Source organism: Winogradskya consettensis, assembly GCF_018332715.1.
GTDB lineage: Bacteria > Actinomycetota > Actinomycetes > Mycobacteriales > Micromonosporaceae > Actinoplanes > Actinoplanes consettensis.
This window is the reverse complement of sequence record NZ_BOQP01000017.1, coordinates 1-224629: the sequence shown is the minus strand read 5'-3', so window position 1 is coordinate 224629 and position 224629 is coordinate 1. Positions and strand designations below refer to the sequence as shown.

Below are 224629 nucleotides of genomic sequence, written 5' to 3'. Positions count from 1 at the left end.
GAGCGGGGCCGCCATGATGCTGGCCGGTAGGTAGCCGGTGGACGCCGCCGCGTCGCGGGCGAACCGGTCGGTGCCGCTCACGTCGGTGATCAGGGTCTGGCAGCTCGCCGCGACCCAGCCGGCGATCCCGGTGCCGGGGGCGAACCGGCGCCCGACCAGGCTCTGCTGGCCCGCGCCGGCGACCGCGGCGAAGACCAGTTCGCCGGTGTCCGGGCTGACCATGAAGACCGATGTGGCGGCCGCCGAGTAGACGTGGCGTGCCACCGCGACGACGGACTGCAGCAGCAGCTGCTCGGTGACCCCGCTATGTGGCCCTGCTGACGAGAACTCCACCGTCATCCCCCTCGATCGATACGTTGTCGGCGCAGTGGTAGAGCACGCTCTTGAGCTGGAACGGCGTCAGCCACGGGTGTTTGCTCAGGACCCGGGCGGCGATCCCCGCGATGTGCGGCGCCGCGAAGCTGTTGCCGGTGTTGCGGGTGACACCGCCACCGGGCTGGGCGACGGGAACGCGTACGCCCCGCGCGCAGAATTCCACCGGCGGCGCGGCGTTGTAGTAGTAGGTGAGCGGGCCGGGCTCCGCGTGGCTCGCCACGGAGATCACCGACGAGAAGCTCCACGGGAAGCTCTCGATCGGCAGGTTGTGCGCGGCCACGACGAGGGTCGTGCGGCGGAAGTAGGCGCGGTCGCAGAGCTCGGCCAGCCGTCCCCGGAATTCCAGCCGGGCGGTGGAGAGGCTCATGTTGATGACGTCGAAGTCCTGCTCGATCGCGTACGCGAGCCCCGCGATCAGCGCCGCCGCGCTGCCGGACTTCCCGTCCTCGAGGACCCGCAGCGAGCTGAGCTCCACGCCGGGGGCGAGTTCGCGGATGATTCCCGCGCACGCCGTGCCGTGCCCCGCGGTGTCGGTCGGCTCGCAGGCGCGGACCCGGGGCACCCGGCCCTCCTCGGTGACGACCTCCCAGGCCCGGTCGACGGGTCCGGCGAGGGGATGGGTGCCGTCGATGCCGCTGTCGAGGACGCAGACGCGTACGCCGCTGCCGTCCGCGCCACCGAGTGCCCAATCCCGGTCGACACCGCCGAACAGGCTCGCGGGTACGGGCTCCTCGCGGTACCCCGTGGCAGGCATGCCCCACGCCGGTACGCCCGCGAAGTACCGGGCCCGTTCACGCCGCCACGGGGCAGGGGTCAGCTCCACGCGCGTACCGATCGCAGGGGAACCTCGGCCCCGATCCCGGCGTAACTCGCGACAGCTTCCCGGGCCGCCCGCGCCGCCGCGGCTTCGTCCCCGGCAGTGCGATGGGCGCGGGCGAGATCGAAGTGCACGTCACCGCGCAGGCACGGGTCGTCGGTGGTGGCGAGCAGCGACGTCACGGCGTCCGGCGGGGCGACGCCGAGCCGCGCGGCGGTGGACAGGGCGAGCAGCCGCCCGCGTACCTCCATGTCCTGATGCTCTTCCAGGAGCCCGGCGATCTCGGCGGTCGCGCCCGGCAGGTCCTCGGTGATCAGCTCCCGGGCCGCCTGCACGCGCAACGTCAGGGCGGTCGGAGCGTGCCCGGCCCGTTCCAGTGCCGCCGCGGCGTCCTGGAAATGCCTGCGCGCGCCGCGGTGGTCGCCGTCCAGTGCGGTCACGAGCCCCGCGGCCTGGGAGATCAGGACCTCGCCCATGGTGAGCCGCAGTTGCGCGACGATCGCCCCGGCTCCGGCGAGTGCGGCGTGGGCGCCCGGGCCGTCACCGGTCAGCGCGAGACTCCGGGCCCGCGCGACCAGCACCGGCATGAGCAGGAACGGGTCGGCGGCGAAACGGCCGGCGAGCTCGGCGCAGTGGGCCAGTCGTTCGGCGAGGGGCACCGGCGACCACTGCCGGATCTCGCAGAGCGCGACGAGCAGCCGCTCCTGCTCGTAGTCGTCGCCGAGCTCCTTCGCGTGCCCGAGCGCGGCGCGTGCCGCCAGCTCGGCTGCCCCGAACCTGCCGCACGCCAGGTGGGTGAGCATGCGCAGCTGCTCGAAGCGGCAGCCGGCGAGCCGGTCACCCGGGTCGCCCTCGAGCTCCCGCCGGACCTCCGTACGGATGCCGCGCCGCGCGTCCAGCAGGTACCGCTGGGCGCGGCAGGCCGGCGAGCCCGCTGCCGCGGCGATCACCGAGACCGCGCGGGTCAGGTCGCCCGCCAGGAGCAGGGCGTCGCTGAGCCGGATCGCCGCGACCTCCCCGCCCGGGATCAGCTCCACGGCCTGCCCGAGCAGCTCGATCGCCGCCGGGACGTCGCGTTGCCGCAGCGCCGCCGTGCCCTCGCGGAGCAGAGCATCGGCCGCTTCTCCGGTCAGGGCGGGCAGCTCGGCGTCGTGCGGGCGCAGCTCCGCGAGCAGGCGTACGGCCGCCGCGAGATGGAACGCCGCCGCGACCCCGCCCGCGGCCAGGGCCCGGTGCCAGATCAGCCGCTGGTTCTTGTCGAGCCGCCCGTACGCGACCTCGTGCACCGGCTGCTGGACGAAGCTGTACCCGCCGGGCCGCTCGGCAGGCCGGATCAGCCCCCGCCGTACCAGCGTCTCCAGATCGGCGGCGGTCACGGGCGTACCCAGCGGATCGAGCTCGTGCACCGTGAACGAGGACCCGGCCACCGCGGCGGCGCCGAGCAGCTCCCGGGCCGGTGCGGGCAGCCGGTCGAGGGCCGCCCCGACCAGCGCGGTGATCGTCGGTGGCACGCCTCCGGATGACTCCACCATCAGCCGGATGAACAGGGGATTGCCCGCGCTGTGCGCCGTGACCCGGTCGATCGTCCCGGCCTCGTGCGCCTGCACCTCGGCACCGGCGGCGAGCAGCAGCGCGACGAGCGACGCGCTGTCCTGCGGACCCAGCGGTCCCAGGCAGATCACCTCGTCGCCGGGCCCGCGCACCCAGGGGGCACCGCGTTCCATCAGCTCGGGGCGGCCGGCGCAGATCATCAGCAGCGGAAGGTCCCACAACGTACGCGTGAGCTCGCCGATCAACCGCAGCAGCGACAGCCCGGCCGCGTCGAGCCCGTCCCAGACCACGACGAGCGGCTGCGCACCGGCGGCCGCGGTGAGCAGCTCCCGCGCGGCCCAGGACACCTCCTCCACACCCGGTGTCCGGGCGTGCGCACCCTGGCGCAGGCCGTCCAGGACCGCGGTCACGCGGGGGCTGTGCCCGCTGTGGGCCAGCGCGTCGAGGACCTGCAGCAGGGTGACGTGGTTGCCGTTCGGACCGTACGACGGGCACGTCCCGGTCACCGCGGTGAACACGGCACCGGCGGCGGCCAGCTCCGCCAGCACCTCGCGGACCAGGCGGGACTTGCCGACCCCGGGTGGGCCGAGCACGGTCACCGTCCGGGTGCGCCGCTGCCCTGCGGCGGCGTCGTACGCGGCCCTGATCCGGGCCCGCTCGGCGTCGCGGTCCACCATGGGGGCACCGTCGTCGGGGCGGCCGCCGGCGCCGTACGCGTCCCCGGCCCGCAGCGCCGCCACCGGCAGCTCCTTGCCCTTCACGGTCAGCGGCGGCACCGGAACCATGGCGAAGTGCTGCCGGGCCAGGTCCGCGACGACGTCGTTGACGATGATCTCCCCGGCGACGGCGGCCGACTGCAGCCGCGCTGCGAGGTTGACGACGTCACCGACGATCCGCAGCCCGGCCCGCGGCGAGTGGGTCACCAGTGCCTCGCCCGCCGCGATCCCGCAGTGCACGTCGACCGGCCGGCCCAGGGGATTGACCAGAGCCGCCGTCCCGGCCCGGATGTCGCACGCGGCGCGCAGGGCCCGCAGCGCGTCGTCCTCCCCGGAGCGGTCCGTGCCGAAGACCGCCATGACGGCGTCCCCGATGAACTTCTCCACGACCCCGCCGTGGTCCTCGATCGATGCCGAGCAGATGCCGTAGTACTGCTCCAGCAGCACCTGCAGCGGCTCCGGGTCGACCCGTTCCGCGAGCGCGGTCCAGCCGACCAGATCGAGGAAGAGCACGACCACCAGCCTGCGGCTCACGCGTCAGAGCAGCTTCAGGTCGTGGGCGGTGACCTCGCCCTCGGCGTCGCGCAGCCGGTCGTGCACCGCGACGAGCAGGGTCGTCTCCTGTTCCGACAGCGCGGCCAGCACCGCCTGCTGCGGTCCGCTCAGCTGGTCGACCGGATATCCGGCGTCGCGCAGCACACCCAGGGCGTCATGCATTTCACTCACCCACCAAAGAGAGTTCGGACATCGGGGCGTACGGCGGGGGCCAGACGCCGACCGGCAGCAGCCGGTGCACATAGCAGTACGCGACCAGCTCGGCCCGGTTGCGGCACTTGAACCGCCCGAGCAGGACGCTGATCTCCTCGCCGACGGTGTGCCGGCTCAGGCGCAGCTCGCGGGCGGCCCGGTCGGTGGTGTGCCCGCGCGCGAGCATCGCCAGCAGCTGCAGGTCGCGGGCGGAGATCGGGTCAGCGGGCGGCATCGAAGAGCTCCCGGAGCATCACGGCGGCCAGGAACGTCACGCCGTGCCAGCGGGCGCGGCGCTCGTACCAGAGCCAGTCGCCGTCCGGGTTGGCCTCCAGGAAGACGACCTCGCCGGTGCCGGTGACGAGCAGGTCGAACGCCGCGTAGCGCAGCCCCCACGCGGCGGCCAGGGCCCGGACCACCACCGCGGCGGCGCCCGGGCAGTCCGTGCGGGCCACGCTCACCGACGCGGGGTCGGTCCAGGTCGCAGCCGGGTTCCGCTTGCCGACGTCGAACGCGCACAGCGTGCCGTTCAGGTAGTAGACGCGCAGCTCACGGACGTGCGCGACGTATTCCTGCACGACCACCGGATGCCCGCCGCTGTCCTGCACCGCCGGAGCGTCGAGCACGACGGGTAGGTGGGGGGCCCAGCTACGCGGATCCGGCTCGGCCAGGCGGAAGTCCGGGATCTTGACCATCACCCGGTCCGTGCCCAGCTGCCGGGCCGCGGCGGCGACATCGGTGCTGAGCACCGTACGCGGTACGCGTACCCCGAGCCGTCCCGCCGACCGCACCTGCGCCGTCCCGGCCGGAGCCGTCCCCGGCAGCGTGGTCGTCGCCGCGGCGCACACCTCGCCGAGGAAGTCCGCCCACGCGGAAGCCGCGAGCGCCGACATCGACCCCGCCGGACGGGCATGGGCGACGAGCGTGCCGGGCGCCCGATGCCGCGTCCACACCACCGCCGGGCGCACCCGCCGGTCGCCGTCCGTCAGCGTCCCCGAATCGACGTCGAGAGAAAGGGGGCCGTCGCCCGCGCCGACCGTTATCGCCGGTGTCGAGAATGCTCCGGTCACCATGTCGCGTACCCCGGTCAATTCCGCACCGCCCGCGCCGTCGAACAGCACTACAGCCGGTTCTGCCATTGCCATGGATGAATGCTAAGGACGTGACTGCCCCGCGAATGGCAGATAGGCGGCAGCTTCGCGGCAGTTCGCTGCCGAGAGGTTTTCGGCGCCGTACGGTCCCCTCAACAACGTCGATGGATGGGGGGAGGGATCGTGGCGACCGATGTGGTGAGTGCGGTGGAGCTGACGAAGCGCTACCGCGGCAAGGAGACGCCGGCGGTGGACGGCATCTCGTTCGACATCGCCCGGGGCGAGACCGTCGGGCTGCTCGGGCCCAACGGCGCGGGGAAGACCACGCTGATGAAGCTGATCTGCGGGGTCACCCCGCCGACCAGCGGCGTGATCCAGGTCTTCGGGCTGGACCCCGCGCAGGACCCGGTGCGCGCCAAGTCCGGGATCGGCGCGATGCACCAGTCCGGCCCGTACGACGAGATGCTGTCCGGACTGGACAACCTGAAGATCGCCGCGAAGTTCCGGGGTCTGTCCTGGCAGGCCGTCGAGCCGTGGGCGGCCGAGGTGGCCGGCTATCTCGGGCTGACCGAGGCGCTGCCGCGGCTCGTGTTCCAGCTCTCCGGCGGGCAGCGGCAGCGGTTGCAGCTCGTCCGGGCGCTGCTCACGATCCCGCAGCTGCTGATCCTCGACGAGCCGTCGGCGGGCCTGGACGTCGCCGGGCGGCACCAGGTCGAGCAGTTCGTCCGGTGGCTGCGCGCCGAGCACGGCGTGACGGTGCTCTGGACCAGCCACCACATCGAGGAGATCGAGCGCAACTGCCAGCGCGTCCTGGTCGTCAGCGCGGGCCGGGTGCTGCGCTTCGCCCAGCCGCGTGAGCTGGTCCGCGAGTACGGCGGCAGCCGCCTGGTCGTGACCGTCGACGACCCGATCGCCGCGAAGGTCGTCGCCGAATGGGCCGACGGCGAGGGGCTGGCGGCAACCGTCGACGACACCGAGGTGCAGATCGACGGCGCCGCCGGCCGTGACGTGCTGCCCGGCCTGACCCTGCACTGCCAGGACGCCGGCGTGGCGATCACCGGCTTCACGACCGCCGCCGACTCCCTGGAGCAGGTGTTCCTCCGGATGACAGAGAAGAGTGCCCTGTGACCGAGCTGGTGTTCGAGCACACCCCGCCGGTCGCGCCCGCGCGTGCCGCCGACTTCTCCGCGGTCTTCTACCGGGAGTACGCCCTGCTGGCCCGCAACCGGGTCAACCTCATCTTCGGCCTGACCCCGACCCTGGTGTACCTGCTGCTGGTCAACACCGCGCTCGGCAACGTCGTCGGGGACATCTCCTACAAGGGCACGACCCTGCCGTTCGCGGTCTTCCTGCTGCCGATGGTGCTGGCGATGTCCGTGGTCAGCGCCGCGGGCACCACCGGGATGGCGCTGTTCCAGGAGGAGATGAGCGGCGTCTCCACCCAGCTGTGGTCGTGGCCGCTGCGCCGGTCGCGGTTCCTGCTGGGCAAGCTGCTCGCCGGGGTCACGCTGGTGCTGGCGCAGAGCCTGCTCGCGCTGGTCGTGGCGATGGCGTTGTTCCGCTACCCGTTCCCGCTCGCCAACTGGCTGACGATGCTGGTCGCGCTCGTGCTCGCCGCGGTCGCTTTCAACGGGATCTACCTCGCCGGCGCGATCCTCATCCGCGACTACCGGACGTTCTCCGTGCTCAGCAGCATCTCGGTGCTCGTGCTGGTGTTCACCGCCCCGGCACTGTCCCCGGTGGACCAGCTGCCGGTCGTGCTGCGCTGGATCTCGGTGGTGAACCCGGTGACGTACGCGATCAACGGGATGCGCGACGGCGCCGTGCTCGGGTTCGGCTCCGCGTGGCCCAGCCTGGTCGTGCTCGCCGTCATCGCCGTCGTGGCCAACGCTGTCGCAGCCCGCGCGCTGCTACGGCGTACCGCCAATCTCTGAACGGGGGAGCGACCACATGCAGACCGAGACGGATGAGCGGAAGGTACGGCTGCCCGGCACCGATCGGGCCCGGCCACCGGCGGAGACCCTCGTCATGGCGGAGCGGGCCGCCGGGATCGTCGGCGTCACCCGGGTCGCCGACATCACCCGGCTCGACACGATCGGGATCCCGACGTTCCAGGCGGTCCGACCGCTGTCCGCGACATTGGCCGTGTCCCAGGGCAAGGGGGTGACCCCGGAGCTGGCCCGGCTCTCCGCGGTGATGGAGTCGATCGAGATCTGGCACGCCGAGCAGCCGCTGGGCGCGGACCTGACGGCGAGCCCGCGCGAGGTCGCCGACCGGCTCACCTACGACGTGTACGCCCTGACCCCCAGCGTCCCCAGCGTCCTGCACGACGGACTGCCCCTCGACTGGGTGCCCGCGCGCTCGCTCGACGGTGGCGCGCTGACACTCGTACCCGTCGATGTCGTCGGTCTCTCCCTGCAGCGCCGCGACGGCTGGCACCCACCGGCGTTCCTGTCCTCCACCAACGGCCTGGCCAGCGGCAACACCGTCGTGGAGGCCACCCTGCACGGCCTCTACGAGGTGATCGAACGCGACGCGGTCACGGCCGCCCTCGCCGGTGCCGGTGTCCCCGGCGTCCGGGTCGCACCGCAGAGCCTGGGCTCGGCGGTGGCCGACGGGCTGAGCGCGCTGATCGACCGGGCCGGCGTCACCCTCGAGGTTCGCCTGCTCGCGTCGCCCACCGGCTTGCCGTGTTTCCTCGCGTGGCTGGCCTGCGACGACTACCCGGCCGCCATGTTCGGCTTCGGCTGCCATCTGGACCCGGAGATCGCGCTGACCCGGGCGGTCACCGAGGCGGCGCAGACCCGGCTCAGTTACATCGCCGGTGCCCGCGACGACCTGCACGACGACATCGACGACGCGGGGTCCAGACGCCGCCGTGAACCCGCCGGCACCCCCGCCGACCTGCGTGATCTGCTCGCGCCCCCGGTCCGGCACGAGAGCCTGTCGGAGGATCTCGCCCACGTCACCGCGGTGGCCACCGCCGCGTTCGGTCATGCGCCGCTGGTCGCCGAGCTGACCCGCGCCCAGGTCGGCGTGCCGGTCGTCAAGGTCGTCGCCCCGGGCAGCCGCGTCACCACGGAGGTGCTGTAGTGACTCCCGCAACCGTGGTCGTCTACGCCGGGCCGACCATCTCCGCCACCGACATCCACCGCGTCCTCCCGGCAGCCGAGATCCGGCCCCCGGCGGCCCGCGGCGACCTGCTGGCCCGCGACTGGCAGCCCGGTGACGTGGCCGTGCTGATCGACGGCTACTTCCGGGAACGGCGCTCGGTCGGGCACAAGGAGATCCTGCGCCTGATCGACGCCGGGGTCCGAGTGCTCGGCGCGGCCAGCATGGGTGCGCTGCGGGCCGCGGAGCTGGCACCCTGCGGCATGCACGGCGTCGGCGAGGTCTACGAGATGTACCGCTCGGGGCGCATCGACGGCGACGACGAGGTCGGCATGCTGCACGGCCCGGCCGAGCTGGGCTATCCCGCGCGGACGATTGCCCTGGTCAACCTGCGGTACGGCTGCGACGAGGGCGGGTTCGGCCCGCGGATCGTCGCGGCGGCCAAGGCCATGGCGTTCATGGACCGTACGTGGGACGGGCTCGCCGCCGCGGTCGAGGAGCCGGACCGGGTCGCGCTGCTGTCCCTGGAGCACCGGATCGCCTCCGGGGAGTGGGACCTGAAACGCCGCGACGCCCTTGCGGCACTGCGGGTGGCCGCTGCCCCGGGTGTCGCTCCGGCGGCACGTCAAACGGTGCCGTTCGCGGTGATCGCCGAGCATCAGGCCCTCGACCGGCGTACGCGCCGCGAGTACGCCCCCGGCCGCTGGATGTCCGACCTGGACGTCCTCACCGCCGCGCGGCTCTTCGACGACGACTACCCGGAGGTCCACGAGCGGGTGCTGACCGGGCTGCTCGACGGGTTCGCGGCTGCCGGGGGGACGAGCACGGCGGATTACGCGTACGCGAAGCTCGGTGTGCGGGACCCCCTGCCCGACGCCCTCGCCGGCTGGCTGACCGACGCCGAGATGGCCAGGTTGTCGCCCGCCGGACGGATCACCCGGGTCCTCGTGCGGGTGTGGCCGGTGTGGCACAGCACCGACTGGCGGCCCGCCGTCCTCGAGGCCCTGCGTGACTCGCAGCGCTGGGACGAGTGGTGCGACCTGGTGGCCCGGGCCGACGAGGCCGCCGAGCAGGCCCGGTTCCGGGTGGCCGTTCCGCCGCCCGCGGTGTGCGCACAGCTGTTCCTGCGGCATTGGCGGGGTCCCGGCACGGCACCGAAGGTCGAGATGGCCCGGCGGGGATTCAGTTCTCCCGAGGAGCTGGGCGGCGCGGTGCGGCGCTATTTCGCGTACGACATGAGCCGCAGGGGCACCCGATGACCGCGACCCTGTTCGACCCGGACGTGCGTTCCGATCCGCATCCGATGCTGCGGCAGATGCGCGAGGAAGCACCTGTCCATCGGCACGTGACGCCGGTCAGCGGACGTGTGTTCTGGTACCTCACCCGGTACGCGGACGTGCAGGCCGCCCTGCGCCACCCGGATCTCGGCCGCCAGCTCGACCGGTTGCCGGCCGGGCTCGCCGCCACGCACCGCCGGGCCACCGCCGACCCCCTGGCCATGCTGCGGCGCAACGTCTTCCACCTCGACCCGCCCGACCACACCCGGCTGCGCAGGCTGATCAGCCCCGCGTTCGGTGCCCGCACCGTCGCCGCGATCGACGACCACATCACCCGCATCGTCGGCGAACTGATCGACGACCCTGCTTTCGGTGATGGCGGCGTGGTGGACATCATCGAGGGGCTGGCGTTGCCGTTGCCGGTGCTGGTCGTCGCGGAGCTGCTGGGCTTCCCGATCGAGGACCGGCCGGCGCTGCGCCGGTGGAGCGACGAGATGAGCCGCAGCGAGGACCCGGCCAGGATCCAGCGCGCCGGCCTGGAGTTCGCGAGCCACCTCGCCAGGGTCATCGCCCAGCGCCGGGCCGCCCCCGGCGACGACCTGCTGTCCCAGCTCGCCCTCGCCCCGATCAGCCGCCCCGAGCAGATCGCGGCGGTCTTCCAGCTCCTGCTCGCCGGCGACGAGACCAGCGTGAACCTGATCGGGAACGCGGTGCTGGAACTGCTGCGCCACCGCGACCAACTCGCCCGGCTGCGCGCCGACCCCGCCCTGATCGACTCGTGTGTCGAGGAGGTCATCCGGTTCAACGGGCCGGTCGGGCACACCGGCCTGCTGTACGCGCTGGCCGACGTGGAGATCGGCGGCACGATCGTCCCGCGCGGCGACGCGGTGGTGCCGGTGCTGCTCGCGGCGAACCGGGACCCGGCGGTGTTCGCGGACCCGGACGTGTTCGACATCGGGCGTACCCCGAACCGGCACCTCGGCTTCGGCCACGGCGTCCACTTCTGCCTCGGCGCCGCCCTGGCCCGGATGCAGGCCCGGACGGCGGTCGGCACGCTCGTGCGGCGGTTCCCGGCGCTGCGGCCGGCCGGTGACCTCTCCGCGTTGCGGTGGACGCCGGATCTGTTCCTGCACGGCGTACGCCACCTGCCCGTACATCTGAAGTGAAGGGTCCCGTGCCATGACCTACACGCCGCTGACCCGGATGGCCTTCGGCTACGCCACCTCGCAGATCCTGCACACCGCCGTGCGGCTCGGCGTCCCCGAAGCCCTGGAAGCGGGTCCGCTGCAGGCGGAGAAGCTCGCCGTCGAGACCTCCTGCGACCGGGCAGGACTGGGCCGGCTCCTGCGCGCGCTCACCGTGCTCGGGGTGGTCGAGCAGACCTCCGACGGGTACGCCCTCACCGAACTGGGCCGGCCGCTGTGCCCCGGGCACCCCGGATCGCTGCACGCCGCGCTGCTGCTGCTCGGCGACCCGGCGATGTGGCGGGCCTGGGGGTCGCTGACCGACGCCGTCCGCTCCGGTGGCTCGGCGTTCGAGCACGCCTGCGGGCATCCGCTCTTCGATCATCTCGCCGGCGATCCGGGACTGTCCACGCTGTTCAACACCGCGATGGGCGCCGGGACGGGGGAGGTGGCGGGTGACTTCGTCCGGGCGTACGACGTCCGCGCGGCCCGCACGGTGGTCGACATCGGCGGCGGCAACGGCACCCTGCTCGCCGCCGTGCTCGCCGCGGCCCCGGACGCCCACGGCATCCTGCTCGACAGCGCGGAAGGCGCGGCCCGGGCAGCCCCGACCCTACGGCGCGCCGCACCCCCGAAACGCTGGACGATCGCCCCCGGCGACTTCTTCGACGCCGTCCCCGAGGGCGACCTGATCCTGCTCAAGGGCATCCTGCACGACTGGGACGACCGGCAGTGCGGCACGATCCTGCGCAACTGCCGTCGCGCGATAGCCCCGGACGGCCGCCTGCTCGTGCTCGAACCCGTGGTGCCGCCCGGTGCCGGCCCGGGCGCCGCGGCCGCGGTCATGAGCGACATCGCCATGCTCGTGCTCACCGGCGGCCAGGAACGCACGGTGGCCGAATACCGTGCGCTTCTCGCCGCCTCCGGATTCGCCCTTTCCGCCATTACCGAACCGCTCGGCGCCACTGCTACGCGTATTCTCACCGCCATTCCGTGCTGATTGTCCGACCCCACATTCGTGGGGTTGTGCGCCGGTAATGCGAGCCAGCATTCTTCTCCTATCCCCGCTATTTCCCACAGCGAAAGGAAAAGGCCATGTCCTACAACTCGGTAGAGGCACTGCGTGAAGCCGGCATCATCGGCGGCCAGATGTCGCCGGAGCTCGAGGAGTTCTACGGCAGCCTGACCCAGCAGGAGACCGAGGTCCTCATCTCCACCAAGAGCCGGCTCGTGGCGCTGTTCCCCGACGTCGCGGCGCACTCCCAGGAATGGTCCACCCCCGAGGCGGCAGAGCAGGGTTTCGACGCCGCGATGCTGTGCGCCTGCGCGATCTGGTCGGGGTCCGGCGCGGCCAACTAGCTCCACCCCGTGCGCCGGCGTGGCCAGCGGGCCACGCCGGCGCCGAACCGGCGAAGGAGACATCATGCGCGGGCATCTGGTTCGCAATCGCTCATTGTTCGACGTGCCGAAGGACCTGACGTACTTCGTGCACGGCGAGGACCACCTCGTGATCAACCCGGCGGTCGGCGCCCGCTGCGTCCTGACGCCGGCGGAATTCCGGGTGCTCGAGGCGCTGGCCACCGGGGCGCCGCTGGAGGCCGCGCAGGAGACCGAGAAGGCCCTCGCCAAGTTCATCCTCAGCTGGATCGTCTACTACAACGGGCACCGGCCCACGATCACGGCCAACGAGTCGCCGCTCAACATGGCGTACTACGCGATCACCGACGGGTGCAACCTGCGCTGCCCGTACTGCTATGCCTCCTCGGAGAAGTGCCTGCCGAACGAGCTGACCACCGCCGAGTCCCTCGACCTGGTCACCCAGATCGCCGAGTTCGGCGCGAAGACCATCGTCTTCACCGGCGGTGAACCGATGCTGCGCAAGGACCTCTTCGAGATCGTCGCGCACGCCCGGGCCCAGGGACTGCTGGCCAACGTGATCACCAATGCGACGATGATCCGTACCCCGCAGATCGCGCGGCGCTTCGCCGAGCTGTTCAACTCGGTCACGGTCAGCGTGGACGGCAGCACCGCCGAGACCCATGACAAGACCCGGGGCAAGGGCACGTTCGCCAAGACCCACAAGGCGTTGCGGATGCTCAACGACGCGGGGGTGACACCGCGCATCAACCACATCGTCACCTCCGACAGCATCGGCGAGCTGGAGAAGTTCGCGGAGTTCATCCAGGGCCTGGACGTGCACAGCGTGCGGCTGATGAACCACAACGAGATCGGCCGCGGTGCGAGCGACAACTACGACTTCGGCTGGAACGACCACCTGCGGGTGCAGCAGCTGGTCTGGACCTCACCGATCGCCGGCACGCTGCGCCCGGACGGCCCGCGCCCGGTGAGCCCCTGCTCGGTCAGCGGCAACTGCGGCATGGGCGGCAACGAGATCTACATCAACTCGCTCGGCGACATCTACCCCTGCAAGCTGGTCACCGGCAAGGCCGAGCACGCCGGCAACATCCGCACCCAGCCGCTGGCGGACATCTTCGCCAGCCCGGTGCTCGCGGCGATGCGCAGGAGCACGGTCTTCGGCGGCGAGTTCCACGAGGACTGCGCGAAGTGCTACATCAAGTCGAACTGCGGGGGCGGCTGCCGGGCGACGCACATGTCGCTCTCCGGCGACCTGCGGCGCAACGACCGGCACTTCTGCCGCATCCTGCGCCACGGCGTGGTCACCCAGCTGTGGCAGGAGTCCGGGGTCAGCCGCGCCGAGATCGCCGCGGACGACGAGGCGATGACCGTCCCGCGGATGGTCGGCGGCGGTGCCGTGCACGAGGCGTACGACCAGTGGAAGACCTATGTCCCCAAGCCGCCGCCGGTGATCCGCACCGGCGCGCTGATCCCCATCATGCCGGTACCGAGGAGGTCGGGCAGTGTCCCTGCACATCAGTGAATCCGTCATCTGGAACGAGACGGCCGACGGCGTCTCGCTCTACCACACCGAGACCGGCGATTTCCGTACGTTGAACGCCACCGCCGCCCAGATCTGGGTCCTCCTCGCCGACGGCGGCGACCCGGCATCGGTCGGCTCCCGGCTCGCGCTGCTCTTCGCCGGCGGCAACGCCGCGATCGCCGCCCGCATCCGCACCGAGGTCCAGACCTTCGTTTCCTCGATGCTGACGCAGGGCCTGCTGGAGGAGCAACCCTCATGACCTCGGCGGTCGTGCTCGGGGGCGGGTTCGCCGGGGTGCTGGCGGCCCGGGTGCTCGCGGGTCACGCGGATGCCGTGACCGTGATCGAGAGCGGCCGCTACCCGCAGACCCCGGGAGCGCGGCCCGGGGTGCCGCAGGCCCACCACAACCACGTGCTGGTGACCGGGGGAGCGCGGGCGCTCGACGAGCTGATCCCCGGCACGGTCGCCGCGCTGCTGGCGGCGGGCGCGCACCGACGCGGGCTGACCGGCGACGCCCTCATCCTCAGCGCGGAGGGCTGGTTCCGCCGCCACGAGACCGGCGCGTTCGCGATCTCGTGCAGCCGGTGGCTGCTCGACCACGTCGTCCGCGGCCGGGCCCTGGCGGATCCGCGGGTGACCGTCCGGGAGGGGCACCGGGCGCTGCGCCTCACCACGACCGGGGATCGGGTGACGGGAGTCGTCGTCGCCGGGCCGGACGGGCGGGCCGAGGAGATCCCCGCGGACCTGGTCGTCGACGCGACCGGGCGGCGCTCCCCGGCTCGGCGCTGGCTGCCCGGGGTCGAGGAGAGCGTTGTGGACTGCGGGCTCGCGTACTCCACCCGGGTCTATCAGGCCCCGGCAGGGCTCAGCCGGGGCATGCCCGCGATCATGCTGCACCCCCGGACGACCGCGGGCCGCGAGGGTCACGGCGCGACCCTGTTCCCGATCGAGCGGGGCCGCTGGATCGTCACCCTGACCGGCACGCGGGGCAACATCCCACCCGTGGACGCGGCCGGCTTCGCGGCGTGCCTGGCCGCTCTGGGCTCGCCGATCGTCGCGGACGTACTGGCCGGCGCGCGCCCGATCGGCACTCCACGCCCGTACCGCGCGACCGCCAATCACCGTCGCCACTTCGAACGCCGCCGCACCGGGGGTTTTCTCGTCCTCGGCGACGCGCTGGTGGCCACGAACCCGGTCTACTCGCTCGGCATGTCGGTGGCCGCGCTCAGCGCCCTGCGGCTGGACGGTGCGCTGGCCGAGCACGGCCTGCACGCGGCCCCGGCACTGCAGGAGGCCGTCGCGGCGGAGGCGGACCGGGCCTGGCGGATGGCCGTGGCGAAGGACGACCCGGCCCCCGCCACGGTCCCGGCGCCGCTGCGGGCCCTGATCGGCCGGTCCCTGCTCGGCAGCCCGGCGCTGATCGGCGAGCTCTTCCGCAACCAGACCCTGCTCGACCCGGCCCCCGGTGGCTTCGCGCCGCTCGCAGGAAACCCGCCGCCGCTGCTCAGCACCGGTGACGCGGTGGCACAGTTCCCCCGGCTCGGCGACTGGTACTCAGCAACGCGGAGGGCGACATGACAGTGATCCCGCACGAGGTGCTGTTCGGCAACCCGGCGTACCTGAAACCCGAGGTCTCCCCGGACGGCCGCAGCCTGTTCTTCCTCGCCCCCCACGACGGTGTGATGAACGTCTGGACAGCACCGGTCGGCAACCCCGGCGCGGCGACCCCGGTGACCCACGACCGCGGCCGCGGCATCCGGCTCTTCGGCGTGTGTCACGACGGCCGCACCCTGTTCCACCTGCGCGACCGGGACGGCGACGAGAGCTGGCGGCTTTACCTGGTCGACCTCGCGACCGGCGCGGAACGCTGCGCGACCCCGTTCGACGGCGTCCAGGCCCGCATCCTCACGCACAACCGCCGCCACCCGGGCACGATCCTGCTCGGACTCAACAGCAACAGCCCGAATCTGCACGACGTCTACCGCCTCGACCTGGCCACCGCCGAACTCACCGAGGTGGCGGCGAACCCGGGATACCTGAGCTGGATCATCGACGCCGACCTGAACGTGCGCGGCGGCACCTGCATGCACCCGGACGGCAGCCTGACGATCCACGTCGACGACACCGTCCTCGAGGTGCCCTACGAGGACGTCATGACCACCCGCGTCCTGGGCTTCTCCGCCGACAGCAGCACGTACTACCTGCAGTCGTCTATCGGTGCCAACGCCAGCCGCCTCTTCGCCGTCGACGTGGCCACCGGCACCCACACCCTGCTGGCCGGGCACCCCGTCCACGACATCCGCCAGGTCGAGGTCAACCCGGAGACGGGCGTCCCCCAGGCGGTCATCTTCGCCGGCGACCGCGACGAGCGGGTCTTCCTCGACGACACCTACGCCGAGGACCTCGACCGCATCAGAACAGCACTGCACAACCTCGACGCCGAGGTGTACGCCGACCGCGCCGCCCCCGTCTGGACGATCACCGCCGTGACGGGCGCGGGCCCGCTGCTCTACTACGTCTACGACCCCGCGACCTCGGTCCTGACGTACCTGTTCAACCACCAGCCGGCGCTCGACGCGTACGAGCTCGCGCGGATGGAACCGTTCACGTTCACCGCGCGGGACGGCGTACCCGTGCACGGCTATGTGACCTGGCCCTTGAGCCGCCCCGGCCCGGTGCCCGCGGTCGTCAACGTGCACGGCGGCCCCTGGTCGCGCAACTTCTTCGGCTTCGACGAGGAGGCCCAGCTCCTGGCCAACCGCGGCTACGCCTGCATCCAGGTCAACTATCGCGGCTCCACCGGTTACGGCAAACACTTCCGCAACCTCGGCGCCCGGCAATGGGGCGCCGCCATGCACACCGACCTGCTCGACGCGGTCACCCACCTGACCACGACCGGCGCGATCGACCCGGCCCGGGTGGCGATCATGGGCTGCTCGTACGGCGGCTACGCGGCCCTGGTCGGAGCGGCCTTCACACCTGACGTCTTCGCCTGCGCCATCGACCTGTGCGGCCCGTCGAGCCTGCTGACCATGCTCGCCGCCGGCGCCCCCTACCGAACCCCCGTCACCGCCTTCATGCACGCCCAGGTGGGCGACCCCGCTCTCGACGCGGACATGCTGTGGGCCCGTTCCCCGCTGTCCCGCATCGACGACATCACCATTCCCATCCTGATCGCCCAGGGCGCCAACGACGTCCGCGTCCCCCGCTCCGAAGCGGAACAGATCGTCGAAGCCCTCCGCACCAAGGGCCTGCCCCACGAATACCTGCTCTTCCCCGACGAGGGCCACGGCCTGTCCCGCCCCCACAACCGCCAGACCTACTACACCGCCGTAGAACGCTTCCTCGCCACCCACCTGTCCCCGAAAGGCCCCCCATGCGCTCCTGGAACACCCCCCGCGGTGGGGGAGACGTCGTTTACGGTCTCGGCCTCATCGGCGCCCTGATCCACTACCTCACCGAAGCCAACGCCTTCTGGCCGGCCCTTCTCGGCGTCCTCAAAGCCCTGATCTGGCCCGTCTTCCTGGTCCAGTCGCTGCTCTAAAATGGATCGGTGCCGGGCAGGAAGTACCTACTCTTCGACCACGACGGCTCTTCGACCACGACGGTGTGCTGGTGGACACCGAACTCTGGTATTACCGGGCCGGCGAAAAAGCCCTGGCGGACATCGGCATAACCCTGGACAAGGACCGGTACGTCCGGGACATGAACCGGGGATCGGGCACGTGGGCCCAAGCCAGAGCGGCCGGCGTCGACGACCGGACAATCAGCAGGGCCCGAGCGGTACGCGACGACTATTACCAGCAATACCTGAGAACGGAACCCATCGAGATCGACGGCGTCACCGACGCCCTCGCCGAACTCGCACCCCACGCCCGCATGGCCATCGTCACGACCGCAAAGCGCGCGGACTTCGACCTGATCCACCAGAACCGCCACATCACGCAATTCATGGACTTCATCCTGGTCCGCGAGGACTACAACCACGCCAAACCGCACCCCGAGCCCTACCTGGCCGGCCTGAACCGCTTCGGCGCCACTAGAAAGGAAACCCTGGTCGTAGAGGACTCCTCCCGAGGCCTGAACTCAGCAGTGGCAGCCGGCATCGACTGCGCCATCGTCCACAACGAGTTCACCAGAACACATGACTTCTCCCAGGCCACCCATCGCATCAAAACCTTGCACGACCTGAAAGCCATAATCCTGAAGTAACCTGAAAGCCGCTCGCGCCGGGTGCCCGGAACCGCAGGGCATCGTGAGGCCGGATGCGGCGCGATCAAGACCACCCATGCACAATTCTGCGGCGATTGATGTCAAACGCCGCAAGTTATTGAACCGAACAAAACTCATTCCTCCGCTCGCAGTCACAGCGAGCACCATCGTTGTAACGCTGGGCAACTCAACCTCCACGCGCCCGCCCGACGCCTCCCGCCCGCCCAACCGGAACGTTTCGCCCCACCCGGCCTGCGTCCAGTGCCCACCTGGCCCCCTAGGCTGACGGCATGCGCGTGCTGATCGTGGAAGACGATTCCGACCTTGCCGAAACCGTTCGTGAAGGCCTGCGACTGGAGGCGATCGAGGCCGACATCGCCGGCGACGGCGCCCGCGCCCTGGAACTGCTGAGCGTCAACCTCTACGACCTCGCAGTCCTCGACCGGAACACCCGCGGCACCCGAGGCCCCTCCGGCGACGAGATCGCCCAGCGAATCACCGCCTCCGGCACCGGCATCCCGTACCTCATGCTCACCGACCCGTCCGAACTCGCGGCATCGCCGCTGCCTGCCGCCGATCCGTCCGGGCCTGACGATTCATTGGGGCCTGACGACTCGTCGGGGCCTGACGACTCGTCGGGGCCTGGCGATCCGTCGGTGCCTGCCGGGCGGTCCGGGCTTGCCGCATCGTCCGGGCTTGCCGCATCGTCCGAGCTCGTCAAACCGTTCGACGTCGCCGAGCTCGTGCTGCGGCTGCGGGCACTCGACAGCGAACGCACGCCGGTGCGGCCCCCGGTCCGCGAGACCGCCGGTCTGCGACTGGACCCGTTCCACCGTGAGGCCGTCCGTGACGGGCGCCGTATCGCGCTCACCCGCCGGCAGTTCGCCGTGCTCGAGATCCTCGTCGCCGCCGAAGGGGACGCGGTCCCCGCCGGCGAGCTCCTGGATCGCGCCTGGGGCGCCGACGCCGACCCGCTCGCCAACGCCGTCAAGGTCACCATCTCGGCCCTGCGCAAACGACTCGGCACCCCCTGGCTGATCGCCACGGTGCCCGGCGAGGGCTACCGGATCGACCCCGGCGCCGACTCCACCCGCACCGGCGAGGAGACCACTCCCGGCGCAGACAGCTTGCACACTCCCCAGGAGTAACCGGACGTGGCGGCGGTGTCGTAGCCGATGAGTCGTGCCGTCTGCCCGGGTCGGCGGGTCGGCGGGTCGGCGGGTCGTGCCGCGACCCGGCCCCAAACCCGGCCCTGCCGCGGCCCGGCCCGGCTCAGCCCTGCCGCGACACGAACCCGGCCCGGCCGCGACACGAACCCGGCCCGGCCGCGACACGAACCCGGCCCGGCCGCGACACGAACCCGGCCCGGCCGCGACACGAACCCGGCCCGGTCGCGACACGAACCCGGCCCGGTCGCGACACGAACCCGGCCCGGCCCTGCAGCGGCGCTGCCCCAGCCACGCCTGAAACAAGACGCGTCGCCGCAGGCGACCTAGCCAGGGCAGAGCGCCACAAGAAGTGACCCAGCCTCCTAGGATGACCAAGACCGAGTGGGCCCCGGCTCAACCGAAGAAGCCTCGGGCGCGTATCAATACGGTGTGGAACGAGTGCGGGCATACGCGGGACTGATCTCCGCCCTGGCAGCGGGATCCCTGCTCCTGGCCCTGCCGCCCGCCGCGCAGGGCAAGACCGGCGCCCCGGCGCCCCTGTCCGTAGCCTGGCCGACAGCAAGCAAAGCCGCACTCCCAGCAACCCTGCCGGACAAAACCCCCTACGAACCGACCCTGTTCCTCGACGCGAACACCTCGGTCGGCACCGCACCCACCCCCGACAACAAGTCACTACGCCTCCTGATCCGGACTAAAACCGAGAAAGTCCTCCGCACCCTCCCCAGCACCGCGAACCCGTCATTCCAGAGCGTGACGGTCGCCGGCGGCACCCTCGGCTGGTTCGAGCGCACGGACAAGGGCGGCCTGCAGCTGTGGACGGCCGACCTGAAGACCGGCGCGGTCCGGCAGGTCACCGCGGACACCGGCCTGGCAAGGTTCTACCGCTCCGACAACGACCTGGTCATTGCCGACGGCCGGTTCCGCTGGGTGGCGAGCGGCCCGCGCGACACCACGGAAGTACGGTCGGTCGCGCTTGCGGGAGGGCCCGTGGAGGTGCGCCCGGAGCCCGGTTCGTGGCGGTTCACCGGCTGGCCCTGGTTGGTGGACGGCGCGACCAGCACCACCGGCGCGACCACCCTGCGTAACGTCGTTACGGGGCAGGACGTCAAGGTCAAGACGACGCGCAAAGCGGCAACCGATTGCAGTCCGACGTGGTGTCAGGTGGTGTCGCTGGACGAGGACGGCTTCAGCAGGATCGAGCTGATGCGTCCCGATGGCAGTGCCCGGGTCGACGTCGCGGGGGACACCGCGAATACGGAGATCGTGGACGTCGCGCCGCTGGGGAAGTTCGAGATCTTCGTGCGGATCGATGCGAACTCCGAGCTCACCGGCAATGCCGAGCTGCTGATGTACGAGATCGCGACCCACCGTACGGTGCAGGTGAGCCCGGACGCCGGCCAGATCGCGTACCGAAATGGTGTCCTGTCCTGGTCCACCGGCAACCTGGAGACCTTCGTGCGGCACAGCCTGGACCTGCGCACGATCCATTGAGCTAGAAAAGCGACAGCTGCCCGGGCGTGGGATCCCGCCGCCCGTTCAGGCCGCGCCGGAACACCCACGGCCGCAGGTCGGGGATCGGGTCTTCGTCGCGTTCCTCGCGTTGCGGGGGCAGGCTGCCGGTGAGCGCCCACAGCGACGGCCCGAGGTTGATCCCGCGGGCCCGCAGCGCTACCCGCATCGTGGCGAGATTCAACGGCAACCGCGCCGAGCCAGGATCGGGGACGGGCAGGTCGGTGCGCATCCGCATGAGCCGCTGGTTGCGCTCCACGATGGACCGTACGCCGTCAGCGCCGAGTTGTGCCGTTGCCTTCTCGCCGACGGCCTCGCGGACGAGGTGCTCCTGGCCGGAATCGAGGGCCGCCCACACCGTGTCGATCGAGCCGAACGCCGCGAGCAGGCGTGCCGCGGTGGCCTCGCCGAAGCCGCGTACGCCGTGGAGGTTGTCGGAGGGGTCGCCGCGCAGGGCGGCGTAGTCGCGGTACTGCCAGGACTCGACGCCGCACAGCTCGGTGAGGCCGGTCCGGTCGACGAGGACGGCCTCGTCGAAGCCCCCGTTGCGTACGCGGAGCACGGATGTCGTCTCGTTGATCAACGCGAACGCGTCGCGGTCGCTGGTCATCAGCACCGAGCGCCAGCCGGCGGCGGTGGCGGTCGCGGCGGAGCTGGCGAGGACGTCGTCGGCCTCGTAGGCGGGCGGGACGACGGTGTGGATGCCGGCGGCCCGGAGCAGGTCGGGGGCGCCGAGGATCTGTTCGGCGAGGTCGGCGGCCTTGTCGGGGCGGTGTGCCTTGTACGCGGGGTAGTCGGCCCGGCGCGCCGAGTCGTGGGGGCAGTCGAAGCCCACGATCAGCGCGTCGGGCCGCAGGTAGGCGGCGGCCCTGGCGATGTAGCCGACGAGCCCGCGCAGCGCCCAGATGGGGCGTCCGGCCTGGTCGACCCAGCCGTCCCCGGCCCCGGCGTGGTACGCGCGGTGCAGCAGGCTGTTGCCGTCGAGCACCAGCAGCAGGGGGAGTTCGGGCACCGCAAGAGCCTAGGCCACGAGGCGTTTCAGGGCTTCACCCGCCATGGTGACGGCGCCGGGAACGTACCCGTTGGGGATGAGGTTGAAGGTGAGGCCGTCGACGCCCTGGTCGAGCACGTCGCGCTGGATCTGCTCGGTGACCTGGTCGGGGGTGCCGACGAAGGCGACGGCCTGGCGGGCCTCGGGCAGGCGCAGGAGCAGCTCCTTGGCCTCGCCCTCGGATTCGGCCATGACGACGGTGGCGTGCCAGGTGGTGGGCAGCGTGGCCGGGTCCCTGTCGATCTCCTCGCAGCGCTGCTTGAGCACGGCGATCTTGCGGGCGATGTCCTCGCGGGCGCAGATGATGTTCATGTGGTCGGCGAACCGCGCAGCCAGCCGGAACGTCTTCTGCTCGCCGCTGCCGCCGAGCATGATCGGGATGGTGGGCCGGATCCGCGGGTTGTTCATGGCGTTGCGGCTGGTGTACCACTTACCCTCGAACGTCGGCTGCTCGCCCTTGAGCATCCCGGTGATGATGGTCAGCGACTCCTCGAGCTTCTCGAACCGGTCGGTGAAGCTGCCGAACTCGATGCCGAAGTCGTCGTGCTCGAGCTCGTACCACCCGGCTCCGATGCCGAGGATCGCCCGCCCCTTGGACGCCACGTCGAGAGTGGTGACGGTCTTGGCGAGCACGGCGGGATGACGGTACGTGTTCCCGGTGACCAGCGTCCCGAGCTGCGCCTTCGTGGTGGCGGTGGCGAGCGCGCCGAGCGCGGTGTAGGCCTCGAGCATCGGGTTGTCGGGCGTCCCGATGCCGGGCAGCTGGTAGAAGTGGTCCATCAGCAGCACGGTGTCGACCCCGGCGCCCTCGGCCTCGCGGGCCTGCGCGATCACGGTGTCGAACAGCTCCTCGACGGGCACGCCGGGATAGGTGAAGTTCGGGATCTGGTATCCGAGCCTGATGGTCACAGCGTCCTCCATGGTGACGAGCGTTCATCGGTTAATGTAAGAGCCCCTTCACATCGGGGCAAGCCGGGAGGCGGGCGTGTCGGGCGGCAGGAAATATCATCACGGCGATCTCTGCGCGGCCCTCGTCCGCACCAGCTTCGAGGTCCTCGCGGAGTCGGGTCTGCGTGGCTTCTCGGTCGCCCGGGTCGCCCGCCGTCTCGGCGTCAGTGCCGCGGCGCCCTACCGGCACTTCGCCGGCCGTGACCATCTGCTGGCGGCGGTCTCCGAGCGGGCCGCCCGCGAGCTGACCGCGTGTGTGGAATCCGCCGCGGCCGCCGCGGGCCCGGACCCCGCCGGCCGTTTCGCCGCTGCAGCCGGCGCCTATGTCGCGTTCGTCAGCCGGACGGGCGCGGGCTTCGACGTGATCTTCGCCCCCGGCCTGTCCGAGGTGGACGACGATAACCGGGTCGAGGCCACCCGCGCGCTGATGACCCTGCTGGTCGACCTCGCAGCGGCCACCGCCCCCCGCCCGGCCGCGGAGTCGTTGCGGCTGGTCGAGGAATCGGTGGCCCTGGCGCACGGCTACACGACCCTGCTGCGCGACGGCTTCTTCCACCGGTCGCAGGAGGAACTGGTGTCCCACGTGACCGGCGCGGCCCGCAAGCTCATCGTCCCTACTGACTGACCGTGAAGATGACATGGTTGCCGGTGGGCGCGACGCCCTGGAAGAACGCCACCACATCGGCGAAATTCGACCAGGTGTAATCGAAGTCCTCGTCTCCTAGATAGTCCTGGTAGTCCTCGGCGTCGATCGCGTCGTAGCGGGCCCGCAACTGCTCCCGCGTGATCGGGCCGATCGCGGCGGCGACGTCTCGCACCTGCTCGGGCGTCAGCAGACTGACGATGTATTCCTCGCCGTCGTAGAACTGCTCCCCGCCGAGGATGGCCCCGTTGAGCGGATACTCCCCGTTGTCGAACCCGAGCTCCCCGTCGGTCAGGCAGCGGTGGATCGCCTCCCACGCCTTGTCGGTGTCGACCTTCCCGAGATGGTTGTCACCCTCCTCGATCTCCTCGATCAGCTCGGCGACCCGCTCGTCGTCGCCGTCCGCGGCACGCAGCCGCCCGGTCATCGTCTCGTCGATGGCGAAATGCACCCCAAGGCTCACCCCCACATCGTGGCGCAGGGGTACGACAGTTTTCGGGCGCGACTCGCGCGGGGCTTGTCAGGTGCGGATTCGGTGGAAAGATGGGCTCGCGACCAGGGATCTGCTCATCGGGAGGCCGGATGACCACCAAAACCGTGCTGCACAACTTCGTCGGGGGGCAGGCCGTGGCGCCCGTCGAGGGGCGTTACGCCGACCTCGTGGACCCCTCGACGGGGGAGGTGTTCGCCAGTGCACCCGTCTCCGGCAACGAGGACGTCGACCGGGCGATGAAGGCCGCAGCCACCGCGTTCGAGACCTGGCGGGACACGACGCCGGCAGAGCGGCAGCTGGCCCTGCTCAAGTTCGCCGACGCGATCGAGGCGCGGGCAGGGGAGCTGGTCGCCGCCGAGTCGCAGAACACCGGTAAGCCGCTCGGGCTGACCGCGAGCGAGGAGCTGCCGCCGGCGATCGACCAGATCCGGTTCTTCGCCGGGGCGGCGCGCCTGCTCGAAGGGCGTTCGGCGGGGCAGTATCTGGCCGGCTACGAGAGCTATGTGCGCCGGGAGCCGGTCGGAGTCTGCGCGCAGGTCACGCCCTGGAACTATCCGCTGATGATGGCGGTGTGGAAGATCGCGCCGGCGCTCGCGGCCGGTAACACCGTGGTGCTGAAGCCGTCGGACACCACGCCGGTGACGTCGGTGCTGCTGGCGGAGATCGCCGCGGAGTTCTTCCCGGCGGGGGTTTTCAACGTGGTCACCGGTGACCGGGACACCGGGCGGGCGCTGGTCGAGCACCGCACGCCGCAGATGGTGTCGATCACCGGGTCGGTGCGCGCAGGGATGGAGGTGGCGGGTTCCGCCGCCGCCGATCTGAAGCGTACGCATCTCGAGCTGGGCGGTAAGGCGCCCGTGGTGGTCTTCGACGACGCCGACGTGGCGGCCGCGGCAGCCGGGATCGCCGAGGCGGGCTATTTCAACGCGGGCCAGGACTGCACCGCGGCGACGCGGGTGCTCGCGGGGCCCGGTGTCTACGAGGACTTCGTGGCGGCGCTCGCCGAGCAGGCCAGGGGCACCCGCACCGGCGCACCCGGCGACGAGGACGTGCTCTACGGGCCGTTGAACAACGCGCGGCAGCTGGAGCGGGTCAGCGGGTTCCTCGACCGGCTGCCGGGGCACGCCACGGTGGAGGCCGGGGGTGCGCGGCAGGGGGAGCGGGGCTACTTCTACACGCCGACCGTGGTGGCCGGGCTGCGCCAGGGTGACGAGCTGGTGCAGGACGAGGTGTTCGGGCCGGTCATCACCGTGCAGCGGTTCACCGACGAGGACGAGGCCGTGGCCTGGGCCAACGGCGTCGAGTACGGCCTGGCGTCCAGCGTGTGGACCAAGGATCACGGGCGGGCCATGCGGATGACGCGGCGCCTCGACTTCGGCTGCGTCTGGGTCAACTGTCACATCCCGCTGGTCGCGGAGATGCCGCACGGCGGGTTCAAGCACTCCGGGCACGGCAAGGACCTCTCCGTGTACGGGCTGGAGGACTACACCCGCATCAAGCACGTCATGCACTACACGGGAGAGTGAGCATGCCGTCGTCCGAAGAAGTCCACAAACGCCGGTCGGCGGCCGTCGCGCGCGGTGTCAGCTCGGTGATCAGCAGTTATGTGAGCGACGCCGGGGGTGGCACGCTCACCGACGTCGACGGCCGGGAGTGGATCGACTTCGCGTCCGGGATCGCCGTCACGAACGTCGGCAACAGCGCGCCCCGGGTCGTCGAGGCGGTCCGGGCGCAGGTGGAGCGGTTCACCCACACCTGTTTCATGGTCGCGCCGTACGAGTCGTACGTCGCGGTGTGCGAGCAGTTGATCGAGTTGACGCCGGGCTCGTTCGAGAAGCGGGCCGCGCTGTTCAACTCCGGGGCGGAGGCGGTGGAGAACGCCGTCAAGATCGCGCGGCATGCGACCGGGCGGCCGGCGGTGATCGTGTTCGACCACGCTTACCACGGGCGGACGAACCTCACGATGGCGCTGACGGCGAAGTCGATGCCGTACAAGCACCGGTTCGGGCCGTTCGCGCCGGAGATCTACCGGGTGCCGATGTCGTACCCGCTGCGGGACGGCGGGCTGAGCGGGCCCGAGGCGGCGCTCCGGGCCATCGACACGATCGAGGAGCAGGTCGGCGGCGCGAACGTCGCGGTCGTGGTGATCGAGCCGATCCAGGGCGAGGGCGGTTTCGTCGTCCCGGCGCCCGGGTTCCTCCCGGCGATCGCGGCCTGGGCAAAAGGCGCCGGCGCGGTGTTCGTCGCCGATGAGATCCAGACCGGTTTCTGCCGTACGGGGTCCTGGTTCGCCTCCGAGCACGAGAGCGTGGAGCCCGACCTGGTGACCACAGCCAAGGGCATGGGCGGTGGCCTGCCGATCGCGGGCGTGGTCGGGCGCGCGGAGCTGATGGACGCCGTGCACGCCGGTGGCCTCGGCGGCACGTACGGCGGCAACCCGATCGCGTGCGCGGCGGCGCTCGCGGCCATCGAGACGATGCGCGAGCTGGACCTGAACGCGGCGGCGCGCGGCATCGAGGCGCGGATGCTGCCGGCGCTTGAGCGGATCGCCCCGGAAGGTGCCGAGGTCCGGGGGCGCGGGGCGATGCTCGCCGTCGAGCTGGTCAAGCCGGGCACGATCGAGCCGGACTCCGTGCGTACGGTGCGCATTGCGAAGGCCTGTCACGACGCGGGCCTGCTCGTGCTGACGTGCGGGACGTACGGCAATGTCCTGCGTTTTCTCCCGCCCCTGGTCATCGGGGAGCGGGAGCTGGACCGCGGCCTGGAGATCCTGGCAGGTGCCCTACTGCACGCGTAGCGCCCAGGGCGATCCGTAGGCCGTGAGCAGGTCGAGGAAGGGCACGGCGTCGAACGCCTCCGGGCCGAGGACGCCGCTGCCCGACCACGTGCCGGCGGCGAGCAGTTCCAGCGCGACCACCGGGTTCACCGCGGTCTGCCACACCACGGCCTGCGACCCGTACTCGCTCATCGACCACTGGTTGTCGACCACGTGGTAGAGGTAGACGGTGCTCGGCCGGCCCTGCTTGTCGAGCCCGGACACCAGCGTGCCCGCGCACGTCGCACCCGTCATCCGCGCGCCGAGCGTCGCCGGGTCGGGCAGCACCGCGGCCACCACGTCACGCGGAGACACCGGCACCCCGCCGACCAGCACCGGGGCGGTCCGGTCGAGGCCGAGCTTGTGCAGCGTCCGCAGTACGTCGATGAACTCCTTGCCCAGCCCGTACTTGAACGTGACCCGCCGTGCCCCCACCCAGCGGGGGATGAGCAGCACCTCCTCGTGCTCGACGTGCACGCACTCGACCGGCCCGATCCCGCCGGGGAAGTCGAACAGCTCCGGCTCGCTGAGCGCCTCGACCGTGAACCAGCCCCGGTCCCGCTCGTAGACGACCGGCGGGTTCAGGCACTCCTCGATGGTGGTCCAGATGGAGAACGACGGCGCGAAGTCGTACCCCTCGACGACCAGGTTGCCGCCGTCGCGGATGCCGATCTCGTCGATCTCGGAGAACAGGTGGTCGGCGGCGTAGCGGGCGAAGACGTCGGACAGGCCCGGCTCGACCCCCATCCCGACCAGCGCGAGCCGGCCCGCCCCCGTCCACTGCGCCTCGGCGGCGAACTGAGTGTCCCCGAGGCGCACCCCGGTCGCGGCGTCCGACAACGACATCGCCATGTCCAGATAGTCGGCGCCGGCGGCCAGGGCGCCCTCGAAGACCGGCATGACGAACCGCGGGTCGACGGCGTTCAGCACGTGCGTGATCGCGTGCGCGCGGCACAGCGAGGCGACCGCCCCGGCGTCGGACGCGTCGACCTGCGCGGCGGTGAACCGGTCATCGAGCCCGGCGACCGCCCGCTCGGCGCGCGCGGGGTCGTAGTCGGCCACCACGTAGCGGTCGAAGAAGCCGCGCCGGGCCGCGATGAGCGCCGCGGCACTGCCGACACCGCCGGCACCGATGGAGAGGATCCGCATGCGCCATCCTAGATCGAAGAACCGAAACATTGTTCTGCGAGCGTTGTGGCGACGGAAACACTTGTCAAGAGGCCGGAAAGCTGCGATAAACGTAGATGCCCGTGGTTGACGACTTGTCCGCGGGACACGCCGGGACAGGTGGAACAATCCTGGCGTGACCGACCAGACGCTGGACTCCACCAACAAGCAGATCATCGAGCACCTGCAGCGCGACGGACGGATGTCCTACGCGACGCTCGCCAAGACCATCGGGCTGTCCGAGGCCGCCGTGCGCCAGCGCGTGCAGCGACTCCTCGACGGCGGCCTGATGCAGATCGTCGCGGTCACCGACCCGCTGACGCTCGGCTTCGCCCGCCAGGCGATGGTCGGGGTCAAGGTGCTCGGCGACATGCGCCGCGTCGCCGACGAGATCGCCGCCATCCCGGAGGTCGACTACGTGGTGATCTGCGCCGGCGGCTACGACATGCTCGTCGAGCTCGTCTGCACCGATGACGAGCACCTGCTCGAGCTGCTCAACGACAAGATCAGGGCGGTCGAGGGCGTCGCCGCCACCGAGACGTTCATGTATCTCAAGCTCGCGAAACAGACCTATGCGTGGGGAACCAGATGACTCAGGACCTGTCAGCCGCGGCACGCGACCACCTCTGGATGCACTTCACCCGGCTCTCCAGCTACACCGGGCCGGATGCCGGGGAGGTGCCGGTCATCGTGCGCGGCTCCGGTCCGTACATCTACGACCAGCACGGCAAGCGCTACCTCGACGGCCTGTCCGGGCTGTTCGTGGTGCAGACCGGCCACGGCCGCACCGAGCTGGCCGAGGCCGCCGCGAAACAGGCCGCCGAGCTGGCCTACTTCCCCGTCTGGTCCTATGCGCACCCGACCGCGGTCGAGCTCGCCGAACGCCTCGCGTCGCTGACCCCCGGCGACCTGAACAGGGTCTTCTTCACCACCGGCGGCTCCGAGGCCGTGGAGAGCGCCTGGAAACTGGCCCGCAGCTACTTCAAGCTGACCGGCAAGCCCATGAAGACCAAGGCGATCTCCCGCGCGGTCGCCTACCACGGCACCACCATGGGCGCCCTGTCGATCACCGGCCTGCCCGCGCTCAAGCAGGAGTTCGAGCCGCTCGTGCCCAGCACCATGCGCGTCCCGAACACCAACTACTACCGCCGCCCCGACGAGAGCATGAGCGAGGAGCAGTTCGGCATCTGGGCCGCCGACCGCATCGCCGAGGCCATCGAGTTCGAGGGCCCCGACACGGTCGCCTGCGTCTACCTCGAGCCGGTGCAGAACGCCGGCGGCTGCTTCCCGCCCCCGCCCGGCTACTTCCAGCGGGTCCGCGAGATCTGCGACCGCTACGACGTCCTGCTCGTCTCCGACGAGGTGATCTGCGCGTTCGGCCGGCTCGGCGAATACTTCGGCTCCCAGCGCTACGGCTACACCCCCGACATCATCACCTGCGCCAAGGGCCTCACCTCCGGGTACGTCCCCATGGGCGCGATGATCGCCTCGGAACGCCTGGTGGAGCCGTTCCTGCACGGCACCGCCACGTTCGCGCACGGCATCACGTTCGGCGGGCACCCCGTCGCCTCCGCCGTCGCCCTGACCAACCTCGACATCTTCGAGCGCGAGGACCTCAACGGCCACGTCCGCGCCCAGACCGACGTGTTCCGCTCCTACCTCGACCGGCTGCGTGACCTGCCGATCGTCGGCGACGTCCGCGGCGACGGCTACTTCTTCGGCATCGAGCTCGTCAAGGACAAGGCCACCAAGGAAACGTTCGACATGGCCGAGTCCGACCGGCTCCTGCGCGGCTTTCTGTCCCAGGCGCTGTTCGAGGCCGGGCTCTACTGCCGCGCCGACGACCGCGGCGACCCCGTCATCCAGCTCGCCCCGCCGCTCATCTGCGAGGAGAAACACTTCCAGGAGATCGAGCAGATCCTGCGTACGGTGCTGAGCGAGGCATGGACCAAGATCTGACGCCGAGCTTCTGGCTCTCCGGTCTCGCCGTCGACAAACGCCCCCCACTGCCCGGCGACACCAGCGCCGACGTGGCGATCGTCGGCGGCGGCTACACGGGCCTGTGGACCGCCTACTACCTGGCCGCCGCCGCCCCGCACCTGCGCATCGTGATCCTCGAAGCCGACTACTGCGGGTTCGGGGCCTCGGGACGCAACGGTGGCTGGTGCTCGGGGCTGTTCCCCGTCGCCTTCGACAAACTCGAGCGGCGCTACGGCGAGACCCAGGCGCAGGCCATGACCAAGGCCCTCGCGGACACGGTTGACGAGGTCGGCCGGGTGGCGGCCGCCGAGGGCATCGACTGCGACTACGCCAAGGGTGGCACCATCACCCTTGCCCGCACGCAGCCCCAGCTCAAGCGCGCGTCGCAGTCCCCGGACTTCATCGACGCCGCGGCCGCCTCCAAGATATGCGGCGCCACCGACGTCCTCGGCGCCACCTACAGCCCGGACTGCGCCGCCCTGCACCCCGCCAAACTCGTCCGCGGCCTGGCCGACGCCGTCGAACGGCGCGGCGTCACCATCCACGAGGGAACCCGCGTCCACCGCATCACCCGAGGCACGGTCGAGACCAGCCACGGCACGGTCCGCGCCGCCACGATCGTCCGCGCCCTCGAGGGCTACACCTCCACCCTGCCCGGCCACCGACGAGCGATCGCCCCGGTCTACTCCCTCATGATCGCCACCGAACCCCTCGACACCGCGACCTGGGACCGCATCGGCCTCGCAAGGCGAGAGACCTTCACCGACGAAAGACACCTCGTCGTGTACGGCCAACGCACAGCAGACGACAGACTCGCCTTCGGCGGCCGCGGAGCCCCGTACCACTACAGCTCCACAGTAAAACCGGCCTACGACACCGTCCCATCGGTCTTCGCCGCCCTGCGCCGCACGATCACCGACCTGTTCGGCATCACCCCACCGATCGCCGCGTCCTGGGGCGGCCCCCTCGGCATCCCCCGCGACTGGATGCCCTCGGTCGGCATCCAGAACGGCATCGCCTGGTCCGGCGGCTACGTCGGCGACGGCGTAGCAGCAGCGAACCTAGGCGGCCGCACCCTCGCCGACCTCATCTCCGGCAACCTCACCGACCGCACCACCCTCCCGTGGGTCGGCCACCGTTCCCGTCCCTGGGAACCAGAACCCCTCCGCTGGCTCGGCATCAACGCGGCCCTGCACGGCACGGCCCTGCGCGACCTCTGGGAACGCCGCTGAGCCGCCCCATCTGCTTCTGCGTGAGCGTGATCCCCTCCGCGGCCACATTCTGGGGAATGAAAGATTGCTATTAACGATGCACGCCGCATTGCTAAACGATGGAGGCTTCATCCGAGTCGTTCGAGGTCGGCGTCTCGGTTGCGATACGGAAGCGTTTTAGGAGGTCCGGCGGCAGCACGTCCCCTGTAACAGCGCTGGTTAGGTGCTCGACCAGCTTGATGTGGTCGTCTTGGCTCAACGGAACTCCCGCGAATCCCTCGAACTGCTTCAGCTTGCCAGAGGCATAGACGGAGCCAGCACCGAGCTTGTTATTCATCAGGGACTTCGAGCTTCTCAGCAGGTCCTGGAGGAAAAACTCTATTCCACCCACTACGAGACGCATCGAAGCCGTCTCAACCGTCTCGAAGAAGGCGTTGAAATAGTAGGTCGATCGGCCGGCCAGGAACTGCACCGCGCGCCAGTCTCCGGGCGTGAGGTTCCGTCCGGGAGCGAACGGCAACCAGTATTCGTCGGCGCTCTTCGCCTGATCGAGGGCTGCGAGGGTGACCATTTGACTTAGATCTGCCTTGTGGTCGCCCAGTACCACCGCCGTTCGTCTCCCCGCCGCGCGTGCCGGTGCGAGGGTGGTCCGGACCGCGTCCGCGGTGACGGCCACCCTCGCCCGCATGTACGCCAACAGTCGTGACGCGACCGACTGAAGGTTCTCCGCATCCTCGGGGACGAATCTTCGGGCGATGGCGAGCGCGATCAGATTGGAAACGTCGCGGCCGTCCAGCCACTCCTGCGGAGGATCGATGTGCTCCACACCGCCGCCGTCCTCCTGAGCGGTGTGCAGAATCAATTGGCTCAGAAGCGGTTCCTTAATGAACGCCTCTCTTGACTCGTTGAAACCTTTGAGCTTTAAGGCTTGCATGCAGAAGTCACAGAAGCAGTGCAGGATGTAACCGAGTCGCCCAGGGGCCGACGAATTCGGGTAAGCGTCGGTGATATCCAGGACGATGCCGTCGACACCGGAGCCGATAACTTCACCGATCAGGTCCCCGATGATCTCTTGGACCGTCGGGTTGACCAGACAGACCTGCGGAAGTGAATCACCAAACTGATCGGTCAGCCAGAGGGCCTCGTTGTTCAGGAAGCCCATCTCGACAATGATCGATCCCCAGACGACCCCGTCATCACCGAGGCCGTCTCTTGAATCCGCGACCCACTGCGGCAGGAGATTATTGCGTTTGTACGTCAGAGGAGCTGGATGGACGACCGAACTGAAGAGAGGCCCCGAGAATCCGACAGCAGGGAGAACTATCTCCTGTGCGCTCCGCTGAGTGAATTCCGCGAACCTCTGCAACCAGTGTCCCACCGGCTGTAGACGGAGCATCTCTCCTGAGGGGAGGAAGCAAATCGACCGGCTTTCGGGCATGGTGAAACCATCTCTCGCGTCAGGAGGGTATCTGCTGAAGCATTCGTTGGAAGTCGATCACGGTGTCACCTGGTCCGTGGCCATCCACAAAACGTTCCACGAGAAGGCGAACCTGGGAAGGTGCATCGCGCCCGCCTTCATGCCTGACCGGTATTACGCCGGGCGTCGGGAGGATCTTTCCCCCGTTCCGGGAAAGGCACCCTTCTCCTTCAAGGATGACGCGAAGTGTAACTGCGAGTGCGTAGACGTCGGATGCATAGGAGATCGGCTCGGCGCCAGCGCGGACACTCTGCGGAAAGAAGTCGGCTCGGCCTCCGACGAGCAGACTCCCACTACCGCGGCTGACCAATGTTTCTTCGATGATTTTCAACAGTCCAAAGTCGGAAAGTTTGTAAACTTTCTCGGCGGGATCGTACAGGAAGTTCCACGGCGAGATGTCGCTGTGTACAATTCCGCTCTGATGTGCGGTGGCAACAGCATCGGAAACCTCGAACATGATTTTTTTCATGCGAGCCACGGAGACGGCGCCGACGTCTCCGGATAGATCTATTTTGGATTTCCCTGGCGGCCGCTCGATCCATTCCATGACGAAGTAGGGGGTATCCCTGATCATGCCGAGGTCGATGACCTTGACGACGTGGCGGGATATCCGACCGAGCCGGGCACCTGCCTGGGCCTCTCTGACGAAGGTCCGTCGTGCGGTGTCATTCAAAGATAACGACAGGAACTCGCTGATCGTCTTGATGGCTACGACTCGATCAAACAGTAGGTCATGGCATTTCCACACCTGACCACATCCACCCTGGCCGACAGGATGATCAGATATTGTGTTGTATCGGTATAATTCTTCGAGTGCCTGTCGCGCCGCATTTGCCAATGCTTCCTCCTTTGTGGAATTTGCGATATGTGTGCCTGAGGAAAGCGACCGGCGGAAGGTGTGGTCCACCACTATTTTGGGGGTTTACCGTCCGGTGGTTCGTCATGTTCACTGCTGTGCCCCGCAGGTCGAAAATAACAGCAGAAAACGTCCCGGCCAAGGCTGGGTTAGGATTTAACCCCATTGAGTCATCCCGGGTAAGGTTTTCTTCACTCTGCCTATCATTTCAGGTGGGCCGTGTGTTTCGATGTGCAGGTAGGCGGAGCCGCCATACGTGATCATGGCTGAGTGAGTGTTTAGATGGTGGTGGTTCGGGTTTGTCGTCGTTGCTGGTGGCGGGTCGGTCCACCTCGGGTGAGTCGTCGTAGCATCTGGCTGATCGCAGCCCAGCGGATCATTTCTTCGGACACTTCGGGATCACGTTCGTGGTCACGGGCAAGTCGCCGGTGCAGCATCAGCCAGGCCAGGCCAGGGTTCGTTCGACGACCCAGCGTTTGCGGTGGACGACGAACCCGCGTTGCTCGGCGGGCTTAGGCACGATCTCGATCATCATCCGCAAGATGGTCGCGGCCCAGCCGACGAGCCGGCCGGCGAAGCCTTGATCGGCGAACACATGCCGGATCGGCGTGGCCAGATAGACGCTCAGTAGGGCAGTCTTCGCGCCGTCGCGGTCCTGCCACGACGCAGCCAATACGGTGACGGGGACGAGTAGGCCGAGGGTGTCGGTAACGATGAAACGCTTACGCCCGTTGACGTTCTTACCCGCGTCAAAGCCGCGGGTGTCGCGGCCGACGGTGTCCGCACCGCGAACGGACTGCGAGTCGATGACCCCTGCGGTCGGCTCGGCGTCGCGTCCCTCGGCGAGGCGGATCTGCTCACGCAACTCGTCCAGGATCCGCTCGGTAACTCCACGGGCCTGCCACCTGCGGAACCAGCCGTAACAGGTTTCCCAGGGCGGGAAGTCTGCCGGCAGTTGCCGCCACGAACACCCCGCCCGATCGATATATAAGATCGCGTCTACCAGGTCACGGAACGGGTGTTTCGGTGGCAGGCCGGGCTCCTTGATCAGCGGGAGCATCGGTTCGATGACCTCCCACTGATCATCGGTCAGGTCCGAGGGATACGTCCGTTCACGAGCCATCACCCGACCCTGAACGCTCCGCAGCCACACCCCCCGGACACGCCGTCCGACACCTATCTAAACACTCACTGAGGTTCGAAAATGAAGGCGGCGATTGCAGTGGGCTTGCTTGGTTCGTGCCCGTAGACGGCGTCGTCATCGTGATCAGCGCGAACGATGGGTGATACAGCCTATGGCCCGAGGTAGCGAGATGTTAATGAAGCGGCGTATCTCGTCGACGATCAACGGACCATGTCCGGATGCTCGGGGCCTTCGTCCAGGGCTTCTTCGGTAGCGGCGCAGATCGCGAGGATGCCGAGGGTTGCCAGAACAAGGGTGGCGAACCGGTGCCATGCGGTCCAGCGGCGGACCTGGTACTGGTCGAGGCCGGCCTGGCCCTTTCCGGCTTGGTACTCCCTCATCCACGGTCCACCGAACTCTTGCCACACGCACGACATGGGCAGCCGTTATGGTCATGCGCTGCGTTTGTCGCGCCAGGTGAGGAAATCGGTGATGACGGGGGTGGGCCGCCGGTGTGGGTGGTGACGAGGCGGGCTCTGAGTTCGTACATCCTGTCGCGGTCGGCGGTCTTGCCTATCACTGAGATCTCAATCTCGACCGGATCACGGGCGATGTCGGCCAGTGCTGTCCGAGGTTGCCGAGTTGCCGAACAGAGTTCTCCAGCCCGACACTTCCGGGGTGAACTCGTGAGAAGACCGGCCTTCCCGGGCTAGCAGGAGCGCTTTGACTACTGGGCCGCCCAGCGCTAGGAAGCCTTGGCAGGGCTGATCATGATTCGATCGGTCTCCTGCCCGGTTGCGTCATGCGTTGCGGGGATCACGCCAGGCGATGAACTCGCGGAGTTCGGTGGGGTCGCCGGTGTGGACGGTGAACAGACGTGCGCCCAACTCGTACATCTTGTCGCGGTCCTCGGTCTTACCCATTACCGAGATCTCGATCTCGGCTGGGTCGCGGCCGAGGTCGGCGCAGTGGCCCGCGAGTATGCCGAGTTCGCGTTCCAGGGTGGCGGTGTCGGAGAAACTGTGCCAGATGTCGGCATGCTTCGCCATCAGGCGCAGGGTCTTCTTCTCACCTCCGCCGCCGATCAGGACAGGGATGTTGCTGGTGGGCTTCGGGTTGAGTTTTCCCAGCGGGATTCGATGCGGGGCAGCGCCTCTGCGAGGGCGTAGAGGCGGCCACCGGCCGTACCGAACTCATAGCCGTACTCGGTGTAGTCACTTTCGAACCAGCCTGAGCCGATATCAAGGATGACTCGGCCTTCGGAGATGTGGTCGACCGTCCGGGCCATGTCAGCGAGGAGTTTGGGGTTGCGGTAGCTGTTGCAGGCGACGAGAGCCCCGATCCCGACCCGGGACGTGGACTCGGCCCACGCTGCAAGCATGGTCCAGCATTCAAACGTGCAGTCCGTCCGGTTCTCCACTTAAAGGGGAAAGCGGTCTCAGTCGAACAGGCTGTATCGGCTCTGCACCGCGTCGATCGTGGTGACCTCCCGGGCCTCCGCGAGCTGCCGGGCCTCATATCGGAAAGTCCGATCAGCCCTTCGTCCCGCAGGTCACGCAGCGTCCCCCCTGCTCGGCGAGCGGCACCTCCGGATCCACCCGATCCAGCTGTAGTAACCCCCAGCCGGTCCCTCCGCAGCCGCTCGTTTGCTGCCCGCTCGTACAAATGGGCGGTGTCGATGAGAGTGACCCCCCGCTCGACCGCGCGCCACGGAGAGTGCGTTGTCCCGGGCTGCGGCCGGTTCCGGCGCCAGGTGCATGGCGCCGAATCCTGTTCTCAACGTTGTGTCCCTTCGCCATTCACCGGACTCGGCTATCCTCCCGCGGTGCGCAAGCGTCGTCTTCTGATAGCCGCCCTGGTCGCCGGGATCCTCGGTGCGGGGGTGGGCGTCACGGTCCTCGCCGCACCCGCCGTCGCGGTCACCGTCTGCCCCGCCTGCTACGGCCTGCACAACCTCGGCGGCAACGTCTGGGCCGAGACGGACGACCCGCACTACCGCACGATGATCGACGGCGCCCGCGCCCGCCTCGACTACTTCTACGGCGACCGCACCGCGAACCCGCGCATCCTGATCTGCGCCACCGACACGTGCTACCGGCACATCGGCGGGGGAGGGGAGAAGGGCAAGGCCCTCGGCGAGTTCTCGCTCATGCTCTCCCCGGCGGGCGCGACCGAGACCATCGCCACCCACGAGCTCAGCCACGCCGAACTGCACCACCTCCTCGGCGCGTCCGCGAACTCCGTCCCCGACTGGTTCGACGAGGGCCTCGCGGTCCTGGTCTCGCAGGACCCCCGCTACCTCGCCCCGGTCGGCACCCCGGAACGCTGCCTGATGCCGTACGAGCTGGCCCTCCCGGTCGTCGACGCCGACTGGTTCTCCAGCACGCAGCACGGCAACGACCTCCCGTACCGTCAGGCGGCCTGCGTGGTCAGCCGCTGGGCCCGCGGCCACGGCAACGGCACGGGCGTCGCCGACCTGGCGTCCCGCCTCGCCCAGGGCAGCAAGTTCGGCGAGGTGGTCAATCCGCAGCCGACTGTCTCACCATCGGCCTCGCCGTCGCCGATTCCCCCGCCGCTGCCGTCGCCCCCGCCGTCGCCGGTTCCCTCGCGGTGAGCGCCGTCACGGTGTGAGGGCTTTCCGGGGGCGGATCCGGGAGTAGGTTCAAGTGGATATGTCTACGCCACTTTCCGTCCTCGACCTCGCGCCCATCGCCCCCGGGCAGAGCGCGCGCGACAGCTTCGAGGCCAGCGTCACCCTCGCCCGCGCCGCCGAACGCAGCGGTTACCGCCGCGTCTGGTATGCCGAACACCACAACATGGCCTCGATCGCCTCGTCGGCCACCAGCGTGCTGATCGGCTACGTCGCCGCCCACACCGAGTCGATCCGCCTCGGCGCCGGCGGCATCATGCTGCCCAACCACTCACCCCTGGTGATCGCCGAACAGTTCGGCACCCTCGCCACCCTCTTCCCCGACCGCATCGACCTGGGCCTGGGCCGCGCCCCCGGCAGCGACCAGACCACGATGCGAGCCCTGCGCCGCGACAACTCCTCCGCCGAGACGTTCCCCCAGGACGTCCAGGAGCTCCAGGCCTACCTCACCGGCCACAGCCTGATCCCCGGCGTCCAGGCCGTCCCCACCCCCGACGGCCCGGTCCCGCTCTACATCCTCGGCTCCTCGCTGTTCGGCGCCCAGCTCGCCGCCCACCTCGGCCTGCCGTACGCCTTCGCCTCCCACTTCGCCCCGGACGCCCTGATCCAGGCCATCGCCGTCTACCGCGACACGTTCAAGCCCTCAGCCCAACTGGCGGAGCCCTACGCCATCGCCGGCGTCAACGTCATCGCCGCCGACACCCACGACGAAGCGGTCGCCCAGAAAAACGCGTCCTACCGCTCCCGCACCCGAGCCTTCATCTCCCGGGGCCCGATCGCCCGCAACTACACCGATGCCGAGATCGACACCTTCCTGGCCTCCCCGGGCGGCCAGCAACTCTCCGCCATGACCCGCTACACCGCAGTCGGCACCGCCGCCGAGGTCCACGACTACCTCGAAGCCTTCGCCAAGGAATGCGGCGCCGACGAGCTCATCACCGCCCACCACGCCCTGAACATCGACGACCGCATCCACTCGGTCGAGCTCACCGCCCAGCCCTGACCGGCTCGTGGGTCTTGCTCCTGCCCGCGGATCCTGCCTGCCGGTCGTTGATCTCCGCGGCGACCGCGGGCAGCGTTGATCTCCGCGGCGACCGCGGGCAGGCCGGCACCGAGATGATCGGGACACCCCCGGGGGCTTCGACCGATCTGGCGCTGCCGGGAGGACCGGCCGGGGCGCACGTGCAGCGCTGCTGCCGGCGGCTTCGAATTCCCGTCACAGGGCAGCGACCCGGCGTGCGCAGCCACAGCGGCTCCCGGATGGGTCCCAGTTCGCGAATGGCGGCCCGCTCACCGCGCAGGTTCACCTCCCGCGGACTGCCCGACGGATCCCGGGCGTCACACCCCGTGTTCCCCCTCGAAGAAGTCAATCGGCCCGATTCTTCGAGGGGAAAATGCCGCCAGATGTTGCGCTAATCCCATGAATGCCGCAACTTCTGATGGATGCGGCTGTCAAACGAGGGGCGATTATTGTTCAGCGCAGGACACATACCTCAGACCAAGGTGACGCACAGTAACTCCATCGCCCGGCGACCCATCGCCCGCAGGCCTTGTGACCCACAGGCCCCATCGCCTGCACGCCCCATCGCCCGCAGGCCCTGTGACCCGCAGGCCCTGTCGCTGGTAGGCCTTGTGACCCGCAGGCCCTGCCGCTCGAGGTCTGGCGGATCGTCGGGCTACGGCCGGTTGGTGTCGGGCACGGCGGGGGTGACCAGCAGGGTGAGGCGGTCGCCGTCGGTGCAGATGACGGTGGCCAGGGACGGTGGCTGGTCGGAGAAGTAGGCCAGGTCGACCGTGCGGCCGGCGGCCGGGATGCTGTGCGGCCGTTTGCTCCAGCCGGCGGCGCTCAGCAGCAGCCGCGCGACCGGCCCGTGCGCGACGCCCACCGCGGCGACCAGGGCGGCAAGCTCGGCCGAGGGGTCGGTCGAGCGGGGCCACCAGCGCCCGTCGAGCATCATGTGGTGGTACGGAACCGGCTCGAGGCGTATTCGGTCCGCGCTCGCGGGGGTGTTGGTCAGTGTTGCCATCGGACTTCCTGACGTCGTGGACCTGAGCAGGGCGCGGGGTCCATGACTTGGTGATGACAAGGCTGGGACGACGGTCCACCGAGGCCGGTGAGGCTTTCCTGAACTCCGGAGAACCGCCAGCGCGTACGCGGACAAGTGGACTGGAATGACCCCGACTGTACGCCCGCCCAGCGGGTACAGTCGAAGTGTCGCTCCAGACCCCGGCGGCTCATGAATGTCGTGCGCGGACATCCGGCTACGGCCGGGGTCAGGACCGGGTCATGTCAGCTGTCTGGACTTTCGTCGTCATCGCCCTCGTGGTGCTGGTGCTGCTCACCCTCGCGATCAAGGTCGTGAAACAGTACGAGCAGGGCGTCCTGTTCCGCCTCGGCCGGGTCATCGGCACCCGCCAGGCCGGCCTGACCGTGATCATCCCGTTCGTCGACGTCCTGACCAGGGTGAGTCTGCGCATCGTCACCATGCCCATCCAGTCGCAGGGCATCATCACCCGCGACAACGTGAGCGTGGACGTGTCCGCGGTCGCCTACTTCCGGGTCGTCGACGCGGTGAAATCAGTGGTCGCCATCGAGAACGTCGCGACGGCGATCAACCAGATCGCGCAGACCACCCTGCGCAAGGTCGTCGGCCAGCACACCCTCGACGAGACCCTCTCGGAAACCGACCGGATCAACGTCAGCATCCGCGAGATCCTCGACGTCACCACCGCCGACTGGGGCGTGGTCGTCACCCTGGTCGAGCTGAAGGACATCCAGCTCCCGGAGAGCATGAAACGCGCCATGGCCCGCCAGGCGGAAGCCGAGCGCGAGAAACGAGCAAAGATCATCGCCGCGGAGGGCGAGGCCATGGCCGCGGACACGATGATGGCCCACCCGCTCGCCCTGCCGGCACCCCCGGTGAACCCGATCCACCCACCCACGAACGGTGCGACGCTACCCACCGCCGGTTAGCAGCGCGCCCGTTCCGGCGGGCGCGGGCCGGGTGGCGGCCCGCGCCCGCGCCGGCCGTTTCAGCGTCCCCGGGGCAGGTGGCCCACTCTGAGCTGCACCGGCCCGCCGTCCGACCATTCCTCCCAGGACTGGGCGGGAGGCAGTTCCTCCCCCGCGCAGCCGGCGGGCGAGTCGAACTCGCCCCGGAGCTGATCGATCAGGGCCCGGGCCTGGGCGAGCACCGCCGCCGACCCGTCCGGGTCATCGATGCTCAGGCCGAGCACCGCGGACCCGTCACGGGTGACCGTGATGATCGCTCCGTAGTACGCACGCGCCTTGACGTACAGCGAGAAACCGTCGCCCAGCGAGTCGCCTCGCCCGAGGTCGGCAAGCGCCGCCCGGTCGTCATCGCTCGCGGTGCCGTCGATGTAGGCGCGAATGAACGCCTCGAGCCTGTCGTCACCCGGGTTCCGCCGGTCGACATACCGTTCGACGAAATGCCTGAACGCGCCCGCATCGCACCTCGGAAGCCAGACGTACACATCCATGCAAGGTGGCATCCGCGGAGCCTACCGGCGGTGTCAGGGGAAGGTGACCTCGACGAGGGGGCTGCTCGCGATCCAGAACTCGGGTGCGTGGCCCGGCCGGCTGGTGATTTCGCGGAGCGGCGCGAGCAGGCCGGCGAAGACCTTCGCGCGCTCGCCCTGGTCGGTGACAGCCCGCGCGGTGGCCGACAGGTCGGCGGTCGCGGATACCTTGAGGTGGAACGTGAAGGCCGGGTTGGCGACGAGGTTGGCGTACCAGTCCCGGGGCCGGCCGGGGGTGCCGGTGATGTAGTACCGCCCGTCGACCCGGTGGAACCAGATCTCGATGCGGCTCGGTGAGCCGGTCCTTCGCCCGGTGGTGGTGATGTCGATGACCCGGTCCTGTGCCAGCGCGGTGGCGGTCTCGCCGCTCATGGACGCCTCCCTCGGAGATACCCTCTATGACCTACCGGAATTAGAGAGTAACTCAGGAGTCGAAGCCGAGACCTGCCTTGTCGAGCGTCCGCAGCCACAGGTTGCGCCGCCCGTCGTGCCGGTCGGCCTGGGCGATCGACCAGCGGGTCAGCTGGATGACCCCGGAGCGCACGGGCTCCGGTGGGAACGGCACCGGCTTCGTGCGGACCAACTGCAGAGAAGTGAGTGGGGTACGCCGCCCGCTGAGCAGATCCAGCATCACGTTGGCGCCGAACCGGGTGGCTCCCACGCCCAGCCCCGTGTAGCCGGCGGCGTACGCGAGCCGCCCGCTGAAAGCCGTACCGAAGAAAGAGCTGAACCGGCTGCACGCGTCGATGACCCCGCCCCACTTGTGGGTGAAAGTCACGTCGGCGAGCTGCGGGAACGTCTGCGCGAAGTGCTGCGCCAGCAGCGCGAAGGTGGCGTCCCGCTGATCATGGTCCGAGCTGATCCGCCCGCCCCGGTAGTAGACGGCGTCGTAGCCGCCCCACAGGATCCGGTTGTCGCTGGTCAGCCGGTAGTAGTGGAACTGGTTGCCGGAGTCGCCGACGCCCTGCCGGTGCCGCCAGCCGACCGAGGCGAGCTGGGCGGGGGTCAGCGGTGCCGTCATCAGCGCATAGTCGTAAACCGGGATGACGTAGTGCTGGAGCCGCCGCAGCAGGGTGGTGTGCGCGCCGGTAGCCAGCGCGACCCGGGCCGCGGTGAGCTGCCCCCGCAGCGTGTGCAACCGTAGCCCACCCCCGCCGGCGACAACCCGGTCGACACGCGTGTTCTCGTAGAACCGCACCCCCAGCGACAGACACGCGTCACGCAACCCCCAGACCAAACGCGCCGGGTCGACCATGGCGCATCCGTCACGGTCCCAGACCCCGCCGAGATAGGTGGGGGAGTCGACCTCGGCCCGGACCTCGTCACGGTCCAGGAACTGCAGCCCCCGGTCACGCAGCGTGGCAAGGGAGGCCAATTGCCAGGGCTCGGTCGCGACATGCAGTTCGCCCGTACGCTCGAAGCCGCACGAGATCCCGTACCGCGCGACGGCCTCCTCGATCTCGTCGAGATTGCGCCGTCCGAGCCGCTCGAGGGCGTCCACCTCGTCGGGGAAGCGCGACAACCCGTTGTCGAACCCATGCGTGAGGCTCGCCGAGCAGAACCCGCCGTTGCGCCCCGACGCCGCCCAGCCCGCCGTCCCGGCCTCGACCACGACGACGTCGCGTCCGGGGTCGCGTTCCTTGGCGAGCAGCGCCGTCCACAACCCGCTGTACCCGGCCCCGATCACCGCCAGGTCGGCCGTGGTGGCCCCGGTCAGCGGGTCCAGCGCCGCGGGGGCAGCGTCCTGGTCGAGCCAGTAGGGCGTGGGCGACGCGCCTGAAAGAGCAGCCAGGGAAGCCGGCGGGGCCATGATCAGGCCCGCGAGACACGCGAGGAGCGGACGGTCGTGCCGACCGCGATCAGGACGCCCACCAGGAAGATCAGGGTGCCCATCACGTTGACCTGCGGGGGCAGCCCGACGCGGGTCGCGCCCCAGATCCAGAGCGGGAACGTCGTCGTGGTGCCCGCGGTGAAGTTGGTGACCACGAAGTCGTCGATGCTCAGTGCGAACGCCAGCAGCATGCCCGAGCCGACGGCCGGCAGGATCAGCGGGAACGTGACGCGCCAGAACGTGGTCCAGCCGTTCGCGCCGAGGTCCGCGGCGGCCTCCTCGATCGAGCGGTCCAGGGTCAGCACCCGGGCGCGGACCACGACCGCCACGAACGAGATGGAGAACATCACGTGCGCGATGGTGATGGTGGCCGCGCCGAGACCGACGCCGAGCGACACGAACAGCGTCAGCAGCGAGGCCCCCATGACCAGCTCGGGTGAGGACATCGTGGCGAACATGATCAGGTTGATCGTGCCGGAGCCGCGGAACCGGTAGCGGCCCAGGGCGTACCCGATGCCGGTGCCCAGCGCGCCGGCGATCAGCATCGTCAGAACAGCGACTACCAGCGAGACGACCAGGGCCCTGGTGAGCTCGTCGAGGGCGAACACCTTGCCGTACCACTTGAGGGTGAAGCCGTCCCAGGTCTGGTTGTAGCGCCCCGGGGTGTCGTTGAAGCCGAACACGATCATGACCAGGACCGGCAGCGTCAGCCACGCGATCACGAGCCAGGTGTAGGCGCGCAGGATCTTCATCGGGCGGCCACCTTCATGACGTCCTCGGTGCCGAGCGCCCGGGCGTAGGCAAAGACGCCGATGAGCAGCACCGCCATCAGCGTGAACGACAGCGCCGACGCCGTCGGGTAGTTGGAGCTGACCAGGTACTGCGACTGGATCACCTGGCCGATCATCGTGGTCGACGAGCTGCCCAGCACCGCCGAGTTGACGTAGTCGGAGCTTGCCGGGACGAACGTCATGAGGACCCCCGCGAAGACGCCGGGCAGCGCGAGCGGGAAGACGACCTTGCGGAAGGCGAGCAGCGGGGACGCGTACAGATCGCGGGCGGCCTCGACCACCCGCGGGTCGATGCGTTCCAGCGCGACATAGATCGGCAGCACCATGAAGGGCAGGAAGTTGTAGACCAGCCCGAGGATGACCGCGACCGGGGTGCCGAGGATGTGGAAGCTGTCCGCCAGCAGCCCGGCGTCCTTCAGCGGCCCGAGCAGGATGCCCTCGTCGGTGAGGATGTAGCGCCACGAGATCGTCCGCAGCACGAACGACACGAAGAACGGCAGCAACAGCAGGAACAGGAACGTCGCCTTGCGGCGCCTGCCGTAGAACGCGATGAAGTACGCCACCGGGAACGCCGCGACGATCAGCAGCACCGTCGTGATCGCCCCGTAGATCAGCGACCGGACGAGCTGGACGCGATAGTTCGTGATGGCGTCCACGTACGTCTGCCAGTGACCCGTCAGGACGTACCCGTTGACGACGTCGCCCTCCTGCAGCGACAGCGACAGCATCGTCACCATCGGGACGACGAAGAACAACAGCAGCCAGAGCCCGCCGGGCAGGACCAGCAGGTAGGGCGCGAGACGGTGGCGCATCGCAGGTCAGCTCAGGACGACGGGTTCGAAGATGGCCTGGTACTCCTGGTGCTCGGCCTCGGTGGCGAACTCGCGGTAGTAGTGCAGCTTCGCGTAGTCGGCGGCGCCCGGGAAAACGAGCGGGCTGCTGGCGACGGCCTCCAGCGACGCCTTGTCATCCCCGGTAGAAGCAGCGGCGTCCTTGGTGATCTGCGCCTGCGCGGCCGGCACCGGGCACACGAAGTTGATGTATTCGGCGAGCGTCGCGGCGTTGGCCACGTCGTAGAAGAAGTCCATCAGCTTGATCGCGTCGAGGGGGTTCTTCGCGGTGATCGGGATGGCGAAGTTGTCCGTCCAGATCGTGCCGCCCTCGGAGGGGATCACGAACTTGAAATCCGTACCGTCGGACACGTTCTTCTGGAAGACGTCACCCGACCAGGCCTGGGTGATCCACACCTCGCCCTTGCCGAGCGCGTCGATGTAGCTCTGGTCGTAGTAGTTGCGCAGGATGCCCTGGCTCTTCTGTTCCTTGAGCTTGGCGGCCGCCTTCTTCCAGTCCTCGGCGGTCGACTTCTCCGGGTTGATGCCGAGCGCCATGAGGCCGAAGTTGCCGAGCTCGGAGGTGTCGGAGAACATGCCGACCTTGCCCTTGAACGCCGGGTCGAACAGGTCGGCGATGCCGGTGATCGGGCGCCCGGTCTTCTTCTCGTCGTACGCGATGCCGGTGATCCCCGACGTCCACGGGATCGAGTACACGTTGCCCGGGTCGAAGGCCTCCTTGCTGTACGCGGGATCGGCGTTCGCCACGTAGTTCGTCAGCTTCGAATGGTCCAGCGGCGCGAGGAAGCCGGAGTCACGGAACTGCTTGAACTGGATGCCGTTGGTGATGACCATCAGGTCGTACCCGATGTCCTGACCCGCGGCGAGCTGCGGCTGCACCTTGGCGAACCAGGGACCCATCTCCTGGATGACCTCTTCGTACTTCACCTGCACGCCGGTCGCCGCCGTGAACTTCGTCAGCTCGGGGTGCTTCGGGTCCATGTAGAGCGGCCAGTTCGCGAAGTTCAGCTTGCCGTTGCTGGTCTTGCCGGCCCAGAACTTCGCCACCGCGTCGGCGGCGGGGGCACTGGCACCGGGGGAGCCCTTGCCCTTCACCCCGCACGCGGCGAGGGCCAAGCCGAGGCCCGCGAGCCCGGACATCTTCAGGACGTCGCGGCGATTGGTCAAACCACGAAGGAGGGAGGGGTCGGTCACGGTCGGACTCCGATCGGGTACGAGTGCTGCGGGCTCCAGGTCAGGTACACGCGGTCGCCGGGCCCGGCCAGATCCTCGGCGGAGTACGCGTTCTGGTCGAACACGACGAGGTCGGCGCCGGCGGACGTCCTGACCGTGTAGTTCGTGGACGTGCCGTGATAGACGACCTCGCGGACGGTGCCGGTGAGCACGCTGCAATCGGCGGCGGCGGGTGCGTCACGGCTCAGGTCGATCTTCTCCGGGCGTACCGAGATCTCGAGTTTTGCGCCATCGGTGACCGAGGCCGGGACCGGAACCAGAACCTTCTCCTCCGGACCGAAGACCAGCAGGGCGACGCCGCCGGTGACCGAGTCGACCGAGCCGTCGAGCAGGTTGGAGGTGCCGATGAAGCCGGCCACGAACCGGGTCGCGGGCTTCTCGTAGATCTCGCGCGGCGTCCCGAGCTGGTCGATGCGCCCGCCCTCCATCACCGCGATGCGGTCCGACATGGTCAGCGCCTCGCCCTGGTCGTGGGTGACGTAGACGAACGTGATGCCGACCTCGCGCTGGATGCGTTTGAGCTCGATCTGCATCTGCTGGCGCAGCTTGAGGTCGAGCGCGCCGAGCGGCTCGTCGAGCAGCAGCGCCCGCGGCCCGTTCACCAGCGCCCGGGCCAGCGCGACCCGCTGCTGCTGACCGCCGGACATCTCGCGCGGCGATCGTTTCTCCATCCCCGTCAGCGACACGATCTCCAGCATCTCGCCGACCCGGCGGCGGATCTCATCCTTGGCGACCTTCTTGCGCTCCAGACCGAAGGCCACATTTTGGTACGCGGTCAGATGCGGGAACAACGCATACGACTGGAACACCATGTTGACGTCCCGCTTGTGCGGCGCGACCCCGGTGACATCGTTGCCGTCCAGGAACACGGTCCCGCCGCTGGGCTCCTCGAACCCGGCGATCATCCGCATGGTCGTGGTCTTCCCGCAGCCCGACGGGCCGAGCAGGGAGAAGAACTCGCCCTGCCCCACGGCGAGATCGGTCGGCTTGACGGCCTGCACCGTGTCACCGTGGGAGAGGAAGTCCTTGTGTACGCCGACGAGCTCGATCGCGGCCGTATCGCTCATGGATGATCCTTACTTCAGCCGAGGTAGCTCATCACGTGCTTGATGCGGGTGTATTCCTCGAAGCCGTACATCGAGAGGTCCTTGCCATAGCCGGAGTGCCCGAACCCGCCGTGCGGCATCTCGGACACGAACGGCAGGTGGGTGTTGATCCAGACGGCACCGAAGTCGAGGCGCCGCGAGACCCGCATCGCGCGGCCGTGGTCGCGGGTCCAGACGCTGGCGCTGAGCCCGAACCGCACGTCGTTGGCCCACCGCACGGCCGCGTCCTCGTCGTCGAAGCGCTGCACGGTGATCACCGGCCCGAAGACCTCGTCCTGGATCATCTCGTCGCGCTGCAGCAGCCCGGCGACGACGGTCGGCTCGACGAAGTAGCCGCGGTCACCGATCCGGCGCCCGCCGGTGACGACCTCCGCGTGCTCCGGCGCCCGGGCCAGGAAGCCCTGCACCCGGCCGAGCTGGTCGGCGTTGTTGACCGGCCCGAAGAACGCCTCCGGGTTGCCGGGCGCACCGACCACGGTGTCGTTCGCGGCGGCGGCCAGCGCGGCGGTGAAGTCGCCGGCGATCCGCTCGTGCACCAGCACCCGGGTCGCCGCGGTGCAGTCCTGGCCCGCGTTGAAGTAGCCGGCCTCGGCGATCGCGGCCGCGGCGGACGCTATGTCCACGTCGTCGAACACGATCACCGGTGCCTTGCCGCCCAGCTCGAGGTGCACCTTCTTCAGGTCGGCGGCGGCACCCGCGGCGACCTCCATGCCCGCGCGGGTGGAGCCGGTGATCGAGACGAGCCGGGGGAGCGGGTGCGCGACCAGCGCCCGGCCGGTGTCGCGATCGCCGCACACGACGTTGAGCACACCCGGCGGCAGGAACTCGGCGGCGATCTCCGCGAGCAGCAGCGTCGTCACCGGGGTCGTCTCGGAGGGCTTCAGCACGACGGCGTTGCCGGCGGCGATCGCGGGTGCGAACTTCCACACCGCCATGACCATCGGATAGTTCCACGGCGTCACCTGCGCGCAGACACCGATCGGCTCGCGGCGCACCCAGGACGTGTGGTCCCGCAGATACTCACCGGCCGAACGGCCCTCGAGGACGCGGGCCGCGCCGGCGAAGAAACGCAGTTCGTCGAGGAGCGGGGCCATCTCCTCCTGCCGGGTCGCCCCGATCGGCTTTCCGGTGTCGCGGCACTCCGCGGCGATGATCTCTTCGGCCCGCGCCTCGACGGCGTCGGCGATCCGCAGCAGTGCGCGCTGGCGGTCGGCCGGGGTCGCGTCGCGCCAGGTCTCGAAGCCGGCTGCGGCGGCTGCCATCGCGGCGTCGACGTCCTCGGCGGTCGAGACGGGTGCGTGCGCGTACGTCTCGCCGGTGCTCGGGTCGATGACGGGAGACGTGCGTCCCTCGGCGGGCTCGGCATAGGACCCCGCGATGAAATTCCGCAGGACGGGCAGCGCTTCACTCAACGTAGTCGAACCCTCCCCGGTCGGCGTGGAGGGACCTTGACACACGCCGAGCCGTGGAGACAAGCAAATCCGAAGCATTTTTCAAGAACGAAACGGAATCAGCCGTACGCCGCCCGCGCAGCCACGCAATCCACCGTCGCTACGGGCTCGCAAAAGGGAAAACAGCGCCGGTCCCGGTGTGGGGCCGACGCTGTCCCGGGCAGTGGATCAGAGCGCGCCGAGCACCTTGCCGGCCTGGCGGGCGGACTCGACGGCACCGGCGTGCATCTGGGCGCCGAGGTCCTTGAAGTCGTCGAGGGCCGGGTTCACGCCGACGAGGGTGAACTCGCGCTCGACCACGGTGAGGTCGGCGCCCCACGAGTCGGCGATGATGCGCTTGAGGAACGGCGTCGAGTGGTCCCAGCCGTGCCGCGGGGTGCCCTCGCCGTACGCGCCGCCGCGCACGGTGGCGAGCACGACCTTCTTGCCGGCGAGGAACGGCCCGCTGGCGACCCGCGGCGAGGTGGCGACCAGGTCGATGTACGCCTTGATGTGCTGCGACGGCCCGAAGTTGTAGAGCGGCACGGCGAACAGGATCGCGTCGGCGGCGAGCAGCTCGTCGACCAGCGTCTCGGCGAGCGCGGCCGCGGCGACCTGCTCCTGCGTGCGGTCGGCCTCGGGGGTGTAGGGCGCGTTGACGGCGGCGGCCCAGTAGGTGGCGGGGATCGGCTCGGTGCCGATGTGCCGGCGTTCGATGGTGTCACCGGGGTGGGCGGCGAGCCATTCCTGCTCGACGATGTCCGCGATCTCGCGGCTCGCGGAGCCCTCAACACGGATACTGGCGTCCAGCCGGAACAGCGTCACGGGGATTTCCTCTCTCGGTTCAACCTTGAAGCTAGAAGGTAGCACGCTAACTTCAAGATTGAACTCAATGCGAGATCCGTCACTTTCGCAGGTGTTCCCGGGTCGTAGGCTTGCGGGTATGCAGCAGGAGCAGGAAGAGACCCAGTGGCTCGAGGGTGACGAGCGCGCCGCGTGGCTGGCGCTGGCGAGCCTCATCTTCAAGTTGCCGTCCGCGCTCGACGCCCAGCTCCTGCGCGACAACAACCTGACCCTGTTCGACTACATGGCGCTCAGCGGCCTCTCCATGACCGAGGGCCGCACGCTGCGGATGAGCGAGCTCGCGAGCATGGTCAACAGCTCGCTCTCCCGGCTGTCCAACGTCGTCAAGCGGCTCGAGACCCGCGGCCTGCTGCGCCGCGAGCCCGACCCGGAGAACGCCCGCTTCACCGTCGCCGTGCTCACCGACGCAGGCTGGGACCTCGTCGTCGCGGCGGCCCCGGGTCACGTGGCCGCCGTCCGCCGCTACGTGATCGACGGGCTGAGCAAGGAGCAGATCGAGGTGGTCCGCCAGGTCGGCTGTCAGGTCGCCCGCAACGTCGAGCAGAACCCGATCTCCTGCTGACCCGTCCGGTGCCGGCCCCTCTCGTGCCGGGCGGGCCTCTGCCCGCCGCGGCTACGGCAGCAGCTGGTCGAGCTGCGGCGTGCCGGTGAAGATGCCGTCCTCGGTGCCCAGGGTGGCGAGGCGCTGCAACGAGCCACGGTTGATGTCGTGCGGCCAGTTCGGCAGGATCATCGCGGTCCGCACGACGTCCGTGATCGGCGTGTAGGTCCCGATGATGTCGCGGACCTCATCCGGATGCGCGGCCGCGTAGGCGAGCGACTCGTCGATCGCCTCGGAGAACCGTTTGACGAGGTCAGGGTCCTTGCCGAGGAGGGCGGTCCCGGCGAAGTACAGCGCCACGGTCAGGTCCGGCGCCGTGTCGACGTAGTTCGACGCCACCACCTGAGATCCCTGGGTCAGGGCCTCGGACAGCTGCGGCTCCACCACCCAGGCGGCGTCGACCTTGCCGGCCTGCAGCGCCGCGGGCATCGCCGAGAACGGCATCGCCTCGAAATCGATGTGACCCGGGTCGCCGCCGTCCTTGCGTACCGACTGCCGGATGGTGGTGTCACCCAGGTTCTTCAGCGTGTTCACGGCGATCTTCCGGCCCGCCAGATCCTTGGCCGTCCGGATCGGGCTCCCGTCCCGCACCACGACGGCCGAGAAGTCCCGCCCCGCCCGACCGGTCGACGCCACCCCGTTGGCGACCGCCTTGAGCGGCGCACCCCCGGCCGTCGCCGCGATCAACGAGGTCGCGTTGCTGAACCCGAACGCGTACTTACCGCTCAGCACGCCCTGCACGATCGGCGCGCCGCCCTGCTCCGGCACCATGGTCAGCTCGATGCCCCGCTTCGAGAAGAACCCCTTGGCCTTCCCCAGGTACGCGGGAGCCACGTCCACGATCGGAATGACCCCGAGACTGATCCTGTCCGGCCCGGCCACCGGCGCCGGATCGTCCGACGAACACCCCGCCCCGGCAGCGAGCAGCAGCACAACACCGAACACGCCGAGGATCCGTTTGGTCACAGCGCCGCACGCTACCGTCCCCCACCTGCGGTGTCAGGCTGGCGGAACGGCCAAAGATCCCCGTCGAAGGGGCGGAAGTCAGCTCCGCGCCCGGATCCCGTCCAGCGCCATGGCGAGCACCCGGTCCCGCTGGGCCTCCTGCACGAAGTTCGCCCCGCTGACCCCGTTGACCAGGAACAGCACGTCGTCGAAGCTCACGTCACCCCGCGCGGCACCGGCCTCCTGGGCCCGCTCGAGCAACGGCCGCCCGGCAGTGTGGATGATGTCGCGGCACGTCACGAACATCGCCTCGTTGTGCGCGATCGCGTCGTAGACGGCCTTCTTGGTGGTCGCGTAACTGACGAACTGCCGCAACCACGTCTCCAGCGCCTCCCACGGATCCAGGTCGTCCCGCTCGGCGGCGACCCGGGCCAGCGCCTCGACCTCGTCGAGATAGACGGCCTCGAACAGATGCTGCCGGGTGGGGAAGTTCCGGTAGAGCGTGGCGATGTTGACCCCGGCCCGCCGCGCGACCCCCTCCAGCGAGGCCCCGGCGCCATCGGCGGCGAACACCTCCCGGGCAGCGTCGAGCAGCGCATCGAAGTTACGCCGGGCATCGGCCCGCTGCGGGCGGCGCACGGTGACGCGCGTTTCGGTCATCGCCCCTGATCTCCCTGCTCCTGCCGAACCCATACCCCTGCCCGTGCCGAACCCTGCTCCTGCCGGATTCTACGTTCTTGACAAACGCAGGGACCCCTTCGCTAAAGTCAAGGCACTCCTTGACTTGCGGGCACACCGAAGGACAAGACATGACCACGATCGGTTTCATCGGCAGCGGAAAGATCGGCGGCACGCTCGCGCGCCTGGCCGTGGACGCGGGCCACGACGTCGTGCTGAGCAACAGCCGCGGCCCGGAATCGCTGCGGGACCTGGCCGCCCAGCTCGGACCGCGGGCCCGCGCGGCAACGGTGGACGAGGCCGCACAGGCGGGGGACATCGTCGTGGTGACGATCCCGCTGAAGGCCTTCCCCGAGGTCCCCGCCGAACCCCTGCACGGCAAGATCGTCATCGACACCACCAACTACAACCCCGACCGCGACGGCCGCTTCGCCGGGATCGAGGACGGCACCACCACGGCCGGTGACCTGCTCCAGGAACACCTGCCGGAGTCGTACGTCGTCAAGGCGTTCAACAACATCTTCTTCAAGCACCTCGCCACCCTCGGCCGCCCGTCCGGCGCCCCCGACCGCAGCGCCCTGCCCATCGCCGGCAACGACCCCGCCGGCAAGGCAACGGTCACGGCCCTGCTCGACACCCTCGGCTACGACACCCACGACGCCGGCCCCCTCCCCGAGAGCCGCCGCTTCGCCCCCGGCACCCCGGCCCACCACGCCTACCTCAACCCGGCCGGCATGTTCACCGCCCCCGGCCGCCCCGCCCCCGCTCCGGTCCTAGCAGCCCTTCTCGCCGCCGCCCCCGCCCCCCACGACGACCATGCCGCCCATGCCGCCCATGCCGCCCACGACGGTCACGCCGCCCACGACGGTCCGGCGGTCTACGGGGCCACCGACGAGGAGCGCCGGCTCGTCGAGACGCTCTACCGCGCGGTCGGTGGCGAGCCCGACCTCCTCGACGACGTGCTCGCGCCCGGCTGGGAGGACATCCCCTCAGCCCCGGGCCAGCGTCCCGGCCCCGAGGGACTCAAGCCGATCATCGAGCAGTTCCACACGAGCTTCGCGGACGGCAAAGTCGTCCTGCACGACATCATCGGCTCGTCGGGCCGGGTAGCGGTCCGCGCGGAACTGACCGGCATCCACCGCGGCGAGTTCCTCGGCGTCCCCGCGACCGGCAGACCCAGCTCGATCACCATCCACGAGTTCCACCAGATCAACCACGGCCGCATCGTCCGCACCTGGCACCTCGAGGACCTCCACGGCTGGCTCCAGCAGGCGAAAAACTAGCGATAGGCGGCCTGTTGGAGGGTGTAGAGGCCGGCGTAGATGCCGTCGGCCGCCATCAGGTCGGCGTGGGTGCCGCGCTCGGTGATGCGGCCGGCGTCGAGGACCACGATCACGTCGGCCATGCGTACGGTCGTGAAGCGGTGGGAGACCAGAACCGTGACCGCACCGCGGTGCCGGGCCGTGTCGACCTGGGCGGCGAAGCGCAGGAACATCTCGTGCTCGGCGAGCGGGTCCAGGGCGGCGGACGGCTCGTCGAGCACCACGCAGACCGGGCCGGCCCGCATCAGGGAGCGGGCCAGGGCGAGCCGCTGCCACTGGCCCGTGGACAGCCCGGCCCCGTTGAGGAACGGCCCGAGCTGGGTCTCGAGTCCGTCCGGCAGCCGGCCCACCACCTCCGCGGCATCGGCGCGCTCCACGGCGTCGGTCACCGCGCCGGCGTCGTGGAGCCGCTGCACGTCGCCGATGCCGACCGCTTCCCGCACCGCCAGGTACGGCTCCGCGAAGTCCTGGAACACCGCCGCGACCCCGCGCTGCCATCCGGCCGGCTCGACGGTCACGCCGTCCGCCGTGATCGTCCCGGCGGTGGGTTCGTAGGTGCCGCACAGCAGTTTGACCAGTGTGGACTTGCCGGCGCCGTTCGCGCCGACCACCGCCATGGTCGTCCCGGCGGGCAGGTCGAGGTCGATGTCGTGCAGCGCGTCCTGCGCGACGCCCGGATACCGGAAGGCGACCCCGCTGAGCCGGATGCCCTCGCGCAGCCGCTCCGGTGGTGGCGCTGCCCGGAGCCGGAACCGCGACGCGTACGCGTTGAGCCAGAAGTAGTGCTCGGCGGCCTGCCCGCTGTCGGCCACCGTACTGACGCTGTCGAGGACCGCCCGCAGCTGGAAGAGCAGCTGGGTCGCGAAGGTGATCAGCAGGACAGCGTCGCCGGTGGTGGCCCGCCCCTCGCGGATCAGCGTGCCCACCGCCAGGATCGCCGCGAGCACCGCGCCGGAGTAGCAGAGCCAGCCGGCCGTCTGCACCGCAAGCCCCCGCAGCCGGGCCGTCGCCTCGCGCCGGGCAGCGGCCTCCCACAACTGCCGGGCCCGCCGGTCCAGTTCGTCACCGCTACCGTTGAGCAGCACCTCCGGCGTGTCGCTCAGGTTGTGCAGCTCCTGTTCGTGGCGCAGCAGTTCGGCCGCGTCGTCGCGGGCCTCGCGCAGGACGCGGTCCGCCCACCGGCTGGCGGGCAGCAGCGGGACGGCGACCACCGCCAGCAGCGCGAGCCACGGGCTGACCGCGATCAGCAGGCCGATGCTGAGCGCCAGCCCGGCCGTGGTCGCCACCGCGCCCAGCACCGCCCAGGGCAGCGCCGCGAGCGCCCCGCTGGTGCGCCGCAGCCGGTTGATCCGGTCCAGGTGCGGGGCGTGCTCGACGTGCACGACGGTCGGGATCTCCGCGACGGTCCGCTGGATCTCCTCGCTCAGCGCCAGGTCGGACCGCCCGTTGAGATAGATCATGATGTTGTTCTGCACCCGGCCGACCGCCGAGCCGGCACCGTACGCCAGCGCGCCGAGCACCACAGCGGCGGCCAGCGCCCCGCTGTTGTGCCCACCGGCGCTGTCGACCAGCAACCTCTGGCCGACACCGGTCGCCGCGACGACTCCGCCCTGCGCCACGATCAGAACGCCGAGCAGCACCGTGGCGCGCCGGTCCACCCGCCACGAGAGACCCGTGACATGTCGTAGCAACCGCCACCAGCCACTCATCGGGGACCGCCGAACGCCGACGCCTGCAGCGTGTAGAAGCGCGCATAGTCGCCGCCGAGCGCGAGCAACTCGTCGTGCGTCCCGTCCTCGGTGACCCGCCCGCCGCTGAGCAGCACGATCCGCCCGGCGGGCCGCACCGTGGAGAGCCGGTGCGAGATCAGGACGGTGGTGACCCCGTCGACCCGCTGCACCACCCGTTCGTGGAACTCCGCCTCGGCCCGGATGTCGAGGTGTGCCGTCGGTTCGTCGAGGACGAGCACCCGGCGCCCGGCCGTCGCGGCGTACAACGTGCGGGCGAGCGCCACCCGCTGCCATTGCCCACCGGAGAGATCCTGGCCGCCCGCACCCCGCTGCCACAGCGAGGTGTCCAGCCCGTCCGGCAGTCCGGCGAGCAGCTCCCCGGCACCGGCCCGCTCCAGCGCCTCCCGGACCGCGTCGTCACCACCGGAGAACTCGGGCGCCGCCAGGGCCACGTTGTCCCGCAGATTCATCGGATAGTGCACAAAATCCTGGAACAGCACGGAGAGCCGTCGCCGCCACCGCGCGACGTCCAGCTCGGCCAGATCGGTCCCGTCGACGGTGATCCGGCCCGACGTGGGCCGGTAGAGCCCGCCCAGCAGCTTCACGAACGTCGTCTTTCCGGCGCCGTTCTCGCCGACCACCGCCACCGTCTCACCCGGGTGCAGCGTCAGCGTCAACCCGTCCAGCACCGCCCGCGGCTCCCCCGGATAGCGGAACACCACGTCCTCGAACTTCACCACCGGCGGCCGGTCCGGCACCGCGGTCAGCTGCCCGCTCTTTCGTCCGTACGCCCGGACGAGCTCAGCTGCGGCCTCGGAGCCCCGCAACCCGTACTCGATGTCGTAGGCCTCGGGCCCCATCGCGGTGATCCGGAAGATCGCCCACGCGGCCAGCACGCAGGTGACCAGCTGTCCCGCGTCCAGCGATCCACCCAGCGCGGCCCGCCCCGGCACCGCCAGCGCCGCGGCTGCCGCTCCGGTCACGAGGATCAGCGTGATCCACTGCCGTCGCAGCACCGTCCAGAGCTGCCGCCACGCGGGCCCGTACGTCGCATGTCCGACAGCCCGGAACCGCATGGCGAGCCAGTGCCCGAGCCCGTACAGCCGGGTCTCCTTCGCCGCGTCGGAGACCGCCAGCTCGGAGAGGTGGAACAGCCGCCGTTGCCCGAGCAGGTCGGCGTCCAGGGTGTCGATGAGCCCGACCCACTGCCGGCGCACGATCATGCGTGCGACCAGCGAGACGGCCAGCAACAGCACGGCGAGCAGCGGGAAATAGGAGGCCAGCAGCACGGTTGCCCCGAGGGCCCCGGCCATCCGGAAGATCACGGCGAGCTGCCCCGCCGCCGCGGCCCCGGGGGAGCGTCGCCGCCCCAGCCCCCGCCCGTTGTCGACGGTGCGTGCGGCCCGGTCCCCGAACCCCGTGCTCTCGAGCACGTCCAGGCTGAGCCCGCCGGCGGTGAGCGCCCGCACGGTGGCCCGCAACCGCCCGTCGACCCGCGTGACCACGAGCCCGGCGACGAGATCCCGCACCAGCCAGACGGTCTGATCCACGAACAGCAGCCCCACCACGGCAACCGCGCTGGCAGCCACCGGCCCGGCGCCGCTCAGGTCGTTGATCAGCCGCCCGGTCGCGACGGCGCTGAGCAGCGGCACCACCGTGCCGAGCACGTGCAGCAGGACCAGCGCGGTGACCGCTGTGGCCCCTCCGGCGGAAAGCAGACGTAAGAGACGCAGGCGTGCGGCAGTCACGAGACCCCCTCAGCTGAGGAGGAATCGTCCCACGCGCGGGTGGCCCGTCGCTGCCCCGCGACGAGCCGCCCGCGCCGATGGGTCAGAGCCGGGGGCCGGTGCCCTGGCTGTCGGGGTCGTCGACGATGTGGATGGCGGCCTCCTCGGCGCTGGCGGCGCCGGAGTCGATGCCGGCGTCGTAGGCGACCGAGTCGGCCTCCTCGTCGGGGCCGAGGCCCTCGTCGTCGGCGATGAGGCGGCCCGAGCGGGGTTCGCTGTCGTCACCGCGGCGGATGAGCTCGTCCTCGTCGGTGTCGTCGTCGGCGTAGGGGTCGATGTCCGGCTCCTCCTCGCTGAGGAGCTGGTCGAGGGATTCGCCCTGGCGGGCCTCGGCGGCGGTGGTGCCGAAGCGGTCGGCGCCCGCGTACGCGTCGGCCGGTTCGTAGCCCACGTCCAGCGGGTCACCGACGCGGTTGTCGTCGAGCGTGTCCTTGGAGTCCAGGACGCCGTCGTCCTCCACGGCGTCCCACTCGTCTTCGCGGTCGTAGTCGGTCATAGGTTCTCCCCGGTCTCGGTCAACCCTGGGAGATTAGCGGGGTTCTAGATCATGACCACGCGGGGCGGCGCGAAACCGTTGAAGCGGGAGGCGTAGACGCTGGTGTAGGCGCCCGCGGAGCTGACGAGGAGCTCGTCACCCTCGCGCAGGTCGGCGGAGAGCAGGACGTTGCGGGCCCACGTGTCCTGGCTGTCACAGGTCGGCCCGGTGAGGTGGAAGCAGCGGCGCAGGCGCAGGCCCCGGGTGTCGTGGATCGGATAGTGAAGATTGCCACCGGACTCCAGGACCTCCATCAGGCCGTGGAAGACGCCCAGATCGGTGTGGGCCCACCAGCCGGACGGGCGTTCGGCGACGCCGATCACCCGGCAGCGGAACGTCCCGGCCTCGGCGACCAGGGCGCGGCCGGGTTCGGCGAAGACCTCGACGGGGTACGGCAGCCGCGCGATGCCCGCCGCGGCGACCCGGCCGAACAGTTCGAGGGCGGGCACCGGCTCGTCGTATCGGGCCGGGAACCCGCCGCCGATGTCGACCATCTGCAGCTTGATGCCCACCTGCGAGAGTCTTTCCATGATCGCCGCGACCTCACGCAGGGGCCGGTCGAGCGCCGCGGGGTGCAGCGACTGCGATCCCATGTGGAACGTCACGCCGTACGGCGTCAGGCCGAGCTCGCGGGCCTGGACGAGCAGGCTGACCGCGCCGGCCGCGTCCACACCGAATTTTCCCTCGCTCGGTACGACGCTGTCGTCCCCGGCGGTGATCAGGCGGGCGTAGACGCAGCTCCCGGGGGCCTCCTCGGCGACCCGGCGCACCTCCTCGTAGGAGTCGACGCTGAACCGGTAGACGCCGGCCTCCGCGGCCCGGGCGGTCTGCTCACGGGCCCGCACGGGGTTGCTGAAGAGCATGTCGTGGGGCTGGACGCCGGTCTCGCGGAGCAGGTCGACCTCCTGGACGGAGGCGACCTCGAAACCGGACCCGGCGTTGTGCAGGGTGCTGAGCACGCCGGGGTGGGTGTTGCACTTGGTCGCGTAGAACGCTCGGATGCCGGGGAAGGCCGTCCGGAAGCCGTCGAGAGCTGCGACGATGCGGCTGGCTCGCATCTCGAGCACGGGTCCGGGGTGGACGGCGCGGGTGGGTGCGGGAGTGGCGACGATGGCGGATGACTGGCGCAACGAAGGCCCCTTACGCTAAGTGGTCTCGTCAATGCGGAGAGTGCGCCATCAGTATGCACTCGATCGTCGATAAGGGCTATGACCTGCACGCATGGAGATCGAATTGGCATTGATCATCTGCAAATTGCAGCGAGGCCTGTACTGCAGTTCGGGGCGCCCCCGGCAGGAGGCGCCCCGAATGCATTGTGCGAAGCTCCTGATCAGGGGCTTTGCACTATCTTAAATTGGATCTTGGAGCTACGGGAAGTTTACCTAGCGTATCTACTTCCCGTCTGTGCGTGCCGATCGGTAACGTCTCTCAGCGGTTGATATCAAACTCGCCGTCCTTGGCCGAGTTCAAGAACTCGGACCAATGCGCCGGGTTGAAGACGAGAGCGGGACCCGAAGGGTTCTTGCTGTCACGCACGGCAACAGCTGTGTCGAGGATTGCGACCTCGACACAGTTGTTGCCGCCGTTTCCGTTGCTGCGACTGCTCTTTTTCCAGACGGCAGCGTTGAGATGATGCGTCGACATGACCACACACCTCCCTTCGATATGCGATTGTGCGTGCGTACGTCAGCCTCCTACGCGCGTAGGAGGCTTTCGATCATCTTAAGGGTCAACCTGGGTTCCAGTGCCCTTGTGCTCAGTCGCTCGAACTCCGCACGGTAACGGGCGACCTCTGAATGTTGCTCTTCGTAGAGGTCGCCCGCAAGCCCCTCCAAGTAAACTACATCCAAATGAGTGGTCTCGCGGAACTCCAAAAGTGCTGCTGAGCCACCAAGGAACGGGTGTTCTCCGGCATCGAACGGCAGGACCTGCAATGTCACGTTGGGTAATTTAGCCATATCGATGAGATGGCGAAGTTGGTCGTCCATCACCTCGGGTCCGCCTACGGAGCGTCGCACCACCGACTCGTCGATGATCGCCGTGAGCTCGAGCGGATTCGCCCCGCTGAGCCGGCTCTGCCGCTTGAGCCGCAGCGCGACCCGCCGATCCATCTGCGCCGGCGGATCCCAGGAGCGCCCGGTCCGCATCAACGCCCGGATATATGCCTCGGTCTGGAGCAATCCAGGCACGATGATGGGTTCCCAGGCGCGCAGTGACGACGCCTCGGCCTCGAGGCCGACAAAGTTGCCCGGCCGCATGATGTCCCGGTAGTCGGTCCACCAGGTCTTCTGCTTCGACGAGCGAGCCAGCTCGAGCAGTGCTTCCCGATACTGTTCGTCATCTATCCCGTAGAGGGTCAGCAGGTCACGGACGTCACGAGGGGTGACCGCGACCCGCGCCGTCTCGATGCGCGTGACCTTCGCGGCGTGCCACTCGAAATGCCGCGAGACGCTTTCCTGGGTCAGCCCCGCGCGCTCGCGACAACGTTTCAACTCCGTCCCCAAACGGCGTCGGCGCAGCGTGGGTCCCTCGTCTGTGGACACCATGACTCCCTCGATCTTGAGGCGTCGATACCCGGCCTACTGACACCCATGATCCATGGTGGACATCACGAGTGGATTCCGAGTCTAGTACTTCTTGCATTGACCTCGGAGGTGGGTACATGATGCTTCCGACAGCGAGTTATTGCCTTCTATACAGGTAGTTGCCTCGTCGACAAATCGCGTCGATGTTGTCCTGTCGATGTTGTCCTAAGGAGTGGCGGCGTGCTGGCTGACCAGTTCTTCCTGATCGCACATGAGGACCGTACCGGCCGGTCACGTCTGCATCCCCGGGCCACCGGCCTGGGGCTCGCCGCCGCCCTGTTGGGTGAGCTAGTGCTCGAAGGCCGGCTACGCATCTTCGACGGTGACTTGCGCATCGAGAGTCGTCAACCACCCAGGGACTCGTTGTCGCATTCTGTACTCGAACTGCTCATCGCTCAGCCGCAGCATCGCGATGTCCGAACCTGGCTCGCGTATCTGTCGCAGGATGCGCCGGAACGGGTAGGGGAGCGGCTGATGCGTTCCGGTGCGGTGGAATCGGTGACTCGCCGGCGGATGCTTTCGACCCATACCTTCTACATGCCCAATAATGAGGCGCAGCGTAACGCGGCGGCCTGGGCGCCGATGCGACTGGCCAACATCATGGTCCGTGGCCTGGAGATGTCGACCAGCGACCGGCTCCTCGCCGGTCTGGTCGTCGCGACCGGGCTCACCCGGTTCGTGCTGTGGGACTTCGAGGTCCACCGGCAGGCCCTCACCCAGCTGCCCACCGCCATCGGGTCGCTGCCCGAGGATTTTCGTCAGCTCATCGAGCACACCGAGTCGTCCGTCGGTTCCGTGCTCGCCGTCGGTAGGCGGTGAGTCCGGTCGGTCGTCATCACCGCCGGCGGGACAACTTCGATCAATGGGCTGGGAGGCTCTTGATGGCGCGTAAGGACTCGTCCGAGCCGGACATCGTTTCGACCGCTCTGGCCCGGAACCGGCTCGGCGTTCCTTCGGTGTTCTTCTTCGGCGTGGCGGGTGCCGCACCGCTCACCGTGGTGATCGGAGCCATCACCACCATCTACGCGGTGGTCGGCAACACCGCTGTCCCGGTGGTCTACCTCGTCGTCGCGGCGATCCTGTCGATCTTCACGGTCGGGTTCGTCGCGATGAGCCGGCACATCGTCAACTCCGGGGCGTTCTACTCGTACATCAGCCACGGGCTGGGGCGCATTCCGGGGGTCGGGGCCGCGTTCGTCGCACTCCCCGCGTACGCGTTGATGCAGATCGGCCTGTTCGGTCTGTTCGGGGTGGTCGCCTCGGGGGTTCTCGGCGGGCTCGGCATCACGGCCGGCTGGTTCACCTGCGCGATCGTGGCGTGGGTGCTGGTCTCGGTGCTCGGCCTGCTCTGGATCGACCTCAGCGGCAAGGTGCTCGCCGTCCTGCTGGTCCTCGAGATCGTCATCGTGCTGATCTACGACGCGGTGATGGTCGCGAACCCGGCCACCGGTTCGGTCGACTTCTCGACCCTGAACCCCGTGCAGGTCTTCACGCCCGAGGTCGCGGCCATGATGGTGCTCGCCATCGGCGGCTTCGTCGGGTTCGAGGCCACGGTCGTGCTCTCGGAGGAGGCGAAGGACCCGAAGAAGACGATCGCCCGGGCGACGCATCTCGCGGTCATCCTCGCCGGTCTGCTCTGCGGCCTCTCCGCGTGGGCGATGTCGGTCGGCGCCGGTCCCCGCACCATCGTCGCCGCCGCGAAGGCCGATTCGACCGACCTGATCTTCAACCTGGTCAGCCCGCACGTGCCCGAAGCGCTGATCAACATCGGCTACGTGCTGTTCATGACGAGTATCTTCGCCGCGCTGCTCGCCTTCCACGCGGCGGTGTCCCGCTACCAGTTCGCCCTCGGCCGCGAAGGGGTGCTGCCCCGGGCCTGGGGATACACCCACCCGCGGACCGGGGCGCCGATCGTCGGCTCGGTCACCCAGAGCGTGCTGGCCCTGGTCGTGCTGGTGATCTACCGGCTCACCGGTGCCGACCCGCTGGTCTACCTGTTCGCGTGGCTGACCGTGGTCGGCGGGCTGGGTGTGCTCATCCTGATGTGGAGCGCATCCGCGGCGGTGGTGATGTTCTTCGTCCGGCACCGTCACCAGGAGAACAAGTGGCGCGCCAAGGTCGCCCCGATCACCGCGTTCGTGCTGCTCAGCGTGATCCTGGCGGCGACGGTCTACGGGCTCGGTGACCTGCTGCAGGTCGAGTCGGGGTCGATCTACCACTGGCTCTTCCCGACCGGGTACCTGCTCTTCGCGCTCTTCGGCTTCGGCTGGGCGATGGCGATGCGGGCGGGCCGGCCGGAGGTGTACGCCGCGATCGGCCGGGGCACCGAGGGCCGGGCCCTGGCGGATGCCCCGCGGGTCAAGAACAGCAACTCGGGCTCGCATCCGGAGGCGCTCAGTGCCCGCGCGATGCTGGCCGCCGGCCGGGAGATGCAGCAACAGCAACAGCAGCAACCGGTGCCGGGCCAGCTCCAGCCGGGCCAGTCACCTCAGGACCAGCCACATCAGGGCCCGTCACATCAGGGCCAGCCGCCGCAGCCGGGACAGTATCCGGGCCAGTCGTATCCGGGCCAGTCCTATGAAGGCCAGTCGTATCCGGGCCAGTCCTACCAGGGCGGTTCGTATCCGGACCAGCCGTATCAGCAACAGCCGCCGTACCAGGACCAGCCCCAGCCGTATCCGGAGCAGTCACCCTGGGAACACCCCGGCCCGCCGGCGCCGTCCGGACCACCGCCGCAGGCGCAGTGGGAGGGCTCGCCCGAGCCGTCGCGCTGGGAGACCCCGCCGGAGCCGTCGCGCTGGAAGTAGAGCTTGACTCCGTTGGAACACGCCGAACCGCCCGCCGGTCCCGACACGAAAGGAGATCTCCGTGCCGACCGGGATCCGCCAGCCCCCCAAGAGCTCGGATCCGGTCGAAGCGGCGGGCGGTCAGCGGCGTGTTCATGCCTGCGGTGGTGGGGCCTGAGGGGGTCAGGCCGCCTGGGGGAACTGGTAGATCCAGAACTGCTGGGCGTCCATCATCTCGGCCTCGCAGTTACCGGAGAAGCGGTGCAACATGATCCGGATGACCCGGCTCATCTTGCGGATCTCGTCGTTGTGGCCGCAGAAGTCGAGGCCGATGATGCCGTTCTGCGCCGCCGCGAACAGGTACATCGCCTCCACCAGGTCGGAGAAGGACGAGTTCGCGCGGCCGGTCGGCAGTACGGCCACGAAGCCGCAGTACCAGATCTTGTGCTGGGCGTAGAGCTCCGGCCACCGCTTCTCGAAGTACTGCGGTGAGATCAGCGGCATCGCGTCGAGGTCGTTGGTGTAGGTCGACATCCCGACCAGGGTGCCCTCGTCGTCGAGGCTCAGGTACTTCTGCACCCGTCCGTCCCGCATGACCTCGTCGAACTCGTTCTGGAACATGAGGTGACGCTGGACCGCCAGGGCGTTGAGGCCCCGGAACGATTCCTCGTACATCTTCCACGCGGTCTCGATGAGCTCGTCGTCGTTGATCTGCTCGACAACCTTGATAACCATGCGATGCTCCCCGATGCGCTGAAGGGTTCAAGCCGATCGATGGGCTGTGTGCCATCAGCGTACGGAGAGTGATTCGCAGATTACAAGCAGTGATTTATGCCAAGGTCAACGTGTCCTGAAATGACCGGGACGGCGATCTCCGTCCGCATGAATGCGCTGTTCACGGCGCGCACGGCGCGGCTAGCGATCGCATCCCTTTCGGACGGTCGCACGGGGGTGTCGGCGGGGTCAAGCGTCCAAGCCCCGGAGTCCAGTCCTCGTGACCGAAATCGATCAGCCTATTTGATCTTTGGCCCGGGACCGGCCGCCGTGGAGGAGTCGTTTTCGATCTTCTGCGGGCCGATTTCGCTTCGCTCAGCGTCCTTCTCCCGGGGTTTCGGCGGGGTCGCAACCAAGGTCGAATCCACGGCGGAGTGATGTCTGCGATCGCCGAAGAAGGCCACGGCGGCGAGCCAGATGCCGGCCAGCGCGACCAGCCCCATCCATCCCTCGGTGAGCAGCATGGTCCCGACCTGACCCTTGGCCCACTGCATCCCGCGCGGGCGGCACCCGGCCGGGCTGGTGTCGAGCACGTCGCACGGCGGTTCGACCCGCGGCACCGCGGCCTCGGTCACCGCGACCTCCGCCGGGAACGCGGTCAGCCTCGGCCGGAGCACGTCCAGGTCCTCGGGTAGCCAGCTCTCGAACGCCTGCAGCATCGCCGTGTGTCCCCGCTCGTTCGGGTGCAGGCTGCTGTGCGACCAGTTCTTCGGGTTGAACCGCTGCTCAGCGATGCCGCGCACGGAGCGGACCCCGATGAAGTTGAGCCCCGGCCGGCCCTGGTTACGGGGGTCGCACAGCTGCAGGTGCGCGTCGGCGAGCGCCGACTCCATGCCGCCGAGATAGTAGAAGCCGAACTCGTTCGCGGTCTGCGCCACCATCGCGTTCAGCCCGCCGGTCACGAACTCGTGCAGGAAGAGCCGCTCCCGTGCGGTGAGCGAGACGTCGTCGCAGCGTCCGTCCAGGTCGATCGGATCCGGGTACGGCACGACCACGATGGGCGTACGCGGAAACAGTCTGTCGAGTTGCCGATAGGTGTCCCGCAACCCGGCCCGCACCTGGGGCAGGGCGTCGGTCCACAAGCGGGACTCGTCGTCGCAGTTGGCCGGGGCCAGGCACATCAACCCGATCGTGGAGAACCCCGCGTCGTTGCCCCCGATCCCGGCGACCACGAGACTGGGTGTGTAATCGGGGCCGTAGTCGTGCAGGTAGCGGTCGAGCTGCGTACCCGTCTCCCCGGTCTGTGGCTCCGGAGCCGGCGCACCTGAGCGCACGGGCAGCGTACCCGTCTGAACGTTAACGGTCTTGGCGCCGGAGCAGGCGAGGAACTCCACCCGGCCGAACGGGCGCTGCTGCCCGGCCATCGCCGACCAGGCGGTGGGGGAGCGGCGGCACTGGTTGCCCCCGCCCTCGTCGGTGCCCCGGTAGTAGGTGGACGCACCCTCCCCGGACATGTACGAGTCCCCGAGCGACACCAGCAGCCGCTGCCCGTCGCGCCGCGGTTGCAGCTGCGCGGGCTGATCGGCGGGCAGCGGCGTCACCCCGAGCAGGGCGATCACTGCCATCGCGAACGCGATGTCGGCCTGCGTCGTCGAGGTCATCGCGACCACCAGAAGCGACAGCACCACGATCGCGCCGAGCAGCCACGGCGAGCGGGTCAGCCACCACATCAGCGCGACCGCGGCCAGGTAGAGCACCAAACCTGCGAGCCCCACCCGCAGCCGGTGCGGGGACGGCCCCGCGCACAGCCGCCGCACGGCCACCTCGGAGAACACGGCCAGCCCGACCGGGAGCAGCGCGAAGCAGGCCAGCCCCAGCAACGCCAGCTCGAGCACCACCCAGGCCGTTCCCTCGCCGCCGCCGAGCACCAGCACGCCGACCAGGGCGAGGACCGCGCCCACACCGAGCAGCGCGAGCGCCAGCACCAGCCGCCGCTCCTCGCTCAGCGGGCCCTGCCGCAGCCAGGTGACCCCGGTGCCGGCCAGGAAATACAGCACCAGGATCCCGAGCAGGGCCGTCCCGGCGCTGTGCCACACCAGGAAGGCGGCCACGAGCGCCACTGCCACCACGATCAGGACCATGGCCGTACGCCGGGAGATCAGCCACTGGTGGTGATCGAGGCTGTCGAGGTACTGCCCCCGGATCCAGAGCGTCGCCGCGACCACGAACAGCGTGAAGAACAACTGCAGGGTCAGCGACGGCGCCCCCGAACGGGCAAAGCCGAGCAGCAGCGTCAGTGTCACGGCGACAACCACCGTACGACGACCGGCGCCATGATCCGTACCGGTCATCTCGGTCTCTCCCGCAGGTGGTTTCCGGAGGCGTCAACGAATCGACGCCGAACGATAGGGTAGGGCATGCGATCTGTCCTACGTGGGGTACGGCTCCTGGCCGTCTCCGTATCAATCGCCACGATCCTTCCCGCGACGGTGGCCGCGGCGGCCGCTCCTGGAGCGACACCCGGCACGCAGCCCGTCTACGACTACACCCAGGCGATCCGCGAGCAGGTCTGGGTGCAGGTCCCGACCGACAGTGACAACGACGGGCAGCCCGACCGGGTGGCGGTGCGCATCATCCGCCCGCGTGAGTCCGGCCCGGACCTCAAGGTGCCGGTCATCTTCCAGGCGAGCCCGTACTACGCCGGTCTCAACGACGTTCCCAACCACGACGACGTGGACCGCGACGGCTCCGATGCGTTGCGCAGCGCCGATCCCGGCACCGACCGGGCCGAGTCCATCGTGTTCTCCGGTTACCTCGACAACTATTTCGTGCCGCGCGGCTACGCGGTGGTGTTCGCCGACAGCCTCGGCAGCGGCGGCTCGACCGGCTGCCCGACCTCCGGCGGCCGCAACGAGACCCTGGGCATGAAAGCGGTCGTCGACTGGCTCAACGGCCGCGCCCGCGGCGTCGACGCCACCGGTGCCGCCGCCCGCGCGAGCTGGTCCACCGGCCACACCGGCATGATCGGCGTCTCCTACAACGGCACCCTGCCCAACGCCGTCGCCGCGACCGGCGTGCGCGGCCTCGACACGATCGTCCCCATCGCGGGCATCTCCAGCTGGTACGACTACTACCGCGCGAACGGTGGTGTCGTGGCTCCGGGCGGCTACCAGGGCGAGGACACCGACGTGCTCGCCAAGGCGGTGCTGACCCGCGAGAATCCCGAGGTCTGCGCCGACGTCATGACGCGGATCGAGCAGGATCAGGACCGGGTCACCGGCGACTACAGCCGTTTCTGGGCCGAGCGCGACTACGTGCGCGACGCCGGCAAGGTCCGTGCGAGCGTCTTGCTGGTCCACGGCCTGCACGACGACAACGTCCGCACCGGGCAGGCCGGTCAGTGGTGGGACGCGCTCGCCCGCAACCGCGTCCCGCGCAAGATCTGGCTGCACCAGGCAGGCCACACCGACCCCTTCAACGTACGCCGTGACGTCTGGCTCAATACCCTGAACCGCTGGTTCGACCAGTGGCTCCGCGGTGTCGACACCGGCATCATGAACGAGCCGATCGCCGACGTGGAGGTGGCCCCGAACGTCTGGCGCACCTCGAGGACCTGGCCCGTGCCCGGCACGAAGGCGACCACGTTCTCGCTGACCGGCTCCGGCGCCCTCACCCGCGGCCCGGCGCGACCGGGAGCGCGGGAGTCCTTCGTCGACAACCCGTCGCGTACGGCCGAGGACCTCGCCGCCGACGGCACGGTCGCCGACCCGAACCGCCTCGCGTACCTCTCGCAGCCGTTGATCAGGGAGACCCGCCTCTCGGGCACGCCGACGATCACGCTGCGCGCCGACCTGGCCGGCAAGTCGCCCTATCTGACGGCGTTGCTCGTGGACTACGGCACCGCCGACCGGTACGCGGGCCTCCGCAGCCTGCCCACCCAGGACTGCGTCGGCCCCGGCATCCCGGGCGACCCGGGCTGCTTCGCCCAGCGCGAGTACGTCACCACGTCCACGCCGTCGGAGATCGTCACCCGGGGCTGGCTCGACACCCGCAACCGCCGTTCCCCGTCGGTCACCACCGCGGTCCAGCCCGGAAAGCCCTACACGTTCACGTGGGACCTGCAGACCGAGGACCACGTCTTCGCCCCCGGCCATCGCATCGGCGTGATCATCCTCAGTACCGAACGCGACCACACCCTGCGCTACCCGGCAGGCACCCAGGTCGGCGTCCGCACCGGCGTCTCCTCGGTGGTCCTGCCGCTGGTCAACGGCGGGCGGTGAACTCCATCCGCAGCGAGTCGTTCTCGGTCAGCACGACGACGCGGCCCGGGGCGGTGGTGATGAAGAAGTACCGGTCACCTGAGCGTTCCAGCATGTAGAGGCCGCGGTATTCGAACTGGTAGGCGGCCTGGGGGTCGAGCGTCACCGTGCGGGTGACCCCCGGGCCGGCCAACCGCAGATCCTTGGCGCTGAACACGACGACCGCGGGCAGCTGGCCCGGGTCGGCGGCGAAGTCCCGGCCGAACGCCTCGCCGGTGGTGCGGGCCACCCGTTCGGTGCACCAGAAGACGGCGAGGGCCAGCAGGATCACCGCGATGACCCGGGTCGGCATCGGCCACGGGTCGGTGTCGCTGCGGGCCTGGCGCACGGACCGGCCGTACCGCGCGAGCAGCACCGACGCGGTGAGGGTGACCGGCATCGCGTACCCGGCGACCGGTGTTGCCAGCAGAATCAGGGCGACCACCGCCAGCGGCACCCACGCCAGGCCGAGCAGCCGGGCCGCGCCCAGGACCGTGCGCTCGGGGAGCCGCTCGATCGCCGGCGCCACCCACCGCAGATGCGCCTGATAGCCGACGAGGACCACCGCCAGCAACAGGATCAGCGGCAGGAACAGCACGTTGAGGCTCTTGAGAACGTAGTCCGTGGTGGTGAGACTCAGCGCCGACACGTCGAAGCCCAGCGCCCGAGCCTGGAACCGCGTCCGCACCCACCCGAAGTAGTACAGCACCGCGGTCACGGCAGCGACCACCACACCGACATCGGCCAGCAACCGCACCAATGGCGACTCCACCGCCCGGGGCTGCGTCATGGGTCGTAGGTGAATTCCGTGGTGCCGAAGATGCCCCACGGCCAGCCGAGTACGAAGACCCAGATCGGCCCGTCGGAAGTGCCGGCCGGCACGGTCATGGTGGCTTCGGTGCCGTTCGTGCGGACGCCGTGATCGTGGAGATCCCAGGAGATCACTGCGTCGGCGGGCAGGTTCTCGCCGATCAGGTGCACCTCCTAGCCGCCCTCCACCGGGCCGTGATCGGGTTCGAGCCGCAGCAGCCGTGGGCATGCCGGTCTGACCGCCGGGCCCTGGCCCTCGCGCACGAAGCGGGCCGACGGGTTGCCGCGGTGCGCGGTGACCAGGTCCCGGAGCATGGCCGCCTCGATCGGCAGGTCCGGGCGCTGTCGGCGTTGCGACGTCCCGGCAGGTATCAGGCGAGGGCCAGGCCGGTCTCCGGGTCGTAGAAGCGCAGTGCGGCGGCGGGAAGGTCGAGGCGGAGGCGGTCACCCGGGGCCACGCGGACGCCCGGGCCGGTCTGCACCTTCAGCTCGCCACCTGCCCAGCGTACGGTCAGCAGGATGGCCGACCCGGTCGGCTCGGCGACCTCCACCTCGGCCTCGACCCCCTCCTGGGCCCGGTCCTGGGTGATCGGGGTGATCGTGATGTTCTCCGCCCTGATGCCGGCCAGGACCTTTTTGTCGTTCCAGGCGGCGAGGGAGGCGGGAGCGGGCACGGACTGATCGTCGACGACCAGGTTGCCGTGGTGGACGGTGGCGGTGAAGAAGTTCATCGGGGGTGCGCCGAGGAAGCCGCCCACGAAGCGTTCTCCGGGGTGGTCGTAGACGTCCATGGGCGCGCCGATCTGGGCGATGCGGCCGTCGCGCATGACCGCGACCCGGTCGCCCAGGCTCATCGCCTCGGCCTGGTCGTGGGTGACGTAGAGGGTGGTGGTGCCGAGCCGGGCGACGATCTTCTTGAGCTCGGCGCGGAACTGCAGACGCAGCAGGGCGTCGAGGTTGGACAGCGGTTCGTCCATCAGCAGGACGTCGGCGTCGACCGCGATGGCCCGGGCGACCGCGACGCGCTGGCGCTGACCGCCGGAGAGCTGGGCCGGGTGCCGGTCCAGGTAATCGGTCAGGTCGAGCAGCTCGGCCGCCCGCTCGACGCGGGTGTTCCATTCCGCCTTGCCGACCTTCTGCATGGTCAGGCCGAAGCCGATGTTCTGGCGGACCTTCAGGTGCGGGAAGATGGCGTACGACTGGAAGACCATCGACAGCCCCCGCTCGCGGGCCGGGAGCCGGGTCACATCGCGCCCGCCGATGCTCACCGTCCCGCTGTCGGGGGTTTCCAGCCCGGCCACCATGCGCAGCAGCGTCGTCTTGCCGCAGCCGCTCGGGCCGACCAGCACGACGAATTCCCCGTCGGCCACGTCCAGGGAGATGTCGTCGGTCGCGCGCCGGTTGCCCGACGGGTACGTCTTCACCAGGTTGGTGACGGTCACTGCGGCCATGCGGACGTCCTATCTGAGGGTGGTTCCCCACATGTTGAGCAGGTAGCGGCGGGCCACCGCGATGAAGATCAGGGCCGGCACGACCAGGGCCAGGCCGCCGGCGAAGCGGAACGCGAGCGGTGAGTCGGCCAGGGTGGCGAGGACCTGGGCGGGCAGGGTGCGCCGGTTGAGGGTCAGGATGCTGGCGCCGAGGACCTCGTTCCAGCTCAGCACGAACGTGAACATCGCGGAGGCGGCGATGCCGGGGAGGGCCTGCGGGACGACGACGCGGACGAACGCCGCGAGCGGGGACGCACCGAAGATCATGGCGGCCTCCTCCTGCTCGCGGGAGACGCCCAGGAAGATCGCCGACGTGATCAGGATGGTGGTGGGCAGCGCGAGCGCGGTGTGCAGCAGGGTCACGCCGTACGTCGTGTCGTAGAGCCCGGTGTCGAGGAAGATCCGGGCCAGCGGGACGGAGAGGACCACGATCGGAAGGGCCCGGGTCAAGAGCAGGGCCAGTTGGTACGGGTCCCGCCCGCGAAACGCGTACCGTGCCATCGCATAGCCGGCCGGGAGGCCGATGAGCAGTGACAGCGCCACCGTGGACAGTCCGATGGTGAGCGAGTTGAGCAGGCCCCCGAGGATGCCGGTCGACTGCAGGAACGTCGACATCGTCTCGCCGGACAGCGACGTGGGCAGCAGCGACAACGGGAACTCGTTGAGCGACCGGCGGCTGGACAGCGCCGCCAGGGTGATCAGGTAGAGCGGGGCGCCCATGAACAGCGTGATGGCGACGCAGGCGAGCTGGACCTTGAGCTTCATGGGCGCATCAGCCTCAGATAGCCGACCGCCGCGACGATGGACAGCGCCAGCACGACCAGCGCGATGGCCGTGGCGACGTTCGGGTTCTGCAGCTGGTAGTACCACTGGTACGTCTCGCCGACCAGCAGCGGGAAGTTGCGCCCGGTCAGCGCCTGGGCGACCGCGAACGCCTCCAGGGCGAGGATGGTCCGCAGGATCAGCGCCACCTGCAGGCTGGGTCGCAGCTGGGGCAGGATGACGTGCCGCACCCGCTGCCAGTAGGTCGCCCCGAAGACCGAGGCCGCCTCGTCGTAGTCGCGGGGCACGCCCTGCAGCCCGGCGATGACGATCACGAAGACCAGCGAGGTGGCCCGCCACAGCTCGGCGACGACCACGGCGAGGAACATCGTCTGTGGATGCTCGAAGGACAGCCAGGAGTACGTGGGAATGCCGAGGCCGTCCAGCACCGAGTTGAGGTAGCCGCGGTCCGTGAAGATCGACAGCCAGACCAGCCCGGCCGCCAGGTCGCTGATCGCCAGCGGGACGACCCAGATGTAGAAGTGCAGGCCGGCGAACCTCGGGCGTTCCCGCATGAGCAGCGCCATCACGATGGCGAGGGCGAACTGCAGGGGGATCAGGACGACGATCAGCAGGGCGGTGTTGCGCAGGGCCTCCCAGAAGTACGGGTCGTCGGCCATGCGGCGGACGTACTGGGTCGTCGCGCCGTCGGGGCCGTGGAACGCCTGCGTGACCCCCGCGATCAGCGGCCACAGGAACAGTGCGGCCATGAAGACGATCGACGGGGCGATGAGCAGCAGTGCGGGACGGGTCTGCCGCATCAGGCCGCCCGGCAGTTCTCGCCCGCGGGGTCGGGCTGCCAGCAGGGGATCCTGAGCTCGTCGAGGATCTTGTTGAGCTCGGTGGCCTGCGCGTCGAGCACCTGCCGGACCGGTTTGCCGTCGAGGCAGATCTCCTTGAAGCAGTTCTTGAAGATCTGGCCGACCTCGCCGTCGCGGGCGCCGAGCCCGACCGGGGGCAGCGACAGGATCGCGTTCGGCGCCTCCCGCTGGGCCTTGATCGCGGCGGCGGCCAGGGCCACCGCACCGGGCAGGTCGGTGGGGATCGGGGCGTTGGTGACCGGGAAGAACGCGTTCTGCCGGAGCACGTCGAGCTGCACCTCGGGGGTGGTGAGCGCCTTGAGGACGTCCTTCGCCTTGTCGGTCTCGGGGGCGCCCTTCGGAATGCCGATCCCGGCGAGCACGAGCATGTAGCCGAGACCCTTGGGACCGCTCGGCGCCGGGACCATGATCCAGTCGTCGGGCTTGTCGGCGGGCGCGCCGACCAGCCGGGCCACGTGGTCGAAGCCGATCAGGACCTCGCCACGCTGCAGCGGCTCTTGCAGGTTGTCGTAGTTCGTCGAGCCGCGCGCGGTCTGGGCCCAGAGCTGTTTCATGTACTCCCACGCGGTCACCGCCTCGGCACTGCGGAACGTCGTGATCTGCCCGCCGGTGAAGCTCGGCAGCAGGAAGCCCTGGAAGAAGCGGTGATAGAGGCCCTTGACGCCGGCCGGGATGCCGAAGATCGGCTTGCCGCCGTTGGCCTTCGCGCCGGCGGTCGTCCAGGCGAGCAACTGGTCGTACGTCAGCTTCTGCACGTCGGCGCCGCTGGGCAGCCACTGCAGTGCCTTCTTGTTGACCGCGAGGACATAGCCGGCCTGCATCCACGGGATGTACTTGGTGGTCGTGCCGCCGAGCTTCGCCAGGTCGGTCAGCTCCTTGGCGAACCCGCGGTCGCCGAGCCCGGCCAGCACGTCGTCGAGGTCGATCAGCCGCTCGGCGTGCTGCGCCAGGTCGCCGTGCAGCGCGCCGACCATGCTGACCTGCACCTTGCCCGCGTCGACCTGGGTCTGCAGCGTGGAGGCGAAGACACCGGTCTCGACCTGGTTGAACGCCACCTTCTCGGCGGTGATCCGCTGCTGCAGGATCTTCTCGAAGCGCTGTTTCTCCTCGACCGGGCTGAACTGGTTGGACATCAGGGTCACGGACCCCTTGCCGCCGTCCGCGCCGCTGGTCGACACGCCTCCGCACGCGCCGAGCAGGGGAGCGGCCGCGACCCCGGCTCCGAGGGACAGCAGGGCACGGCGATTCAAACGAATATCGGTCATCACATCGACTCCCATCGTCAGATCCACAATGTAGGGGACCTCACAGGGAAGCGCGACACGGCGAAACCTTCAGAACGCCGCCGCGCTGCCGATCCGACGGGCCTGACGCTATCGCTGAGGAGTGACCGTGGTGTTTGGCAGGAAGCAGGAACAAGCCGTGGTGGCCGAGGACAGCTCGGCGCTCACCGCGGCGAAGGCCGAGATCGAGGTGCTGCGCCGCGAACTGGCCGAACAGCGCGAGGCGAGCGTCGGCGACTCGGAGCGGTTCACCCTGATGACCGAGGCGGCCGGTATCGGTCTCTGGGACATGAACGTGAACGCCGCGGACCCGGTGAACCCGAACAACGCGTTCCAGTGGTCGCAGGAGGTCCGCCGGATGCTCGGCTTCCGCGACGAGTCCGACTTCCCGAACATCCTCAGCAGCTGGGCGTCCCGGCTGCACCCCGACGACGCGCAGCGGGTGGTCGACGCGTTCCTCGGCCACCTCAACGACCGCACGGGCCGCACGCCTTACAACATCGAGTACCGCCTGCAACTCAAGACCGGCGAGTACCGCTGGTACGTCGCGACCGGCGCGACCAAGCGCGACAGCTCAGGCCGTCCGCTGCGGGTCGCCGGGGGCCTTCGCGACATCGACAACGAGAAACAGCTCCTGGAACGCAGCGAGCAGCAACTGCGCCAGCTCGCCGACTCGTCCACCCAGCTCGCCGGCGTCTCCACCGACCTCACCACCTCGGTCGACGCCGCGGTGGCCCGGGCGACGACCGCCGCTCAGACGATCGCCGCCCTCGACGCCAGCAGCGCGAAGATCGGCGAGGTGGTCAAGCTGATCACCGGCATCGCGTCCCAGACCAACCTGCTCGCCCTCAACGCCACGATCGAGGCCGCCCGCGCCGGCGAGTCCGGCCGTGGCTTCGCGGTCGTCGCGCACGAGGTCAAGGAGCTGGCCACGGAGACCGGCCGCGCCACGGAGAGCATCGCCGAACAGGTCGACGGCATCCGCGCCCAGACCAGCGACGCCGTCCGCAGCATCCAGGAGATCGAGGCGGCCATGCAGACCCTCGCCTCGACCCAGCGCGCCATCGACGACCTGGTAAGCGGTCACCAGACCGTCTAGTCCCGCTGGTGGTAACCCTGCTTGGCGGCACTCTTCACCGTGTCCACGTCACGCTTGGTGCTGTCCACCGCAGCCTGGGGCGCCGGCGGCACGGCGTGCTGCACCTGCTTCTTCCCGAGCAGGGCGGCAGTGCCGGCCGCTGCCAGGACCAGGACGGCAACCACCAGCGCAGCCAGCCAGGCCGGCCAGACCAGCGCGAGCGCCGCCCCGATGGTGAACAACAGGGCACTCACCCCGTAGAGGGCGAAAACCCCCGCGCCGCCGAGCAGTCCCGCGCCGGTTCCGGCTTTCTTCCCCTTTTCCACCATTTCGGTACGCGCGAGGGCGAGCTCTTCGCGTACGAGTGTGGAGACCTGCTCGCTCATCCGGCTGACAAGGTCCCCGGTCGAATCAGTCCGTGTGTCCGTCATCGTCCTGGACTACCCGCCCTGACCTGCGGTAATCCCCGCGGCACCCGGACGGGGGGTTAATGGCGTCGCGAGTGGGCGCCGTTGCGCCTACCGTCTGCCTGCGATGGCCCGCTACGAATCCTCGTCGACAACGCTCGGCGCCCTGCAGCGCGGACTCGGCCGCGGCGTCTTCGGCGACCCTTCGGCTCCTGTCGCCGTCCTCGGCGACCTTTCGGCTGCTGTCGCCGTCTTCCGGGACGACTACCGCTGGGACGGCGTCGACGAACGCGCCGTCTACCTGGCCCGACTCGTCCGCGACTTCGACCTGCCGGTGCCGTCCCTGATCCCCTTCGAGCAGAACCTGGGCGCCCTCTCCGTGCTGGGGCGGTGCGGCGTTCTTCCGGCGGTTGATGCCCTCCACGAGTACGTGTGCTCGGGCCCGCGGTGGGTCGAGGTGCTGGAGACCCTGGCGAGCGACTGGCCGGTCGAGATGTGGGACGACCTGCGGCCGGTCGCCCTGGCGCGGCTCACCCCCGGCGTCAAGCTGTGGGGTGAGCCCTGGAAATACTGGGGTCTGGCTGCCCCGCTGATCCGCCCGGTGCGCCGCCCGCTCGCGGACCGCACCACGGAAGAGCTGCTCACCCTGCTCAGCGACGACGCCGTCCGCGAGTTGAACCGCCGCGGGCCGCACCCCGCACTGCTGGACGTTGCCGACTCCCTGTCCCGGATGCCGTCCCGGTTGTCGTCGCTCTACCGCTCGCTGGAGTTGCTCGGTGCCCGGGCGGTTCCGTTTGCGCGGAGCTGGGTCGCGCAGCCGGATCACCCGTTGCGCGGCGGGGCTGTCGACGTGCTCGCGCGCCACGGCGACGAATCCGACTTGTCGATCATCGTCGCGGAGTGGGACCGGCTCGATGATCTCCCCGACTTCCGCTGCGGCTACGACACGCTGGCTGCTGGTGTCGCGCGGATCGGTGCTCGGGCGGCAGTGCCCCGGCTGCGGAAACTCTGGTACAGCCCGCATTCGTACGAGCGGGCTGCGTACCTGCGGGCCTTGAACGTTCTTGATCCTGTGGTCGCCGGGCCGTTCCTCGCCGAGGGATTGTGGGACTGCGAGAGTTCAGTGCGCTTGCTAGCGGTCGAGCACGCCACGGCCTCGCAGCTCGGCCGGCTCGCGTCCCTGCGCGACGACCCGATGGAGACGGCCTCGGTGCGGGCCGCGGCTGCCTCCCGAATCAGTTCCGTTTAGCGTTCTCGATCAGCTCCGCGGTGGCCCGCGGGTCGTCCACCTCGATGACGAGTCGTGCGTATCGCTCGTCTGCCAGCTCGATGACCAGGGCCTTCGCCGGATTCTTGACGTCCCAGAAAACCCGTTCACCCTCATTCCGGAACGAGCCCGCAACGATCACACCGGGAACGTACGTGCCGGCGGTGCGCACGCCCTTCCACTCGTGGGCGATGCTCGGGTCGGGCGTGGCGCCGCGAACGTTCGCCAGGGGGATGGTCAGGCTGCTCTTGAGCGCCCAGAGCTTGTCCAGACCCTCCACATTCACCACAAGGTCATCGGCGATGATGTCGATCGTTGCCATGTCGGTCTCCTCAAGCTTCTCAAGGGGTGAGCGGTCGGTCTGCCCGGGACCGGATCAACAGGCCCAGGGCGAGCGCGGTGGCCTGTTCGTCTTTCTGAAACGCCTGGTCGAGCACGTCGAGCGCCCGGCTGACCTCGGCGGCGACCTCATCGTCCGCAGCGGCCCGCTCGGTCGCGGCCAGCAGCAGGAACCCGAGACCCGCGCCGCCGGCCAGGGCACGCTCGACTGCCTGGCCGGGTGGTGCCGCGCTGATCTCACCGGCCACCCGGGTGACATCGCCGTCGATGTGGTGCCGCAGGGCCGACAGGTAGAGCCCCCGCTTACTGCCGAACGTCTTGTAGAGGCTGCCGCGATGCACCCCGGTGCAGGTGACGAGGTCGTCCACTGAGGTGCCGTCGAAACTGCGCCCGGCAAACAACTCCGCGGCAGCGGCAACCGCCTGCCCCTCATCGAACGTTCGTGGCCGTCCCATGCCCCAACGGTATAGGAACGAACGTTCTTAAACCAGCCCTGTCTCGTCCTCGTTGCGGGCCTTGCGGGTCCCGCGGCGGTGTCTGCATGGATCGGCCGGGTGCTTTTCGACGGGGGTGCCGACGGCGGCGAGGTTGGTTGCCCACGCCGTCATGCCAATCAGGGCTTACCCAGCAAATCGGGTGCGGTGCCCGCTCGGCGTGGTCGAGGTATTGACGGGACGTGTGGTCCACATTGGTTTGATCATCAGATTCGGCGGCAGCTGGCTCTCCTATTGAATGCCGCGATCTGACCAACGGGGAAAAATGAACTATTTACTATTTCCGGGTTGTACTGCCGGAATAGTCAATCGCGTAGGTGTGGCGGCAGCGCGGCCGGTGCTATCGCGTCGATGACGTCGGGATCCGGTAGCACCCGGATGCGCCCGCCCATGTTCGCGACCAGCCACTCCTCGAACTCCTGGTCGTCCTGGCTCAGTCGTACGTCCAGCGTGTCACTGTCCTCGTCGAGGTTCGCGGAGATGACGGTCGTGGACCCGCGATCCCGGGATTCCCAATGGCTGTCGAGTACCTCCTCGCGCAGCAACTCCCATTTTTGCCGCCGTATCCTGCGCTCTGCCTTTGTGCCTTTTCCCTTGTGACTGTGCCCGGTCATTTTTATTCACCTTCTCCGGCAGGGCTGTCGGCTGCCCTGTTTGAGCATCCCGTCGAGGGGGCAGGGGGCGTGTCCCTGTCGTCGACCGGCGACTCCATCGTCCTTCCGTGGAAGGGTGCTCCGCCGGCCGAGGTGGCCCAACTGGTCGCTGAGCAGCCGGTTCCCGTCAGCATGCTGGACGTCAAGTACTCGGCCGCAGAGCTGCTCACGATGGCCAAGCAGGTAGCCGACGCCAACCCGGACACGGTCGCCTCCGTCGGGCCGAACGCAATGTACGACGGCCTCGAGATCGAGACGGCGTCCAAGGTCATCGGCCCCGGGTTTGCTGAGGGTCCGGCGGCTGACCCAGGAGATCTTCCTCCGATCGTGTCGCCTGTGCCCTTCCAGGTCATCGGCAGCGCGGACGTCGTGCCCACTCAGCGGGACAAGGACGCGTCACCGTTCTGGGGGGCGAACTTGGTCAAGAACGGCACGTCGGCCTGTTCCGGCGGAGTCAGCGTCAAGGTCGGCGGGGTGAGTGGGATGACAACGGCATGGCACTGCGGCATCGGCACCTGGAAGTCGCACGGCAACAACAAGGTGCTCGGCACCGTGAGCAAGCGCAACAAGACGCACGTCAGGCGAGCTCCGGCGGTGTCCAGGTCGGCATCGCGCATACCGGCGATTCCGGCGCACCGGCCTTCACCTACGTGGGCGCGGCGCCCGCAATTCGTCGAGCGACCGTCAAGGGCTTCATCGCCGGTGGCGACCAGTCGATGATGACCTGCAAATGCAAGGGCAACCCGGCCTATGTGCCGACTGTCGAGGGCTGCTATGCCCGCTTGTTCGCGGTGAATTCCACGGACGCTCTCGCCTCGCTGGGTGCGACCATCCAGGCAGGCTGAGCAGCACACCCGTCCGCGCGTTGCGAAGCTTTCGCCCTGGCCGTGGAGATAGCCGGCTGTGGTCTTGGCGGGTTGCTATTGCAGCGGAGCGGTGCTTCCGCGGAGGACGAGGTGGGCGGCGACGTGTTCGACCTGGGGGTCGCCGCCTTCTTCGCGCAGAGCCAGGGACATGGCGCGGGCGCCGATTTCCTCCAGGGGGAGGCGGACCGTGCTCAGGGGTGGGGTGACGTCGACGGAGATCGGCATGTCGTCGAAGCCGATCAGGCTGATCTGGGACGGCACCTCGAGGCCTCGTTCGCGGAGGAGGGCCAGGGCGCCCACGGCCATGGAGTCGTTGAGGGCGGCGATGGCCGTCAGGCCTGGGTTGCGGTCGAGCAGAAGCGCCGCCGCCGCATAGCCTCCGTTGCGGTCGAAGCCTGCGTATTCGATCTGGTCGGTGGTCAGGGTTTGGCCGTGATCGTGGGCGGCGCGGTGGAGGCCGGTGAGGCGGTCGGCGGTGGTGGTGAGGTGGGCCGGGCCGGCGATGACGCCGATTGCCGTGTGGCCGAGGCGGTAGAGGGCGTCGCCGGCCAGCCAGCCGCCGTGCTCGTTCTCCGGGACGATCGCGTCCCCGGCGTGTTCGTGGCGGCCTATGACCGCGACGCGGCCGCCGGTGGCTTCGAACAAGCGCAGCTTGTGGTCCAGGCGGGCGGTGGTGGCCGGGTCGATGTAGCCCGAGCCGGTCAGGACGACCGCGGCCGTGCGGTGGGCGTGCAGGAGGTCCACATAGGCGAGCTCTCGCTCGGGGTCGCGGTAGCTGTTGCAGATGATGACCAGGCGGCCGTTTTCCGTGGCGACGCGTTGCAGGCCGCGGGTGATTTCGGCGAAGTAGGGGTCGGAGACGTCGTGGACGATGACGCCTACCGCGGAGCGGTCCGCGCGGGCGAGTTGCTGGGCGTTGGCGTTGGGGACGTAGTCGAGCTCGGCGACCGCGGCGAGGACCCGCTCGCGGAGCGCGTCGGCCACGGGCTTCGGGCTGTTGTTGATGATGCGCGAGACGGTGGCGGTGGAGACGCCCGCCCGCCGCGCGACGTCCGCCAGAGTCGCCACCAGCACAGACTATCGGACCCCTTGAGGTTAGCGCTTACCTGTCGGTAGCCTGCCAGGAAAGCGCTTACCTAAGGGGACGACTCAATGACTGCTCGGATACCTGTCGGGATCGTGCTGAACGGTGTCACCGGCCGGATGGGGTATCGCCAGCATCTGGTCCGTTCCCTGCTCGCGATCCGCGAGGCCGGCGGCGTGGCGCTCAAGGACGGCACCTACCTCTGGCCCGAGCCGGTGCTCGTCGGCCGCAGCGAAGCCAAGCTGCGCGACGTCGCCGAGCGCCACGGCCTCACCGAGTGGACCACCGACCTCGGCGCCGCCCTGGCCCGCCCGGACGTCAGCATCTACTTCGATGCGCAGGTGACCAGCGAGCGGGAGAAGGCGATCGGGCTCGCGATCGAGGCCGGCAAGCACATCTACACCGAGAAACCGCTGGCCACGACGCTGCACGGGGCGATCGAGCTCGCGCGTGCCGCGGATGCCGCCGGGCTTCGCCACGGCGTCGTGCAGGACAAACTGTTCCTGCCGGGGCTGCGGAAATTGAAGCGCCTGGTGGACGGCGGCTTCTTCGGGCAGATTCTCTCCGTACGCGGTGAGTTCGGCTACTGGGTCTTCGAGGGTGACTGGCAGTCCGCGCAACGCCCCAGCTGGAACTACCGGGCGGCGGACGGCGGCGGGATCGTCGTCGACATGTTCCCGCACTGGCACTACGTCCTCGAACAGATCTTCGCCCCGGTCACCGCCGTGACGGCCCACGTGACCACCCACATCCCGCGCCGCTGGGACGAGCAGGGCGAGCCGTACGAGGCGACCGCCGACGACGCCGCGTACGCCATCTTCGAACTGGAGGGTGGCGTCGTCGCCCAGATCAACTCCTCGTGGGCGGTCCGCGTCAACCGCGACGAGCTGGTGGAATTCCAGGTCGACGGCACGCACGGCAGCGCGGTCGCGGGTCTGCGCGGCTGCCGGATCCAGCCGCGCGCCGCCACCCCGAAACCGGTCTGGAACCCCGACCTGCCCGTGAGCCACTCGTTCCGCGAGCAGTGGCAGGAGGTCCCGGACAACGAGGAGTACGACAACGGTTTCAAGGCGCAATGGGAGATGTTCCTGCGTCACGTCGCGGAGGACGCGCCGTACACGTGGGATCTCTGGGCCGGTGCTCGTGGCGTGCAGATGGCCGAGCTGGGTCTGCAGTCCGCCCGCGAGGGCCGCCGCGTGGAGATGACGGAGCTCGACCGATGACCGTCCAGCTGCCCGACGGCCCGCTCACCCTCTCCGGTGCGGGCGCGCAATGGGCAGAACCAGGAGAACAGTTCACCACCAGGATTGCGTACGCCGCAGCGCACGTAGTCGCGGACCCGCATGCCGAGAACGTCCCCGGCGCCCCCGCGGCCCCGGACTGGGACGCGACCCTGGCGTTCCGCCGGCACCTCTGGTCGTACGGCTTCGGCGTGGCCGAGGCGATGGACACCGCCCAGCGCGGCATGGGCCTGGACTACCCGACCGCCCGCGAACTCATCCACCGCTCGGCGCGCGAGGCCCGCGCGGTGGGCGGCGCGATCTGCGCGGGCGTCGCCACGGATCAGCTCCCCCCGGGCCCGGCCACCACGGACGAGATCCACAAGGCGTACGCCGAGCAGCTCCTCGACGTGCAGGAGGCCGGCGCCGTCCCGGTGCTCATGTGCAGCCGCCACCTGGCCGCCACCGCGACGTCGGCCGGAACGTACCTGGACGTCTACGGCCGGCTCCTGCAGGAGACGAGCACCCCGGTGATCCTGCACTGGCTCGGCCCGGCGTTCGACCCGCTGCTCGCCGGCTACTGGGGCGGCACCGACCCGTCCCACGCGGCGGACACCGTCCTCGACCTGATCGCCGCGCACCCCGGCCGGGTCGGCGGGATCAAGCTGTCCCTGCTCGACGAGGCGTTCGAGGTCGCCCTGCGGCGCAAGCTGCCTGCCGGGGTGCGCCTCTACACCGGGGACGACTTCAACTATCCGGCTCTGATCCGGGGCGACGACCAGGGCCACTCCGACGCCCTGCTCGGTGTGCTGGCGGCCATCGCCCCACCGGCTGCGGCGGCGTTGCGCGCTTTGGATTCGGGTGCGCTCACGGCGTACACGCAGATTCTGGATCCGACCGTGAGGTTGGCGCGTCACCTGTTCGCGGCACCGACCTGGTTCTACAAGACCGGGATCGCTTTCCTGGCTTGGCTTTCCGGGCATCAGGACCACTTCACGATGGTCGCGGGGGCGCAGAGCGGGCGGTCACCGCTGCATCTCGCCGCACTGGCACGGCTGGCGGACGAGGCCGGGCTGTTGCCTGATGTTCCGCTTGCCTCGGCGCGGCTGCGGGCGTGGGCGATCACCGTGGGGGTGGCGCAGTGAAACGGTTCTCGCTCAACCAGGCGACCACGCGAGGGTGGCCGCTGCCCGAGCTGGCCGCGGGATGCGTCGCCGCGGGGGTGACCCAGGTCGGGCTGTGGCGTGAGGAGGTGCAGGAGTTCGGGGTCTCCGCGACCGCCGAGCTCATGCGTTCGTCGGGGCTGTCGGTGACGACGCTGTGCCGGGGCGGCTTCTTCGACCGCCCGGACTGGCTCTCGTCCAACGTCACCGCCATCGAGGAAGCGGCTACGCTGGGAGCGCCGGTTCTGGTGCTCGTGTCGGGCGGGCTGCCTTCGGGGAGCCGCGACGTCGATGCGGCCCGCGCGCACATCGGCGAATCGCTCGGGACGCTGGTTCCGTATGCGCTCGACGCCGGCGTGCAGCTCGCCATCGAGCCGTTGCATCCGATGTTCTGCTCGGACCGGTGCGTGGTGTCGACACTCGGCCAGGCACTCGACCTCGCCGAGCCCTATCCGGCGGCGGCTGTCGGGGTCGCGGTGGACACCTATCACCTGTGGTGGGACGACACGGTGTGGTCGCAGATCGCGCGGGCGGGGGCCGCCGGGCGGATCGCCTGCTTCCAGGTCGCGGATTGGATCACGCCGCTGCCGGCCGGGGTGCTGCTCGGCCGCGGTCTGCCGGGAAGGGGGTGCATCGAGCTGCGCCGCTTCCGGGAGGCGGTGGACGCCACCGGCTTCACCGGGCCGATCGAGGTCGAGGTCTTCAACGAGGAAGTCTGGGCCCGGCCTGGCTTGGAGATCCTCGCGGACACCATCGAGGGCTATCGGCGGTTTGTGGAATGATCGGTGGCATGTTCTTGCGTAGAAGGGGTCGTGCCGCGTAGCCGACCTGGATCACTACGACGGCGGTTGCCCGGCGGGGACGGCCCGTGGATAGCTTACCGCGACGTTCCCGGGTTGTCGGGTCGCGCCAACGCCGCCGTCCGTGCCGTGGAGGGGCGGCGGTGGTTGCCGGGCGTGGTCGCCGCTGCCGTCGGGGTGTGGAGCTGGCACGTGCACGGCAGCCGGCGTCGGCTGCGCCCGTGGGAAGCGGAGCACACCTGCGTCTGCTGCGGTGTGGACCAGGCACGCAATTGCCTTTCCGAGGCGATCGCGACGTTGCCCGCCCACGCCGCACGAGAACTCCGAACCCTCGTCGACCGCCTCGACGAGGTCCTGCTGCAGCGCACCCACCACGATCCGCAAACGCCCGTCGAAGATCCGTGGTGGCAGCGCCGGTTTTAGTCCCGGACGCGGCTCGTGATGAAGGCTCCGCCGAGGTGCTCGTCCAGCCAATGGGAGAGCACCAGGGCCTGATCTCTGCTGAAGGTGACATCGACGCGTTCATCCGGCATCCGGACATGATCCGTCATGTGCTGAGGAAGTCCAGGAAGGGTTGCATGAAGGGCTTGCGGGCGATGTTGGCCGAGTTGTGGGTGCCGCCGGGGATGGTGATCGAGCGGGCGTGGGGGATCTCGGCGGCTACGGCGTGGCAGTCCTGGGCGAAGTGGGCTGGGCTGCGGGTTCCGGCGGCCAGGAGGACTTCGGCGGTGATGGGTGCGTAGTCCGATGGGGGGCCTGCGTGGGCGGCTAGCTCGTTGAGTTCGCGGGGGATTGTGGGCATCACTTCGGCGAAGCGGTGGCCCAGGGGCGTACTCAGGAAGGCTTTTGCCATGAGGGTGTGCCAGGAGAGGGGCATCTTGGACGCTGCGGCGTGCGGGTTGGCGATGCGGAACATCGTGGCGATCGCCAGGGGGTAGTTGCCGATCGTCACCGCGGTTTCGAGGGCGTTCAGTTGTGCTGGGGGCAGGCGTCCGGGTGTGGGGATGGCCGGGTCGTAGACGGCGATCTTGCGCAGGGGGAGGGTGAGGGCTGCGCGCAGGGCCACGAAGCCGCCGCCGCTGTGGCCGAAGATGTCGCGGGCGCCGGTGTGGCGCAGGACGGCGGCCAGGTCGGCGATGTCCGTGGCGATGCTGTACGTCTCGTCCATCGGGGCGGCGCCGGGGCGGCCGCGGCGGTTGTACAGGTGGACGGTGAAGTGCTGGGCGAAGGCGCGGGCCGGGCGGGCGTACTCGCGGAAGCCGACGCCTCCGCCGTGCAGGAGGACCAGGCCGGGGCCGTTGCCCTGCGAATGCACCGTGATCTCGGCGCCGGTATCGGTTTCGATCGTCGGCATCATGCCACCCCCAATAAATAGCGAACGGTGTTTGCAGTTTAAGCTTGATCGTATGGCGGGCACAAGGGAGCCGATCTGGGCGCGGCCGGAGCGGGGTGCGCGCGGGCCGCAGCCCGAGCACTCCCGCGCGTCCATCGCCGCCGCCGCCGTGGTCCTGGCCGACTCCGGTGGGTTGGGTGCCGTCACCATGCGATCGGTGGCCTCGGCGCTGGGCACGAGCGCCGGATCGCTCTACCGCTACCTGGGGTCCCGGGAGGACCTCCTCGACCTGATGGTCGACGCGGCGATCGGGGAGCTACCGAGGGGAGACCCGCCCGCCGGGGATTGGCTCGAGGATTTCATCGCGGTCGCGCGGGAGCTGCTCGTGCTCTACCAGCGGCATCCGTGGCTGCCGGAGACCATCCGGCCGGGGACCTCGTTCGGGCCGCGCACGATGGATTTCTTCGAGCGGTGCCTCGTGGTTCTGAAACCCGTGCCGGACAGTACGACCAGGAAGCTCGAGGCGATCGGCATGACCGTCGGGGTGGTGGCGCAGTTCGCCGCCTCCACGGGCGCCCCGGTGCCGCCGGAGATGCTCTTCGTCGCCGTCACACCGGAGGCGCATCCGACCCTGCACGCGGCGTTGCTCGTCACGTCGCCGCCGCCACCGGAGCCGGATCTCTTCGGCAAGACGTTGCGCATTCTGCTGACCGGGCTGTTACGTCAGGTGTCGTAGGGCGACGCCGTCACGACGGGGACTACATCCGGGCGCGGGAACGGCAGATTGGTGGGGTGAGCAGACGCATTCCGTACGCCATAGCCGCGGTTCTCGTCGTCAGCGGTCTTGTCCATCTGACCATTCTGCTGGCGACGCACGGGTCGTGGTCGGGGCCGGTGTCCTGGCGTAAACCGATGACGTTCGGGCTGTCGTTCGGCGTCACGCTGGCGACCATCACCTGGGTGATCTCGTTCCTCCGTCTCGGAACCCGGCTGCGAATGTGGCTGGTGGTGGTCTTCTCGGCCGCATGTGTGCTGGAGGTCGCGCTGATCACGGTGCAGGCGTGGCGGCGTACCCCCTCGCATTTCAATTTCTCCAGCACTTTCGACACGATCGTCGCGCGTTCGCTGGCGGTTGGCGGGGTGACGTTGATCGTGGGGATCGCGATCCTGACCGTGGTGGCTTTCCGGCTCCCGCCCGAGGACCCCGCTCTGCGGCTGGCGGTGCGGGCGGGGTTCGTCATTCTCGACGTGGCGATCGTCAGCGGGGCGGTCATGCTCGTCATCGGGCTGCGCCGGGTTCTCGGCGGCGACCAGCAGGGCGCCTACGCCACCGCGGACAGCCTGAAGCTGCTGCACGGCGCGACGATGCACGCGATTCTCGTCCTGCCCGTTCTGGCCCGCGTCCTCGACCGGGCCGGCTGGTCGGATGAGCGCCAGGTTCGTGCGGTGCGAGCAGCGATTGTTGTGTACGCCGCCGCGGCGTCAACGGCGTTGCTCGTCTGATCAGCCGGGCATGAGGCCGGCGCGGGCGGTTCAGCCGGGCATGAGGCCGGCGGGGATGGCTCAGCCGGGCATGAGGCCGGCGCGGACGGCGAAGACGACGAGCTGGGCGCGGTCACGGGCGTGCAGTTTGAGCATCGCGCGACCGACGTGGGTGCGGACGGTCGCGGGACTGAGGAGCAGCTCGGCGGCGATCTCGTCGTTGGAGCGGCCGGTCGCCACCCAGGCGACGATCTCGCGTTCCCGGGCGGTCAGCAGCTCGAACGGGGGCGCGGCGCCCGGCTCCGGGCCGTACCGGTCGACCAGCCGCCGGGTGACCGAGGGTGAGAGCAGTGCCTCTCCGCCCGCCGCCGCCCGGATCGCGCGGACCAGGTCGCCGGGGTCCGCGTCCTTGAGCACGAACCCGCTCGCCCCGGCCCGCAGCGCACCGAACAGGTACTCGTCGGTCTCGAACGTCGTCACCACGACCACCCGCGTGGCGTCGAGCGTGGGATCCGCGGTCACCCGCCGCAACACCTCGAGCCCGTCCAGCCCCGGCATCCGGATGTCGACCAGCGCCACGTCGGGCCGGGCCTGCCGGATGACGGCGAGCGCCTGCGTGCCGTCGGCAGCTTCCCCGACGAGCTGCATGTCCGCCTCGCGCTCGATCAGCACCCGCAACCCCATCCGGATCAGGGACTGATCGTCGGCGAGCACCACCCGGATCATTCAGGCCTCACAGGTACGCACGCAGCCACCACAAATCCGCCGTCCTCCGAGTGCCGCGCGGTGAGTGTGCCGCCCGCCTCTTCCACCAGGTCACGAATCCCCGGGATGCCACTGCCCGCGCCCCCGCCGACGCCACGGCCGTCGTCCTCGACCGTGACGCTCAGCTCGCCCGCGTGCCGCTCGACCGTGACCGTGGCGTGGGCCGCGCCGGCGTGCCGCAACACGTTGGTCAGCGCCTCCCGCACCACGCGGTAGGCGATCGCGCCCGCCTGCTCCGGCACCCCGGACGCGTCGATGCTCCGGAGCTCGACCGCCAGGCCCGCGCTCCGGGCGCTCCGGGCCAGCGCGTCGAGACCCGCCAGCCCGGGCTCGGGTGCCTGAGCGCGCAGGACACGCCGCAACTCGTCCAGGGCTGCGGTGCTCGTCTCACGGATGGCCTGCAGCGAGGCGCGTACCTGATCGGGCTGCTCGTCCACGACGACCAGGGCGACCCCCGCCTGCATCGCGATCACCGCGAACCCGTGACCGGCCACGTCGTGCACCTCACGCGACATCCGTACGCGCTCCTCGAGCGCGACCCGAGCGATGAGATCGCGCCGTTCGCGCTCCCCGGCCTCCCGGGCCTGCGCTGCCGCCTGCCGCCTGGTGCGCGCCAGCGCTCCGAGCGCCCAGGGAACAACGAGCCACCACGCTCCCCACAGCACGATGCCGAACACCGGCACGGACGTGTGGGTCGTGAAGCGTGGCGCAGCGACCATGATCAGCACCGCCCCCGCGATCGCCACCGCCGCGCCGGAGACCCGCACCGCGCGGCGGACACTGACCTCGGCCATGGCCCAGGCGGTGCAGAGCAGCACCGGGCCGAACGGGTATCCGGCCAGCACGTAACCGGCCGTGGCTGCGAGCGCGCCACCGAGCGCGATCAGCGGCATCGTCCGCCAGGCGAGCGAGCCCGCGGCCACGGCGATCAGCGCGAACGCGCCTCCGTCGAGCGGTCGCGGAGGCTCCTGGACGCCGGCCGCCCACAGGGTCCCACCGGACACGACGACTGCCGCGGCGGCGGCGATCAGCACGTCACGGCGGGGGATCACCACCCCAGCCTAGGTAAGGGTGCGGCTCATTGTCGTCCACCACCGGGCGACACCGGCGTACGAAGATCTGCGTACTCCCCGGCGGCCGGGTCGGGCAGGTCGGGCGGGTCTGGCAGGTCTGGCAGGTCCGGCAGGTCTGGCAGGTCCGGCAGGTCGTCCAGCATGCGGTCGACGCGGCGGGAGGCGATCGTGAAGGACCGGATGAGAAGGCCCGTGCCCGCCAGCGACAGCACAGCAATGGCAGCACGCATTGTTTCGACCCCCGTGAAACCACGATCCCCGTTGACGTCGGGAATCTACGGAGATCCACATCGGACGACAAGTGAACAGTCGGATTCGAGCTAAAGCGTATCTGGCGGATCATCAAGGTCTACGGCTGCCGCAGAAAGGTCGCGCATCCTGGTATCCAGCGCACCATTCAGCCTCGTGGCAGGGACCGTGACCGTGTCGGGTCTCCCTCAGGCGAACGACCATGCCCTGGTTGGCCGTGACACGGACCGGCCGTGCGGCGTCATCGGTGGACGAGCCGGCCGACGCCGCAGAAGTGGGAGACCGGGGAACTGTCGGCGTCCGGGTCCGGGTGCCATTGTGAGCAGGTCGTGATGCCGGGGTCGACCAGGTCGAGGTCCTGGAAGAAGGCCGCCACGCCGGCCCGGTCGCGCAGGCGCATCTCGGCGCCGCCGGTGGAATTCCACAGCCGGACCGCCTCGGTCATCTCGGGGCCGTCGACCTCCGTGGTCGGGTGCGAGATCACCAGGAAACTGCCGGGGGGTACGGCGTCCAGCAGCTGTCGTACCGTCGTGTGGGCCTGGTCGTCCTCGATGATGAAGTTGAGGATGCCGAGCAGCATCACCGCCACCGGCTTGCCGAAGTCGAGGGTCCGGGCGGCGCGGTCGAGGATCTTGGCGGGTTCGCGCAGGTCGGCGTCGATGTAGTCGGTGGCTCCCTGGGGTGTGCTGGTGAGCAGGGCCCGGGCGTGGGTGAGCACCAGCGGGTCGTTGTCCACGTAGACGACGCGGGAATCCGGCGCGGCGCGCTGGGCGACCTCGTGGGTGTTGTCGGCGGTGGGCAGGCCGGTGCCGATGTCCAGGAACTGGCGGATGCCGGCCTGCGTGGTGAGGTGCCGCACGGCTCTGCGCAGGAACGCTCGGTCCGCGCGGGCCGAGGTGACCAGGCCGGGGACCAGGGCGACGATCTGCTCGCCCGCGGCCCGGTCGACGGCGAAGTTGTCCTTGCCGCCGAGCCAATAGTTCCAGATCCGCGCGCTGTGCGGGACGGTCGTCTCGACCCCGCCGGTCTGGTCGAAATCATTCATCGGGGCACCGGTCCTGAGGAGTCGCGGATCATCAAGGTCTGCCCGGTGGCACGCCGGCGAGGGCGGGCCGCGGCCGGTTTGAGGGCCAGTTCGAGCGCCATCCGGCCCATGTCCGTCATCGGCAGCCGGACGGTGGTGAGCGAGGGGGCGAGGTCTGCCGCGACCGACACGTCGTCGAAGCCGACCACCGACATGCGCTCGGGCACCGAGATGCCGCGGGCGCGCAGGGCGGACAGCACGCCGATCGCCATCGCGTCGTTGAGCGCGACGATCGCGGTTGTCTCTGGGTGCTCCTGGACGATGCGGTCGGCGGCGGCCTTACCACCGTCGCGGGTGAAGTCGGTGTGCACGATCGGCAGGTCGTCCAGGTCGATGCCGTGCTGGCGCAGCGCTGAGGCGACGCCCGCCTGGCGGTCCACGACGGTGGTCAGCCCGGGTGTGCCGGCCGCGATCGCGATCCTGCGGTGCCCGAGCGACAACAGGTGGGTGGCCAGCGCGTGCCCGCCGGCCTCGTTGTCCGGCAGGACCGCGTCCACCCCGAGGGAGTGCCGGCCGATGACGGCCACCCGCCCTCCCGTCCTGCGGTACGCCGAGAGCGCCTCGCGTGCCTCCGCCTCGATCCGCGCGTCCGTGTAGCCGGAGCCCGCGATGATGATGATGCCCACCTGCTGCGCGGTGAGGTGGCGGATCTGGCGCAGCTCGTGATCGGGGTCGCGGCCGGAGTGGCAGATCTGGACGAGCAGGCTCTGCTCGTCGGCGATCTGGATGACCCCGCCGGCGATCTCCGAGAAGTACGGGTCGTCGACCTGATGCACGACCAGGCCGACCGTGGAGCTGGCGCCGCCCGCGAGCGTCCGGGCGTACGGATTGGCTATGTATCCGAGGTCCTGCGAGATCTGCCGGATGCGATCGGCGACCTCCGCGCTCACGCCCTCGCGCCCGGCGAGGGCGCGTGATGCGGTGGCCAGGGAGACGCCTGCTCGTTCGGCGACGTCGGCGAGGCGCAGCCTCGGGCCGGGTTTGGGCATCCGTCCACTCTCCACAGAACTTCGCCCGTGTTGTGTTACGGGAGTATTGCCAGTGACGTGAAGCACAGCCTAGGCTACGTAAGCGCTTCCGCAAGCGCTTACGTCCCTGACAAAGGAGCTTCCGCGGATGCCTTCCATCTTTCGGCGTACCCACTGGGCCACGGCCCTGGGAGCGACATTCCTTCTGACTCTCGGCGCGTGCAGCGGGGGAGGCGACGGTGGGGAATCGGCTGACGATCCCATCACCGTCGGCATCTCCCTGCCGCTGACCGGCGATTTCTCCGAGCCCGGCAAGGGGGTGCAGCAGGGCTACGAGGCGTGGGCGAAGATCGTCAACGACCGGGGTGGCCTGCTGGGCCGTCAGGTCGAGCTGAAGATCCTCGACGACCAGTCCAGCGCGGACCGGGTCGTCGCCGACTACGAGCAGCTGATCGGCAGCGACCAGGTCGACCTGGTGGTCGGGCCGTTCTCCACCCGGCTGGTGGTCCCGGCCGGACGCGTGGCCAGCGAGTACGGCATGTTGTTCGTCGAGCCGGCCGGCGCGGCGAACGAGGTCTTCACGCAGGGCTTCAAGAACCTGTTCTACGCCGCCCCCGCGGTGGCCCAGGACCACTACAACCACCTGGCCACGTACATTCTCGCGCTTCCGGCGGATCAACGGCCCAAGACGGTGGCGTACGCCGCCATGGACGACCCGTTCGCGCAGGGCACGGCGTACGGGCTGAAGGCGAAGCTCGAAGCCGGCGGCATCAAGACCGTCGTCGACGAGGTCTACCCGCCGAACACCACCGACTTCGGCAGCATCGCGGCGAAGATCGCGGCGTCCAAGGCCGACATGGTGGTGGGCGGCTCGCAGTACCAGGACGGCGTCAACCTGATCGTCGCCCTGCAGCAGCTGCGCTACCAGCCGAAGATGGCGGCGTTCTCGACCGCGCCGACCGAGCCCGAGTTCGCGAAGGCCATCGGCAACAAGACCGAGGGCATCCTCTCGCCGACCGGGTACAGCCAGGACGCGCCGTACCCGAGCAACAAGGAGTTCGTCGAGAAGTACACCGCCCAGTTCGGCAAGGCCCCCGAGGAGGACCAGGCGAACGCGTACACCACCGGTCAGGTCGTCGAGGCCGCGGTGACCGCCGCCGGCTGCGCCGAGCAGGGCGAATGCCAGCAGAAGATGATCGACTGGGTGCACGCGAACAAGGTGGAGACGGTGGTCGGCCCGCTCACGTGGGACGCCACCGGTAAGCCGCAGGGCGCGCACATGATCCAGCAGTGGATCGGCGGCGAGATCAAGATCGTGCTCCCGGACGCGACCAAGGAGGCCGCTCTCCTCTATCCGAAACCGGCGTGGTGAGGCGCGGATGCCCTCAGGCGGTCTCCTGCTGCAGAGCATCATCCTCGGCCTGCTCCTGGGCGGCCTCTACGCCCTGCTAGCGGCCGGTCTGACCCTGTACTTCGGGATCATGCGGGTGGTGATGATCGCCCATTCGGCGTTCCTCATCCTCGCGGCGTACCTCGCCTGGTGGTGCAACGAACGGCTCGGCGTCGACCCGCTGCTGTCGCTGCTCGTCACGGTCCCGCTGTTCTTCGGTGCCGGGGTGCTGCTGCAACGCATGCTGCTGTCCCGGCTGCGCGCGGCGACGCTGACGATGATGTCGGTCCTGCTCACGTTTGCGATCGCGCTCATCATCGAGGGCCTGCTCGGGTACGCGTTCTCGGGCACCCAGCGCCGCATCCAGCTCGGCTACGGCTCGGCGAGCTTCGGGCTGTTCGGGGCGCGCATCGCCGTGGTGAAACTGATCGCGTTCGGCCTGGCGGTCGTCGCGCTCGGCTCGCTCTACCTGCTCATGAAACGGACCTCGTTCGGCTGGGCGTTGCGCGCCACCATCCAGCACCCGGACGCGGCCCGCCTGGTCGGTATCGACACCGAACGCATCGCCGGTTTCGGGTTCGGGCTCGGCCTGGCGACCGCCGCGGTCGGTGGCACCGCGTTGTCGCTCGACACGACCATCTACCCGTCCCTGCACTGGCACTGGATCGGGCCGCTGATGGCGATCATCGTGGTCGGCGGCCTGGGCAGCGTCCCGGGCGCGGCGGCCGCGGCGATGCTGCTCGGACTGGGGCAGAGCCTGCTGCAGATCCCGATGGGTACGACCTGGGCGCAGACCGTCTTCTACGTGGCGCTCTTCGCGACGCTGGCCTTCCGGCCGCAGGGATTCTTCGGAGGCCGTCTTGCCCAACGTTTCTAGACGCTGGTTCCCGCTGGGCGCGGTGGCCGTGCTGGCCGCCGCGATCCTGGCCTTCCCGAGCCTGGCCCCCAACCCGTACATCCTGTCGTCCGGCGTCGTGGTGCTGAACTACGCGGTGCTCGCCACCTCGTGGAACTTCGTCGGCGGCTTCACCGGCTACATCTCGCTCGGTCACGGCGCGCTCGCCGGTCTCGGCGGTTACGCGACCGGCCTGCTCGTGACCAGGGCGGACCTGCCCTCCTTCGTCGCTCTGCTGGTCGCGGCTCTGCTGGTCGCGGCGCTCGCGGTCCCGCTCGGGCTGGCCGCTCTGCGCGTACGTGGCGCTTCGTTCGTGATCGTCTCGATCGCGCTCGTGCTCATCCTGCTGCTCGTCTTCCAGAGCTGGGCGTCCCTGACCGGGGGTTCCCGCGGCCTGGTCGTCCCCCGGCCCTTCCCGGGCCTGTTGCGCCCCGAGCACCACCGGGTCTTCTTCTATCTGTACGCGGCCCTGCTCGCCGTCGCCGTGCTCACGTGGTGGCTGCTCGACCGCAGCCGCTTCGGGCTCGGCCTCAAGGCGATCCGGGAGGACGAGGACAAGGCGGAGGCACTCGGCACACCGACGTACGCGTACAAGCTGATCGTCTTTGTCCTGTCCGCGGCCTTCACCGCGCTGTCCGGCGGGCTCTACGCGCTGTGGTTCGGCGACCTCGACCCGGTGTTCCAGTTCTCCGTCCTGACCGGCTCCTACCTGGTGCTGATGGCGCTGCTCGGCGGTGTCCGCACCCTGTTCGGCCCGCTGGTCGGCGCCCTGATCGTCGGCACCGCCCTCGAGTACTTCAAGACCGAGTTCGGCAGCACCCCGCTGCACCTGGTCGCCACGGGCGTCCTGCTCGCCGTGGTCGTCCTGGTCATGCCGGACGGCGTGCTCCCGGCGATCGCCGCGGGCTGGCGCAGGCTGCGCCCCGGCGAGCAGAGCTCCATCCGCGAGATGACGGCGGCCGACCTGGCCGAGCAGCGCCACCGGTCCCGGCACGACGACCGGTCCGGCCCGCAGGGCGATCGGCCCGCAGCGGGAGAGACGCGGGAGGAGGTGCACGGATGACGCTGGAGACGGTGGAGTTGCGCAAGGCGTTCGGGGGCGTGGTCGCGCTCGACGGTGCCTCGGTCGCGTTCCAGGCCGGGAAGGTCAACGCGCTGATCGGGCCGAACGGATCGGGCAAGACGACGTTCTTCAACTGTGTGACCGGGATGATCCGGCCGGACAGCGGGCGGACGACGTACCAGGGACAGGAGATCACGCGGAAACCGCCGCATGCGATCGCCCGGGCGGGCGTCGGGCGTACGTTTCAGCTCTGCCGGGTCTTTCCCCGGATGACGGCGCTGGACAACGTGCTCGCGGCCGTGCGGCCCGGGGGTTTCCCGAAGGGGCTGCGCGGCGCGCGCAGCCGCAGCGACCTGGACCGGGCACGCGGCTGGCTCACCCGGCTCGGGATCGAGCATCTCGCCGACGCCGAGGCCCGCGCGATGTCGTGGGGGCAGCAGAAACTCCTGGAGCTCGCCGGGGTGCTCATGGCCGAGCCCGAGACGATCCTGCTCGACGAGCCGGCCGGCGGCGTCAACCCGGCGCTGCTCGACCGGATCGGGGCGCTGGTGCGCGAGCTGAACGCCGAGGGCCGTACGTTCGTGATCGTCGAGCACAACATGGACCTGGTCATGAGCATCAGCGACCACGTCGTGGTGTTCGACCGGGGCCGCCCGATCGCCGCCGGCCCGCCCTCCGTGATCCGTACCGACGAGCGTGTCCTGGGGGCCTACCTTGGCGTCTGAGTTCGAACTGGTGGATGTCCAGGCGGGGTACGGGCGGGCCGCGCCCGTGCTGCGCGGGTTCAGCGTCGCCGTGCCCGCCGGGTCGGTCGTGTGTCTCGTCGGGCCCAACGGCGCCGGCAAGTCGACGGTGCTCAAGGTGGCGAGCGGGCTGCTCCCGCCCCGCTCCGGCCGCATCGTCGTCGGCGGGGTCGACCTGACCGGCGCCGGGCCGCAGCGCATGCTCGCTGCCGGGGTGGCGCTCGTGCTGCAGGGCCACAGCGTGTTCCGGGAGATGACCGTCGAGGAGAACGTGCTGCTCGGCGCGTACACCCTCAAGGACAAGGCGAAACGCGCCGAGCGGGCGGCGTTCGTCAAGGAGCTGTTCCCGGTGGTGGCCGCGCGCTGGGGAACCCTCGCGGGGCTGCTCTCCGGCGGGCAGCAGAAACAGGTCGAGTTCGCGCGGTCGCTCATGATCGACCCCCGCGTCGTGCTGCTCGACGAGCCGTCCATGGGGCTCGACCCGAAAGCGACAACCACGATTTTCGAGCAGGTCGCCCGGATGCGCGATGCCGGCACGGCCGTCCTGCTGGTCGAGCAGAACGCTCGGCGCGCGCTGGAGACGGCCGACCTCGGCTGCGTGCTCGACCTCGGCCGGGTGCACATCTCCGGACCGGCCGCGGACCTGCTGGCCGATCCTCAGCTGGGCGAGCTCTATCTGGGCGGACGCCCTGGAGAAGTCAACAAAGCATCGTGAGGAGTTCTTCATGAGAACCGGACTCGCGTTCATCGCCGTAACCGCCGTCCTGGCGGCCGGCGCTTCCGCCGCGCCCGTGCGGGCCGGTGACAACGGGCCGCACGACGTTCATCCATCCCTGCGATCCGACCTGGTCGCCTTCTACGACTTCGACCATCCGCAGCGCGGGGACGCCGCCCTGGAAGTGGATCAGGGGCGGTCCGGGACGGAGATCGAGCTGGTCAACGGCGGCGGCGCCATGCGCGTACCCGACAGGGCCTATCGCGGTAGCGGGCGTGCGTTGCAGACGCAGCAGATCAATCCCGAAACGACCGGCAACGACGACTGGAAGGCCGGGATCTACTCGGCCAGCGGCGTGCGCACCCTGCGCCCGTTCAACGCGGTCGAGGGTGTCACGGTGATGGGCTGGTTCAAGCGGCAGATGGACGGGCCGCTGCTCAACACCGTCACGCCCGACCCCGCCGACCGCTACAACGCGATCGGGCTGGCCGGGCTTCTCACCGGCGACTCGGACGGGCACGCCGTCCGGTCGCTGCTCGAACTGATCGACGTGAACGGCACCCTGCGGCTCGTCGCGCTCGGGCGGCGGATCGACGGTGGCAACTCCAACACGTTCGCCGCCAGTGCGGACTGGCGGACCATTCTGCCGCGGGACGTCTGGGTGCACATCACCGCCACGTTCGATTACAGCACCGGTGTCATGGCCCTTTACCGCAACGGTGTGCCGGTCGAGGGCTTCTACACGCGTACCGATGATCCCTGGCTCCTGAACGGCCCGGGACCGCACGTCACAACCGCCACCGACCCTCGGGGTATCAAGATCGGCGGCAGTTTCCCGCTGAACGAGGTCGAGCGTAATCCCTGCAATTGCCGGATGGACGCGCTCATGTTCCTGGACAGCTCGCTGTCCGCGCGTGCCATCGCCACTCAGTACCGCTACATGACCGGTTCGAGGTGACCCATGCGCATCCGTTCCCTGCTAGCCACGTTACTACTGTCCACTGTGGTCCTTGTTGTGCCCACCGCCGCGCGGGCCGACGAAGGCGCCATCTATGACCCCATCCCGACCGAGCCCGTCACGTCCCGGCTCGGGCTTGTTCTGCAGGAATATGCGAACTTCCCGCAGTCCGAGCCGACACCCGCACCCATTGACGCGCGGTTGATGCGCAAGGCGCGTATCAACACCATCATGGAGGTGCCGGACGGTTCGGGGCGCCGGGCCGTTCCCGACCTGAACGGCAACCTGTACTTCGTGGAGAACGGCGTGCCGCACGTCTATCTCGACGTCGCCGCGAGCTTCGCACCGCAGTTCTTCTCCGGCCGCGGGCTGGGACAGGGCTTCGGATACGTGACGTTCCACCCGGACTTCAAGCGCAACGGCATCTTCTACACGATCCACACCGAGCTGCCGTCCGCTACGCCGGCCGTGCCCGACTATCAGCAGGCGACCGTGCTCTATCACGGCGTCATCGACGAATGGCACGCCACCGATCCGGCCGCGGACACGTTCTCCGGAACCCACCGCGAGGTGCTGCGCATCGGGTTCGGCGGGCAGATCCACGGCATTCAGGAGATCAATTTCAATCCGTACGCCCACCGCGGCGACGCCGACTACGGGCTGCTCTACCTGGCGGTCGGCGACGGCGGCCAGGGCGTCGGCAACACCGACCCGCAGAACCTCGCGATGCCGCACGGCAAACTGCTGCGCATCGACCCGCGCGGCACGAACTCGGCCAACGGCAAGTACGGCATCCCGGCGAACAACCCGTTCGTCGGGCAGGCCGGCAAGCTGGGTGAGATCTACGCGTACGGCTTCCGGGACCCGCACCGGTTCAGCTGGGACAAGGCGACCGGGCGGCTCTACCTCGGCCACATCGGCGAACACGCGATCGAGTCCATCTACGAGGTGCGCGCCGGTGACAACTTCGGCTGGAGCGAGCGCGAGGGTGCGTTCGTCTTCGACAAGACGCCGACCACGCCGTGCGACCGGCTCTACCCGCTGCCGGCCGACGACGCCGGATACGTCTACCCGGTCGCGGCGTACGACCACAACCCGCCGGCGGGCTGGAACTGCACGAGCGACGTCGGTGTCGCCGTCGCCGGTGGCTTCGTCTACCGCGGCTCCGACGTCCCGGCGCTGCGCGGCAAGTACGTCTTCGGCGACCTGGTCAACGGCTGGGTGTTCTACACCGAGGCGAGCGAGATGAAACGCGGTCAGGCCCCGGCCACGATCCACCGCCTGAACCTGTTCGACGCCGCGGGAACGCCCGTCGAGATGCGCGACCTGTCCTCACCCGGCGCCCCCGGCGACCCCAACCGCGTCGACCTGCGCTTCGGCACCGACCGCGAGGGCGAGCTCTACATCGTCGCCAAGGCCAACGCGAAGATCTGGAAGGTGACCGGCACGAAGGTGTACGCAGCTGCCTCTGCCGGCACCACCCACCTGCGTAACGAGCTGCGTCCCAGCAACTGGGCGCCGGTCACGCCGTCGAAGTGGCAGTTCACCGGGCACGAGGCCATCCTCGCCGAGGCGGGCACCGAACGCCCCGGCCCGCGGCGGCCGTTCGAATACGCGATCCAGACCGGCGGCCCGGTCCTGTCGTCCGTCGAGGTGAAAGCGGACGTGCGGCTCGACGAGGAGGTCGAGATCGTCAACCGCGACATCATCATCGTCTTCGGCTGGCGCTCGGACACCGAGTTCTACTACGCCCACCTCTCGACCGACAACACCATCTACCCGCACAACGGCATCTTCAAAGTCAACAACGCCGACCGCGAACGGATCGACTTCCAGTGGAACGGCCGCTCCCGCGGCGCGAACCCGGCAATCATCGACAAGAACTGGCACGACGTCCGCGTCAAGCACCTCCCGGCGACGGGCGAGATCGCGGTCTACGTCGACGGCTCCAAGGACCCGCTGATGACCGCACACGACACGACGTTCACGTCGGGGCGGGTGGGCTTCGGCTCGTTCGACAACATCGGGCGTACCCGTGACTTCCAGGTGACCGGCACGCCAGCGGTCTGATCCTTTCACCGGTGGCCCGGCCTGATGGCCGGGCCACTGCTGTCAGGCGTTGAGCAGGCTCAATGCCGCGAGGCCGGCCATGCCGAGGCCGACCAGCAGGATGATCGTGGCTGTGGCGGTGGGCATGCGGCGGGTGAGGAGGGTGGGCCAGCGGCCGGCGGTGGCTCGGTGGAGGCGGTCGCCCCAGCGGGCCAGGGCGAAGCCGATGCCGGTGAGGGTTGCGGCCAGGCCGATGCCGTACGCGAGGACGAGGATCACGCCGTACCAGGCTCGGCCCAGGGCTGCTGCGCCTAGCAGGACCACCACCGCTGACGGGCTGGGGGAGAGGCCGCCCGCGAAGCCCATGGCCAGCAGGGTCCGCACGCGTACCGGCTCGTCGGGGGCCGGGACGTAATGGGTGTGCGGCCGGCCGTCGCCGTGGTCGTGGGTGTGTGCGTGCCCGTGGTCATGATCGTGGGTGTGGGCGGGCATGACGATCTGCACGCCGGGGTGGATGGCTGTGGTGACGGCGCTCGACGGCGCGGTGATGGACACCAGTGACGGGATGTGTGCCGGGGAAGAGGCGGCGTGGTGGTGCGGCAGGGTGGACGGCTCGGGTAGGTGGGTGTGGGCGGGGGTGCGGAGGCGGCGGATCGCCTGGTGCAGGAGTTGGCCGCCGACGAGGGCTACCAGGATGCCGCTGGTGAGTTTGAGCCAGTCGTAGAGGGAGTCCGGGGCGAGCTGGACCGACGTGGCCAGGATGATGCCCAGGGCGAGGACGCCGAGGGTGTGCGTGACCGCGACCGAGGCTGCCACCGTCAGCGCCTGGCGCAGGCGGCCGCGGGAGCCTACGAGGTAGGCCGCCATGATGGTCTTGCCGTGGCCGGGAGCGACCGCGTGGGCGCCGCCGAGGATCAGGGCGATCAGGACGGCGAGGACGCCGACGCCGAGGGTCAGCCGCGGGTGGCCCACCAGGTCGGTGAACCAGGCGGTGAAACGGTCGACGTCCCGGGCCTGGGAGGTGCCGGTGCCGGCGGGGCCGAAGGGTGCCGGTGCCGCTGCCGGGCCGCCGGGTCGCGCGGTGAAGGACGCTGTGCGGGTGTCTGCGTTCACCGCGCCCGGGGGATAGGCCGTCAGGCGGGCGCTGGTCGAGGTGACAGGCACCGTGGAGGCGATGAGGGTGAAGCGGTCGCCCACGGCGGTGATCTCGCGCCAGCCGATGCGGTCCGGGTATGCGGCGGACTCGTAGGTGATCGGCGTTGCCGTGGTGATGGAGGTGGTGGCGTGCAGGACGCACTGCAGGCGCAGCGTGGTCAGGCCGCCTGCGCCCGGGGGGAACGTCAGTCCGGCCGGCCGGGCGGTGAGCGTCTGGCGCCGTCCGTCCGCGACCAGGGTGCTCGACGTGGCCGCCGCGGTGCAGGTCCGCTGGGCGTAGGAGTCGCTCTCGGCCGCGGACAGGGTCGCGTCGTGGTTGGTGTCGATCTCGTCGTTGCGGGTCTGGTACGCGGGGAGTTCCGCGAGGTCCAGCACGTAGTCGATGTCGATGCCGGCGGTGGTTACGCGCAGGCCTGCGTACTGATTGGTGGTGAAGTTTCCCAGCGGATGGGCCTGGGCCGGTGCCGGGAGAAGGACCACCGCGACGAGACCGAGCAGCACCGCCGCCAGCGCTCTGCGGGTCATTCGGCACCGTCCAGACGGGCGAGCTGCTTGCGGGCGTCCGGAGCGTGGAGCAGGGAGAAGTACGGGTTGATCGCGAGCGCCGCGGCGAAGTCCTTGCGTGCGCCGGGTCTGTCGCCGAGGGCGAGGCGGATCGTGGCGCGCTGGTAGTGGGCGCGGGCGTCGCGGGTGCCGAGGCGCAGGCCCCGGTCGGCGTGGGTGAGTGCCTCGCGGTCGCGTCCGGCTGCGTGCAGGGCCCACGCGTACGCGGTCTCGACGGTCACGCTCGGACGCGCGGCGAACAGCGCCTTCCCCTTCGCGACGGCCGGGCCGGGCTCGCCGTGCTCGGCGTAGAACAGGACCAGATCGATGTCCGTCGTGGCGGGAGTGGCTCCGGGCAGCGCCGCCGCCGCCCGGATGAGCTGGTCGACCGGGGCAGCCGGTTGCCCCGCCGCGGTGAGGGTGTCGGACAGCGTCAACAGATGGTCGACAGTGGGCAGGATCGCGGTCGCCGCGTGCAAATCGGTGAGCGCGCCGGTCAGGTCACCGCGGGCCGCGCGCACCCGGGCCCGGTCGGCGAGCAGTGTCGGCTGGTTCGGGATGCGGGCGAGGCCCTGCGCGTAGTAGTCGCCGGCCGTGGCGAGGTCGCCGGCGCCGAACGCCAGCTCGCCCAGGTGGGTGAGCGCGAACACCGCGTCGGCGTCGCCGCCGGCCACGTCCAGCGCGCGGTGCATCATCGCCGTGGCCTGTGCCAGGTCGCCACGCAGTTCGAACAGGTACGACGCGCGGCCGAACGAGCCGGTGTCGGGGCGCAGGTCGAGCATGCGCTGGACGGCGTCCGTGGCCTCGTCGTAGCGCCCCAGTTCGACGTTCGCGTCGGTCAGCACGCCGTACGCGTCGGCGGAGTACGTGTCCGTGGCGACCGCGCGGCCGGCGTACGACAGAGCCTTGCGGAAGTCGTGCCTCGCCGCGGCGAGCGCGCCCAGGCCGGTGAGGGCGGCGGCGTTCCCGGTCGGCTGCTCCTTCAGCGAGCGGCGCAGGGCGGTCTCGGCGGCGGGGTAGTGGCTGGGGTCGTAGGTGATTCGGGCGAGCTGGACCTGCGCCATGCCGAGCGATGCCCAGCCCTGCCAGTCCCCGGGGACCTCGCCCAGATGGGTGCGGGTCCGGCTGACGAAAGCGTCGAGGGCGGATGTCGCGCTGCCCGCGGAATTGTCCGAGGAATCGGCGGCCGGGGCGTGATCGCGCAGCGGCCCGAGCAGGATCCCGGCGCCGGCGAGCAGGACGCCGGCCACGGCGACGACCAGGACGGGGCGGATCCATCTTCTTCGCACCGGCAAATAGTGCATGACGGACTCTAGCTTTTGATACTGACACGAGTAAGAAAAACCCAATAACCCAACAATACCTCTGAAATGGGGCTACGAAGTCAGATGGGGCGGTGGCATCGGCGCCACCCGCCCGACCTATCCCGGGGGAATAATGAAACTCGCCGTATCCCGCCGACGCCGAGGGCTGCTGGCCGTAGCAGCCGTCGGTGCCTCAGCCGCCTGCGTGGCCGCACTGGCCCCTGTGCAGAGCACGGCCTCCTCGCACCGCGAGGCACCGCTGATCGCGTCGACGCCCAGTCTGGACAACACGGACCTGTACGCGTTCGTGAGCCCGGACATGCCGGACACCGTCACGCTCATCTCGAACTGGACGCCGTTCGAGGAGCCCAACGGTGGCCCGAACTACTACCCGTTCGCCGAGAGCACGGCGCACGACATCAACATCGACAACGATGGTGACGCCAAGCCCGACATCGTGTACCGCTGGACGTTCTCGACGACGTACCAGAACGACGCGACGTTCCTGTACACCACGGGACCCGTCACGTCGCTGGCGGACAAGGACCTGAACGTCCGCCAGACGTACAAGCTCCAGCGCATCACGCCGACCCAGACGAAGACGATCCTGAAGAGCGCGCGGGTGGCGCCCTCGTTCACCGGCAAGGCGTCCATGCCGGACTACGCGACGCTGTCCAACGCGGCCATCACGTCGGCCGGCGCGGGCTCGAAGTCGTTCGCCGGTCAGGCCGACGACCCGTTCTTCGCCGACCTGCGCGTCTTCGACCTGCTCTACGGCGGTGACCTGAGCGAGGTCGGTCAGGACTCGCTCAAGGGCTACAACGTGAACACCATCGCGCTGCGGGTGCCGAAGGCGGATCTCGCGCTCAAGGGCGACGCGACGCGCAACCCGATCGTGGGCATCTGGACCACCACCAAGCGTCTCGGCGCGAGCATGAACGGCAAGCCGGCCACCTCCGTGCAGGTTTCCCGGCTCGGCATGCCGCTGGTCAACGAGGCGGTGCTGCCGCTGCGGGTGAAGAACCAGTTCAACGCCACGCGCCCGGTCAGCGACGCCATGTTCCTCAAGTACGTGACCAACCCCGAGGTGCCGCGTCTGATGGAGGCCATCTACAAGATCCCGGCGCCGGCCACGCCGCGTACCGACCTGGTCGAGGTCTTCCTCACCGGTGTCTGCAAGACCGGCTGCACCGGCCCGGTCGCCGCGGACCTGAACTCGCAGATCCTCAACAAGGACGTGGACAAGAAGGAGTTCGCGCCCAGCGAGCAGCTGCGGCTCAACATGGGTGTGCCGGTCGCGGCCAACCCGAACCGGCTCGGCGTGGTCGGCGGCGACCTCGCCGGCTTCCCGAACGGCCGGCGCCTCGCCGACGACGTGCTCGACGTGACCGTGCAGGCGGCCGAGGGCGTGCTGCTGCCGGGCGCCTCGGACACCGTCAAGGGCCTCGGCGACGGGGTGAACGCGAACGACCACGAGTTCCGCGGCTCGTTCCCGTACGTCTCGCTGCCGAACATGGTCGGGGTCAACGAGAGCTGACCGCTGCTGGACGAACGAAGTGCGAGGCCGGGTGCCCCCATGGGCCCGGCCTCGCGCCGTATCTTGGCCCGTATGTCCACAGAGCTCATAGACGCGGCGCTGACCCTCATCCAGGACAAGTACATCTTCCCGGACAAGGCCGCCGAGATCACACAGCGGATCCGGGCCGTGCGGTACGAGGGGCTCGACGAGCAGACGCTGGGGGAGCGGCTCACCGAGGTTCTCCTCGACGTCACCGCCGACAGGCATCTGCGGATCCGCACGCGGGCGGCGGACATGGGCTCGGGGATGACCGAGCAGGAGTGGGTCGAGGCATATCAGGCCCGGCTCCTGACGATCAACTTCGGCATCGAGCGGGTCGAGCGGCTGGACGGGAACGTCGGGCTGCTCGCTCTGACCGAGATTCCCGACGCGGGTACGGGCGGCGACGCCCTCGCCGCCGCCATGCGACTCGTTGCGCACACCGAAGCGCTCATCATCGATCTGCGCACCTGCCGGGGCGGGGCACCGAACGGCGTGCAGTTCCTGGCGAGCTACTTCTTCCCGGACGACGAGACGCACCTCGGGGGCATCTACTTCGGCGCAACCAGGACGACCCGGCAGTACTGGAGCCTCGCGTACTTGCCCGGTGAGCGGTATCTCGCCAGGCCGGTCTACGTGCTGACCAGTGGCGTGACCTTCTCCGGTGGTGAAGACCTCGCCTACACCCTGCAGAGCCACGGGCGCGCCACGGTGGTCGGGGAGACCACCCGTGGCGGCGCCCACCCCACCGAGGTGTTCCCGCTGTCGGCGACGATGGAGGTCACGGTCCCCATCGCGCGGTCGATCAGCCCGGTCACGGGCACGAACTGGGAAGGCACGGGGGTCGCCCCGGACGTGAGCGTCCCGGCGGGTGAGGCTCTCGCTCGGGCGTTGCGGGACTACACGGCGTCCGCCCGGTAGAGGACCACCTGGTCGGGGAACAGGCGCGGGCAGGCGACCCCGGCCTGGTCCAGTACGGCACCGGTGAGGATCTGGCCGGAGCGGTCCGCGCCCCACCACGGCGGCGGGGCCAGACCGGAGAGTTCCCTGCCGACGGTGACCGGGCGGACCCGGTAGCGGCGCTCGGGGTCCAGGCCGCGCAGGCGCAGCCGGGCGGCGGGGTCGGGGAGGATGCTGTCCGTCGTGACCATCGCGAACAGGGCCCGGCTGCGGTCGGGGGCGAGCACGCCGTGCACCAGGATGCGGTCGTCGTAGCCGTCCATCCGGACGACGTCGCCGCCGAGCAGCAGCGCCCGCTGCTCGCGGTAGAACGCCAGCCATGCGCCCAGCTCCTCGAGCTCGCCGGCGCTCGCCTCGGCGAGGTCCCACTCGATGCCGAGGTGACCGAAGATCGCCGTCGCGGCGCGGTAGCCGAGGTCGTGACGCCGGCCCGTGGTGTGCGAACGGCCGGACGCGATGTGCGAGCCCAGGAATTCCGGGGCGACCAGCTGGGTGGTCCAGCGCAGCATCCGCTGCCGGTCGTGGGGGTCGATGTTGTCCGAGACCCACACCCGGTCGGTACGCTCCAGCACGCCGAGATCGACGCGAGCACCCCCGGACGAGCAGGATTCGATCTCCAGCCCGGGATGGGCGGCGCGCAGCTCGTCGAGCAGCCGGTAGAAGGCCAGCGTCTGGGCGTGCACCGCGGGCCGGCCGCCGTGGGTCTGATCGCCGGCCTCGACGAGGTCCCGGTTGTGGTCCCACTTGATGTAGCCGATGTCGTACTCGTCGAGGATCGCGAGCATCTGCGTCCTGATGTGCTCGTACGCCGCCGGGATCGCGAGGTTGAGCACCTGCTGGTGCCGCGACTCGACCGGCCATTCGGCGCGCGCCGCCATGATCCAGTCGGGGTGCGCGCGGGCCAGGTCGGAGTCCGGGTTGACCATCTCCGGCTCGAACCAGAGACCGAACTGCATGCCCAGCGCGCGGACCCGGTCGACGAGCGGGTGCAGGCCGGCCGGCCACACGTCCGCGGACACCACCCAGTCGCCGAGCCCGGAGAAGTCGTCACGGCGCGAGCCGAACCAGCCGTCGTCCAGCACGTAGCGCTCGACGCCGATCGCCGCGGCCCGCTCGGCCAGGTCGACCAGCCGCTCGGTGTCGTGGTCGAAGTAGACGGCCTCCCACACGTTGAGCGTGATCGGGCGGTCGGCGCTCACGGGCTTCTCCCGGGCGCGCAGGTGACGGTGGAAACGGCGGGCCACCTCGTCCAGCCCCTTGCCGTAGGCGCCGTACAGCCACGGGGTCTCGTAGGTCTCGCCGGTGCCGAGCCGGATCTCGCCGGGCAGCAGCAGCTCGCCGCCGCCGAGGAGCTGCTCACCGGTGTGCACACGCTCGGCGTAGTGCAGATGGTTGCCGCTCCACGCGGTGTGCACGGCCCAGACGTCACCGCTCGCGAAGTCGAAGCCGGCCGTCCCGGCGTGCAGCAGATATGCGCTGTCCGCGCCGGTGCGGCCCTTGCGGTTCTCGCGGACGTGCGCGCCGGTGAACAGCGTGCTGCGCTGCGGCACCCGCTCCTGGTTGTGCCGGCCGGTGAAGTCCAGCAACTCCACCGCGCCGGGCGGGATCGGGAGCGCGGGGGTCAGGCTGTCGAGGGTGTACGTCTCGGGAGCCAGGTTGCGCAGCTGTGCGCGTACGCGCAGAAGGCCGGACTCCCGCAACTCGAGCGTGACGCGCACCGCAAGCCGGCCGGTCTCGTCGCTCGCGTGCACTTCCAGCGTCGCCGCGCCCGCGGTGACAAAACCGCTGACCGGTGCGCCGTCCAGCGTCACCGAGGTGACGGTGAACGCCGCCGACCAGCCCGTCCCGTCGAAGGAACCGCTGAGCCCGGGGCGGCCGGCCCAGCCGGTGCGCTGCTCGGGCAGCAGGGCGACCCGCGGCCGTGGCTCGACGTCGTTGGTGCCGTGCACCGGCTGTGAGCAGGTGTTGAGCGCGGCGGCCAGATCGGCGTCGAGGCCGGGGATCGCCGGACCCCAATAGGTCAGCGCGGGCAGGCGGCCACCGCCGGTGTCGGCGAGGACGGTCACGCCCCCGGCGGTGAGGGCAGCGGTCACGCCGTCGTCGAGCAGCATCGGGGTGTCTGTCCTTTCCACGCTGAATACGGTTGTTACAAGGGTGTGTCAGACCGGCTCAGGGGCTCTGAGAAGATCGGTACATGCGCTTGCTGACAGCCTTGCACGACGCCGAGGACACCCCGCGCACGGTCACCGCGTCCGGGGAGTCCGTGTCGCGCCACGAGTTGCTCGGCCGGGCGTCGGCGCTCGCGGAGTCGTTGCGCGGGGTGCCGGTGGCGGCGGTCGACGCGACCGCCGGGCTTCCGACGATCGTGGCGATCACCGCGGGGCTGCTCGCCGGGGTGCCGATCGTGCCCGTGCCGCCCGACGCCGGCACGACCGAGCGCGCCCACATCCTGCGCGATTCCGGCGCGGCGGTGCTGTTGTCCGACGGGCCGTCCGGTGATCTCCCGACCATGGCGATCACGCGGCCCGGGGTGAGCGGTTCCGTGCCTCCCGAGCCCGATGCGGGCACACCCGCGCTGATCCTCTACACGAGCGGGACGACCGGGCCGCCGAAGGGCGTCGTGGTCTCGCGCGCGGCGATCGCGGCCGACCTCGACGCGCTCGCCGAGGCATGGCAGTGGACGGCCGGCGACACCCTCGTGCACGGCCTGCCGCTCTATCACGTGCACGGGCTCGTGCTCGGCGTGCTCGGCCCGCTGCGCATCGGGTCACCGTTGGTGCACACCGGAAAGCCGACCCCTGATGCGTACGCGAGAGCGCGCGGCAGCCTCTACTTCGGCGTCCCCACGGTGTGGTCGCGTGTGTGTGCCATGCCGGACGCCGCCCGCGAGCTGCGCAGTGCCCGGCTGCTCGTGTCGGGGAGCGCGCCGCTGCCCGTGCCCGTCTTCGAGGAGCTGACGACGCTCACCGGGCAGGCACCGGTCGAGCGTTACGGTATGACCGAGACGCTCATCACCGTGAGTGCCCGCCACGACGGCCCGCGCCGCGCGGGCCACGTCGGTGTTCCGGTGCGCGGCGTCGAGACCCGCCTCGTCGACGACGCCGGTGTCCCGCTCGAGAACGACGGCGCGACGATCGGCCAGCTGCAGGTGCGCGGGGCGACCCTCTTCGACGGCTACCTCGGCCACGGCTCCGCCCTCACCGACGGCTGGTTCACCACCGGTGACGTCGCCACGATCGGCGCCGACGGCTGGCACCGCATCGTGGGGCGCGCCTCCACCGACCTCATCAAGACCGGCGGTTACCGCGTCGGCGCCGGCGAGGTCGAGGACGCCCTGCTGCTGCACCCCGCCGTCCGCGAGGCCGCCGTCATCGGCACCGCCCACGCCGACCTCGGCGAGCAGGTCACCGCGTTCGTCGTCACCGACGGCCCGGTCCCCGAGAAAGAGCTGATCGACTTCGTGGCGCAGCGCCTCGCCGCCCACAAACGCCCCCGCGTGGTGAACCTGGTGGCCGAACTCCCCCGTAACGCCATGGGGAAAGTCCAGAAAAGCCGCCTGCGGCCGTCATAGTCGCCTGCGGCGCTGAAACAGGAGAAGACACAAGTTGAGCATCACCCTGGCCGACGTCCATGACGCCGCCGAGCGCCTGAAGGGAGTCGCGCACCGCACGCCGGTGCTGCGGTCGCGGACCCTGGACGCGTTCGTCGGTGCCGAGGTCTTCGTCAAGGCCGAGAATTTCCAGCGGATGGGCGCGTTCAAGTTCCGCGGCGCGTACAACGCGTGTGCCCGGCTGACCCCGGCGCAGCTGGCGAGCGGCATCGCGGCGTACTCGTCGGGTAATCACGCGCAGGCCGTCGCGCTGGCCGCGCAGGAGCTGGGCAGTCACGCGGTGATCCTGATGCCCGAGGATTCCCCGGCGTCCAAGCGGGCCGCCGCCGAGGGGTACGGCGCCGAGGTGCTCACCTTCGACCGCTACGGCGAGGACCGGATCGCCCTGGCCGGGGCGCTGGCCGCCGAGCGGGGGCTGACGCTGATCCCGCCGTACGAGCACCCGGACGTGATGGCCGGGCAGGGCACCGCCACGCTGGAGTTGCTGGAGCAGGCCGGTGACCTCGACGCGCTCGTCGTGCCGGTGGGCGGGGGCGGGCTCATGGCGGGCAGCGCCACCGCCGCCAAGGGGCTGCTGCCCGGGATCCGGATGATCGGCGTGGAGCCGCGGGAGGGCGACGACACCAAGCGGTCCCTCGATGCCGGGGAGCGGGTCGCCGTACCCGTCTCCCGGACCGTGGCGGACGGCCTGGCCGCGCCCACCCCGGGCGAGCTGACCTTCGAGGTGAACCGGCGGCTGGTCGACGAGATCGCGCTGGTCGGCGATGACGAGATCTGCGACGCGATGCGTTTCGCGTTCGAGCGGATGCGGATCGTGATCGAGCCGAGCGGTGCCACCGGCCTGGCCGCGCTGCTGTCGGGGCGGCTCAAGGTCTCCGGCCGGGTCGGCGTGATCATCTCGGGCGGCAACATCGACGTGACGCGGTTCGTGACACTGCTCTCGCGATGATGATGACGTTGCTCTCTTGATGACGAAACGGCGTGGAACTGTCGGGTAACTTGCGGGAAGCTGGTCATCGCCCGCCCGACTGTGGACTGTGGCTGATTTCCGGAGTTGTTACGCCTGAGGGGGCCGTGATGACCGCGACAGTCGCCTTCGACATCAACACCGTGCGCAGCAGCGCCGACCTGCTGCGCACCGAACGCATCCGCATCGCGCCGGACGAGCCCGGCCTGGTGCCGTCCGGCCGGGGCTGGGGCGAGGCCAAACGCGAGATGGCCGAGCTCTGCGCGGTGCCCCCGGCGACGATCGCCGAGGTCCTCGAGATGCTGACCCGGGCACAGCGCATCATGGACCTGCTGCCGCCGCCGGCCGCCAACCGGATCGCGTCGTTCAACTCGCTCTACTTCACCATCACCGACCGGGTGGGGGCGGCCCTGACCGGCCCCGACGTGGTCGACCCGGAATTCCTGGAGCTGCTCGACGTCGAGTTCGCCAAGCGCTACTTCGACGCGCTGCGGCTGTGGGGCGAGGAGGACCACAGCACCCCGGACGCCTGGGAGGTGCTGTTCCGCCGCGCCCAGGACGAAAAGATCAGCCGGCTCGCCGCCGCGATCCTCGGGGTCAACGCCCACATCAACCACGACCTGGCGCTGGCGCTGGTCGCCACGTGGGAGCGGCTCGGCACACCGCCCGGCGACGTCGTGCACCCCGACTACCTGCTGATCAACAAGATCTTCTACCAGGAGATCCCCCGGCTGCGCCGCCGCTACTCGACCAGCTGGCAGCTGCGCGTCGACATGCTGGCCGGTGACCTCGACGACTGGAGCCAGTCGGTGCTGGTGGCAGCGACCCGCGCGCACGCGTGGGACCAGGGCAGGCGGCTGTGGGACCTGCGCGACGAGGCCGAGCATCTCGCCCACGCCCGGTTGGTGATGGACCGCGCCTCGGCCTACGTCGGGGAGCTGCTGATCACCAGTGACGGAGTGTTCAACCAGGTCGGCGTGGTGCTCAAGGCCGGGCGTGACGGGGCCCGCGGTGCGTGGCGCCGGGTGTTCCACAAGCGGCGCGCCGGAATCTGACAATCGGCCACAGTGGAGTGTTGTGCACACCGGTGATATCAAGTCACCCGTGACGAACGAGCAGGGTGATCCGGACCCCAGGCAGGGCTGGAAACCAAGGCAACCACCAGCGTCGATGTCCTTGACCTCCGGTGCTTTCGGCAAGCGTCAGGCGGCGGCGGCCGCCCCGCCCCTGGTGCGGCCGGAGCCACCATCCCCGGAGCGGCCCACCGCTCCGGAGACCCCGCCGGCGGCGTCGCGGGGGCGCCGGCGGTGGGTCTGGGCATCGGCGGGGGCGGCGGCCCTGGCCGTCGTGACGGTCGGCGTGGCCGTGGCCCTGCGCCCATCCGGGGAGGACGACGCGGCGGCAGGTGGGCCGCCGGCCCGGGCGTTCTCCGAGGAGGCGCCGGGCGCCACGACGGCCACCGGCACGGCGCCGAGCGCTGTCGCCTCGCTGGGTGCGCTCTCGGACGGCGAGGTCTCGAACGGTGTGGTGCCACTGGCGACCGGAGTGCCGTCCACGGCGCCGTCCGCCGGGCTCACCACCACAGCGCCGGCCCCGAAGGTGACCGTCACGACCCCGGCGGGACGGGTAAACGACGGGGCCGACCTCGCCCTGCACCGCCCGGTCAGCGTCTCCAGCACCGAGGGCAGGGCGTGGCCCGGTGCGGACGCCGTCGACGGGGACGACTCCACCCGGTGGGGCAGCGGCTTCGCCGACAACCAGTGGATCGCGGTCGACCTGGGCGAGCTCTGGTCGGTCAGCCGGGTCGAGGTCGTGTGGGAACGCGCGTACGCCACCGAGTACCGCGTCGAGGTATCGGACAACGGCAGCGCGTGGCGGTCCGCGTACACCGGCGCGAAGGGCAAGGAGGGCGCGGTCACCACGACGTTCAAGGCAACCCCCGCCCGCTGGGTACGCGTCTACGGCCTGCAACGCAGCAACGGATACGGCATCTCCGTCTACCGGCTGTCCGTGCGTTAACCCGTGATGACGCGGTTGCGGCCGGCGTGCTTGGCCGCGTAGAGCAGCTCGTCGGCGCGGTTGACCAGGGTGCGGGCCGTGTCGTCCGGGCGCAGCGCGGTGAGCCCGATGCTGGCCGTGACGCTCAGCCCGTTCGCGACGGCGGTCCAGGCATACGACTGGATCGCCGCGCGCAGGCCCTCGACGCGCCGGGCGGCGACCGCCGGGTCCGCGTCGAGGATCAGGATGAACTCCTCACCGCCGTGCCGGCCCGCGTGCCCGCCCACCTTGGCGAGCAGCTCGGCGACGCGGCACAGGACCATGTCGCCGATCGCGTGCGTGTAGGTGTCGTTGACCGCCTTGAAGTGGTCGAGGTCGATCAGGGCGACGCTGACCGGGCCGCGCTGGGTGGCCGGGGTGCGGATCAGGTCGGCGAGCTGCGCGTCCGAGCGGCGCCGGTTCCACAGGCCGGTCAGCGCGTCCCGTTCGGCCATCTCGCGGAACCGCTCCGTGGTGCGGCGGGCCTCGTCGACGGCGAACTGGGCGTGCGCGACGCGGGCCATGACCTCGCTGCGCTCGGACCGGCGTACGGTCCAGGCCTCGTGGAACTCGACCATCTCGTGGTACGCGGTGGCGAAGTCACCCAGCTCGGCATGGCACCCGGCGATCATCTTGCGGGCCAGCGCGTCGACGTCGGCGAGCCGGTCCCGGGCCGCCATCTCCCGGCAGGCCCACAGCGTGTCCAGCGCCGCGCCGACGTTGCCGTCCCGGCGCTGGATGTCGGCGAGGGTGATCAGGGCGTTCGGCACGGCGTCGGAGTCGGTCGGCTCGGACGTCGCGATGGCCCGCTCGATCAGCGCGAGCGCCCCGGCGGGATCCCCGGTCTCCAGCATGATCCGCGCCATCGTGTCGGCGCAGGAGGCGTTCAGTGGCTCCCCGGTGCGCTCGCTGCACATCCGCATCCGGTCCACGAGGTCGGCGGCGGTCCGCAGGTCACCGGAGGTGTACGAGCACCACGCCCAGTTGTTCAGGTTCGCCAGGATCAGCGCGGGCACCCGGGCCGCCTCGGCCAGCTCCTGCGCCACCCGGAACTCCCGGTGCGACATGCCGCCGATGCGCCGGTCGTTGACCTGCAGAGCCAGGACGATGGCATGGTCGGCGCGCAGCACCGGCGGGTCACCGGGATGCAGCATCCGGCTCGCCGGGTACGCGTTCCGCACCGCCTGCGCGTTGTCCCCGATCCGCCACAGCCCCCCGGCCACGACGGCGTGGGCGTGGGCGACGACGATCCGGTCACCGGTCCCGGCGAGCACGGCGCGCGCCTGCGCGATCCCCTCGGGGGCACGACCGCCGCGGTTGTGCAGCTCGGCGAGCACGAGCCGGCCGAGATCGGCGAGCTGGCGGTCCCCGGCGGTGACGGCGGCGCGCACGAGCGCTTCGGCCCGGTCGGCGAGACCCTTGTGGCTGACGTAGACGCCGGCGACGAGGCTGTCGAGCGAGCCGTCCAGAGTTGCGGGGGCGGCATTCATGTCCGGCCCATCGGCTCCCGAAATGCAACCATGAGCGGTACCCGTACTCCTTGAGCGGTACCTGAGAAACGTACCCATAAGGTCTTGATCATGGCTGTGTCGCTGCTGACCCTGAACGCGCTGATGAAGGGGGACGTCCGGGCCCGGCTGCGGGTCCTCGGCGGGCTCCTGGAGAGCTCCGGGTACGACGTGGTGTGCCTGCAGGAGGTGATGTACCGCTCCCACGCGGTGCTGCTGCGGAGTCTCGCCCGCTCGTACGGTCACCGGGCCTGGAGCGGGACGGTGCTGCTCCGGGGCGGGCTCGTGGTGCTGTCCCGGCTGCCGATCGTGAGCGCCCGGTTCGTACGGTATCCGATGACCGGGCCGGTGCGACCCGAGTTCATCATGCGCAAGGGCGCCCAGGTCGTCCAGGTCACGACCGCCGCCGGCCCGCTCGCGGTGATCAACACCCACCTGTCGGCCAACCGCGACGGCGACTGGTCACGGGAGGGCCGGTACACCCACGTCCAGCGTCGCGAACTGGCCACGCTCGCCGCGGTCGTCTCGGGGGTCGACGCGGCACTGCCGGTGGTGGTCGCCGGTGACCTGAACGTGCCCCGGACGGCGTCGTCGCTCGCCGGGTTTCTGACCGATGCCGGGCTGGAGGACACCCGGGCCGGGGACACCGAGCCGACGTACCGCCCGACCCCGCGCTGGCCGTCGCCGCCCGCCTTCGACCACGTCCTGGTCCGGCCGGGGCTGACCGCCTCCACCCGGCTCGTCCTGCAGAACCCGGTGACGCTGGGCGACGGACGCCAGACCTACCTCTCGGATCATTACGGCCTCGCCGCCGACCTCTCGTTCTGACGGGCGAGCAACCGGGATGCGGCGGGTCACCGCTGATCGAGGTGGCCGAGCAGGGTGGTGATCTCGGTGGGGAAGGAGTCGTAGGTGCGGAGGAACTCGAGCTGGTTGCGGGCCGAGGCGATCTGGTCGGGGTTGGCTGTCCGGAAGGCCGTGAGGTAGAGGGCTGCCGGGCCGGTCAGGTCCGGGGCGGTGTTCTCCAGAGCCTGGTGCAGTGCCAGCTCCGCCAGGGTCAGCCGGGCCCAGACGTCCGACCGGTCCCAGCGCAGGGCGCGGTTGGCGAAGAGGCGGGTGGCGGCGCCGATCTCCGTGAACTCGTCGTGGAACCGCCCGTCGCGTTCGGGGCTGCAGAGGCGCATCGCCAGGAGCAGGTTGATGCCTGTGTAGTAGCTGGGATCACGGTCGAAGCCCTCCCGGTACTTCTCCGCCATGGCCGTGAACAGTTCCCTGGTCCGTGGGTCCTCCCGGGGCAGGCCCGCGGACTGGATCTCGCGCTTGATCATGCCGCCCCAGATGCCGTACGTCTCGGAGTCGCCGTACCCGTCCCGGACCGCCTTCTCCAGCAGCCGCTGTGCTCTGTCCACGTGGGCGAGCTTCTCCTGCGGGGTGACGCCGGTCTGCTCGCTGAGCCTGCGGTACGCCATCACCGTGTTCAGGAGCCAGATCTTGTGCTGCGGGTCGCCGACCTCGGGCTGCGAGCGGTCGAACAGCTGGAGAGCCTCCGCGTACGCCTGGATGCCGAGCAGGGCCGCGCCGAGCTTGATGCGCAACGCCTGGCTGTCGCGCGTACCGAGACCGGCGGTGTCCAGCCATCGGGCGGTGTCGAGGATCGTGGCGAACCGGGTCGCGTCCGCGACCCTGCGGTGGGCGTCGGCGAACCGTGCCTCCCGCTCCCGCACCTCGTTGTGCAGCAGCAACGGGGCCGACCGCTCGACCATCGCGAACCAGGCATGCGCCGGGCTGTCGTCCTCGGCCTTGGCGACGGCCAGCTCCAGCACCGGGCCCAGCTTGCGGATCGCCTCGGTGGCCTGTTCGTCGGTGAGGTGCAGGCCGCGGTCGAAGGAGTGGACGCGGCTCATGGCGATGTCGAACGGCGGGGTGCGTTTGCCCAGTTCGATGATGTGCGGGCCGACCAGCATCGTGCTCGCGGCGGCGAAGACGTGACGGACGCCGAGCTCGTAGGCGACGTTGAAGTTGGTGGTGGTCAGGTCGACGAGCACCACGTCGCAGTTGGCCAGCTCGGCCAGCATCGAGGGGTGGATGATGCCGGTGTCCTTGCCGAGGTCGGCGCGGCTCCAGTCGAGATCCGCGTCCTCCAGCAGGGGCACGTACACCCGGTCGAAGACGCAGTCGCAGTCGATCTCGGCACCTGACTCGGCGTCCTTCTTGCTGCCGTAGGGCATGACGACGAAAGCGCGCTGCTCCCTGCGTACGGGGGAGAGGTCGAGGGTGAGCAGGCCGCGTTGCTGGGCCCGGGCGATCAGGTCCCGGACCGCCTCGCCGGCCGGTTCCGCGTCGCGGGGACCGATCGTCACCAGCCATTGCTGCTCGTCGCCGGCAGCTTCCGCCGCCACGTCGAGCAGGGTCTCACCAGGGGTCAGCTCGCGCAGGGTGAGCCGCGGGGCATCGAGGAGCTGGTCGAACGTACGGGTCCACGCGTCACCGTGCTCGGCCGCCATGGCAGCGCGGAAGGCGTCCCGGGTGTCCGGCACGACGGCAAGCACCTCGCGGCCGGCCTTCAGTCCCTCCGCGGCGACCATGAGCTCGGCGTCCGTCACGAGACCCCCGACGAGACGGGCCGGCCCGAGATGCCTGATCAGGCGCTCGACGCGGTCGCGTAGCTGGGACGTGTCCTGTGTGTCCGCCGCTCCGCCATAGATAATGATCATTCTGCTCACCCCGTACCACTGTGGCGCGGGGAGGCGGTGGCGTCGAGATGCCTTATGGTCCGGACCGGCCGCCGAACTGCCATGGCGTTCCGGCTGTCTCGTGCCGGGGCGCCGATCGCGTAACGTACGGGTCGTGTTCACCATCGACTTCGGGGGGACCCGCACCGCGCTCGCCGCACGGGTCGACGGTCCCGCCGACCTGGCTGCGGCGCTGCACGAATTCGGGTTCGCCACGCCGCGGCCGGTCGTCACCGTTGTCGGCGGTGCCGGCGGCATGACCGGGGATGATCTGGATCAGCTGGGGTCCGTGGTCGCCGAGGCGTTGCTCCCGGCGATCCACGCGAGCGGCGCGACCGTGATCGACGGCGGCACCGACGCAGGGGTGATGCGTCTGATGGGTCGGTCCCGTAACGGCTTTCCCCTGGTCGGCGTCGCCGCGGCCGGAACGGTGGCGCTGCCCGGTGAGCCCGCGCCCTCGGCCGACGCTGCCGCGCTCGAGCCGCACCACACCCACTTCGTGCTGGCGCCCGGTCACGAATGGGGTGCCGAGGTGCCCTGGCTCGCCGACGTCGCCACCCGTGTCGCGGGCGGGTCGGCGGCCCTCACCGTGCTCATCAACGGCGGGCGGATCGCCTACGACGACGCGGAGCACAGCTTGCGGGCCGGGCGCCCGCTGCTGGTGCTGGAAGGATCCGGCCGCACCGCCGACGAGATCGCGGCGGCGCGGCTCGGGGATCGCCGCAACGACCTCGCCACCCGGATCGCCGGGTCGCCGCTTGTCCACATCGTGCAGATATCCGACACCACAGCGGTTGGTGACCGGATGGGTACCCTTCTGACGGCATCGAGCTGAGAAAGTCTTCGCATGCCGCTGTCGCTGTTGGCGCGATTCCCCAAGCTCCGGACACCTGCCGAGCCCTATCCGGTCATCCCGCCCGACGCCCGGGAGCGCTACCCGGAGCTCGCTGACGACCTGACGGAGCTGGCGGCGGTTGTCGAGCCGGTCTTCTCGGCGTACGACCGTCAGGCCCTGAAAGAGCAGAACGCCTACCGCCGGCAGCAGGTCCTGGTGCTCCTCGGCTCGGCCCTGGTCACCACCCTGGGCGGGATCCAGGCGCTCGTGCCCGGTCAGCGCTGGCCCGGCCTGGTCCTCGCGCTCGCGGGGGTCCTGCTGGCGACCAGCAGCCAGTGGGCCCGGGAACGCGCCTCGATCGACGAATACCTGCAGGCCCGGGTGCGCGCCGAGCGGCTGCGTGCCCTGCACTTCCGCTACCTGGCGCGCGTCGGGCCCTATGCGGGCCCGGACCGCCTGGTGGCGCTGCGCCGAGCGGTGATCGCCGTCAAGGCGGGGAAGGAGCCGGAATGAGCAACCGCGAGGCCGCCGTGCGCCGGCTCTACAAGGACCTGCGCATCACCGACCAACTGACCTTCTACCGCCGCCGCAGCGACGAATATCATCGGGCCGACAACCAGGGCATCATCGTGCGCAACACGCTGCTCGGGCTGGCGGCACTCGCCGGCGTGGCAGGACAGCTCCTGGGGGAGACCGGGCGCACGGTGACCGGGGTGGTGGCGGCGGTGCTGGCGGCGATGGCGACGGCGGTCACCGCGTACGAGACGTTGATCGGGTTCGCCCCCGTCGCCAAGCTCTACGACGACGCGGCCCTCAGCCTGGAGGAAGCGGAGCTCGACTGGGACGCCGGCACCGACCTGGCGGCGGACGTCGACCGGGTCGAACAGATCTTCCGCTCGGAGGCCGGCCAGTGGGGGCAGCTCACCATCCAGCCCCCGCCGGCCCCGTGACTCACAAGATCCACGGGGCCGTTGTGATAACGCGTTATCGCGGGGGAAACAACCGGGGCCACCCCGCGTAACCTGCCGTGGCGAGCATCTGACGGGTGAACCTTTCCAGCACGCCGGGGCCGCTTGCCGGGTTCACCGTCGCCGTGACCGCCGAGCGGCGCCGTGAGGAGCTCGCCGCCCTGCTGGAACGGCGCGGTGCCCGGGTCGTGCTCGCGCCGGCGATCACCATCGTGCCGCTGCGGGACGACCGGGCGCTGCACGCCGCCACCGCGGCCTGTGTCGGGCTCGCCCCCGAGATCGTCGTCGCCACGACCGGCATCGGCTTCCGCGGCTGGCTCGAAGCCGCCGAGGGGTGGGGCATGGGCGACCCGCTGCGGGCGGCCCTGGGCCGGGCCCGGCTGATCGCGCGCGGCGCCAAACCGTGCGGCGCGATCCGGGCGGCCGACCTCAGCGAGGACTGGTCCGCCGCGACCGAGTCGTCGGAGGAGATCCTCGAACGCCTGCTCGCCCAGGGGATCGCCGGCCGCCGCATCGCCGTCCAGTTGCACGGCGGCCCGCAGTCCGAGCTCACCGACGCCCTGCGCGCGGCAGGGGCTGCCGTCGTGGAGATCCCGGTCTACCGCTGGACGCTGCCATCCGACATCACCCCTGTACGCCGCCTGGTCACCCAGCTCACCGCCGGTCAGATCGACGCCGTCACCTTCACCAGCGCCCCCGCTGTCCGGGCCCTGCTCGACATCGCGGGTGACGAGGCCGGTCAGGTGCTGGACGCCTTCCGCGGACCGACCATGGCGGCGTGCGTGGGACCGGTGACCGCGGCGTCGCTGGTCCAGCAGGACGTCCCGGTGGTCATGCCGCTCCGGTCCCGGCTCGGCGCCCTGGTCAAGACCGTCACCGACGAACTGCCCCGCCGCACGCCCAAGCTCTCGGTCGCCGGCGACACCCTGGAGATCCGCGGCCACGCCGTCCTGATCGACGGCCGCGTGCAGCCGCTCGCCCCGGCGGCGATGGCGATCCTGGGCTCGCTGTCCGCCCGGCCCGGCGCGGTGGTGTCGAAGGAGCGGCTGGTCGCCTCGCTCCCGCGCGGCACGGACGGGCACGCGGTCGACGTGGCGATCGCGCGGCTGCGGACGGCGCTGGGCGGCGGTGGCCACATCGAGACCGTGATCAAGCGTGGGTACCGGCTGCGGGTGGACGGGCCGGCATGAGGCGGCTGGTCGCGGTGGCGCACGGCACGCGGTCGGTGGCGGGGCAGGAGCAGATCCGGGCGCTGGTGGACCGGGTCGCGCTGCGGCTTCCGGGGACCGAGGTGCGGCTGACCTATGTGGACGTCCAGCACCCGCGTGTCGAGACGATGGCCTTCGGGGTGGGCACGGTGGTCGTGCCGCTGCTGCTCTCCACCGGTCATCACGTACGCGTGGACATCGCGAACGCCGTCGCCGGCAGCGGTGCGGTGGTGACGCCGCCGCTCGGGCCGGACGCCGTCCTCGTGGCGAGCATGCGCCGTCACCTCAGCGCCGCAGCGTCGCCGTGGGATGCGGTGGTGCTGGCGGCGGCCGGGTCGTCCGATCCCGGGTGGCGGGCGGAGGTGGACGGCGTGGCGGCTCAGCTCGGCGCGACCGTCGCGTATGCGTCCGGCGCGGAGCGGCGGGTGGCCGACGTGGTGCGCGAGGTGCGGGATGCGGGGGCACGGCGGGTCGGCGTGGCGGCGTACCTGCTGGCAGAGGGGTTGTTCTACCGGTCGTTGCACCGCTCGGGGGCGGACCTCGTGACGCCCCCGCTGTGCGCCGGCCCGGTGGTCGAGGATCTGGTGGTCGCGCGGTACGTGCACGCGGCCGCGGTCTCACATTGACCTTGAGCGCGTTGTAAGGATTACCGAACGGCACGGCAACCGTTGCGGGCCGGTCACCGAAACGCTGTGCCGACACGATCGGTGGCGTGACGCTGACCGAGACGCACTGCCCGTACTGCGCGCTGCAGTGCGGCATCCACCTGATCCCGGAGCCGCCGGCCCGGGGCGGGCACGGGCCGGGACTGCGCCTGGAACCGGCCGGCTTCCCGGTCAACCGCGGTGGGCTCTGCGCCAAGGGGTGGACCGCGGCGGAGCTGCTCGACCACCCCGAACGGCTGCTCACCCCGCTGGTTCGCACGGTGGCGGGTGACAGGTCGAGCCCGTTGCGGGCGGCGAGCTGGGAGGAGGCACTGGCCCGGATCGTCGGCGCGATCGGGGCGAGTCAGCGTGATCACGGGCCGGACAGCGTGGGGGCGTTCGGCGGGGGCGGGCTCACCAACGAGAAGGCGTACACGCTGGGGAAGTTCGTCCGGGTCGCGCTGCGGTCCTCGTCGATCGACTACAACGGGCGGTTCTGCATGTCGTCGGCGGCGACGGCGGCCAACCGGTCCCTCGGTGTCGACCGTGGGCTGCCGTTTCCGCTCGAGGACGTGGCTCAGGCCCGTACGGTGCTGCTCGTCGGCGCGAACCCGGCCGACGCGATGCCGCCCTCCATGCAGTTCCTGGACGCCGGGCGGGCCATGGGAGCGAAGCACATCGTCGTGGATCCGCGGCGGACGGCGACCGCGCGGGGTGCGTACCGTCATCTTCAGCCTGTGCCCGGCACGGACCTGGCGCTGGCGAACGGGATGATGCACGTCGCCGTCCGGGAGGGCCTGGTCGACGACGCGTTCGTGAGCGGACGGACCACCGGGTTCGACGCCGTGCGGGCGGCGGTGAACGGTTACTGGCCCGAGCGGGTCGAGCGGATGACCGGGGTGTCCGAGGCTCAGCTGCGCGAGACCGTCCACCTGCTCGCGCGGGAGCGGCCGGCGATGATCCTCACTGCCCGCGGCGCCGAACAGCACAGCAACGGCACGGACACCGCGCAGGCGTACCTCAACCTGGCGCTCGCCCTCGGCCTGGTCGGCCGTCCGTTCTCGGGCTACGGGACGATCACCGGGCAGGGTAACGGGCAGGGTGGCCGGGAGCACGGGCAGAAGGCCGACCAGCTGCCCGGGTACCGGCGCCTCGACGATCCCGCCGCGCGCGAGCACATCGGCCGGGTGTGGGGCATCGACCCCGCCGAGCTGCCGCAGCCGGGGCTGTCCGCCTACGAGATGCTCGACCGGCTCGGCACTCCCGGCGGCGTGCGCGTGCTCCTCGTGCTCGCGAGCAACATCGCGGTGTCCGCGCCGCACAGCAGCCACGTGATCGAGCGGCTGCGCGCCCTGGATCTGCTCGTCGTCTCCGACATCTTCCTCTCCGAGACCGCGGCCCTCGCCGACGTCGTGCTGCCCACCGCGCAGTGGGCGGAGGAGGAGGGCACGATGACCAACCTGGAGGGCCGGGTGATCCGGCGCCGCAAGGCCGCCGAACCACCCGGTGAGGTCCGCACCGACCTGCGCTTCCTCAAGGACCTCGCCGACCGGCTGGGCCGGGGTGCCTACTTCACCGACGAGCCGCGCGAGGTCTTCGAGGAGCTGCGCCGGGCGAGCGCGGGCGGGCTCGCCGACTACGCCGGCATCACCTACGAGCGGATCGACGACGAGGACGGCGTCTTCTGGCCGTGCCCGGCCGAGGACCATCCCGGGACACCACGGATGTTCACCGACGGCTTCCCGACCGCGGACGGGCGTGCGCGTTTCGTCCGGGTCGAGCACCGCGACCCGAACGAGCTGCCCGACCGGGACTACCCGTACGTGCTCACCACCGGCCGGAACATGCAGCAGTACCAGAGCGGGACCCAGACCCGCCGGGTGCGGTCGCTGACCGTGGCGGCCCCGGAGCCGCGGGCGGAACTGCACCCCGACCTGGCCCGCCGGCACGGCATCACCGACGGCGACCTGGTCGAGCTGCGCACCCGGCGTGGTGCCGCGGTGCTCCGGGCCCGCTGCGACCCCGGCATCCGGCCGGACACGGTCTTCGCGCCGTTCCACTGGCCCGGCATCAACACGCTGACCGACCCCGCGCTGGACCGGCACTCCCGGATGCCCGCGTTCAAAGCGTGCGCGGTGATGATCGCGCCGCTCACCCCGACGAAAGGACCGGCCGAGGTGCACTCCACACCGCGTTTTATGCAGGGCGTCTTCCCCTTCGAGGGCAAGGGGCTCGACGAGCCCGTACCGGTCGACGGCGCCCTGCGCCTGGTCGTCCCCGACGGTGTCGTCGCCCAGGCCGTCTATTTCCGGGGCGGCAACTCCAGCGGCGAGCTCGTCTGCGCGGTCCTGATGCGCGACGGCCTGCCGATGCGCTACTTCCCGATCGGCGCCAGGAGCGACGTGCACGTGTCGCTGCGCGTGGTCGAGGACCTGGACTCCGGCACCACGGTCGAGCTGTGGCTCGCCGCCCCGGCGGGGCTCACCGGGACCGTCGTCGTGGACCTCGGGCTGGTGGAGGTCTGATGGCGCCGCGACTGGTCGTCATCGGTAACGGGATGGCCGGGGTACGCACGGTCGAGGAGATCCTGGCCCGCGGCGGCGGCTTCGAGATCACGGTGTTCGGAGACGAGCCGTACGGCAACTACAACCGGATCATGCTCTCCAACGTCCTCGCGGGTGTGCAGGACGAGGCCGGCATCTTCCTCAACGATCTCTCCTGGTACGCGGACAACGCCATCACCCTGCACACCGGCACCCGGATCGCGCGCATCGACCGCTTCGCCAAGCAGGTCTACGCCGAGGACGGCAGCGCCACCGCGTACGACAAGCTGATCATCGCCACCGGGAGCCGCGCTTTCGTGCCGCCGATCCCCGGCATCCACCGCCCCGGCCGCGGCTACCACCAGGGCGTCTTCGCGTTCCGCACGCTCGACGACACCCGGGCGATGATCCGCTACGCCCGCGAGCACGAGCGGGCGGTCGTCATCGGTGGCGGGTTGCTCGGCCTGGAGGCGGCCCGCGGCCTGCAGAACCACCTCGGGCACGTCACGCTCGTACACGCGGCGGGGCATCTCATGAACGCCCAGCTGGACGCGCAGGGCGGCGCGATCCTGCGGCGCAGCGTCGAACAGCTCGGCATCGACATCGTGACCGGCGCGCACACCACCGAGATCCTCGGCAAGCACGAGGTCACCGGGGTCCGCCTCAAGGACGGCCGCGTCCTCGACTGCGACGTCGTCGTGGTCGCGGCCGGCATCCGGGCGAACGCCACCGTCGCGGAGACGGCCGGGCTCGTGGTGGAGCGCGGGATCGTCGTCGACGACCAGATGCGGGCGCAGGACGAGCCCGACATCTACGCGGTGGGGGAGTGCGCGCAGCACCGCGGCGAGACGTACGGGCTGGTAGCCCCCCTGTGGGAACAGGCCAAGGTCCTCGCCGACCACCTGACCGGCCGCGACCCGCACGCCGCGTACCACGGCTCCCGCGTGGCGACGAAGCTCAAGGTGGCCGGTGTCGACGTGGCCGCGATGGGCGTCAAGGAAGCCGAACGCGACGACGACGAGACGCTCGTGTTCAGCGAACCCCGCAAGGGGATCTACAAGAGCGTCGTCATCCGCGACGGCCGGCTCATCGGCGCCACGCTCGTCGGTGACGTCTCCAAGGTCGCGTTCCTGATGCAGGCGTTCGACCGTGGCCTCGCGCTGCCGGAGGACCGCGTCGAGCTGATGTTCGACCTGGGTGGCCCGCCTGCCGAGGTGAGCGCGGCCGAACTCGCCGACGACGCGCAGGTCTGCAACTGCAACGGGGTCAGCAAGGCCACCATCGTGCAGACCGTGCACGGCGGCTGCCGGACCGTCAGCGGCGTCATGGACAGAACGCGGGCGGGCAAGGGCTGCGGGACGTGCAAGGGCCTGGTCCAGCAGATCGTCGAGTGGGCCGCCGGTGGCGAGGCGGAGGAGGACCCCGGGGCTTCGTGGTACGTGCCCGGCGTACCCATGCCGAAGCCGGAGCTGATGCACGCGATCCGCACCCACGGGCTGCGGTCGGTGTCGTCGGTGTTCGCGACGCTCGTCCCCGGCGGCGAGGAGGACGCGAAGAGCAAGATGGGTCTCGCCTCGCTGCTGAAGATGATGTGGGGCGCCGAGTACGTCGACGAGCGCGACGCCCGTTTCATCAACGACCGGGTGCACGCGAACATCCAGCGCGACGGCACGTTCTCGGTCGTGCCGCAGATGAAGGGCGGCGTCACCACCCCCGCGCAGCTGCGCCGGATCGCGGAGGTGGCCGAGCGGCACGACGTACCCATGGTCAAGCTCACCGGCGGGCAGCGCATCGACCTGCTCGGGGTGCCGAAGGAGAAGTTGCCGCAGATCTGGGCCGAGCTCGACATGCCGTCCGGGTACGCCTACGGCAAGAGCTTCCGCACCGTGAAGACCTGCGTCGGCTCGGACTACTGCCGCTTCGGGGTCGGTGACTCGACAGCGCTGGGGATCGCGATCGAGGAGCGGTTCCAGGGCATCGAGGGCCCGGGGAAGATGAAGCTCGCCGTGACCGGGTGCCCGCGCAACTGCGCCGAGGCGTACGTCAAGGACCTGGGTGTAGTGGCCGTCGACGGTGGCCGCTGGGAGATCTACGTCGGCGGTGCCGCGGGCGCGCACGTGCGCAAGGGCGATCTGCTCGCGACGGTCGGGTCGGCGGACGAGGTCATCACGCTCACGGGCCGGTTCCTGCAGTACTACCGGGAGAACGCCAACTGGCTCGAACGGACGTACGCGTTCGTCCCGCGGGTCGGCATCGAGCATCTCCGCGCGATCGTCGTGGACGACGCCGAGGGGCTCGCCGCGGACCTCGATGCCGCGATGGCCGCCTCGGTCGCCGGCTACCGGGATCCGTGGAAGGAACGCGCGGAACCGGTCACCCCTGGGCAGTTCCGCACCTCGCTGCCGCTGGTCGTGCTGCCCCAGGTGCCGGTCCGATGAACGGCCTGCGGGGGCACCGGCTCGGGTCGCTCGACGAGATCCCGGTGGGGGAGGGGCGGACCTACACCGTGGACGGCGAGATGGTCGCCGTGTTCCGGCTGCGCGACGGGTCGGTGCGGGCGGTCTCGGCGCTGTGCCCGCACCGGGGCGGGCCGCTCGCCGACGGCCAGATCGACAACACCGTCGTGGTCTGCCCGATGCACCTGTTCGTCTTCGACCTGGCCACCGGCTGCTCGCTGAGCGGCCAGCCGGACCTCACGTCGTTCCCCGTCGGCGTCGACGCGGACCGGACCATCGTCATCTACCCGGAGGTTTCCCCATGAGCACCGCAGCCCTGGACCGCCCGGCCCTCACCGTGCACGGGCACTGGATCGACGACTGGCGGCCGGAGGACCCGGCGTTCTGGGAGCGGACCGGTGCCCGGGTGGCGCGGCGCAACCTCGCGTTCTCCATCTTCTCCGAGCACATCGGCTTCTCGGTGTGGACGCTGTGGTCGGTGCTCGTGCTGTTCCTCGGTCCGGCGTACGGTATCGATCCGGCCGGGAAGTTCCTGCTCACCGCGGTCCCGGCGCTGGTCGGGTCGGTGCTGCGGATCCCGTACACGTTCGCGGTCGCGCGGTTCGGCGGCCGGAACTGGACCATCGTGAGCGCTTCCCTGCTGCTCGTGCCCACCCTGCTGGTGGCGTTCCTGCTCGAGCCCGGGGTGTCCTACTCGACCCTGCTGATCCTGGCCGCGGTCGCGGGCGTCGGCGGCGGCAACTTCGCCTCCTCGATGGCGAACATCAACGCCTACTATCCCGACCGGCTCAAGGGCTGGGCGCTCGGCATCAACGCGGGCGGCGGCAACCTGGGCGTGGCCGCCGTGCAACTGGTCGGCCTGTTCGTGCTCGCGGTGTTCGGCGCGGGCAGCCCGGGTCTCGTGGCGGGCATCTACATCCCGCTCGTCGTGCTCGCCGCGCTCGGCTCCGCACTGTTCATGGACAACCTGTCGCAGGCACGCAACGAGAAGCGCGGCATGCGCGACGCCGTCCGCGAACGCCACACCTGGGTCATGTCGCTGCTCTACATCGGCACGTTCGGCTCGTTCATCGGCTTCGGGTTCGCGTTCGGCCAGGTCCTGCAGGTGCAGTTCGCGGACGTGTTCAGCACGCCGGTGAAGGCGGCCTACCTCACGTTTCTCGGCCCGCTGCTCGGCTCGCTGATCCGCCCGGTCGGTGGCGCCCTCGCCGACCGGCTCGGTGGGGCCCGGGTGACGTTCTGGAACTTCGTCGCGATGGCCGCCGGCGCGGGGACCGTGCTGCTGGCGTCCCAGCTGCGGTCGCTGCCGCTCTACCTCGTGGGCTTCGTCGCGCTGTTCGTCTTCAGCGGGCTGGGCAACGGCTCGACGTACAAGATGATCCCGCGCATCTTCGCCGTGCGGCACCCGGGCGACGAGCACGAGGCCCGCCGCCTCTCCGGCGCGGTGATCGGGATCGCCGGGGCGATCGGGGCGTTCGGCGGCGTACTCGTGAATCTCGCTTTCCGGCAGTCGTTTCTGACCTACCGGACCGCGGACGCGGCCTACCTGACCTTCATCGGCTTCTACGCCCTGTGCGTCCTGGTGACGTGGGCGGTCTATCTGCGCCCGTCGCCCCGCCGTCTCGCCGGCGTCTGACCGCGGTCAGAACACGCTGCGCAGCCTGCGGACCGTCCAGAGGATGAGCAGGGCGGCGAGCAGTACGAAGATGGCTGTCTCGATCGCCTGGAACGTCCAGTAGCGGTCCGCCGGCTGGAACGTGTCGAGGTTGTACGCCCCCGCCCGCACCCCGAAGTCGTTGTCCGACTGGCACCCGCCGTCCGCCGGTAGCGGGCAGCGCATCGTCCCGTCCATCACGTAGGTGCCGTCGGCCTGGTGCACGGTCGTGGACATGATCCAGCTACCGGCCCCGGCCTCACGCCGGCGTCCGGGGCCGCTCGCGACGAGCCATTCGCTCGTCTCGGGCCGCATGAAGCGCGGTCGGGCGGCGATGGCGACCGCGACGCGCACGACGATGAATCCCGCCAGCGTCACCCCCATCGCGGGGACCACCTTCGGGATCGCCGTGCCCGCCGCGATCCCGAGCGCCACCGCGAACAGGGTGTAGCCGACCGGCGCGATGCCCTGCAGATCGAAGAACACCGCACCGAAGCGGCTCTGGTCGGAGTCGATGCGTGACATCGGCTCCCACCACCACGCCGTGCCGAGACCGTAGAGCAGGGCGAACACCGTCACCGCGGCGCCGAGGAGGGACACCTTCGTCAGGATCCAGCGGCGCCGGGTGATGCCCTGCGTCCACACCATCCGGTGGGTGCCCTGCTCGACCTCGCGGGCGACCACCGGCGCACCCCAGAAGATCCCGATCAGCAGGGGCAGGACCAGGAGCAGCACGGCCAGGAAGACGAACGTGCCGTACGCGTTGGTGAAGTCGTCGAACTTCTTGGGACAGCCCGCCGTGGCGGCGGCGCTGAGACACTGCGCCAGCCCGAGCCGCTCGAACGCGTGGTGCATGGCGATGCCGGTCGGCACCAGCACCGCGGCGAGCGCGACGAGGCCGGCGACGCTCGCCAGCAACTGCCGCCGGTGTTGCCGCCAGGTCAGCCAGATCATGCCGCCACGCCCCATTCCTCGTACGTCGCCCGCTCGTCGCGCTGCGCGAGATGGTCCAGAATGATGTCCTCGAGCGTCGGCTCCTGCACCGTCCACAACGGATCGCTGATCGGCCCGGACGTCCGCACGAGTAGCGTCGACTGCCGGTCGGTGTGGCGCTCGCGCACGATGGCGGTCACCCCGCCGATCGGCTCGCCGAGATGCCGGGGTCCGATCAGGCGGCGGTGCCCGGCGACGATGTCGTCGATACCGCCGGTCAGCTGCGCCCGGCCCGCCTGCAGGACCATCAGGTAGTCGCAGGAGCGTTCCAGATCCGCGAGGATGTGGGACGACAGCAGCACGCTGGTGCCGGACTCCGCCACACTGCCCATCAACGACTGCAGGAATTCCTGGCGGGCCAGCGGGTCGAGGCTCGCCACGGGCTCGTCGAGGATCAGCAGCCGCGGCCGTTTCGCCAGCGCGAGGGCGAGCGCGACCTGCGCCCGCTGCCCGCCGGACAGCTTGCCCACCTGCTTGCGCGGCGGGATGCCGAGCTGCGCCAGCCTGTTACGGGCCAGCGGCGCGTCCCACCGCCGGTTGAGTCTGCCACCCATGACGACGAGCTCGTCGGCCGTGAAATCGCGGTAGACCGGGGTGTCCTGCGCGACAAAACCAAGATCGGCCAGGACGGTGATGTTCTCGTACGGATCCGCGCCCAGCACCCGCATCCCGCCCGCGTCCGGCCTCGACAGTCCCACCGCCAGATGCAGGAACGTGCTCTTACCGGCACCGTTGGGCCCGACGAGCGCGGTGACGTTCCCCGCCGGGAGCGCCACCGTGCAGTCCTCGAGCGCCCATCGCTTCCCGAATCGTTTACCGACCGCGTCGGCCACCAGGACGTGCTCCATTTCCGTTCCTCTCACAGAACTTCGGACCGCACGGCGTCGTTGCTGTTTTCCGCCCGCAGGGCGTCGTCCTGCCGCAGCGACCTGGTCGTCGTTTCGACGAGCGCGGTTATGTCCTCATCGGACAGACCGGCCACCTGTGCTTTGCGCAGCCAGTGCACCAGCTCACTGCGCAACTCGGCCTGGTGGACGAGAGATTCGCCGGCCAGGGTCCTGCGGATGAAGGTGCCGACGCCCGGCCTGCCCTCGGCGAGATCTTCCAGCACGAGCTCCCGGTATGCCTTCAGTACCGTGTTCGGGTTGATCGCCAGCGACTGCGCGACATCGCGCACCTTGGGGAGCTGGTCCCCGGGCGTCAGCAGCCCCACCCGTAACGCCTGTTTCACCTGCTGCACGAGCTGCGCATAGGTGTTCACCTTCGACCGGCTGTCCAGCACGAACTCGATCATCGTGGTGCCTCCATTGTCCTACGACATTAGGACTATAGGACAACACGGGTCCCATGCTCAAGGAATCCGAGCGGGTGGCGTCAGGCGAGCTTGGTGAGGCGATCCCGGATGGCCTCGTCGACCTCGATGCGGGCGTACCCGCGGAGCCGCTGCGTGAACTCGGGGTTCGTCAGCGCTTCCCGCGCGGAATCACGCTGGTCCTCGCTGCCGGACGCGATGGCCTCGTCGGCGCGGGCGAGCAGCCGGTCGACCTGCCTGATGTCGTAGCCTCGCATCGCGATCAGGAACTTCGTCGGCATGAGGGCACGCACCTTCCGATCGAGGCCTTCGCGTACACACTCTCATGTCCGCGGGCCCCGACCGGTCCTAAAGCAACGGCGTCGCTCAGGCGAGGTGCTGGTCCACCGCGGTCGCCAGCATCGGCCAGAGGGGGACCCGGGGGCCCAGAGTGGTCTGGAACGCGTGGTAGAGATCCGCTTTGCCCGGCCAGACCGTGTCCGTGGGGACGTTGGCCGCGTCGAGCTGGTGGAACCAGGAGCCGTGCTCGTGATCGATCAGGAACTCCGCGGAGTAGTCCCACCACTCGCGGTAGCGGTCGGCGTAGACCTGGCGGCCGGTGAGGGCGTGCAGGGCGGCTGCCGCGTTGATGCCCTCCGCGGCGACCCAGTGCATGCGGTCGCGGACCACCGGCCGGCCGGACCAGTCGGTGGTGTAGACGAAGCCGGGGTTGCCGTCCACGGCCCAGCCGTCCGTCACGGCGCGGTCGAACAGCTCCGCCGCGGCGGTGGTCAGCCACTCCTCGTTGCCGCCGAGCGGGGACGCCGCCGCGTGCAGGAGCAGGCGGGACCACTCCAGGCCGTGGCCGATCGTGGCGCCGTACGGCTTGAACGGGTGGTCGGGTTTGTCGGCGTTGAACTCCAGGATCGGTGTCCAGGCGCTGTCGTAGTGCTCCGGGATGCGCCAGTGGTGCGCGGACGCGGTGGTCACCACGAAACGGCAGATGCGCAGGGCGCGCTCGGTCCACGCCTGGTCGCCGGTGACCGAGGCGACGGACAGCATCGCCTCGACGGTGTGCATGTTGGCGTTGATGCCGCGGTATTCGTCCAGCGTGGTGAACGAGGTGTCCCACGTGTCCACGCACATGCCGGTGCGGTCGTCCCAGAAGCGCTCCAGGAAGAGCGCGCAGGCGTCGGCGAGCAGCTCCGCAGCCCCGGGCAGGCCCGCCTGGGTCGCCGTCGACGCGGCCAGGATCACGAAAGCATGGTCATAACAGGACTTGCCCGGCTCCGGGGTGCCGTCGTCGGTGACCGCGGAGAACCAGCCGCCGTGCACGGTGTCGCGCAGTCTGCCGGTCAGCCCGGCCATCGACTGGGCGGCGACCGGGCCCGCGCCGGGGACACCGAGCAGTGCGCCGATGCCGTACACGTGGGTCATCCTGGAGCTGATCAGGGCCGAGGCAGGCCGGCCCGGCACCGGCAGGCCGCGGGCGTCGAGCCAGCGGGCACCGCCGCCCGGGTCGGCGGTGCGGCGGCCGAAGGCCAGCAGATCGCGGCTGTGCTGGTCCAGCCAGCGGTGGTGAACTTGACTCGTCGGCCACACGGACATGTAGATCACTTTAGGTCAGACTGTTTCGCCGCCTGGCCGTAGGGAGTGCCAGAACGCTCAAACCCCTCAATTGGCACGCCGCGGCCGCGGTCAGGCCGATGGCGGGGTGCGGGAGAAGTGCATGTCCCGGCGGAGGTTGGCGTGCGGGGTCGTCACTGCTTCGATCAGGTAGTTCTGCCGGACCTTCCAGGGGGCGCGGTCGAGCTGGGCCGGGAAATTGTCCAGGGCCCGCTGGATGTAGCCCGAGGTCAGCTCCATGAGCGGGCGGCGTTCGCCCGCGGGGATGCCGGGTGTCGCCGTGGTGTAGCCGTGCCTGGCCATGTAAGCGAGCAGCCGGCAGACGTAGCGATGGGACAGGTCCGCTCGCAGGGTCCAGGAGGCGTTGGAGTAGCCGACGCAGAACGCGAAGTTCGGGATGCCGCCGAGCAACGTCCCGCGGTAGGCGACCGTGTCGCCGAGGTTGACCTTCCTGCCGTCGACGGTGAGCTCCGCGCCGCCGATCGCCAGCACGGACAGGCCCGTGGCACTCACCACGACGTCCGCTTCCAGGACCCGGCCGTCGGTCAGGCGGATGCCGGTGGGAACGAAACGGTCGATGTGGGCCGTGGCCATGGCGGCCCTGCCGGACTTGATCGCGGCGAACAGGTCGCCCTGCGGCACCACGCAGAGCCGCTGGTCCCAGGGTTGATAGGAAGGGGTGAAGTGCTCGTCGAGGTACGCGGGGTCGTCGAGGTGGTGCAGGGCGAACGTGCGCAGGATCGACTTGACGCGCTCCGGGCGGCGCCGGGCCAGGTGGTAGAAGCCCTGCGTGATGAGGACGTTCTTGGCGCGGATGACACGGTGGGCCAGGGCCGGCGGCAACCGCTTGCGCAGGGTGTCGGCGACGGGATCGTGGTCCGGGCGGGCCGCGATGTACGTGGGGGAGCGCTGCAGCATCGTCACGTGGGCCGCCGTCGCCGCGAGCGCGGGGACCAGGGTCACGGCGGTGGCGCCGCTGCCGATGACGACGACGCGTTTACCGGCGTGGTCGAGGTCGGCGGGCCAGAACTGCGGGTGCACGATGCGACCCTGGAAGTCGTCCGCGCCGGGAAACGCCGGCTGGTAGCCGGCCTCGTAGTCGTAATAGCCCGTGCACGCGTACAAAAAATTGCAGGTCAGGGTCCCGGAGCTGGTGGTGACCGACCATCGGCCGTCGTGGAAGGCCGCGGTGAGCACCCGGGTGCCGAAGTGGATGTGCGCCAGGATGCCGCCGTCGCGGGCCGTGTCCCTGATGTAGTCGAGGATCGCCGGGCCGTCCGCCAGGGAGCGTTCCCCGCGCCACGGCCGGAACGGGTAGCTCAGGGTGAACATGTCCGAGTCGGAGCGCACCCCGGGATAGCGGAACAGGTCCCAGGTGCCGCCCAGGTCGGCGCGGGATTCCAGGATCGCGTACGTCGTGCCGGGCCGTTGCTGCTGCAGTCGCCAGGCCGCGCCGATCCCGGAGAGCCCCGCGCCGATGATGAGCACGTCGAAGTGGTCGGCCATACCCACAGTGTTCACCCTCGCCACGGTGGCCGGCCGGAACCGGTGAGACGCACCCTGCCCCAGGGGTCGGGCTCGGCGAGCTTCGCGGGCGCCGTGTGCGTACCTATCCGGATCGTGACGTTCCGCTCGCCTGAGCGGAGGCGGGCGCTCAAGGTCTCGTCCGGCGCGGCCCGTCCGGCCCAGCGGTAGCGGCCCTCGAGGGGCTCGAACCGCACGGAGAGCCGGACCTCGACCGTCACTTCGGCATCCCCGGCGTGGATGGACGCCGGACCCCGGTATTCCTCGGGTGCGTCGGTCATGGCCGTGCCGCCTCGGGGGACAGGCCGAAGGGCAGATCGGCGGCGGTCCGGATGCCGGCGATCCCGCTCCAGAGGAACGCCGTCAGGTACTCCACGAGGGCCTCCCGCCCGATCGGCTGGCGATGTCGCAGCCACCAGTCACCCACGGTCTGGACATACCCCACGATGCCGTACGCCCACGGCAGCGCGGCCCCCGAATCCAGCCCGAGCGTCCGCAGCCGGTCGCCGAGGATGCGCGCCAGACCGCTGGCCACGGTGTCGACCGCGTCGGCGACCACGTCGCGCTCGCGGGCGACGCCGCGCTGGTGGACGACGAACCGGTAGAGGTGCGGGTCCCCCTCGATGAAGCTGAGGTACGCGTCCACGGCGGCCGTCACGACCGCGCGCTCCTCGCGTACCCGGGCGACCGCGGGCGCGACCACGGCGATCAGGTCCTGCGCCGCACGCAGGCCGACCGCCTCCCACAGCGCGCCCTTGTCCTCGAAGTAGCGGTAGAGCACGGGCTTGCTGACCCCGGCGTGGGCGGCGATCGCGTCGATGCCCGGCTCGGGGCCCAGCTCGCGGATGGCGGTGATGACGGCCTCGACGAGCTCGGCGCAGCGGCGTTCGCGGTGACCTGCCCACCGCTTGCTGCGCCCGTCAGCACCCTTGACCCCGCCCTCAGCTCCATTCATGCTACTAGCAGTATCTGTTACCTGTCGTAACGTCAACCCTGGCGGTGTTGAGTGGACCGATCGCAGACAGCTGCCCGTCTCCTGCAGTCGTCGGCTGCGCACTCCTACGACCCCGACGTGGAGATCGACTGGGAAGCGCCGCTGGTGCCCGGCCGATGGTTCGTGCCGCAGCACCGCTCGTCGCTCTACGGCACACCGTTGTGGGGGAGCCTCACCCCTGACCAGCGGCTGACGTTGACGAAACACGAGGTCGCGAGCATCGCCGCGCTGGGCGTCTGGTTCGAGACGATCCTCATGCAGCTGCTGATCCGGGAGTACTACAAACAGGACCCGACCACGGCCCACGCCCAGTACGCGCTCACCGAGGTCGCCGACGAGTGCCGGCACTCGGTGATGTTCGGCCGCATGATCGCGAAGCTGGACTGCCCCGTCTACCGGGTCGGGCCGTTCGACCAGCGGCTCGGCACGTTCATCGCGGCGACCGCCACCGGCCCCCGCATGTACGCGGCCATCCTCATCGCCGAGGAGATCCTCGACGCCCTGCAGCGCGAGGCCGCCGCCGACGAATCCGTGCAGCCCCTGGTCCGGATGGTCTCCCGGATCCACGTGATCGAGGAGGCCCGGCACGTCCGGTACGCCCGCGAGGAACTCGCCCGCCAGGTCCGCGCGGCCGGGCGCCGCCGGCTCGACTACGACCGCCTGATCATCGCGCGCGCCGCCTACCTGACCGGCCGCCGCCTGATTGCACCCGGCGTGTACGCGTCGGTCGGCATCGACCCGCAGACCGGCGCGCGGGCCGCCCGGTCGAATCCCCGTCACCGGGAGACACTGCGGTGGGCGGGCGCGAAAGTCGTCGCGTACCTGCGGGAACTGGATCTGATCGGTGGCCCCGGTCTCGTGCTGTGGCGGCGGTCCGGCCTGCTCGGCGACCAGTAATGTCTTGGCCGTGACCGCGACAGAATCCCGCAGCCGGAACCCCCGTGGGGAAGGCTCGCGCCTACGGGCCGACATCGTGGCCGCGGCGGCGGCGATCCTCGACGAGACCGGCGACGAGCAGGCGGTGACGCTGCGGGCCGTCGCGCGGCAGATCGGCATCGCCGCGCCCTCGATCTACCGGCACTTCGCCGACCGGCAGGCCATCCTGGTCGCCCTGGTGGGGGAGGCGTTCGCCGAGTTCGAGCAGCGCCTGCGCGACGCCGCCGCGGATCAGGACCCGGTGGTCCGGCTGCGAGCGGTCTGTGACGCCTATCTCGAGTACGCCCGGAGCCGCCCCCAGCGTTACCGGGTCATGTTCGGCGGCCTGTGGAGCGCCCCCGACGCCGTGGCAGCGGAGGCGATGACGTCGGACGCCGCCGCGGAGCTGGGCCAGGGGGCGCTGCGGGTGATCGCCGGAGCCCTGCAGGACTGCGTCACCGCCGGCCGCTCCACCAGCGACGACCCGCTCGCCGACGCGGTCGCGCTGTGGCTCGGCCTGCACGGCCTGGCCCACCAGCGCGCGGTGAGCCGGGCCTTCCCCTGGCCGCCCGGGATCGTCGACCGCCTCGTCGTACCCCTGGCCCACCTGAGGTCCTAGGGCGCCTGCCGCCCGGCCGTGCCCCGCCTGGGCGTCTATGGTCAAGGAACCAGCGTCGGTGAGGATCCAGGTCGGGAGTGGTAGTGCGTAAGCCGGGGGGCGTGTTCTGCGTGGAGGGACAATGGGAGGACGACCTCACGGAGCGCGGTTCCGTCCTGCCCACCCTCGAGCTGCTGGAACGGCTCGGCAGCATCAGGTTCATCCACCGCGACACGGCCACGATCGAGGAGCTTCACTACTACCTCGACACGTGGCTGTCCCAGAAGTACAAGGACTACAAGGTCGGCTTCTTCGCCCTGCACGGCCAGCCGTCCCAGCTCTGCCTCACCGCCAAGACCACCGTCGAGCTCGATGAGATCGGCGCGTGGATGTCCGGCCGCTGCGCCGGGCGCACACTCTACTTCGGCAGCTGCTCGGTCCTGCGAGCCTCCGACCGGGTCCTGCAGGAATTCCTCCACGAAACGAAAGCCGCAATGCTCTGCGGCTTCACCAAGGCAATCGACTGGGTCGAATCCGCCGCCTTCGAAACCGTCGTCCTCAACGCCCTGGTCAACGGCGGCCGCATCGACAGCGTCGAACGCCTCGTCCGCTCCACCCGCTGGGCCGCCCTCGCCGAACACCTCGGCTTCCGCTGCGTCTACGCCAACGGCCGCATCGGCTGACAAACTCCGCCGACCCGCATTTCACCAGCCCGGACCGCCCAAACCGGGTTCCCCCCGCCCGGTAGGTTTCCTCGGCCCGGGAGGGTCGCTCGGCCTGGCACGGGCGGGGGCGGCTGGCCCGCGTGCGGGGTCCCCCGGGTTTGCCGCCCGGCCCGGCCCCGATCGGCAACGATCACGCCGCGTTGTTAACCAGGCGTGAGCACAATCGAGCATGGGTGATGCTGTCGAAATGGTATTCCCGAGTGAGACGGAATGTTGCGCCGATCTGCGGTGCAACGCAATGTCATGCGGCGGTGGCTGTCAAACTCACAACATCGTATTCCCCTATGAAATAGTTTGAATTTTCCAGCCTCACAATGCGTAGCGTAGGCGCCACCCAAGGCGCCGGTCGAGCTGCTGCGGGCCCCCACAGCGGCGCGCGGAAGTCGGCACGCCGGCCAATGGGGAACGCTCCCGACCACCTCCGATAGCCGCGGCCGAACCAGCGCCGGGCCGCGGAAACATCGATCCTGTTCCGTGTGGTTATTTCCGGTAATCGGGGGCGAATCCACGCCGGGCCGTGGGCATGTCCGGTGATCGTCGCCGAACCCGTCCTCCTCTTGCTGGAAAGGGGGTTCAGGGCAGTGGCCGGGGTGGCTGGGAGGCGTAGTGGAGGACCTCGGCGATGAGGCGGTCGACGGTGGGGTCGCGGAGGCGGTAGTAGACGTTGCGGCCGTCGCGGCGGCGGCTGACCAGGGCTGCGTCGCGTAGGTAGCGGATGTGGTGACCGATCACTGTGGTGTCGACGTCGAGGCGCCGGGAGAGGTCGTCCGGGGTGGACTCGCCGTCGCGGAGCGCGATGAGGATGTTGAGGCGGTGTTCGTAGCCCATCGCTTGCAGCGCCATGACCGCTCGGGGAATCACGAGGTCCTCCGGGCCGTGAGCGAGGTTCTCCGGGCCGTGAGCGAGGCTCTCCGGAAGGCGAGGGGGAAGGTGAGGGAGGCTCTCCGGAGGGTGAGCGATGTTACGAGGAAGGCGGCCGCGACCAGGGTGATGGCCGCGCCGGCGGCGATGTCGAGCAGGCCGGAGAGCAGGAGGCCGAGCAGGCCGCTGAGCATGCCCAGGGTCACCGCGAGACCGGTGACCACCGGGAGGCGGGTGGACCAGAGCCGGGCGGCGGCGGCCGGGGCGACGATGAGGGCGAGTGCCAGGATCGTGCCGACGGCCGGGACGATCGTGACGATGACCAGTTCTATCGTGATGAGCAGGAGCAGGTCGTAGAGGGCCGGACGGTAGCCCGCTGACCGGGCGCCGGCCGCGTCGAAGCCGGTGAACAAAAGTCCCCGCCCGAAGAAGGACAGCACGCCCGCGACCAGGACCAGCACGATCGCCGTGGTCACGACGTCCTGGCGGCCGGTGGTGACGATGCTGCCGACCAGGAACGACGAGAGTTCGCGGCTGAAGCCGTCCTGGAGGGCGACCAGGCCCACGCCGATGGCGAAACCCGCGGCGACGATCACTCCGGTCGCGGCCGCGGCGTCCTGGCCGCGGCGGCGGGTGAGCGCTGCCACCCCGCAGGCGACGAGTACGCCGGCCAGCGCACCGCCGAGCGTGATGCTCACGCCGAGGATGGCCGCCGCGACGACGCCCGGGAACGTGGCGTGGGTGAGCGCCATCGTGAAGTAGGAGAGGCGGCGCAGCACGACCTGCACCCCGATCAGGCCGGCCAGGGCTCCGGCGAGGACGGCTTCGGCGTACGCGTAGGTCATGCCGGCCGCCGTCGCCGGAGCAGACCGACGGGGAGCAGCAGCACGTACGCGAGCACGAGCGCCAGCACCACCGCGGTGGCCGACGTGAGCCGCACGCCGTGGTCCACCGACGCCGTCCAGCTCAGCCACAGGCCCGCGTACCCGCAGAGCAGGGTGAGCACGGTCCCCGCCGCCGCCATCGCGATCAGCCGGTCGGTGAGCATCCGGGCGGCCGCCGCCGGGACGATGAGCAGGGCGACCACGAGGATCGTCCCGACCGCCCGGACCGCGGCGACGACGACCAGCGCGACCACCAGGTTGAGGGCCAGGTCCAGCCGGGCGATCCGGTATCCGGCCGCCGCGGCACCGCCCACGTCGAACGCGCGGAACACCCAGGCCCGCGCGCCGATCGCGACCAGCGTCAGGGTGAGCACGGCGAGCACGGCGGTCTCCACGAGCTGACCCGGCGTGACGGTCAGCAGGCGCCCGAACAGAAACGCGGTCAGATCCGAGGTGTACGACGACCGCCTCGACACCAGCGCGACGCCCACGGAGAACAGGGCGGTCAGCACGACGGCGGTCGCGGCGTCGTCGGAGAGCAGCCCACCCCGGGTGAGTAGCGTCAGGACGACGGCGGTGACCAGGCCGGCGACGAGCGCGCCCCCGAAGACACCGTCGGCGCCGGACACGAGGAAACCGGCGACCACGCCGGGGAAGACGGTGTGGGTGAGCGCGTCCGCGACGAAGGACAGCCGCCGCGCGAAGACGAAGACGCTGACCGGGCCGCAGATCAGGGCGAGCAGGGTCAGTTCGGCCAGCGCGCGGAGCATGAACGGGGCTTCGAGCATCAGGTCTCCACCAGCATCGTGCGGCCGTCCGGAAGATCGACGGCGTGGTTGCCGTACGCCTCCCGCAGCACCTCCGGTGTGAGCACCTCGCGCGGTGCCCCCGCCGCCCACTGCCGCCCGTTGAGCACGCACACCTGGTCGGCGATCCGGGCGGCGACGGCGAGGTCGTGCGTACTGATGACGACCGCCGTGCCCGTGGCGGTGAGTTCGCCCAGCGCACTCAGGATGCGTTCCTGGCTGGTGGCGTCCACCCCGTTGAGCGGCTCGTCGAGCAGCAGCAGCCGGGCCTCCGCGGCGATCGCCCTGGCGACCAGGACGCGCTGGCGCTGGCCGCCGGAGAGCAGCCCGAAACGGGTCCTCGCCCGGTCGGCGAGCCCGACGCGGTCCAGGGCGGCGAGGGCCGCGTCCCGGTCGGCCCGGCCGGTGGGCCGCCACCAGCCGATGCGGCGGTAGCGGCCCATGAGTACGACGTCGGCGGCGCTGACCGGGAAGTCCGGGTCGAGTGTTTCGGCCTGCGGGACGTACGCCGCGAGCCCGCGCGCCTTCGGCAGTGCCCGGCCGAGCACGGTGACCGAGCCGGTGACCAGGTCGGCCAGCCCGGTCACCGACTTGATCAGGGTGGACTTGCCGGCGCCGTTCGGCCCGACCAGCGCGAGGGTCTGCCCCTCGCCGACGGTCAGCTCCACGTCACGCAGGACGGTGGTGCCGCGGTAACCGAATCCGGCCGCCTCGATTCGCAGCGCCGCGGGCTGCGACGCGTGCCGCTGAGCGGGTACGGGCCCCGCCGACGGAGGCTCAGCCACCCAGAGCCGCCGTCATGGTGGCCGTGTTGTGGCGCTCGGCGCCGAGGTACGTGCCCTGCTCCGTACCCTGCGGGCCGAGGCTGTCGCCGAACAGCGCGTCCTCGCCGCCGATGACCTTGACCCCGGCCTGCGCCGCGATGGCCTCGGCGGTCTTGGGCGGCAGCGAGCTCTCCGTGAAGATCGCCTTCGTGCCGGTCTGCTTGATCTTGGCGACGAGCGCGGCGAGCTGCGCGGTGGAGAGCTCGGCGGACGTGTCCAGGCTCGGGATGACCGAGCCCACGAAGTCGAGCTGGTAGCGGTCGACGTAGTAGCCGAACGCGTCGTGGTTGGTGACGAGCTTGCGCTGCGCGACCGGGACCTTGGCCCAGGCGGCCTGGTTGTCGGCGTCCAGCTTGTCGAGCTCGGTGGCGTACGCGGTCAGGTTGGTGCCGAACGTGCCCGCTGCGGCCGGTTCGGCGGTGGCGAGGGCCTCCTCGATGTCCGTGACCATGATCTTGGCGTTCACCGGGCTGTGCCAGATGTGCGGATCGTCGGTACGCAGGGTGACGCCCTTGCTCGCGTCGACGACGGTGCCGTCGAACCCGGCCGCCTCGATCGTGCCGTCGAGCCATTCCTCGAGGCCGACGCCGTTCTCGACGACGACCTCGGCGGCGCCGATCGCCTGCAGGTCGGCGGGGGTGGGCTCGTAGTCGTGCGGGTCGACGCCCGGCTTGATGATCTGGGTGACGGCGACCCGGTCACCGCCGATCTGCCGGACGAAGTCGGCGACCTCGGGGGTGGTGGCGACGACCTTCAGGGCGGCATTGTCGTCAGCGGCGGCTTTGCTGTCGGAGTTTCCGCAGGCCGCGATGGAGAAGGCGAGACCGGCGGCGAGGGCCAGGGGAAGTACTCGGTTCATGCGGCGAAACGGTAATGGTTTTCAATTTTATCGTCTAATGGCCATGACACGATGTGCGCATGTCCGCATCTGTCGCCCGCACTGCCGCGCTGGCCCAGTTCTCCCTGCTCGCCGCCCGGGTGGAGGCCCTGGAGCCGGCCCAGCTCGAGCTCCCGGCCCGGCTCGACCCGTGGCGCGTCCTGGAACTTGTCGCCCACGTCACCCGCAACATCGGTGCGGTCGTGCCCGCGGTGACCCGCCCCGAACCCGCCGCCCGCACCGTCGAGCTCGCCGGCTACTACGACGTCGCCGCGCTGGCAGCGGCCGCCGTCAAACAACGCGCGATCGACGACGCCCGCTCACCGGTCTCCTGGTCCGCGGAGCTCGCCAAGGCGGTGCGAACGGCGGCACAGTCCCTCGAAGGAGTGCCGGACACCCGCCTCGTCGCGGTCCGGATGGGCGCCGTCAGCCTCGGCGACTTCCTGGTCACCCGGTGCGTCGAGGGCGCCGTCCACGGCATCGACCTGGCCCGCGCACTCGACGCCGAGCCGGCCGCCTGGGTCGACCCGGCAGCCGCCGTCGTCTGCGCGCAGCACCTGGCCCAGCGCGGCGTCCGGCACGGCATCACCGCGGTCGTCCAGGACCGGGTCGTCCTGATCGGAGACACCGTCATCCCGATCCTGGACTACATCGAGTGGGCGAGCGGCCGGGGCCCGGCCGTCGCGGGATTCCCCCCGCTCCGGCTCTAACTCACGCGGGCGTCGTGGGTGACCCTGGCCGTGCGGATGTCGTCGCGGTGGGCGCGGGCCCAATCATCGAGGGCCTGCACGGGTACGAGCAGAGTGCGCCCGAGCTCCGTCAGCTCGTAGTCGACGCGGGGTGGGACGCTCGCGTGCACCGTCCGCTTCACCAGACCGTCGCGCTCGAGCGTGCGCAGCGTCAAGGTCAGCATGCGCTGGCTGATGCCCTCGATCGAGCGGTGCAGCTCGTTGAACCGGTGCGTGCGGTGCCCGAGGAGCACGACGATGAGTACGCTCCACTTGTCGCCGACGCGGTCCAGGACCTCCCGGATCGCGCAGCCGTCGGTCTTACTTACCTCGGTGTGCGTGACTGACACGGATGTGCCCCCTTACGGATCGCCTCCATGCTCACGCATCATGGGGTAACGCACAAGAAGTAACCCAGGAGAACACGATGACATCGCAACCGGTTACCGACCCGCCGCCCGTGGCATCTCCGCCGGTCTCTTCGCAGGCTCCGGCCCCGGTCGTCGAGCCGGCGTTGCGTGGGTTGATCGTGCTGGGATCCGGGGACGCCGAGGCGTGCTCCGACGGAACCTGTCTGTGAGAGGAACTGCCTTGCTGGTCGAGATCTGGTCCGACGTCGTCTGCCCGTGGTGCTACATCGGGAAGCGGCGCCTGGAGACGGCGCTGAACACGTTCGAGCACGCCGCCGACGTCGAGATCGTGTGGCGCAGCTTCCAGCTCGACCCGTCGGCGCCCAGGGACAAGCGCGAACCCGTCTACGACTCGCTGGCGAAGAAGTTCGGCGGCTCGAAGGCGCAGGTCAAGACGATGACGGCGCAGGTCGCCCAGTTGGCCGAGGCCGAGGGCCTGCACTACGACTTCGAGAACGCGATCAGCTTCAACACGTTCGACGCGCACCGCCTGCTGCACCTGGCGAAGTCGCACGGCCTGGGCGCCGAGGCCCACGAGCGCCTCATGCGTGCCAACCTCATCGAGGGCGCGGCCATGGACACCCCCACGCTCGTCCGGCTCGCGGACGAGGTCGGCGTCCCGGCCACGGAGGCGGAGCGGGTTCTCGGCAGCGACGAGTACACCGCCGACGTCAACGCGGACATTCAGCAGGCTCGCGCGTACGGTGCGTCCGGGGTGCCGTTCTTCGTCCTGGACCGCGCCTACGGCATCTCGGGTGCCCAGTCCGCGGAGCTGTTCCTGCAGGCCCTGACCACCGCCCACGACGCTCAGCTCGTGAAGTAGAAGCCCCGGCCGAGATCCTCGGCCTGGGTCGGACCGGCCGGCTGCCACCCGAGCAGCCGGCGGGTTCCTTCGCTGGACATCGGGTTGTCCAGCGCGACGAACATCGCAAGCGGCCCGAAGTCCTCGGGCGCGACACTCCCGGCCTTGACGCCGAGCTTCCCGGCGATGACGTCGGCGAGCTCCCGGAACGTCAGGCCGTCCTCGGCGACGGCGTGGAGCCGCGATCCGGCCGGAGCGCCCTCGATTGCCAGCCGGTAGAGCCGCGCGATGTCGAGCGTGTGCACGGCCGGCCAGCGGTTGGAGCCGTCGCCGATGTATCCGGCGACACCCCGCGAGCGGGCGATCCCGACGAGCATGGGGAACAGGCCGCTGCGGTCATGCTCGCTGTGCACGAGCGGCGGTACCCGCACCACCGACGAGCGCACACCGTTCTCCGCGAGCGCGATCACGGTGTTCTCCGCGTCGGCGCGCGGCCCACCCGGCATGACGTCCTGCTCGGTGGCCGGCCGATCGTTGATCCCGCCGAGGAACGACAGCGTCATCGACGCGTTGGTGCCCACGAACGGCTTCCCCGACCCCGCCAGCACCGCCCCGATCGCCCCGATCGCCCGCAGGTCGGTGCCGAGGCTCTCGGCCATGTCCGCGGTGAGCTGCTCGAACGCCAGGTGGATGACCCCGTCCGATGCTGCCGCGGCCGTGCGCAACACGTCGAGATCCCGCAGGTCACCACGCTGCACCTCCGCGCCGGCTGCCGTGATCGCGGCGGCGGCGCTGTCGGAACGTGCCAGCCCGACTACCTGATGCCCGGCGCCGAGCAGCTCGATCACGACCGCCGAGCCGATGTGCCCGGACGCCCCGGTGACGAATACCCGCATGTCAAACCTCCGTGTCGTTGATTGCACTCAGTGGCATCACCGTACGCCCACGATGCCACTGAGTGCAATCGGGTAGGCTTGCGGCCGTGGTGAGATGGGAGCCTGACGCGTACGGGCGGCTGCGTGACGCGGCGCTGAGCCTCTTCGTCGAGCAGGGCTTCGAGAAGACGACGGTCGCGCAGATCGCCGAGCGGGCCGGCCTCAACCGGCGGACCTTCTTCCATCACTTCGCCGACAAGCGCGAGGTGGTCTTCGCGGGCCAGCTGGCCTCCGATGACCTGATCGCCACCGAGATCCGGGCCCAGCCGCCCGGCACCGACCCGCTGCACGCCGCGGTGGCCGGGCTCATGCTCGCCTCCGACACACTCTACGAGCAGTATCGCGAAGGCGCGATCCAGCTGGGCGCCGTCATCGCCGCAAGCCCTGAGCTGCAGGAACGCGAGATGGTCAAACGCGCCACCCTGGCGGACACCATCGCCGCGGCCCTCCGCGACCGCGGCACCTCCGAAGCTGGCGCCACCGTGTCCGGATGGGCGGCGGTCGCGATGTTCTTCGTCGCCCGCAACCGCTGGAACCAGCCCGGCAACCAGCGACCCCTGTCCGACCTGATCGACGAGGCCCACAAGGAATTCCTCACCGCATGAGCGCGGGAAGTGCTCCTCCTTGCGTCGACACCCTCGCGCGCTTCGAGAGCGAACTTTCCCGACAGGGTGTTGACTAGGGGAATCATGAAGACTGTCAACGCATATGCCGCCCCGTCCGCGACCGAGCCGCTCGTCCGTACCACGATCGAGCGCCGGGATGTCGGGGCGAAGGACGTACTCATCGAGATCCGGTACGCCGGGATCTGCCACTCGGACATCCACACCGTGCGCGGCGAGTGGGGCCCGGTGGCGTACCCGCTGACTGTGGGTCATGAGATCGTCGGGATCGTCACGGAGGTCGGCTCCGAGGTCACGAAGCACGCGGTGGGCGATAGGGCCGGCGTGGGCTGCATGGTGAACTCGTGCCGCGAGTGTGCGAACTGCCTCGCCGGTGAGGAGCAGTACTGCCTGGCCGGCAACACCGGCACCTACGCCGCGGTCGACCGGGACGGCACCGTCACCCAGGGCGGCTACTCGACGCACGTGGTCGTCGACGAGGACTTCGTACTGCGCGTGCCGGAGAGCCTGCCGTTCGAGAAAGCCGCGCCGCTGCTCTGCGCCGGCATCACCACCTACTCCCCGCTGCACCACTGGAAAGCGGGCCCCGGCAGCAACGTCGCCGTTGTCGGGCTCGGCGGTCTCGGGCACATGGCCGTGAAGATCGCCCACGCGATGGGCGCCGAGGTAACCGTGCTCTCGCAGACCCTGTCGAAGCAGGAGGACGGCCGCAAGCTCGGCGCCGCCCACTACTACGCGACGAGCGACGAGGCCACGTTCGAGAAGCTCGCCAACTCGTTCGACCTGATCATCAACACGGTCAGCGCGAAGGTCGACATCGGCGCCTACCTCTCGCTGCTCACCCTCGACGGCACCCTCGTCAACGTCGGCGCCCCGCCCGAGCCGCTGCCGGTCCAGGCCTTCACCCTGATGAACAACCGGCGCTCGTTCGCCGGCTCGTCCATCGGCGGCATCCGCGAGACGCAGGAGATGCTCGACTTCTGCGCCGAGCACGGCATCTCCCCGGAGACCGAGCTGATCGCCGCAACCGAGATCAACGACGCGTACGAGCGGGTCCTCAAGTCCGACGTCCGCTACCGCTTCGTAATCGACATCGCGACCCTCGCCTGACCGCGGGCAGCTGAGGTAGTTCCTGGATGGGTGACCCGGCCGGAGCAAGCAACCAGCTGGGTCACCTCCTCCACGGCTTGATCTCCTCCCACGACCTCCGCCACGCGTGTGCCCTGTCGACACTGTCAGTGTCGGCACTTTGCATACCGACTGCGGACCATGAGGAGTTTGCGGTAGGTGACGAGGTCTCCTGGACGCTGCGAGACCGGACATCGAATGGCTGGAACTCGTGCTCGGCAGCGAACCTCGTGCAGTTGGAGGTTGAACAAGACGTGCGGCTCGCGTGACGGCACAAGGTATCCGTGACATCCGCAACTGCACGCTATCCGCGGCATGAGAGCATGCTGCCGGAATAGTGGTCGAAGATCGGTTTGTTGCTCGATTGCGGCAGGGTTGCTGCCATTGCCGAGGCGAAGTATGGCATGGGCGGGCCTCGCGAAGAAGACGCGCAGGATTCCCTCCGTTACGCAGGAATGCCTGCCTGCGTCCGGCGTGTATGCGTAGAGTCACCACGTCGCCCATGTCGTGTCCATTTCCGTCGGACTCGCCACCGGTCGTGGACTTGGGCGGAGTGCTGTCACGTGCGCGTGTTAAATGTCGTGTCAGGCCCTGGGTGTGATGGAGAGTTCGGGGTTCGTGGGTTAGTAGGCGGCGGCGTACTTCACCAGCCAGCGGTTGGTGAACCGGCTCCAGTCGAACAGGTCACCGGCGGCGCGTCTGCGGTCACGTTCATGGTCGGCGGTGGCCTGTGCCCGGTGGGAGTTCGCCTCGCGGAACAATGCTCGTGCGGCCTCGATCCACATCAGCTTGCCGTCCGGTGTCCGGGCTTCGGGACAGTCGCGCCGTAGCCGGGTGGTGTGGCCGAGAGCTTTCCCGAAGGCCCGCCGAACCTTATGCTCGCGCCGGAACTCTTCAGTTGCCGCAGAGTAGTTCCGGCGCCGTGTCGGGTCACGCATCCACGCCAGTTCAACGGTCGTGAAGATCTCCAGCTGAGCGTATTTCATTTCTTTATTGTTCTCAGGGTGTTTCATGATCGGAAGGGCGGGTGTGCCATTTTCGGGTTGAGGGGGATCACACACATTCGAATGGCAGATAGCGAGTATTCGGATAGCCATGAAGTGGTGGCGGATGGATCCCGGGAGGCGATCCTCGTGCTCCTCGCGCCACGAGTTAGTTGGCCGTCTTGCTGTCATCCTCACGTGCGTGCGTCTGGACGCCCCGGTGTGCGTCACACGGCGTGACGGCTCACCGCCGGCCGCCGCGCCCGGTCGGCAGCAGCAGCAGCAGATGAGGATGCCGGTAACGCGTTGGCTGGCTCATACGGTTTGCTGCTGGCTGCGGTTCGCAGATGATTGTGTGGGTGGCGTCGTTTCCTCGTTCTGGCAACACCTTTCTGCGGATCGTTCTTCACCGGCTGTATGGCGTCAGAACCTCGACTGTCTATGACGTCGACGGTGTTGCTGAGCGTCTCGGAATGGATCTGATCGGGTTCACTGATCGCCCGGGAAGCCTTCCCGAGATGCGTGCCGCAGACGAGCCGCACTTCGTCAAAACCCACCGGCAGCGGGAGGTCGAGGTCGACGAGGAAGATCGTGCGATATGCCTGGTGCGAGACGGCCGCGATGCCCTGGTCTCGTGGGCTCGCCAAGCGAGCGAGGAAGACCCGAACACCTATGAGGACGAACTACGGTCAAAGATCCTGCGAGTGAGTGCGGGCGGGACCGGCAGTTGGGGAACCAGCGTTCTCAGCTGGCTGCGGCCGTCGGTGCCGCACCGTGTCGTCCTGCGGTACGAGGACCTGATCCGTGACCCGCATGCGACGGTAGCTCCGATCATCGCCACGGTGGCCCCCGCGCTTGGTCTGCGGGCGGAGGCTGCTGTTCCGTCTCTGGACGAGCTACGAGGGCACGACGACCTGTTCTTCCGCCGAGGTCGTACCGGCAGCTATCAGAACGAAATGCGCACCGAGTTGCACCAGCTCTTCTGGTCGCGGATCGACAACCAGGCGGCGATGGCCCTACTCGGGTACCCCAGGCCCCACGATGATCAGGTCCCGCAGTCCTGACGGTGCACGCGGATCGCGGCAGAAGGGTGCATCAGATCTTGGTATTGTTTCGCTGCAAACAGGCAATCCCGGGCCGTGAGTTCCCGGGAGGCTGAAAGCAGTCGAGGAGCGTTCATGCAGGTCGACGCTCGGGTGCGGGAGCACTACGAGTTGATGTGGCAAACGCCAGGCCGGGTCGCGCGATTCGACATCCTGGGCGCTCCGATGGAGGTCTACAAGTGGCCGGCTGAGTCCACCGGCGAGGGTGTCGCACTGTATGCCACCAACGGTGCCAGCGCCGTAGTAGCGTCGACGGGTGGCGTGCGGGTTGAATTCTTCGTCGGCTTGATGCCCGAGTTCGACGACATCGTGTCGTCGCTTTCGCTGCTGGGCAGCTATCCCCTCCAGGGCGGCGCGGCTTCAGCAGGAGACACGGTCACGCTCGGCGATCCGTTGTGGCCCGGTGCCGCCACGTCGACGTTCTTGTTGGTGCCGCAGACTGATTGGCTCGTGGAGCCGTTGCCGCTGCCGGACGGTTCGCACGTTCATTTTCATCAAGTGCTTCCCATCTCAGCCTCCGAGTTGGCCCTGAAGAGACAATGCGGAGCGATTTGGCTGTTGGCCGAACTCAACGACGAAGGCATCCCGACCTGGCAGCACCAGCGCCGCTATTTGTAGGTCGGCGCGGGACACCACGAACTTCGAACGCCACATCGTTTGCAACGCACGATCGAGTGCACGCGAAGTTACACATCCAGCAGAGCTACCGACCTTGTTCTAAATCTCGACGGCGCTCGACCGGCCGTTGATCTCGAGTGAGCAGTCTTGCTGCCGCCCTGGTCACGGGCCATGGGACACGCCTAGTACTGCAACCCGATGTCGTTGCTTACGGTGGTTCGAGTCGTTTGCGGTAGTGACAGGCTCGAGCTTGTTGCTGGCGTCGGCGGCGATATCGGGACCAGTGCCAGACGTGTGCGGCGGTGTGGACGACAGCCAGAACGAATCTGGCGAACAGGCGGCGGATTTCGTTGCTGGTCAACGGGATCAGTTCACCGCCGTCTGCGCTGGTACCCCCTTTACGGCCTCAGCGGCGCGGGTCACGGCCAGGAACGCTGCGGCGGCCATGGCCAGGGTGATATGCGCGTACCAGGCGTCGTAACGGCGGACCTGGTACTGGTCCAGACCGACCTCGTTCTTCGCGGTCTGGAACGACTCCTCGATCGCCCAGCGGGCGCCGGCGACCCGGACCAGATCCCGTAGCCGGGTCCCGCGTCGGCCGACACACCGGTAGTAGGCGATCTCACCAGTGCTGATCGAGCGGCGGGCCAGGACCCAGCCGCGCCGGTCATGGGCGAACGGGGCCCGGATCGGCGTCCAGGCCCAGTCGTAGACCCGGGGGCCGTGGGGGGCCGTCGCCGCAGGACAACCGCTGCCACGCCCCAGCCCGGATATCGGCGATCATGTCCTTGACCGGCCGGTCGGTGTGCAGCCCGGCCGGGACCTCGTCGTCGTTGCGGGTCGCCATCACATAGGGGATGTCCTGCTCGTGCAGCCAGTCCCGCAGGCCGGGGTTCTGCCCGAACGCCTCGTCGGCGGTGAACCAGGCGAACGGCACCTGAGCTGCTACGGCCCGCTCGATCATTGTGCGGGCCTGCTGCGGTTTGGTCACGAACCCGACGTCGTCGGGCACCGCCGCCCGTTCGCACCGCTGCTGGTCGTCGGTTCAGGACTTCGGTAGATACAACTCCCGGTCGATCAACGCCCGGCCCTTCGGCGTCGCGTAGGCCAGGAACGTACCGATCTGGCAGTTCTCGACCTTGCCCGCCGTGCCCGAGTACTGCCGTTGCACCCCCGCCGACCGGACGCCTTTCTTGACGAACCCGGTGTCGTCGGCGATCAGTACCCCGTCGGCGCTACCGAGGTGTTTGACCAGGTAGTCCCGCACGTCATCACGGACCAGATCCGGTTTCCAGCACGGGCTGTAGAGCATCTCCTGCACCGCGTTCGGTGACCGCCGGCCCGCGTGTTCAGCGATTGTCCAGCCGTTACGCCGTTCCAACGGAGCCAGCAACCCGCGTATATAGGCGAACGCCAACCGGCGCGGCTCCACCCGATAAAAACGGCTCGCCACCAGCGCAAACAAGTCATCCAGACCCGCCTGCCACTCCGCGAGAACCTGCCCACCCAGCATGACCAGTCAACGAGCGACCGCTACTCAAGTCGCAACACCGGGTTGCAGTACTAGGCCGCGGTCTTCCAGACCTGGTCGGCCGCTCCGGTGCAGGTGGTGGCGCGGACGGTGGCGCCGGAATTGCCCGGGTCGGTGAGGCAGAGGCCGGATGCCGGGTTGATCAGGGTGCCGCCGGGGCCTGTGCGCCACTGGGCGCTCGGGCGGTCGTCGCAGCCGACCGTGCGGACCGTGCCGTCGTCGGTGACCTGGGTGCAGTGGCCGGCTACGCGCATCGTGCCGTCCGGGGTGAGGGTGAAGCTCTGGTAGCTGACGCCGCTGCAGCCGTTGGTCTGGATCGGGGTGTTGTCGATGCCGAGCAGGCCGCCCAGGGCAAGGCAGCGGCCGCTGTTGCCGGTGATCGGGCCGGTGATGTCGGCGGCGGGCGGTGGGTCCAGGGTGGGCGTCGGGGTGCCGGCGGAGGTCGGGGTCTGGCCCTGTGACGACTGCCCGGCGGGCGGTACGGCCGGGACGTCGAAGCCTGCGGGGGCCGAGGCGCCGTTGGATGCGCGGGCACTGCGGCTCGCCTTGGCCGAGGTGCCGGGGGAGCTCTTGCTGGTGGAGGTCGCGGCGCCGAGCGAGCCGGTGGCCCCGGGTTCGTCCGTGAAGACCGGTGCGGCGATCTGCGCCGGGTCGGAGGGGTTCTCCGTCTTGTCACCGGTGAACAGGAAGAAGCCGGCGGCCGCTACGACGGCGATGGCCGCGACGCCGGAGAGGACGACCAGCCGCTGACGGGCGAAGGTCTTCGGGGCGGCGTCCGGGGCCGGGGCTGCCGGGACCGCGGGCAGCGTGTCGGTGGCGTCCTCGGGAAGCATCGCCGCGTGCGGCCAGACCTCGTGCTGCCGGTTGTCGTGCCCGGCGGGCGCCGCACCGCCCGGCTCCGTGGTGATGTACGGGCGGACCAGCACCGGATCGTGCTGTTCCGGGATGTCACCGTCGTGATTGTCCGCCATGCCCACCCTCGCCGTAATGAGCCCTGAAGAGCCCCGCAACCGACCGGTACGTCAAGATACGCGAGGTTCATCGACGTGGATCAACCGGCGGGGATGCGTTACAGCGAGGCGGTGGACCGCTACAGCGAGCGGATCTCCACATTGGCGAACGAGGCCCGGCCGGGGCCGTCGCTCGGGTCGCTGTCGGCGCCGAGCCGGACCTGACCGGCGACGAGGCTCTGGTCGGTGATCGGGGCCTGGAAGATCGGTTTGCCGTCGACCGAGACGGTGGCAAGCTGCCCGCGCAGGTCGATGCGGACGCGCCGGGTGCTGCCGAGCCGGAAGTCATCGGAGGCCACCGAGGTCAGGGTGGTCTTCTGGTCGTCGTTCTCGAGGGCCAGCTCGACCTGGCCGGGGCACGCGGAGAACAGGTAGTCGCTGCGGCCGTTGGCGCGGAAGCGGATCTGCGCGCAGCTGCCCGGGTTGATGACCGTGACGTCCGCCGCGATGCTCTGGTCACCGGCGAAGCTGTCCGTCGGGCCGGGACAGTCGTACGTGTTGGCCTCGTCGGTCGTGACCCGCAGCGCGCCGTCGGCGAAGACACAGGTGCCGCCCGTGTCGCCGGTCTCCGGCTTCCACTGGCCCGGCCGGTCGAGGGGGTCGATCACGGACAGGCCCCGCACCGCGCGGGGTGCCGGCGCGGCGACGGGGAACAGTGCCTGCGCCTCGGTCTGCTGCGAGTCGCCGGAGTTGACGGCGTGCGCGACGCCGAGACCGCCACCGGCCAGCACCGCGAGGGCGGCGGCCGAGGCCAGGGCGATCAGGCCGCGCCTGCGGGGGACCCTGGGGCGGGCCGCCCGGACGGCTTCGGCGGCCTGCCGGAGCTCGGGACGCCCGGCGAGGTTCTGCGCCTCGGTCGACGAACCCGCCGTGAGCAGCATGTCGAGCAGTTCGTGCGCGGTGGGGCGTTCCCGTGCGTCCTTGGCCAGGGTCCGGGCGACGAGTTCGCGCAGCGGATCGGGCAGGCCGTCCAGGTCGGGTGGCTGCGTGAGGATCTTCGCGGCGGTGACCGCGGGCGTGTCCCCGGCGAACGGCGTGCGGCCGGTGCCCGCGTACATGACGACCGCACCCCAGGCGAACACGTCGGCGGCCGGGCCGGTGGCGCTGCTGTCGGAGTCGAACCGCTCCGGCGCCATGTAGGCGACGGTGCCGACCATCTGATCGGTACGCGTGTGCTTGCTCGTGATCTCCACGGCGCGCGCGATCCCGAAGTCGATGACCTTCGGCGTGCCCAGTGAGAACAGCACGTTGCGGGGCTTGAGGTCGCGGTGGATGACCCCGGCGCCGTGGATCGCGGCGATCGCGGTGGCCACGCCGACCGCCACGCTGTGCAGGTTGCCCCCGCTCAGCGGGCCGTTGTCGTCGACCACCTGGGCCAGGTCGGGGCCGTCGACGTACTCCACGACGAGGTACGGGGTCTCGTGCTCGGGGTCCGCGTCGAGCACCGCGGCGGTGCAGAACGGCGGGACCTGCCGGGCGCGGGTGACCTCGCTGCGGAACCGGTTGCGGAACTCGTCGTCGGAGGCGTACTCGGGGCGGATGACCTTGATCGCGGCCAGCCGGCCGTCGTCGGCGCGGCCGAGGAAGACCGCACCCATCCCGCCCTCGCCCAATCGTGACAGCAGGCGGTAACCGCCCAGTTCAGTCGGGTCGCCAGGACGCAGGGGCCGGGTCACGGGAAAGCACACTATCGGGTCTGCGCACCGTAAAGTGACCGGGTATGAGCCTGCCGGACCGGATGACCGCCCGTCTGCCGGAGATGCTGGGCGACATCGAGCAGTTGGTGACCTGTGAATCACCCTCCGTCGATCCCGTGGCCCTGGCGGCGAGTGTCGAGGTCGTCGCGGCGATGGGCACCCGGTTGCTGGGGACGCCGCCCGAGCGGATCAAGGTCGAGGGCCGGATCCACCTGCGCTGGCGGTTCGGTGCAGGGCCCGCCCGGGTGCTGCTGCTCGGCCATCACGACACCGTCTGGCCGTCCGGGTCGCTGAGCACCCATCCGTACGGTATCCGTGACGGCGTGCTGCGCGGCCCCGGCTGTGTCGACATGAAGGCCGGGCTGGTGCTCGCGTTCCACGTGCTCGCCGAGCTGTCCACACCGGACGGCGTGACGCTGCTGATCACCTGTGACGAGGAGCTGGGCTCGCCCACCTCCCGTGCGCTGATCGAGAAGGAAGCCGCCGGGTGCGCCGCGGCCCTGGTGCTGGAGGCGGCCGCCGCCGGGGGAGCGCTCAAGATCGAGCGCAAGGGCACGTCGATGTATCGGGTACGGGCCCACGGCCGCGCCGCCCACGCCGGTCTCGAACCCGAACGCGGCGTCAACGCGACGATCGAGCTCGCCCACCAGGTCCTGGCGCTCGCCGCGCTGGGCGACCCCGCGCTCGGCACCACCGTCACGCCCACGCTGCTGACCGGCGGCTCCGCGTCGAACACCGTGCCCGCCACCGCGGAGGTCGCCGTCGACGTCCGGGTCCGTGACATCGCCGAGCAGTCCCGGGTGGACGCCGCCGTGCACGCGCTGCGCCCGGTGCTGCCGCAATCCCGGCTCGAGATCCTCGGTGGACCCAACCGGCCCCCGCTGATGCCGGTGGCCACCGCTGAGCTGTTCGCCGTCGCCACGGAGGTCGCCGCGCTGCTCGGGCTGCCGGTGCCGGGGTCTGCCGCGGTCGGTGGCGGCTCGGACGGCAACTTCACCGGTGGCATCGGCACACCCACCCTGGACGGGCTCGGTGCGGTCGGCGGTGGCGCCCACGCCGACGACGAGCACGTCCTCGTGGCAGAGCTTCCCGGCCGGGCGGCGCTGATCGCGGGGCTGGTCGAGGAGCTGTCCCGGCGATGACCATCGAGATCCGGACGGTGGACGGGCTCGCCGAGCTGGCGGAGCTGGACGTCGTGCTGGGCGGGATCTGGCAGGACGGGCCCGCACCGCTGCTCGGGGTCGAGGTGCTGCGGGCGCTCGCCAAGGCGGGCAACTACATCGCGGCGGCGTACGACGACGGTGCCCTGATCGGCGGCTGTGTCGGCTTCTTCGGGCCGCCGGCCGAGCGGGAACTGCACAGCCACGTCGCCGGCGTCACGCGCGCGGTGGCCGGCCGGGGTGTCGGATACGCCCTGAAGCAGCACCAGCGCGAGTGGGCCCTCGAGCACGGCGCGGCCGCGATCACCTGGACCTACGACCCGCTCGTGGCCCGCAACGCCCACTTCAACCTGGTCAAGCTCGGTGGCGAGCCGGTGGAGTACCTCACCGACTTCTACGGGCCCATGCACGACGTGATCAACGGCGACGACCCGTCCGACCGGCTCCTGGTGCGCTGGGACCTCACCGGGCAGGCGAAGGCGCCACCAGTGGGGGAGGACGTGGTGGTGGCGGTTCCGGCTGACATCGAAGCTCTGCGTACGAGGGATCCCGCCGCGGCCCGGCGATGGCGGCTCGAGGTCCGCGAGGTCCTCGGTGGACCGATGGCCTCGGGCGCCCGGGTCGTGGGGTTCGACCGGGCGCGGGGATACGTCCTGCGGTGGCCCGCATGAGGCTGACCGGGGTCGAGCTGCGCCGGGTCGCGATGCCGCTGGTCAGCCCGTTCCGCACCTCGTTCGGCACGGAGACCGCCCGCGACGTGCTGCTCGTGCGCGTGGTCACCGGCGATGCCGAGGGCTGGGGCGAGTGCGTGGCGATGTCCGACCCCCGGTATTCCTCGGAGTACGTCGACGCGGCCGCGGACGTGCTGCGGCGCTTCCTGGTGCCCGCTGTCGCGGCTGTGCGGGGGCTTGACGCGTACGCCGTGGGCCCGGCCCTGGAGCAGTTCAAGGGTCACCGGATGGCGAAGGCGGCGCTGGAGACCGCGGTCCTGGACGCCGAGTTGCGTGCCGCCGGCCGCTCCTTCGCCCGTGAGCTCGGCGTCGTGCACGACCGGGTGCCGTGCGGGGTCTCCGTCGGCATCATGGACTCGATCCCCGAGCTGCTGGACGCCGTCGGCGGCTACCTCGCCGAGGGCTACCTGCGGATCAAGCTGAAGATCGAGCCCGGCTGGGACGTCGAGCCGGTCCGCGCCGTCCGCGAGCGCTTCGGCGACGACGTGCTGCTGCAGGTCGACGCGAACACGGCCTACACCGTGGGCGACGCCCGGCAGCTCGCCCGGCTCGACCCGTTCGGGCTGCTGCTGATCGAGCAGCCGCTCGACGAGGAGGACGTGCTCGGGCACGCCGAGCTGGCCCGGCGGATCACCACCCCGGTCTGCCTGGACGAGTCGATCACGTCCGCGCGCACCGCAGCCGCGGCGATCACGCTGGGCGCCTGCGCGATCGTCAACGTCAAACCCGGCCGGGTCGGCGGCTATCTGGAGGCCCGGCGCATCCACGACGTCTGCGCGGCGCACGGGATCCCGGTGTGGTGCGGCGGCATGCTGGAGACCGGTCTCGGGCGTGCTGCCAACGTAGCTCTCGCCGCGCTGCCCGGCTTCACCCTCCCGGGGGACACGTCGGCGTCCGGGCGGTACTTCGCCACGGACATCACCGAGCCGTTCGTGCTCGAGGGCGGGCATCTGCGCGTACCGCAGGGCCCTGGCCTGGGCGTTTCCCCCGTTCCGGAAATTCTTGATGATGTGACGACGAACACAGAGTGGATTTCCTGCTGAGGCGGGCAACTTTCCGGGCCGTAACGACCACTTGAGGAGCATGACCCGGTTCTTCCGTTGCGCCGCCGCCACCCGCAGCGTCCATCGCCGCGACGACTTCCTCATGATCACGGTTGATTCCCCCGACCTCACGCCACAGCTCGTGCGGGACGCCTACGACCTGCTGCGCAACTTCGACGTCGTCATCGGGGCCACCACGGACGGCGGATGGTACGCCTTCGGGCTGCGTGAACCCGTCCACGCGACCGACCTCGACACCAACGCCGACTCGAGTGCGTTGACCTTGGCTGCGCTGCGGCTCGGACTGCGTGTCGCGCTGCTGCCGACGCTCCCGGCGAACCGGTGAAATAGACCGTTTCATGGTCATTCATGGGGCAAGTCAGGGATGTAAACAAGCTCACCTTTAGGGCCAGAAGTTTGCCGAACACCCCCGGGGCCTGGCTACCGTCGGCCAGTCCGCTGACGCGGGCCCCGCGGTCGGCAACGCCGAATTCCTGCCGCCGACCGGGCCGGGACCTTTGACCAAAGGCAGGAAGTGGGGGACCCAAGTTCCTCGGCGTGCTGCAGCGCGCCTCGGGGTGAAGCCGGACCCGCCATAACCGAGCGGGACGGCCGGGCTACCTCGCCCGAATCCGACAGCTGACCTCACAGGCGTGGAGGTTCATCTTTCATGGCAAAGCATGTCCGCAAGCAGTCTCTGCGTGCCCTCGGCCTGTTCGTGGCGGGTGCGGCCGGAACGGCCGTCCTGCTCGGATCGGGTGGTGCGGCGCAGGCGAAGTCCAGTGTGAACTGGGACGCCGTCGCGCAGTGCGAGTCCGGCGGCAACTGGGCTATCAACACCGGCAACGGCTTCTACGGGGGCCTGCAGTTCAGCCGGAGCACGTGGAAGGCCTACGGCGGCGCGAAGTACGCCAGCACCGCCAACAAGGCCAGCCGTTCGCAGCAGATCCGTATCGCGGAGAAGGTGCTGGACGGCCAGGGCATCGGCGCGTGGCCGGTCTGCGGCAAGAAGGCCGGCTCGTCCAAGTCCTACTCCGCCAAGAACGCCGGCGGATCGTCGTCCTCGACCTCGCACAAGAAGTCGAGCTCGACGAGCAAGAAGGCGGCCTCGACGCACAAGAAGGCGACGACGTCCTCCACCTCGCGGAAGACGACGACGCACAAGGCCACCAAGAAGGCCGCCACCTCGGTCAAGGCGACCGGGCGCAGCTACGTGGTCAAGTCGGGGGACACCCTGGCGAAGATCGCGAGCAACAAGCACGTGAGCGGTGGCTGGCGCGGTCTGTACCAGCTCAACAGCGGTGTCGTGAGCGACCCGAACCTGATCTTCCCGGGTCAGCGTCTCGCGGTCTGATCCGTTGTGAGACCGGTCCGGCCGTCCTCCCCCGTGGGGCGGCCGGACCCTCTCAACGTCCTCGTGGAGCCGCGGTGCTGCCGCGCAGGACCAGGCGCGTGGGGACCAGGTCGGTGCCGGGCGAGCCCGGTTCGTTGCGGATCTGGCGCAGCAGGCCCTCCACGCAGCGCCTGCCGACCTCCGCGAAGTCCTGGTGGACGGTGGTCAGGGGTGGGAAGAACGCGTGGGCGTCGGGGATGTCGTCGAAGCCGACGACGCTGACGTCGCCCGGGATCGAGCGGCCCTGCTCGTGGAAGGCCCGCATCACGCCCAGTGCCATCTGGTCGTTGGCCGCGAAGATCGCGGTGCAGCCGGGATTCCGGGCGAGGACCAGCCCGGCCTGATATCCCGACTCGGCCGTCCAGTCGCCCAGCTGTGGGGGCGGGACAGCCTTTCCGGCGGCTTCCAGGGTCTCGCGCCACGCCTGGGTACGCCGCCCGGCCGCGAACGACTCGATCGGGCCGCTGACGTGCCAGACCGTCTCGTGGCCGAGCTCCAGCAGGTGCCGGGTGGCCTGCCGGGCGCCGTCCGCCTGGTCGGTGTCGACGACCGGGTAACGCTCCCCGGCGTCCGAGTCGACGACCACGACCTGCATGTTCGGCGGCAGCTCCAGATTCGCCGCGTCCAGCAGGTGCACTTCCATGATCACGACGACGCCGTCGACGGCGAGCTCGCCGAGGCGGGTGAACGCGCCCAGCACGCCGTCCTGGGTCGGCATCGCCACGGGGATGAGCGTGATCGCGTACCCCTCCTGGGCTGCCTGGGCCAGGATGGCCTCGACCGTGCGGCTGTTGCCGGTGGTCGCCAGGGTGAACAGGATGACGCCGAGCGTGCGGAATTCCCCGCGCTTGAGTGCCCGTGCCGCGCTGTTGGGGCGGTAACCGAGCTCCTGCATCGCGGCCAGCACCTGCTGGCGGGTCGACTCGACCACGCTGGGATGCCCGGTCGACACCCGCGACACGGTCTGTGACGAAACCCCGGCCAGGCGCGCGACGTCCGCCATCGATACGCCGCGCCGGGGCCGGCGGCGGCCAGCGTCAGCCATGATCAGCAAAGCCCTGAGTCATGATCAACAAATTCCGGCATGACCTGCGACTCCTCTTGACGATCCGCTGCGGCAGTGTAACGATCACCACGATGTTTACGTTAACATCACGATATTGATTTCCGTGAAACAATGCCTGCCACTGGGCCCTTCCCGCCGACGTGGAGCATGATGTTTACGTAAACATACTTCGTGCAGAGAAGGGACGTCACGTGGCCGACATCGCTGTACCGAGACGCCGGTCCTGGACGGGCTGGCGGTTCGTCGGTCCGTTCATGGCCGTCTTCGCTCTGGTCTTCCTCGCACCGATCGTCTATTCGATCTACCTGAGCCTGTTCAAGAACCGGCTGATCGGCGGCAACTCGTTCGTCGGTCTGGACAACTACCAGCAGGCGCTCACCGACCCGAACTTCTGGTCCTCGGTCGGGCGGGTGTCGATCTTCCTGGTCGTCCAGGTCCCGATCATGCTGTTCATCGCGCTGCTGGTCGCCCTCGCGATCGACAGCGGCCGGCTCTACGGCAAGTCGTTCTTCCGGATCTCGATCTTCCTGCCCTACGCCGTGCCCGCCGTGGTCGCCACCCTGATGTGGGGCTTCATCTACGGCACGCAGTTCGGCCTGGTCGGCAACATCAACGACGCCTTCAACATCACCCTGCCGGACCCGCTCTCGCCGAGCCTGATCCTCACCTCGATCGGCAACATCGTGACCTGGGAGTTCGTGGGTTACAACATGCTGATCTTCTACTCGGCGCTGCGCACGATCCCCACGACGCTCTACGAGTCGGCGGAGATCGACGGCGCCGGTGAGCTGCGGATCATCCGGTCGATCAAGCTGCCGGCCATCCGGGGCGCGCTGGTCATCGCCACGATCTTCTCGATCATCGGCAGCTTCCAGCTCTTCAACGAGCCGAGCATCCTGCAGAACGTCGCGCCCAACGCGATCACCACCTACTTCACCCCGAACCTGTACGCGTACTCGCTGTCGTTCTCGGGCCAGCAGTACAACTACTCCGCCACCGTCGCCATCGTCATGGGCGTGATCACCATGGTCATCGCCTACGTCGTGCAGCTGCGCGGCACCAAGGAGAGCTGAGCGCCATGACGACCATGGTCACCGCGCCCGAGCGCACCGGCACCCACAAGTCGCCGCTCACCCCCCGTAAGCCGCGCAACCGCAAGAGCGTGGTCCTCACGCTGGTCACCGGCATCGCGCTGATCTACAGCCTGATCCCGCTGGTCTGGCTGCTGATCAACTCGACGAAGACCCAGGACGGGCTGGCGAGCTCGTTCGGCCTGTGGTTCGACGACGGGCACTTCGCGCTCTGGGACAACATCCGCGAGACGCTCACGTACAACGACGGCATCTTCGTCCGCTGGCTGGGCAACACGCTGTTCTACGTGATCGTCGGCGCCGGCGGCGCGACCTTCCTCGCCGTGCTGGCGGGTTACGGCCTGGCGAAGTTCGACTTCCCCGGCAAGAAGGGCGTCTTCGCCATCGTCATCGGCGCGGTCGCCGTCCCCGGCACCGCGCTGGCGGTCCCCACGTTCCTCATGTTCAGCAAGATGGGCCTGACGAACACCCCGTGGGCCGTCATCATCCCGTCATTGATCACCCCGTTCGGGCTCTACCTCATGTGGACCTTCACGGAGCAGGCGATCCCGACGGAGATCATCGAGGCGGCGCGGGTCGACGGGGCCGGCGAGTTCCGCATCTTCTTCCGCCTCGCCGTGCCGCTGCTCGCCCCGGGCATCGTCACCGTCCTGCTCTTCAGCATGGTCGCGACCTGGAACAACTACTTCCTGCCTCTGATCATGCTCAAGGACCCCGACTGGTACCCGCTCACCGTCGGCCTGAACGCCTGGAACGCTCAGGCCCAGACCGCCGGCGGGGACGTCGTGTTCAACCTCGTCATCACCGGATCGATGCTCACGATCCTCCCGCTGCTGGCCGCGTTCCTGCTGCTGCAGCGTTACTGGCAGTCCGGCCTTGCCGCCGGCAGCGTTAAGGAATAAGGAGATCACGCATGACCACTTTCACCCGGCGGCGTCTGCTCGGCCTGGCCGCGCTCGCCACCGCCACCACCCTCACCCTCGCCGCGTGCGGCGGCGGTGACGACGACTCCTCGTCGGGCACGTCCGGCACGACCGTCTCCGACGCCGATGTGACCGCCGCGCTGCAGAAGGGTGGCAACCTCACCGTCTGGGCGTGGGAGCCGACCCTCAAGCAGGTCGTCGCGAACTTCCAGAAGACCTACCCGAACGTGAAGATCAACCTGGTCAACGCCGGCACCGGGAACGACCAGTACACCGCGCTGCAGAACGCGTTCGCGGCCGGCTCGGGCATCCCGGACGTCGCGCAGATCGAGTACTACGCGCTGCCGCAGTTCGCGCTCGGCAAGTCGATCACCGACCTGAACCAGATGGGCGCCTCGTCGCTCAAGGCCGACTTCAGCCCCGGCCCGTGGGCCTCGGTCCAGTCCGGCAGCGGCACCTACGGGCTCCCGATGGACTCGGGCCCCATGGCGATGTTCTACAACAAGGACGTCTTCGACAAGTACAAGATCACGGTCCCGACCACGTGGACCGAGTTCCTCGACGCGGCCCGCAAGCTGCACGCCGCGGACCCGAAGGCGTACATCGCCAACGACACCGGCGACGCCGGCTTCGTCACCAGCCTCATCTGGCAGGCCGGCGGCAAGCCGTACCAGGTCGACGGCACCAACGTCACGATCAACCTGAACGACGCGGGCTCGCAGGAGTTCGTCAAGGTCTGGCAGGCGCTGATCAGCGAGAAGCTGCTCGCGCCGATCAGCTCCTGGAGCGACCAGTGGTACCAGGGCCTCGGCAACGGGTCCATCGCCACCCTGAACACCGGCGCGTGGATGCCCGCCAACTTCACCTCCGGCGCCCCCGCGGGCTCCGGTAAGTGGCGCGTCGCGGCCCTGCCGCAGTGGACCGCCGGTGGCACCGCCTCCGCCGAGAACGGTGGCAGCTCGCTCGCCATCCCGGAGAAGTCCTCCAACAAGGCGCTGGCCTACGGCTTCCTGAAGTACGCCAACGACGGCGACGGCGTGCAGACCCGCGTTGACAACGGTGCCTTCCCGGCCACGGTCAAGCAGCTGAACTCCGACGCGTTCCTCAACACCGAGTTCAAGTACTTCGGCGGCCAGAAGGCCAACGAGATCTTCGCGGCCTCCTCGAAGAACGTGACGCCCGGCTGGTCGTACCTGCCCTTCCAGGTGTACGCGAACAGCATCTTCAACGACAGCGTCGGCAAGGCGTACGTCTCCTCGACGCCGCTGGCCGATGGTCTCAAGGCGTGGCAGGACCAGTCCGCGGCGTACGGCAAGGAGCAGGGGTTCACGGTCAAGTGACGACTCGCTGGCTTCGCCCGACCCGGCCGGGGCAGCAGCCCCGGCTGGAGTACGGCGCCGACTACAACCCCGAGCAGTGGCCGCGGGAGGTCTGGGACGAGGACGTGCGCGCCATGCGTGCGGCCGGCGTCACGATCGTCTCGCTCGCCATCTTCTCGTGGGCACGCCTCGAACCGACCGAGGGTGAGTATGACTTCGGCTGGCTCGACGAGATCCTGGATCTGCTGCACGCCGGGGGCATCTCGGTCGACCTCGCCACCGCGACGGCCTCCCCGCCGCCGTGGCTGACCACGAAGCACCCGGAGATCCTTCCGGTGGACCAGCAGGGCCGCACGATCTGGCCGGGCGGGCGTCAGCAGTGGCGCCCCACCTCGCCGATCTTCCGCGAGCACGCCCTGCGCCTGGTCCGCGTGATGGCCGAGCGGTACGGCAACCACCCGGCGCTGACCGCGTGGCACGTCTCCAACGAGCTGGGCTGTCACAACATCTACGACTACTCGGACGACGCCGCGGCGGCGTTCCGGTCGTGGCTGCAGAGCAAGTACGGCACCCTCGACGCACTGAACGCGGCGTGGGGGACCTCGTTCTGGTCGCAGCACTACAGCGACTGGGCGCAGATCCTCCCGCCACGGCTGGCGGCGACCCACCCGAACCCGACCCAGCAGCTCGACTTCAAACGGTTCTCGTCCGAGGCCCTGCGCGTGTACCTGCGCGCCGAGCGGGACGTGCTGCACGAGCTGACGCCGGGTATCCCGGTCACCACCAACTTCATGATCATGGGCGAGCAGAAGCCGATGGACTACGCCGCGTGGGCGGCCGACGTCGACTTCGTCTCGAACGACCACTACCGCCTGCCGGGTGCGCAGTCGCTGGACGACCTGTCGTTCTCGGCGAACCTCACCGGCGGGGTGGCGGGCGGCAGGCCGTGGTTCCTCATGGAGCACTCGACCAGCGCGGTCAACTGGCAGCCGGTCAACGTGCCCAAGAAGCCGGGCGAACTGGCGCGTGACTCGCTCACGCACGTCGCGCACGGAGCCGACGCGGTCTGCTTCTTCCAGTGGCGCCAGTCGAAGGCCGGAGCCGAGAAGTACCACTCGGCGATGGTCCCGCACGCCGGCGAGGACAGCACGCTGTTCCGCGACGTCGTGGCACTGGGGGACACCCTGCGCAAGCTCGCCCCGATCTCGGGGACCGGGCGGACGCCGTCACGGGCCGCGATCGTCTTCGACTGGGACTCGTGGTGGGCCAGCGAGCAGGACTCGCACCCGACCGATCGGCTGCGGTACAAGCAGGAGGCCCTCGACTGGTACACGGCGTTCCTCGACCTCGGCGTCCGCGCCGACGTCGTGCCGTCGCACGCCGATCTGGCCGGTTACGACATGGTCGTGGCGCCGATCCTGCACGTGGTGCCGCAGGCGCTGCGGGAACGCCTCGAGTCCTACGTGAACGCCGGGGGACACCTCGTCACCACGTACTTCTCGGGGGTCGTCGACGAGAACGACCACATCTGGCTCGGCGGCTACCCGGGTGCGCTGCGTGACCTGCTCGGCATCCGGATCGAGGAGTTCGAGCCGCTGCTGGACGGCGACAGCGCCGCGCTCGACAACGGCACCATCGGCACGGTCTGGACCGACCACGTCGAGGTCACCGGGGCGGGGGTGGAGGTGCTCGCCAGCTACAAGGACGGCGGTGCCGCCATCACCCGGCGCAGTGTGGGGACGGGCTCGGCGGCGTACGTGTCGACCCGGCTCGGCCCGGAAGGTCTCGTCCCGGTCCTGGGTGACCTGCTGCAGCGGGCCGGGATCGTCAGTGAACTGCCGGAGGAGCTGCGCGGGCGGGTCGAGCTCGCGGTGCGTGGCGACTACTGGTTCGTGGTGAACCGGACCGCCGAGCCGGTCGAGCTGACCGGTCTCGACGGCGAGGTGCTGCACGGCTCGGGCACGCTGCTCGAGGCGCGCGGCGTCACGGTGCTCAGGAAGGTCTAGACGCCGACGGGATCGCGGCCTCCGAGAGGGGGCCGCGGTCCACGAAGCTGACGCTGAGGTTCGGCGTCCAGTCATCGGCGACCTCGACGATCACCGTCCGGTTGCTCGGATCCCAGAGCACCGTGCCGGACTCGTCGTTGGACATCGTGTAACGCTCGCGACCCTTGTCGTCCTTCTTGCCGATCGCGGTGAAGGAGAACAGGGTCGCTTTTGTCGCCTTGCACTGCGCCGGGACGAGGAACGCCGAGCCCTCCGGATCGTTGCGCACCCCGAGGCACGTCTCCGGCCCGCCGACGCCCTCGCGCAGGGTGCGGACCAGATAGTCGACGCCGACCGGCTCCAGCAGGAACAACGACTTGTTCCCGGTGCCGTCGGCGGCCCGCACCCGCGGATCCTGCACGTCGAGGGCAAGGTCACGGTCGATCTCGTCGACGTGCAGCAGCGTGAGGTTGCGCCCGGCGAGGATCTCGGCGTGCGGGTCCACCGAGGGCGTGGGGCGCACGACCGGAGTGTCACCCGCCGGCTCGGAACCGGCGTCGGAGCGGTCCATGCCGATCCGGGCGCCGAACATCCCGGCCAGCACCGCGACGATCACCGCGACGGGGAGCAGGAGCCGCTGTCGTCTCCTCGGCCGCGGCGTGACGGTCGTGGCCTCCTGCGCGAGGGCCGCGACGCCCGCCTCCCCGGTGCCACCGGCCAGCAGCAGATCGAGCAGCTGACGTGCGGTGGGCCGGTCCTTGGGCTCCTTGGCCAGCGCGCGGGCCACCAGGGCCCGCAGCGGCTCGGGCAGGCCGCTGAGCTCGGGCGGCTGGGTCAGGATGCGCATCGCGGTCGACGCCGCCGAGTCTGCCGCGAACGGGGTGCGGCCGGTCGCCGCGTAGGCCACCACGGCACCCCACGCGAAGATGTCCGCCGCCGGCCCGACCTGACGGCCACCGGCATCATCGAACCGCTCCGGCGCCATGTAGGCGACAGTGCCGACCATCTGATCGGTACGCGTGTGAGCGCTGGTCGCCTCGAATGCGCGCGCGATCCCGAAGTCGATGACCTTGATGCCACCCATCGCGATGAGGACGTTGCCCGGTTTGAGGTCGCGGTGGATCACGCCGGCGCCGTGGATCGCGGTCAGCGCCGTCGCGATGCCGACCGCCACCCCGTGCAGCGCGGAGCCGGACAGCGGGCCCTTGTCGGCGATCACGGCCTGCAGGCTCGGCCCCTCGACGTACTCCACCACGAGATAGGGCGGGTCGTGGTCGGGGTCGGCGTCGAGCACCTCGGCGGTGGAGAACGGGGGCACCTGCTTGGCCCGGTTGACCTCGCTGCGGAACCGCCCCCGGAACTCCTGCTCATCGGCGAACTCCGGCCGGACCATCTTGATGGCCACCCGCCGCCCCGAGTCGTCGCTGCCGAGATAGACGGTGCCCATGCCACCCTGGCCAAGACGGCCCAGCAGCTCGTAGCGCCCGAGCCGGGTCTGTTCGCCCGGCCGCAGCGGCATGGTCATGATCGGTGGTCCTCCCCGTGGAACGTTCGACGTCACCCTAATGGGCGACACCAAAAAAACTTTTGCGACGCGAGCAACCTTTCCGGTGCCGTGGACCACTGAGTGGTTGTTCGCCCGCGGAGGGGCGGCTCCGGACCTCACCGCCCCTCCGCGCGCGAGCGTTGTGCCCTTGTCCCCGTCGAGAAGGCTCCACATGTTGCGCAAGCGATACGACCTCCCGATCGCCGTCGGCACCTCGGCCGGCGTCGCCGTCACCGCGGGCGTCATGCACAACACGGGCCTGCCCGACTTCACCGACGACGTGACTGCCAGGGCGCGGCGGCCCGCGGCGAAGTATCTTTCCAGCGTGCGGGCCGGTACGGAGGCCTTCACCGGCTCGGGAACGCTGGACACCGATTCCTGCTCGGTACGGATCGGCTGACATACTCCGGCTGCCCCGGTCCCCAAGATCTGCCCCTGCCGGGGCAGCCGGCCCCCTGCTGAAACTCCCGAGGAAGGACCACGTGACCGATCTCGACGACGAGCGTGCCTTCCGCCGCTTCTTCGACCAGCACCACGCGGACCTGTCCCGGCTCGCCTACCTCGTGACGGGTGACTCGGGGATCGCCGATGACCTCGCCGCCGACGCGTTCACCGAGGTCTGGCGGCACTGGGCGCGCGTGCAGGCGGCGGACAGCCCCCTCGCGTACGCCCGGGGCATCGTCACCAACCTGGCCCGGCAGTGGATCAAACGCCAGACCCGGGAACGCCACGGCATGCTGCGGCTCGGCCTGCTGCGGCGCGACCGCGCCGAGCCGGACACCCCGGCGATCATGGATGTACGCGCGGCGCTGGGCCGCCTCCCGGTCCGCCGCCGCGAATGCGTGATCCTGCGGTACGCGTTCGACGTCCCCGAGCGCGAGGTCGCCGAGATCCTCGGCATCTCCGTCGGCGCGGTGAAGAGCCAGACGTCACGCGGCGCCGCCCAGCTGAGCACGTTCCTGCAGGAGATCCCGATGAGCATCGGAGGAGGCCTCAATGCGTGACCACGACGAACGAGCTCTCCGGTCGCTGCTGCACCAGCAAGCGGACCGGCACCGCCCGGACCGCGACGCCATGTTCGACCGGATCATCCAGAACCGCGCCGAGCCCGCCCGCCGCCCGGCCCTGATCCGCCTGCGCCCCCTCGCGGCGGCCTTCGGCGTCGTGGCCGTCCTGGTCGGGGGCGTCGCCGGCGTCCGTCTCGCGTCGAGCGACGGCGACGACAACGGCACGGACCAGGTCGCCGCGCCCACCGCGTCGGTATCGCCTTCCCCGTCGGGCTCCCCGTCGGTGTCGGCGTCGCCGTCCGGCTCGCCCTCGGCGTCCTCCCGCAAACCCCAGGTCTCGACGTCGAGCGGCGCGTCCCACCGCGCCACGACCAAGGACGGCTACCTGTCGTCGCAGTCGGTGCTCGACCCGGGCTCGAACCCCAGCTGGACCCAGAACGACGTCGTGCTGACCACCACGAAGACGATCACCGAGCTCGACGTGACCATCACCGTGGCGAAGACGGACAAGGTGGAGTACGCCGGCCGCTGGACCTCGGTCCCCGAGAACATGATGACGATCACGCCGACCCAGCAGGCCGACACGATCGTCTACCGCTTCGTGCTGCTCCCGGGCGGCCAGCTGGCGCCGGGGTCGTACACGTTCGCGGCGCAGTACAACCACCCCGCCGCGAAGCACGCGCTGGGCGGCGACAAGTACGAGGTCAAGGCAAAGGCATCGAAGACGAGCGCGAAGGTCGCCGGCGGGTTCAAATAGCGTTCTCGAGGGCGTCCAGGGTCACGCTGACGATGGCGCGCAGCTGGGCGGCGCTCGCCCCGGTCCGGCTCATGACGGCGAGGGACTGGTTGACGGCGGCGACGTGGACTGCGTACACCTCGGCTGTCTGATCGGGCATTGTGGTGAGGGCGGCCCGTAGCCGCGTCTGCTGAATGCCCACCGCCTGCTGCGCGCGCTCGGCCACGGCCGGGCTGAGCGACGGGATCGCCATCGCGGTCTGGGCCACCAGGCATCCGTCGGGCAGCGCGGGGTCGGCGATACGTTCCAGGGTGACCTCGAAGAACGCCCGCACGCCCGCAACCGGTTGATCACCGGCATCGGCCAGCGCGGCATCGAACCGCTCGCCGTAACGGGTGACGTAGCGGTCGAGGCACCGCAGGAACAGCGCATCCTTGCCGCCGAACGACGAGTAGAGCGAGCTCCGGTTGAGCCCGGTCACCCGCGACAGGTCGTCCACCGACGTGTCGGCATGACCCGCCCGCCAGAACTGGATCATGGCGGCCTCGAGTGCCGTGCCGACGTCGAACTGCTTCCTGCCTGCCATGACGCTGATCATATTATCTTGAACTGTTTGGTTCAAGATGGCCTAGTGTGCTTCGCATGACTGACTTCACCCACCACCGGTCCGGCCTCCACATCGTCGAAGGCGGTTCCCCGGCTCGTCCGGCGATCGTGCTGCTCGCGGGCTTCCCGCAGACCTGGCAGGCGTGGCGGAAGGTGATGCCCGCCCTCGCCGAGCGATTCCACGTCATCGCCGTCGACCTGCCCGGCCAGGGCGACTCCGAGCGACCCCCGGGCGGCTACGACACACACACGGCCGCCGCCTCGGTCCACGCCGCCGTGCAGTCGCTCGGTGTTTCCTCCTATTGGCTGGCCGGCCATGACATCGGCGCGTGGGTCGCGTTCTCCCAGGCCCTGCAGTTCGAGGACCGGATCCGCGGCGTCGCCCTGCTCGACGCCGGCATCCCGGGCATCACCCTGCCCGACTCGATCCCGACGGACCCGGCCCGCGCGTGGAAGACGTGGCACTTCGCCTTCCACCTCGTGCCCGACCTGCCGGAGGTCCTCCTCGCCGGCCGCGAACGCGAATACGTCGCATGGTTCCTGAAGACCAAGTCCCTCGCCGCAGATGCATTCAGTGACCAGGAAATCGACCTGTACGCCGCATCCCTCGCCGCCGAGGGCGGCCTCCACGCCGCCCTGGCCTATTACCGCGACGCCGCCGAGTCCGCGCGCCTGAACCATGAGGCCCTGGCCCGCAAGCACCTCACGCTGCCGGTCCTGGGCATCTCCAGCAGCCACGGCTCGATCCCCGACATGGCAGCCTCCCTCAAGCCCTGGGCCCCCACGGTCACCGGCATCACCATCGCCGACGCCGGCCACTTCATCCCCGACGAGCAACCCGCTGCGGCCGCCGCCGCCCTGACCGACTTCTGCCAACTTGCATAGCTGTGGACGAGGCGACCGACCGCGACTCGCTGAACCAGTTCGGCGCTCAGCTGGCCGAGCATCAGAACGCTCCGGCGCCGTTCTCGTTCGAGACGTGGCACAGCGCCATCGACGCGCTGCTCGCTCTCGGGCGGGAGCGGCGGATCCCGGTGGTGATCGATGAGTTCCCCTACCTGGTGGCTGCCAATGCGCAGCTTCCGTCGATCATTCAGAACGCGTTCGCACCGTTGCGCGCCGAGCGCGACTCCAGCCGTACCTGTCTGCTGCTCTGTGGTTCGGCCATGTCGTTCATGGGGCGGCTGCTCAGCGGCAACGCGTCGCTGCGTGGCCGGGCCGGGCTGGAGCTGGTCGTACCCACCCTCGACCATCAGCTCGCCGCGGAGTTCTGGGGTGTGGACGACCCGGCCACCGCGTTGAAGGTCAACGCGATCGTGGGCGGGACACCCGCCTACCGCCGTGAGTTCGCCCGCGACGACACCCCGGCGGGCCCGGACGACTTCGACTCCTGGGTGGTCCGCACGGTCCTGTCCCCGGCCAGCCCGCTCTTCCGGGAGGCGCGATACCTGCTGGCCGACGAGCCGGAACTGCACGACATCGGGCTCTACCATTCTGTCCTGGCCGCGATCGCCGCCGGGAACGCGAACCGTGGCGGCATCGCGTCCTACCTGGGCCGTAAATCCGGCGACCTGGCCCACCCGCTGACCGTCCTCGAGGACTGCGGTCTCATCGCCCGCGAACCCGACGTGTTCAAGGACAACCGGACCAGCTTCCGGATCGCGGAACCGCTGGTCACGTTCTACCACGCGGTCACGCGGCCCATCTGGTCCGACCTCGAGCACACCCGGGACGCGACCAGGCTGTGGCAGCGCAGCCGCCAGCGTTTCGTCGGCAACGTGCTCGGCCCGCACTTCGAGCATCTGTGCCGCCTCTGGACCCGGCACATGGCACCACCGGAACTGCTCGGCGACTACCCGAACCGCGTCGGCAGCGGCACGGTCAACGACGCGAGCAACAAGACGTCGTACGAGCTGGACATGGTCGCCTTCGGGCTGGACGACGACAACCGCCGGCCGCTGCTCGCCATCGGCGAGTCGAAGTGGGGCGACATCATGGGGCTGGCCCACCTCGACCGGCTGCGGCGGATCCGGGTGCTGCTGACCGCGCAGGGACGGTACGGCGCCGAGACCGCGAAGCTGGTCTGCTACTCCGCGTCGGGCTTCACCGACGACCTCGTCATCGCCGCCGCGAACGAACCGGGCATCGTGCTGGTCGGCGCCGGCGAGCTCTACCGGCGCCAGTAGGTCTCGGCAGGTCTCAGTAGGCGAAGTGCAGGGTGCGCATTCGGTTCATCACCGTGACCGCGGTGTCGGCGGGGAGGGTCTCCGGGGTGAATTCGGTGCTGGGGAGGATGTCGTCGAGGGCGGCGCGGAGGCTGGGGGAGCTGGCGTCCAGGAGGCCCATGGTCCAGTCGGGGAAGCTTCGCTGGGGGATGTCCTGGACGGCGACCAGTGCCACGTGGTCGTGGCGGGCGTCCTGGGAGATGGCGGCGAAGGTTTCGGTGACCTGTTCGCGGTCGCCTTCCAGGCATTGCATGAAGCAGTCGCGGTTGAAGAGCAGGACGCCGGTGAGGTCCTGGCGGGCGTTGTTGGCCCGGGCCTGGTCGCGGATGCCGAAGATCGCTTCGGGGCGCAGGTCCGTGTTCTTCCTGCTGCAGTAGATCAGCTGCGTCAGGCTCATTCCCCGACGGTAGTACGTGGTTCAGGCGGGCAGTGGGGTTTCGCAGTTGTAGCAGTAGTAGTCGTCGTCCTTCACCACGGTGAGCTCGCCGCAGGTGGCGCAGTGGCGGAAGATGAACTCGGTGGTGAAGTGGCCGGGGTGGTTCAGGCCGGCGCGGGTGAGCGCCGCCGCCACGGCGGGCCAGCAGGACGGGGCCGGGCAGTAGCCGGTGGACTGGTTGGTCACCTCGGGGGCTGTCCAGCCGGGCTCCGAGCGTACGAACAGAATCTCGCCTGCCGCCAGCACCCGCTCACCGGAAGCGCAGGCGACGTGCTCGCTGCGGCGGGGTGCCAGGCGCAAGGTGCCGTCCAGGGTGACCACATAGGTGAACGGCTCGGACAGGTCCGCCCTGCTTGCCCACCGGGCGAAGGCGGCAGGGGTCGGGACGGCATGGCCGGGGGGACCCGCGGGAAGGTCCGCGGGTCCCACGTAGGCGTAGGTGAGCACGGTCAGACCGTAGTGCAGGCCGTTGCGTTGACGGTGAAGGCCGTGGGGGCGGGGTTGGTGCCGGACCAGGATGCGTTGAAGCCGAGGGAGACCGTGCCGCCGGGGGCGACCGTGCCGTTCCAGGAGGCGTTGGTGAGCTTGGTCTGGGGCCCGGGCTGGACCAGTACCGAGTTCCAGGACTGGGTGATCGTCTGGCCGGCGGTGTAGGCGAAGGCGAGTTCCCAGCCGGACCAGGCGGTGGTGCCGGTGTTGGTGAGGGTGACGGTGCCCGTGAAGCCGGTGTTCCATTGGCTGGACACCGAGTAGGCGGCTTTGCAGGGTGCGGCCGGGGTTACGCCGCCGAGGGCTTCGGCGACCGCCTGGTAGGCCGGTTTGGGCTGGTAGTTCTCGTCCCAGAGCAGGGCTGCGCCCTCGCCGGGGAAGACGTCGGGGATCCAGGAATACTTGTCCGTGACGCCCCAGGTGGTGACGCCCTGGCAGCGGGTCACGGCCAGGCAGGCCGTCACCACCGAGCGGTAGTCCGCTGCCTGCTGGGCGAGTTTGGCCGCGTCCGAGGGGGTGGCCATGCGGATGTCGAGTTCGGTGATGCGCACGTCGACGCCGAGGTCGGCGAAGCGCTGGAGGTTGGCCTTCAGGTCGCCGGGGACCTGGCCGAGGATCAGATGGGCCTGAAAACCTACACAATCGATGGGTACGCCCTGAGCCTTGAAATCGCGTACCAGGTTGTAGACGGCGGTACTTTTCGCGCCGATGTTCTCGATGTTGTAGTCGTTGATGCACAGTTTCGCGCCGGGGTCCGCCGCGCGGGCGGCCTGGAACGCCTCGGCGATGTAGCCGTCGCCGAGCTTGTCCTGGAACGGCGTCGAGCGCCGGAGCCCGCCGCTGTCGGAGAAGGCCTCGTTGACCACGTCCCACGACGACACCTGACCCTTGAAGTGGGTGGCGACGGTGGTGATGTGGTTCAGCACGGCGGCGCGCAGGGCGGTCGCGTCGAGTGCGGAGACCCAGGACGGGAGCTGGTTGTGCCACACGAGGGTGTGGCCGTAGAGCTCCTTGCCGGTGCTCTGCGCGTATGCGGCCACGGCGTCGCCGTCGGTCCAGCGGAACTGGTTCTGCGTGGGCTCGGTGGCGTCCCATTTCATGGCGTTCTCGGGGACGACGAGGTTGAACTCGTTGTCCACGATGGTCTTGTAGGCGGTCTCGCTGAGCCGGGCGGGGGCGAGCGCGACGCCGATGTCGATTCCCCTGGCCGTGGCGAGGGAGGCGAGCGTCGGGGCCTGTAAGGGCGACAGGCTGAGGACGGCCGCGAGGACCGTGGCTAGAAAGGGCATGGGGGACTCCTCCATCGCGAAGAAGCGCTCCCACGACGGTGGCTGTCTCTATGGGTACTCACCTCCGCGGCCGCTGTCAACATAGGCGCCAGTCGATTTGTTTGTTTCGTTCTCTTGACATCCGGATGAACGACACCGACATTCATGGGAGCGCTTCCACGGTCACAGCTTTCGATCCCGCAGCCCGTCCCTGCAGAGAGAGAAGCCCCTATGCGACACAGAACAGGCAGGGCCCTCGGCGCCGCGTTGCTCGGCGCCGGGCTGGTCCTCGTCGCCGCCCCGCCGCCCGCGCAGGCCGCCGCCGCCTGCAGCGTGGTCTACAAGGTCCAGAGCCAGTGGACCGGCGGCTTCACCGGCGACATCGCCATCACCAACACCGGTGACCCGGTCACCAGCTGGAAACTCGAGTACGACTTCCCCGACGCCGGGCAGAAGGTCACCCAGGGCTGGAGCGGCACGTACGCGCAGACCGGCACCCACGTCACCGTCAACAACGTCGCGTGGAACGGCGGCCTCGGCACCGGCGCGAGCGTGAGCACCGGCTTCAACGCCACGTTCACCTCGGCGAACCCGTTACCGACCGCGTTCACGCTGAACGGCACCGCCTGTAACGGGGCCGTGGCCGCGCCGACCGTGGCGATCGGCAGCCCCGCCGCGAACACCCGCTACACCGCGCCCGCCTCGATCCCGGTCACCGCCACCGCTACGGCCGGCACCGGCCGTACGGTGAGCAAGGTCGAGTTCTACCACGACGGGCTGCTGCTCGGGACCGACACGTCCGCGCCGTACGCGTACACGTGGGCCAGCGTCCCCGCCCAGGCCGCCGCGTACCACGTCCAGGCGGTGGCCTTCGACTCCGCGGGAGTACGCAGCACGACGGCCGACGTCCCGGTCTTCGTCGACGCCTCCGCGAACCCGGCCGTCGTCACGGACTCGACAAGCGTCACCGTGTCGCCGGGTAAGACGGCGACGTTCAAGGTGTCGCTGTCCAAGGCGCCGACCGCCGGCACGACCGTCGCCGTCGCGCGTACCGCCGGAGTCACCACCGTCTCCGCCGCACCCGCGTCGCTGACCTTCACCACGGCGAACTGGAACACCCCGCAGACCGTTACCGTCACCGCGACGGCCGCCGCCGCGGTGAACACCAACGCCACGTTCTCGGCAACAGGCACCGGCCTGACCGCCGCGACGGTGCTCGCGAGCGTGGTCGCCGAGGGTAGCGCCGACGCCCGGTTCACCCAGCTCTACAACGACATCAAGAACCCGGCGAACGGCTACTTCAGCCCCGAGGGCGTGCCGTACCACTCGATCGAGACGCTGATCGACGAGGCGCCCGATCAGGGACACGAGACCACGTCCGAGGCGTTCAGCTACTGGCTGTGGCTCGAGGCCGAGCACGGCCGCGTGACGCAGGAGTGGGCGCCGTTCAGCTCGGCCTGGCAGACGATGGAGAAGTACATCATTCCGTCGCACGCCGACCAGCCGACCAACGACAAGTACGACCCGTCGAAGCCGGCGACGTACGCCGCCGAGCACCCGCTGCCGTCGCAGTACCCGTCGCAGCTCGAGCCCAGCGTCAGCGTCGGGACGGACCCGCTCGCCAACGAGCTGAAGACCACGTACGGCACCCCCGACGTGTACGGCATGCACTGGCTGCTCGACGTCGACAACGTCTACGGCTTCGGGCACTGCGGTGACAAGACGACCCGGGTCGCGTACATCAACACGTTCCAGCGGGGCCCGCAGGAGTCGACGTTCGAGACCGTGCCGCAGCCGTCCTGCGACACGTTCGCGGCCGGCGGCCCCAACGGCTACCTCGACCTGTTCACCAAGGACACGTCGTACGCCAAGCAGTGGAAGTACACCAACGCCCCGGACGCGGACTCGCGCGCGGTGCAGGCGGCGTACTGGGCGTACACCTGGGCCACCGAGCAGGGCAAGGGCTCGCAGATCTCCGCGGCCGTGGCCAACGCCGCGAAGATGGGTGACTACCTGCGCTACTCGTTCTACGACAAGTACTTCAAGAACCCGGGCTGCACCTCGACCGGCTGCGCTCCCGGCACCGGCAAGAGCAGCTCCAACAACCTGATGTCCTGGTACTACGCGTGGGGCGGCGCCACCGACACGGCGGCCGGCTGGGCGTGGCGGATCGGCTCCAGCACGAGCCACTTCGGCTACCAGAACCCGATGGCGGCGTACGTGCTGTCGACCTCGAGCGCGCTGACCCCGAAGTCGTCCACCGCCAAGGCGGACTGGGCGGCCAGCCTCTCCCGGCAGGTCGAGTTCTACCAGTGGCTGCAGTCGGCCGACGGTGGCATCGCCGGTGGCGCGACCAACAGCTGGAACGGCGCGTACGAGGCACCCCCGGCGGGCACCCCGACGTTCTACGGGCTGTCGTACGTCGAGGCCCCGGTCTACGAGGACCCGCCGTCGAACCGCTGGTTCGGCATGCAGACGTGGTCGCTCGAACGCCTCGCCGAGTACTACTACCTGTCCGGCGACGCCAAGGCGAAGGCGGTGCTCGACAAGTGGGTGCCGTGGGCGCTCGACAACTCGACGATCTCCGCGACCAGCTTCGAGATCCCGTCGGACCTGGCGTGGTCGGGCAAGCCGGCCACGTGGAACCCGTCCAGCCCGGCGGCGAACAGCAGCCTGCGCGTCACGGTGACCAGCAAGGGCCAGGACCTCGGTGTGGCCGGGTCGTACGCCAAGCTGCTGACCTACTATGCCGCGAAGTCGGGTAATGCCCGGGCGAAGACGGCCGCGAAGGGACTGCTCGACGCGATCTGGTCGTACAAGGACAGCAAGGGCGTCTCGGTCACCGAGACCCGCGCCGACTACAACCGGATGGACGACGTCTATAACGCCTCCACCGGTCAGGGCATCTACATCCCGCCGGGCTGGACCGGCACGATGCCCAACGGCGACGCGATCAAGCCGGGGGTCTCGTTCCTCGACATCCGTTCCTTCTACAAGAACGACCCGGACTGGCCCAAGGTCCAGTCGTACCTGGCCGGTGGCGCCGCCCCGACCTTCAACTACCACCGCTTCTGGGCACAGGTCGACGTAGCCACCGGTTACGCGGAGTACGGCCGGTTGTTCCCGAACGGTTGATGAGCAGGGCCCGGGGCGCGGCTTCCATCCCCGCGTCTCGGGCCCCTTCCAAACCCGGGCTTGCCTTTCCGGGCATATGCCACGATCATTTCCTGGCGTCGCTCCCGTCCCGTCCCCTCCTCGTGAGGGAGCGGGACGCGGTGCGTTTCCGCCGCCACGGAACGGATGTGCATGTCCAAAGAGGATCCCTCGCAGACCACCGAGCTGCGAGTGGGTGGCTGGGTGCCGCCCGCGCCCCAGACCCCGCCCGGCTTCCCGCCGATGATGGAGTCGTTCCTCGCCTCGGCGAGCGCCACGATCCCGCAGCAGGTCACGGATCTCCCGGTTCGCCCCGGTCTCTCCCGCAGCCGCCGCGGCACGGTTGTCGCCTGCTCGGCACTCGCCGTCCTGCTCGTGACGGGCACGGTCGCGTGGCAGAGCTCGCGGCCCGGTAACGCGAGCGGGCCGCGCTTCGTCACACTGCCCACGATGCCGACCGTGCCGGCCCTGCCGCTCACGGTCCCGTCGGCCTCCCGCTCGGCTTCCCACTCGGCGTCACCTTCGGCGTCGGCGTCCTCCTCGCCTTCCGCGTCCACGTCCGCATCACCCTCGGCGTCGCCGTCCTCGCCGGCTCCGTCGTCATCCGCTCCGTCGGCTGCTCCTTCAACAAAGCCGACAAAAGCCCCGACGGTCGCGCCACCCTCAGGACCCTTCTCCATCGGTACGCGCATCGGCCTCGAACCGTCCGGAATGTCGGGCTACCGCGTCCGCCACCGCGACTACCGCGCCCGTGTCGACCGGATCGGCAGCACCAGCTCGTCCCTGGAGCGCGCCGACTCCACGTTCACCGTGCGCGCCGGCCTCGCCGACAACGCCTGCGTCTCGTTCGAGTCGACCAACTACCCCGGCTACTACCTGCGCCACCGCAACGGCGAGATCTGGCTCGACCGCCGCCAGGGCACGTCGCTCTACGCCGCCGACGCGACCTTCTGCGCCACCGGCGGCCGTCAGGCGGGCACGGTCCTGCTGCACTCCAGCAACTACCCCGACCGCTACCTCTCGGTACGCCGCTCCCGCCTGCAGCTCAGCACCCAGGCGACCGCATTCACCGTACGCTCGGGGCTGTAACCTTCCCCGTAGTGTGAACCCATGGCGGACCTGGCAGAACGGGAAGCACTGACGCTCGTCGTACAGCTGGCGACGGACAACGCCCTCGCGGGCCAACTGCCGTTCGCGGCAGTCGTCGTCCGCGACGGCACCGAGGTCGGCCGAGGCGTCAACACAGCCCTCGCCGACCTCGACCCCTCCGCCCACGCCGAGGTGACAGCGATCCGCGACGCCGCCCAGCGCCTCGGCACCCTCGACCTGTCCGGCACGATCATCTACTCGAGCTGCGAACCGTGCGCGATCTGCCGCCTGATCGCCGCGGCCTCCGGCATCTCCGAGATCGTCTACGCCGCCCCGAAAGAACTGGTCCCACCCACCATCGACAGCGCCCCGGCCACCACCGCCCGCCTGATCACCGCGGTCACCGCCGTCCTCCCGCACATCGCCCGCCCCGGCACGACCGACACCGACGTCACCACCCCCTTCACCACCCTGCACTGACGGTGAGACCGGGGGTGCCGGCTCGTTCGTGACGCCCGCGGCGCCGGCTCTTCATGGGGCTGGACCGTGACCGGCAACGTTCCTCTTGGCCGGAAAAGAATGCGCTGTTCGCAGCACCCGGTCTCCCGCCGGGGTCGCAGCAGATGACCACCTACGGACCTCCGGTCTCGGCCCAGCGTCGCATCGGCCTGTGGAGGTCGGCCTGAGGTGGTCGGCCGCCGGACCGCGATTCCAGCGGTTCGGGCTCTGCGTCCGGGGCTCTGGTTGCCCGGGAGGTGCTGACGGCCGAGGACTGTGGGTCTCGGCTCAGGGCCGAGCGGACCTGTTCGCGGAGCCGGTCGGGTCCGTGTCGGTGACGCCTCGTGGTCGTCCTCCGTGGCGTCAGCCGCGGGCGATCTGCCCGGGTCGACAAGCCGCCAAACATTGCGGCGATGTCTCGGATGACGCAACTTTCAGTCGGGTCGGCCGTCAAGCGTGAGGCAATCATGCCTCAGCCCATGACATGTACATTCTGCCAGGGGTAACGGACCGTAACGATGGCTCTGGGCGTTACTTCCCGGGGCCGGGGCCGGGGCCGGGGCCGGGGCCGGGGACAGGCTTCAGCGGCGTGGTGCGCGGGGTTCGTAGGGTGGGGGGATGGCGGAGATCGTGCAGCTGCTGGCTTCGGGCGTGCATCGGTATGAGGGGCGGCCCAAGGACGGGCCGGCGCCGGCTCCTGAGGGTGAGCTGGTCGAGGCGATCGTGGTGCGGGCCGGGCTCGGGGTGGTGGGGGACCGGTATTTCGGGAGGCAGGCGCACAAGGATGCGAGTGTGACGGTGATCGCGCGGGAGGGGCTGCCGGCCGGGGCTGACCTGCGGCAGACGCGGCGCAACATCCTGGTTGCCGGGATCGAGGTCGATGAGCTGGTGGGGGCGGTGCTCAGCCTGGATTCCGGGGACGGGGCGGTGCGGCTGTCCGTGCGGCGGAGGGCGAACCCGTGTGCCTGGATGGACGAGACGATCGGGCCGGGGGCGTTCAGGGCGTTGCGGGGTAAGGGCGGGATCCGGTGTGTGCCGCTCGACGACGGGACGCTGCGACTCGGGCCGGTGAAGGTCGAGATCACCCGGGAGTGACGAAACGCCCCGGCCCGTGGAGGGCCGGGGCGTCGCGGGGTGGTGCGTTACTTGGCCGCGCGCTGCTGGGCGCGGGCGTACTTCTGGCGGAACTTCTCGACGCGGCCGGCCGTGTCGAGCAGGCGCTGCTTGCCTGTCCAGAACGGGTGGCTGCCTGCGGAGATGTCGACGTCGAGGACCGGGTAGGTGTTGCCGTCGGCCCACTCGATGGTCTTCTCGCTCGTTGCGGTCGAGCGGGTGAGGAAGCTGTAGTCGGCGCTGCGGTCGCGGTAAACGACGTAGCCGTACTCGGGGTGGATTGCAGTCTTCATTTTCGACCTCCTGAAGGATCCGTGGAGGTAAACGTCAGGCGGGCGCGGTTATTCCACGGTGCGGCCGGCGATCATGCGGATGGTCCAGCCGTCGGTGTCGCGGGCGGTGCTGACCTGGGCGCACGCCTGGTGGGTGATCCACAGGCCGCGACCGCCGAGCTGGCCCGGGGCGGCGGGGAGCAGGCCGGCGAACGGGTCCTTGGGGCCGTCGCCGGCGTCGGTGACGGTCACCACGAGGCGGCCGGCCGTGCTCCAGACCCGGAGCCGGACGGGGGAACGGCCGTAACGCATGGCGTTCGTGACCGCCTCGCTCACCCCGACCAGCAGGTCGTCCAGGTCGTCGGGGGTGAGGCCGGCACCGAGGTCGCGCACCGCCGCGCGGGCCTGCGCCGGGGAGGGGTCGTGGAGCTCGGCGTGCGGCAGGGCGGCCTGCAGCGGGTCCGGGACGAGCGGGTGCTGTTCGGAGAGATACACGCTGGGCTCGGCGAACGCGGTGCTGGTGGTGCTGGCGCCACCGGGACGGGCGAAGCGGGGGTGGGTGCGGGCGACGTCCGAGCGGACCTGCGCGGAGGTGCGGCGCTCGTCGTACGTGCAGAGGCTCCAGAGCGGGAAGTCGTCGAACGCGACGTTGATCGCGGACTCGTAGCGGGCCCAGGCGCGCCAGGTGTCGCCGGAGCCGCCCGACGGGACCTCCCCGACGATCCGGATCTGCTCGGCGCCGTCGGCGACGCAGGCCGCGAGCATCGCCCGGTAGTCGCGGATCGCCGTGACCGGCCGGTCGTAGGTCGCGCCGCCGGTGAGGTAGCCGACACCGCAACGCGCCGGGAGGGCGTCACGGAGCAGCTCCCCGGACGGCGTGCCGAGGACCACGATGGAGGGCTCCCCGGCGGCCACGCCGTCGAGCAGGAACGGCACGGCGACGGAGAGGAACTCGTCGTCGGAGGCGTACTGGAGTGCCTCGTGGTAATAGCCGCGGTGCCCGGCCGGCGCCCCTGTCCTCATCGAATGGTCTCCACCCGTAGTGCGGTCAGGTCGAGCAGGGCCGCCAGGCGGGCAGCGGTGCCGCGGCGGGTGCGCAGGACCGCGGTGGCACCACGGCGGCTCGCCCACGAGTCGAGTTGCATGAGCGAACGGTGATCGACAAACGCGAGCCCGGCCCCCTGCAGGACGACCTCGCCGTTCACCGGGATCAGATCGGCATGGGCGAGGGCCTGCTTGAGCTCTTCGCGGGTCGAGTCGTCGAGTTCCCCGTCGAGGCCGGCGCTCGACGAGCCGGTCGAGTCGGCGTAGAGCCGGAACGGGGCGTCGGAGTCGGGGTGCACGCAGGTCAGGCCGGCGATGACGGCGTCGTCGAGGACGCGCCGGTCGAAGCCGCACAGGCCGTTGAGCGGGTGCCCACGCATGTAGCGGTCGATGAGGTGCTCGTAGCGTGCGTATCCCGCACGTAGCAGCGGGTCACGCACCAGCCAGGTGGTGTCGGCAGCGACGCTGAGCCCGGTGTAGCCGTCGGCCAGGGCCCGCTCGACCTCGGCGGCCCAGGCGGCGACCGTGGCGGCCGGGTCGGTGATGCCGTCCGCTGGATACTGGGTCGCGGGCTCGGCCAGCTCCGGGTCGAAATCCCAGCCCTGCGGTGCCCAGCCGGCGACGTAACGCACCCGGTGCCCGGCGGCCAGCCCCGCGGCCAGGAAGTCCCGTGCCGCGGCCTCGAACTCCGCCGGGTCGTCGAAGGCCACGCAACCGTGCCCGTAACTCACCGGGGCGTCGGGCGTAACCATGAATTCATGATAGCGAGGCGACTCCCGCGCCGATCATCTCGCGGGGGGCGCCGGCGATCATGCGGATGGTCCGGCCCTCGGCGTCGTGAGCGGCACTGACCTGGACGTGCGCCTGACGGGCGATCCACAGGCCGCGACCATGGCGGCCGGGTCCGTGATGCCCTCCGGCGGGTACTGCTCGGCGGGCACCGCGCGCTCGGGTTACTGCCCCAACAGCCACCCGTGCGGGGACGCCAGCTTGGCGGCTGCGGACGGCCCCCAGCTGCTCTGGGCGTACTTGTGCAGCCGCGGGCGGTTCTCCAGCAGGGGGGTGACTGCCTTCCAGGCGGCCGAGAGGCCGTCCGGGCGGGTGAACAGGGACCGGTCACCCAGCAGGACGTCATTGATCAGTCTTGCGTACGGAGGGAGCGGCTCGGCGTCGGGGAGCTGCGCCAGCGGCAGGCTGACCGTGGCCGGGTCGACGGTCAGCGCGACACCGGGTTTCTTGGCGAGCAGGGACAATCCGAACTCGCCGTTGCCGGAGAGCGAGAACGTCAGCACGTTGGCCTGGGCGGGCAGGTCGGCGAACGGGCCTTCCGGCGTACGCAGGACGATGCTGACCCGCTGCTCGCTGGCCGCCATCCGCTTGCCGGTGCGCAGCAGGAAAGGCACGCCCCGCCAGCGGGCGTTGTCGATCCAGAGCCGGGCCGCGACGTACGTGTCGGTGCGCGACCGTGACTTGATGCCCTCGACGTCCTGGTAGCCCTCGAACTGCCCGAGCACCACCTCGGCGGGGTCGAGCGGCCGGAACGCCTTGATCACCTTCTCCCGGGCGCTCTGCAGCCCCTCGGCGTCCAGGCTCGCCGGTGGCTCCATCGCGACCTCGGCCGCGACCTGGAACAGGTGGGTGACGAGCATGTCGAGCGTCGCGCCGGTGGCGTCGTAGAACAGGGCGCGGTCGTCGATGCCGAGGTCCTCGGGCACGTCGATCTGGACGCTCTCGATGTGCTTGTTGTTCCACATCGCCGCGAACAGCTCGTTGGCGAACCGCAGCACGTGCAGGTTCTGCGTCGCTTCCTTGCCCAGGAAGTGGTCGATCCGGTAGACCTGCGACTCGTCGAGCACCGAGTGGACGGTGCGGTCGAGGGCGCGGAAGTCGGTGGGCGAGGTGCCGAACGGCTTCTCGAAGACGACCCGGCTGCCCTTGGCGAGCCCGTGTTCGCTCAGCGCCTTCGTCAGCTCGCCGAAGTGCGACGGCGGCACGGCGAAGTAATGCACGAGCTGGGCGTCCTCGCCGAGCATCTCGCGCGTGTCACCGATGACGTCGAGCAGGCTGCCGGGGGAGTCGGTGTCGAACCCGCCGCCGGCGAAGTAGAGCCGCTTCTCGAACTGCTTCCACGGGCCCTTGCCCGGCGCCGGCCCGAACTCCGTGAGCGCGTCGTGCACGTGCTTGCGGAAGTCCTCGTGGGCCACGTCGCCGCGGCCGTTGCCGACCAGCGCCCAGTCCTCGGGGAGCAGGCCCTCGATCGCGAGCGTGTAGAACGCGGGCAGCACCATGCGCTTCGCCAGGTCACCGGTCGCGCCGAACAGCACGAACACGGTCTTTTTCGTCGCCATGGCAGCAGATGTGACCTGCGGAGGCCCGCTCTAATCCTTTCCGGCCGGTCCTGTGTCGCGATCCATCGGCCCGCCGGTCCCGGCCATCGGCGCCACCGGCGCCGAAAAGATTCAAATTAATCCGTTAGGAATTGAACCCTCCGAATGTGCGCGGGAAGTGAACCCATCGACCCCCGGGTCTCGTATCAGCCCCCGTACACCGACATTGAGGTCCGGCGAACAGGAGTGGTGATGAGCTACCGCAAGCGACGGGGTATCGGCGTCAACCGCAAGGCTATCGGGGCGGGTCTGTTTGCCGCGGTGCTGGTAGCGGGTGGTGTGACCGGCTTGCAGCTGGCTTCCGCGAGCGAGGAGACGAAGGCCGCGGAGATCGTGGTCGTCGATGGTCAGAACTTCGACATCGCCGGCTGCGAGAAGTTGGAAATCAACGCGGGCGCGGTTGTCTGCGACGGCGAGGAATTGCAGCCGGAACAGGCGGTGGGCGCCGCCGAGGCCGCCGCTGCGTCGGCTGCCGCGCTGGAAACGGCGTGTGACCAGTTCGCGATCGACCAGGCCGCCGCCGACGCCGAGGCGGGTGCCGCGGACGATGCGGGCGCCGCCGATGAGGCCGGTGCGGCGGACGATGCCGGTGCCGCGGATGAGGCCGGCGCGGCTGACGAGGCGGGTGCGGGCGGCAAGGCCGCGGCTCCCGCGGAGAAGGCGAAGCACGAGCCGCTCTCCAAGAAGATCAAGAAGGCCATCGCGAAGAAGTACGCGAAGAAGATGGAAGCCGCCGCCGAGGAAGAGGGCGCTGAGGACGCCGGTGCTGCCGGCGACGCCGGTGCCGCTGAGGAGGGTGGCGCTGCCGCCGAGGACCTCGACGCCGCGGTGACCGCCGGTCGTGAGGGTCTGCTGACCGCGTGTCTCACGCTGGCCGACGCCAAGGCCGCCGCCGCTGCCGCGGCCGGTGACGCCGGTGCTGCTGACGACGCCGGCGCCGCGGATGAGGCGGGTGCCGACGAGGCCGGTGCTGCCGATGAGGCGGGCGCCGCTGACGAGGCCGGTGCTGACGATGCCGGTGCTGACAAGGCTGGTGCTGACAAGGCGGAGGAAGGCGCTACCGCCAAGAAGTAACGGATAGCGGGTGAGCGGCGCGGTCCCTGGCGGGGGAGCGCGCCGCTTCGCTGTCCGGGCTCATCGGCGGATCGGGGTGCGCAGGCCCTCCGCGGTCGGTTTCCAGTCGGCGCTGTCGCGGGAGTCCGCGGTCAGCCCGGCCGCGGAGGCGGCGGCGATGAGCAGGAAGAAGAGCAGGACGACTAGTCCCATGACGGTCACAACCTTTGTCCGGCGGGATGGTGCTGTTGCCGGTGGCCACCGGGTTGTTCCTCTCCAGTCTGGACCGCGCGCGACGGCGGGGACAGTGGCAGATATGCCATACACCTTCAAAATCCTGCCAACCCTGGTTACGCTGGCGGCATGCTTGCGAAAGTCGCCGTGATCGCGCAGCCCGACGTCGCCGTGTTCGAGCTCGGGGTGCTCTGCGAGTTGTTCGGCTTCGACCGGACCGATGAGGGGCTCCCGGCGTACGAGTTCTCGGTCTGCAGCGTCGGCGGGCGTCCCGTGCGTACCCATGCCGGGTTCTCGATCTCCCCCGAGCACGACCTGACGCCGGTCGACGAGGCCGATCTGGTCGCGCTCGTGCCCAGCTGCGACGAGGAGAACCCGCCGCCGGAGATCGTCGAGGCGCTGCAGCGCGCCGCCGCCCGCGGTGCGTGGGTGATGAGCGTCTGCACCGGGGCGTTCACGCTGGGAGCGGCCGGGTTGCTGGACGGGCGCCGCTGCACCACGCATTGGCGCCACGCCGACCGGCTCGCCGCGCTGCATCCGGCTGCCGAGGTGGATCCCGACGTGCTCTACGTCGCCGACGGCAACATCCTGACCAGTGCGGGCACCGCCGCCGCCGTCGACGCGGGGCTGCACCTGATCCGCGAGGAGCAGGGCGCCGAGGTGGCCAGGCGGATCGCCAGGCGGATGGTCATGCCGCCGCACCGCGACGGCGGTCAGGCGCAGTACATCGAGACGCCGTTGCAGTCCGTGGAATGTGAGACGCTGCAGCCGCTGCTCACCGACGTGCTGGCGAGCCTGGACCGGCCGCACACGGTGGACACCATGGCCGCGTGGGTGCACATGGCACCGCGTACGTTCGCCCGCAAGTTCCGGGCCGAGACCGGCGCGACCCCGCACGACTGGCTGACAGGTCAGCGGGTGCTGCTCGCCCGGCGCCTGCTGGAGGAGTCCGACCTGGGTGTCGACCTCGTCGCGGTGCGGGCGGGCTTCGGTGGTGCGGCGACGCTGCGCCACCACTTCGGGCAGCGGCTCGGCACGACACCGCAGGCCTACCGGGCGACGTTCCGCGACAGGTATGCGACCAGCGTCGCCTCCTGAGCCCGACGCCGGCGCGCGACGTACAGCCGGCGTCCCGCATAGACCATCAGACCGACGGCGCCGACCAGACCGGTGACGACCAGGCTGGTCCTCGGCAGCGCGCCGACCAGCACCGGCAGGTCGCAGGAGCCGGCACCGACGGGGATCACGGGGATGACCGCGCCCACCTCGGGCAGATCCCCGGCGAAGTCGGTCCCCGGCACCCGGCACCGCACGTCGTTCACCGGGTCCGAGACCTTCAGCACGGCGTCGCCGTTGTCATGGGCGACCACGACCGCGTCGGTCATGGCCCCAGCCGTCGCCTCCAGGTGCGGGTCACCGCGCCCGGCGATGCCCGTCCCCAGCGCCAGGGCCGTGAGCAGGCCGGTCAGGGTGAGCACGAAGACCCTGCCCGACCGTGGATCCCAGGTCGGGACAGCCGTCACCCGAAGACCTTGTGCAGCAGGGTCGGCGGGCGGTCGCGCTTGCCCCACTCCCGCGGGTAACCCAGCGACACCTCCTGGAAGCGCACGCCGTCCTGCCAGGTGGTGCGGGGGATGTGCAGGTGACCGTAGACGGCGGTCGCGGCGCGGAACCGCTTGTGCCAGTCGTCGGTCAGCTCCGTGCCGCACCACTGGGCGAACTCCGGGTACCAGAGGACCTCGGTGGGATGGCGGTGCAGCGGCCAGTGGCTCACGAGGACGGTCGGCAGCTCCGGGTCGATCGCGGCCAGCCGCTTCTCGGTGACGGCGACGCGGTCCCGGCACCAGGACTCGCGATCCGGGTACGGGTCCGGGTGCAGCAGGCCCTCGTCGGTGCAGACGACGCCGGTGTTGTACGCGTACGCCAGCGACTCCGCCTTCGTGGTCGTCCCCGGCGCCCGCCACGTGTAGTCGTAGAGCAGGAACAACGGCGCCACGACCGCGGGCCCGCCGTCGCCACGCCACACCGGATAGTCGTCCTCGGGGGTGAGCACCCCCAGATGGCGGCACATGGCGACGAGGCGCTCGTAACGCTCGACGCCGCGCACCTGCACCGGGTCCCGCGCGTGGGTCCACAGCTCGTGGTTGCCGGGCGCCCAGATCACCTCGGCGAACCGTGACCGCAGGGTCCGCAGGGTCATCTCGACCTGGCCGAACACCTCGGCGACGTCCCCGGCGACGATCAGCCAGTCGTCGGGGGAGGTCGGTTGCAGCCGGTCGAGCAGCTTGCGGTTCTCCTCGTAAGCGACGTGCAGGTCGCTGACCGCGTAGAGCGTGCCCGCCACCACGCCTCCTCGCCTCGATGCCACCGTTGACGTCCTTCGATAGCCGATCTTGCCAGACCCCGGCCCGGGTGGCGCCCCGGCTCCTCCCAGCGGGGTACCCGGCCCGGTGCCCCGGGGTCGCCCGTCGTGGCGCCCAACACACCGCGTGTCCGATCCTGCAGGCGTACAGTCCATCTCGGACAGACAGTTCTCCCAGGCGGGGGCCGCCGCAGGTGGCGTCCTTGATCATTACCTAACGTAGGCACGTGTCGCACTGACCGAAAAGAATCTTGACCGCCGCTGTCACGCCGGAGGGCTCCCCGGGACCTAACTAGGTGGGAGTTCAACGGCGAACGGAGGCAATTCGGTGGTCGACGCGCACGACGCGCACAAGGTGGGCGAGGACAAGGCGCCCATAGTCGATCCACCGCCCGCCGCGGAGATCGAGGAGTTCTTCCGGAGGTACTGGGAAGGACTCGTGCGCAACCTCATGCGTGAGGGTGCCGACCGGTGGGAGGCCCAGGACGCGGTCTCCGAGGCCATCCGCGAGGCGCTGCGGCGCTGGCGGGACCTCACCCACCCGGTCGCCTGGGTGCGCACCGCGGCCCGTTCCCACTGGCTCAAGCAACGCCGCGCCAGCGCGCACGGCGACCTCGAGGTGCTCGTGCCCGACGTCGCCGAGCTGGACGAGGGGCGGGCCGACGATCCGGAGCTGCAGGCGTACGAGCTGGAGGAATGGTTCTCCGGGGTGCTGGCGCAACTGCCTCCGGCGCGCCGCGAGGCCCTCGAGCTCTCCGCCCAGGGCCTGACTCCGTCCGAGATCGCGGCCCAGGTCGGTAAGTCGCCGGAGGCGGTACGCACCGCGCTCAAGCTCGGCCGCAAGCAGGCCGTCGCACTCTGGAAGGCGATACCCGAGCAGCGCTCCCCGCGGACGGGCGCGAACCCGGAGTCAGCGAACCTGGAGTCAGGGGAGAACTGATGGCGCAGAGCGGCCCGCACGAGGACCCCGAGGTGCTCACCCACGCGATGATGATCGCCGCCATGAACCAGATCCTCGGCGAGTGCGGCTACCCGCCGGTCCCCGAGGACGTCCCGCGCCACGACAGCACCGCGGACCGGGTCATCGAGGACGCCCGCCGCCGCGCCGACGGGATAGTGGCCGCCGCGTTCTCCACCGCCGTGCAGTACACCGACGCCGCGCTGGACCAGGCGGCCCGGACGGTGCTCAGCTCCCGGCGCGCGTTGCCCGGCCCGGCGTCCACGCCGTACCCCGTGGACCTCGCCCCGATGCCGGTCGCGACCGGTGCCCGCGCCACGGTGGGGGAGACCTGGCTGGCGGCCGCCACCGCGGCCGGTGTCTACCTCCCGGTCGCGGAGCCGGTCGCGGCCCAGACCCTCGACGTGTACGCCCGGTGCCTGCACGACGCCGCCACCACCGTCCCGCCCGACTACGACACCGCCTACCGCGTCGGGGTGGAGGTCGTCGCGCTGGGCATCGGCCGGCACGAGGCGCTGCCCGCCACGATGAGCGTCGTCCTCGACCACCTCAGCGAGGGGGAGGTCCTGCGGGTCCCTGCGCGGCAGGTCGCCGGGGCGTTCGCCGCCGGGTTCGCCGCCGCCATGCAGGCCCGCACGCTCGCCCAGCAGGAGTCGCTGCACCGGGCCACCCAGCGCGCCGCCCACGACTTCCAGGTCGCCCTGCAGCACAGCGAGGCCCGCTACCGCAGGCTCGCGTACTTCGACCCCGTGACCGGGCTGGCGAGCAAGGCCCGGCTCGTGCAGCGGCTGCGCCAGGCCGCCAACGGCGACGACCCGCAGCGGCACGCCGGGCTCTGCCTCATCGAGATCGGCGCCTATCCGGCGATCTGCGAGCAGTTCGGCGCGGATGCCGGCGACCACGTGCTCGGCGAGGTCGCCCGGCGGCTCCGGCCGGCCGCCACCCACCCCGACTACCTGCTGGCCCGGCACGGCAGCCACACGTTCACCATGTTCGTGCAGGACAGCGGTGGCCTGGTCCACCTGGCCGACCTCGCCGAGCGGATCGCCGGTGCACTCGGTGAGCCCGCGTCGCTGCCCGGCACGGGCCTGACCGCTCCGCTGCAGGCACACGTCGGCGCCGTCGACGCGGCCACCGGCGACCTGGATCCCGCCCGCGTCCTGGTCGACGCCGAGATCGCCCTGCGCCAGGCCCGCTCCGGCACCACCGGCTGGGCCGTCTACGACGCCCGCCCGGCCGGCACCGGCCCGCACGCCACCGCCGGGGTCGCCGGCCTGGTCACCGGACCGCCCACCTACCAGCCGGTCGTGCGGCTCGGCACCGGTCGCGTTGCCGGCCTGCACACCAGGATGACCTGGCGGCACCCGCTCCTGGGCACCCTCGACCTCACCCGGATCGGGCAGCTCACCGGCGACCGCGACACCACCACCCGGCTCGCGGCCGGGCTGCTCCAGCAGGCCTGCCGACAGGCGATGCAGTGGGACGGCGGTGCGAAGGGCCCGTTCGTCGGCCTCGACGTGCCGGTGCACCAGATCGGCTACCCCGATGTGGTGGAGCTGGTGCACGACGCGCTGACCACCAGTGGCCTGGCACCCGGGCGGCTGCACCTGCACCTGTCCGGGCTCGACGCGGTCCCGGCGGGCGAGCACAGCCTGACCGTGCTGACGGCGCTCGCCGAGCTGGGTGTGCGGATCGTGCTGGACGACTTCGGCACCGGGTTCACCAGCCTGGCGTACCTCAGAGACCTCCCGGTGCACGGCCTGCGCACCCCTGCGGCACTGCTGCGGTCGGGCGCCTCCGGGGCCGGCTCGGACCGCGAGCTGCTCGCCGGGATGGCCCGCACCGCCCACGCGCTGGGCCTCACCCTGACCGTGCACGGCATCGACGACGAGCGGGGCGCGGCGACTGTGACGGGTACGGGCTGCGACGGCGCCCAGGGGCTGCACTACGGCGTGCCCGCGACACCGCACCAGGTGCCGGCACTGCTGCGGGCCCGCGCCGTGCCACGCCGGACGAACGGACTGGTGGCATCGTGACGGAACCCGTGCCGGACATCCACAGTGGAGTAGGATTTCTGGGCATGGCGAACGCCGACTCAGATTTCTCCAGCCGGCCCAGCAGCGCGCGCATCTACGACGCGCTGCTCGGCGGAAACCATAATTTCGCCGCCGATCGCGAGGCGGCCCAGGGACTCCTGACGATCTTCCCGCTCGCGGGCGACATGGCCCGCGCCAACCGCGCGTTCCTCAGCCGCGTCGTGCATTACCTCCTCGACCGCGGCGTGCACCAGTTCCTCGACATCGGCAGCGGCATCCCGACCGTCGGCAACGTCCACGAGATCGCCCAGCGCCGCATCCCGGATGCCCGCGTCGTCTACGTCGACATCGACCCGGTGGCGGTGGCGCACAGCACCGACATCCTGAAGGACAACCCGTGGGCCGCGGCGATCCAGGCGGACATGCGCTTCCCCGACGCGGTGCTCAACCACCCCACGGTCCGCCGGCTGATCGACCTCGACCAGCCCATCGGGCTGATGTTCGTCGCGATGCTGCACTTCGTGCCCGAGGACGACGCCTACCGGGCGGTGCAGAGCCTGCGGTCCGCGCTGCCCGCCGGGTCCTACCTCGTGATCTCGCACGGCGTCTCGGAGACCGTGGCCGACGCGAAGGAGGCCGAGGTCACCGCGCTCTACCGGCGCACCGACGTGTCCGCGGCGCACGGGCGGACCCGTGATCAGATCCTCAGCTTCTTCGGCGACGCCGAGATCGTGCCACCCGGCCTGGTCTGGGTGCACGAGTGGCCGGACGGCGGCGACGGTGACGCGCGGGGCATGGCCGTGGTCGCCGCCGTGGGCGAGATCTAGCTCGCGGCCTCGTCCTCGCCCTCGCTGAGGAGCTCGCGGACCCGGGGGATGACCTCGGTGCCGTAGAGGTGGATCGCCGTCATCATCGCCTCGTGCGGCAGGGTGCCCGCCGAATACTTGAGGTCGAAACGCTGGATGCCGAGCGCTCTGACCGTACGGGCGATCTTGGCGGCCACCGTCTCCGGGGAGCCGACGTGCCAGGCGCCCTCGGCGATGTCGTCCTCGAAGCGCTCCCGGGTCAGCGGCGGCCAGCCCCGCTCCGCGCCGATCCGGGTGATCGACTTCTGGGCGTGCGGCCACAGGGTCTCCGCCGCCTCCTCGTCGGTCGCCGCGATGAAGCCCGGCGCGTGCACGGCCACCGGCAGCTTCTCCCGGTCGAACTGGTCCAGCGCACGGTGGTAGAGATCCACGTACGGCGCGAAGCGGGCCGGGTCGCCGCCGATGATCGCCAGCGCCATCGGGAAGCCGTACTGCGCCGCGCGGACCACCGACTCGGGGCTGCCACCGACACCGACCCAGGTCGGGACGCGGCCCGCCTCGGTCTTCGGGTAGACCTCCTGGTTCTCCAGCGGCGGGCGCACGGAACCGCTCCACGTCACGGGCTTCTCGGTGAGCAACTCGGCCATCAGATCGGCCTTCTCCGAGAACAGCTGCTCGTAGTCGGCCAGGTCATAGCCGAACAGCGGGAACGACTCGGTGAACGAGCCCCGGCCCAGGGTGATCTCGGCGCGCCCGCCGGACACCGCGGCCAGGGTGGCGAACCGCTCGTAGACGCGCACCGGATCGTCCGAGCTGAGCACCGTCACGGCGGTCGTCAGCCGGATCGACCGGGTCCGGCTCGCGATCGCGGCGAGGACGATCTCCGGCGCTGACACCGCGTAGTCGTCACGGTGGTGCTCGCCGAGACCGAACACGTCCACGCCCACCTCGTCGGCGAGCACTGCCTGCTCGACCACGTTGCGGATCACCTGGGCGTACGGCAGCACGTTGCCGTCCGTATCCACGGTGACGTCACCGAAAGTGTCAAGACCGAATTCGAGGGCACTCATCCGGCGATCCTAGATCGCTCAGGTTTCCACCCGTACGGCCGATACGAGAGCCGATCACCACACGGGACGGGAGAAGCATGGGGAAGCCGGGCTTCATGCGGGACCCCGTGCTGCTCGCGTATGCCACGCTTGCCGTGCTCAGCGTGCCGTGGCTGCTCCTGGGGCTCGCCCCACGCCCCACGTCCTGGGCCGTGCAGACCGTGCTCGACGTCGCGCTGGTCTGGTCCGGTGGGCGCCTCGCCCGGCTCGCGACCGGGCAACGGCACGCCCGCCGGTTCTGGCGTGCTTTGCAGGTGGCGATGCTGTGCTGCACCGCCGGGGACGCGTACCAGACGATCCTGGTCGTGCGGGATCCCAGCCGTACCGATGTCTCCGTCCTGCAGACCGTCATGGTCGTTGTCGCCATGACGATCATGGCCGCGACGATGCTCCGCCACCCGCTCGGCGCCACCGGCCGCCAGCGGTTGCGGCTGTGGCTGGACGCGATCACCGTACTGGCCGGCGTGGCGATCTTCCTCTGGTACTTCTCCCTCGCACCCCAGCTCAGCGGCGCCCACGCCGCGGACCGCTACGTCGCCGCGGCCAGCGCCGCCGTCATGCTGGTCGTCGTCTTCGGCGTGCTCAAACTCGTCTTCAGCGACCCGCCCCCGTTCACCCTGAGCGCCGGGCTGGTGGCCTCGGTCGGCATCACGACCACCGCGCTGGGCACGTCGGTGAGCCTGGTGCTGACCGGTGGCCGGATCGCCTTTGTCGTCCAGGTACTGTCCTGCACCCCTCATCCCCGTCAGCCTCCGGCTCCAGGAGCTGCAGCTGCGTCGCCGCAACGGGCCGCTCACCGGTGAGCGGCGGGGCCGGTACAGCCGGACGCCGTACATCGCCGTGATCGCCACCGAAGTGCTGCTCGTCGTCGCCCTGCCCAAGACCGACCTGCGCATCTGGGGCGTCACGGTCGGCGTCGTGGCCATCACGGCCCTCGTGCTCGGCCGCCAGCTCGTCGCCTTCACCGACAACGACCGCCTCCTGACCAGCCTCGACCGCAGCCTCGCCGACCTGCACGAGCAGAAAGAATGGTTCCGCTCGCTGGTCCAGCACGCCTCCGACGTCACCCTGGTCGTCGGCCCGGGCGACATCATCTCGTACGCGAGCCCGGCGGCAGCCCGCATCTTCGGCGGCGACGAGCCCGTGGGCCTGCAACTGGCGACGTACGTGCACCCGGACGACCTCCTGTTGTTCCAGGAACTGACCGCGATCCTCGCCGCGACCCCCGGCACGGACGCCGCAGCCCAGGTCCGCCTCCTGCACGCCGACGCCACCTACCGCTGGCTGGACCTGGTCGGCGCCGACCTGACCGGCAACCCCAGCGTCCGCGGCGTGGTCTTCAACGCCCGAGACGTCACCGAGGCCCGCGAACTGCAGGACCAGCTCCGCCACGAGGCCACCCACGACAGCCTCACCGGCCTGGCCAACCGCGCCCTCCTCGCCGAGCATCTGGCCGCCGCGGGCACCACCCAGGTCAGCGTCCTCGTCGCCGACCTGGACGGCTTCAAACAGATCAACGACGCCCACGGCCACCACACAGGCGACGAACTCCTCATCGCCGTAGCCCACCGCCTCCGCACCGGCCTGGGCTCCACCGGCCTGGCCGTCCGCCTCGGCGGCGACGAGTTCGCCCTCCTCCTCCCCGGCGCCGGCCCCCAGGAAGCCAGCAACCTGGCCGCCGACATCTCCCTGGCCCTCCTGGCCCCCATCGAGATCGACGGCACCCCCGCCCTCCGCATCGGCGCCAGCATCGGCATCGCCACCGGCCCCGCCAACAACCCCGACCGCCTCCTCCGAGAAGCCGACGCCGCCATGTACCGCGTCAAACACGACCGCGCCGCAATCTGACCCCACCCCGCCGCCCACTCGCCGCGGTGCCCACTGCGCGCGGTGCCCACTCGCTGCGGTGACGGCTGGCCGCGGTGCCCACTGCCTGCGGTGCCCACTGCCTGCGGTGCCCACTGCCTGCGGTGCCCACTGCCCGCGGTGCCCACTGCCCGCGGTGCCCACTGCCCGCGGTGCCCACTGCCCGCGGTGGCGGCTGCGAGCTGTGACAGCTGCCTGCGGTGGTGGGTCTGTGTAGTGCCGGTTCTCGGGATGACCGCTTCCAGCGGGGGCCGTTTCCTGGCTGCGGGGTGCTGGTCGGGTGGGCTGCCAGCGGCCACGCTCACCATCGAGAGGCCAATGCTGCGAGGGCCGCTTCCGCAAGGGCCCGGCGTCGCGAGGGCCGGGCTGATGGTGTCGCGGCGAGAGGTTCGATATTGCGTTGAGGGCGGAGGTCACACAACTTTATGCGGCATCGGCCGTCAAGTGCGGGCAATTATTTCTGGCCGGAAGATAATGTGTTTCGGTCTGTGGCTTGATGTTGCGCTGAAGCCGCCTGCCTCGCAACTTTATGCGGGTTTTTCTGTCAAGTATGGCGCAGTCATTTCTCGGCGCAGCATAGGGCAGGCCGCATTGGAGGGCCGCTCCGTTTCTTGTGTTGATGGGAAGTGCTGATGTCCACGCGCGGTTGCTGCGAGCTTCGTCGTCGCCGGGGTCGGGATGGTGACGCGGGGTTGCGACTGGATATGGCTTCGCTGTGCGGATGCGGATCGACTGGGCGGACACCGCGATCAAGTGATGGTTCGATATTGCGCCGGAGATCGCGATGACGACACTTTATGCGGCTTCGACTGTCAAATGCGGGTCATTATTTTTTGGCATAAGACATATAGCTGGACCGTGTGGAGCGATATTGCGCCGGGTTCCGATACCTCGCAACTTTGTGCGGTGCAGCGCGTCAAGCACAGGCAATCATTTCCGGCGATGAAAGACACTCCCGGCCGACGTTGGGTGTCTCGACCGGGCGACCCGCGACCGGGCGACCCGCGACCGGGCGGCGGGGGCGGCGCGCGGGGGAAGGGCTGCGGGTCAGGGTTCGCTGAGGGTGGGGAGGCGGGGGATGGTCTGGGCGAGGAAGCCGGCGGGGGTGAGGTCGAAGTGCGGGGCGTCGTGGACCTGCCACCAGGTTCGCGTCGCGGTTGTTGACGTGGTCTCGCCGGTGCGTTTGTGGGTGAAGGTGACGGGCTGCTCGCCGGATTCGCGGATCGCTACCCGGCCGCGTTTGATGCCGGCGGGGTAGTCGTTCCAGTTGATTCCTTTTTCCTGCCAGAGGAGCTCCTGCATGCGGCCGGAGTTCATGCCGTGGAGGCGGTTGTGGGGGAAGTGGGCCTGGGCGGCCATGGAGATCGAGTTGCGGACGGCGTCGCGTTGGCGCCACAGGAAGTAGTTGGCGACCTCGCGGGGGTCGGCGATGGTGAAGACTCGGGCGTCGAAGGTGGCCGGGCGGGCGGGGTGGCGCGAGCACAGGGTGGCGGTGGCGAGTGCGGCGACGGTGGAGACGATTTTCTGGACCTGGCCGCCGAACCAGGGCTGGGTGCCGTGCCCGGCGAAGTCGGTGAGGAGCAGGCTGATCTCGTCCGATTGGGTGTACGCGAGGACTGTGCCCGCGACCTCCTCGCACAGCATGCGTGTGACGTGGTCCATGTCGGTCACGAAGCCCGCGTCGAACGGTTTGTCGCTGTCTCGCAGGTAGGTGCCGAAGTTACGGCCGTCGGCCCGGATCAGGGTGTACGCCCGGCGTGGCAGCACCGTCCGGCTGATGCGCTCGTGTTCTTTCATCCGCGCCCCGAGCGAATCCATGCGCCAAAATTAGCGGGCCGGGCAGCGGAGCGCTCAGCCATTTTCGCAGCAACCGGCTCGCGGGACGTTCCACGTAGCGGTGCAGCAGCCATGCCACGCCGAGCATCAGCGTCACCACCAGCGCGAGCGTCGGGTAGCGGCCCAGGTGGGTGTGCAGGGCGGCGATGAGGGTCCAGCCGATGTATTCGTGCAGCAGGTACAGCGGGTAGGTCAGTGCTCCGGCGGTGGTCAGCCAGCGCCAGCGGACCCGGTCGAGGCGGCCGGTCGCTACCAGGGACATCGCGGCGAAGATCGCGGTGAGCAGGGCGAAGGCGGGCCAGGGGGAGAGCGGGCGGCCCAGGACGTCGGCGGCGACGTGGTGGGTCTGGCCCAGGACGTGGTGCTGGGCCAGCAGGAACGCCACCGCGACGAGGCCCCACAGGCCGGCGTGTGACCCGAAGCGGTGGATCAGGAACAGGGCGATGCCGGCCACGAAGTACGGCGCGTAGTCCGGCATCACGATCAGGTCCAGGGCGGGGAGGCCGGCCTGGGTGGCCAGGGCGGCGGCGGCCAGCCATCCGGCACCGAACAGCGCTGCCCGGCGTACGGTCAGGCCTCGCCAGACCAGGATCGCGAAGAGTAGGTAGAAGCGGGCTTCGACCCACAGTGTCCAGTAGACGGCGTCGACCGAGCGCACCCCGAGCGGTTCCTGCAGCATGGTCAGGTTGACCATCAGGTCGCTGGGGCCGACCGGGTCGCGGACCAGTGGCCACAGCGTGAGCACGGCGAACGTCAGCAGCGCCGCCGCCCAGTAGGCCGGGAACAGGCGCACCACCCGGGAGCGCAGGAAGTGCCCGGGGTCGCGGTCCCAGGCGCTCATGCAGATCACGAAACCGCTGATCAGGAAGAACAATTCCACCCCGAGCCAGCCGTACGACGCCGGGGTGGCCAGCGCCGGGAAGGCTCGGTCGGCGGCGGCACCCCAGGGTTTGACGGCGCCGCGGTCGTACCCGATGTAGTGGTAGGCGACCACCATGAGCGCCGCGATCAGCCTGAGCCCGTCCAGGACCGCGATCCGCCCGGGAGCGGACCGCGGCCTGATATCTCCGGGTTTGCGTTGCTGGGGGGTGAGCAGAACAGCCATGCCCCAACAACCGGTGCGGGAGCGTTGTTGTTACGCCGGCACGAGGTCGGCTCCGCGCCGCAGCATCGCGTCGAACTCCGTCGCGGGCAGCGGGCGGCTGAAGTAGTAGCCCTGCAGCGCCGGGCAGCCGGCCGCGCGCAGGGCCTGCCAGTCGTCCACGTCCTCGACGCCCTCGGCCACCGCGGTCATGCCCAGCGACTGGGCGAGCCACAGCACCGCGGAGATGATCGACGACTTGCGCGGGTCGGTGGCCAGGCCGGCCACGAACGAGCGGTCCAGCTTGACGACGTCCGCCGGGACGGACTGGAGCCAGGTCAGCGAGCTGTACCCGGTGCCGAAGTCGTCGAGCGCGATCCGGACCCCGAGCGCCTTGATCGCGCGCAGCCGGGTCTCGAGGTCGCCCGAGGTGGCCAGCACGGCGGTCTCGGTGATCTCCAGGACCAGCCGCGACGGGTCGAGGTGCGGGACCCGGGCCAGCAGACCGGCGAGCATGGGGGCGAACCCCGGCTCGGACAGCTGGCGGGGACTCACGTTCACCGAGATGTAGCCGAGGTCGTTCTGCCAGGCGAGCAGGTGGCGCAGCGCCGAGACGAGCACGTGCTCGCCGAGCGGCACGATCAGGCCGGTCTCCTCGGCCGCGCCGATGAAGTGCCCCGGGGCGAGGATCTGGCCCTGCGGCGTGCACATCCGCACGAGTGCCTCGGCGCCGATGATGCTGCCTGTGGCGCCGTCGACGATCGGCTGGAACCACACCGGCAGGGTGCGGTCGCGGTCGCCGTCGAGGGCGGCGCGGAGCCGGGCCTCGGCGGTGATGCGTTCCTGCACCGTGATGCGCATCTGCTCGCTGAACAGTTCCAGGCGGTTGCCGCCGGCGCGCTTGGCGGCGTACATGGCGGTGTCGGCGGCGAGGACCGCCTCCGATGCGTCGGCGGGCGTCCGGGCCGGTGCCAGGCCGATGCTGACCGTGAGCTGGATCCGGATGCCGGAGATGTCCATGGGCTCGGCCAGCGCCGTGATCAGCGCCTGGCCCACCTCGCGGGCCGCGTCGGGCGCGACGGGCAGCGCGAGCACGAACTCGTCGCCGCCGAGCCGGGCGACCAGCGAGCCACGCGGGACGAGCTGCATCATGCGCCCGGCCAGTGCTCGCAGCACCTCGTCACCGGTCGCATGCCCGGAACCGTCGTTGATCGACTTGAACCGGTCCACGTCGAGGTAGAGCACGCTGGCGGGGATGGGCCGGCCGGTCAGCATGGCGACCATGTCCTGCTCGAAACCGGAGCGCGACAGCAGCCCGGTCAGCGGGTCGTGCTGCACCTGGTGCTGCAGCGCGGCCTCGTGCTCGCGGGTGACGGTGACGTCGATGCAGTGCACGAAGATCGCCCGGACGGTGCCGTTGCGGTCGGCGAGGGTGGTGCTGTGCACCTCGACCCACATCAGCGAGCCGTCGTCCTCGCGCCGGTACCGCGTGGTCACGGTCATCGGCTCGCGGGTGCTGGTCAGCCGGGCGAAGACGTCACCCGGTCCGGCCCCGATCACGGTGATCGGCAGGTCCTGCACGCTGAAGCCCGGCGGCAGTTCGTCGGGCAGCCCGAGCCAGTGCCGGTACGCCGCGTTGGTGCGCAGCAGCCGGCCGTCCGGGGCGATCATGGCGCTCGGTACGGGTGTCTCGTCGAAGGCGATGCTGAGCTGGGCCTGGCTGTCCGCGAGGTTCGCCTGGGCGCGTTCCTCCTCGCTCTCGGTGAGCTTCCACTGGACGACCTGGAACGTGGCGGCGAGCAGCACCGCGGTGCCGTGCAGGAACGCCCACAGCCACGGGTGCGCCATCGCGCTGTGGTGGTCGTAGGTGCGGTCGCTGACGATCACGCCGAAGACCGCGTGATGCAGCGTCGTCGCGATCAGGAACATGCCGAACGGCGCCCAGTCGCGGTAGAGCGCGAGCGCGGCGACGGCGATGAAGAACGTGAAGTGCGCCTCGGTCAGGCCGTGGGCCATGGAGACGAAGCCGCCGCAGACGACGGTGTACCCGAGCGCGATGAACACGGACGGCAGCCGCCGCCCCGGCAGCAGCACGGCGAGCACCACGCACGGCAGGATCAGCATCACGGTGATCAGCCAGGCGCGGTCGAGACCGTGCTGGAAGGTACCGAAGCCGGTCAGTGCCGCTACGCAGGCGGCGAGCAGGAGCGTGAGCAGGCGGTGGCGGCGGGCCCAGTCCTCGTGTCGAAGACCGCCTCCCGCCGGTAGCCACGCGCGCAGCGCTGAAACCCGGGTCATCACGCTTAGTACTTCGGCGCGTACTTACCGTGTATGAGAGTCTTGGGGTGGTCAAGCGCCGGAGCGCGTACCGATGGCCTGCAAAAAGATCTGACCTATCGTCGCGGGGTCCTCCGCCAGGTAGACGCCGCCCGAGCTCGTGGCCTTGGCGATGGCGGTCAGCTCGCCGCGGTCGACGTCGGTGCCGATCCCGATGATCACCATGCGGACCGGTCGCTTCGGGTCGCGCAGCCGGGTGAGCCGGTCGAGCAGGGCGGTGCGGGTGAGGCCGTCGGGGTTGCGGTTGACCCCGTCGGTGAACAGGATGACCGAATTGACCACCCCCGGCTCCCAGGACTTCTGCACATTCCGGTACGCCGCCAGCGCGGTGTCGTACAACCCGGTGTCGCCGTTCTCCTTGGGTCTGATCTTGTCGATCGCGGCGGTCAGCCTGTCCCGGCCCGAGCTCAGCGGGGTGATCGGCACCAGCTCGCGCCAGGGTTGCTTGCCGCGCAGCTCGGTGGAGAAGATCCAGTTGCCGACGGCCCAGCGGTCGTCGAACAGTGCCAGGCCCTGTGTCGCCGCACGGCGGGTGATCTCCGCGCGGGTCAGGCCGCCCGCGGTGGCGACCTTCTCCGACATCGAGCCGGAGACGTCGAAGACCGCCAGCACCCGGCCGGGCAGCGTGATCGCGGACCAGCTGTCGAGCAGCTGGTTGATCGGCCCGGCGGCCTTGGCCACGGCGTCGTTTCCGGGTACGGCGGTGGCGGCGGGTGCCGGGGCGGCGGGCGCGCCGGCCGGAGCGGTGAACCCCGTTGCCGCCCGGCCGCCGGGTTCGCGCAGCCCGGCCGCCCCGAGCGCGGAGAGGAAAGCCTGGTCACGCAGTGCCGCGTGCAGCCCGGCGGCGGCCGAGGCGGTCTCGGGCGCGGCGCCGGGCATCACGGCGAACGGATAGTTCAGCGGCGCCGGAGCGGGGGAGAGGTAGAGCGCCGCCAGGGGGACCGCGGGCCGGGCCGCGTTGTACCGCACGACCTCGCCCTCGGCGAGCGGTGCCGCGCTGAGGGAGGTCCCCACGTCGGCGGCGGAGCGCGGGAACTTCTGCACGAGGTCGTCGCGGATCTTGGAGCTGTTGGCGGCCAGCGAGCGCAGGGCGCCGACCTTGGCCCGGACGCCCGCCGCGCCGTCGCCCGCGGACCCGCCCAGCGCCAGCAGGCCGGCCAGCGAGGCCGCGTCGCGGTTGGGGTCGATGATCCCGGGACGGAGCTCCGCGGGTCCCTTGCGGCCGAGCGCGGCCAGCAGATCTTTCCAGCCGAGCTTCGCCGACGGCCACCCGAGCGTCTCGGCGACCGGCTGCGGCACGGCCAGCACCACCGGGCTGGTCGCGATCGGGGTGGCGTCGGTGGGCCGGAACCCGGGCGCCTCCGAGGAGATCCGCAGCAACCACATCGACGAGTCGGGGATCCACACGTCCGGCAGGCTCCCGCTGCGCCCGGTGCTGAGCCCGGTGAGATTCACCTGGTGCTGGCGGGCGACGGTGGTCGCGGCGTCGGCGGGCTCGGCGGCGGTGACGGAGACCGCCACGCAGCGACCGGCGACCGCCGCACCGGCATCCATCCAGCGCTGGGCGGCGTCCCGCACCGCGGGCGCGACCTCGGGGGCCGCCGCGACGCTGAGCGGGACCTGGCCGCTACAGTCCTGCTCGGACATGCGCCGGTAGCCGAGCCAGGCACCGGCGCCCGCGACGGTGAGCGCCAGCGCGGTCACGCCGGCAATGGTGCCGGAGTGGCGGAAGGTGGTGCGGTGGCGTCCCGGCATCGATCCATAGTGGTCACTCGACGGGCGGGGCGCCTCCGACGTTCGGGTGAACTTGCACCCCCCATGCATCAAGTGCATCGAGGGTGACCTGCGACACAAACCGCATGGCCCCGCCGCAGTGGCGCGTGTCGGTTTCCGGAGCTGCAAATCTCACGAGGGGGTGGCGCCGGGTGCGACCGGAACCGGGCCCTGCCGTACGCCTGCGGGCGGTGGTCGGCGGGCGGGGCGAGTTCGACGCCTTCTACCTCGCCTGGTACGGCAGGATCACCGCACAGGTGTACGCGTACCTGGGCGATCGCGGCGACGCCGAGGACGTTACGCAGGAGGCGTTCGTGCGGGCGTGGCAGCGGTGGGGGGACGTCAGTGCGTACGAGGATCCGGTCAGCTGGGTCCGCCGGGTGGCCTGGAACCTCGCCACCAGCCGGCTGCGCCGGATAACGACCGCTGCCAAGGTGATGCGGCGTCAGCCGCCGCCCGGAGTCGTCCCCGGCATGAACCCGGACCACGTGCTGCTGGTCGCGGCGCTGCGTAAACTGCCGGAGCGGCAGCGGCGGGTCATCGTCATGCACCACATCGCCGACGTGCCCGTGGCGGACATCGCGCACGAGCTCGGCGTTCCGACCGGCACGGTGGCTGCCTGGCTGCACCGGGGCCGGGCGAAGCTGGCCGAGGATCTCGGGCCGCGTTGGGAGGTGCCCTCATGAGCAACTTCGATTCTTACCGGGAATCCGCGCACGAGTCGTTCAAGCCCCTGCCGCCCGACGTGATCGTGGCCCGGGCCCGCGCCGCGACCCGTCGCCGGGTGGTCGTGGTCGCCGCCGCGGCTGCCGTCGTGATCGCCGTGGCGGGTGTCGGGGTGGGTTTGCGGCTGCGCTCCGACGGGCTCGGTCCCGCACCGAACCCGCCGGTCATGCCGTCGCCGTCCGTCACTCTCGCGCCCGTCACGCCGTCACCGTCCGCGTCGCCGAACCCCGGCTCTCCCTCCCCGTCGGGCTCGCCCTCGGGGTCCTCGTCCGGCAGCGGGCAGCCGGGTGGTTCCGAGTCGCCCGACGCGCCGAGGTCGTCGTCGACGTCACCGGCCCCGGCGCCGCTGTCCATGCGCAAGGTGGATGTCGAGAACACCACGATCCGTTTCCCCGCGCGCCATGACGACGACGACTGCCCGGCCGGTGAACTGGAGGTCGTGGACGGCCAGACCGGGTCGGGTGTCTCCGTGCACCCGTCCTATCTCGGCGGAGCGCCGACCTACGGCGACATCGACGGGGACGGCAGGGTGGAGGCGGTCGTCTGGGGCAGCTGCACGTCCGGCCCGGGGGACGACGCGTCCGGTCAGTTGCTGGCGCTCAACGGCCGTACCGGCAAGGTGGCCGCGATGGGCTGGGTGGGCCCGGTGGGCCAGGTCATCAACGACGTGACGGTCAGTGGGGGCAGAGTTGTCGTCACCGTCACCCAGAAGTACTACGACGTGCAGCAGGAGCGAACGTACCGCTGGAACGGGAGCCGGTTCGTGCAGAGCGACGGGCCGACGGCATTCCCGTCGCCTTCCTGACGATCAAGGCGCCGGATGCCATAGGGTGAATGTGTCGTGACATTTTGTGATCATGGGGGTCCGGTGCTTCGTCGCTGGCACGTCGCCGTCCTGGCAGTTCTCTGCGTCTTCGCGCTGGCCTGCGAGGAGGGGGCCGGGGCCACACCCAGGCCCACCTCGACGGGCACGGCGAAACCGAAGCCCGGCTATCCGTCCTCGATGGCCGCGCTCGGCGACTCGATCACCGCCGGGTACGGCAGCTGCGCCGTCTATGTGGCGTGCAGCCGCAACTCCTGGTCGACCGGGGGAGCGGACGGGGTCGGCAGTCACTACGGGCGGATCCTCGCCAAGAACCCGAAGATGAAGGGGAAGGCACGCGACTTCGCGGTCCCCGGTGCCGACGCGGCCGACCTCGAGGCGCAGGCCGCGTCCGCTGTCGACGCCGGCTCGGAATACGTGACCGTCCTGGTCGGCGCCAACGACGCCTGCGCCGGCGACGTGGCCGACATGACCTCGGTGAAGACGTTCCGCTCCCAGGTGGACGACGGACTCGACCGGCTCAGGAAGGGGCTGCCGAAATCCCGCGTCCTCGTGGTCAGCATCCCGGACCTCTACCGGCTCTGGGAGCTCGGGCACGACAACGCGGAGGCCGTCCGGGTCTGGAACCGGGGCATCTGCCCGTCGATGCTGGCTCGGCCGACCTCCACCGCCGACGCCGACAACGACCGCCGGCACAAGGTCAAGGACCGGATCGCGGCCTACAACACCCAGCTCGAACGGGCTTGCGAAGCGTACGGCAAACGGTGCCGCTGGGACGGGGGCAGCGCCAACCGGGTCGACTTCTCGCTGAGCCTGGTCAGCAAGTTCGACTACTTCCACCCCAACTTCGACGGGCAGAAGCGGCTCGCCGACGTGACCTGGCCCGGAAAGATCAACTGGTGATCACCTCGCCGGTGCCGTCCATCGCCTCGAACGAGCGCATCGCGTCGGCGTCCAGGTCTACTTGGTGAAGGACGGGTAGTTCTCGGCGCCGGCGTCCACGAGGTCCGCGTCCATCCTCGTGCCCCATCGCGGATCGGCGGCCAGCGACTTCGCCTCGGCGAGGGTCAGCGGGGCCGGCGCCTTCTCGCCCGACGTCAGGCAGGTCGCATTCGCCACCTGCACGAGCGTGTCATCCGCCCAGGACGCCTCGACCAGCATGTCCTGCACGCAGTTGCCCTTCAGCCGCTCCACCGTCACGGTGGGCTTGCCGTCCCGGACCGGCTTCGTCCCCGCATCCTTCGCCGCGATGGACAGCGACATCATGCCCGGCCCGTCCCCGCCGTCCAGATAGAACTGCACGAACATCCGGCCCTTGCTGCCATCCGTACGCAGATGGGTCATCTCCCGGTCCGGCAACAGCCGCGACACCAGCTCGAACATCGCCGCCGGCGTGGTCGTCCTGAGCTTCGCTGCGGCCGGGGCGGCGGACGTGGTCTCGCCGTACTCGTCGTAGTAGGAATCGGTGGCGGAGTCCTCCCCGGCGGAGAAGTCCACGTCGTTCACCTGCGAGTCGACCTCGTCCAGCACGATCGCGGTGAGGGCGGTGCCGATGAGGCCGGTCGCCACCATCAGCGCCACGAACGCGCGCGAGCGGTGACGCTGGGGGCGGGCGGGCGGTGCGGGATAGCCGCTGGGGCGGGGCTGCCCGTGCGGCGGCGTCGCCCACGCCTGCGGCCCTTGCCGCTGCTGCGGCACGCCCTGCTGCGGTGCCGGTCTGCCGCCCTGCTGCGGTGCCGGTCTGCCGACCTGCTGGGGCAGGCCGTATTGGGGCAGGCCGTGTTGGGGCAGGCCGTGTTGGGGCAGGCCCTGTTGGGGTGCGGGCCTGCTGCCCGGCTGTGGCGGCGGCAGCTGGTGCCCGACCCGTTGCTGCGATGCCGGATAAGCCGCGTGAATCGGATATGTCGGATGCGGTGGAGGCGTATTGGCCGGCCGGTGCTGCGGCCATGAGCCAGTCGCCGCCCGCGATGCGCCGGCCGACTGTGCGCCGGGTGAGTGGGCACCGGCCGACTGTGCACCGGCCGACTGTGCACCGGGTGAGTGGGCATCGGGCGGCGGCCCGGCAGGTGAGAACGCGCCGGGTGAGGGGGCGGCGGTGGTGCCGAGGAGGGCGTCCAGCAGTTCGCGGGCGGTGGGGCGGTCCTCGGGCCGTTTGGACAGGGACCAGGCGACCAGCCCGCGTAGCGGCTCTCGCAAGCCGGTCAGGTCCGGTTCCTGGGTGAGGATGCGCATCGCGGTGGCCGGTGCGGATTCGCCGGAGAACGGGGTGCGGCCGGTGGCGGCGAAGGCGACGACGACGCCCCAGGCGAAGATGTCCGAGGCGGTGCCGACCGCTCGGCCGTTGTCGGAGTCGAAGCGTTCGGGGGCCATGTAGGCGACCGTGCCGACCATCTGGTCCGTGCGGGTGTGCTGGCTGGTGACCTCGAGGGGGCGGGCGATACCGAAGTCGATGACCTTGACGCCGCCCATGGCGAACAGCACGTTGCCCGGTTTGAGGTCGCGGTGGATGACGCCGGCGCCGTGGATGGCGATGAGGGCGGCGGTGATGCCGATCGCCATGCTCTGGACGGCGTCCTGGCTCAGCGGGCCGTCCTTGCGGAGGACCTCGGCGAGGCTGGGGCCGTCGACGTACTCGACGACGAGGTAGGGCGGGTCGTGGTCCGGGTCGGCGTCGAGCACGGCCGCGGTGGAGAACGCGGGCACCTGGCGGACCCGGTTGACCTCACTGCGGAAACGACCGCGCAGCTCGTCGTCCCAGGCGAGGTCCGCCCGGATGACCTTGATGGCGACGGGACGCCCGTCCGAGGCCCGGCCCAGGTAGACCGTGCCCATGCCGCCCGCCCCCAGCCGGCCCACCAGTTCGTACTCACCGAGTCGGGTCGGATCACCCGTCCGCAACGGCCTCGTCATGTGGACCCCCTCCACTGGACGGCACGCCGGGAGGCACTGTACTCCCATCGATCTCCACCGACGATGGCAAGCGGTTACCACCGGGTACCGGAGCCGGCGATGGCAGGCGTTGCGGCTCAGTACCGGAAGCGGCTCACCAGCGTCTGCAGACCGGAAGCTGCCGTGGCGAGGTCGGCGGTCGCTCCGCGGGCGCGTTCCATGCCGGCGCTGGTGGCGGCCGAGGCTTCGGCGACGCCGGAGATGGTGCCGGCGATCTGGTCCGTGCCGGTGGCGGCGTAGGCCACGTTGCGGCTGATCTCGCCGGTTGTCGCGGTCTGTTCCTCGACGGCGGCGGCGATGGTGGTCTGGAAGTCGTTGATCTTCGCGATGACCGCGGTGATCTCGCCGATGGAGCCTGCGGCGGCGCGGGCGTCGGCCTGGATGGCGTCGACGCGGGCGGCGATGTCCTCGGTGGCCTTGGCGGTTTCCTGGGCCAGGTCCTTGACCTCGTTGGCGACCACGGCGAAGCCCTTGCCCGCGTCGCCGGCGCGGGCGGCCTCGATGGTGGCGTTCAGGGCCAGCAGGTTGGTCTGCGCGGCGATCGACGTGATCAGTTTGAGTACGTTGCCGATCTCGGCGCTGGACGTGTCGAGCTGACCGACCGTGCCGGAGGCGACGTGCGCGGCGTCGACGGCGGCGGAGGCGACCTCGGCGGCCTGGGCGGCGGACTGGGCGATCTCGCGGATCGAGGCGGACATCTCCTCGGCGCCGGCGACCACGCTGTGGACGTTGGCGGAGATCTCGCCGGCGGCGTCCGCGACGGTCTGCGAGCGGGCGGAGGTGCTCTCCGCGGTCGCGGCGATGGTCGTGCTGGTGTCGGCGAGTTCCTGCGCGGAGCCGGCCACGGTTGCGGCGGTGCTGGCCACGGCGGCGACGGTTTCGCGTACGCCCTCGGTGGCCCGGTCCAGTGCCGCGGCCATCCGGCCGATCTCGTCGCGGCTGTCCACGCCGGCCGTGCGGGTGAGGTCCCCGTCGGCCAGGCCTTCCAGGACGGTGCTGACGCGGCGCAGCGACGCGGTGATCCGGCGGACCGTGTAGAGGCCGACGAGCAGACCGGCCAGCACGCCGAGACCCAGGACCAGGATCAGCCGGGTACGCGTGGCAGCGTACTCGTCCTCGGCCTGCGCAACGGTCGCGGAGGCGTCGGCGACCTCGGCGTCGGAGGCCTTGTCCAGCGCGGCCATCGCCTGCGTCATGATCGGGTTCGCCTGGGCGGTGGCTATCTTCTCGAACTCGATGTAGTCCCCGGCCCGCGCGGCGGTGAGCTGCGTACCGTCACGAACCGTCTTGTACTGGTTCCACAGTGTCGTGAAGGTGTCGACCGCCGCGGGGTCGGCGGCCTGGGGCCGGTATGTGGCGATCGCGCTCTCGACGGCCTCGTCGGCGGTCTCGAGCTTGGCCTCGGCGCTGGTCTTGTCGGCGGAGAGCGCGACCTCGCGGATGTCGATGCGGGCGGTGAGCGCGTCGGCGCGCAGCCCGGCCAGCAGCAGCGAGGGCCGCATGTTGCCGCTCTCGAGGCCGGCGCCGCGGTGGTAGACCGAGGAGAGCCCGGCCACGGCGAGGACACCCCCGGTCACGGCGGCGACGCCGACCACGCCCACGGCGGTGAACACCTTGGCCGCGACCGGCCGGTCGTCGAACCACCGGGTTACCGCGTTGCCGCTGCCTGCCATGGTTTTGCCCCTCAGTCACCGGGCCCGGAATCCGCAACCGCGCCGCTACCGACTGGACTGTCGGCAGGATGCTTGACGAATCAAGTGAACCGGACTGAGACCCCGGCTACTCTCAGTAAAGATTTTCGGGGGCGCGGCGTAGCGCCGCGTCGATCAGCCGGGCCGGCACGGGAATGCCGCTCTGGCTGCGCGCGAGCTTGCCGGCGCTCGGCACGTCCTCACGCTTCGGCCAGCTGTCGGTCACCCAAAGTGATGACCGGGAGAAGGCGCGGCTGCAGTGCAGGAACAACTCCTCGACGCGGACCTCGACCGCCAGCTCCGGAACCGCACCCTGCACGGCCATGCGCGACAGGTAGGGCGCACCGGTGACGAGCCGCGCACTGCCGTTGACCCGCAGGGTGTCGCCCGACCCGGGCACGAGAAACAGCAGTCCCACGTGGGGCTGCTGGAGGATGTTGCGGAAGCTGTCGAGGCGCCGGTTGCCCTTGCGGTCGGCGAACGCCAGGGTGTGCTCGTCGAGAACGAGGACACTGCCGGCCGGGTCGCCCCGCGGCGAGACGTCGCACGTGCCGTCCAGCGCCGCCGTCGCGAGCAGGAAGAACGGGCTCACCTCGATGAACCGCCGGGACTGCTCGTCGATGTGGTCGATGCCCTTCTCGGCGATCATCTTCAGCGGCGTCTTCACGATCTCGCGCAGCTCCGCCTCGGTGCTCAGCACTCTGGTCACGATGCTCTCCTCCTGGCTGCCGGCTCTTTTCAAACGCTCTGACCTGCCCACAGGCGCATGGGTCAGCCGGGGCTCGAGCGGCCGTGCCGCCAGTAGCCCATGAACGCGATGTCGGATCTGGGAACGCCGCGATCGGCGACGAGATGGCGGCGCACGCCGGTGGCGAGCTTCGCCTCGCCCGCGGCCCAGGTGTAGAACGCGCCCTGCGGCAGCTCGGCCTTCCGGACCCCGTCGAGGGCGAGCTCACCGGGGACCGTCGCGGCTCCGTTCCTGGCAAACCAATGCAGGTGTACGCCCGGAGCGCACTCGACCTCCCTGATGTCCCCGGACTCGGGGACCTCCAGGAAGACCTCGGCCTCGAGACTCTCCGGCGCGCCCTCGAGAATCGACAGGATCGCGGGCAGCGCGCTCTCGTCGCCCACGAGCACCTGCCGGCCCCCGGGCTCCGGCGGCAGATACGTGTAGCCCTCGTCGAAGAATCCGGCCGGATCACCGGGCTTCGCGCGGCTCGCCCACGCCGAGGCGGGCCCCGCGTCGCCATGCAGAGCGAACTCGATGTCCACCTCCTGCACGCCGGCCCGGTAGTCGCGGATCGTGTAGGTGCGCACCCACGGCCGGCGCGACCTCGCCATGATCAGCAGCTCGGCGATCCAGCCGTCGTTCTGCAGCGTGGGCAGCCGCAGCTCGCGCTGGCCCTCGCGGGGGAAGAACAACCGCCCGGCCTGGTCACGCCCGGTGTGCTCGAAACCGTCGAGCGCGGGCCCGCCGAGTGTGATGCGGGCGAAGCTGGGGCTGATCCGCACGTTGTCGCGGACCTCGAGGGCGAGCATCCGGCGCTGCTGCGGCCGCTTGACCTTGGGGATCACGGCCGGGCCTCCCCGAGCCGGGCGCGCATGCCGTCGAGGATGAGCTCCATCCCGTACGCAAAGCGCTCCTCGGGTCTGGCTCTGATCGTCGTCTCGAAGGCCTCTTTCAGCGCCGAGTCGGGCAGCCCGGCCCCGCGCTCGGCCCAGTCGCCCTCGGCGAGCTGGGCCTGCTCCTCGATGCAGTGGCCGAGCACGTAGTAGCCCGCAGCGAAGATCGCCCAGCCGGCCCGCTCGACCGGGAAGCCGGCCTCGATCAGAATCCGCATGGTCATCTCGCCGCCGCGCACGGTGTTGGGCTCGGTGACATACGTCCCGGCCACCACCCGGGCGCCATCGCGATGCGAGAGCAACGCCTGCCGGTAACGGTGGCCGAACTCGGTCAGCTGCGCGTCCCACGACCCGGGGGCAGGCTCGGCGGCAAGCGGCGCCACGATCTCGTCGGCCATCGCCCCGAGCAGCGCCGACTTGTTCTTGAAGTGCCAGTAGAGCCCGCCCGCCTGCACGCCGAGCTGGGCGGCCAGCTTGCGCATCGTCAGCGCATCGAGGCCCTCGGCATCGAGCAGGATCAGCGCCCCGGCCACGACATCCGCACGTCTGAGTTGCATGTGGAGGAGTCTGGCACCAACTTGAACGCTGTTCAACATGAACGTCGTTCAAGTGGCGGGCATCACGCACGTCTTTTAAGTTGTGCACAACTTAGTTGCACACAACTTAATTGCACACAACCGAGTCGTTGCAGAGGTTCTATGCATTAAATAATCTGCATCAATGGAATCGCCGCTTCATCTGTCCAGGGCGGACACTCTCCGCGCGATGGCCCACCCCATGCGTATCGAGATCCTCGGCTCGCTGCGCGTCGACGGCCCGGCCACGTCTGCCCGGCTGGCCCGCAGGCTCGGCACCGACTCCGGGCAGACCAGTCACCACCTGCGCCACCTGGCCCGCTACGGGTTCGTCGTCGAGGCGCCCGATCTGGGCAAGGGCCCGCGTGGCAGGGAGCGCTGGTGGCGGGCCGGGTCGCGGAGCACGACCTGGGATCCCGGCGCCGACGACGCGACCCCGGGATATGCCGAAGCGGCCCGGGCCATGGGGGAGGCGGCCGACGAGGTGTGGAACCGGGCGATCGAGCGCTACCGGGCCGAGGCCGCCAGGCTCGAGTGGAGCGCGGCCTGGCGCAAGGCCGCCACCTCGGGCGACTTCATCCTGCGTACGACGCCGGCGGGGCTGAGCGGGCTCTGGTCCGATGTCGCGAAGGCGGTCGAGGAGCGCGCCGCGGAGCCGGAGCCGGAGGCCGAGAACGTGGTCGTCATCATGCACGCGTTCCCGCGGCGGGCCGGGGAGTGAGCAACCGCGACTTCAATCTGCTGTGGGGCAGCCAGTGCCTGTCGGACCTGGGCAGTGCCGTCTCCACCATCGCGATCCCGCTGCTCGTGCTGGCGGTCACCCACTCCCCGGTGCAGGCGGGTCTGGTCGGCACCCTCGCGGCGCTCACCCGGCTCGTGGTGCGGTTGCCCTCCGGCGTCCTGGCCGACCGGGTCAACCGGCGCCGGGCCATGCTGACCTGCGACGCGGTGCGCCTGCTCGGGTATGCGGGTCTCGGTGTGACGCTGCTCGCCGGGCGGGTCAGCCTCACCGCCATCATCGCCGTGGCCGTTCTCGACGCGGCGTGCGGCACCCTGTTCTCGACCTCCGAGCACGCCGCGCTGCGCAACATCGTCCCGGCGGACCAGCTGACGACGGCGGTCGCGCGCAACGAGGCCCGCTCGTACGGCGTCTCCCTGGCAGGTCCGCCACTGGGTGGCTTGCTGTTCAGCGCGGCGCAGTCGCTCCCGTTCCTCGGCAACGCCGTCAGCTACCTGGCCTCGATGCTCGGCGTGGCCCTGATCCGCACGCCGTTGCAGGAGCCGCGCACCGAGCCGCCCGCGGGGCACGCCACCGCGATGGCCGAGGGGCTGCGCTTCGTCGCCGGCAACGCGTTCCTGCGTGCGGTGCTGGTCATCGCGGCGCCGCTGAACTTCGCGATCACGGGCATCCTGTTCACCGTCATCGTCACCCTGCAACGCCACGGCACCGCACCGGCGGTCATCGGCGTCGCGGAGACCATCCTCGGGGCCGGCGGCCTGCTCGGCGCGCTCGCCGCCCCTGCCCTGCAAAGGGCGCTGTCCACGGCGGCCCTGATCCGCCTGATCTGCTGGGCCGCCGCGGCTCTCCTGGCGACCAGTGCCCTGCTGACCACGAGCCTCGCCGCGGCGATCCCGCTCGGCGTGGCGGTTTTTCTCGGCCCTGCCTGCAACGCGGCCCTCTTCGGGTACCAGGCGGCGATCACCCCGGACCGCCTGCAGGGCCGGGTGGTCAGCGTGATCCTCTTGGCAGCCATGTCCGCCGCAGCCGCCGCGCCGATCCTGTCCGGCGTCCTCGTCTCGTGGTGGGGGAGCGCGCCCGCGATCCTGTTCTTCGCCCTGACCGTCGCCGGCTCCGCGATCGCTGCCACCTTCAGCGGCGGCCTGCGCGACCTCCCGGCCCCCGCCGCGGCGACCGCCTTGTGACATGAAGCGGCGGCCGGAGCGGGAACGCTCCGGCCGCCTGGGGTTCAGCGCGATGGTGCTACCGGCCCGGTCCGCCGCCAGGAGTGCCGCCCGGGCCGCCCGGGCCGGCCGGTGCCCCCGAGGGGCCGGCACCGCTCGGGGCGGGACCGCTGCTGACCTGGATGGCGACGAAGCCACCCTTGACGGTCTGGCCCGAGGGTTCCGTGCCCGCGGCCTGGCCCTTGGGGCAGTCGGAGGCGACCTCGGTGCCGACCGTGGCGGTGAAGCCGGCGTCCTCGACCCGGCTCTTGGCCGCGTCGACGCTGGTGCATTTCACGCCCGGGATCGAGACCTGTTCGCCCTTGGAGATCTTCGTGCCCTTGGGTTTCTTGAACTCGACCTTGTCCTTGCCCTTCATGATGTCGCGCAGCGTGTCCTCGACCGCGGGGTTCACGACGTCGTGGCGCATCGTGTAGGGGTGGTTCTGGTAGTCCGGGTTGACCAGGTAGCCGGCGACGACCATCGAGTTCGTGCCGATGATCAGGGACGCGGTCTTGTCGCCGTCGGTGGTGCCGGTCTTGCCGAAGATGGGGTGCTTGACGACGCCGCGCGCGGTGCCGGCGGTGGTGTGGCCGCCGCACGAGCCGAGCTGGGCCTGGTCGCCGACGGGGCAGCGGGCCGCGTCGATGGTCGCGCGGGCGACGTCGGCGGAGGTGGCCCGGGTGCAGTGTTTCTTGCCGACGTCGATCTTCGTGCCGTCGTGCTCGGTGATCTGCTGGATGGGCGTCGGCTCGCAGTACATGCCGTCGGCGGCCAGCGTGGCGTAGGCGTTGGCCATGTCGAGCGGTGTCGACGCCGAGACGCCCAGCGTGAACGAGCCCCAGTCGTGCGCGTACTTGGTGGCCAGCTCGTTGTCGTTGGGCTCGCGGAACTTCACGCCGAACTTCTGGGCGATCTTCACGACCTTCTCCGCGCCGACCCGTTCCTCCAGGGGCACGAAGTACGTGTTGACCGAGCTGCCGAAGCCCGTCCACATGTTGTACGGGCCCTTCTCGCTCTGCGACGCGTTCGCCGGGCAGTAGTGCCCGTTGCATTCGGCGGGTGCGCCGGAGTCGAGATAGGTGGGCGACTTGTAGCGGTACTCGGTGTTGATGGGGTACGCCAGCGGGTAGCCGGCCTCCAGTGCCGCGACCATGGTGAACATCTTGAACACCGAGCCGGCCTGATAGCCGTTGATGTCACCGCCACCGCTGAGCAGCGGGTTGGTGGTGTTCGGATACGTGGACTTGACCTTCGCGGCCTTCTTCTTCGGGTCCGACGAGAGCGGGTTCTTGCCGTCGTCGAGCTTGAAGTTGCGGTTGGCGGCGAGCGCCTTGACCTGGCCGGTGCCGGGCTCCACCGCGGCGAGCAGCAGCGCGTCCCGGTCCTTGTTGCCGATCATGTCCTTGATGTTGTCCTTCGCGGCGGCCGTCGCCTTGACGTCCATCGTCGCCCGGATCGTGTAGCCGCCGGTCTTGAGCCGCCGTTCCCGGTCGTACGTCGTCTTGCCGAACTCCTCGCGGCTCATCCACCAGCGGTAGAAGTAGTCGCAGAAGAAGCCCCAGCTGTTGTTCTTCGTCGCGGCGCAGCCGTTGCCGGTGCGCTTCGTCGTGTGCGGGACCTTGGTCTTGATGCCGTCGTCGTACTGCTTCTGAGTGATGTAGTGCAGGTCGAGCATGTTCTTCATGACCCAGTCACGCCGGCCCACGGCCTTCGGGTACTTGGTGGGGTCGGTCGGGTCGAAGCCGTCCGTGGCCTTCACCATCCCGGCGAGCAGCGCTGCCTCGGGGACGGTGAGGTTCTTGGGGCTCTTCTGGAAGTAGACCTGCGCGGCGGCGGCGACGCCGTACGCGCCGTTGCCGAAGGGCGCCTTGTTCAGGTAGCCCTGCAGGATCTCCTCCTTCGACATCTCCTTCTCGACCTGCATCGCGTACTTGATCTCGTTGATCTTGCGTTTCGGGGTGTCCGCCGTGGCATCGACGACGGCCTGCCAGTTCGGCGCCGAGTACGACAGCGACATCCGCACGTACTGCATCGTCAGCGTGGAGGCACCCTGCTGGCCCTCGTTGGAGTCGCTGTTGTTGCTGACGAATGCCCGCGCGACCCCCTTGAGGTCGACGCCGTTGTGGTCGTAGAACTTGTGGTCCTCGGCCGAGACGATCGCGTTCAGCATGTTCGGCGAGATGTCCTTCACCGGGACGACGTTGCGGAACTCGTCGTAGAAGACGGCGATCTCGGTCTTCCCGTCGGCCGCCACCATCCGGCTGAACTGCGGTGCGTCGGTCTCCTTCAGCTCGCTGGGCAGGGCCGCGAAGGACTCACCGCCGGCCTTGGCCGCCAATCCGGACATCGCCACCGCCGGGAAGGCCGCCGCCGCCACGACGACCCCCGACAGCAGCCCACAGATCGTGAGCATTCCGGCATTGGTAAAGAAATTGTGTTCGCGTGGGCGCATCGGTTCCCCGGGATCGAACGTTATGACGGTCGCGGCGGAGGGTACCGGGTGCCCGCAAGCTCCACGAAGATCGACTCCCACTGGGCGGCGATCTCCGGCATGGCGTAACGGCCGCCGGTCGCCACCGCGGCATGGCTCATCGTCTCCCGCAGCGCGGCGTCGCCGATCAGCTTGGACAGCCCCGTGGCCAGGGCTTCGACGTCCTCCGCGGGCACGAGCAGACCGTTGACCCCGTCCTCGACGACCTCGCGCGGCCCGGTCGGGCAGTCGAACGCGACCGCGGGCAGCCCGGCCGCCATCGCTTCGAGCAGCACCATCGGCAGCCCCTCCCGTCGCGAGCTCAGTGCGAAGACCGAGGCCTTGTCCAGCTCGGCGTCGAGGTTCCGGGTCAGGCCACGCAGGCGTACGGTCCCGGCCAGGCCGGCCTCCTCGATCTGCGCGGTCAGCCTGGCCCGCAGCTTGCCCTCACCGAAGATGTCCAGCCGCCACCCGGGATGCTCCGCGTGCACCTGCCCGAAGGCCTCGATCAGCAGGTCAAAACCCTTCTGCCCGTTCAATCGCCCCGCTGCCAGCACTGTGGGTGACCGATCAGATCCGTCGGGTACGCCGAGACGTGGCGGAACGCCGTTCGCCACCCGCACGATCCGTACGCCCGGCAGCGCCGCCTCCCACTCCCCGAGGTCGGCCCGCGTCAGCACACCCACCACGTCGAGCCGCGGATACGCCTTCAGGATCGCCGCTCGCAGCCCCGGCTTGTAGCTGCCCAGATTGAGATGGTCCTGCCCGACCCGCACCACCTTCCGCGGCGCGAACCACGCGGACAACATGTTCAGCGCGGGCCGGGTGGTGACGAGCACCCCGTCGCGCTGCGCCCGGAAATACCGGATCACGGCGGCGTCGACGAGCGGATCCCAGCGCTTATAACGGAAGTCGTGCCGGTGCGCCAGCGGGGTCCGGAACCGCCTCGTCTTGCGCCAGAACCGCGAATTCGTCCCGGCCGGATCGGTCCACCGCGACCCGTCCTCCCGCAGGTCGGTCAGCGTGACGAGCCGCACCCGGGGGTCGAGCGCGAAAACGGGCGCCTCCCGGGACCGGTAGACGCTGACAACCTCGACCTCGTGCGTCTCGCACATCGCATTCGCCTGATTCACGACCGTGCGGATCGTGCCCCCGGCCCCGTATGCGTTGTGGAGCACGTACCGTATTTTCACGGCCACAACATATTGCCCGCCGTCAACCTCCGCGACCCCGTCGATTCACCGACAATTCGCTGTTTCTACCGCAATCGGTCATGGGCGAACTCGGCGATGATCTGGTCGATGACGTGTTTCGCGTCCGGCTCGCCGCCGGTGTGGAGGACTACGGCTTTCCACAATGCCCAGCCGGCGCCGCGCAGCCACATCGCCGGGTCCGCGGCCAGACGCTCGCGCAGGACCGCGCGGCTGGGCCCGGTCAGTAGCGTCCACGCGATCGCCAGATCGCAGGAGGGGTCGCCGACGCCGCACGTGCCGAAGTCGATGACCGCGCTGAGCTCACCGCCGGTGGTCAGCAGGTTGCCGGGCGCGATATCGCCGTGGAACCACACCGGCCGCCCGGACCAGCCTGTCGCCAGCGCCGCCTGCCAGACGCGGGTGATGTCGTCGCGCAGGCTGGTGTCGTCCAGTGTCGCGAGGGCGCGGGTCATCAGGGGGTCGTAGTTTCGCAGTGGTCCGCCGCGGAACCAGTTGTGCAGGCCCGGCTCGGGGCCGCCGGCAGGGTCCACCTGCTGCAGCGCCAGGAGGAAGCCGGCCAGCGTGGCGGCGAAGGCGTCCAGGTCGGCGATCGGAGCCAGGGTCGCGGGTTCGCCCTCGATCCAGCGGTAGACCGACCATTGCCACGGGTAGTCGTCGCCTGGCGCACCGAGGCCCAGCGGGACGGGAACGGGGAGCGGCAGGTGCGGGGCGAGAGCGGGCAGCCACCGCTGTTCCTTGGCGACGGCGTGCGCGTATTCGGCGGCGCTGGGTAGTCGGACCAGCATGGACTCCCCGAGGCGGAAGGTCCGGTTGTCCCATCCCGCGGCCGGTACGGGCCGGACCGGGAGCTGCGACCACTGCGGGAACTGCGTGGCGATCAGGCGGCGGACCTGCGCGGCGCCGACCTCGATGCGCTGGGGGACAGGCCCGACGACGTCCGGTTCGGTGGTCATCCGGCGAACTCTTGCGTCCGTCCGCCGCGGCGGCAACCATTTTTCCCTGAACCCGCGCCAGGGCTGAACCGCGCCAAGGCTGAACCGTGCAAAGGCGGGTAATAAGGTTGATCCACTTCAATCGGCTGACTTAAAACAGGAGATACTACGGAGGGACGACGACCAGGCGGCGGACGGGGACGACGCTGAACGTGTGCACCCCGGACGACATCACCACGAGACGGATGGTCTACGCATGCATGACAGTCCCATCGAGCGGCACCGTCACCGGCTGCTCGTGGTCGCCCCCGATCCCGACCTGCTCGAGTCCCTGGTCACGCCGCTGGGGCTGGCCGGATACGGGGTGGCGGCGACCGGGACCGGCGCCGAGGCGCTCGCGATGTACCGTGCCCAGCGCTTCGACCTGATCATCGTCGACGACACCGTGCCCGACGTGGAGGATCTCGGCTCGCGGCTGCGGCTCACGCCGGAGGACCGCCCGCCGATCCTGTGCCTGACCACGTGCGAGCAGCTCGACCGGCTGGTGCCGGAGCTCGGTTCGCGGGTCGAGGACTACGTGACCAAGCCGTGCCGGATCACCGAGCTTCTCGCGCGTACCCATGTGTTGCTGCGCGACCACGCACCCAGCCGGCGTGTCGGGCCGCTCTGTCACGGGGATCTGCTGCTCGACGACGCGGTCTGCCGGGCGTGGCGGGGCGAGCGGCCGCTCGACCTGACGGCCGCCGAGTACAGGCTCCTGCGCTACCTGCTGATCAACGCCGGTCAGGTGCTGACCAAGGAGCAGCTCGCCTGGCAGGTCTGGGGCGAGTCCCGCGACGCGAACGCCATCGAACGGCTCGTCTCCCGGCTGCGCCAGAAGGTCGACGCCGAGGGGCCGGCGATGATCCAGACCCGGCGTGGTTTTGGCTATTCGTTGTAGCGCAACGGGTTTGCCGCCTTCGTCCTCATAGGACGAATTTGCCGCACGGGACATCGTGAACGGCAAATGAACCGTAGCCTGCCCTCAGGTAACTGGAGGAGGGCGCACATGCGTCGATTCGCTTAGTCCACAGTGGCCTCAATAATGATCATTTCCCTCGTCGCTGTCTCCGCGCCGGCCCAGGCCGCACCGAGCTACGACGGGATCGTGCCGACCCAGGCGTACAACTACGTCTGCGTCAACGCCACGATCAACACCGCGGTGGTCTGTCAGACCGATAACGCCGACGTCTACTGGTACGCCGACAGCAACGACCCGGGCGAGCTCGAGACGGACGACCAGGACGCCGTCCGTTCCATGCTCGCGGACGAATATTCTCCGACCGACATCGCCATCCACTACGACTCCAGTCCCGTCTTCGAGGGCGACGCCGAGACCGATCTCATCTACCAGGAGGGCGAGGCCGCCCAGCCGGTCCCCTCGGGATACTGGGGCGTGACCTGGTGCAACGGCCAGGCCCCGGCCACCTACGAATGCGATCAGACCTACGTCCGGATCGCCTCGCCCGACGGGTACCGCATCCACGGCGGTTCGATCGCCTGTCACGAGACCGGGCACGCCGTCGGCCTGGTGCACGGCAACGACGCCTACCCTTATGTCGACCCCGGTGCGGCCGGGCTCGGGTGCATGGTCAACGAGGACGAGTTCCCGTCCGCGCTGGGCGCGAACAACGCCTACTTCATCAACTACACGTACTGATCGGGAGGGTGTCATGCGACTTTTTCACATCGGGGCCCTGGCCTTGGCGGTCAGTGCTGTGACGCTCGGAGCCGCGGGATGTTCCGCGGACCGGACAACCGCGGCGCCTGCTGCCGCCCAGGCCGGTAGGGGTGCGCCGGCTGCCGCCCAGGCCGCTGAGGGTGCGCCGGCAAAAGCCGTCGAGGGCGCGCCCGCCGCGGAGACCGTCGTCCTGGGCTCCGGCCGGGATCGCACGGCCAGCCGGACCGCCGCCGACTGGAAGACCTACGCCGACCATGTCCTGGTCGTCACGGTCGCGGGGGAGACCCGCGTCGAGCCCAGCAGGCTCGAGGTGGAACGCGGTGAGGGCATGATCGGCCGCACCGTGCAACTGCGGATCGACAAGGTGCTCTGGTCGGCACCGGACGCTCCGCAGAAGGCTCCCGCGACGCTGAAGGTGGCCGCCGCGGGCTGGGTCTTCAACAACAACGAGGGCAAGGCCGCCGGGGTGAAGTTCGCCATGGAGGATTCGTCCCGCCTCGAGGTGGGTCACACCTACGTCAAGGCCGTCGAGTGGGTCGACGACGCCTGCTCGGCCGATCCCGCCGTGGGCACCTGGGAAGGTCTCGGCTCGGGCGACACCATCCCCTACGACAAGGGCGTCGTGGGAGCCGGTGAGTTCGAGGGCCGCACGCAGACCCTGGACCAGGCGAAAGCCAAGTTCGGTGCCGGCGAGTCCACGCTGCGCCCGCAACTGGCCGGCGGCCCGGTCGACACCCTGGTCAGCAACCTGAAGGCAGCCCCGGCGCGCGCGGAGACCGACCACGGCTCCCGCGAATGCGACCCGGCCGACAAGTAACAGTTGTCCGATCCGGGTGCCTCGCCCTCCACGGGCGGGGCACCCGGGCGGTTTGCACTCCGTGGGCGGTGCACCCGGGCGGCTCGTTAAGCGGGCTCGCGGTGCCAGCGGATCCAGGCGGCCTGGCCGCCGTCGATGAGCAGGTCGGTGCCCGTGACGTAGAGCGACTCCGGCCCGGTGAGGTACGCCGCGGCCGCCGCGATCTCGGCCGGGGTCCCGGTGCGGCCCGCGCCGCACGCTTCCACCATGGCCATCATGTGTACGCCTGAAGCCGTCCTCGACTCCGCCGCGGCCATCGCCGTGGAGATCACCCCGGGGCTGATCGTGTTGATCCGGGCACCACGCAGGTTCCACGCCAGTGCCGCGGCCTGGACGCGTAGGTGATTGCCCCGTTTGGCCAGCATGTACGCCGCGAGCGGATCGTCGCCGACGGCCCGGACCACGTCGAGGGTCCGGAGCTCCGCGGCGGGTGCCAGCGCGAGCGCCCGTTCGTCACCCGGGGCGACGGTGGCGTAGTGCCCGGCCATGCTGGACACGCAGACCAGCGCAGTGCCCGGGCCGGCGACCTCGCCGAACGCGTCGATGACGTGTGCGGTGCCGACCAGGTCGACCTCGATGATCGCCTTCGCGGTGCCGGTCGCGGCCGACACCCCGGCGGTGTGCACGATCGCGGTGAGCCGCCCCGCGTCGGCCGCCGCAGCGGCGAGTTTGGCCACAGCCGCGGCGTCCGAGACGTCCGTCAGCCGGCCGGTCGCCGCGTATCCCGCGGCCCGCAACGAATCCACCGCCTGCTCCAGGGCCGGCGCCGAGGCGTCCGCCAGGATCACCGTGCGGCCGCTGCCGAGACGCCGGGCCACGGCAAGACCCATCCCGCCCGCTCCCGTGACGACCACGACGTCGGATCCGGTCACCGTTCCTCCTTGGTCAGAGCGACCCGCCAGGCGCGGATCGCCTTGGGCGGCATGCCTACGGCGAGGACGCCGACGAGCCGGCCCGCTCTGCTGTACGCGGCCACGAAACGCCGGTCCGCGAGCGCGCCGTCGACGATCTCCACGCTGTCGTGGCCACGCAGATAGCCGTACGCCTGGATCTTCATGTCGTACTGGTCGGACCAGAAGTACGGGATGGGGTCGAACGGCTTGCCCTCGCCGGGGTGCAGCAGGTTCCGGGCGGCCGCCATGCCCTGCTCCGCCGCGTTGGTGCGGTGCTCGACGCGCATGGTCTCGCCGAAACGCGGATTGTGCCAGCGCGCGACGTCCCCAGCTGCGTAGACGTCCGGTGCCGCCGCGCTGAACTCGTCGCAGACCACCCCGTCGGCCACGGTCAGGCCGCTGCCGTCCAGCCAGGCGGTGTTGGGGATCGAGCCGACCGCGACCAGCACCTCGTCGGCTTCCACGAGCGTGCCGTCGGCCAGGCGTACGCCGGACTCGGTCACCGCCGAGACCGCGACACCGGTCCGCAGATCGACGCCGTGCTCGCGATGCACCTCCGCGAACACCTGGCCGACCTGCGTGCCGACGGCATGCGCCAGCGGCACGGGCGCGGGCTCCAGCAGGACGACGTCGCAGCCCAGCCCCCGCGCGACCGCCGCCGACTCCGCACCGAGGAAACCGGCACCGACCACCACGAGCCGGCGGCCCGGTCCGAGCCGTTTCCGCAGGGCCAGAGCATCATCGACCGTACGCATGACGTGCGCTCCCTGCCCCGGAAGCCGCCGCGGACGCACCCCGGTCGCGATGACCAGCCCGTCGTAGGGCACCCGGGTGCCGTCCGCCAGTGCGACCGTGCGCCCGGCCAGATCCAGCCCGGTCGCGCCGACCCCCAGGCGCAGATCAAGATCAAGGGCTGCGAGCTCGATCTCCGTACGCAGCACCAGCCGGTCCGGCTCCCACTGCGAGGCGAGGATCTGCTTGGAGAGCGGCGGGCGGTCGTACGGTGCGGCGAGCTCCTCACCGATCAGAGTGAGCTTCCCGGCGTACCCCTGCCTCCTGAGGGTTTCGGCCGCGGCAAGACCCGCAGCCGATGCACCCACGACGACTGCTTCCTTCACCGCTCCACCAGCTTGATGGCGGCCGCCGGGCACACCGCCGCCGCCTCCCGCACCTCGTCCTCCTGCTCCGGTCCGGGCTCGGCGTCGAGCACGATCGCCACACCGTCCTCGTCGCGCTGGTCGAACACGTCGGGGGCGACCATCACGCACTGCCCGGCGGCGACGCACTTGGGCTCGTCCAGTTCGATTCGCATGCTCATGCGGGCTCCTTACCAGGTGACGGGCAGAGACTTGAGGCCGTACGCGACGCCCTCCATGGCAAACTCGACGTCCTCGAACGGGACGGCGAGGGCGAGCGTCGGGATCCGCCGGTAGAGCGTCCCGTAGGCGATCTGCAGCTCGACCCGGGCCAGCGACTGCCCGAGACACTGGTGCACGCCGTATCCGAACGCGTGATGCTGCCGCGCGGTCCTCGTGAGATCGAGCTTCTCCGGCTCGGGGAACTCCTCGGCGTCCCAGTCGGCGCCGGACAGGTCGAAGATGATCCCGTCCCCGGCCCGGATCGTCCTGCCACGAAGCTCGATGTCCTCACTCGCGATCCGCCTGATCCCGGTGTGCACAATGGTCAGATATCGCAGCAGCTCCTCCACCGCGTTCGCCACGAGCTTCGGGTCGTCGCTCTCCCGCAGCAGGGCCAACTGATCGGGGTTCCGCAGCAGCGCCAGCGTGCCCAGCGAAATCATGCTGGCACTGGTCTCATGCCCGGCGATGAGGATCGCCACACCCATGTGGACAGCCTCGCTGGCCGTCATCTCCCCGGCCCTGACCCGTGCCCCCATCTCCGAGAGCACATCCCCGGCCGGCTCGGCCATCTTCTGCTGCAACAACTCACCGAGATACGCGGCAAGCGCCCCACCCGCCGCCGCAGCCTCCTCGGGCGTCGACTCGTGACTGATGGTCTTGCTGCTGTTGACCTGGAAGAACTTATGATCCGCATACGGCACGCCGAGCAGCTCGGTGATCACGATGGTCGGCACTGCCAGCCCGATCGACTGCACCAGATCCGCCGGCTTCGGCCCCGCGAGCATGTCATCGATCAGCCCGTCGAAAACCTCCTGGATCCGCGGCCGCATCGCCTCCACCCGCTTCACCATGAACGGCCCGTTGACCGTCCGCCGCAACCGCGTGTGCTCCGGAGCGTCGGTATTCGTGATCAGCGCCGGCGTGTGCTTCGCCGCCTCCGCCCGCCCCCGCGTCATGTGCGGAAACCCGGGCCGCGTCTCCTCGATGCTCAGCCGCGGATCGTTGAGCAACGCCCGCTGATCAGCATGCCGAGTGATGAACCACGGCTCACTGCCATCCCAGATCCGCACCTTCCCGACCGGATCCTCCCGCGTCATGGTCCGCACGGTGGCAGCCGGCGCGAAGGGACACTTCGCCTCCCGCTGCATCGGATAATCCGGCACCACACTGTCGCTCATAGATCTCCTCCACCAGGATCACCAAAACCCGATGAACCCATGCAAACACCCCGCCCTGACACCCCCCGGACACCAACCTGACACGAAGCTGACGTGACCCACCTCACAGCCCCACCTGGAGCGGCCCGATCCTGGAGCGGCCCGATCCTGGAGCGGCCCGATCCTGGAGCGGCCCGATCCTGGAGCGGCCCGATCCTGGAGCGGCCCGATCCTGGAGCGGCCCGATCCTGGAGCGGCCCGATCCTGGAGCGGCCCGACCCTGGAGCGGCCCGACCCTCGATCCACATGGGAAGGTCCCGGCGGCGGCACGCGACGGAGAGCGGCCACGGCTGGTTCGACCACTCCGGCCGGCCGTTCGCATGCGTCGCACAAGCGTTGGTCGTGTTCCCGAACCGCCGCGGTCCGGGCCGAAGCGACTCGGCCCCGCCACAGTCGGCTGAGGCGGCATCCCCACCCCGTCAGCGCACCGGCGGTTCACCGAGTGGGTCGAGCACGGCGTCTTCACCAGCAGACCGGGGCAAGCCCGGACTCAGGATCCACGCGATCAGCGACCGGCAGGGCCTTGCCGCTGCATATGGTGGTGGCTGCTGCCAACGTCGACGACCATCCCGTGCTCGACGATGTGCCCGAAGGCATCCCCTGGCAGCGATCTTCTACGTCCTGCGGACCGTCTGCGCCCGGGATGCGCTACCCGCTTCGTTCGGGATCTCCATCCCGCCAGCGCACCGGCGGTTCACCGAGTAGGTCGAGCCCGGCGTCTTCACCACCTGGCAAGCTGCACGCCGACAAACCACCTGGCAAGCTGCACGCCGACAAGGGCGACGGCTATCTGGCTCGCCGGATCCTGCTGGATCGAATGGTGCCTGCCATGGATCACCCGGCTCCGGCGCCTGTCGCGCCGTGACGACACCAAGAGTTCCCGCTTCACCGCATTCACCACCGCGGCCTGCGCTCTCATCCGCCTACCGCCGTGCCGGCACGCAAGGCGGCAACAAGCCGTGACGAGATGAAGGGCGGCTTCCGGGCGCGTGCGAATCCGTGCCGAATGCGGGCACGCTCACGCCACCGCACGGGTCAGGGCTGGTAGAGCTCGGCGATTCTGACCAGGGTGCCGGCCTTGAGGGTGATGCTGACCGCGGCGTTGTCGGCGGCGAGGCGGGACATGTAGCCGGTGGTGGACTTGCAGGTGCTGCCGCCGGTCATGGTGCCGGCGCAGCTGCCGTCGCCGATGTCTCGCATGTCGAGTTTGGTGGCCATCGGGAGGGTGACGCGGGTGTTGCTGGCGTCGATGACGACTTCCTGGGAGCAGCGGGCCTCGACGGGGGAGATGTGCAGGGCTTTGCAGTAGTCGGGGCCGGTCTGGAAGATGATCGGTTCGACGACGGCGGCCTTGTTGGCGGGGTCGAAGGAGAGCAGGTTGGCGGTGGTGGTGATGTCGCCGGTCAGTTCGGGGAAGGTGGGCAGCAGCCGGGTCGGTGAGGCGGCCGGGGACGCCTGTGCGCTGGGGCTCACCGTGGGGGTGGCGCCGCAGGCCGCGACGGGCAGCAGGAGCAGCAGCGGTACGGGTAGGAGGTGTCGGCGCATCGTCGTCTCTCAGAACGTGGAGAGTTCGATGTGGCCGTCGGGCAGGCGGGTGCCGGCGGCGTCGTACGCTCCGAGGTCGGTCCATTGGCTGCTGTCGTGCACGTCGGCGGGGTCGAACCAGAAGACGGTCTGGTGGGGGTCCTCGCTCCAGGTGGCCAGGTGCGCCTCGATGGTGCGGTTCACCTCGCGGACCGTGATCCTGGCGGGGGTGCCGGAGTAGTAGCCGAACGCGGGCTGGACGGATTTGTCGAGGAGGTCCATCTGGGCCTGCATCGGGTGGAAACCGGGGTCCGTGGCCTTGCCCTCGTACTCGCTGATGGTCAGGTCCTCGCGGACGACGTTCTTCGGCAGGCGCACGCCGATGGCGAACCCGAAGGCGCTGGTCTCGTTCACGATCCTGCCGGTGACCCCGAAGATGACGTACGGGTTGCCGTCCGCGTCCTCGAGCCCGCCGAGGTCGATGACGTCGCCGAGCGGGCCCTTGGCGCCGTTCTCGGTGTCGATCTTCGGCTTGGGGGCCTTCGTGGTGGGCGAGGGCGCCACCGACGAGGCGCTCGGCGCGCCGGCCTCCCAGGTCGGGCTGGTGCCGGGCGCGGCGCATCCGGCGGCCAGGACCATCGAGGCGGCCAGCGAGGCGGTGGCCGCGACACCGGCGTGGATCGTTCTCATCGACCGCACCTTATCGGATCGGCGCTGCCCCGCGGTCGTCCAGCTCGTCCTCCCAGTGGCGGCGCAGGACGGTGGGGAGGTCACCGCGCAGCTCCTCGCGTACCAAATCAAGATCTTGACCGGTCAGGGGGTGGGTGGGGAAAGCCCGGCCGACGGCGGCGGCGAACGCGGAGCCGCGACGGGCCAGTGCCGGGGCGGCCGCGAGATAGGGCGCGATGGGCTGGGGCCGGGAGGGGGACCAGAATCCGGCGGCCAGGGCCCGGAAACGGCGAGCGGAGACCTGGGGATCCTCGGTCATCGCGGCCCAGGCCTCGGCTTTCGCCTCCGCGGTGGGGCGGGCGGCCAGGGCGGTGGCGGCGCCGAGGTCACCCGCGGCGGTGCCGTCCCGCAGCCGCTCGGCCTCGATCTGAGCGGCGTCGAGACCGCCGAGCTCGGCCAGCCGGTGCACGACGGACCAGCGCAGATCCGGGTCGAGGAGCAGCTTCTGGTCGGTGGCGCCGGTGTCCAGCCAGCGGTGCAGCATCGCGGTGTCGCTCGTGCTCCACGCGAGCCCCCGGGCCAGGGCGATCGCGCGCTGCTCGTCCGGCTCGTCGTCCGTCGTGCAGGCCGCGGCGACCACTTCCAGAGCGGTGGGTACGTCCGTTCGGCGGAGGAGGTCGTTCAGGGTGCGGTCGAGGGCAGCGGTCACCAGGGTCGGCGACGGCTCGCGGGGCAGCTGACGCGCGATCAGGTCGAGGTGTGCGGCGGCGGGCGCCCGGTCGAGCAGCGTCGCCCACAGCACCGCCCGGACCAGCGGGTCCGGCAGGTCGGCCAGCCCGCGCGTCACGGCATCGTACGAGTACGGGTCCAGCTCGATCCGGGCGAACGTCTCGCCGTACGCGTTGGGCACCACGACCAGCCCCGCCCACTCGGGCAGCTCCAGCGGCTCCTCCGCGAGATCGACCATCCGCGACCCGACCAGCTCGAGCCCGGGGGAGTATGCGGTAACGGTGAACCGGTGCGGGCGTACGCCGTCGCGGGTCAGGACCGGAACGTCCCCGTGCCGGGCCACCCGGATCGTGTCGTGGCCCGCCTTGCGCAACCACACCTCGGCCCAGCCGCGCACGTCACGCGGTGAGCGGGCGTCGAGGGCCGACAGCAGGTCCTCGAGGGTGGCGTTGCCGAACGCATGGGCGGTGAGGTGCGCGTTGACCCCGGCGAGGAAGTCCACCGGTCCCAGCCAGGTCACGAGCTGCCGGAGGACGGCGTTGCCCTTGCCGTACGAGATGGCGTCGAAGATCGTCCAGCCGGTGGCCGTGTCGGGCACGTCCTCGGCGGCCGGGGCGACCGGGTGCGTGGACCGGCGGCGGTCGGCCCGGTAGGCGCCGGGTTTGAAGGCGGCCTCGAACGACACGCGCGCCCCGGCGTACCCGGCGACGGTCTCCGCGACCTCGAAGCCCATGTAGTCCGCGAAGGACTCGTTGAGCCACGCGTCCTCCCACCACACCGGCGAGACCAGGTCCGCGAACCACATGTGGGACATCTCGTGCGCGATCACCATCGCCTGCTTGTGGCGGTCGCCATCGGTGGCCCGCTCGCGCGGCAGCAGGTTCTCGCTGACCGTGACGCAGCCGGGGTTCTCCATCGCGCCCCAGTTCAGCTCGGGCACGAAGACCTGGTCGTACGAGCCGAACGGGAACGGCTCGTCGAAGACCGCCGTGTAGTGGTCGTAGCAGACCTCGGTGATCCGGCGCAGCTCCGCGGCGTCGCGCTCCAGCGCCCCGGCAAGTGTCCGGCGGGCGTGCCAGCCCATGGGCAGCCCGCGATGCTCCCACCGGATCGAGTGGTACGGCCCGGCCACGACGACGAACTGGTCGCACGGGATCGGCGGCGTCGCGGCGAACGTGCCGGGGCCCGTGGGCAGGCCGTTCGAGAGGATCGTCCACGCCGGATCCGCTGTCACGCGTACCGTGATGGGGGCTTTGAGGTCGATCTGATCGAAGCAGGCGAACAGTCGCTGGGTGACGTCCAGTCCCAGATACCCGCCGACGTAACGCTCGCCGTCCACCGGGTCGATGAACGTGTGCATGCCCTCGCCGTCCGTGACGTAGCGCAGCCGGGCGTCCACAACGACTTCGTGCGTGCCGGGTGCCAGGCCGTCGAGGGAGATCCGCTTCCCGTCGTACGCCGGCAGAGCGGTATCGCCGTTGATCGTCACCTGGAGTTCCTCGGCCCGGTGCAGCTCGAGGAACGTGTCACCGCCCCGGGTCCGGAACCGTACGGTTGCCCGGCTCCGGAACGCGTCCGGCGACCTGACGTCGAACTCGAGGTCGTAGGAGACGGCGGAGAGCATGGCGGCCCGGGCGCGGGCCTCGTCCAGAGTCAGCGACACCCCGACATTGTGTACGAAGGAGCCCCGGCCGCGTCGCGACCGGGGCTCTGCTTCCTACTGCGTGTGTTGCCTACTTGATGCCCGCAGCTGTGCAGGGCTCGACGAAGCGGCCGGTGCAGACGGCCTTCTTGGTGACGAAGCCGTCCGCGATGACCGAGGCGACGTTCTTCTTCATGATGGACTTCGGCTTCAGCAGCACGGCCGGGATGAACGCGCCCGACACGGGGTCCTTGGCCCGACCGTCGGCCGCGACCTTCTCACCCTTGAACAGGCCGATCGCGAGGTTGGCGGCGGCCGTGGCCTCGTCCTTGATCGGCTTGTAGACGGTCATGCACTGGTCGCCGACGAGGATGTTCTGCAGACCCTGCACCTCGGCGTCCTGCCCGGTGACCGGCACGATGCCGTTGACCTTGCGCTCCTTGAGGATCTGGATCGCAGCGCTGGCGATGGTGTCGTTGGCCGCGAGCACGCCGTCGATCTGCCCGGCGGTCGTGTTGAAGATCTCGCGGAAGACGGTCACCGCCTCCTCGCGCTTCCAGTCGGCGACGGCCTGCTCCGGACCCTTCATGTACTCGCCGGAGTCGAACTTCTCCTGCAGGACGGTGTCCGCGCCCTCCTTGAACAGGGTGGCGTTGTTGTCCGTCGTCGAACCGTTGAGGTAGACGATGCGCGGGATCTTCTTCCCCTTGGCGGTCACGCACTTGACCAGCCCGACGGCCTGCAGCCGGCCGACCTCCTCGTTGTCGAAGCTGACGTAGTAGTCAGCGCCGCCGTTGAGGGTGAGCCGGTCGTAGTCGATCGTCTTGACGCCGTTGGCCCGGGCCTTCTCCAGCACGTACGCGCCGCTGTCGGGGTCCAGGTTGGCGATCATCAGCACGGTGACGCCGTCGGCGATCATGCGGTCGCCGATCTTCTTGAAGTTCGCGCCGTCGCCCTGCGCGTTCTCGATCTCCACCGGCACGTCGGCGGCGTCGAACGCGGCCTTCAGCAGCTTCGGGTCGTCCGTTCCCCAGCGCTGGCTGGTGGTGGTGTCGGGCAGGATGACACCGACCTTGCCGGTGCCGTCACCACCGCGGGTAGGCACCGATGCGGCGCTGTCGCCGTCATCGCTGCAGGCGGCCGTGCCGCCCAGAGTGAGCATGCCGACTGCCGCGAGGGCAACGAGGTTACGACGCACTTGATCTCCTCCAGGGGCGAAACGCGGCAAAGGCTACCAGCGCCCGGTGGCGAGATTATTTCGGAGACCACGGTCGTGACCCAAGTGTTGCCGTCCGTAGCGTTTGCGCTGCTAGATCACGCGGCTGCCACGCGTGCCACACCGCGAGCACGGACAGTGGTGGTACGAACGGCCGACGTCCGGGTGGACGTAAAGAGAACCCAGCAGACGATCAGCGCGCTTGTGAGACCGACCATCGCCGACGCCCAGACGGCCGGCTGACCGGTGCTCAGCCCGTACGTCATCCAGGACGCGCAGGCCGCGGCGGCCAGCCGCCAGCGCAGCGCCGACAGTCCACTCATGTCCTGCTCGCGGTCGCGCAGCAGCGACAACGGCTGCGGAATCGCGGAGACGAACGACGTCCCGGCGAGCACCAGACCGAGGAACGCGGCGGCCTGGTGGCTGCTCGCGGCGGTCAGCCACGTCGCGGCGGCGCTGCCCAGGGTCGCGGTCAGGATGCCGGCCGCGCCCGCTGCGCTCGTTGCCAGCTTGCGGCGCTGCCGGAGATGACTCTGCTTGATCAGTACGGTCGTCAGCACCGCAAGTCCCGCACCGCCCGTGACGGCGTTCGTGATGATCTGCACCGTCTCGCCGGTCAGGGCCCCGTACGTGATCCATCCGACCGGCATCGCCACACCCAGGAAGCAGGCGGAGGCGTTGAGACCGTTCGTCTGACCCTTGGCGCAGGAACGCCACACCTGGGGCCAGGGAAGAGCGATGGACAGGGCGGCGCCGACATAGCCGAGCAGGGCGAAGGTATGCATGATCCGTTTCCGGTAGGCGGTGTTCGTGGACACCAGTCCCATCGCCCGGCCCCCGGCGCGCCTGACAAGATCAACACGTGAGAGGTGCCACGGTGGAAAGCCACCGTTTCGCACCCAAGTTCCGAGGAGAGCTGACGATGCTGCCGCTGATCGACCTGCACCGACACCTCGAAGGCTCCGTACGCTCCAGCACCTTCCTCGACATCGCCCACCGCGACGGCCACCCCCTCGCCGCGGCACCGGACCCCCGCAACGCCCTGGTCGCCACGCCCGGCACCCCGGGCGGACTCCTCCCGTACCTGGCCAAGGTCGACGACCAGATCGGCGTCCTCGCCACCCTCCCGGACTGGCACCGCGCCGCCCAGGAGGCCGTCGACGACGCCTTCAACGACGGCCTCGACTACGTGGAGTTCCGCTTCAGCCCGTACTTCATCCAGCAGCAGACCGGCCTCGCCCCGGAAGCCGTCATCGACGCCGTCTCCTCAGGCACCGCGGCAGCCTCCGCCCGCACCGGCCTCCCCGTCGGCCTCATCGCCACCATCCTGCGAGACCTCGGCCCTGACCTGGCTCTCTCCCAGATCCGGACCTTCCTCACCCGCCGCGACGTCTGGTGCGGGGTGGACCTGGCCGGAAACGAGGCGGGCTACGAGGCCGCCCTGTTCACACCCGCCTTCCAGCAGGCCCGCGACGCCGGCCTCCACATCACGATCCACGCCGGCGAGGCAGCAGGCCCCGAAAGCGTCCGCGCCGCCGTCCAGGCCCTCGGCGCCGAACGCATCGGACACGGCGTCCGCGCCGCCGAGGATCCCGCGCTGATGGACTCACTCGCCGCCGCCGGAATCACCCTCGAATGCGCCCTCACCAGCAACACCCAAACCGGCGCCGCCCCCAACTACGCCAACCACCAGATCCACCAGCTCCTCGCCGCCGGCGTCCCCGTCACCCTCAACACCGACAACCCCCGAGTCAGCAACACCACCCTCTCCCACGAACACACCCTCGCCCACCACGCCACCGGCCTCACCCCCGCCCAACTCCACACCGTCGCGCACCACTCCGTCACGGCCGCCTTCACCGACCTCCAGCTCTGACGCGGTCGCCTTGATCGACCTCCAGGGTCTGACGCAATCGCCTTGATCGACCTCCAGGGTCTGACGCGGTCGCCTTGATCGACCTCCCGGGTCTGCCGCGGTCGTTTGATCGACCTCCCGGGTCTGACGCAGTCGCTTTCATCGACCTGCAGGTGACGCAGCCTTCTTCGCGGACCTCCGGCTCTGACGCAGTAGCTGCCCGGCTACTGCTGGTGCGGGCGTTGCAGTACTGGTCCGGTCCGGTTCCATCCGTTCTGGCTATTTGTGTGGCTTTGTGCGCGTTGGACCGATGTCCACGGCCCGTGGTTCAGTCCCAGGCCGCGCCGAGACGGGACAGACGGTCTGCGTACTCGATCCGGTCCTGCCACTCGTCAGGCCAGGCCGCCATCCCGAGCGACGCCCCCGCGAACGAGCCGGCGAGGCAGGCGATCGAATCCGAGTCGCCACTGGTCGCCGCGGCACGTCCCAGGACAGCAACCGGCTCACCGGGCGAGACCAGGTAGCAGTAGAGCGCGGTCGCGAGCGCCTCCTCGGCAACCCACCCCGCACCGGTAGCGCGGCATGGATCGCCCTCATGCCGCCCGGCGGCCAACGCCGCTCGCACGCGCTCAAGAGCGTCTGCACACTCGTCCCAGCCGTGCGCCATGAACGTCCGCGGCGAGGAGACACCGGGCTGCCGCCAGAGCTCACCGAGCCAGTCACCGCGGTAGTTCGTGCGTTCCTCGGCACACCGCTGTCTGAGCGCGCCCACCAACTCATCGGGTGCCAGCCCACCACGAAGCCAGAACACGGCAAAAGCGGTGAGCTCACTCGCCGCCAACGCAGTCGGATGCCCATGCGTGAGCGCCGCCTGCAACTGCGCCGCCCCAGCCCGCTGCTCATCGCTGATCCCCGGCACCAGCCCAACCGGAGTAACCCGCATGTTCGCGCCGCACCCTTTGGACCCGACCTGTGTCGCTTCCACCCAAGGAAGCCCCTCCGCCAACCCGACACACGCATGAAGGCACGTCATCCCCGGCGACCGAGTGTTGTCCGGACTCCTGAGCCACTCAACAAACCGCCGCCGCAACACCGGCTCCAGCACCTCCGCCGCCACTGTCGCAACCTCAAGCAACGCCTCCCCAACGGCCAGCGCCATCTGAGTGTCATCCGTAACCCGCGCCGGCACCCCGACCAACTCCCGAGGCCCACCCGGCCCATAAGCGGCAACGATCGACCCGTAGTCCTGAAACTCTGTCGGCCTGCCCAGCGAGTCCCCATAGGACAAACCAAACAGAGACCCCGCCGCAGTACGCATACCGCCACTGTAGAAAGCCGTCAGCCAGTCCTTCGCTCCCAGTCCTTCGCTCCCAGTCCTTCGCTCCCAGCCCGTTGTTCTCCGTTTCTCGCCTCCGCCGCTCGGCTCCCCGCGCTCGGCTCCCCGCGCTCGGCTCCCCGCGCTCGGCTCCCCGCGCTCGGCTCTCGGGTCTGGGGTCTCGGCTTCCAGGCCTGATACCCCGGCCTCGAGCCCGGGCAGCGCGGGCGGCTCCTTCCGGCATCGCCAGAGTCGAAAGCGGGACGAAGGGCTCTGAACCCCCGGTCGGCATGCCAGTACGCAGCCCCATGCGTCTTCGGGCCGAACGCGTGTGCCTGGCTGACGACTCTGAGCACTGCAAGAACTTGGCTCTGCCCCCGGGTCCAGACGAAGCGAGCCTTTCCCCGCGTAGTGGCTCAGTGGAGCCGCCCACATACGTCGCTCATCATCGCTGACATAAAGCGTCACCTCATCACCACCACCCCATTCCAGGAGCTGCACTCGAATACCGCATAACATTACCGCGAAGGCCGTCGGCATCGCCGCCATAATGTTGCTCAGGTCACGTCGGCGTATTGCATGTTCTGCGTCACTCGGATTGGCATGATCAAATGTCGATCAAGGTGGAACGATCATAATGAGTGGCGCGATAATCGTCGCATGGGACAGTTGCAAATCTTCAGTCGGGCCCAGGTGGCGGCAATGCGCGACAGAACGAAGTCGCGCAATTACTCCGCCGCCCGGGACGAATTCCGTCTCGAGCACAAAAACCGCCGTGCTTGGGGCAAGTACAGGCTGCACACCGAGCGCCTCAGGCAGCTACGTGCCGCTGACGGAGGCTCCCCCACGCACCGGAGCGGCCTCCCGTGGGACGAGATCGCCCGCATTCAGCCCCCACCACAGAACCCACGCCCCCCAAGCGAACCGGGGAGGCCCCCTGTGTCCGGAGCTGCATCCACGCCGGAGCCCGCGTCCAAGCCCTTGCCAGCTCCCACCCGCACAGGTGCGCACGAGCTCGCCTCGTCAGAGTCCATGACGCCGCATACGCGCGCTGCCATGCCCGCGCTGGAGCCCGTGCAGAGATTCGTCGCGCCCTACACTGCTGCGACCCCCCAATCTGCGACTGTTCTCGCCTCCGGACCTGAACCTCTGTGTGCGCATATGTCATCACCTGCGCCGGCGCCAACGCCTTTGCCATCCGGTCCGCTACCCGAGTCGGCACCGGATCCGGCACCCGGTCCGGCGCCCGTGTCGGCACCCGGTCCGGCACCCGTGGCAGCGCGGCCTCCCGGATCGGCGCTCGTGTCATCGTCCGCACTCGGTCTTGGACCTAGGTCTGCACAACCGCGCAAGCTCGCGGCCCAGCCAGGATGCGAGTGGACGTCCCCACCAAAGCGAGGCGTGGACTCGGACCTGGACTCGG

Annotated in this window: 215 protein-coding genes, 2 pseudogenes and 1 riboswitch (1 of these 218 cut by a window edge); of the genes and pseudogenes, 103 read left to right on the top strand and 114 right to left on the bottom strand. The window is 70.0% G+C overall.

The genetic code is table 11. The annotated features are described in order from the left end of the window. The 6 genes in view from Aco04nite_RS18175 to Aco04nite_RS18150 are tightly spaced (at most 3 nt apart) and all read right to left on the bottom strand, a layout consistent with a single transcriptional unit that may run on beyond the window. A protein-coding gene (locus tag Aco04nite_RS18175) for a GAF domain-containing protein (protein WP_244876084.1) crosses the window boundary here: on the bottom strand, positions 1-333 show its 5' portion. 300 nt of this gene lie to the left of the window's left edge; the window shows 333 of its 633 coding nt (coding positions 1-333); it begins with the start codon at positions 331-333; its stop codon lies off the left edge, out of view. Beyond that, positions 305-1198, bottom strand: a complete 894-nt coding sequence (locus tag Aco04nite_RS18170) for a S8 family serine peptidase (RefSeq protein WP_244876083.1) — start codon at positions 1196-1198, stop codon at positions 305-307. Before Aco04nite_RS18170 ends, Aco04nite_RS18175 begins: the two co-directional genes overlap by 29 nt. After that, positions 1189-3993 carry an adenylate/guanylate cyclase domain-containing protein gene (locus Aco04nite_RS18165; protein ID WP_212998408.1) on the bottom strand — a complete coding sequence of 935 codons (2805 nt, stop codon included), beginning with the start codon at positions 3991-3993 and terminating at the stop codon, positions 1189-1191. The genes Aco04nite_RS18170 and Aco04nite_RS18165 overlap by 10 nt, the downstream gene beginning before the upstream one ends. A gap of 3 nt (positions 3994-3996) precedes the next feature. Beyond that, positions 3997-4176 carry an aroma-sacti cluster domain-containing protein gene (locus Aco04nite_RS18160; protein WP_212998407.1) on the bottom strand — a complete coding sequence of 60 codons (180 nt, stop codon included), beginning with the start codon at positions 4174-4176 and terminating at the stop codon, positions 3997-3999. A gap of 1 nt (position 4177) precedes the next feature. Then, positions 4178-4441 (bottom strand): response regulator transcription factor, encoded by a 264-nt coding sequence (locus Aco04nite_RS18155; RefSeq protein ID WP_212998406.1) that lies wholly within the window; start codon positions 4439-4441, stop codon positions 4178-4180. Further along, entirely contained in the window at positions 4428-5351 is a 924-nt protein-coding gene (locus Aco04nite_RS18150; protein WP_212998405.1) for an MvdC/MvdD family ATP grasp protein, read from the bottom strand. The genes Aco04nite_RS18155 and Aco04nite_RS18150 overlap by 14 nt, the downstream gene beginning before the upstream one ends. A gap of 129 nt (positions 5352-5480) precedes the next feature. On the opposite strand from Aco04nite_RS18150, the gene Aco04nite_RS18145 reads away from it, so the two are divergent. From Aco04nite_RS18145 to Aco04nite_RS18075, 14 genes are all read left to right on the top strand, one after another. Next, entirely contained in the window at positions 5481-6425 is a 945-nt protein-coding gene (locus tag Aco04nite_RS18145; RefSeq protein WP_212998404.1) for an ABC transporter ATP-binding protein, read from the top strand. After that, positions 6422-7231 (top strand): ABC transporter permease, encoded by an 810-nt coding sequence (locus tag Aco04nite_RS18140; protein WP_212998403.1) that lies wholly within the window; start codon positions 6422-6424, stop codon positions 7229-7231. The genes Aco04nite_RS18145 and Aco04nite_RS18140 overlap by 4 nt, the downstream gene beginning before the upstream one ends. A gap of 16 nt (positions 7232-7247) precedes the next feature. Continuing rightward, positions 7248-8390, top strand: a complete 1143-nt coding sequence (locus Aco04nite_RS18135) for a YcaO-like family protein (RefSeq protein WP_212998402.1) — start codon at positions 7248-7250, stop codon at positions 8388-8390. Continuing rightward, positions 8390-9667, top strand: coding sequence for a TfuA-like protein (locus Aco04nite_RS18130; protein WP_212998401.1), 1278 nt, complete (start codon positions 8390-8392; stop codon positions 9665-9667). Before Aco04nite_RS18135 ends, Aco04nite_RS18130 begins: the two co-directional genes overlap by 1 nt. Beyond that, entirely contained in the window at positions 9664-10851 is a 1188-nt protein-coding gene (locus Aco04nite_RS18125) for a cytochrome P450 family protein (protein ID WP_212998400.1), read from the top strand. The genes Aco04nite_RS18130 and Aco04nite_RS18125 overlap by 4 nt, the downstream gene beginning before the upstream one ends. Positions 10852-10864: 13 nt before the next feature. Continuing rightward, complete coding sequence (locus Aco04nite_RS18120; RefSeq protein WP_212998399.1) at positions 10865-11869, top strand: methyltransferase; 1005 nt, start codon at positions 10865-10867, stop codon at positions 11867-11869. Between the two features lie 95 nt (positions 11870-11964). Then, positions 11965-12228 (top strand): StsA-related sactipeptide RiPP, encoded by a 264-nt coding sequence (locus Aco04nite_RS18115; protein WP_203835977.1) that lies wholly within the window; start codon positions 11965-11967, stop codon positions 12226-12228. Positions 12229-12292: 64 nt separating this feature from the next. Next, positions 12293-13768: a StsB family radical SAM/SPASM domain sactipeptide maturase gene (gene stsB / locus Aco04nite_RS18110; RefSeq protein ID WP_212998398.1), complete on the top strand. Its 1476-nt coding sequence runs from the start codon at positions 12293-12295 to the stop codon at positions 13766-13768. After that, a complete protein-coding gene (locus tag Aco04nite_RS18105) occupies positions 13749-14027 on the top strand; it encodes a PqqD family protein (RefSeq protein WP_212998397.1) in 279 nt (92 codons plus the stop codon). Before stsB ends, Aco04nite_RS18105 begins: the two co-directional genes overlap by 20 nt. Continuing rightward, positions 14024-15346 carry an NAD(P)/FAD-dependent oxidoreductase gene (locus Aco04nite_RS18100; RefSeq protein WP_212998396.1) on the top strand — a complete coding sequence of 441 codons (1323 nt, stop codon included), beginning with the start codon at positions 14024-14026 and terminating at the stop codon, positions 15344-15346. Before Aco04nite_RS18105 ends, Aco04nite_RS18100 begins: the two co-directional genes overlap by 4 nt. Continuing rightward, the gene (locus Aco04nite_RS18095) at positions 15343-17214 is read left to right on the top strand and encodes a S9 family peptidase (protein WP_212998395.1); all 1872 of its coding nucleotides are present in this window, start codon (positions 15343-15345) and stop codon (positions 17212-17214) included. Before Aco04nite_RS18100 ends, Aco04nite_RS18095 begins: the two co-directional genes overlap by 4 nt. Positions 17215-17317: 103 nt before the next feature. Next, positions 17318-17980, top strand: coding sequence for an HAD family hydrolase (locus tag Aco04nite_RS18090; protein WP_212998577.1), 663 nt, complete (start codon positions 17318-17320; stop codon positions 17978-17980). Positions 17981-18270: 290 nt separating this feature from the next. Continuing rightward, complete coding sequence (locus Aco04nite_RS18080; RefSeq protein WP_244876081.1) at positions 18271-19128, top strand: response regulator transcription factor; 858 nt, start codon at positions 18271-18273, stop codon at positions 19126-19128. A 450-nt stretch (positions 19129-19578) separates the two neighbouring features. Next, positions 19579-20640 carry a hypothetical protein gene (locus tag Aco04nite_RS18075; RefSeq protein ID WP_212998394.1) on the top strand — a complete coding sequence of 354 codons (1062 nt, stop codon included), beginning with the start codon at positions 19579-19581 and terminating at the stop codon, positions 20638-20640. Between the two features lies 1 nt (position 20641). Here the strand turns inward: Aco04nite_RS18075 and Aco04nite_RS18070 are convergent, their stop codons facing one another. Both Aco04nite_RS18070 and Aco04nite_RS18065 read right to left on the bottom strand, forming a co-directional pair. Continuing rightward, complete coding sequence (locus Aco04nite_RS18070) at positions 20642-21670, bottom strand: 5'-3' exonuclease (RefSeq protein WP_212998393.1); 1029 nt, start codon at positions 21668-21670, stop codon at positions 20642-20644. 9 nt (positions 21671-21679) lie between these two features. Next, on the bottom strand, positions 21680-22618 hold the full coding sequence (locus Aco04nite_RS18065) for an LLM class F420-dependent oxidoreductase (protein ID WP_212998392.1): 939 nt from the start codon (positions 22616-22618) through the stop codon (positions 21680-21682). Between the two features lie 76 nt (positions 22619-22694). Between Aco04nite_RS18065 and Aco04nite_RS18060 the strand changes: the two genes are divergently transcribed. After that, positions 22695-23282 carry a TetR/AcrR family transcriptional regulator gene (locus tag Aco04nite_RS18060; RefSeq protein ID WP_212998391.1) on the top strand — a complete coding sequence of 196 codons (588 nt, stop codon included), beginning with the start codon at positions 22695-22697 and terminating at the stop codon, positions 23280-23282. Here Aco04nite_RS18060 and Aco04nite_RS18055 read toward each other — a convergent pair. Beyond that, entirely contained in the window at positions 23272-23763 is a 492-nt protein-coding gene (locus tag Aco04nite_RS18055; protein WP_212998390.1) for a YfbM family protein, read from the bottom strand. The two genes, Aco04nite_RS18060 and Aco04nite_RS18055, sit on opposite strands and share 11 nt — an antisense overlap. A gap of 119 nt (positions 23764-23882) precedes the next feature. Here Aco04nite_RS18055 and Aco04nite_RS18050 point away from each other — a divergent pair, with 119 nt between their 5' ends. Both Aco04nite_RS18050 and gabT read left to right on the top strand, forming a co-directional pair. Beyond that, the gene (locus Aco04nite_RS18050; protein ID WP_212998389.1) at positions 23883-25319 is read left to right on the top strand and encodes a gamma-aminobutyraldehyde dehydrogenase; all 1437 of its coding nucleotides are present in this window, start codon (positions 23883-23885) and stop codon (positions 25317-25319) included. Between the two features lie 2 nt (positions 25320-25321). Further along, entirely contained in the window at positions 25322-26590 is a 1269-nt protein-coding gene (gene gabT, locus Aco04nite_RS18045; protein WP_212998388.1) for a 4-aminobutyrate--2-oxoglutarate transaminase, read from the top strand. Here gabT and Aco04nite_RS18040 read toward each other — a convergent pair. Continuing rightward, positions 26576-27757, bottom strand: coding sequence for a saccharopine dehydrogenase family protein (locus tag Aco04nite_RS18040; RefSeq protein ID WP_212998387.1), 1182 nt, complete (start codon positions 27755-27757; stop codon positions 26576-26578). The genes gabT and Aco04nite_RS18040 overlap by 15 nt on opposite strands. Before the next feature lie 154 nt (positions 27758-27911). Here Aco04nite_RS18040 and Aco04nite_RS18035 point away from each other — a divergent pair, with 154 nt between their 5' ends. The 3 genes from Aco04nite_RS18035 to Aco04nite_RS18025 are packed head-to-tail and all read left to right on the top strand — an operon-like array spanning position 27912 to position 30987. Continuing rightward, entirely contained in the window at positions 27912-28367 is a 456-nt protein-coding gene (locus Aco04nite_RS18035) for an Lrp/AsnC family transcriptional regulator (protein WP_203835990.1), read from the top strand. Then, positions 28364-29734 (top strand): aspartate aminotransferase family protein, encoded by a 1371-nt coding sequence (locus Aco04nite_RS18030; protein ID WP_203835991.1) that lies wholly within the window; start codon positions 28364-28366, stop codon positions 29732-29734. The genes Aco04nite_RS18035 and Aco04nite_RS18030 overlap by 4 nt, the downstream gene beginning before the upstream one ends. After that, positions 29719-30987, top strand: coding sequence for an NAD(P)/FAD-dependent oxidoreductase (locus Aco04nite_RS18025; RefSeq protein ID WP_212998386.1), 1269 nt, complete (start codon positions 29719-29721; stop codon positions 30985-30987). Before Aco04nite_RS18030 ends, Aco04nite_RS18025 begins: the two co-directional genes overlap by 16 nt. Before the next feature lie 91 nt (positions 30988-31078). Here Aco04nite_RS18025 and Aco04nite_RS18020 read toward each other — a convergent pair whose 3' ends face one another. From Aco04nite_RS18020 to Aco04nite_RS49640, 6 genes and pseudogenes are all read right to left on the bottom strand, one after another. Beyond that, on the bottom strand, positions 31079-32404 hold the full coding sequence (locus Aco04nite_RS18020; protein ID WP_212998385.1) for a hypothetical protein: 1326 nt from the start codon (positions 32402-32404) through the stop codon (positions 31079-31081). A 19-nt stretch (positions 32405-32423) separates the two neighbouring features. Further along, positions 32424-33350 (bottom strand): serine/threonine-protein kinase, encoded by a 927-nt coding sequence (locus tag Aco04nite_RS18015; protein ID WP_212998384.1) that lies wholly within the window; start codon positions 33348-33350, stop codon positions 32424-32426. Positions 33351-33507: 157 nt separating this feature from the next. Then, positions 33508-34479: pseudogene (locus tag Aco04nite_RS18010) on the bottom strand (IS5 family transposase). A 164-nt stretch (positions 34480-34643) separates the two neighbouring features. Next, positions 34644-34823: a hypothetical protein gene (locus Aco04nite_RS18005; protein WP_212998382.1), complete on the bottom strand. Its 180-nt coding sequence runs from the start codon at positions 34821-34823 to the stop codon at positions 34644-34646. 399 nt (positions 34824-35222) lie between these two features. Next, complete coding sequence (locus Aco04nite_RS49645; RefSeq protein ID WP_280519353.1) at positions 35223-35507, bottom strand: hypothetical protein; 285 nt, start codon at positions 35505-35507, stop codon at positions 35223-35225. Continuing rightward, the gene (locus tag Aco04nite_RS49640) at positions 35507-35803 is read right to left on the bottom strand and encodes an LLM class flavin-dependent oxidoreductase (RefSeq protein WP_280519352.1); all 297 of its coding nucleotides are present in this window, start codon (positions 35801-35803) and stop codon (positions 35507-35509) included. The genes Aco04nite_RS49645 and Aco04nite_RS49640 overlap by 1 nt, the downstream gene beginning before the upstream one ends. A gap of 444 nt (positions 35804-36247) precedes the next feature. Here Aco04nite_RS49640 and Aco04nite_RS17995 point away from each other — a divergent pair, with 444 nt between their 5' ends. Both Aco04nite_RS17995 and Aco04nite_RS17990 read left to right on the top strand, forming a co-directional pair. After that, entirely contained in the window at positions 36248-37036 is a 789-nt protein-coding gene (locus tag Aco04nite_RS17995) for a hypothetical protein (protein WP_212998381.1), read from the top strand. Positions 37037-37094: 58 nt separating this feature from the next. After that, entirely contained in the window at positions 37095-38075 is a 981-nt protein-coding gene (locus tag Aco04nite_RS17990; protein WP_212998380.1) for an LLM class flavin-dependent oxidoreductase, read from the top strand. 673 nt (positions 38076-38748) lie between these two features. Here Aco04nite_RS17990 and Aco04nite_RS17985 read toward each other — a convergent pair. Then, positions 38749-39099, bottom strand: coding sequence for a DUF5994 family protein (locus tag Aco04nite_RS17985; protein WP_212998379.1), 351 nt, complete (start codon positions 39097-39099; stop codon positions 38749-38751). Positions 39100-39359: 260 nt separating this feature from the next. Here Aco04nite_RS17985 and Aco04nite_RS17980 point away from each other — a divergent pair, with 260 nt between their 5' ends. Further along, on the top strand, positions 39360-40046 hold the full coding sequence (locus Aco04nite_RS17980) for a slipin family protein (RefSeq protein ID WP_212998378.1): 687 nt from the start codon (positions 39360-39362) through the stop codon (positions 40044-40046). Between the two features lie 59 nt (positions 40047-40105). Here Aco04nite_RS17980 and Aco04nite_RS17975 read toward each other — a convergent pair whose 3' ends face one another. The 9 genes from Aco04nite_RS17975 to Aco04nite_RS17935 form a co-directional block, all read right to left on the bottom strand. Then, the gene (locus Aco04nite_RS17975) at positions 40106-40573 is read right to left on the bottom strand and encodes a hypothetical protein (protein WP_212998377.1); all 468 of its coding nucleotides are present in this window, start codon (positions 40571-40573) and stop codon (positions 40106-40108) included. Positions 40574-40606: 33 nt separating this feature from the next. Then, complete coding sequence (locus Aco04nite_RS17970; RefSeq protein ID WP_212998376.1) at positions 40607-40984, bottom strand: nitroreductase family deazaflavin-dependent oxidoreductase; 378 nt, start codon at positions 40982-40984, stop codon at positions 40607-40609. A gap of 52 nt (positions 40985-41036) precedes the next feature. Beyond that, positions 41037-42422 (bottom strand): NAD(P)/FAD-dependent oxidoreductase, encoded by a 1386-nt coding sequence (locus Aco04nite_RS17965; RefSeq protein WP_212998375.1) that lies wholly within the window; start codon positions 42420-42422, stop codon positions 41037-41039. Positions 42423-42424: 2 nt separating this feature from the next. Beyond that, the gene (locus tag Aco04nite_RS17960) at positions 42425-43195 is read right to left on the bottom strand and encodes an ABC transporter permease (RefSeq protein ID WP_212998374.1); all 771 of its coding nucleotides are present in this window, start codon (positions 43193-43195) and stop codon (positions 42425-42427) included. Beyond that, entirely contained in the window at positions 43192-44046 is an 855-nt protein-coding gene (locus tag Aco04nite_RS17955) for an ABC transporter permease (protein WP_212998373.1), read from the bottom strand. The genes Aco04nite_RS17960 and Aco04nite_RS17955 overlap by 4 nt, the downstream gene beginning before the upstream one ends. 6 nt (positions 44047-44052) lie before the next feature. Then, positions 44053-45279, bottom strand: coding sequence for a polyamine ABC transporter substrate-binding protein (locus tag Aco04nite_RS17950; protein WP_280519351.1), 1227 nt, complete (start codon positions 45277-45279; stop codon positions 44053-44055). Beyond that, a complete protein-coding gene (locus Aco04nite_RS17945; protein ID WP_212998372.1) occupies positions 45276-46385 on the bottom strand; it encodes an ABC transporter ATP-binding protein in 1110 nt (369 codons plus the stop codon). The genes Aco04nite_RS17950 and Aco04nite_RS17945 overlap by 4 nt, the downstream gene beginning before the upstream one ends. A 14-nt stretch (positions 46386-46399) precedes the next feature. Continuing rightward, complete coding sequence (locus tag Aco04nite_RS17940; protein WP_244876080.1) at positions 46400-47836, bottom strand: aminobutyraldehyde dehydrogenase; 1437 nt, start codon at positions 47834-47836, stop codon at positions 46400-46402. A gap of 207 nt (positions 47837-48043) precedes the next feature. After that, positions 48044-48679, bottom strand: coding sequence for an FMN-dependent NADH-azoreductase (locus tag Aco04nite_RS17935; protein WP_212998370.1), 636 nt, complete (start codon positions 48677-48679; stop codon positions 48044-48046). 118 nt (positions 48680-48797) lie between these two features. Here Aco04nite_RS17935 and Aco04nite_RS17930 point away from each other — a divergent pair, with 118 nt between their 5' ends. Then, a complete protein-coding gene (locus Aco04nite_RS17930; RefSeq protein WP_203836021.1) occupies positions 48798-49280 on the top strand; it encodes a MarR family winged helix-turn-helix transcriptional regulator in 483 nt (160 codons plus the stop codon). A gap of 51 nt (positions 49281-49331) precedes the next feature. Here Aco04nite_RS17930 and Aco04nite_RS17925 read toward each other — a convergent pair whose 3' ends face one another. Both Aco04nite_RS17925 and Aco04nite_RS17920 read right to left on the bottom strand, forming a co-directional pair. Continuing rightward, positions 49332-50285, bottom strand: coding sequence for an ABC transporter substrate-binding protein (locus Aco04nite_RS17925; RefSeq protein WP_212998369.1), 954 nt, complete (start codon positions 50283-50285; stop codon positions 49332-49334). A gap of 78 nt (positions 50286-50363) precedes the next feature. After that, positions 50364-50924 carry a TetR/AcrR family transcriptional regulator gene (locus Aco04nite_RS17920; RefSeq protein ID WP_212998368.1) on the bottom strand — a complete coding sequence of 187 codons (561 nt, stop codon included), beginning with the start codon at positions 50922-50924 and terminating at the stop codon, positions 50364-50366. A 149-nt stretch (positions 50925-51073) separates the two neighbouring features. Between Aco04nite_RS17920 and Aco04nite_RS49925 the strand changes: the two genes are divergently transcribed. Then, the gene (locus Aco04nite_RS49925; RefSeq protein ID WP_212998367.1) at positions 51074-52225 is read left to right on the top strand and encodes an NAD(P)-binding domain-containing protein; all 1152 of its coding nucleotides are present in this window, start codon (positions 51074-51076) and stop codon (positions 52223-52225) included. Here Aco04nite_RS49925 and Aco04nite_RS17910 read toward each other — a convergent pair. The 6 genes from Aco04nite_RS17910 to Aco04nite_RS17885 all read right to left on the bottom strand — a co-directional run bounded on the left by Aco04nite_RS17910 (position 52222) and on the right by Aco04nite_RS17885 (position 58862). Beyond that, positions 52222-53973 carry an ABC transporter ATP-binding protein gene (locus tag Aco04nite_RS17910; RefSeq protein ID WP_212998366.1) on the bottom strand — a complete coding sequence of 584 codons (1752 nt, stop codon included), beginning with the start codon at positions 53971-53973 and terminating at the stop codon, positions 52222-52224. The two genes, Aco04nite_RS49925 and Aco04nite_RS17910, sit on opposite strands and share 4 nt — an antisense overlap. Next, complete coding sequence (locus Aco04nite_RS17905; protein WP_212998365.1) at positions 53970-55742, bottom strand: ABC transporter ATP-binding protein; 1773 nt, start codon at positions 55740-55742, stop codon at positions 53970-53972. Before Aco04nite_RS17905 ends, Aco04nite_RS17910 begins: the two co-directional genes overlap by 4 nt. An 82-nt stretch (positions 55743-55824) precedes the next feature. Next, on the bottom strand, positions 55825-56277 hold the full coding sequence (locus tag Aco04nite_RS17900) for a DUF5709 domain-containing protein (RefSeq protein WP_212998364.1): 453 nt from the start codon (positions 56275-56277) through the stop codon (positions 55825-55827). Positions 56278-56321: 44 nt separating this feature from the next. Continuing rightward, positions 56322-57446 (bottom strand): type III PLP-dependent enzyme, encoded by a 1125-nt coding sequence (locus Aco04nite_RS17895; RefSeq protein WP_212998363.1) that lies wholly within the window; start codon positions 57444-57446, stop codon positions 56322-56324. Positions 57447-57744: 298 nt separating this feature from the next. Then, positions 57745-57960, bottom strand: coding sequence for a DUF397 domain-containing protein (locus tag Aco04nite_RS17890; RefSeq protein WP_203836027.1), 216 nt, complete (start codon positions 57958-57960; stop codon positions 57745-57747). A 50-nt stretch (positions 57961-58010) separates the two neighbouring features. Further along, positions 58011-58862 carry a helix-turn-helix domain-containing protein gene (locus Aco04nite_RS17885; RefSeq protein ID WP_244876079.1) on the bottom strand — a complete coding sequence of 284 codons (852 nt, stop codon included), beginning with the start codon at positions 58860-58862 and terminating at the stop codon, positions 58011-58013. A gap of 219 nt (positions 58863-59081) precedes the next feature. On the opposite strand from Aco04nite_RS17885, the gene Aco04nite_RS17880 reads away from it, so the two are divergent. Together Aco04nite_RS17880 and Aco04nite_RS17875 are read left to right on the top strand one after the other, a co-directional pair. Beyond that, positions 59082-59720 carry a GOLPH3/VPS74 family protein gene (locus Aco04nite_RS17880; RefSeq protein WP_203836029.1) on the top strand — a complete coding sequence of 213 codons (639 nt, stop codon included), beginning with the start codon at positions 59082-59084 and terminating at the stop codon, positions 59718-59720. A gap of 62 nt (positions 59721-59782) precedes the next feature. Continuing rightward, positions 59783-61708, top strand: coding sequence for an amino acid permease (locus tag Aco04nite_RS17875; protein ID WP_212998362.1), 1926 nt, complete (start codon positions 59783-59785; stop codon positions 61706-61708). A gap of 162 nt (positions 61709-61870) precedes the next feature. Here the strand turns inward: Aco04nite_RS17875 and Aco04nite_RS17870 are convergent, their stop codons facing one another. Together Aco04nite_RS17870 and Aco04nite_RS17865 are read right to left on the bottom strand one after the other, a co-directional pair. After that, a complete protein-coding gene (locus Aco04nite_RS17870) occupies positions 61871-62422 on the bottom strand; it encodes a hypothetical protein (protein WP_203836031.1) in 552 nt (183 codons plus the stop codon). A 278-nt stretch (positions 62423-62700) separates the two neighbouring features. Continuing rightward, entirely contained in the window at positions 62701-64752 is a 2052-nt protein-coding gene (locus Aco04nite_RS17865; protein WP_212998361.1) for an SGNH/GDSL hydrolase family protein, read from the bottom strand. Between the two features lie 66 nt (positions 64753-64818). Here Aco04nite_RS17865 and Aco04nite_RS17860 point away from each other — a divergent pair, with 66 nt between their 5' ends. Beyond that, the gene (locus tag Aco04nite_RS17860; protein WP_212998360.1) at positions 64819-66681 is read left to right on the top strand and encodes a Xaa-Pro dipeptidyl-peptidase; all 1863 of its coding nucleotides are present in this window, start codon (positions 64819-64821) and stop codon (positions 66679-66681) included. Here Aco04nite_RS17860 and Aco04nite_RS17855 read toward each other — a convergent pair. From Aco04nite_RS17855 to Aco04nite_RS17825, 7 genes are read right to left on the bottom strand one after another with little or no spacing between them, the layout of a single operon-like run. After that, on the bottom strand, positions 66665-67489 hold the full coding sequence (locus tag Aco04nite_RS17855) for a hypothetical protein (protein ID WP_212998359.1): 825 nt from the start codon (positions 67487-67489) through the stop codon (positions 66665-66667). The two genes, Aco04nite_RS17860 and Aco04nite_RS17855, sit on opposite strands and share 17 nt — an antisense overlap. Next, on the bottom strand, positions 67486-67680 hold the full coding sequence (locus tag Aco04nite_RS17850) for a hypothetical protein (RefSeq protein WP_212998358.1): 195 nt from the start codon (positions 67678-67680) through the stop codon (positions 67486-67488). Before Aco04nite_RS17850 ends, Aco04nite_RS17855 begins: the two co-directional genes overlap by 4 nt. Positions 67681-67683: 3 nt before the next feature. Continuing rightward, complete coding sequence (locus Aco04nite_RS17845) at positions 67684-67824, bottom strand: hypothetical protein (RefSeq protein ID WP_212998357.1); 141 nt, start codon at positions 67822-67824, stop codon at positions 67684-67686. Between the two features lie 56 nt (positions 67825-67880). Continuing rightward, a complete protein-coding gene (locus tag Aco04nite_RS17840; RefSeq protein ID WP_212998356.1) occupies positions 67881-68960 on the bottom strand; it encodes an ABC transporter ATP-binding protein in 1080 nt (359 codons plus the stop codon). Between the two features lie 9 nt (positions 68961-68969). Beyond that, positions 68970-69764, bottom strand: coding sequence for a carbohydrate ABC transporter permease (locus Aco04nite_RS17835; RefSeq protein ID WP_212998355.1), 795 nt, complete (start codon positions 69762-69764; stop codon positions 68970-68972). Continuing rightward, a complete protein-coding gene (locus tag Aco04nite_RS17830; RefSeq protein ID WP_212998354.1) occupies positions 69761-70582 on the bottom strand; it encodes a carbohydrate ABC transporter permease in 822 nt (273 codons plus the stop codon). The genes Aco04nite_RS17835 and Aco04nite_RS17830 overlap by 4 nt, the downstream gene beginning before the upstream one ends. Then, a complete protein-coding gene (locus Aco04nite_RS17825; protein ID WP_244876078.1) occupies positions 70582-71907 on the bottom strand; it encodes an ABC transporter substrate-binding protein in 1326 nt (441 codons plus the stop codon). Before Aco04nite_RS17825 ends, Aco04nite_RS17830 begins: the two co-directional genes overlap by 1 nt. 127 nt (positions 71908-72034) lie before the next feature. On the opposite strand from Aco04nite_RS17825, the gene Aco04nite_RS49920 reads away from it, so the two are divergent. Next, entirely contained in the window at positions 72035-73024 is a 990-nt protein-coding gene (locus Aco04nite_RS49920) for a methyl-accepting chemotaxis protein (protein ID WP_308161640.1), read from the top strand. Here Aco04nite_RS49920 and Aco04nite_RS17815 read toward each other — a convergent pair. Beyond that, positions 73021-73434 (bottom strand): phage holin family protein, encoded by a 414-nt coding sequence (locus tag Aco04nite_RS17815; protein WP_212998353.1) that lies wholly within the window; start codon positions 73432-73434, stop codon positions 73021-73023. The genes Aco04nite_RS49920 and Aco04nite_RS17815 overlap by 4 nt on opposite strands. 103 nt (positions 73435-73537) lie before the next feature. Between Aco04nite_RS17815 and Aco04nite_RS17810 the strand changes: the two genes are divergently transcribed. After that, positions 73538-74659, top strand: a complete 1122-nt coding sequence (locus Aco04nite_RS17810) for a HEAT repeat domain-containing protein (RefSeq protein ID WP_212998352.1) — start codon at positions 73538-73540, stop codon at positions 74657-74659. Here Aco04nite_RS17810 and Aco04nite_RS17805 read toward each other — a convergent pair. The 3 genes from Aco04nite_RS17805 to Aco04nite_RS17795 form a co-directional block, all read right to left on the bottom strand. Further along, complete coding sequence (locus tag Aco04nite_RS17805) at positions 74646-74999, bottom strand: hypothetical protein (RefSeq protein ID WP_212998351.1); 354 nt, start codon at positions 74997-74999, stop codon at positions 74646-74648. The genes Aco04nite_RS17810 and Aco04nite_RS17805 overlap by 14 nt on opposite strands. A 19-nt stretch (positions 75000-75018) precedes the next feature. Next, the gene (locus Aco04nite_RS17800) at positions 75019-75471 is read right to left on the bottom strand and encodes a TetR/AcrR family transcriptional regulator (protein ID WP_212998350.1); all 453 of its coding nucleotides are present in this window, start codon (positions 75469-75471) and stop codon (positions 75019-75021) included. A gap of 344 nt (positions 75472-75815) precedes the next feature. Beyond that, positions 75816-76055: a hypothetical protein gene (locus Aco04nite_RS17795; RefSeq protein ID WP_212998349.1), complete on the bottom strand. Its 240-nt coding sequence runs from the start codon at positions 76053-76055 to the stop codon at positions 75816-75818. Between Aco04nite_RS17795 and Aco04nite_RS17790 the strand changes: the two genes are divergently transcribed. After that, a complete protein-coding gene (locus tag Aco04nite_RS17790; RefSeq protein ID WP_212998348.1) occupies positions 76026-76883 on the top strand; it encodes a hypothetical protein in 858 nt (285 codons plus the stop codon). The two genes, Aco04nite_RS17795 and Aco04nite_RS17790, sit on opposite strands and share 30 nt — an antisense overlap. 200 nt (positions 76884-77083) lie before the next feature. Here the strand turns inward: Aco04nite_RS17790 and Aco04nite_RS17785 are convergent, their stop codons facing one another. Beyond that, the gene (locus Aco04nite_RS17785) at positions 77084-78097 is read right to left on the bottom strand and encodes a LacI family DNA-binding transcriptional regulator (protein ID WP_212998347.1); all 1014 of its coding nucleotides are present in this window, start codon (positions 78095-78097) and stop codon (positions 77084-77086) included. A gap of 84 nt (positions 78098-78181) precedes the next feature. On the opposite strand from Aco04nite_RS17785, the gene Aco04nite_RS17780 reads away from it, so the two are divergent. The 4 genes from Aco04nite_RS17780 to Aco04nite_RS17765 all read left to right on the top strand — a co-directional run bounded on the left by Aco04nite_RS17780 (position 78182) and on the right by Aco04nite_RS17765 (position 81719). Continuing rightward, positions 78182-79336, top strand: coding sequence for a Gfo/Idh/MocA family protein (locus Aco04nite_RS17780; protein ID WP_212998346.1), 1155 nt, complete (start codon positions 78182-78184; stop codon positions 79334-79336). Continuing rightward, entirely contained in the window at positions 79333-80478 is a 1146-nt protein-coding gene (locus Aco04nite_RS17775; protein ID WP_212998345.1) for a DUF993 family protein, read from the top strand. The genes Aco04nite_RS17780 and Aco04nite_RS17775 overlap by 4 nt, the downstream gene beginning before the upstream one ends. Beyond that, the gene (locus tag Aco04nite_RS17770) at positions 80475-81278 is read left to right on the top strand and encodes a sugar phosphate isomerase/epimerase family protein (protein WP_212998344.1); all 804 of its coding nucleotides are present in this window, start codon (positions 80475-80477) and stop codon (positions 81276-81278) included. Before Aco04nite_RS17775 ends, Aco04nite_RS17770 begins: the two co-directional genes overlap by 4 nt. A 114-nt stretch (positions 81279-81392) precedes the next feature. Further along, positions 81393-81719: a hypothetical protein gene (locus Aco04nite_RS17765; RefSeq protein WP_212998343.1), complete on the top strand. Its 327-nt coding sequence runs from the start codon at positions 81393-81395 to the stop codon at positions 81717-81719. A gap of 124 nt (positions 81720-81843) precedes the next feature. Here Aco04nite_RS17765 and Aco04nite_RS17760 read toward each other — a convergent pair whose 3' ends face one another. Continuing rightward, complete coding sequence (locus Aco04nite_RS17760) at positions 81844-82650, bottom strand: alpha/beta fold hydrolase (RefSeq protein WP_212998342.1); 807 nt, start codon at positions 82648-82650, stop codon at positions 81844-81846. A gap of 52 nt (positions 82651-82702) precedes the next feature. On the opposite strand from Aco04nite_RS17760, the gene Aco04nite_RS17755 reads away from it, so the two are divergent. Together Aco04nite_RS17755 and Aco04nite_RS17750 are read left to right on the top strand one after the other, a co-directional pair. Continuing rightward, positions 82703-83365 carry a TetR/AcrR family transcriptional regulator gene (locus Aco04nite_RS17755; protein ID WP_212998341.1) on the top strand — a complete coding sequence of 221 codons (663 nt, stop codon included), beginning with the start codon at positions 82703-82705 and terminating at the stop codon, positions 83363-83365. 56 nt (positions 83366-83421) lie between these two features. Then, entirely contained in the window at positions 83422-84132 is a 711-nt protein-coding gene (locus tag Aco04nite_RS17750) for a hypothetical protein (protein WP_212998340.1), read from the top strand. Between the two features lie 60 nt (positions 84133-84192). Here Aco04nite_RS17750 and Aco04nite_RS17745 read toward each other — a convergent pair whose 3' ends face one another. From Aco04nite_RS17745 to Aco04nite_RS17725, 5 genes are all read right to left on the bottom strand, one after another. After that, complete coding sequence (locus Aco04nite_RS17745) at positions 84193-84837, bottom strand: response regulator (RefSeq protein WP_212998339.1); 645 nt, start codon at positions 84835-84837, stop codon at positions 84193-84195. Continuing rightward, the gene (locus Aco04nite_RS17740; protein WP_212998338.1) at positions 84834-85928 is read right to left on the bottom strand and encodes a sensor histidine kinase; all 1095 of its coding nucleotides are present in this window, start codon (positions 85926-85928) and stop codon (positions 84834-84836) included. The genes Aco04nite_RS17745 and Aco04nite_RS17740 overlap by 4 nt, the downstream gene beginning before the upstream one ends. 26 nt (positions 85929-85954) lie before the next feature. Next, positions 85955-86179 carry a hypothetical protein gene (locus tag Aco04nite_RS17735; RefSeq protein WP_212998337.1) on the bottom strand — a complete coding sequence of 75 codons (225 nt, stop codon included), beginning with the start codon at positions 86177-86179 and terminating at the stop codon, positions 85955-85957. A 260-nt stretch (positions 86180-86439) separates the two neighbouring features. Further along, positions 86440-87243 carry an SAM-dependent methyltransferase gene (locus tag Aco04nite_RS17730; RefSeq protein WP_212998336.1) on the bottom strand — a complete coding sequence of 268 codons (804 nt, stop codon included), beginning with the start codon at positions 87241-87243 and terminating at the stop codon, positions 86440-86442. Continuing rightward, on the bottom strand, positions 87240-88271 hold the full coding sequence (locus Aco04nite_RS17725) for a LacI family DNA-binding transcriptional regulator (protein WP_212998335.1): 1032 nt from the start codon (positions 88269-88271) through the stop codon (positions 87240-87242). The genes Aco04nite_RS17730 and Aco04nite_RS17725 overlap by 4 nt, the downstream gene beginning before the upstream one ends. 127 nt (positions 88272-88398) lie before the next feature. On the opposite strand from Aco04nite_RS17725, the gene Aco04nite_RS17720 reads away from it, so the two are divergent. From Aco04nite_RS17720 to Aco04nite_RS17690, 7 genes are read left to right on the top strand one after another with little or no spacing between them, the layout of a single operon-like run. Then, positions 88399-89622, top strand: coding sequence for an amino acid ABC transporter substrate-binding protein (locus Aco04nite_RS17720; protein WP_212998334.1), 1224 nt, complete (start codon positions 88399-88401; stop codon positions 89620-89622). Between the two features lie 7 nt (positions 89623-89629). Beyond that, positions 89630-90517: a branched-chain amino acid ABC transporter permease gene (locus tag Aco04nite_RS17715; protein WP_212998333.1), complete on the top strand. Its 888-nt coding sequence runs from the start codon at positions 89630-89632 to the stop codon at positions 90515-90517. Further along, positions 90501-91598 carry a branched-chain amino acid ABC transporter permease gene (locus Aco04nite_RS17710; protein WP_212998332.1) on the top strand — a complete coding sequence of 366 codons (1098 nt, stop codon included), beginning with the start codon at positions 90501-90503 and terminating at the stop codon, positions 91596-91598. The genes Aco04nite_RS17715 and Aco04nite_RS17710 overlap by 17 nt, the downstream gene beginning before the upstream one ends. Next, positions 91595-92323: an ABC transporter ATP-binding protein gene (locus Aco04nite_RS17705; RefSeq protein ID WP_212998331.1), complete on the top strand. Its 729-nt coding sequence runs from the start codon at positions 91595-91597 to the stop codon at positions 92321-92323. The genes Aco04nite_RS17710 and Aco04nite_RS17705 overlap by 4 nt, the downstream gene beginning before the upstream one ends. After that, entirely contained in the window at positions 92313-93056 is a 744-nt protein-coding gene (locus Aco04nite_RS17700; protein ID WP_212998330.1) for an ABC transporter ATP-binding protein, read from the top strand. Before Aco04nite_RS17705 ends, Aco04nite_RS17700 begins: the two co-directional genes overlap by 11 nt. 10 nt (positions 93057-93066) lie before the next feature. Beyond that, positions 93067-94014: a LamG-like jellyroll fold domain-containing protein gene (locus tag Aco04nite_RS17695; RefSeq protein WP_212998329.1), complete on the top strand. Its 948-nt coding sequence runs from the start codon at positions 93067-93069 to the stop codon at positions 94012-94014. 3 nt (positions 94015-94017) lie between these two features. Beyond that, positions 94018-96084 (top strand): PQQ-dependent sugar dehydrogenase, encoded by a 2067-nt coding sequence (locus tag Aco04nite_RS17690; RefSeq protein WP_212998328.1) that lies wholly within the window; start codon positions 94018-94020, stop codon positions 96082-96084. A gap of 42 nt (positions 96085-96126) precedes the next feature. Here the strand turns inward: Aco04nite_RS17690 and Aco04nite_RS17685 are convergent, their stop codons facing one another. Together Aco04nite_RS17685 and Aco04nite_RS17680 are read right to left on the bottom strand one after the other, a co-directional pair. Further along, entirely contained in the window at positions 96127-97743 is a 1617-nt protein-coding gene (locus Aco04nite_RS17685) for a nickel/cobalt transporter (protein WP_212998327.1), read from the bottom strand. Beyond that, positions 97740-99050, bottom strand: a complete 1311-nt coding sequence (locus Aco04nite_RS17680) for a tetratricopeptide repeat protein (protein ID WP_212998326.1) — start codon at positions 99048-99050, stop codon at positions 97740-97742. Before Aco04nite_RS17680 ends, Aco04nite_RS17685 begins: the two co-directional genes overlap by 4 nt. 148 nt (positions 99051-99198) lie before the next feature. Between Aco04nite_RS17680 and Aco04nite_RS17675 the strand changes: the two genes are divergently transcribed. Then, a complete protein-coding gene (locus Aco04nite_RS17675; RefSeq protein ID WP_212998325.1) occupies positions 99199-100602 on the top strand; it encodes a DUF4331 domain-containing protein in 1404 nt (467 codons plus the stop codon). Positions 100603-100674: 72 nt separating this feature from the next. Further along, positions 100675-101544 carry a S41 family peptidase gene (locus tag Aco04nite_RS17670; protein WP_212998324.1) on the top strand — a complete coding sequence of 290 codons (870 nt, stop codon included), beginning with the start codon at positions 100675-100677 and terminating at the stop codon, positions 101542-101544. On the opposite strand, the gene Aco04nite_RS17665 is transcribed toward Aco04nite_RS17670, so the two are convergent. After that, entirely contained in the window at positions 101523-103715 is a 2193-nt protein-coding gene (locus Aco04nite_RS17665) for an alpha-galactosidase (protein ID WP_244876077.1), read from the bottom strand. The two genes, Aco04nite_RS17670 and Aco04nite_RS17665, sit on opposite strands and share 22 nt — an antisense overlap. A 62-nt stretch (positions 103716-103777) precedes the next feature. Here Aco04nite_RS17665 and Aco04nite_RS17660 point away from each other — a divergent pair, with 62 nt between their 5' ends. The 4 genes from Aco04nite_RS17660 to Aco04nite_RS17645 all read left to right on the top strand — a co-directional run bounded on the left by Aco04nite_RS17660 (position 103778) and on the right by Aco04nite_RS17645 (position 108179). Beyond that, positions 103778-105154: an acyl-CoA synthetase gene (locus Aco04nite_RS17660; protein ID WP_212998323.1), complete on the top strand. Its 1377-nt coding sequence runs from the start codon at positions 103778-103780 to the stop codon at positions 105152-105154. A 34-nt stretch (positions 105155-105188) separates the two neighbouring features. Next, positions 105189-106142, top strand: coding sequence for a pyridoxal-phosphate dependent enzyme (locus Aco04nite_RS17655; RefSeq protein WP_212998322.1), 954 nt, complete (start codon positions 105189-105191; stop codon positions 106140-106142). Positions 106143-106270: 128 nt separating this feature from the next. Then, positions 106271-107215 (top strand): DUF5995 family protein, encoded by a 945-nt coding sequence (locus Aco04nite_RS17650; protein WP_212998321.1) that lies wholly within the window; start codon positions 106271-106273, stop codon positions 107213-107215. Between the two features lie 121 nt (positions 107216-107336). Further along, entirely contained in the window at positions 107337-108179 is an 843-nt protein-coding gene (locus Aco04nite_RS17645) for a discoidin domain-containing protein (RefSeq protein ID WP_212998320.1), read from the top strand. On the opposite strand, the gene Aco04nite_RS17640 is transcribed toward Aco04nite_RS17645, so the two are convergent. Beyond that, positions 108176-109687 carry a tetratricopeptide repeat-containing diguanylate cyclase gene (locus Aco04nite_RS17640; RefSeq protein WP_212998319.1) on the bottom strand — a complete coding sequence of 504 codons (1512 nt, stop codon included), beginning with the start codon at positions 109685-109687 and terminating at the stop codon, positions 108176-108178. The genes Aco04nite_RS17645 and Aco04nite_RS17640 overlap by 4 nt on opposite strands. A gap of 90 nt (positions 109688-109777) precedes the next feature. Between Aco04nite_RS17640 and Aco04nite_RS17635 the strand changes: the two genes are divergently transcribed. Continuing rightward, complete coding sequence (locus tag Aco04nite_RS17635; protein WP_212998318.1) at positions 109778-110533, top strand: endonuclease/exonuclease/phosphatase family protein; 756 nt, start codon at positions 109778-109780, stop codon at positions 110531-110533. Between the two features lie 26 nt (positions 110534-110559). Here the strand turns inward: Aco04nite_RS17635 and Aco04nite_RS17630 are convergent, their stop codons facing one another. Then, the gene (locus Aco04nite_RS17630) at positions 110560-112419 is read right to left on the bottom strand and encodes a tetratricopeptide repeat-containing protein (RefSeq protein WP_212998317.1); all 1860 of its coding nucleotides are present in this window, start codon (positions 112417-112419) and stop codon (positions 110560-110562) included. 133 nt (positions 112420-112552) lie between these two features. Between Aco04nite_RS17630 and Aco04nite_RS17625 the strand changes: the two genes are divergently transcribed. From Aco04nite_RS17625 to Aco04nite_RS17580, 9 genes are all read left to right on the top strand, one after another. Then, on the top strand, positions 112553-113272 hold the full coding sequence (locus Aco04nite_RS17625) for a TRP family putative cation channel (RefSeq protein ID WP_212998316.1): 720 nt from the start codon (positions 112553-112555) through the stop codon (positions 113270-113272). 12 nt (positions 113273-113284) lie between these two features. Beyond that, positions 113285-113785 carry a DUF4231 domain-containing protein gene (locus Aco04nite_RS17620; protein WP_212998315.1) on the top strand — a complete coding sequence of 167 codons (501 nt, stop codon included), beginning with the start codon at positions 113285-113287 and terminating at the stop codon, positions 113783-113785. Next, positions 113782-114222 carry an SLATT domain-containing protein gene (locus Aco04nite_RS17615; RefSeq protein WP_212998314.1) on the top strand — a complete coding sequence of 147 codons (441 nt, stop codon included), beginning with the start codon at positions 113782-113784 and terminating at the stop codon, positions 114220-114222. Before Aco04nite_RS17620 ends, Aco04nite_RS17615 begins: the two co-directional genes overlap by 4 nt. 95 nt (positions 114223-114317) lie before the next feature. Further along, positions 114318-115430 (top strand): uroporphyrinogen-III synthase, encoded by a 1113-nt coding sequence (locus Aco04nite_RS17610; protein ID WP_212998313.1) that lies wholly within the window; start codon positions 114318-114320, stop codon positions 115428-115430. After that, positions 115427-116074, top strand: coding sequence for a sirohydrochlorin chelatase (locus Aco04nite_RS17605; RefSeq protein ID WP_212998312.1), 648 nt, complete (start codon positions 115427-115429; stop codon positions 116072-116074). The genes Aco04nite_RS17610 and Aco04nite_RS17605 overlap by 4 nt, the downstream gene beginning before the upstream one ends. A gap of 92 nt (positions 116075-116166) precedes the next feature. Continuing rightward, positions 116167-118617, top strand: a complete 2451-nt coding sequence (locus tag Aco04nite_RS17600) for a molybdopterin oxidoreductase family protein (protein WP_498370763.1) — start codon at positions 116167-116169, stop codon at positions 118615-118617. Beyond that, positions 118617-121073 carry a nitrite reductase large subunit NirB gene (nirB, locus tag Aco04nite_RS17590; protein WP_212998311.1) on the top strand — a complete coding sequence of 819 codons (2457 nt, stop codon included), beginning with the start codon at positions 118617-118619 and terminating at the stop codon, positions 121071-121073. The genes Aco04nite_RS17600 and nirB overlap by 1 nt, the downstream gene beginning before the upstream one ends. Beyond that, the gene (locus tag Aco04nite_RS17585; protein ID WP_212998310.1) at positions 121070-121396 is read left to right on the top strand and encodes a Rieske (2Fe-2S) protein; all 327 of its coding nucleotides are present in this window, start codon (positions 121070-121072) and stop codon (positions 121394-121396) included. Before nirB ends, Aco04nite_RS17585 begins: the two co-directional genes overlap by 4 nt. Continuing rightward, complete coding sequence (locus Aco04nite_RS17580) at positions 121393-122727, top strand: nitrate/nitrite transporter (protein WP_212998309.1); 1335 nt, start codon at positions 121393-121395, stop codon at positions 122725-122727. The genes Aco04nite_RS17585 and Aco04nite_RS17580 overlap by 4 nt, the downstream gene beginning before the upstream one ends. A 6-nt stretch (positions 122728-122733) precedes the next feature. Here the strand turns inward: Aco04nite_RS17580 and Aco04nite_RS17575 are convergent, their stop codons facing one another. The 8 genes from Aco04nite_RS17575 to Aco04nite_RS17540 all read right to left on the bottom strand — a co-directional run bounded on the left by Aco04nite_RS17575 (position 122734) and on the right by Aco04nite_RS17540 (position 129134). Beyond that, entirely contained in the window at positions 122734-123699 is a 966-nt protein-coding gene (locus tag Aco04nite_RS17575) for an ABC-2 membrane transporter-related protein (protein WP_212998308.1), read from the bottom strand. Further along, positions 123696-124586, bottom strand: a complete 891-nt coding sequence (locus Aco04nite_RS17570; protein WP_212998307.1) for an ABC transporter ATP-binding protein — start codon at positions 124584-124586, stop codon at positions 123696-123698. Before Aco04nite_RS17570 ends, Aco04nite_RS17575 begins: the two co-directional genes overlap by 4 nt. 11 nt (positions 124587-124597) lie before the next feature. Then, the gene (locus Aco04nite_RS17565) at positions 124598-125032 is read right to left on the bottom strand and encodes a GntR family transcriptional regulator (protein WP_212998306.1); all 435 of its coding nucleotides are present in this window, start codon (positions 125030-125032) and stop codon (positions 124598-124600) included. Between the two features lie 80 nt (positions 125033-125112). Continuing rightward, a complete protein-coding gene (locus Aco04nite_RS17560) occupies positions 125113-125331 on the bottom strand; it encodes a hypothetical protein (protein WP_212998305.1) in 219 nt (72 codons plus the stop codon). Positions 125332-125416: 85 nt separating this feature from the next. Further along, the gene (locus tag Aco04nite_RS17555) at positions 125417-126637 is read right to left on the bottom strand and encodes an AGE family epimerase/isomerase (RefSeq protein WP_244876076.1); all 1221 of its coding nucleotides are present in this window, start codon (positions 126635-126637) and stop codon (positions 125417-125419) included. Between the two features lie 90 nt (positions 126638-126727). After that, positions 126728-128161 (bottom strand): flavin-containing monooxygenase, encoded by a 1434-nt coding sequence (locus Aco04nite_RS17550; RefSeq protein WP_212998570.1) that lies wholly within the window; start codon positions 128159-128161, stop codon positions 126728-126730. Positions 128162-128172: 11 nt separating this feature from the next. After that, the gene (locus Aco04nite_RS17545) at positions 128173-128460 is read right to left on the bottom strand and encodes a DUF4873 domain-containing protein (RefSeq protein WP_212998303.1); all 288 of its coding nucleotides are present in this window, start codon (positions 128458-128460) and stop codon (positions 128173-128175) included. After that, positions 128457-129134: a TetR family transcriptional regulator gene (locus Aco04nite_RS17540; RefSeq protein WP_212998302.1), complete on the bottom strand. Its 678-nt coding sequence runs from the start codon at positions 129132-129134 to the stop codon at positions 128457-128459. Before Aco04nite_RS17540 ends, Aco04nite_RS17545 begins: the two co-directional genes overlap by 4 nt. Before the next feature lie 51 nt (positions 129135-129185). On the opposite strand from Aco04nite_RS17540, the gene Aco04nite_RS17535 reads away from it, so the two are divergent. From Aco04nite_RS17535 to Aco04nite_RS17525, 3 genes are all read left to right on the top strand, one after another. Next, on the top strand, positions 129186-130070 hold the full coding sequence (locus Aco04nite_RS17535) for an AurF N-oxygenase family protein (RefSeq protein ID WP_212998301.1): 885 nt from the start codon (positions 129186-129188) through the stop codon (positions 130068-130070). A 10-nt stretch (positions 130071-130080) separates the two neighbouring features. Next, complete coding sequence (locus tag Aco04nite_RS17530) at positions 130081-130707, top strand: TetR/AcrR family transcriptional regulator (protein ID WP_212998300.1); 627 nt, start codon at positions 130081-130083, stop codon at positions 130705-130707. An 83-nt stretch (positions 130708-130790) separates the two neighbouring features. Further along, positions 130791-131369 (top strand): DUF6642 family protein, encoded by a 579-nt coding sequence (locus tag Aco04nite_RS17525; RefSeq protein WP_212998299.1) that lies wholly within the window; start codon positions 130791-130793, stop codon positions 131367-131369. A 615-nt stretch (positions 131370-131984) separates the two neighbouring features. Here Aco04nite_RS17525 and Aco04nite_RS17520 read toward each other — a convergent pair. The 5 genes from Aco04nite_RS17520 to Aco04nite_RS17500 are packed head-to-tail and all read right to left on the bottom strand — an operon-like array spanning position 131985 to position 135645. Continuing rightward, positions 131985-132272 (bottom strand): ArsR/SmtB family transcription factor, encoded by a 288-nt coding sequence (locus Aco04nite_RS17520; RefSeq protein WP_244876074.1) that lies wholly within the window; start codon positions 132270-132272, stop codon positions 131985-131987. Continuing rightward, complete coding sequence (locus Aco04nite_RS17515; RefSeq protein WP_212998298.1) at positions 132269-133117, bottom strand: metal ABC transporter permease; 849 nt, start codon at positions 133115-133117, stop codon at positions 132269-132271. The genes Aco04nite_RS17520 and Aco04nite_RS17515 overlap by 4 nt, the downstream gene beginning before the upstream one ends. Then, positions 133114-133944, bottom strand: a complete 831-nt coding sequence (locus Aco04nite_RS17510) for a metal ABC transporter permease (protein ID WP_203836095.1) — start codon at positions 133942-133944, stop codon at positions 133114-133116. The genes Aco04nite_RS17515 and Aco04nite_RS17510 overlap by 4 nt, the downstream gene beginning before the upstream one ends. Next, positions 133944-134747, bottom strand: a complete 804-nt coding sequence (locus Aco04nite_RS17505) for a metal ABC transporter ATP-binding protein (RefSeq protein ID WP_244876073.1) — start codon at positions 134745-134747, stop codon at positions 133944-133946. The genes Aco04nite_RS17510 and Aco04nite_RS17505 overlap by 1 nt, the downstream gene beginning before the upstream one ends. Further along, entirely contained in the window at positions 134740-135645 is a 906-nt protein-coding gene (locus tag Aco04nite_RS17500; protein ID WP_212998297.1) for a metal ABC transporter substrate-binding protein, read from the bottom strand. Before Aco04nite_RS17500 ends, Aco04nite_RS17505 begins: the two co-directional genes overlap by 8 nt. A 59-nt stretch (positions 135646-135704) precedes the next feature. Here Aco04nite_RS17500 and Aco04nite_RS17495 point away from each other — a divergent pair, with 59 nt between their 5' ends. After that, positions 135705-136373 (top strand): maleylpyruvate isomerase N-terminal domain-containing protein, encoded by a 669-nt coding sequence (locus tag Aco04nite_RS17495; protein WP_212998296.1) that lies wholly within the window; start codon positions 135705-135707, stop codon positions 136371-136373. On the opposite strand, the gene Aco04nite_RS17490 is transcribed toward Aco04nite_RS17495, so the two are convergent. Continuing rightward, entirely contained in the window at positions 136370-136741 is a 372-nt protein-coding gene (locus tag Aco04nite_RS17490; RefSeq protein WP_212998295.1) for a winged helix-turn-helix transcriptional regulator, read from the bottom strand. The genes Aco04nite_RS17495 and Aco04nite_RS17490 overlap by 4 nt on opposite strands. Before the next feature lie 226 nt (positions 136742-136967). Here Aco04nite_RS17490 and Aco04nite_RS17485 point away from each other — a divergent pair, with 226 nt between their 5' ends. Then, positions 136968-137624 (top strand): DsbA family oxidoreductase, encoded by a 657-nt coding sequence (locus Aco04nite_RS17485; protein WP_244876072.1) that lies wholly within the window; start codon positions 136968-136970, stop codon positions 137622-137624. Here the strand turns inward: Aco04nite_RS17485 and Aco04nite_RS17480 are convergent. Continuing rightward, positions 137609-138499: an SDR family oxidoreductase gene (locus tag Aco04nite_RS17480; RefSeq protein ID WP_212998294.1), complete on the bottom strand. Its 891-nt coding sequence runs from the start codon at positions 138497-138499 to the stop codon at positions 137609-137611. The two genes, Aco04nite_RS17485 and Aco04nite_RS17480, sit on opposite strands and share 16 nt — an antisense overlap. Before the next feature lie 86 nt (positions 138500-138585). Between Aco04nite_RS17480 and Aco04nite_RS17475 the strand changes: the two genes are divergently transcribed. After that, the gene (locus Aco04nite_RS17475) at positions 138586-139143 is read left to right on the top strand and encodes a TetR/AcrR family transcriptional regulator (protein WP_212998293.1); all 558 of its coding nucleotides are present in this window, start codon (positions 138586-138588) and stop codon (positions 139141-139143) included. A gap of 84 nt (positions 139144-139227) precedes the next feature. Beyond that, entirely contained in the window at positions 139228-140271 is a 1044-nt protein-coding gene (locus tag Aco04nite_RS17470) for an NAD(P)-dependent alcohol dehydrogenase (protein WP_212998292.1), read from the top strand. A gap of 641 nt (positions 140272-140912) precedes the next feature. Here Aco04nite_RS17470 and Aco04nite_RS17465 read toward each other — a convergent pair. Then, on the bottom strand, positions 140913-141275 hold the full coding sequence (locus tag Aco04nite_RS17465; RefSeq protein WP_212998291.1) for a hypothetical protein: 363 nt from the start codon (positions 141273-141275) through the stop codon (positions 140913-140915). Between the two features lie 344 nt (positions 141276-141619). On the opposite strand from Aco04nite_RS17465, the gene Aco04nite_RS17460 reads away from it, so the two are divergent. Together Aco04nite_RS17460 and Aco04nite_RS17455 are read left to right on the top strand one after the other, a co-directional pair. Next, the gene (locus Aco04nite_RS17460; protein ID WP_212998290.1) at positions 141620-142336 is read left to right on the top strand and encodes a sulfotransferase domain-containing protein; all 717 of its coding nucleotides are present in this window, start codon (positions 141620-141622) and stop codon (positions 142334-142336) included. A gap of 114 nt (positions 142337-142450) precedes the next feature. Continuing rightward, positions 142451-142993 carry a suppressor of fused domain protein gene (locus Aco04nite_RS17455; protein WP_212998289.1) on the top strand — a complete coding sequence of 181 codons (543 nt, stop codon included), beginning with the start codon at positions 142451-142453 and terminating at the stop codon, positions 142991-142993. 366 nt (positions 142994-143359) lie between these two features. On the opposite strand, the pseudogene Aco04nite_RS17450 reads toward Aco04nite_RS17455, so the two are convergent. From Aco04nite_RS17450 to Aco04nite_RS17440, 3 genes and pseudogenes are all read right to left on the bottom strand, one after another. After that, positions 143360-144506, bottom strand: a pseudogene (locus tag Aco04nite_RS17450) (IS701 family transposase). A gap of 50 nt (positions 144507-144556) precedes the next feature. After that, on the bottom strand, positions 144557-145495 hold the full coding sequence (locus tag Aco04nite_RS49625) for a ricin-type beta-trefoil lectin domain protein (protein WP_212998288.1): 939 nt from the start codon (positions 145493-145495) through the stop codon (positions 144557-144559). A 119-nt stretch (positions 145496-145614) separates the two neighbouring features. Next, a complete protein-coding gene (locus Aco04nite_RS17440) occupies positions 145615-147210 on the bottom strand; it encodes a serine/threonine-protein kinase (RefSeq protein ID WP_212998287.1) in 1596 nt (531 codons plus the stop codon). A gap of 44 nt (positions 147211-147254) precedes the next feature. Between Aco04nite_RS17440 and Aco04nite_RS17435 the strand changes: the two genes are divergently transcribed. The 5 genes from Aco04nite_RS17435 (at position 147255) to Aco04nite_RS17415 (ending at position 151519) form a co-directional block, all read left to right on the top strand. Continuing rightward, positions 147255-148373 (top strand): M20 family metallopeptidase, encoded by a 1119-nt coding sequence (locus Aco04nite_RS17435; RefSeq protein WP_244876071.1) that lies wholly within the window; start codon positions 147255-147257, stop codon positions 148371-148373. Then, positions 148370-149062, top strand: coding sequence for a GNAT family N-acetyltransferase (locus Aco04nite_RS17430; RefSeq protein WP_212998286.1), 693 nt, complete (start codon positions 148370-148372; stop codon positions 149060-149062). The genes Aco04nite_RS17435 and Aco04nite_RS17430 overlap by 4 nt, the downstream gene beginning before the upstream one ends. Continuing rightward, complete coding sequence (gene menC / locus Aco04nite_RS17425; protein ID WP_212998285.1) at positions 149059-150165, top strand: o-succinylbenzoate synthase; 1107 nt, start codon at positions 149059-149061, stop codon at positions 150163-150165. Before Aco04nite_RS17430 ends, menC begins: the two co-directional genes overlap by 4 nt. Positions 150166-150205: 40 nt before the next feature. Beyond that, positions 150206-150511, top strand: a complete 306-nt coding sequence (locus Aco04nite_RS17420) for a DUF2064 domain-containing protein (protein WP_212998284.1) — start codon at positions 150206-150208, stop codon at positions 150509-150511. Positions 150512-150640: 129 nt separating this feature from the next. Further along, positions 150641-150834, top strand: a riboswitch (cyclic di-AMP (ydaO/yuaA leader). 1 nt (position 150835) lies between these two features. Beyond that, positions 150836-151519 carry a LysM peptidoglycan-binding domain-containing protein gene (locus Aco04nite_RS17415; RefSeq protein WP_212998283.1) on the top strand — a complete coding sequence of 228 codons (684 nt, stop codon included), beginning with the start codon at positions 150836-150838 and terminating at the stop codon, positions 151517-151519. 52 nt (positions 151520-151571) lie between these two features. Here Aco04nite_RS17415 and Aco04nite_RS17410 read toward each other — a convergent pair whose 3' ends face one another. Next, positions 151572-152603 carry a LacI family DNA-binding transcriptional regulator gene (locus Aco04nite_RS17410; protein ID WP_244876070.1) on the bottom strand — a complete coding sequence of 344 codons (1032 nt, stop codon included), beginning with the start codon at positions 152601-152603 and terminating at the stop codon, positions 151572-151574. Positions 152604-152815: 212 nt separating this feature from the next. Between Aco04nite_RS17410 and Aco04nite_RS17405 the strand changes: the two genes are divergently transcribed. The 4 genes from Aco04nite_RS17405 to Aco04nite_RS17390 are packed head-to-tail and all read left to right on the top strand — an operon-like array spanning position 152816 to position 157963. Next, positions 152816-153697 carry a carbohydrate ABC transporter permease gene (locus tag Aco04nite_RS17405; RefSeq protein ID WP_203836111.1) on the top strand — a complete coding sequence of 294 codons (882 nt, stop codon included), beginning with the start codon at positions 152816-152818 and terminating at the stop codon, positions 153695-153697. Between the two features lie 5 nt (positions 153698-153702). After that, positions 153703-154617: a carbohydrate ABC transporter permease gene (locus Aco04nite_RS17400; protein ID WP_203836112.1), complete on the top strand. Its 915-nt coding sequence runs from the start codon at positions 153703-153705 to the stop codon at positions 154615-154617. 11 nt (positions 154618-154628) lie between these two features. Further along, entirely contained in the window at positions 154629-155978 is a 1350-nt protein-coding gene (locus Aco04nite_RS17395) for an ABC transporter substrate-binding protein (protein WP_212998282.1), read from the top strand. Then, the gene (locus Aco04nite_RS17390) at positions 155975-157963 is read left to right on the top strand and encodes a beta-galactosidase (RefSeq protein WP_212998281.1); all 1989 of its coding nucleotides are present in this window, start codon (positions 155975-155977) and stop codon (positions 157961-157963) included. Before Aco04nite_RS17395 ends, Aco04nite_RS17390 begins: the two co-directional genes overlap by 4 nt. On the opposite strand, the gene Aco04nite_RS17385 is transcribed toward Aco04nite_RS17390, so the two are convergent. Next, positions 157950-159467 carry a serine/threonine-protein kinase gene (locus Aco04nite_RS17385; RefSeq protein WP_212998280.1) on the bottom strand — a complete coding sequence of 506 codons (1518 nt, stop codon included), beginning with the start codon at positions 159465-159467 and terminating at the stop codon, positions 157950-157952. The two genes, Aco04nite_RS17390 and Aco04nite_RS17385, sit on opposite strands and share 14 nt — an antisense overlap. Positions 159468-159660: 193 nt before the next feature. On the opposite strand from Aco04nite_RS17385, the gene Aco04nite_RS17380 reads away from it, so the two are divergent. From Aco04nite_RS17380 to Aco04nite_RS17370, 3 genes are all read left to right on the top strand, one after another. Then, positions 159661-159888, top strand: a complete 228-nt coding sequence (locus Aco04nite_RS17380; protein WP_212998279.1) for a hypothetical protein — start codon at positions 159661-159663, stop codon at positions 159886-159888. A gap of 82 nt (positions 159889-159970) precedes the next feature. Further along, positions 159971-160492 (top strand): SigE family RNA polymerase sigma factor, encoded by a 522-nt coding sequence (locus Aco04nite_RS17375; RefSeq protein ID WP_212998278.1) that lies wholly within the window; start codon positions 159971-159973, stop codon positions 160490-160492. Next, complete coding sequence (locus Aco04nite_RS17370; RefSeq protein ID WP_212998277.1) at positions 160485-161252, top strand: hypothetical protein; 768 nt, start codon at positions 160485-160487, stop codon at positions 161250-161252. Before Aco04nite_RS17375 ends, Aco04nite_RS17370 begins: the two co-directional genes overlap by 8 nt. Here the strand turns inward: Aco04nite_RS17370 and Aco04nite_RS17365 are convergent. Next, positions 161245-161817: a TetR/AcrR family transcriptional regulator gene (locus tag Aco04nite_RS17365; protein ID WP_212998276.1), complete on the bottom strand. Its 573-nt coding sequence runs from the start codon at positions 161815-161817 to the stop codon at positions 161245-161247. The genes Aco04nite_RS17370 and Aco04nite_RS17365 overlap by 8 nt on opposite strands. 56 nt (positions 161818-161873) lie before the next feature. On the opposite strand from Aco04nite_RS17365, the gene Aco04nite_RS17360 reads away from it, so the two are divergent. Continuing rightward, entirely contained in the window at positions 161874-162722 is an 849-nt protein-coding gene (locus Aco04nite_RS17360; RefSeq protein WP_212998275.1) for an alpha/beta fold hydrolase, read from the top strand. A 2-nt stretch (positions 162723-162724) separates the two neighbouring features. Then, positions 162725-164023 carry an AAA family ATPase gene (locus Aco04nite_RS17355; RefSeq protein WP_212998274.1) on the top strand — a complete coding sequence of 433 codons (1299 nt, stop codon included), beginning with the start codon at positions 162725-162727 and terminating at the stop codon, positions 164021-164023. Positions 164024-164036: 13 nt separating this feature from the next. On the opposite strand, the gene Aco04nite_RS17350 is transcribed toward Aco04nite_RS17355, so the two are convergent. From Aco04nite_RS17350 to Aco04nite_RS17340, 3 genes are read right to left on the bottom strand one after another with little or no spacing between them, the layout of a single operon-like run. After that, entirely contained in the window at positions 164037-164459 is a 423-nt protein-coding gene (locus tag Aco04nite_RS17350) for a BLUF domain-containing protein (RefSeq protein ID WP_212998273.1), read from the bottom strand. 21 nt (positions 164460-164480) lie between these two features. Further along, entirely contained in the window at positions 164481-164945 is a 465-nt protein-coding gene (locus Aco04nite_RS17345) for a hypothetical protein (RefSeq protein ID WP_244876069.1), read from the bottom strand. Positions 164946-164947: 2 nt separating this feature from the next. Next, the gene (locus Aco04nite_RS17340) at positions 164948-166276 is read right to left on the bottom strand and encodes a glycoside hydrolase family 10 protein (protein ID WP_244876068.1); all 1329 of its coding nucleotides are present in this window, start codon (positions 166274-166276) and stop codon (positions 164948-164950) included. 210 nt (positions 166277-166486) lie between these two features. On the opposite strand from Aco04nite_RS17340, the gene Aco04nite_RS17335 reads away from it, so the two are divergent. The 4 genes from Aco04nite_RS17335 (at position 166487) to Aco04nite_RS17320 (ending at position 172090) form a co-directional block, all read left to right on the top strand. After that, entirely contained in the window at positions 166487-169390 is a 2904-nt protein-coding gene (locus Aco04nite_RS17335) for a glycoside hydrolase family 48 protein (protein ID WP_212998271.1), read from the top strand. A 171-nt stretch (positions 169391-169561) separates the two neighbouring features. Beyond that, positions 169562-170497, top strand: a complete 936-nt coding sequence (locus Aco04nite_RS17330; RefSeq protein ID WP_212998270.1) for an AbfB domain-containing protein — start codon at positions 169562-169564, stop codon at positions 170495-170497. 21 nt (positions 170498-170518) lie between these two features. Next, positions 170519-170977, top strand: coding sequence for a nucleoside deaminase (locus tag Aco04nite_RS17325; protein ID WP_212998269.1), 459 nt, complete (start codon positions 170519-170521; stop codon positions 170975-170977). 636 nt (positions 170978-171613) lie between these two features. Beyond that, entirely contained in the window at positions 171614-172090 is a 477-nt protein-coding gene (locus Aco04nite_RS17320; RefSeq protein ID WP_212998268.1) for a molybdenum cofactor biosysynthesis protein, read from the top strand. Positions 172091-172137: 47 nt separating this feature from the next. Here the strand turns inward: Aco04nite_RS17320 and Aco04nite_RS17315 are convergent, their stop codons facing one another. The 4 genes from Aco04nite_RS17315 to zwf form a co-directional block, all read right to left on the bottom strand. Next, on the bottom strand, positions 172138-172401 hold the full coding sequence (locus Aco04nite_RS17315) for a type B 50S ribosomal protein L31 (RefSeq protein WP_212998267.1): 264 nt from the start codon (positions 172399-172401) through the stop codon (positions 172138-172140). A 48-nt stretch (positions 172402-172449) separates the two neighbouring features. After that, positions 172450-173403, bottom strand: a complete 954-nt coding sequence (locus Aco04nite_RS17310) for an anti-sigma factor RsbA family regulatory protein (RefSeq protein ID WP_212998266.1) — start codon at positions 173401-173403, stop codon at positions 172450-172452. Then, positions 173400-174176 carry an MEDS domain-containing protein gene (locus Aco04nite_RS17305; protein ID WP_212998265.1) on the bottom strand — a complete coding sequence of 259 codons (777 nt, stop codon included), beginning with the start codon at positions 174174-174176 and terminating at the stop codon, positions 173400-173402. Before Aco04nite_RS17305 ends, Aco04nite_RS17310 begins: the two co-directional genes overlap by 4 nt. A gap of 201 nt (positions 174177-174377) precedes the next feature. Then, on the bottom strand, positions 174378-175772 hold the full coding sequence (gene zwf / locus Aco04nite_RS17300) for a glucose-6-phosphate dehydrogenase (RefSeq protein WP_212998264.1): 1395 nt from the start codon (positions 175770-175772) through the stop codon (positions 174378-174380). A gap of 231 nt (positions 175773-176003) precedes the next feature. Here zwf and Aco04nite_RS17295 point away from each other — a divergent pair, with 231 nt between their 5' ends. Then, positions 176004-176885, top strand: a complete 882-nt coding sequence (locus Aco04nite_RS17295; protein WP_212998263.1) for a hypothetical protein — start codon at positions 176004-176006, stop codon at positions 176883-176885. Between the two features lie 60 nt (positions 176886-176945). Here the strand turns inward: Aco04nite_RS17295 and Aco04nite_RS49620 are convergent, their stop codons facing one another. After that, the gene (locus Aco04nite_RS49620) at positions 176946-177077 is read right to left on the bottom strand and encodes a hypothetical protein (protein WP_280519350.1); all 132 of its coding nucleotides are present in this window, start codon (positions 177075-177077) and stop codon (positions 176946-176948) included. Positions 177078-177227: 150 nt separating this feature from the next. On the opposite strand from Aco04nite_RS49620, the gene Aco04nite_RS17290 reads away from it, so the two are divergent. Beyond that, complete coding sequence (locus Aco04nite_RS17290; RefSeq protein WP_212998262.1) at positions 177228-178196, top strand: GlxA family transcriptional regulator; 969 nt, start codon at positions 177228-177230, stop codon at positions 178194-178196. On the opposite strand, the gene Aco04nite_RS17285 is transcribed toward Aco04nite_RS17290, so the two are convergent. Both Aco04nite_RS17285 and Aco04nite_RS17280 read right to left on the bottom strand, forming a co-directional pair. Continuing rightward, positions 178148-178621, bottom strand: a complete 474-nt coding sequence (locus Aco04nite_RS17285) for a hypothetical protein (RefSeq protein ID WP_212998261.1) — start codon at positions 178619-178621, stop codon at positions 178148-178150. The two genes, Aco04nite_RS17290 and Aco04nite_RS17285, sit on opposite strands and share 49 nt — an antisense overlap. Continuing rightward, positions 178618-179466, bottom strand: coding sequence for a metallophosphoesterase family protein (locus Aco04nite_RS17280; RefSeq protein ID WP_438874920.1), 849 nt, complete (start codon positions 179464-179466; stop codon positions 178618-178620). Before Aco04nite_RS17280 ends, Aco04nite_RS17285 begins: the two co-directional genes overlap by 4 nt. 322 nt (positions 179467-179788) lie before the next feature. Here Aco04nite_RS17280 and Aco04nite_RS17275 point away from each other — a divergent pair, with 322 nt between their 5' ends. Genes Aco04nite_RS17275 through Aco04nite_RS17265 form a run of 3 tightly spaced genes read left to right on the top strand, consistent with a single transcriptional unit; the run spans position 179789 to position 183281 of the window. Further along, complete coding sequence (locus Aco04nite_RS17275; protein ID WP_212998259.1) at positions 179789-180400, top strand: RNA polymerase sigma factor; 612 nt, start codon at positions 179789-179791, stop codon at positions 180398-180400. Beyond that, entirely contained in the window at positions 180400-182454 is a 2055-nt protein-coding gene (locus Aco04nite_RS17270) for a bifunctional diguanylate cyclase/phosphodiesterase (RefSeq protein ID WP_212998258.1), read from the top strand. Before Aco04nite_RS17275 ends, Aco04nite_RS17270 begins: the two co-directional genes overlap by 1 nt. A 44-nt stretch (positions 182455-182498) precedes the next feature. After that, on the top strand, positions 182499-183281 hold the full coding sequence (locus tag Aco04nite_RS17265; protein WP_212998257.1) for an SAM-dependent methyltransferase: 783 nt from the start codon (positions 182499-182501) through the stop codon (positions 183279-183281). Here Aco04nite_RS17265 and Aco04nite_RS17260 read toward each other — a convergent pair. Beyond that, a complete protein-coding gene (locus Aco04nite_RS17260; RefSeq protein ID WP_212998256.1) occupies positions 183278-184330 on the bottom strand; it encodes an LLM class flavin-dependent oxidoreductase in 1053 nt (350 codons plus the stop codon). The genes Aco04nite_RS17265 and Aco04nite_RS17260 overlap by 4 nt on opposite strands. Before the next feature lie 95 nt (positions 184331-184425). On the opposite strand from Aco04nite_RS17260, the gene Aco04nite_RS17255 reads away from it, so the two are divergent. Beyond that, positions 184426-185172, top strand: coding sequence for a hypothetical protein (locus Aco04nite_RS17255; RefSeq protein WP_212998255.1), 747 nt, complete (start codon positions 184426-184428; stop codon positions 185170-185172). Positions 185173-185209: 37 nt separating this feature from the next. Continuing rightward, positions 185210-186217 (top strand): sensor domain-containing diguanylate cyclase, encoded by a 1008-nt coding sequence (locus Aco04nite_RS17250; RefSeq protein ID WP_212998254.1) that lies wholly within the window; start codon positions 185210-185212, stop codon positions 186215-186217. A gap of 1065 nt (positions 186218-187282) precedes the next feature. Here Aco04nite_RS17250 and Aco04nite_RS17245 read toward each other — a convergent pair. From Aco04nite_RS17245 to Aco04nite_RS17230, 4 genes are read right to left on the bottom strand one after another with little or no spacing between them, the layout of a single operon-like run. Next, on the bottom strand, positions 187283-188053 hold the full coding sequence (locus tag Aco04nite_RS17245) for a tRNA(His) guanylyltransferase Thg1 family protein (protein WP_212998253.1): 771 nt from the start codon (positions 188051-188053) through the stop codon (positions 187283-187285). Beyond that, positions 187956-189176 carry an acyltransferase family protein gene (locus Aco04nite_RS17240; RefSeq protein ID WP_212998252.1) on the bottom strand — a complete coding sequence of 407 codons (1221 nt, stop codon included), beginning with the start codon at positions 189174-189176 and terminating at the stop codon, positions 187956-187958. The genes Aco04nite_RS17245 and Aco04nite_RS17240 overlap by 98 nt, the downstream gene beginning before the upstream one ends. 30 nt (positions 189177-189206) lie before the next feature. Next, the gene (locus Aco04nite_RS17235) at positions 189207-191450 is read right to left on the bottom strand and encodes a putative bifunctional diguanylate cyclase/phosphodiesterase (protein ID WP_212998251.1); all 2244 of its coding nucleotides are present in this window, start codon (positions 191448-191450) and stop codon (positions 189207-189209) included. A 51-nt stretch (positions 191451-191501) separates the two neighbouring features. Further along, entirely contained in the window at positions 191502-193244 is a 1743-nt protein-coding gene (locus Aco04nite_RS17230) for a VWA domain-containing protein (RefSeq protein ID WP_212998250.1), read from the bottom strand. 170 nt (positions 193245-193414) lie between these two features. Here Aco04nite_RS17230 and Aco04nite_RS17225 point away from each other — a divergent pair, with 170 nt between their 5' ends. The 3 genes from Aco04nite_RS17225 (at position 193415) to Aco04nite_RS17215 (ending at position 195714) form a co-directional block, all read left to right on the top strand. Next, positions 193415-193948, top strand: a complete 534-nt coding sequence (locus Aco04nite_RS17225) for a SigE family RNA polymerase sigma factor (RefSeq protein WP_244876066.1) — start codon at positions 193415-193417, stop codon at positions 193946-193948. Further along, a complete protein-coding gene (locus Aco04nite_RS17220; protein WP_212998248.1) occupies positions 193945-194793 on the top strand; it encodes a PQQ-binding-like beta-propeller repeat protein in 849 nt (282 codons plus the stop codon). The genes Aco04nite_RS17225 and Aco04nite_RS17220 overlap by 4 nt, the downstream gene beginning before the upstream one ends. A gap of 63 nt (positions 194794-194856) precedes the next feature. After that, positions 194857-195714, top strand: a complete 858-nt coding sequence (locus Aco04nite_RS17215; RefSeq protein WP_212998247.1) for a GDSL-type esterase/lipase family protein — start codon at positions 194857-194859, stop codon at positions 195712-195714. A 57-nt stretch (positions 195715-195771) separates the two neighbouring features. Here the strand turns inward: Aco04nite_RS17215 and Aco04nite_RS48865 are convergent, their stop codons facing one another. The 5 genes from Aco04nite_RS48865 to Aco04nite_RS17190 all read right to left on the bottom strand — a co-directional run bounded on the left by Aco04nite_RS48865 (position 195772) and on the right by Aco04nite_RS17190 (position 201631). Continuing rightward, a complete protein-coding gene (locus Aco04nite_RS48865; RefSeq protein ID WP_244876065.1) occupies positions 195772-197721 on the bottom strand; it encodes a serine/threonine protein kinase in 1950 nt (649 codons plus the stop codon). A 116-nt stretch (positions 197722-197837) separates the two neighbouring features. Beyond that, positions 197838-199433, bottom strand: a complete 1596-nt coding sequence (locus Aco04nite_RS17205; RefSeq protein WP_212998246.1) for a methyl-accepting chemotaxis protein — start codon at positions 199431-199433, stop codon at positions 197838-197840. Positions 199434-199545: 112 nt separating this feature from the next. After that, complete coding sequence (locus Aco04nite_RS17200) at positions 199546-200160, bottom strand: MSMEG_1061 family FMN-dependent PPOX-type flavoprotein (protein WP_212998245.1); 615 nt, start codon at positions 200158-200160, stop codon at positions 199546-199548. 62 nt (positions 200161-200222) lie between these two features. Further along, positions 200223-201026, bottom strand: a complete 804-nt coding sequence (locus Aco04nite_RS17195; RefSeq protein WP_212998244.1) for a siderophore-interacting protein — start codon at positions 201024-201026, stop codon at positions 200223-200225. Then, positions 201023-201631, bottom strand: a complete 609-nt coding sequence (locus Aco04nite_RS17190) for a TetR/AcrR family transcriptional regulator C-terminal domain-containing protein (protein WP_212998243.1) — start codon at positions 201629-201631, stop codon at positions 201023-201025. Before Aco04nite_RS17190 ends, Aco04nite_RS17195 begins: the two co-directional genes overlap by 4 nt. A 163-nt stretch (positions 201632-201794) precedes the next feature. On the opposite strand from Aco04nite_RS17190, the gene Aco04nite_RS17185 reads away from it, so the two are divergent. Continuing rightward, entirely contained in the window at positions 201795-202370 is a 576-nt protein-coding gene (locus Aco04nite_RS17185; RefSeq protein WP_212998242.1) for an ArsR/SmtB family transcription factor, read from the top strand. Beyond that, entirely contained in the window at positions 202367-203572 is a 1206-nt protein-coding gene (locus tag Aco04nite_RS17180) for an MFS transporter (protein WP_212998241.1), read from the top strand. The genes Aco04nite_RS17185 and Aco04nite_RS17180 overlap by 4 nt, the downstream gene beginning before the upstream one ends. A 58-nt stretch (positions 203573-203630) precedes the next feature. Here Aco04nite_RS17180 and Aco04nite_RS17175 read toward each other — a convergent pair whose 3' ends face one another. The 3 genes from Aco04nite_RS17175 to Aco04nite_RS17165 all read right to left on the bottom strand — a co-directional run bounded on the left by Aco04nite_RS17175 (position 203631) and on the right by Aco04nite_RS17165 (position 208230). Further along, on the bottom strand, positions 203631-206006 hold the full coding sequence (locus tag Aco04nite_RS17175; RefSeq protein WP_244876064.1) for a transglycosylase domain-containing protein: 2376 nt from the start codon (positions 206004-206006) through the stop codon (positions 203631-203633). Between the two features lie 59 nt (positions 206007-206065). Continuing rightward, positions 206066-207256 carry a glycosyltransferase family 4 protein gene (locus Aco04nite_RS17170; RefSeq protein WP_244876063.1) on the bottom strand — a complete coding sequence of 397 codons (1191 nt, stop codon included), beginning with the start codon at positions 207254-207256 and terminating at the stop codon, positions 206066-206068. Positions 207257-207321: 65 nt separating this feature from the next. Continuing rightward, positions 207322-208230, bottom strand: coding sequence for an aminoglycoside phosphotransferase family protein (locus Aco04nite_RS17165; protein WP_212998239.1), 909 nt, complete (start codon positions 208228-208230; stop codon positions 207322-207324). 235 nt (positions 208231-208465) lie between these two features. Between Aco04nite_RS17165 and Aco04nite_RS17160 the strand changes: the two genes are divergently transcribed. The 3 genes from Aco04nite_RS17160 to Aco04nite_RS17150 all read left to right on the top strand — a co-directional run bounded on the left by Aco04nite_RS17160 (position 208466) and on the right by Aco04nite_RS17150 (position 210746). Beyond that, the gene (locus Aco04nite_RS17160; RefSeq protein WP_212998238.1) at positions 208466-209149 is read left to right on the top strand and encodes a response regulator transcription factor; all 684 of its coding nucleotides are present in this window, start codon (positions 208466-208468) and stop codon (positions 209147-209149) included. Between the two features lie 144 nt (positions 209150-209293). Next, on the top strand, positions 209294-209908 hold the full coding sequence (locus tag Aco04nite_RS17155; protein ID WP_212998237.1) for a hypothetical protein: 615 nt from the start codon (positions 209294-209296) through the stop codon (positions 209906-209908). 13 nt (positions 209909-209921) lie between these two features. Continuing rightward, a complete protein-coding gene (locus Aco04nite_RS17150; protein ID WP_212998236.1) occupies positions 209922-210746 on the top strand; it encodes a hypothetical protein in 825 nt (274 codons plus the stop codon). Positions 210747-210832: 86 nt separating this feature from the next. Here the strand turns inward: Aco04nite_RS17150 and Aco04nite_RS17145 are convergent, their stop codons facing one another. From Aco04nite_RS17145 to Aco04nite_RS17105, 9 genes are all read right to left on the bottom strand, one after another. After that, positions 210833-211657: an SDR family oxidoreductase gene (locus Aco04nite_RS17145; protein WP_244876062.1), complete on the bottom strand. Its 825-nt coding sequence runs from the start codon at positions 211655-211657 to the stop codon at positions 210833-210835. After that, positions 211654-212796 carry an NAD(P)/FAD-dependent oxidoreductase gene (locus Aco04nite_RS17140; protein ID WP_212998235.1) on the bottom strand — a complete coding sequence of 381 codons (1143 nt, stop codon included), beginning with the start codon at positions 212794-212796 and terminating at the stop codon, positions 211654-211656. The genes Aco04nite_RS17145 and Aco04nite_RS17140 overlap by 4 nt, the downstream gene beginning before the upstream one ends. Beyond that, positions 212793-212990: a ferredoxin gene (locus tag Aco04nite_RS17135; RefSeq protein ID WP_212998561.1), complete on the bottom strand. Its 198-nt coding sequence runs from the start codon at positions 212988-212990 to the stop codon at positions 212793-212795. Before Aco04nite_RS17135 ends, Aco04nite_RS17140 begins: the two co-directional genes overlap by 4 nt. 15 nt (positions 212991-213005) lie before the next feature. Then, complete coding sequence (locus Aco04nite_RS17130; RefSeq protein ID WP_244876061.1) at positions 213006-214217, bottom strand: cytochrome P450; 1212 nt, start codon at positions 214215-214217, stop codon at positions 213006-213008. 1074 nt (positions 214218-215291) lie between these two features. Then, complete coding sequence (locus tag Aco04nite_RS17125; RefSeq protein ID WP_212998234.1) at positions 215292-215801, bottom strand: hypothetical protein; 510 nt, start codon at positions 215799-215801, stop codon at positions 215292-215294. A gap of 9 nt (positions 215802-215810) precedes the next feature. Further along, entirely contained in the window at positions 215811-216470 is a 660-nt protein-coding gene (locus Aco04nite_RS17120; RefSeq protein ID WP_212998233.1) for a hypothetical protein, read from the bottom strand. A 10-nt stretch (positions 216471-216480) separates the two neighbouring features. After that, positions 216481-218841 (bottom strand): aminopeptidase N, encoded by a 2361-nt coding sequence (gene pepN / locus Aco04nite_RS17115; protein ID WP_212998232.1) that lies wholly within the window; start codon positions 218839-218841, stop codon positions 216481-216483. A 70-nt stretch (positions 218842-218911) separates the two neighbouring features. Further along, a complete protein-coding gene (locus tag Aco04nite_RS17110; protein ID WP_212998231.1) occupies positions 218912-220018 on the bottom strand; it encodes a sugar ABC transporter substrate-binding protein in 1107 nt (368 codons plus the stop codon). A 116-nt stretch (positions 220019-220134) separates the two neighbouring features. Beyond that, positions 220135-220854, bottom strand: a complete 720-nt coding sequence (locus tag Aco04nite_RS17105; protein WP_244876060.1) for a SemiSWEET transporter — start codon at positions 220852-220854, stop codon at positions 220135-220137. Between the two features lie 59 nt (positions 220855-220913). Here Aco04nite_RS17105 and add point away from each other — a divergent pair, with 59 nt between their 5' ends. Continuing rightward, positions 220914-221912, top strand: a complete 999-nt coding sequence (gene add / locus Aco04nite_RS17100) for an adenosine deaminase (protein WP_244876059.1) — start codon at positions 220914-220916, stop codon at positions 221910-221912. A gap of 307 nt (positions 221913-222219) precedes the next feature. Here the strand turns inward: add and Aco04nite_RS17095 are convergent, their stop codons facing one another. After that, entirely contained in the window at positions 222220-223209 is a 990-nt protein-coding gene (locus tag Aco04nite_RS17095; protein WP_212998230.1) for an ADP-ribosylglycohydrolase family protein, read from the bottom strand. Between the last annotated feature and the right edge of the window lie 1420 nt (positions 223210-224629).

What these genes read in the sequence shown, in the direction of transcription:
- Aco04nite_RS18160 (WP_212998407.1), bottom strand. Translation starts at nt 4,176, where the DNA reads ATGCATGACGCCCTGGGTGTGCTGCGCGACGCCGGATATCCGGTCGAC.
- Aco04nite_RS18155 (WP_212998406.1), bottom strand. Translation starts at nt 4,441, where the DNA reads ATGCCGCCCGCTGACCCGATCTCCGCCCGCGACCTGCAGCTGCTGGCG.
- Aco04nite_RS18150 (WP_212998405.1), bottom strand. Translation starts at nt 5,351, where the DNA reads ATGGCAATGGCAGAACCGGCTGTAGTGCTGTTCGACGGCGCGGGCGGT.
- Aco04nite_RS18135 (WP_212998402.1), top strand. Translation starts at nt 7,248, where the DNA reads ATGCAGACCGAGACGGATGAGCGGAAGGTACGGCTGCCCGGCACCGAT.
- Aco04nite_RS18125 (WP_212998400.1), top strand. Translation starts at nt 9,664, where the DNA reads ATGACCGCGACCCTGTTCGACCCGGACGTGCGTTCCGATCCGCATCCG.
- Aco04nite_RS18120 (WP_212998399.1), top strand. Translation starts at nt 10,865, where the DNA reads ATGACCTACACGCCGCTGACCCGGATGGCCTTCGGCTACGCCACCTCG.
- Aco04nite_RS18115 (WP_203835977.1), top strand. Translation starts at nt 11,965, where the DNA reads ATGTCCTACAACTCGGTAGAGGCACTGCGTGAAGCCGGCATCATCGGC.
- stsB (WP_212998398.1), top strand. Translation starts at nt 12,293, where the DNA reads ATGCGCGGGCATCTGGTTCGCAATCGCTCATTGTTCGACGTGCCGAAG.
- Aco04nite_RS18100 (WP_212998396.1), top strand. Translation starts at nt 14,024, where the DNA reads ATGACCTCGGCGGTCGTGCTCGGGGGCGGGTTCGCCGGGGTGCTGGCG.
- Aco04nite_RS18095 (WP_212998395.1), top strand. Translation starts at nt 15,343, where the DNA reads ATGACAGTGATCCCGCACGAGGTGCTGTTCGGCAACCCGGCGTACCTG.
- Aco04nite_RS18080 (WP_244876081.1), top strand. Translation starts at nt 18,271, where the DNA reads ATGCGCGTGCTGATCGTGGAAGACGATTCCGACCTTGCCGAAACCGTT.
- Aco04nite_RS18050 (WP_212998389.1), top strand. Translation starts at nt 23,883, where the DNA reads ATGACCACCAAAACCGTGCTGCACAACTTCGTCGGGGGGCAGGCCGTG.
- gabT (WP_212998388.1), top strand. Translation starts at nt 25,322, where the DNA reads ATGCCGTCGTCCGAAGAAGTCCACAAACGCCGGTCGGCGGCCGTCGCG.
- Aco04nite_RS18040 (WP_212998387.1), bottom strand. Translation starts at nt 27,757, where the DNA reads ATGCGGATCCTCTCCATCGGTGCCGGCGGTGTCGGCAGTGCCGCGGCG.
- Aco04nite_RS18030 (WP_203835991.1), top strand. Translation starts at nt 28,364, where the DNA reads ATGACTCAGGACCTGTCAGCCGCGGCACGCGACCACCTCTGGATGCAC.
- Aco04nite_RS18025 (WP_212998386.1), top strand. Translation starts at nt 29,719, where the DNA reads ATGGACCAAGATCTGACGCCGAGCTTCTGGCTCTCCGGTCTCGCCGTC.
- Aco04nite_RS18020 (WP_212998385.1), bottom strand. Translation starts at nt 32,404, where the DNA reads ATGCCCGAAAGCCGGTCGATTTGCTTCCTCCCCTCAGGAGAGATGCTC.
- Aco04nite_RS18005 (WP_212998382.1), bottom strand. Translation starts at nt 34,823, where the DNA reads ATGAGGGAGTACCAAGCCGGAAAGGGCCAGGCCGGCCTCGACCAGTAC.
- Aco04nite_RS49640 (WP_280519352.1), bottom strand. Translation starts at nt 35,803, where the DNA reads ATGCTTGCAGCGTGGGCCGAGTCCACGTCCCGGGTCGGGATCGGGGCT.
- Aco04nite_RS17990 (WP_212998380.1), top strand. Translation starts at nt 37,095, where the DNA reads ATGTCTACGCCACTTTCCGTCCTCGACCTCGCGCCCATCGCCCCCGGG.
- Aco04nite_RS17985 (WP_212998379.1), bottom strand. Translation starts at nt 39,099, where the DNA reads ATGGCAACACTGACCAACACCCCCGCGAGCGCGGACCGAATACGCCTC.
- Aco04nite_RS17980 (WP_212998378.1), top strand. Translation starts at nt 39,360, where the DNA reads ATGTCAGCTGTCTGGACTTTCGTCGTCATCGCCCTCGTGGTGCTGGTG.
- Aco04nite_RS17975 (WP_212998377.1), bottom strand. Translation starts at nt 40,573, where the DNA reads ATGGATGTGTACGTCTGGCTTCCGAGGTGCGATGCGGGCGCGTTCAGG.
- Aco04nite_RS17970 (WP_212998376.1), bottom strand. Translation starts at nt 40,984, where the DNA reads ATGAGCGGCGAGACCGCCACCGCGCTGGCACAGGACCGGGTCATCGAC.
- Aco04nite_RS17965 (WP_212998375.1), bottom strand. Translation starts at nt 42,422, where the DNA reads ATGGCCCCGCCGGCTTCCCTGGCTGCTCTTTCAGGCGCGTCGCCCACG.
- Aco04nite_RS17960 (WP_212998374.1), bottom strand. Translation starts at nt 43,195, where the DNA reads ATGAAGATCCTGCGCGCCTACACCTGGCTCGTGATCGCGTGGCTGACG.
- Aco04nite_RS17955 (WP_212998373.1), bottom strand. Translation starts at nt 44,046, where the DNA reads ATGCGCCACCGTCTCGCGCCCTACCTGCTGGTCCTGCCCGGCGGGCTC.
- Aco04nite_RS17945 (WP_212998372.1), bottom strand. Translation starts at nt 46,385, where the DNA reads ATGAGCGATACGGCCGCGATCGAGCTCGTCGGCGTACACAAGGACTTC.
- Aco04nite_RS17930 (WP_203836021.1), top strand. Translation starts at nt 48,798, where the DNA reads ATGCAGCAGGAGCAGGAAGAGACCCAGTGGCTCGAGGGTGACGAGCGC.
- Aco04nite_RS17920 (WP_212998368.1), bottom strand. Translation starts at nt 50,924, where the DNA reads ATGACCGAAACGCGCGTCACCGTGCGCCGCCCGCAGCGGGCCGATGCC.
- Aco04nite_RS49925 (WP_212998367.1), top strand. Translation starts at nt 51,074, where the DNA reads ATGACCACGATCGGTTTCATCGGCAGCGGAAAGATCGGCGGCACGCTC.
- Aco04nite_RS17910 (WP_212998366.1), bottom strand. Translation starts at nt 53,973, where the DNA reads ATGAGTGGCTGGTGGCGGTTGCTACGACATGTCACGGGTCTCTCGTGG.
- Aco04nite_RS17900 (WP_212998364.1), bottom strand. Translation starts at nt 56,277, where the DNA reads ATGACCGACTACGACCGCGAAGACGAGTGGGACGCCGTGGAGGACGAC.
- Aco04nite_RS17890 (WP_203836027.1), bottom strand. Translation starts at nt 57,960, where the DNA reads ATGTCGACGCATCATCTCAACGCTGCCGTCTGGAAAAAGAGCAGTCGC.
- Aco04nite_RS17885 (WP_244876079.1), bottom strand. Translation starts at nt 58,862, where the DNA reads ATGGTGTCCACAGACGAGGGACCCACGCTGCGCCGACGCCGTTTGGGG.
- Aco04nite_RS17875 (WP_212998362.1), top strand. Translation starts at nt 59,783, where the DNA reads ATGGCGCGTAAGGACTCGTCCGAGCCGGACATCGTTTCGACCGCTCTG.
- Aco04nite_RS17870 (WP_203836031.1), bottom strand. Translation starts at nt 62,422, where the DNA reads ATGGTTATCAAGGTTGTCGAGCAGATCAACGACGACGAGCTCATCGAG.
- Aco04nite_RS17865 (WP_212998361.1), bottom strand. Translation starts at nt 64,752, where the DNA reads ATGACCGGTACGGATCATGGCGCCGGTCGTCGTACGGTGGTTGTCGCC.
- Aco04nite_RS17860 (WP_212998360.1), top strand. Translation starts at nt 64,819, where the DNA reads ATGCGATCTGTCCTACGTGGGGTACGGCTCCTGGCCGTCTCCGTATCA.
- Aco04nite_RS17855 (WP_212998359.1), bottom strand. Translation starts at nt 67,489, where the DNA reads ATGACGCAGCCCCGGGCGGTGGAGTCGCCATTGGTGCGGTTGCTGGCC.
- Aco04nite_RS17845 (WP_212998357.1), bottom strand. Translation starts at nt 67,824, where the DNA reads ATGCTCCGGGACCTGGTCACCGCGCACCGCGGCAACCCGTCGGCCCGC.
- Aco04nite_RS17840 (WP_212998356.1), bottom strand. Translation starts at nt 68,960, where the DNA reads ATGGCCGCAGTGACCGTCACCAACCTGGTGAAGACGTACCCGTCGGGC.
- Aco04nite_RS17835 (WP_212998355.1), bottom strand. Translation starts at nt 69,764, where the DNA reads ATGAAGCTCAAGGTCCAGCTCGCCTGCGTCGCCATCACGCTGTTCATG.
- Aco04nite_RS17830 (WP_212998354.1), bottom strand. Translation starts at nt 70,582, where the DNA reads ATGCGGCAGACCCGTCCCGCACTGCTGCTCATCGCCCCGTCGATCGTC.
- Aco04nite_RS17825 (WP_244876078.1), bottom strand. Translation starts at nt 71,907, where the DNA reads ATGACCGATATTCGTTTGAATCGCCGTGCCCTGCTGTCCCTCGGAGCC.
- Aco04nite_RS17815 (WP_212998353.1), bottom strand. Translation starts at nt 73,434, where the DNA reads ATGACGGACACACGGACTGATTCGACCGGGGACCTTGTCAGCCGGATG.
- Aco04nite_RS17810 (WP_212998352.1), top strand. Translation starts at nt 73,538, where the DNA reads ATGGCCCGCTACGAATCCTCGTCGACAACGCTCGGCGCCCTGCAGCGC.
- Aco04nite_RS17805 (WP_212998351.1), bottom strand. Translation starts at nt 74,999, where the DNA reads ATGGCAACGATCGACATCATCGCCGATGACCTTGTGGTGAATGTGGAG.
- Aco04nite_RS17800 (WP_212998350.1), bottom strand. Translation starts at nt 75,471, where the DNA reads ATGGGACGGCCACGAACGTTCGATGAGGGGCAGGCGGTTGCCGCTGCC.
- Aco04nite_RS17790 (WP_212998348.1), top strand. Translation starts at nt 76,026, where the DNA reads ATGGCTGTCGAGTACCTCCTCGCGCAGCAACTCCCATTTTTGCCGCCG.
- Aco04nite_RS17780 (WP_212998346.1), top strand. Translation starts at nt 78,182, where the DNA reads ATGACTGCTCGGATACCTGTCGGGATCGTGCTGAACGGTGTCACCGGC.
- Aco04nite_RS17775 (WP_212998345.1), top strand. Translation starts at nt 79,333, where the DNA reads ATGACCGTCCAGCTGCCCGACGGCCCGCTCACCCTCTCCGGTGCGGGC.
- Aco04nite_RS17760 (WP_212998342.1), bottom strand. Translation starts at nt 82,650, where the DNA reads ATGCCGACGATCGAAACCGATACCGGCGCCGAGATCACGGTGCATTCG.
- Aco04nite_RS17755 (WP_212998341.1), top strand. Translation starts at nt 82,703, where the DNA reads ATGGCGGGCACAAGGGAGCCGATCTGGGCGCGGCCGGAGCGGGGTGCG.
- Aco04nite_RS17745 (WP_212998339.1), bottom strand. Translation starts at nt 84,837, where the DNA reads ATGATCCGGGTGGTGCTCGCCGACGATCAGTCCCTGATCCGGATGGGG.
- Aco04nite_RS17735 (WP_212998337.1), bottom strand. Translation starts at nt 86,179, where the DNA reads ATGCGTGCTGCCATTGCTGTGCTGTCGCTGGCGGGCACGGGCCTTCTC.
- Aco04nite_RS17730 (WP_212998336.1), bottom strand. Translation starts at nt 87,243, where the DNA reads ATGAATGATTTCGACCAGACCGGCGGGGTCGAGACGACCGTCCCGCAC.
- Aco04nite_RS17725 (WP_212998335.1), bottom strand. Translation starts at nt 88,271, where the DNA reads ATGCCCAAACCCGGCCCGAGGCTGCGCCTCGCCGACGTCGCCGAACGA.
- Aco04nite_RS17720 (WP_212998334.1), top strand. Translation starts at nt 88,399, where the DNA reads ATGCCTTCCATCTTTCGGCGTACCCACTGGGCCACGGCCCTGGGAGCG.
- Aco04nite_RS17715 (WP_212998333.1), top strand. Translation starts at nt 89,630, where the DNA reads ATGCCCTCAGGCGGTCTCCTGCTGCAGAGCATCATCCTCGGCCTGCTC.
- Aco04nite_RS17705 (WP_212998331.1), top strand. Translation starts at nt 91,595, where the DNA reads ATGACGCTGGAGACGGTGGAGTTGCGCAAGGCGTTCGGGGGCGTGGTC.
- Aco04nite_RS17695 (WP_212998329.1), top strand. Translation starts at nt 93,067, where the DNA reads ATGAGAACCGGACTCGCGTTCATCGCCGTAACCGCCGTCCTGGCGGCC.
- Aco04nite_RS17690 (WP_212998328.1), top strand. Translation starts at nt 94,018, where the DNA reads ATGCGCATCCGTTCCCTGCTAGCCACGTTACTACTGTCCACTGTGGTC.
- Aco04nite_RS17685 (WP_212998327.1), bottom strand. Translation starts at nt 97,743, where the DNA reads ATGACCCGCAGAGCGCTGGCGGCGGTGCTGCTCGGTCTCGTCGCGGTG.
- Aco04nite_RS17675 (WP_212998325.1), top strand. Translation starts at nt 99,199, where the DNA reads ATGAAACTCGCCGTATCCCGCCGACGCCGAGGGCTGCTGGCCGTAGCA.
- Aco04nite_RS17670 (WP_212998324.1), top strand. Translation starts at nt 100,675, where the DNA reads ATGTCCACAGAGCTCATAGACGCGGCGCTGACCCTCATCCAGGACAAG.
- Aco04nite_RS17660 (WP_212998323.1), top strand. Translation starts at nt 103,778, where the DNA reads ATGCGCTTGCTGACAGCCTTGCACGACGCCGAGGACACCCCGCGCACG.
- Aco04nite_RS17650 (WP_212998321.1), top strand. Translation starts at nt 106,271, where the DNA reads ATGACCGCGACAGTCGCCTTCGACATCAACACCGTGCGCAGCAGCGCC.
- Aco04nite_RS17640 (WP_212998319.1), bottom strand. Translation starts at nt 109,687, where the DNA reads ATGAATGCCGCCCCCGCAACTCTGGACGGCTCGCTCGACAGCCTCGTC.
- Aco04nite_RS17635 (WP_212998318.1), top strand. Translation starts at nt 109,778, where the DNA reads ATGGCTGTGTCGCTGCTGACCCTGAACGCGCTGATGAAGGGGGACGTC.
- Aco04nite_RS17630 (WP_212998317.1), bottom strand. Translation starts at nt 112,419, where the DNA reads ATGATCATTATCTATGGCGGAGCGGCGGACACACAGGACACGTCCCAG.
- Aco04nite_RS17620 (WP_212998315.1), top strand. Translation starts at nt 113,285, where the DNA reads ATGCCGCTGTCGCTGTTGGCGCGATTCCCCAAGCTCCGGACACCTGCC.
- Aco04nite_RS17615 (WP_212998314.1), top strand. Translation starts at nt 113,782, where the DNA reads ATGAGCAACCGCGAGGCCGCCGTGCGCCGGCTCTACAAGGACCTGCGC.
- Aco04nite_RS17605 (WP_212998312.1), top strand. Translation starts at nt 115,427, where the DNA reads ATGAGGCGGCTGGTCGCGGTGGCGCACGGCACGCGGTCGGTGGCGGGG.
- nirB (WP_212998311.1), top strand. Translation starts at nt 118,617, where the DNA reads ATGGCGCCGCGACTGGTCGTCATCGGTAACGGGATGGCCGGGGTACGC.
- Aco04nite_RS17585 (WP_212998310.1), top strand. Translation starts at nt 121,070, where the DNA reads ATGAACGGCCTGCGGGGGCACCGGCTCGGGTCGCTCGACGAGATCCCG.
- Aco04nite_RS17580 (WP_212998309.1), top strand. Translation starts at nt 121,393, where the DNA reads ATGAGCACCGCAGCCCTGGACCGCCCGGCCCTCACCGTGCACGGGCAC.
- Aco04nite_RS17575 (WP_212998308.1), bottom strand. Translation starts at nt 123,699, where the DNA reads ATGATCTGGCTGACCTGGCGGCAACACCGGCGGCAGTTGCTGGCGAGC.
- Aco04nite_RS17570 (WP_212998307.1), bottom strand. Translation starts at nt 124,586, where the DNA reads ATGGAGCACGTCCTGGTGGCCGACGCGGTCGGTAAACGATTCGGGAAG.
- Aco04nite_RS17565 (WP_212998306.1), bottom strand. Translation starts at nt 125,032, where the DNA reads ATGATCGAGTTCGTGCTGGACAGCCGGTCGAAGGTGAACACCTATGCG.
- Aco04nite_RS17560 (WP_212998305.1), bottom strand. Translation starts at nt 125,331, where the DNA reads ATGCCGACGAAGTTCCTGATCGCGATGCGAGGCTACGACATCAGGCAG.
- Aco04nite_RS17555 (WP_244876076.1), bottom strand. Translation starts at nt 126,637, where the DNA reads ATGTCCGTGTGGCCGACGAGTCAAGTTCACCACCGCTGGCTGGACCAG.
- Aco04nite_RS17550 (WP_212998570.1), bottom strand. Translation starts at nt 128,161, where the DNA reads ATGGCCGACCACTTCGACGTGCTCATCATCGGCGCGGGGCTCTCCGGG.
- Aco04nite_RS17545 (WP_212998303.1), bottom strand. Translation starts at nt 128,460, where the DNA reads ATGACCGACGCACCCGAGGAATACCGGGGTCCGGCGTCCATCCACGCC.
- Aco04nite_RS17540 (WP_212998302.1), bottom strand. Translation starts at nt 129,134, where the DNA reads ATGAATGGAGCTGAGGGCGGGGTCAAGGGTGCTGACGGGCGCAGCAAG.
- Aco04nite_RS17515 (WP_212998298.1), bottom strand. Translation starts at nt 133,117, where the DNA reads ATGACCTACGCGTACGCCGAAGCCGTCCTCGCCGGAGCCCTGGCCGGC.
- Aco04nite_RS17510 (WP_203836095.1), bottom strand. Translation starts at nt 133,944, where the DNA reads ATGCTCGAAGCCCCGTTCATGCTCCGCGCGCTGGCCGAACTGACCCTG.
- Aco04nite_RS17500 (WP_212998297.1), bottom strand. Translation starts at nt 135,645, where the DNA reads ATGAACCGAGTACTTCCCCTGGCCCTCGCCGCCGGTCTCGCCTTCTCC.
- Aco04nite_RS17495 (WP_212998296.1), top strand. Translation starts at nt 135,705, where the DNA reads ATGTCCGCATCTGTCGCCCGCACTGCCGCGCTGGCCCAGTTCTCCCTG.
- Aco04nite_RS17480 (WP_212998294.1), bottom strand. Translation starts at nt 138,499, where the DNA reads ATGCGGGTATTCGTCACCGGGGCGTCCGGGCACATCGGCTCGGCGGTC.
- Aco04nite_RS17470 (WP_212998292.1), top strand. Translation starts at nt 139,228, where the DNA reads ATGAAGACTGTCAACGCATATGCCGCCCCGTCCGCGACCGAGCCGCTC.
- Aco04nite_RS17465 (WP_212998291.1), bottom strand. Translation starts at nt 141,275, where the DNA reads ATGAAATACGCTCAGCTGGAGATCTTCACGACCGTTGAACTGGCGTGG.
- Aco04nite_RS17460 (WP_212998290.1), top strand. Translation starts at nt 141,620, where the DNA reads ATGATTGTGTGGGTGGCGTCGTTTCCTCGTTCTGGCAACACCTTTCTG.
- Aco04nite_RS17455 (WP_212998289.1), top strand. Translation starts at nt 142,451, where the DNA reads ATGCAGGTCGACGCTCGGGTGCGGGAGCACTACGAGTTGATGTGGCAA.
- Aco04nite_RS49625 (WP_212998288.1), bottom strand. Translation starts at nt 145,495, where the DNA reads ATGGCGGACAATCACGACGGTGACATCCCGGAACAGCACGATCCGGTG.
- Aco04nite_RS17435 (WP_244876071.1), top strand. Translation starts at nt 147,255, where the DNA reads ATGAGCCTGCCGGACCGGATGACCGCCCGTCTGCCGGAGATGCTGGGC.
- Aco04nite_RS17430 (WP_212998286.1), top strand. Translation starts at nt 148,370, where the DNA reads ATGACCATCGAGATCCGGACGGTGGACGGGCTCGCCGAGCTGGCGGAG.
- menC (WP_212998285.1), top strand. Translation starts at nt 149,059, where the DNA reads ATGAGGCTGACCGGGGTCGAGCTGCGCCGGGTCGCGATGCCGCTGGTC.
- Aco04nite_RS17420 (WP_212998284.1), top strand. Translation starts at nt 150,206, where the DNA reads ATGACCCGGTTCTTCCGTTGCGCCGCCGCCACCCGCAGCGTCCATCGC.
- Aco04nite_RS17415 (WP_212998283.1), top strand. Translation starts at nt 150,836, where the DNA reads ATGGCAAAGCATGTCCGCAAGCAGTCTCTGCGTGCCCTCGGCCTGTTC.
- Aco04nite_RS17410 (WP_244876070.1), bottom strand. Translation starts at nt 152,603, where the DNA reads ATGGCTGACGCTGGCCGCCGCCGGCCCCGGCGCGGCGTATCGATGGCG.
- Aco04nite_RS17400 (WP_203836112.1), top strand. Translation starts at nt 153,703, where the DNA reads ATGACGACCATGGTCACCGCGCCCGAGCGCACCGGCACCCACAAGTCG.
- Aco04nite_RS17395 (WP_212998282.1), top strand. Translation starts at nt 154,629, where the DNA reads ATGACCACTTTCACCCGGCGGCGTCTGCTCGGCCTGGCCGCGCTCGCC.
- Aco04nite_RS17385 (WP_212998280.1), bottom strand. Translation starts at nt 159,467, where the DNA reads ATGACCATGCCGCTGCGGCCGGGCGAACAGACCCGGCTCGGGCGCTAC.
- Aco04nite_RS17380 (WP_212998279.1), top strand. Translation starts at nt 159,661, where the DNA reads ATGTTGCGCAAGCGATACGACCTCCCGATCGCCGTCGGCACCTCGGCC.
- Aco04nite_RS17370 (WP_212998277.1), top strand. Translation starts at nt 160,485, where the DNA reads ATGCGTGACCACGACGAACGAGCTCTCCGGTCGCTGCTGCACCAGCAA.
- Aco04nite_RS17365 (WP_212998276.1), bottom strand. Translation starts at nt 161,817, where the DNA reads ATGGCAGGCAGGAAGCAGTTCGACGTCGGCACGGCACTCGAGGCCGCC.
- Aco04nite_RS17360 (WP_212998275.1), top strand. Translation starts at nt 161,874, where the DNA reads ATGACTGACTTCACCCACCACCGGTCCGGCCTCCACATCGTCGAAGGC.
- Aco04nite_RS17350 (WP_212998273.1), bottom strand. Translation starts at nt 164,459, where the DNA reads ATGAGCCTGACGCAGCTGATCTACTGCAGCAGGAAGAACACGGACCTG.
- Aco04nite_RS17340 (WP_244876068.1), bottom strand. Translation starts at nt 166,276, where the DNA reads ATGCCCTTTCTAGCCACGGTCCTCGCGGCCGTCCTCAGCCTGTCGCCC.
- Aco04nite_RS17335 (WP_212998271.1), top strand. Translation starts at nt 166,487, where the DNA reads ATGCGACACAGAACAGGCAGGGCCCTCGGCGCCGCGTTGCTCGGCGCC.
- Aco04nite_RS17330 (WP_212998270.1), top strand. Translation starts at nt 169,562, where the DNA reads ATGTCCAAAGAGGATCCCTCGCAGACCACCGAGCTGCGAGTGGGTGGC.
- Aco04nite_RS17325 (WP_212998269.1), top strand. Translation starts at nt 170,519, where the DNA reads ATGGCGGACCTGGCAGAACGGGAAGCACTGACGCTCGTCGTACAGCTG.
- Aco04nite_RS17320 (WP_212998268.1), top strand. Translation starts at nt 171,614, where the DNA reads ATGGCGGAGATCGTGCAGCTGCTGGCTTCGGGCGTGCATCGGTATGAG.
- Aco04nite_RS17315 (WP_212998267.1), bottom strand. Translation starts at nt 172,401, where the DNA reads ATGAAGACTGCAATCCACCCCGAGTACGGCTACGTCGTTTACCGCGAC.
- Aco04nite_RS17310 (WP_212998266.1), bottom strand. Translation starts at nt 173,403, where the DNA reads ATGAGGACAGGGGCGCCGGCCGGGCACCGCGGCTATTACCACGAGGCA.
- Aco04nite_RS17305 (WP_212998265.1), bottom strand. Translation starts at nt 174,176, where the DNA reads ATGGTTACGCCCGACGCCCCGGTGAGTTACGGGCACGGTTGCGTGGCC.
- zwf (WP_212998264.1), bottom strand. Translation starts at nt 175,772, where the DNA reads ATGGCGACGAAAAAGACCGTGTTCGTGCTGTTCGGCGCGACCGGTGAC.
- Aco04nite_RS17295 (WP_212998263.1), top strand. Translation starts at nt 176,004, where the DNA reads ATGAGCTACCGCAAGCGACGGGGTATCGGCGTCAACCGCAAGGCTATC.
- Aco04nite_RS49620 (WP_280519350.1), bottom strand. Translation starts at nt 177,077, where the DNA reads ATGGGACTAGTCGTCCTGCTCTTCTTCCTGCTCATCGCCGCCGCCTCC.
- Aco04nite_RS17290 (WP_212998262.1), top strand. Translation starts at nt 177,228, where the DNA reads ATGCTTGCGAAAGTCGCCGTGATCGCGCAGCCCGACGTCGCCGTGTTC.
- Aco04nite_RS17270 (WP_212998258.1), top strand. Translation starts at nt 180,400, where the DNA reads ATGGCGCAGAGCGGCCCGCACGAGGACCCCGAGGTGCTCACCCACGCG.
- Aco04nite_RS17265 (WP_212998257.1), top strand. Translation starts at nt 182,499, where the DNA reads ATGGCGAACGCCGACTCAGATTTCTCCAGCCGGCCCAGCAGCGCGCGC.
- Aco04nite_RS17260 (WP_212998256.1), bottom strand. Translation starts at nt 184,330, where the DNA reads ATGAGTGCCCTCGAATTCGGTCTTGACACTTTCGGTGACGTCACCGTG.
- Aco04nite_RS17255 (WP_212998255.1), top strand. Translation starts at nt 184,426, where the DNA reads ATGCGGGACCCCGTGCTGCTCGCGTATGCCACGCTTGCCGTGCTCAGC.
- Aco04nite_RS17245 (WP_212998253.1), bottom strand. Translation starts at nt 188,053, where the DNA reads ATGGATTCGCTCGGGGCGCGGATGAAAGAACACGAGCGCATCAGCCGG.
- Aco04nite_RS17240 (WP_212998252.1), bottom strand. Translation starts at nt 189,176, where the DNA reads ATGGCTGTTCTGCTCACCCCCCAGCAACGCAAACCCGGAGATATCAGG.
- Aco04nite_RS17235 (WP_212998251.1), bottom strand. Translation starts at nt 191,450, where the DNA reads ATGACCCGGGTTTCAGCGCTGCGCGCGTGGCTACCGGCGGGAGGCGGT.
- Aco04nite_RS17230 (WP_212998250.1), bottom strand. Translation starts at nt 193,244, where the DNA reads ATGCCGGGACGCCACCGCACCACCTTCCGCCACTCCGGCACCATTGCC.
- Aco04nite_RS17220 (WP_212998248.1), top strand. Translation starts at nt 193,945, where the DNA reads ATGAGCAACTTCGATTCTTACCGGGAATCCGCGCACGAGTCGTTCAAG.
- Aco04nite_RS48865 (WP_244876065.1), bottom strand. Translation starts at nt 197,721, where the DNA reads ATGACGAGGCCGTTGCGGACGGGTGATCCGACCCGACTCGGTGAGTAC.
- Aco04nite_RS17205 (WP_212998246.1), bottom strand. Translation starts at nt 199,433, where the DNA reads ATGGCAGGCAGCGGCAACGCGGTAACCCGGTGGTTCGACGACCGGCCG.
- Aco04nite_RS17190 (WP_212998243.1), bottom strand. Translation starts at nt 201,631, where the DNA reads ATGCAACTCAGACGTGCGGATGTCGTGGCCGGGGCGCTGATCCTGCTC.
- Aco04nite_RS17185 (WP_212998242.1), top strand. Translation starts at nt 201,795, where the DNA reads ATGGAATCGCCGCTTCATCTGTCCAGGGCGGACACTCTCCGCGCGATG.
- Aco04nite_RS17175 (WP_244876064.1), bottom strand. Translation starts at nt 206,006, where the DNA reads ATGCTCACGATCTGTGGGCTGCTGTCGGGGGTCGTCGTGGCGGCGGCG.
- Aco04nite_RS17165 (WP_212998239.1), bottom strand. Translation starts at nt 208,230, where the DNA reads ATGACCACCGAACCGGACGTCGTCGGGCCTGTCCCCCAGCGCATCGAG.
- Aco04nite_RS17160 (WP_212998238.1), top strand. Translation starts at nt 208,466, where the DNA reads ATGCATGACAGTCCCATCGAGCGGCACCGTCACCGGCTGCTCGTGGTC.
- Aco04nite_RS17155 (WP_212998237.1), top strand. Translation starts at nt 209,294, where the DNA reads ATGATCATTTCCCTCGTCGCTGTCTCCGCGCCGGCCCAGGCCGCACCG.
- Aco04nite_RS17150 (WP_212998236.1), top strand. Translation starts at nt 209,922, where the DNA reads ATGCGACTTTTTCACATCGGGGCCCTGGCCTTGGCGGTCAGTGCTGTG.
- Aco04nite_RS17135 (WP_212998561.1), bottom strand. Translation starts at nt 212,990, where the DNA reads ATGCGAATCGAACTGGACGAGCCCAAGTGCGTCGCCGCCGGGCAGTGC.
- Aco04nite_RS17130 (WP_244876061.1), bottom strand. Translation starts at nt 214,217, where the DNA reads ATGAGCGACAGTGTGGTGCCGGATTATCCGATGCAGCGGGAGGCGAAG.
- Aco04nite_RS17125 (WP_212998234.1), bottom strand. Translation starts at nt 215,801, where the DNA reads ATGCGCCGACACCTCCTACCCGTACCGCTGCTGCTCCTGCTGCCCGTC.
- Aco04nite_RS17120 (WP_212998233.1), bottom strand. Translation starts at nt 216,470, where the DNA reads ATGAGAACGATCCACGCCGGTGTCGCGGCCACCGCCTCGCTGGCCGCC.
- Aco04nite_RS17095 (WP_212998230.1), bottom strand. Translation starts at nt 223,209, where the DNA reads ATGCGTACTGCGGCGGGGTCTCTGTTTGGTTTGTCCTATGGGGACTCG.